Annotated in this window: 193 protein-coding genes and 1 riboswitch (2 of these 194 running past the window's edge); of the genes, 109 read left to right on the top strand and 84 right to left on the bottom strand. The window is 50.3% G+C overall.

From position 1 onward, the window contains the following. The 16 genes from METH5_RS0101480 to METH5_RS0101405 form a co-directional block, all read right to left on the bottom strand. Positions 1-2,584, bottom strand: partial view of a nitrate reductase gene (locus METH5_RS0101480; RefSeq protein WP_036307460.1) — the 5' portion only. Its footprint begins 182 nt before the window's first position; the window shows 2,584 of its 2,766 coding nt (coding positions 1-2,584); it begins with the start codon at positions 2,582-2,584; the stop codon falls past the left edge of the window. 16 nt (positions 2,585-2,600) lie between these two features. Then, positions 2,601-2,918: a nitrite reductase small subunit NirD gene (nirD, locus tag METH5_RS0101475; RefSeq protein ID WP_036307459.1), complete on the bottom strand. Its 318-nt coding sequence runs from the start codon at positions 2,916-2,918 to the stop codon at positions 2,601-2,603. Positions 2,919-2,964: 46 nt separating this feature from the next. After that, a complete protein-coding gene (locus METH5_RS0101470) occupies positions 2,965-4,653 on the bottom strand; it encodes a bifunctional protein-serine/threonine kinase/phosphatase (RefSeq protein WP_029146829.1) in 1,689 nt (562 codons plus the stop codon). Between the two features lie 50 nt (positions 4,654-4,703). Further along, positions 4,704-5,915, bottom strand: a complete 1,212-nt coding sequence (locus tag METH5_RS0101465) for a NarK/NasA family nitrate transporter (RefSeq protein WP_029146828.1) — start codon at positions 5,913-5,915, stop codon at positions 4,704-4,706. Positions 5,916-5,980: 65 nt separating this feature from the next. After that, on the bottom strand, positions 5,981-8,407 hold the full coding sequence (gene nirB, locus METH5_RS0101460; protein WP_029146827.1) for a nitrite reductase large subunit NirB: 2,427 nt from the start codon (positions 8,405-8,407) through the stop codon (positions 5,981-5,983). 20 nt (positions 8,408-8,427) lie between these two features. Next, positions 8,428-9,213, bottom strand: a complete 786-nt coding sequence (cobA, locus tag METH5_RS0101455; protein ID WP_029146826.1) for a uroporphyrinogen-III C-methyltransferase — start codon at positions 9,211-9,213, stop codon at positions 8,428-8,430. Positions 9,214-9,236: 23 nt separating this feature from the next. Then, positions 9,237-10,706 (bottom strand): alginate export family protein, encoded by a 1,470-nt coding sequence (locus METH5_RS0101450; protein ID WP_029146825.1) that lies wholly within the window; start codon positions 10,704-10,706, stop codon positions 9,237-9,239. An 89-nt stretch (positions 10,707-10,795) separates the two neighbouring features. Continuing rightward, complete coding sequence (locus METH5_RS0101445; protein WP_029146824.1) at positions 10,796-11,605, bottom strand: ABC transporter ATP-binding protein; 810 nt, start codon at positions 11,603-11,605, stop codon at positions 10,796-10,798. Between the two features lie 20 nt (positions 11,606-11,625). Continuing rightward, a complete protein-coding gene (gene ntrB, locus METH5_RS0101440) occupies positions 11,626-12,546 on the bottom strand; it encodes a nitrate ABC transporter permease (RefSeq protein WP_029146823.1) in 921 nt (306 codons plus the stop codon). Between the two features lie 19 nt (positions 12,547-12,565). Beyond that, positions 12,566-13,879 carry a CmpA/NrtA family ABC transporter substrate-binding protein gene (locus METH5_RS0101435; protein ID WP_029146822.1) on the bottom strand — a complete coding sequence of 438 codons (1,314 nt, stop codon included), beginning with the start codon at positions 13,877-13,879 and terminating at the stop codon, positions 12,566-12,568. A gap of 341 nt (positions 13,880-14,220) precedes the next feature. Beyond that, the gene (locus METH5_RS0101430) at positions 14,221-15,489 is read right to left on the bottom strand and encodes a nitrate regulatory protein (protein WP_029146821.1); all 1,269 of its coding nucleotides are present in this window, start codon (positions 15,487-15,489) and stop codon (positions 14,221-14,223) included. A gap of 88 nt (positions 15,490-15,577) precedes the next feature. Then, a complete protein-coding gene (locus METH5_RS0101425; RefSeq protein WP_232410894.1) occupies positions 15,578-17,044 on the bottom strand; it encodes an efflux transporter outer membrane subunit in 1,467 nt (488 codons plus the stop codon). Further along, the gene (locus tag METH5_RS0101420; RefSeq protein WP_029146819.1) at positions 17,037-20,186 is read right to left on the bottom strand and encodes an efflux RND transporter permease subunit; all 3,150 of its coding nucleotides are present in this window, start codon (positions 20,184-20,186) and stop codon (positions 17,037-17,039) included. The genes METH5_RS0101425 and METH5_RS0101420 overlap by 8 nt, the downstream gene beginning before the upstream one ends. Positions 20,187-20,204: 18 nt before the next feature. Then, on the bottom strand, positions 20,205-21,416 hold the full coding sequence (locus tag METH5_RS0101415) for an efflux RND transporter periplasmic adaptor subunit (protein ID WP_029146818.1): 1,212 nt from the start codon (positions 21,414-21,416) through the stop codon (positions 20,205-20,207). A 176-nt stretch (positions 21,417-21,592) separates the two neighbouring features. Then, on the bottom strand, positions 21,593-23,290 hold the full coding sequence (ybaL, locus tag METH5_RS0101410; protein WP_029146817.1) for a YbaL family putative K(+) efflux transporter: 1,698 nt from the start codon (positions 23,288-23,290) through the stop codon (positions 21,593-21,595). 223 nt (positions 23,291-23,513) lie between these two features. Continuing rightward, entirely contained in the window at positions 23,514-24,119 is a 606-nt protein-coding gene (locus METH5_RS0101405) for a TetR family transcriptional regulator (RefSeq protein WP_029146816.1), read from the bottom strand. A 126-nt stretch (positions 24,120-24,245) separates the two neighbouring features. Between METH5_RS0101405 and METH5_RS14680 the strand changes: the two genes are divergently transcribed. The 4 genes from METH5_RS14680 to METH5_RS0101385 all read left to right on the top strand — a co-directional run bounded on the left by METH5_RS14680 (position 24,246) and on the right by METH5_RS0101385 (position 31,241). Beyond that, entirely contained in the window at positions 24,246-25,409 is a 1,164-nt protein-coding gene (locus tag METH5_RS14680) for an efflux RND transporter periplasmic adaptor subunit (protein WP_051412806.1), read from the top strand. Beyond that, complete coding sequence (locus METH5_RS0101395) at positions 25,406-28,516, top strand: multidrug efflux RND transporter permease subunit (RefSeq protein WP_029146815.1); 3,111 nt, start codon at positions 25,406-25,408, stop codon at positions 28,514-28,516. The genes METH5_RS14680 and METH5_RS0101395 overlap by 4 nt, the downstream gene beginning before the upstream one ends. Then, entirely contained in the window at positions 28,506-29,888 is a 1,383-nt protein-coding gene (locus METH5_RS0101390) for an efflux transporter outer membrane subunit (RefSeq protein WP_029146814.1), read from the top strand. The genes METH5_RS0101395 and METH5_RS0101390 overlap by 11 nt, the downstream gene beginning before the upstream one ends. 126 nt (positions 29,889-30,014) lie before the next feature. Further along, positions 30,015-31,241 (top strand): IS256 family transposase, encoded by a 1,227-nt coding sequence (locus METH5_RS0101385; RefSeq protein WP_029146813.1) that lies wholly within the window; start codon positions 30,015-30,017, stop codon positions 31,239-31,241. 188 nt (positions 31,242-31,429) lie between these two features. Here METH5_RS0101385 and METH5_RS0101380 read toward each other — a convergent pair whose 3' ends face one another. After that, positions 31,430-32,155, bottom strand: a complete 726-nt coding sequence (locus METH5_RS0101380) for a hypothetical protein (protein ID WP_029146812.1) — start codon at positions 32,153-32,155, stop codon at positions 31,430-31,432. Between the two features lie 103 nt (positions 32,156-32,258). Further along, entirely contained in the window at positions 32,259-33,257 is a 999-nt protein-coding gene (locus tag METH5_RS0101375) for an IS110 family transposase (RefSeq protein WP_051412804.1), read from the bottom strand. Positions 33,258-33,564: 307 nt separating this feature from the next. On the opposite strand from METH5_RS0101375, the gene METH5_RS0101370 reads away from it, so the two are divergent. From METH5_RS0101370 to METH5_RS0101325, 10 genes are all read left to right on the top strand, one after another. Next, entirely contained in the window at positions 33,565-33,828 is a 264-nt protein-coding gene (locus METH5_RS0101370) for a BrnT family toxin (protein ID WP_029146810.1), read from the top strand. Next, positions 33,818-34,042 (top strand): type II toxin-antitoxin system BrnA family antitoxin, encoded by a 225-nt coding sequence (gene brnA / locus METH5_RS0101365; protein ID WP_029146809.1) that lies wholly within the window; start codon positions 33,818-33,820, stop codon positions 34,040-34,042. The genes METH5_RS0101370 and brnA overlap by 11 nt, the downstream gene beginning before the upstream one ends. 80 nt (positions 34,043-34,122) lie before the next feature. Further along, positions 34,123-34,380: an AbrB/MazE/SpoVT family DNA-binding domain-containing protein gene (locus METH5_RS0101360; RefSeq protein WP_029146808.1), complete on the top strand. Its 258-nt coding sequence runs from the start codon at positions 34,123-34,125 to the stop codon at positions 34,378-34,380. 210 nt (positions 34,381-34,590) lie between these two features. Further along, the gene (hflX, locus tag METH5_RS0101355; protein WP_029146807.1) at positions 34,591-35,931 is read left to right on the top strand and encodes a GTPase HflX; all 1,341 of its coding nucleotides are present in this window, start codon (positions 34,591-34,593) and stop codon (positions 35,929-35,931) included. Between the two features lie 190 nt (positions 35,932-36,121). Then, complete coding sequence (locus tag METH5_RS0101350) at positions 36,122-36,625, top strand: sigma-70 family RNA polymerase sigma factor (protein ID WP_029146806.1); 504 nt, start codon at positions 36,122-36,124, stop codon at positions 36,623-36,625. Beyond that, complete coding sequence (locus METH5_RS0101345; RefSeq protein WP_029146805.1) at positions 36,622-37,617, top strand: FecR domain-containing protein; 996 nt, start codon at positions 36,622-36,624, stop codon at positions 37,615-37,617. The genes METH5_RS0101350 and METH5_RS0101345 overlap by 4 nt, the downstream gene beginning before the upstream one ends. Before the next feature lie 114 nt (positions 37,618-37,731). Next, entirely contained in the window at positions 37,732-40,167 is a 2,436-nt protein-coding gene (locus METH5_RS0101340) for a TonB-dependent receptor (protein ID WP_029146804.1), read from the top strand. Positions 40,168-40,206: 39 nt separating this feature from the next. Continuing rightward, a complete protein-coding gene (locus METH5_RS0101335) occupies positions 40,207-41,355 on the top strand; it encodes a PepSY domain-containing protein (RefSeq protein WP_029146803.1) in 1,149 nt (382 codons plus the stop codon). After that, positions 41,352-41,531, top strand: coding sequence for a hypothetical protein (locus METH5_RS0101330; protein ID WP_029146802.1), 180 nt, complete (start codon positions 41,352-41,354; stop codon positions 41,529-41,531). The genes METH5_RS0101335 and METH5_RS0101330 overlap by 4 nt, the downstream gene beginning before the upstream one ends. 255 nt (positions 41,532-41,786) lie before the next feature. Then, positions 41,787-43,382 carry a phosphoethanolamine transferase gene (locus tag METH5_RS0101325; RefSeq protein ID WP_232410893.1) on the top strand — a complete coding sequence of 532 codons (1,596 nt, stop codon included), beginning with the start codon at positions 41,787-41,789 and terminating at the stop codon, positions 43,380-43,382. Between the two features lie 61 nt (positions 43,383-43,443). Here METH5_RS0101325 and METH5_RS0101320 read toward each other — a convergent pair whose 3' ends face one another. Further along, the gene (locus METH5_RS0101320) at positions 43,444-44,325 is read right to left on the bottom strand and encodes a LysR family transcriptional regulator (RefSeq protein ID WP_029146800.1); all 882 of its coding nucleotides are present in this window, start codon (positions 44,323-44,325) and stop codon (positions 43,444-43,446) included. Between the two features lie 109 nt (positions 44,326-44,434). Between METH5_RS0101320 and metE the strand changes: the two genes are divergently transcribed. The 6 genes from metE (at position 44,435) to METH5_RS0101290 (ending at position 52,267) form a co-directional block, all read left to right on the top strand. Continuing rightward, positions 44,435-46,726, top strand: a complete 2,292-nt coding sequence (gene metE, locus METH5_RS0101315) for a 5-methyltetrahydropteroyltriglutamate--homocysteine S-methyltransferase (protein ID WP_029146799.1) — start codon at positions 44,435-44,437, stop codon at positions 46,724-46,726. A 214-nt stretch (positions 46,727-46,940) separates the two neighbouring features. After that, positions 46,941-47,453, top strand: a complete 513-nt coding sequence (locus tag METH5_RS14675; RefSeq protein WP_088177778.1) for an RNA polymerase sigma factor — start codon at positions 46,941-46,943, stop codon at positions 47,451-47,453. Further along, entirely contained in the window at positions 47,435-48,295 is an 861-nt protein-coding gene (locus tag METH5_RS0101305) for a FecR family protein (protein WP_232410892.1), read from the top strand. Before METH5_RS14675 ends, METH5_RS0101305 begins: the two co-directional genes overlap by 19 nt. Positions 48,296-48,339: 44 nt before the next feature. Then, positions 48,340-48,840, top strand: a complete 501-nt coding sequence (locus METH5_RS0101300; RefSeq protein ID WP_029146796.1) for a sigma-70 family RNA polymerase sigma factor — start codon at positions 48,340-48,342, stop codon at positions 48,838-48,840. Next, the gene (locus METH5_RS0101295; RefSeq protein ID WP_232410891.1) at positions 48,825-49,790 is read left to right on the top strand and encodes a FecR domain-containing protein; all 966 of its coding nucleotides are present in this window, start codon (positions 48,825-48,827) and stop codon (positions 49,788-49,790) included. Before METH5_RS0101300 ends, METH5_RS0101295 begins: the two co-directional genes overlap by 16 nt. A 104-nt stretch (positions 49,791-49,894) precedes the next feature. Further along, on the top strand, positions 49,895-52,267 hold the full coding sequence (locus tag METH5_RS0101290; RefSeq protein ID WP_232410890.1) for a TonB-dependent receptor: 2,373 nt from the start codon (positions 49,895-49,897) through the stop codon (positions 52,265-52,267). 107 nt (positions 52,268-52,374) lie between these two features. Here the strand turns inward: METH5_RS0101290 and METH5_RS0101285 are convergent, their stop codons facing one another. The 3 genes from METH5_RS0101285 to METH5_RS0101275 form a co-directional block, all read right to left on the bottom strand. After that, positions 52,375-54,789 carry a TonB-dependent receptor gene (locus METH5_RS0101285; RefSeq protein ID WP_029146793.1) on the bottom strand — a complete coding sequence of 805 codons (2,415 nt, stop codon included), beginning with the start codon at positions 54,787-54,789 and terminating at the stop codon, positions 52,375-52,377. 91 nt (positions 54,790-54,880) lie between these two features. Beyond that, on the bottom strand, positions 54,881-55,849 hold the full coding sequence (locus METH5_RS0101280) for a FecR domain-containing protein (RefSeq protein WP_029146792.1): 969 nt from the start codon (positions 55,847-55,849) through the stop codon (positions 54,881-54,883). Between the two features lie 4 nt (positions 55,850-55,853). After that, positions 55,854-56,360: a sigma-70 family RNA polymerase sigma factor gene (locus tag METH5_RS0101275; RefSeq protein ID WP_029146791.1), complete on the bottom strand. Its 507-nt coding sequence runs from the start codon at positions 56,358-56,360 to the stop codon at positions 55,854-55,856. Between the two features lie 211 nt (positions 56,361-56,571). Between METH5_RS0101275 and METH5_RS0101265 the strand changes: the two genes are divergently transcribed. Then, positions 56,572-58,893: a TonB-dependent siderophore receptor gene (locus tag METH5_RS0101265; protein ID WP_029146790.1), complete on the top strand. Its 2,322-nt coding sequence runs from the start codon at positions 56,572-56,574 to the stop codon at positions 58,891-58,893. A 24-nt stretch (positions 58,894-58,917) separates the two neighbouring features. Here the strand turns inward: METH5_RS0101265 and METH5_RS0101260 are convergent, their stop codons facing one another. Then, positions 58,918-59,544 carry a pyridoxamine 5'-phosphate oxidase family protein gene (locus tag METH5_RS0101260; RefSeq protein ID WP_029146789.1) on the bottom strand — a complete coding sequence of 209 codons (627 nt, stop codon included), beginning with the start codon at positions 59,542-59,544 and terminating at the stop codon, positions 58,918-58,920. A 111-nt stretch (positions 59,545-59,655) separates the two neighbouring features. Between METH5_RS0101260 and METH5_RS14670 the strand changes: the two genes are divergently transcribed. The 18 genes from METH5_RS14670 (at position 59,656) to METH5_RS0101170 (ending at position 84,217) form a co-directional block, all read left to right on the top strand. Further along, the gene (locus METH5_RS14670) at positions 59,656-60,183 is read left to right on the top strand and encodes a sigma-70 family RNA polymerase sigma factor (RefSeq protein ID WP_029146788.1); all 528 of its coding nucleotides are present in this window, start codon (positions 59,656-59,658) and stop codon (positions 60,181-60,183) included. Beyond that, positions 60,167-61,159, top strand: a complete 993-nt coding sequence (locus METH5_RS0101250; RefSeq protein ID WP_029146787.1) for a FecR family protein — start codon at positions 60,167-60,169, stop codon at positions 61,157-61,159. The genes METH5_RS14670 and METH5_RS0101250 overlap by 17 nt, the downstream gene beginning before the upstream one ends. An 82-nt stretch (positions 61,160-61,241) precedes the next feature. Further along, positions 61,242-63,641, top strand: coding sequence for a TonB-dependent receptor (locus METH5_RS0101245; protein WP_029146786.1), 2,400 nt, complete (start codon positions 61,242-61,244; stop codon positions 63,639-63,641). A 170-nt stretch (positions 63,642-63,811) separates the two neighbouring features. Further along, positions 63,812-64,321, top strand: a complete 510-nt coding sequence (locus tag METH5_RS0101240; protein WP_029146785.1) for a sigma-70 family RNA polymerase sigma factor — start codon at positions 63,812-63,814, stop codon at positions 64,319-64,321. Further along, complete coding sequence (locus METH5_RS0101235) at positions 64,318-65,298, top strand: FecR domain-containing protein (protein ID WP_029146784.1); 981 nt, start codon at positions 64,318-64,320, stop codon at positions 65,296-65,298. The genes METH5_RS0101240 and METH5_RS0101235 overlap by 4 nt, the downstream gene beginning before the upstream one ends. A gap of 151 nt (positions 65,299-65,449) precedes the next feature. Beyond that, complete coding sequence (locus tag METH5_RS0101230; RefSeq protein ID WP_029146783.1) at positions 65,450-67,876, top strand: TonB-dependent receptor; 2,427 nt, start codon at positions 65,450-65,452, stop codon at positions 67,874-67,876. A gap of 223 nt (positions 67,877-68,099) precedes the next feature. Next, on the top strand, positions 68,100-69,338 hold the full coding sequence (locus tag METH5_RS0101225; protein ID WP_232410889.1) for a PepSY domain-containing protein: 1,239 nt from the start codon (positions 68,100-68,102) through the stop codon (positions 69,336-69,338). A gap of 113 nt (positions 69,339-69,451) precedes the next feature. Further along, on the top strand, positions 69,452-70,078 hold the full coding sequence (locus METH5_RS0101220; RefSeq protein ID WP_029146781.1) for a hypothetical protein: 627 nt from the start codon (positions 69,452-69,454) through the stop codon (positions 70,076-70,078). A 27-nt stretch (positions 70,079-70,105) separates the two neighbouring features. Then, entirely contained in the window at positions 70,106-71,245 is a 1,140-nt protein-coding gene (locus tag METH5_RS0101215; protein WP_232411076.1) for an efflux RND transporter periplasmic adaptor subunit, read from the top strand. Further along, positions 71,242-73,203 carry a MacB family efflux pump subunit gene (locus METH5_RS0101210; RefSeq protein ID WP_036307456.1) on the top strand — a complete coding sequence of 654 codons (1,962 nt, stop codon included), beginning with the start codon at positions 71,242-71,244 and terminating at the stop codon, positions 73,201-73,203. Before METH5_RS0101215 ends, METH5_RS0101210 begins: the two co-directional genes overlap by 4 nt. A gap of 1 nt (position 73,204) precedes the next feature. Continuing rightward, the gene (locus METH5_RS0101205; RefSeq protein WP_029146778.1) at positions 73,205-74,590 is read left to right on the top strand and encodes an efflux transporter outer membrane subunit; all 1,386 of its coding nucleotides are present in this window, start codon (positions 73,205-73,207) and stop codon (positions 74,588-74,590) included. Positions 74,591-74,701: 111 nt separating this feature from the next. Continuing rightward, positions 74,702-75,220: a sigma-70 family RNA polymerase sigma factor gene (locus METH5_RS0101200; RefSeq protein WP_036307454.1), complete on the top strand. Its 519-nt coding sequence runs from the start codon at positions 74,702-74,704 to the stop codon at positions 75,218-75,220. Beyond that, positions 75,220-76,185 (top strand): FecR family protein, encoded by a 966-nt coding sequence (locus tag METH5_RS0101195; protein WP_029146776.1) that lies wholly within the window; start codon positions 75,220-75,222, stop codon positions 76,183-76,185. Before METH5_RS0101200 ends, METH5_RS0101195 begins: the two co-directional genes overlap by 1 nt. Before the next feature lie 91 nt (positions 76,186-76,276). Beyond that, positions 76,277-78,742: a TonB-dependent receptor gene (locus tag METH5_RS0101190; RefSeq protein WP_029146775.1), complete on the top strand. Its 2,466-nt coding sequence runs from the start codon at positions 76,277-76,279 to the stop codon at positions 78,740-78,742. 186 nt (positions 78,743-78,928) lie between these two features. Beyond that, positions 78,929-79,456, top strand: coding sequence for a sigma-70 family RNA polymerase sigma factor (locus tag METH5_RS0101185; protein ID WP_029146774.1), 528 nt, complete (start codon positions 78,929-78,931; stop codon positions 79,454-79,456). 2 nt (positions 79,457-79,458) lie between these two features. Further along, positions 79,459-80,400: a FecR domain-containing protein gene (locus METH5_RS0101180; RefSeq protein ID WP_036308047.1), complete on the top strand. Its 942-nt coding sequence runs from the start codon at positions 79,459-79,461 to the stop codon at positions 80,398-80,400. 113 nt (positions 80,401-80,513) lie between these two features. After that, a complete protein-coding gene (locus tag METH5_RS0101175; RefSeq protein WP_088177777.1) occupies positions 80,514-82,991 on the top strand; it encodes a TonB-dependent siderophore receptor in 2,478 nt (825 codons plus the stop codon). Further along, positions 82,991-84,217 carry a PepSY domain-containing protein gene (locus tag METH5_RS0101170; protein WP_029146771.1) on the top strand — a complete coding sequence of 409 codons (1,227 nt, stop codon included), beginning with the start codon at positions 82,991-82,993 and terminating at the stop codon, positions 84,215-84,217. Before METH5_RS0101175 ends, METH5_RS0101170 begins: the two co-directional genes overlap by 1 nt. A gap of 21 nt (positions 84,218-84,238) precedes the next feature. Here the strand turns inward: METH5_RS0101170 and METH5_RS0101165 are convergent, their stop codons facing one another. Beyond that, entirely contained in the window at positions 84,239-85,516 is a 1,278-nt protein-coding gene (locus METH5_RS0101165; protein WP_029146770.1) for an OmpP1/FadL family transporter, read from the bottom strand. 326 nt (positions 85,517-85,842) lie between these two features. Further along, a riboswitch (cobalamin riboswitch) is annotated at positions 85,843-86,066 on the top strand. Between the two features lie 166 nt (positions 86,067-86,232). On the opposite strand from METH5_RS0101165, the gene nrdA reads away from it, so the two are divergent. The 5 genes from nrdA (at position 86,233) to METH5_RS0101140 (ending at position 90,978) form a co-directional block, all read left to right on the top strand. Further along, a complete protein-coding gene (gene nrdA / locus METH5_RS0101160; RefSeq protein WP_029146769.1) occupies positions 86,233-88,512 on the top strand; it encodes a class 1a ribonucleoside-diphosphate reductase subunit alpha in 2,280 nt (759 codons plus the stop codon). Positions 88,513-88,722: 210 nt separating this feature from the next. Further along, the gene (gene nrdB / locus METH5_RS0101155) at positions 88,723-89,856 is read left to right on the top strand and encodes a class Ia ribonucleoside-diphosphate reductase subunit beta (RefSeq protein ID WP_029146768.1); all 1,134 of its coding nucleotides are present in this window, start codon (positions 88,723-88,725) and stop codon (positions 89,854-89,856) included. 8 nt (positions 89,857-89,864) lie between these two features. Then, on the top strand, positions 89,865-90,278 hold the full coding sequence (yfaE, locus tag METH5_RS0101150) for a class I ribonucleotide reductase maintenance protein YfaE (protein ID WP_029146767.1): 414 nt from the start codon (positions 89,865-89,867) through the stop codon (positions 90,276-90,278). Between the two features lie 69 nt (positions 90,279-90,347). Next, on the top strand, positions 90,348-90,590 hold the full coding sequence (locus tag METH5_RS0101145) for a type II toxin-antitoxin system Phd/YefM family antitoxin (RefSeq protein WP_029146766.1): 243 nt from the start codon (positions 90,348-90,350) through the stop codon (positions 90,588-90,590). A 1-nt stretch (position 90,591) separates the two neighbouring features. Then, positions 90,592-90,978, top strand: coding sequence for a type II toxin-antitoxin system VapC family toxin (locus METH5_RS0101140; protein WP_029146765.1), 387 nt, complete (start codon positions 90,592-90,594; stop codon positions 90,976-90,978). A 78-nt stretch (positions 90,979-91,056) separates the two neighbouring features. Here the strand turns inward: METH5_RS0101140 and METH5_RS14665 are convergent, their stop codons facing one another. The 3 genes from METH5_RS14665 to METH5_RS0101125 form a co-directional block, all read right to left on the bottom strand. Further along, positions 91,057-91,308, bottom strand: coding sequence for a hypothetical protein (locus METH5_RS14665; RefSeq protein WP_232410887.1), 252 nt, complete (start codon positions 91,306-91,308; stop codon positions 91,057-91,059). A 141-nt stretch (positions 91,309-91,449) separates the two neighbouring features. Then, on the bottom strand, positions 91,450-92,163 hold the full coding sequence (locus tag METH5_RS0101130; RefSeq protein WP_029146764.1) for an RES family NAD+ phosphorylase: 714 nt from the start codon (positions 92,161-92,163) through the stop codon (positions 91,450-91,452). Further along, positions 92,123-92,503 (bottom strand): antitoxin Xre-like helix-turn-helix domain-containing protein, encoded by a 381-nt coding sequence (locus tag METH5_RS0101125; protein WP_029146763.1) that lies wholly within the window; start codon positions 92,501-92,503, stop codon positions 92,123-92,125. Before METH5_RS0101125 ends, METH5_RS0101130 begins: the two co-directional genes overlap by 41 nt. A gap of 335 nt (positions 92,504-92,838) precedes the next feature. On the opposite strand from METH5_RS0101125, the gene hxsA2 reads away from it, so the two are divergent. The 5 genes from hxsA2 to METH5_RS0101105 all read left to right on the top strand — a co-directional run bounded on the left by hxsA2 (position 92,839) and on the right by METH5_RS0101105 (position 96,596). Continuing rightward, complete coding sequence (gene hxsA2 / locus METH5_RS15615) at positions 92,839-93,120, top strand: His-Xaa-Ser repeat protein HxsA2 (RefSeq protein ID WP_157381495.1); 282 nt, start codon at positions 92,839-92,841, stop codon at positions 93,118-93,120. Then, on the top strand, positions 93,121-93,429 hold the full coding sequence (hxsD, locus tag METH5_RS0101120) for a His-Xaa-Ser system protein HxsD (RefSeq protein ID WP_029146762.1): 309 nt from the start codon (positions 93,121-93,123) through the stop codon (positions 93,427-93,429). Continuing rightward, positions 93,422-94,879 (top strand): His-Xaa-Ser system radical SAM maturase HxsB, encoded by a 1,458-nt coding sequence (gene hxsB, locus METH5_RS0101115; protein WP_029146761.1) that lies wholly within the window; start codon positions 93,422-93,424, stop codon positions 94,877-94,879. The genes hxsD and hxsB overlap by 8 nt, the downstream gene beginning before the upstream one ends. A gap of 65 nt (positions 94,880-94,944) precedes the next feature. Beyond that, complete coding sequence (gene hxsC, locus METH5_RS0101110) at positions 94,945-96,033, top strand: His-Xaa-Ser system radical SAM maturase HxsC (RefSeq protein ID WP_198290669.1); 1,089 nt, start codon at positions 94,945-94,947, stop codon at positions 96,031-96,033. Next, positions 96,030-96,596, top strand: coding sequence for a hypothetical protein (locus tag METH5_RS0101105; RefSeq protein ID WP_029146759.1), 567 nt, complete (start codon positions 96,030-96,032; stop codon positions 96,594-96,596). Before hxsC ends, METH5_RS0101105 begins: the two co-directional genes overlap by 4 nt. Before the next feature lie 21 nt (positions 96,597-96,617). Here the strand turns inward: METH5_RS0101105 and nadD are convergent, their stop codons facing one another. The 5 genes from nadD to leuS all read right to left on the bottom strand — a co-directional run bounded on the left by nadD (position 96,618) and on the right by leuS (position 102,890). Beyond that, positions 96,618-97,265 carry a nicotinate-nucleotide adenylyltransferase gene (gene nadD / locus METH5_RS0101100; protein ID WP_029146758.1) on the bottom strand — a complete coding sequence of 216 codons (648 nt, stop codon included), beginning with the start codon at positions 97,263-97,265 and terminating at the stop codon, positions 96,618-96,620. 134 nt (positions 97,266-97,399) lie between these two features. Next, positions 97,400-98,656, bottom strand: coding sequence for a glutamate-5-semialdehyde dehydrogenase (locus METH5_RS0101095; RefSeq protein WP_029146757.1), 1,257 nt, complete (start codon positions 98,654-98,656; stop codon positions 97,400-97,402). Between the two features lie 41 nt (positions 98,657-98,697). Next, positions 98,698-99,741: a DNA polymerase III subunit delta gene (gene holA / locus METH5_RS0101090; RefSeq protein WP_029146756.1), complete on the bottom strand. Its 1,044-nt coding sequence runs from the start codon at positions 99,739-99,741 to the stop codon at positions 98,698-98,700. A 2-nt stretch (positions 99,742-99,743) separates the two neighbouring features. Continuing rightward, positions 99,744-100,262 (bottom strand): LPS assembly lipoprotein LptE, encoded by a 519-nt coding sequence (gene lptE / locus METH5_RS0101085; RefSeq protein ID WP_029146755.1) that lies wholly within the window; start codon positions 100,260-100,262, stop codon positions 99,744-99,746. Between the two features lie 12 nt (positions 100,263-100,274). Then, the gene (gene leuS, locus METH5_RS0101080; protein WP_029146754.1) at positions 100,275-102,890 is read right to left on the bottom strand and encodes a leucine--tRNA ligase; all 2,616 of its coding nucleotides are present in this window, start codon (positions 102,888-102,890) and stop codon (positions 100,275-100,277) included. Positions 102,891-103,202: 312 nt separating this feature from the next. Here leuS and METH5_RS0101075 point away from each other — a divergent pair, with 312 nt between their 5' ends. Then, entirely contained in the window at positions 103,203-105,401 is a 2,199-nt protein-coding gene (locus METH5_RS0101075) for a TonB-dependent receptor domain-containing protein (RefSeq protein WP_029146753.1), read from the top strand. Positions 105,402-105,468: 67 nt separating this feature from the next. Here the strand turns inward: METH5_RS0101075 and adk are convergent, their stop codons facing one another. The 5 genes from adk to METH5_RS0101050 all read right to left on the bottom strand — a co-directional run bounded on the left by adk (position 105,469) and on the right by METH5_RS0101050 (position 111,712). Beyond that, the gene (gene adk, locus METH5_RS0101070) at positions 105,469-106,122 is read right to left on the bottom strand and encodes an adenylate kinase (protein ID WP_029146752.1); all 654 of its coding nucleotides are present in this window, start codon (positions 106,120-106,122) and stop codon (positions 105,469-105,471) included. Positions 106,123-106,221: 99 nt separating this feature from the next. Then, positions 106,222-106,995 carry a 16S rRNA (adenine(1518)-N(6)/adenine(1519)-N(6))-dimethyltransferase RsmA gene (gene rsmA, locus METH5_RS0101065; protein WP_029146751.1) on the bottom strand — a complete coding sequence of 258 codons (774 nt, stop codon included), beginning with the start codon at positions 106,993-106,995 and terminating at the stop codon, positions 106,222-106,224. Next, entirely contained in the window at positions 106,992-107,993 is a 1,002-nt protein-coding gene (gene pdxA, locus METH5_RS0101060; protein WP_029146750.1) for a 4-hydroxythreonine-4-phosphate dehydrogenase PdxA, read from the bottom strand. The genes rsmA and pdxA overlap by 4 nt, the downstream gene beginning before the upstream one ends. Before the next feature lie 18 nt (positions 107,994-108,011). After that, the gene (locus METH5_RS0101055; protein WP_198290668.1) at positions 108,012-109,331 is read right to left on the bottom strand and encodes a peptidylprolyl isomerase; all 1,320 of its coding nucleotides are present in this window, start codon (positions 109,329-109,331) and stop codon (positions 108,012-108,014) included. Beyond that, positions 109,328-111,712 (bottom strand): LPS-assembly protein LptD, encoded by a 2,385-nt coding sequence (locus METH5_RS0101050; RefSeq protein ID WP_029146748.1) that lies wholly within the window; start codon positions 111,710-111,712, stop codon positions 109,328-109,330. The genes METH5_RS0101055 and METH5_RS0101050 overlap by 4 nt, the downstream gene beginning before the upstream one ends. A 198-nt stretch (positions 111,713-111,910) precedes the next feature. Between METH5_RS0101050 and METH5_RS0101045 the strand changes: the two genes are divergently transcribed. From METH5_RS0101045 to METH5_RS0101035, 3 genes are read left to right on the top strand one after another with little or no spacing between them, the layout of a single operon-like run. Then, entirely contained in the window at positions 111,911-112,882 is a 972-nt protein-coding gene (locus tag METH5_RS0101045) for an aminoglycoside phosphotransferase family protein (RefSeq protein WP_029146747.1), read from the top strand. A 3-nt stretch (positions 112,883-112,885) separates the two neighbouring features. After that, complete coding sequence (gene murU / locus METH5_RS0101040; protein WP_029146746.1) at positions 112,886-113,554, top strand: N-acetylmuramate alpha-1-phosphate uridylyltransferase MurU; 669 nt, start codon at positions 112,886-112,888, stop codon at positions 113,552-113,554. Between the two features lie 12 nt (positions 113,555-113,566). After that, positions 113,567-113,995 carry a phosphate-starvation-inducible protein PsiE gene (locus METH5_RS0101035; RefSeq protein ID WP_029146745.1) on the top strand — a complete coding sequence of 143 codons (429 nt, stop codon included), beginning with the start codon at positions 113,567-113,569 and terminating at the stop codon, positions 113,993-113,995. A gap of 37 nt (positions 113,996-114,032) precedes the next feature. On the opposite strand, the gene METH5_RS0101030 is transcribed toward METH5_RS0101035, so the two are convergent. Continuing rightward, positions 114,033-115,064, bottom strand: a complete 1,032-nt coding sequence (locus METH5_RS0101030; protein WP_029146744.1) for a GGDEF domain-containing protein — start codon at positions 115,062-115,064, stop codon at positions 114,033-114,035. A gap of 173 nt (positions 115,065-115,237) precedes the next feature. On the opposite strand from METH5_RS0101030, the gene METH5_RS0101025 reads away from it, so the two are divergent. The 6 genes from METH5_RS0101025 to METH5_RS0101000 all read left to right on the top strand — a co-directional run bounded on the left by METH5_RS0101025 (position 115,238) and on the right by METH5_RS0101000 (position 120,855). Beyond that, positions 115,238-115,468 (top strand): DUF3820 family protein, encoded by a 231-nt coding sequence (locus METH5_RS0101025; protein WP_029146743.1) that lies wholly within the window; start codon positions 115,238-115,240, stop codon positions 115,466-115,468. Continuing rightward, positions 115,461-116,234, top strand: coding sequence for a DUF2927 domain-containing protein (locus METH5_RS0101020; RefSeq protein ID WP_029146742.1), 774 nt, complete (start codon positions 115,461-115,463; stop codon positions 116,232-116,234). The genes METH5_RS0101025 and METH5_RS0101020 overlap by 8 nt, the downstream gene beginning before the upstream one ends. A gap of 88 nt (positions 116,235-116,322) precedes the next feature. Beyond that, positions 116,323-117,621 carry an aminopeptidase P N-terminal domain-containing protein gene (locus METH5_RS0101015; protein ID WP_029146741.1) on the top strand — a complete coding sequence of 433 codons (1,299 nt, stop codon included), beginning with the start codon at positions 116,323-116,325 and terminating at the stop codon, positions 117,619-117,621. A gap of 79 nt (positions 117,622-117,700) precedes the next feature. After that, positions 117,701-118,879, top strand: a complete 1,179-nt coding sequence (locus tag METH5_RS0101010) for an FAD-dependent monooxygenase (RefSeq protein WP_029146740.1) — start codon at positions 117,701-117,703, stop codon at positions 118,877-118,879. Continuing rightward, positions 118,869-120,077 carry an FAD-dependent monooxygenase gene (locus METH5_RS0101005; protein WP_029146739.1) on the top strand — a complete coding sequence of 403 codons (1,209 nt, stop codon included), beginning with the start codon at positions 118,869-118,871 and terminating at the stop codon, positions 120,075-120,077. The genes METH5_RS0101010 and METH5_RS0101005 overlap by 11 nt, the downstream gene beginning before the upstream one ends. Positions 120,078-120,120: 43 nt before the next feature. After that, positions 120,121-120,855: a DsbC family protein gene (locus tag METH5_RS0101000; protein WP_198290667.1), complete on the top strand. Its 735-nt coding sequence runs from the start codon at positions 120,121-120,123 to the stop codon at positions 120,853-120,855. 79 nt (positions 120,856-120,934) lie between these two features. On the opposite strand, the gene METH5_RS0100995 is transcribed toward METH5_RS0101000, so the two are convergent. After that, the gene (locus METH5_RS0100995) at positions 120,935-122,158 is read right to left on the bottom strand and encodes a type II secretion system F family protein (protein ID WP_029146737.1); all 1,224 of its coding nucleotides are present in this window, start codon (positions 122,156-122,158) and stop codon (positions 120,935-120,937) included. A 37-nt stretch (positions 122,159-122,195) separates the two neighbouring features. Beyond that, positions 122,196-123,917, bottom strand: coding sequence for a type IV-A pilus assembly ATPase PilB (pilB, locus tag METH5_RS0100990; protein WP_029146736.1), 1,722 nt, complete (start codon positions 123,915-123,917; stop codon positions 122,196-122,198). 348 nt (positions 123,918-124,265) lie between these two features. Here pilB and METH5_RS0100985 point away from each other — a divergent pair, with 348 nt between their 5' ends. Next, the gene (locus METH5_RS0100985; RefSeq protein WP_013441419.1) at positions 124,266-124,469 is read left to right on the top strand and encodes a cold-shock protein; all 204 of its coding nucleotides are present in this window, start codon (positions 124,266-124,268) and stop codon (positions 124,467-124,469) included. An 85-nt stretch (positions 124,470-124,554) separates the two neighbouring features. Here the strand turns inward: METH5_RS0100985 and icd are convergent, their stop codons facing one another. After that, positions 124,555-125,793, bottom strand: coding sequence for an NADP-dependent isocitrate dehydrogenase (gene icd, locus METH5_RS0100980; RefSeq protein WP_369758894.1), 1,239 nt, complete (start codon positions 125,791-125,793; stop codon positions 124,555-124,557). A gap of 10 nt (positions 125,794-125,803) precedes the next feature. On the opposite strand from icd, the gene METH5_RS0100975 reads away from it, so the two are divergent. Continuing rightward, positions 125,804-126,346: an rRNA large subunit pseudouridine synthase E gene (locus METH5_RS0100975; protein WP_029146734.1), complete on the top strand. Its 543-nt coding sequence runs from the start codon at positions 125,804-125,806 to the stop codon at positions 126,344-126,346. 3 nt (positions 126,347-126,349) lie between these two features. After that, positions 126,350-127,054 (top strand): type 1 glutamine amidotransferase, encoded by a 705-nt coding sequence (locus METH5_RS0100970; protein WP_029146733.1) that lies wholly within the window; start codon positions 126,350-126,352, stop codon positions 127,052-127,054. Positions 127,055-127,066: 12 nt separating this feature from the next. On the opposite strand, the gene METH5_RS0100965 is transcribed toward METH5_RS0100970, so the two are convergent. Continuing rightward, positions 127,067-127,939, bottom strand: coding sequence for a lysophospholipid acyltransferase family protein (locus METH5_RS0100965; protein ID WP_029146732.1), 873 nt, complete (start codon positions 127,937-127,939; stop codon positions 127,067-127,069). Positions 127,940-128,047: 108 nt separating this feature from the next. On the opposite strand from METH5_RS0100965, the gene METH5_RS0100955 reads away from it, so the two are divergent. The 11 genes from METH5_RS0100955 to METH5_RS0100900 all read left to right on the top strand — a co-directional run bounded on the left by METH5_RS0100955 (position 128,048) and on the right by METH5_RS0100900 (position 139,837). Beyond that, positions 128,048-128,830, top strand: a complete 783-nt coding sequence (locus METH5_RS0100955) for a lipopolysaccharide kinase InaA family protein (protein ID WP_029146731.1) — start codon at positions 128,048-128,050, stop codon at positions 128,828-128,830. Between the two features lie 9 nt (positions 128,831-128,839). Beyond that, the gene (locus METH5_RS0100950; RefSeq protein ID WP_029146730.1) at positions 128,840-129,655 is read left to right on the top strand and encodes a glycosyltransferase; all 816 of its coding nucleotides are present in this window, start codon (positions 128,840-128,842) and stop codon (positions 129,653-129,655) included. After that, the gene (locus METH5_RS0100945) at positions 129,652-130,527 is read left to right on the top strand and encodes a 2OG-Fe(II) oxygenase (RefSeq protein WP_029146729.1); all 876 of its coding nucleotides are present in this window, start codon (positions 129,652-129,654) and stop codon (positions 130,525-130,527) included. Before METH5_RS0100950 ends, METH5_RS0100945 begins: the two co-directional genes overlap by 4 nt. Further along, on the top strand, positions 130,512-131,993 hold the full coding sequence (locus METH5_RS0100940) for a lipopolysaccharide kinase InaA family protein (RefSeq protein WP_232410886.1): 1,482 nt from the start codon (positions 130,512-130,514) through the stop codon (positions 131,991-131,993). The genes METH5_RS0100945 and METH5_RS0100940 overlap by 16 nt, the downstream gene beginning before the upstream one ends. 33 nt (positions 131,994-132,026) lie before the next feature. Further along, the gene (locus tag METH5_RS0100935) at positions 132,027-133,763 is read left to right on the top strand and encodes a carbamoyltransferase (protein WP_029146727.1); all 1,737 of its coding nucleotides are present in this window, start codon (positions 132,027-132,029) and stop codon (positions 133,761-133,763) included. Between the two features lie 268 nt (positions 133,764-134,031). Next, complete coding sequence (gene edd, locus METH5_RS0100925; RefSeq protein WP_029146726.1) at positions 134,032-135,846, top strand: phosphogluconate dehydratase; 1,815 nt, start codon at positions 134,032-134,034, stop codon at positions 135,844-135,846. 192 nt (positions 135,847-136,038) lie between these two features. After that, a complete protein-coding gene (gene eda / locus METH5_RS0100920; protein ID WP_029146725.1) occupies positions 136,039-136,668 on the top strand; it encodes a bifunctional 4-hydroxy-2-oxoglutarate aldolase/2-dehydro-3-deoxy-phosphogluconate aldolase in 630 nt (209 codons plus the stop codon). 70 nt (positions 136,669-136,738) lie between these two features. Further along, positions 136,739-137,401: an HAD family hydrolase gene (locus METH5_RS0100915; RefSeq protein ID WP_029146724.1), complete on the top strand. Its 663-nt coding sequence runs from the start codon at positions 136,739-136,741 to the stop codon at positions 137,399-137,401. A gap of 10 nt (positions 137,402-137,411) precedes the next feature. Continuing rightward, positions 137,412-138,104, top strand: coding sequence for a hypothetical protein (locus tag METH5_RS0100910; RefSeq protein ID WP_029146723.1), 693 nt, complete (start codon positions 137,412-137,414; stop codon positions 138,102-138,104). Positions 138,105-138,110: 6 nt separating this feature from the next. Continuing rightward, a complete protein-coding gene (gene rfaP, locus METH5_RS0100905; protein WP_081726677.1) occupies positions 138,111-138,932 on the top strand; it encodes a lipopolysaccharide core heptose(I) kinase RfaP in 822 nt (273 codons plus the stop codon). 11 nt (positions 138,933-138,943) lie between these two features. Then, positions 138,944-139,837, top strand: coding sequence for a glycosyltransferase family 2 protein (locus METH5_RS0100900; RefSeq protein ID WP_232410885.1), 894 nt, complete (start codon positions 138,944-138,946; stop codon positions 139,835-139,837). Between the two features lie 35 nt (positions 139,838-139,872). Here the strand turns inward: METH5_RS0100900 and METH5_RS0100895 are convergent, their stop codons facing one another. The 5 genes from METH5_RS0100895 to rfaD are packed head-to-tail and all read right to left on the bottom strand — an operon-like array spanning position 139,873 to position 145,454. Next, positions 139,873-141,414, bottom strand: coding sequence for a hypothetical protein (locus METH5_RS0100895; protein ID WP_029146720.1), 1,542 nt, complete (start codon positions 141,412-141,414; stop codon positions 139,873-139,875). Beyond that, a complete protein-coding gene (gene waaF, locus METH5_RS0100890) occupies positions 141,401-142,411 on the bottom strand; it encodes a lipopolysaccharide heptosyltransferase II (RefSeq protein ID WP_029146719.1) in 1,011 nt (336 codons plus the stop codon). Before waaF ends, METH5_RS0100895 begins: the two co-directional genes overlap by 14 nt. Continuing rightward, positions 142,408-143,880 carry a D-glycero-beta-D-manno-heptose-7-phosphate kinase gene (gene rfaE1, locus METH5_RS0100885; protein WP_036307449.1) on the bottom strand — a complete coding sequence of 491 codons (1,473 nt, stop codon included), beginning with the start codon at positions 143,878-143,880 and terminating at the stop codon, positions 142,408-142,410. Before rfaE1 ends, waaF begins: the two co-directional genes overlap by 4 nt. Beyond that, entirely contained in the window at positions 143,880-144,440 is a 561-nt protein-coding gene (locus METH5_RS0100880; protein WP_029146717.1) for an SIS domain-containing protein, read from the bottom strand. Before METH5_RS0100880 ends, rfaE1 begins: the two co-directional genes overlap by 1 nt. A 24-nt stretch (positions 144,441-144,464) precedes the next feature. Further along, positions 144,465-145,454: an ADP-glyceromanno-heptose 6-epimerase gene (gene rfaD / locus METH5_RS0100875; RefSeq protein ID WP_029146716.1), complete on the bottom strand. Its 990-nt coding sequence runs from the start codon at positions 145,452-145,454 to the stop codon at positions 144,465-144,467. A 293-nt stretch (positions 145,455-145,747) separates the two neighbouring features. Here rfaD and METH5_RS0100870 point away from each other — a divergent pair, with 293 nt between their 5' ends. Then, entirely contained in the window at positions 145,748-146,305 is a 558-nt protein-coding gene (locus METH5_RS0100870; RefSeq protein WP_029146715.1) for a PEP-CTERM sorting domain-containing protein, read from the top strand. A gap of 256 nt (positions 146,306-146,561) precedes the next feature. Here METH5_RS0100870 and METH5_RS15715 read toward each other — a convergent pair whose 3' ends face one another. From METH5_RS15715 to hrcA, 6 genes are all read right to left on the bottom strand, one after another. Beyond that, on the bottom strand, positions 146,562-146,762 hold the full coding sequence (locus tag METH5_RS15715; protein ID WP_051412795.1) for a hypothetical protein: 201 nt from the start codon (positions 146,760-146,762) through the stop codon (positions 146,562-146,564). A gap of 2 nt (positions 146,763-146,764) precedes the next feature. After that, on the bottom strand, positions 146,765-147,025 hold the full coding sequence (locus METH5_RS0100860; protein WP_029146714.1) for a type II toxin-antitoxin system Phd/YefM family antitoxin: 261 nt from the start codon (positions 147,023-147,025) through the stop codon (positions 146,765-146,767). 336 nt (positions 147,026-147,361) lie between these two features. Then, positions 147,362-148,516, bottom strand: a complete 1,155-nt coding sequence (locus METH5_RS0100855; RefSeq protein WP_029146713.1) for a hypothetical protein — start codon at positions 148,514-148,516, stop codon at positions 147,362-147,364. Positions 148,517-148,548: 32 nt separating this feature from the next. Beyond that, on the bottom strand, positions 148,549-149,655 hold the full coding sequence (hemH, locus tag METH5_RS0100850) for a ferrochelatase (RefSeq protein ID WP_029146712.1): 1,107 nt from the start codon (positions 149,653-149,655) through the stop codon (positions 148,549-148,551). A 95-nt stretch (positions 149,656-149,750) separates the two neighbouring features. Further along, entirely contained in the window at positions 149,751-149,984 is a 234-nt protein-coding gene (locus METH5_RS0100845; RefSeq protein ID WP_036307447.1) for a glycine zipper 2TM domain-containing protein, read from the bottom strand. A gap of 118 nt (positions 149,985-150,102) precedes the next feature. Then, positions 150,103-151,119, bottom strand: coding sequence for a heat-inducible transcriptional repressor HrcA (hrcA, locus tag METH5_RS0100840; RefSeq protein ID WP_029146710.1), 1,017 nt, complete (start codon positions 151,117-151,119; stop codon positions 150,103-150,105). Positions 151,120-151,222: 103 nt separating this feature from the next. Between hrcA and METH5_RS0100835 the strand changes: the two genes are divergently transcribed. Next, on the top strand, positions 151,223-152,092 hold the full coding sequence (locus tag METH5_RS0100835; RefSeq protein ID WP_081726676.1) for an NAD(+) kinase: 870 nt from the start codon (positions 151,223-151,225) through the stop codon (positions 152,090-152,092). Positions 152,093-152,113: 21 nt separating this feature from the next. Next, positions 152,114-153,775 (top strand): DNA repair protein RecN, encoded by a 1,662-nt coding sequence (gene recN, locus METH5_RS0100830; RefSeq protein WP_029146708.1) that lies wholly within the window; start codon positions 152,114-152,116, stop codon positions 153,773-153,775. 497 nt (positions 153,776-154,272) lie between these two features. Here recN and METH5_RS0100820 read toward each other — a convergent pair whose 3' ends face one another. Together METH5_RS0100820 and fur are read right to left on the bottom strand one after the other, a co-directional pair. Next, a complete protein-coding gene (locus METH5_RS0100820) occupies positions 154,273-154,794 on the bottom strand; it encodes a DNA-deoxyinosine glycosylase (RefSeq protein ID WP_036307444.1) in 522 nt (173 codons plus the stop codon). A gap of 68 nt (positions 154,795-154,862) precedes the next feature. After that, on the bottom strand, positions 154,863-155,282 hold the full coding sequence (gene fur, locus METH5_RS0100815) for a ferric iron uptake transcriptional regulator (RefSeq protein ID WP_029146705.1): 420 nt from the start codon (positions 155,280-155,282) through the stop codon (positions 154,863-154,865). 130 nt (positions 155,283-155,412) lie between these two features. Between fur and bamE the strand changes: the two genes are divergently transcribed. The 6 genes from bamE (at position 155,413) to METH5_RS0100785 (ending at position 164,157) form a co-directional block, all read left to right on the top strand. Beyond that, complete coding sequence (gene bamE / locus METH5_RS0100810; protein WP_232410884.1) at positions 155,413-157,638, top strand: outer membrane protein assembly factor BamE; 2,226 nt, start codon at positions 155,413-155,415, stop codon at positions 157,636-157,638. A 33-nt stretch (positions 157,639-157,671) separates the two neighbouring features. Beyond that, complete coding sequence (gene dapB / locus METH5_RS0100805) at positions 157,672-158,478, top strand: 4-hydroxy-tetrahydrodipicolinate reductase (RefSeq protein ID WP_029146703.1); 807 nt, start codon at positions 157,672-157,674, stop codon at positions 158,476-158,478. Between the two features lie 232 nt (positions 158,479-158,710). Next, the gene (gene carA / locus METH5_RS0100800) at positions 158,711-159,868 is read left to right on the top strand and encodes a glutamine-hydrolyzing carbamoyl-phosphate synthase small subunit (RefSeq protein ID WP_029146702.1); all 1,158 of its coding nucleotides are present in this window, start codon (positions 158,711-158,713) and stop codon (positions 159,866-159,868) included. Continuing rightward, positions 159,868-163,083: a carbamoyl-phosphate synthase large subunit gene (gene carB, locus METH5_RS0100795; protein ID WP_029146701.1), complete on the top strand. Its 3,216-nt coding sequence runs from the start codon at positions 159,868-159,870 to the stop codon at positions 163,081-163,083. Before carA ends, carB begins: the two co-directional genes overlap by 1 nt. A gap of 107 nt (positions 163,084-163,190) precedes the next feature. Next, the gene (greA, locus tag METH5_RS0100790; protein WP_029146700.1) at positions 163,191-163,673 is read left to right on the top strand and encodes a transcription elongation factor GreA; all 483 of its coding nucleotides are present in this window, start codon (positions 163,191-163,193) and stop codon (positions 163,671-163,673) included. A 28-nt stretch (positions 163,674-163,701) separates the two neighbouring features. Then, complete coding sequence (locus METH5_RS0100785) at positions 163,702-164,157, top strand: DUF4149 domain-containing protein (RefSeq protein ID WP_029146699.1); 456 nt, start codon at positions 163,702-163,704, stop codon at positions 164,155-164,157. A 79-nt stretch (positions 164,158-164,236) separates the two neighbouring features. On the opposite strand, the gene yhbY is transcribed toward METH5_RS0100785, so the two are convergent. Beyond that, entirely contained in the window at positions 164,237-164,545 is a 309-nt protein-coding gene (gene yhbY, locus METH5_RS0100780) for a ribosome assembly RNA-binding protein YhbY (RefSeq protein ID WP_029146698.1), read from the bottom strand. A gap of 55 nt (positions 164,546-164,600) precedes the next feature. Here yhbY and rlmE point away from each other — a divergent pair, with 55 nt between their 5' ends. The 5 genes from rlmE (at position 164,601) to METH5_RS0100755 (ending at position 170,108) form a co-directional block, all read left to right on the top strand. Beyond that, positions 164,601-165,221, top strand: a complete 621-nt coding sequence (gene rlmE, locus METH5_RS0100775; protein WP_029146697.1) for a 23S rRNA (uridine(2552)-2'-O)-methyltransferase RlmE — start codon at positions 164,601-164,603, stop codon at positions 165,219-165,221. Positions 165,222-165,370: 149 nt separating this feature from the next. Further along, entirely contained in the window at positions 165,371-167,281 is a 1,911-nt protein-coding gene (gene ftsH / locus METH5_RS0100770; RefSeq protein WP_029146696.1) for an ATP-dependent zinc metalloprotease FtsH, read from the top strand. 93 nt (positions 167,282-167,374) lie between these two features. After that, on the top strand, positions 167,375-168,199 hold the full coding sequence (folP, locus tag METH5_RS0100765; protein ID WP_029146695.1) for a dihydropteroate synthase: 825 nt from the start codon (positions 167,375-167,377) through the stop codon (positions 168,197-168,199). Positions 168,200-168,238: 39 nt separating this feature from the next. Then, positions 168,239-169,591, top strand: coding sequence for a phosphoglucosamine mutase (glmM, locus tag METH5_RS0100760; protein WP_029146694.1), 1,353 nt, complete (start codon positions 168,239-168,241; stop codon positions 169,589-169,591). A gap of 19 nt (positions 169,592-169,610) precedes the next feature. Next, complete coding sequence (locus METH5_RS0100755; protein WP_029146693.1) at positions 169,611-170,108, top strand: hypothetical protein; 498 nt, start codon at positions 169,611-169,613, stop codon at positions 170,106-170,108. A gap of 29 nt (positions 170,109-170,137) precedes the next feature. On the opposite strand, the gene METH5_RS0100750 is transcribed toward METH5_RS0100755, so the two are convergent. The 4 genes from METH5_RS0100750 to METH5_RS0100735 all read right to left on the bottom strand — a co-directional run bounded on the left by METH5_RS0100750 (position 170,138) and on the right by METH5_RS0100735 (position 176,066). Further along, complete coding sequence (locus METH5_RS0100750; RefSeq protein WP_029146692.1) at positions 170,138-171,013, bottom strand: mechanosensitive ion channel family protein; 876 nt, start codon at positions 171,011-171,013, stop codon at positions 170,138-170,140. A gap of 26 nt (positions 171,014-171,039) precedes the next feature. After that, positions 171,040-172,989, bottom strand: a complete 1,950-nt coding sequence (locus tag METH5_RS0100745; protein WP_029146691.1) for an alpha-amylase family protein — start codon at positions 172,987-172,989, stop codon at positions 171,040-171,042. A 3-nt stretch (positions 172,990-172,992) separates the two neighbouring features. Then, positions 172,993-175,194 carry an HAD-IIB family hydrolase gene (locus METH5_RS0100740; protein WP_029146690.1) on the bottom strand — a complete coding sequence of 734 codons (2,202 nt, stop codon included), beginning with the start codon at positions 175,192-175,194 and terminating at the stop codon, positions 172,993-172,995. Between the two features lie 308 nt (positions 175,195-175,502). Then, a complete protein-coding gene (locus METH5_RS0100735; RefSeq protein WP_051412794.1) occupies positions 175,503-176,066 on the bottom strand; it encodes a flavin reductase family protein in 564 nt (187 codons plus the stop codon). A 50-nt stretch (positions 176,067-176,116) separates the two neighbouring features. Between METH5_RS0100735 and METH5_RS0100730 the strand changes: the two genes are divergently transcribed. Together METH5_RS0100730 and METH5_RS0100725 are read left to right on the top strand one after the other, a co-directional pair. Continuing rightward, a complete protein-coding gene (locus tag METH5_RS0100730) occupies positions 176,117-176,395 on the top strand; it encodes a type II toxin-antitoxin system RelE/ParE family toxin (RefSeq protein ID WP_029146688.1) in 279 nt (92 codons plus the stop codon). Positions 176,396-176,404: 9 nt separating this feature from the next. Then, positions 176,405-176,683 (top strand): HigA family addiction module antitoxin, encoded by a 279-nt coding sequence (locus METH5_RS0100725; RefSeq protein ID WP_029146687.1) that lies wholly within the window; start codon positions 176,405-176,407, stop codon positions 176,681-176,683. 16 nt (positions 176,684-176,699) lie between these two features. Here METH5_RS0100725 and METH5_RS0100720 read toward each other — a convergent pair whose 3' ends face one another. From METH5_RS0100720 to METH5_RS0100700, 5 genes are all read right to left on the bottom strand, one after another. Continuing rightward, positions 176,700-177,707 (bottom strand): TIGR02391 family protein, encoded by a 1,008-nt coding sequence (locus METH5_RS0100720; RefSeq protein ID WP_029146686.1) that lies wholly within the window; start codon positions 177,705-177,707, stop codon positions 176,700-176,702. Between the two features lie 63 nt (positions 177,708-177,770). Then, positions 177,771-177,944, bottom strand: a complete 174-nt coding sequence (locus METH5_RS15610; RefSeq protein WP_157381494.1) for a hypothetical protein — start codon at positions 177,942-177,944, stop codon at positions 177,771-177,773. Next, positions 177,941-178,231, bottom strand: coding sequence for a type II toxin-antitoxin system RelE/ParE family toxin (locus METH5_RS0100710; RefSeq protein ID WP_029146685.1), 291 nt, complete (start codon positions 178,229-178,231; stop codon positions 177,941-177,943). Before METH5_RS0100710 ends, METH5_RS15610 begins: the two co-directional genes overlap by 4 nt. Then, positions 178,228-178,452: an addiction module protein gene (locus tag METH5_RS0100705; protein ID WP_029146684.1), complete on the bottom strand. Its 225-nt coding sequence runs from the start codon at positions 178,450-178,452 to the stop codon at positions 178,228-178,230. Before METH5_RS0100705 ends, METH5_RS0100710 begins: the two co-directional genes overlap by 4 nt. A 47-nt stretch (positions 178,453-178,499) precedes the next feature. After that, positions 178,500-180,296 carry a glutamine--tRNA ligase/YqeY domain fusion protein gene (locus tag METH5_RS0100700; RefSeq protein WP_029146683.1) on the bottom strand — a complete coding sequence of 599 codons (1,797 nt, stop codon included), beginning with the start codon at positions 180,294-180,296 and terminating at the stop codon, positions 178,500-178,502. 167 nt (positions 180,297-180,463) lie between these two features. On the opposite strand from METH5_RS0100700, the gene METH5_RS0100695 reads away from it, so the two are divergent. The 3 genes from METH5_RS0100695 to METH5_RS0100685 are packed head-to-tail and all read left to right on the top strand — an operon-like array spanning position 180,464 to position 183,070. After that, positions 180,464-181,453 carry a biotin--[acetyl-CoA-carboxylase] ligase gene (locus tag METH5_RS0100695; RefSeq protein ID WP_029146682.1) on the top strand — a complete coding sequence of 330 codons (990 nt, stop codon included), beginning with the start codon at positions 180,464-180,466 and terminating at the stop codon, positions 181,451-181,453. Further along, on the top strand, positions 181,450-182,226 hold the full coding sequence (locus tag METH5_RS0100690) for a type III pantothenate kinase (RefSeq protein WP_029146681.1): 777 nt from the start codon (positions 181,450-181,452) through the stop codon (positions 182,224-182,226). The genes METH5_RS0100695 and METH5_RS0100690 overlap by 4 nt, the downstream gene beginning before the upstream one ends. 13 nt (positions 182,227-182,239) lie before the next feature. Further along, the gene (locus METH5_RS0100685) at positions 182,240-183,070 is read left to right on the top strand and encodes an SPOR domain-containing protein (protein ID WP_029146680.1); all 831 of its coding nucleotides are present in this window, start codon (positions 182,240-182,242) and stop codon (positions 183,068-183,070) included. An 84-nt stretch (positions 183,071-183,154) separates the two neighbouring features. Here the strand turns inward: METH5_RS0100685 and lpdA are convergent, their stop codons facing one another. Then, positions 183,155-184,933 carry a dihydrolipoyl dehydrogenase gene (lpdA, locus tag METH5_RS0100680; RefSeq protein ID WP_029146679.1) on the bottom strand — a complete coding sequence of 593 codons (1,779 nt, stop codon included), beginning with the start codon at positions 184,931-184,933 and terminating at the stop codon, positions 183,155-183,157. 76 nt (positions 184,934-185,009) lie between these two features. After that, the gene (locus METH5_RS0100675; RefSeq protein WP_029146678.1) at positions 185,010-185,483 is read right to left on the bottom strand and encodes a hypothetical protein; all 474 of its coding nucleotides are present in this window, start codon (positions 185,481-185,483) and stop codon (positions 185,010-185,012) included. Positions 185,484-185,699: 216 nt separating this feature from the next. Between METH5_RS0100675 and METH5_RS0100670 the strand changes: the two genes are divergently transcribed. The 3 genes from METH5_RS0100670 (at position 185,700) to METH5_RS0100660 (ending at position 190,982) form a co-directional block, all read left to right on the top strand. Next, positions 185,700-187,268: a hypothetical protein gene (locus METH5_RS0100670; protein ID WP_029146677.1), complete on the top strand. Its 1,569-nt coding sequence runs from the start codon at positions 185,700-185,702 to the stop codon at positions 187,266-187,268. A 91-nt stretch (positions 187,269-187,359) separates the two neighbouring features. Beyond that, positions 187,360-189,873, top strand: coding sequence for a glycosyltransferase (locus METH5_RS0100665; RefSeq protein ID WP_051412982.1), 2,514 nt, complete (start codon positions 187,360-187,362; stop codon positions 189,871-189,873). After that, the gene (locus tag METH5_RS0100660) at positions 189,846-190,982 is read left to right on the top strand and encodes a PA0069 family radical SAM protein (protein WP_232410883.1); all 1,137 of its coding nucleotides are present in this window, start codon (positions 189,846-189,848) and stop codon (positions 190,980-190,982) included. Before METH5_RS0100665 ends, METH5_RS0100660 begins: the two co-directional genes overlap by 28 nt. Before the next feature lie 22 nt (positions 190,983-191,004). On the opposite strand, the gene METH5_RS0100655 is transcribed toward METH5_RS0100660, so the two are convergent. The 3 genes from METH5_RS0100655 to aceE form a co-directional block, all read right to left on the bottom strand. Beyond that, a complete protein-coding gene (locus tag METH5_RS0100655; protein ID WP_029146674.1) occupies positions 191,005-192,183 on the bottom strand; it encodes an ATP-binding protein in 1,179 nt (392 codons plus the stop codon). 122 nt (positions 192,184-192,305) lie between these two features. Continuing rightward, positions 192,306-193,643: a dihydrolipoyllysine-residue acetyltransferase gene (gene aceF / locus METH5_RS0100650; protein WP_029146673.1), complete on the bottom strand. Its 1,338-nt coding sequence runs from the start codon at positions 193,641-193,643 to the stop codon at positions 192,306-192,308. A 27-nt stretch (positions 193,644-193,670) separates the two neighbouring features. Beyond that, positions 193,671-196,340 carry a pyruvate dehydrogenase (acetyl-transferring), homodimeric type gene (aceE, locus tag METH5_RS0100645; RefSeq protein ID WP_029146672.1) on the bottom strand — a complete coding sequence of 890 codons (2,670 nt, stop codon included), beginning with the start codon at positions 196,338-196,340 and terminating at the stop codon, positions 193,671-193,673. Positions 196,341-196,626: 286 nt separating this feature from the next. On the opposite strand from aceE, the gene METH5_RS0100640 reads away from it, so the two are divergent. Continuing rightward, positions 196,627-198,090 (top strand): leucyl aminopeptidase family protein, encoded by a 1,464-nt coding sequence (locus METH5_RS0100640; protein ID WP_029146671.1) that lies wholly within the window; start codon positions 196,627-196,629, stop codon positions 198,088-198,090. Here METH5_RS0100640 and METH5_RS0100635 read toward each other — a convergent pair. The 3 genes from METH5_RS0100635 to METH5_RS0100625 are packed head-to-tail and all read right to left on the bottom strand — an operon-like array spanning position 198,087 to position 200,162. After that, on the bottom strand, positions 198,087-199,313 hold the full coding sequence (locus tag METH5_RS0100635; protein WP_029146670.1) for an FAD/NAD(P)-binding oxidoreductase: 1,227 nt from the start codon (positions 199,311-199,313) through the stop codon (positions 198,087-198,089). The two genes, METH5_RS0100640 and METH5_RS0100635, sit on opposite strands and share 4 nt — an antisense overlap. Positions 199,314-199,349: 36 nt before the next feature. Beyond that, positions 199,350-199,769: a TIGR01244 family sulfur transferase gene (locus tag METH5_RS0100630; protein WP_029146669.1), complete on the bottom strand. Its 420-nt coding sequence runs from the start codon at positions 199,767-199,769 to the stop codon at positions 199,350-199,352. Positions 199,770-199,796: 27 nt separating this feature from the next. Next, complete coding sequence (locus tag METH5_RS0100625) at positions 199,797-200,162, bottom strand: helix-turn-helix transcriptional regulator (RefSeq protein WP_029146668.1); 366 nt, start codon at positions 200,160-200,162, stop codon at positions 199,797-199,799. Positions 200,163-200,382: 220 nt separating this feature from the next. On the opposite strand from METH5_RS0100625, the gene METH5_RS0100620 reads away from it, so the two are divergent. Together METH5_RS0100620 and METH5_RS0100615 are read left to right on the top strand one after the other, a co-directional pair. Next, complete coding sequence (locus METH5_RS0100620; protein WP_029146667.1) at positions 200,383-201,048, top strand: Crp/Fnr family transcriptional regulator; 666 nt, start codon at positions 200,383-200,385, stop codon at positions 201,046-201,048. 124 nt (positions 201,049-201,172) lie between these two features. Further along, positions 201,173-201,766: a glycine zipper 2TM domain-containing protein gene (locus tag METH5_RS0100615; RefSeq protein WP_029146666.1), complete on the top strand. Its 594-nt coding sequence runs from the start codon at positions 201,173-201,175 to the stop codon at positions 201,764-201,766. A gap of 48 nt (positions 201,767-201,814) precedes the next feature. On the opposite strand, the gene METH5_RS0100610 is transcribed toward METH5_RS0100615, so the two are convergent. The 3 genes from METH5_RS0100610 to METH5_RS0100600 all read right to left on the bottom strand — a co-directional run bounded on the left by METH5_RS0100610 (position 201,815) and on the right by METH5_RS0100600 (position 204,034). Further along, positions 201,815-202,360, bottom strand: coding sequence for a Smr/MutS family protein (locus METH5_RS0100610; RefSeq protein WP_029146665.1), 546 nt, complete (start codon positions 202,358-202,360; stop codon positions 201,815-201,817). 75 nt (positions 202,361-202,435) lie between these two features. Continuing rightward, positions 202,436-203,386, bottom strand: coding sequence for a thioredoxin-disulfide reductase (gene trxB / locus METH5_RS0100605; protein WP_029146664.1), 951 nt, complete (start codon positions 203,384-203,386; stop codon positions 202,436-202,438). Positions 203,387-203,572: 186 nt separating this feature from the next. Next, the gene (locus METH5_RS0100600) at positions 203,573-204,034 is read right to left on the bottom strand and encodes a Dps family protein (protein ID WP_029146663.1); all 462 of its coding nucleotides are present in this window, start codon (positions 204,032-204,034) and stop codon (positions 203,573-203,575) included. A gap of 122 nt (positions 204,035-204,156) precedes the next feature. Between METH5_RS0100600 and METH5_RS0100595 the strand changes: the two genes are divergently transcribed. The 8 genes from METH5_RS0100595 to METH5_RS0100560 all read left to right on the top strand — a co-directional run bounded on the left by METH5_RS0100595 (position 204,157) and on the right by METH5_RS0100560 (position 211,992). Next, the gene (locus METH5_RS0100595; RefSeq protein WP_029146662.1) at positions 204,157-206,469 is read left to right on the top strand and encodes a DNA translocase FtsK; all 2,313 of its coding nucleotides are present in this window, start codon (positions 204,157-204,159) and stop codon (positions 206,467-206,469) included. Continuing rightward, the gene (lolA, locus tag METH5_RS0100590) at positions 206,462-207,085 is read left to right on the top strand and encodes an outer membrane lipoprotein chaperone LolA (protein ID WP_029146661.1); all 624 of its coding nucleotides are present in this window, start codon (positions 206,462-206,464) and stop codon (positions 207,083-207,085) included. Before METH5_RS0100595 ends, lolA begins: the two co-directional genes overlap by 8 nt. Positions 207,086-207,109: 24 nt before the next feature. Then, positions 207,110-208,420 (top strand): replication-associated recombination protein A, encoded by a 1,311-nt coding sequence (locus tag METH5_RS0100585; RefSeq protein WP_029146660.1) that lies wholly within the window; start codon positions 207,110-207,112, stop codon positions 208,418-208,420. A gap of 40 nt (positions 208,421-208,460) precedes the next feature. Continuing rightward, positions 208,461-208,823, top strand: a complete 363-nt coding sequence (locus tag METH5_RS0100580) for a GxxExxY protein (RefSeq protein ID WP_029146659.1) — start codon at positions 208,461-208,463, stop codon at positions 208,821-208,823. A gap of 38 nt (positions 208,824-208,861) precedes the next feature. Next, a complete protein-coding gene (gene serS / locus METH5_RS0100575; RefSeq protein WP_029146658.1) occupies positions 208,862-210,136 on the top strand; it encodes a serine--tRNA ligase in 1,275 nt (424 codons plus the stop codon). Between the two features lie 362 nt (positions 210,137-210,498). Next, a complete protein-coding gene (locus METH5_RS0100570) occupies positions 210,499-211,083 on the top strand; it encodes a hypothetical protein (RefSeq protein WP_029146657.1) in 585 nt (194 codons plus the stop codon). A gap of 28 nt (positions 211,084-211,111) precedes the next feature. Continuing rightward, positions 211,112-211,399: a hypothetical protein gene (locus METH5_RS0100565; protein WP_029146656.1), complete on the top strand. Its 288-nt coding sequence runs from the start codon at positions 211,112-211,114 to the stop codon at positions 211,397-211,399. A gap of 128 nt (positions 211,400-211,527) precedes the next feature. Continuing rightward, positions 211,528-211,992: a hypothetical protein gene (locus METH5_RS0100560; RefSeq protein ID WP_029146655.1), complete on the top strand. Its 465-nt coding sequence runs from the start codon at positions 211,528-211,530 to the stop codon at positions 211,990-211,992. 14 nt (positions 211,993-212,006) lie between these two features. Here the strand turns inward: METH5_RS0100560 and mltF are convergent, their stop codons facing one another. Both mltF and rpiA read right to left on the bottom strand, forming a co-directional pair. After that, on the bottom strand, positions 212,007-213,476 hold the full coding sequence (mltF, locus tag METH5_RS0100555; RefSeq protein WP_029146654.1) for a membrane-bound lytic murein transglycosylase MltF: 1,470 nt from the start codon (positions 213,474-213,476) through the stop codon (positions 212,007-212,009). Between the two features lie 19 nt (positions 213,477-213,495). Continuing rightward, positions 213,496-214,170, bottom strand: a complete 675-nt coding sequence (rpiA, locus tag METH5_RS0100550; RefSeq protein ID WP_029146653.1) for a ribose-5-phosphate isomerase RpiA — start codon at positions 214,168-214,170, stop codon at positions 213,496-213,498. A gap of 320 nt (positions 214,171-214,490) precedes the next feature. Here rpiA and mfd point away from each other — a divergent pair, with 320 nt between their 5' ends. After that, positions 214,491-217,901, top strand: a complete 3,411-nt coding sequence (gene mfd, locus METH5_RS0100545; protein WP_029146652.1) for a transcription-repair coupling factor — start codon at positions 214,491-214,493, stop codon at positions 217,899-217,901. Positions 217,902-217,960: 59 nt separating this feature from the next. On the opposite strand, the gene METH5_RS15960 is transcribed toward mfd, so the two are convergent. Both METH5_RS15960 and METH5_RS14650 read right to left on the bottom strand, forming a co-directional pair. Continuing rightward, on the bottom strand, positions 217,961-222,088 hold the full coding sequence (locus METH5_RS15960) for a type I secretion C-terminal target domain-containing protein (RefSeq protein ID WP_051412793.1): 4,128 nt from the start codon (positions 222,086-222,088) through the stop codon (positions 217,961-217,963). Positions 222,089-222,185: 97 nt separating this feature from the next. Then, complete coding sequence (locus tag METH5_RS14650) at positions 222,186-225,899, bottom strand: calcium-binding protein (protein ID WP_051412792.1); 3,714 nt, start codon at positions 225,897-225,899, stop codon at positions 222,186-222,188. Positions 225,900-226,505: 606 nt separating this feature from the next. On the opposite strand from METH5_RS14650, the gene METH5_RS0100530 reads away from it, so the two are divergent. Then, a complete protein-coding gene (locus METH5_RS0100530; protein ID WP_029146651.1) occupies positions 226,506-227,123 on the top strand; it encodes a DedA family protein in 618 nt (205 codons plus the stop codon). A gap of 138 nt (positions 227,124-227,261) precedes the next feature. Here the strand turns inward: METH5_RS0100530 and METH5_RS15710 are convergent, their stop codons facing one another. The 4 genes from METH5_RS15710 to METH5_RS0100510 all read right to left on the bottom strand — a co-directional run bounded on the left by METH5_RS15710 (position 227,262) and on the right by METH5_RS0100510 (position 230,283). Then, positions 227,262-227,411: a hypothetical protein gene (locus METH5_RS15710; protein ID WP_198290665.1), complete on the bottom strand. Its 150-nt coding sequence runs from the start codon at positions 227,409-227,411 to the stop codon at positions 227,262-227,264. 181 nt (positions 227,412-227,592) lie between these two features. Next, the gene (locus METH5_RS0100520) at positions 227,593-228,252 is read right to left on the bottom strand and encodes an NAD(P)H-dependent oxidoreductase (protein ID WP_029146650.1); all 660 of its coding nucleotides are present in this window, start codon (positions 228,250-228,252) and stop codon (positions 227,593-227,595) included. Positions 228,253-228,277: 25 nt separating this feature from the next. After that, on the bottom strand, positions 228,278-229,672 hold the full coding sequence (locus METH5_RS0100515; RefSeq protein WP_157381492.1) for an MFS transporter: 1,395 nt from the start codon (positions 229,670-229,672) through the stop codon (positions 228,278-228,280). Beyond that, complete coding sequence (locus tag METH5_RS0100510; protein WP_029146648.1) at positions 229,669-230,283, bottom strand: TetR/AcrR family transcriptional regulator; 615 nt, start codon at positions 230,281-230,283, stop codon at positions 229,669-229,671. Before METH5_RS0100510 ends, METH5_RS0100515 begins: the two co-directional genes overlap by 4 nt. A 122-nt stretch (positions 230,284-230,405) precedes the next feature. Here METH5_RS0100510 and METH5_RS0100505 point away from each other — a divergent pair, with 122 nt between their 5' ends. After that, positions 230,406-230,686: the beginning of an alpha/beta fold hydrolase gene (locus METH5_RS0100505; RefSeq protein ID WP_029146647.1), read on the top strand. The gene runs 631 nt beyond the window's last position; 281 of the gene's 912 nt are visible here — the first part of the coding sequence; the start codon lies at positions 230,406-230,408; its stop codon lies beyond the right edge, outside the window.

The raw sequence follows: 230,686 nt of genomic DNA, 5'->3' as shown, positions 1-230,686 counted from the left end.
GCTGGCCTGCGGGTGGCGCACTCAACGGTGCCAATGCCCAGCGACGCAGTTCGGGGGTGAGCTCCCCCTTGGACATCACTTCACGCAGCCAGTCGGCTGCCAGCACTTCACCAATCAGGCGCACGCCGGTGACCTGGTTATCCTGGACCAGAATATGTTTGCTGACGCCGCGTTTGGCATCGTTATAGGTCAGCATGGGCGCGTCTTCTGTCATCTCCAGCAGCGCATCCAACTCGGTAATCAACGCGGGGTCAGGCGCCGTGTGGTGTGAGGCGCGCAGCATGACCATGCCCGCATCGCGGCCATATAAGCCGCAACTGGCGTAATCAAAACGTTTAAGCAATTTGCGGATGTGGTTAATCAGCTGTGCGTTTTCGCAATTGCGCATCACGACCATTTGCCATGGCAAGTCTAACTTTTCTAGTTTAACGGCAGTGTGTTTGAGCTCGGGCTGTTTTGATAGTTTGTCGACGGCCGCTGGCATCAATGCATTCACGCCCAGGCCATGCATAAACTGGCTGCTCCAGTGCATTGGCATGAAAATCTGCGCCGGTTGCACTTCGTCAGAAGCCTGCACGCGCACCACCAGGTTGCCACGTTTATTGCTGACTTTGACAATATCGCCATGCTTGATTGAGCGGCGCTGCATATCATTGGCATGCATCCAGATGACAGGCTGCTCTTCATGGTTAAACAGCTGCGCCACGATGCCGGTACGGCTCATGCCATGCCATTGGTCGCGCAAACGACCTGTGATCAGGTGAAAGGGGTGACGCGCATCTGGTTTGTCGGCGGTGCCTTTGTAAACCGCACTCATAAAGTGTGCTTTGCCACCTGGTTTTTGGAACACGCCATCGGTATATAAACGCGCTTGGCCTTGGCTAGCACCCGATTTAAACGGCCACTGTTGCGGGCCTTGTGTTTCCAGAATGCTGTAGCTCAAGCCTGTGATGTCGAGGTCACGGCCACGTGTGGTTTCGCGGTGCTCGTTAAAAATGGTTTCGGTATCTGGATAGTGAAACAGGCTGCCGGGTTTGCCTAACTTTTGGGCTAGCCGTTGTGCAAAATCGACCACGGCTTCCCAGTCATGGCGCGCTTCGCCTGGTTTGGGGGCGGCAGGGCGCACGCGCGTAATGCGGCGCTCGGAGTTCGTCACCGTGCCTTCTTTTTCACCCCAGGTGGTGGCCGGTAAAAACACATCGGCATAGGGGTTGCTGTCGGTGTTATTAAAAGCATCTTGTAACACCACCAGCTCGGCGTTTTGTAGCGAGGCCAGCACATTGTTGAGGTCTGGCATCGAGTGCGCAGGGTTGGTGCAGGCAATCCAGATCGCTTTGATTTCACCACTTTTGACCGCGTCAAACATTTCGACGGCGGTTTTGCCCGGCGTGGCGGGTACGTCTGGCACGCCCCACAAACGGGCGACTTCGGCACGGTGCTCGGCATTGGCCAGGTCACGGTGACCTGAGAGCAGATTGGCCATGCCGCCGACTTCGCGTCCGCCCATGGCATTGGGTTGACCGGTGAGCGAGAACGGGCCTGCGCCTGGCTTGCCAATCTGGCCGGTGGCCAGGTGCAGGTTAATCAGGGTGGCATTTTTCTCGGTGCCGTGAATAGACTGGTTCAGCCCCATGCAGTACATAGAGAGCGTTGGGCCCAGGCCAAACCATTTGGCTGCCTGGATAATATCTTTTTCGCTGACGCCGCAAATATCGGCCACCATTTTTGGTGTATATTCGCGCACGGTTTCCTTGAGTGCTTCAAAGCCTTCGGTATGGTTGCGGATATAGGCCATATCGAGCAAGCCTTCCCACAGCATGACATGCAGCAGGCCGTTAAACAGCGCGACGTCAGTGCCTGGCAAAATCGCCAGATGCAAATCGGCCAGTTGTGCGGTGTCGGTGCGGCGTGGGTCAACCACCACAATTTTCATGTCAGGATTTTTTGCCTTGGCATCTTCAATGCGGCGGAACACAATCGGGTGTGCAAATGCGGTGTTGGAGCCTGCGATAAACAGGCACTGTGTATGGTCAATATCGTCATAGCAGGCCGGGGGCGCATCGGCGCCTAACGTGACTTTATAACCCGCCACAGCTGAGCTCATGCACAGGCGCGAATTGGTATCGACATTATTAGTGCCTATCAGGCCTTTGGCCAGCTTGTTAAACACATAATAGTCTTCGGTGAGTAACTGGCCGGAGATGTAAAAGGCCACTGCATCCGGGCCGTGGGTGTTGATAATGTCGGCAAAGCGGTCAACCACGTGATCAAGCGCCGCGTCCCAGCTCACTTGTTCTCGCGGCAGGTTGCGTGACAGGCGCACCTCGGGGTATAACGCACGTGCATCCAGCTTGGTGGTCAGGTGTAGCGTCGAGCCTTTGGTGCACAAGCGGCCAAAGTTGGCCGGATGCTCAGGATCGCCTTTGACATCGACAATCTGTTTGCCTTCGGTGGTAATAATGACGCCACAGCCTACCCCGCAATAACAGCAAGTACTGCGCGTTTCACGCCGTTGCGGATAAAACGTCACCGGCTCGGCAGTCAGCGGGCTGTTGGTTGTCTGGCGTTGTTGCTGTTGCGTCATAGATTGCCTGGCTTACTCAAGACGACTGGTTTAGTTGCAGATAGACGTCGCCACCTTCTACTTTAACTGCGTAGCAGGCGGTGTGACCAACATCCGGCTCTTCTGCTTTACCATCTACCAGGCTGATTTTCCAGCTGTGCAGTGGGCAGGCGACTTTGTCACCATAGACGATGCCTTGCGATAATGGGCCGCCTTTATGCGGGCAGCTGTTGTTGAGTGCAAACACGCGGTCATCTTCGGTGCGAAAGACGCCAATCTCTACCTCGCCGTGGCGCACAACACGTGCGCCTAGGGCCGGAATATCGTTTACCGGGCAAATTTTTGTCCAACTCATTATTTCCTCTTTTCCAACGTGAGTCTGGGTTTTACAGCGCAAGGGCTTAAGAGACCACTAGCAAATAAATTAATAGCAGATTGATACACAGCGAAATCACGGCCAGCCATTGCCATTTAACCAGACGTGCCCGCGCAATCAGTGGCGTGCGCGGGATGACGATGGGTTTGAGTTCGCCATGTTCCAGCGCCAGCAGCATTTCTTCGGCGGTTTCAAAGCGGTTTTCCGGTTTTCTGGCGATTGCTTTTAGAATAATGTTTTCCAGCCAGGCCGGAATTTCCGGGCGATAGCGGCTGGGGCGGATAGGCTCGCCAAAGCGCGGTGACTGGAACGGCTCAATTTCGCCATAAGGATATTTGCGGGTCAGCAAGTGATACAGCGTGACGCCGGCGGCGTAAATGTCGGCCTGGCGGTCGGCGATTTTGCCGTCAAATAACTCAGGCGACATAAAGCTGGGTGTGCCCGGGTTTTCCATTTGCTCAGGCATGGGCAAGGTGGTGTTGAGCGCCACGCCGAGGTCAAGAATACGCAAACGGTTATCGCTGCCAATATGAATATTGGCTGGTTTAATGTCACGGTGCACAATATTTAATCGGTGCAGCATGCTTAAGCCACGTAATAAATCTTGGCCGATATTGGCGACGCCGTTCATGGTGAAATGGTGTCCGGCCTCAAGGCGCTGTTGCAGGGTGGCACCTTCATGCCAGGTCATCACGTAATAGAGCGCACTGCGTTGCTCACGTGTGAGTGGCAGCACTTGCGGCACACATTGTGACACCACACGTTTGGCCAGCCACTCTTCGTTGAGCAACGCTTCGCAGCTGGTTTTGTCGTCAGCCCTTAATGGCTGCAGTGTTTTGAGCACGAACAGCTGGCCTGTCGCATTTCTCACCTGATACAGCAGGCTGACACGTGAATCATGGATGATTTTCGTGATGGTAAAGCCGTCCAGCTGGTCGCCAATCGCCAGCTTGGGCGGTACTGGCAGGCTGAGCGCATCAGCCAGCATATCGGTCAGGTGATCCTGCCCGACCTGGTCAATGCGCACCACCACGGCGGAGGCATTATCCTGGCCACCTTTTTCAAGCGCCTGGCTGGTTAAATGTTCGGCCATCAGTTGTGGTGTGTGATACAGCATCAACACTTTGTGTATATCCGCATCGCCCAAGGCCGCCCACACACCATCGCTGACAATTGCATACACATCACCGGTTTGCAGCAAACCTTCGGCATAGTCGACACTGAGTTGATCATCCAGGCCGACGGCGCGCTTGAGCACATGGCGCATGTCTGGCCTATCCCAGACGTGGTCGGTGGTCAGGCATTCTAATGATTGCTCGCGCAACCGATAAATGCGCGTGTCACCTACATGCGCTAATACATAACGTTGCCCACGTAAGACCAGCAATGACAAGGTGGTTGCCATGCCGGCCATCTGGCTGTGCTTGCGCGCTTGTGATAATACCCAGCGATTGGCTGCCTGAATCACTTTGTCCAGGGCATGTTGCACCGTCCAGGTATCAGGCGTGGCATAGTAATCTGCCGAGAGGGTGCGCACCGTCATTTCAGCCGCTTCGGCACCACCGGCACCGCCACTGATGCCATCAGCCACGGCCAGCAAGGCGCCTTTGATGCCCAGTTGGGCGTCGGCAGGGGTGACCAGGCCAATATAGTCCTCATTACGAGGTCTGGGCCCTGTTGCACTGCTTTCACCTACACTAAAGCTCAACTTCATCTGGCGCTCAGTTTCATCTTGTTGTCCGTTTAATAGCGGTATTGGTTTGCTTAAATTTTAGCGCTGGTGACGGTCGCTGCACCCCAGGTGGTACGCCAGCGGTTTTTCACGCTAGACAGACCAACCAGTGCCACAATCGCCAGGCCGGCAAAAATCGTCAGGCCAATCTGGTAGCTACCAGTGAGTTGTTTAGAATAACCCAGGCTTGAGGCCAGGTAAAAACCACCCACGCCGCCCGCCATGCCTACCAGGCCAGTCATCACGCCGATTTCTTTGCGGAAACGTTGCGGCACCAGTTGAAACACCGCGCCATTGCCCATGCCCAGTGCGGCCATGGCTAATATCACCACCGCCAGACCAGCCGCTTGTGTTTGCATGCCAAAACTTAAAATAAACAGGAAAATAGCAGCCAGCACATACATCGTGCTTAAAGAACGGATGCCGCCGATACGGTCAGCCAGCAAGCCGCCAAACGGACGTACCAGTGAACCGGCAAACACGCAGGCTGCCGTAAAGTAACCGGCATGAACCGGGTCCAGGCCGTATTGGTCATGGAAGTAAATGGTCAGAGAAGACGCCATGCCGACAAAACCACCAAAGGTGACGCTGTAGAAAAACATAAACCACCAGGCATCTTTGTCTTTTAACACGGCCAGATATTGTGACAGTGACTTGGCTGCAGGTGCGTCAGGCGCATCTTTGGCCAGCAAAATGTAAACAACCAGCGCAAGCGTGAGCGGAAACAACGCCAGACCAAATACATTATTCCAGCCAAAAGCCAAGGCTAAGCCAGGGGCAAACAGAGCCGCCAGGGCAGTGCCTGAGTTACCTGCACCAGCAATGCCCAGGGCTGTGCCCTGATGTTCTGGTGGATACCAGCGTGAGGCCAGTGGCAGGGCTACCGCAAATGCGGCCCCGGCAAAACCAAGAAACACGCCTAGCAACAAAGCTTGCTGATAGGTGTGTATGCCATGTAACCAGGCGGTGATTAAGGCGGCAATCACAATCACCTGGCCAATCAGGCCTGCTTTTTTTGGCTTAAGCTGGTCAACCAGCACACCCATGACGATACGCAGAATAGCGCCGGTCAACACAGGGGTGGCCACCATCAGGCCTTTTTGCGCCGGGTTTAGCTGCAGGTCAGCCGCGATTTGTACTGCCAGTGGCCCCAGCATGACCCAGACCATAAAGCTCAGGTCAAAGTAAAAGAAGGCTGAAAATAAGGTCGGTTTATGGCCGACTTCCCAAAAGCTTTTTTGCATGTTGTTTCTCCCGGGCGTACGACGTTGATTGTCGCACACCATTTATTAAAGTAAATCGTATTAAATTAAATCGTAATTGTGTCGAATTCTTTGTGTTCATCGCGTTTGTTGACGCGTTCTGCCCATGGGTCGACGGCCCCTTGCAATGCATACAGCAGACGCTCGTAGGCTGCGGTGCGGCCTTCGGCATCTTCGAGAATGCGTTTTTTCACGTAGTCGAGACCGACACGTTCAATCCAGTGTACGGTGCGGTCCAGGTAACGCGCTTCTTCACGGTAGATCTGGATAAATGCACCTGAGTACTCAATCACTTCTTGTGCCGTTTTTACCTTGCATAAAAAGTGTGCCACCTCGGTTTTAATGCCGCCGTTACCACCGACATAAATTTCCCAGCCAGAGTCGACGCCAATGACGCCGACATCTTTAATGCCAGATTCGGCGCAGTTACGCGGACAACCAGACACGGCGAACTTCACCTTGTGCGGCGCCCACATATGGTCAAAGGCTTTCTCGATGTCTATGCCTAACTGCGTCGAGTTTTGTGTGCCAAAGCGGCAGAACTCAGAACCGACGCAGGTTTTAACCGTGCGGATAGATTTGCCGTAGGCGTAGCCGGACGGCATATCCAAATCGGCCCACATATTGGTCAGGTCTTCTTTTTTTACACCCAGCAGGTCAATACGCTGACCGCCGGTGACTTTCACCATCGGCACCTTGTATTTGTCGGCCACATCGGCAATCTTGCGCAACTGGTCAGACGATGTCACACCACCGTACATGCGTGGAATCACCGAGTACGTGCCGTCTTTCTGGATGTTGGCGTGCACGCGTTCGTTAATAAAGCGCGACTGCGGGTCATCCTTGGCTTCGTGCGGCCAGGTTGAAATCAGGTAATAGTTCATGGCTGGCCGACAAGTGGCACAACCGTTAGGGGTTTTCCAGCCCATGCCTTTCATGGCAGCCGGAATGCTCAGGTATTTGTGCTTGCGGATTTCATCACGTACTTCTTCGTGATTAAAGTCTGTGCAACCACACATTACTTTGCTGCTGGATGGTGGGGCGTAGCCGCCGCCCAGTGTCGACGCCAGAATTTGTTCTACCAGGCCAGTACAACTACCGCAGCTGGAACCGGCTTTGGTTTGCTTTTTCACATCATCTATCGTAAACAGGCCTTTTGCCTGAATCGCCTTGACGATAGTGCCTTTGCAGACGCCATTACAACCACAGACTTCCATTTCGTCAGTCATGGTCGAGACTTTGTCCTGACCCTGGTGGCCGGTATTGCCCAGGCTATCTTGCCCAAACATTAAGTGATCACGAATTTCGTGAATTGGCTTTTTGTCGCGCAGCAGCTGGAAATACCAGGCCCCATCCGTCGTATCGCCATACAGCACGGCACCGATGATTGTGTCATCTTTGACGACGAGTTTTTTGTATACCCCGCCGACTGCATCGTGCAGCAAAATTTCTTCGGCATCATCACCGCCCATAAAATTACCAGCAGAAAACAAATCAATGCCAGTCACTTTGAGTTTTGTCGAAGTGACTGAGCCTTTGTAGAGACCGATGCCGAAGTTGGCCAAATGTGTGGCGCACACTTTAGCCATTTCAAATAAAGGCGCCACCAAGCCGTAGGCAATGCCACGGTGGCTCACACACTCACCCACGGCATATACGCGTGGGTCATAGCTTTGCATGGTGTCATTGACCACGATGCCGCGGTTGCAATGAATGCCCGCGGATTCTGCCAGTGCATAGTTAGGGCGTATGCCCACCGCCATCACGACCAGGTCGGCTGGAATCTCCTGACCATCTTTAAAGCGCACGGCCACCACACGGCCATCTTTGCCTATCAGTTGTTCTGTATCTTTTTTAAGTAAAAAGCTCAGGCCGCGAGCTTCTAGTGATTTTTGCAGCATTTTGCCTGAGGTTTTATCCAGCTGGCGCTCGAGTAACCACTCGTTTTTATGCACCACAGTGACGTCCATGCCTTGAATTTTGAGGCCATTGGCTGCTTCCAGGCCCAGCAAACCGCCGCCAATCACCACGGCATGCTTGTGGGTTTTGGCCGTTTCTATCATGTCGTTGGTGTCTTGAATGTCACGGTAGCCCAGCACGCCTTGCAGGTCTGCCCCCGGGATAGGCAAAATAAATGGCTTGGAACCGGTCGCCAGCAACAAGCGGTCATAGGCAACGGTAGTTCCATTCTCAGCCGTGACGGTGCGCGCCTTGCGGTCAATTTTGTTGACGCGCGCGCTGGTATGCAAAGCAATATTATTGTCTGCATACCACTCACGACTATTTAGAATAATGTCATCAATAGTTTGCTCATTGGCAAGCACTGGCGACAACATGATCCGGTTGTAGTTAGGGTAGGGCTCATCGCCAAACACTGTAATGTCATACATGTCCGGCGCAATTTTGAGCAGTTCTTCCACTGCTCGCATGCCGGCCATGCCGTTACCGACAACGACTAGTTTCTGTTTTATCATCGAAATCGCTCCTGTTGAAATTATGCTGCGCTGGCGACATTGAGCCAGGTTTGCAGGTTTTCTTGCCAGTCTTGTTCTTGCTGGCTGTTTTTGGCTAGCTTCACCACTTCGCCGACCACAATAATCGCCGGGCTTTTGAGGCCTTGCGTATGCGCCAGGTAAGGGATGGCCTGCAATGACGAAGTCACTGCGCGCTGGTGTTCGCGGGTGCCGTTTTCTACGACCATGCAAGGCATGTCGGCTGACATGCCCGCATTGATCAAATTGCGGGTAATTTCGGGCAGATGTTGCATACCCATGTAAATCACCAGTGTGGTGTTGGTTTCTACCAGTGCTTGCCAGGGCAGCGGCTCGCCATCCTGGGTATGGCCGGTGATCAGCGTCACGCCATGGTTGTAGCCACGGTGCGTGACCGGGACCTCCATGCTGGCGCAAGCCCCCAGGCCGCTGGTCATGCCTGGAATAATTTCATAAGGGATATTGGCCGCACGCAAGGCCAGCATTTCTTCGCCGCCACGGCCAAACACAAACGGGTCGCCGCCCTTGAGGCGAACGACCACTTGTCCTTGCTCGGCCAGCGCGACCAACATACGGTTGATAAAGTGCTGCGGGGTAGACTTGCAGCCGCCGCGCTTGCCGACCGGCACGATGCGTGCCTGCGGGCAATGCGCGAGCAGGGCCGGGTTCACCAGGTCATCGACCAGCACCACCTCGGCTTGCTGCAAAGCCTTAACGGCTTTGAGCGTAATGAGGTCTGGGTCGCCGGGTCCGGCACCGACTAAATAAACTTTGGCGGCTGAAGTCATAGGCAATTCCTTACTTGGTTAAATCAAAAGGTATACATGGCAGTCAGCCATAATTTTTCGGTATCGCGGACACGGCCACGGTTACCTGCGATGCTATCTGGGACATTCGCGGTGAGGGCATAGCGGTCACCTTCAGTAAAGCGGCCATACTCCAGCTTGGTCATCCAGTTTTTATCCACATTCCAGGTCACTGCAGCGTTCCACTCTTTACCATAGCGTGAGCCTTTGGTATTGGTACCACCACCCACAGTGTGGAAATCCTCATCTGAATCAATCAGGTGGTAATCAGCAAAGAACAAGAAGTCACCGTAGCGATATGTGGCAGTCACAAATGTATCTTTGATGCCTTCGAGTGGTGTGGCCAAAAATTTGTCTACCCAGCCCTGAAACAGGTGGTTGGTGCCCAATGGCGTCTGGAAGGCATAACGGCCGTTGTTGCTAGACAGTAACTCCTGGTCTACGCGCATGTTGAAGTTATCAATGCCAAAGCCACCGCCGACTTTGTAATAGTGCGCATCAATGCGCGAGTCACCATTGCTGTAGTCTGTCTGTTTGGCATATTCGGCCGTGTAATGTGCGCGGTAGTTAGGTGTGAAGGGGTGTGTGCCATCCAGGCGCAAGCCAATAATCTTGTTACCCTGGTCGGCAGTTTGGTTGGCCGCCCCACCTTTACCAGCAGCAATTGCGCCTGCTGTTGTGCCATTACCAAACCATGCACGACCCATGCCTAAATCTTGAAAGCCATCCAGGTAGGCATAGCCCACCAAAAACTCGGTGGGTGAAAGACGGTAACGCGCATTCACAATGTCCAGAGCGCCATCTGAGCGGTGTTTTGCCGTGATTTGCTCCAGGCTCTCAAAGTGGGCAACAAATAGTTCTGTATCAGGAATGGTTTTGTTAAAAATCGAGACGCCATCAAATACCTGCATCACTTGGCGGAAAGCAATGTCACCGATAAAACGCACGTTATCCAGGTTGACCTGTTGACGACCGGCACGCACGCGGGTGTTTTTAATACCTGTCCACTCTACAAATAACTGGTTAACACCGGTGTAGTCAGGGTCAACCACTTTTGCGTATTCGATGTTACGTGCCTGGTTGGAAACACTATTCGTCAGGGTGCTGTTGGTGCTGTCATTAAAGTTGTCTGCCAGTTTGGACACGTTAATCAACTGGGCCGCAAAGCTAAAGTTGTGGTAGGGCGCAGTTTGCCAACCAATCAAGCTGCGTAAAGTCAATGCGTTGGCGTCTTTCAGCTCTTTAGTCGCGCCTGGGTTGGCCGTGCCATTCGGCATGGTTGGTGGCTGCAAACCGTCTTGGCCTACATTCTCATAACGCAATCTGAAACTGGTCATATTTTTGCCAGTTTTAATCGCATCCATCATGGTGTATTCAGGCAGAACCTCTTCTTCTGCCATGGCTTGCATGCTGAGTGCCGCCAGTAAAATAGCGACTGAAACTTGACGCAAGCGTGGGTGTGAGTTAGCGTTCATGTGTTGCTCCTTTTTGCTATGTGGGGTAACCATACTTCGATGAGGTATGCAGTGCTGGCGGGTGACCGCCCGTCAGCACTACTTTTGTTTTATGCTGCTTTTTTGGCGTGGCGCTCATACAAAAACTTCAATACTTCGCTACGCAGATGCGTATAACTCGCATCTTCTACCAGCTCCAGGCGTTTGCGCGGGCGTGGCAAATCCACTGTCAGAATTTCGCCGATGGTCGCCGCCGGGCCGTTTGTCATCATGACAATGCGGTCTGACAGCAACACGGCTTCATCAACATCGTGGGTGACCATGACGGCGGTGCAACCTGAGCGCGCCATGATGCCCATCAGTTCGTCTTGCAAACCAGCGCGGGTGAGGGCGTCCAGTGCGCCAAACGGCTCATCCAGCAACAGTACTTTAGGTTCCATGGCCAGGGCGCGGGCAATGCCGACGCGTTGTTTCATGCCACCAGAAATCTCATTCGGACGTTTTTCAATCGCATGGCTTAAGCCCACCAGTTCTAGCGCTGCACGGGTACGGTCAGCCAGTTGTGCTTTGGTTTCGTTTTCGCCAAACACGCGTTCAACCGCCAGGTAAACGTTTTCAAAACAGGTGAGCCATGGCAACAATGAGTGGTTTTGAAACACCACAGCACGCTCAGGGCCTGGTTTGGAGATTTCACGCCCGGCACAAAACAGGTAGCCTTCACTGGGTTGCAGCAAACCGGCAATCAGGTTGAGCACAGTAGATTTGCCACAGCCTGAGTGGCCGATGATGGAAATAAACTCACCCTCGTGAATATTCAGGTTGATGTCTTTGAGTGCCTGAAAACTGCCTTTTTTGGTTTGAAACGTCATGTTGACGTTTTCAATCAGGACATAACGGTCTTGCATTACATTCGTCGTCATAATAAAAATCCTTTTCCCGGTTATTCGTAGCTGTAGCGTTTTGCTATCAGCACCAGCAACTGTTCGAGCAACAGGCCGACAATGCCAACAATGAAAATGGCGATGATGATGTGCTCTACATTGAGGTTGTTCCACTCATCCCATACCCAAAAGCCAATGCCCAGGCCGCCAGTCAGCATTTCTGCCGCCACAATCACCAGCCAGGCCGCCCCAATCGACAGGCGGACGCCAGTCATCATGTAAGGCATCACATACGGCAGCAAAATCTTGGTGACCACTTTCCATTCAGACAGGTTGAGCACTTTGGCCACGTTCATATAGTCTTGCGGCACTTTGCTCACGCCAACTGCGGTGTTGATGATCATCGGCCAGACGGCAGTAATGAAAATCACCCAAATTGCAGCCGGGTTAGCCGCTTTGAACACCAGCAGGCCAATCGGCAACCAGGCCAGTGGCGACACCGGTTTGAGCAAGCTGATAATGGGCGCCGCCATGCGGGACATAAACGTGTAGCGGCCAATCACAAAGCCCATCGGGATGCCGACAATCGCAGCCAGGCCGAAACCAGTGGCGACACGCTTGAGCGAGCTAAGAATGTTCCAGCCTATGCCCATATCGTTCGGGTTGTTGATGTAAAACGGGTCTCTGAACAACTCGACTGCCGATTGCCAGGTTTTCACCGGGCCTGGCAAACCTTGTGTCAGCGCGGCGACCGTGGCCCAGATGGCAGCGAAGATCATCAAGCCAATCACAGGCGGCAACAACCATTCAAATACCTGTTTGGCGGTTGCCGCCCATGCCCCGCGCTTGGGCGCGGTGGCTGGTGCAGCTGTGGTTGAGAGAGGGGTAACCACAGCAACAACGGGTTGCGCAGGGGCTGCTGTGACAGCTTCCTCGCTTTGTTGCATCATTTTTTCTTTGCTAAAACTGACGACACTCATGGCAACTCTCCTCAAAAGATTAAGCTTTTACCTTGAAGCTGTTGGCGTAAGCTTTCGGGTCTTTACCATCCCACACCACGCCATCAATCAGCTTGCTGCTACGCATCGCGTCCGGCACGGCAATCCCCAGCGATTTGGCCGCTTCGGTATAAATGTCGATACGGTTGACCTTTTTCGCAATGCTTAAGTAGTCAGGGTCAGACTTCAACAAGCCCCAGCGTTTGTGTTGGGTCAAAAACCACATGCCATCGGACAGGTACGGGAAGTTGACCTTGCCATCGTTAAAAAACTTCATGTAGTTAGGGTCTTCCCATTTTTTGCCGATGCCATTGTCGTAATGGCCCAAAAAGCGGCCTTCAATCACTTCTTCAGGCGCATTCACATAGGCTTTACCAGCAATCAGTTTGGCCACTTCAGAGCGGTTTTTAGTGGCATCGATATAGCGGCAAGCTTCCAGAATTGCTTTGGTCAATGCCAGTGCGGTATTTGGGTTTTTGGCCGCAAACTCAGCGGTGGTGCCCAATACTTTTTCCGGATGATCGGTCCAGATATCCTGAGAGGTCGCCACAGTAAAGCCAATTTTGTCGTAAATCGCGCGTGCGTTCCACGGCTCGCCTACGCAATAACCATCCATATTGCCGATACGCATGTTGGCAACCATTTGTGGTGGTGGCACCACAATGGTTTTCACGTCTTGCATCGGGTTGATGCCATAACTGGCTAGCCAGTAATACAACCACATGGCGTGCGTGCCGGTGGGGAAGGTCTGTGCAAAAGTGAAGTCGCGGTTTTCGTTATCCAGCAGGCGCTTGAGGGTGGCGCCACTGGTGACGCCTTTTTCTTTTAACTGGTTAGCCAGCGTGATGCCCTGGCCGTTGTGGTTCAGCGTCATCAGGACGTTCATATCTTTTTGCTGACCGCCGATACCCAGTTGTACGCCGTAAATCAAGCCATACAACACGTGCGCTGCATGCAACTCACCGTTGACCATTTTGTCGCGCACGCCCGCCCAGGAAGCCTCTTTGGACGGCACGATTTTGATGCCGTATTTTTTATCGAAGCCCATTTGTGCAGCAACGATAATCGGCGCACAGTCAGTCAGTGGAATAAAACCCACTTTCACTTCGGTGATTTCAGGCGCATCTGAACCGGCAGCCCAAGCCTGGCTGCGGATAGCCGATGGCACCATATTCATCATGGCGGCAGCACCAAAGGCACCGGCCATGGTGTTCATGAAAAAGTGGCGACGTTTCTGGTCCACTTGTTCGGTGGTGGTGACTGGGGTAGACGGCGTCACTTTATTGTGATCAGAATTGTTATCAGAACTGCTCATTGCTGCTCCTTGATTAATTAATCGAAAATTTAAAAACAAAAAGGCGTCCTGAATGCAGACTGTTTTTTGTCTACACTCAGGACGCCTTTGTCCGTTGATTGCGCAAGCCATCAGGCTTGTTTGCTACATGGCCTTTTATTCGGGGCCGGTGCTACTGGTGTGATTTCAACCGCCGTTAGCTGAAACCTCAAGCCAATTTAGCAATTGCCGTGCCAGCTGGCACACTATTTTTAAGTGATTGTTTAATATTGGTTTTTTTTGAGGGCTGCGTTTTTATGCAGCCTTTTTAGCGGGGGGGAGTTCGCACCATACGTGTGCGGATGCACCAATTTGACGGGCGTTTAGCTTGAGCGTGCGTGATGTGCCAGAACGTTTTCTGCCACATCAATAATCTTGCGGTTTTGCTCCATGGCAATGCTGCGCATGGTTTTATAGGCTTCCATTTCATTGAGCCCGCGCGTGCTCATGAGCAGGCCTTTGGCGCGCTCAATCAGCTTGCGTTCGGCCAGCGCTTTTTTGGTGTCAGACAGCTCGCCTTCCATCTCGGCAATTTGCCGCGATTGCTGTTGCAATAGCGTAATCATGGATGCCATCGGGTATGCTTGCGAGGTGTCATGGGCCTGAAAATTTAAAGCATTTTCGACCGGAATCGCCAGGTTAAAAAAGGTGCTGTTAAGTGCCGCAGCAGGGGTGGCCTGAATCGCCTCTAAATATTGGCGTGTTTGCTCAAAGTCGCTCTTGGCCTTGCTTGCCAGCCCGGCCAGTAATTCATGCATGGTTTGAATGAGCTGACATTGAATCTGCCACATCGCGCTCAAACGCTTGCTGCACAACTCAAACCAGACATCTGCGCTACTGGGGGTGAGTGCCTGCTGGTCTTTGGCATGGCTTAGTTTGGCGCGATATTGCTGGTGTTGCTGGTGCCAGCTGGTTGATTGCAAGGCCGTCCATGACGCGCATACTTCTTCGCTGCCAAACTGGCAAAATAATTCAAAGTGACGATCTTGCTGGGCGATCAGTTCAAACAGCTTTTGCTGATGGGTAAGCTGCAGGCTGCCTGAGCCAAACATATACGCCCCCACGGCGCGCTCTTGCCCGGCAAACTCTTTGCCCTGGATCAGGTTGTAGAGCGTGAGCAAACAGGTGGAAATTTTGCTATTGACCGAGCTATCTGTGATCTCAAAAATCAGCGCAATCAGGCTGCCGATTAAGCGGCTAAACGATTCAATACAGTCGGCAAAAGAGATTTTTTGCAAGGTGATCTGATGGCGCAAAGAGGTCATCTGATCGAGGCCCAGCAATATCCACGAGGTGAGCGTTAACTGCTTGGCATCTGCCAGCGAGTTTTTATGCAAGTGCTGTTGCAGCGCTTCTCTAAAGCTGGCTTCCATCGCCTGGTTTTGTATGATGATGTCGGCACGTTCTGGCGCAAAGCGCTGCCCGTTTGAGGCAATATACAAGCAACTGGCACCACGTTCGGCCTGTAACTGATGGATTAACTGGCCAATGTTTTCGACAAATGCGATGCAGCTATCGAGTCGCTCCAGCTCCTCGATATGTCTGATTTTGGCCAAGGTAATGGTTTGGGCAGGGGATATTTCTGTGTTCATCACTAGGCACCAAGCAAGAAGTGTGCGCGACTTGGTGGGTATCTCTATATTTAATGTTAAAAACGACTATTTGCATACGCGCATTCACTTAATGCCAACCACCACCCATGACTTTGTACAAAGTCAGCTGGCTGGTGGCCTCGCTTAGTTGCAACGTGACCAGCGATTGCTCGGCAGTATAGTGTGTGCGTTGAGCATCCAGCACGACCAGGTAGCTGTCGACACCATTTTTAAAGCGGACGTCAGCCAGCTGGAACGCGGCATTGGCGGCATTGGTGAGAGACTGCTGGGCATCTAGTTGGGATTGCAAACCTTCACGCAGCACTAAGACGTCAGCCACTTCGCGGAACGCAGTTTGCACGGTTTTTTCGTATTGTGCGAGCAAAATATCACGGTTTTTTTCTGCCGAGGTTAAATTGGCACGGTTACGGCCAGCATTGAAGATAGGCAGGCTGATTTGCGGCACAAAGGTCCAGATGCCGGAGTTCTTAGCAAACAGGCCGGACAATTCGGTGCTGGCTGAGCCGACTGTGGTGGTCAGGCTGATGGTGGGGAAGAAGGCCGCGCGCAAGGCGCCGATATTGGCATTGGCGCCTTCCAGCAAGTGTTCTGCTGCGCGCACATCTGGCCGTTGTTGCAAAGTCTCTGAACTCACGCCGCCAGGCAAAGGCGTTGCAAGTACGACACTGCTCAGGCTGGCTTCTGGCAGCCACTGCTCGGGCACCATGCTGCCTGCCAGCAGGTTGAGCGCATTGATATCTTGCTTGACTTGCATGGTATAAGTGGCCACGGCGACGCGTGCGCTATCGACACTGGTTTGCAGTTGCTTCAAGGTCAGCGCGTTGGCCACACCGAGGTCAAACATTTTCTGGTTGATGTTGTAAGTGGCTTGCTGGCTTTGCAGCGTTTGCTGGGCAATCGCGAGTCGTTTTTTATCGGCGGCCAGTGTGAGCCAGGCGGTAGAGACTTCGGCAATCAGGCTGATTTGCGTACTGTGGTGATTCTCTTCATTAGCGTAAAACGTTTGCAATGCCTGCTGGTTAAGGTTGCGTATGCGGCTAAACAAATCCAGTTCATAAGCGCTAAAACCGACAGTCGCACGGTAAATATGCGAGATATTGCCACTACTGTTGCTACTGCCCGATGTGCCGGTTGCCGCCCCTGAGGTGTTGCCCGCTGTATTGTTGCTGGCACTCGCCATACCTTTTGAGGCCGTTTCAGCCACCGTTGCGGCCACGGTTGGGAACAGATCGGCGCGTTGTACCTGATACAGGGCGCGCGATCGTTCTATGGTCAGCGCGGCCACTTGCAGGTCACGATTGTTTTTGAGTGCCAGCGCGATGACCTGACGCAAGTTTTCATCACTGATAAACGATTGCCATGGCAGGTCAGTAAATGCTTTCTGGTCATTTGCTGCATTGCCCAGCGTGGCCGGGACAGGCGCCGCAGGGCGTGTATAAAATGGTGCCAGGTCTATGCAGCCACTCAGGCCCAGCGTTAGTGCCATCAGCCCAGCCAGGGTTTTCGGGTTGAATATCATCATCTGTTTAGTCATGAGCCGTGTGTGCAATAGGGGGCACTGCTGGTTGATAAGGGAACAGCGAGCGTATCAGCACATAAAACAGCGGCACAAAAAACACGCCCAAAAAGGTGGCCGTCAGCATGCCGCCGAGTACGCCAGTCCCAATCGCCTGGCGGCTAACTGCGCCTGCACCGTGACTAAATGCCAGCGGCAGCACGCCAAAAATAAAGGCGAGCGAAGTCATGAGAATAGGCCGCAAGCGCAGTTTCACGGCTTCCAGCGTGGCTGTCAGCAACGGTTGGCCACGCTCTTGCAAATGCTTGGCGAATTCGACAATCAGGATGGCGTTTTTGGCTGACAGGCCTATGGTCGTCAGCAAGCCGACCTGGAAGTAAACGTCGGCGGTCATGCCGCGCAAGCTGGTGGCCATGACCGCGCCCAGAATCCCCAACGGTACTACCATAATCACCGAGAAGGGCACCGCCCAGCTTTCGTATAGCGCCGCCAGGCACAGGAACACAAATACCACTGAGACGGCATACAATAATGGGGCTTGTGAGCCTGAGAGTCGCTCCTGGTAGGATTGCGCACTCCACTCATAGCCTATGCCAGCCGGTAATTGCTTGATAATGCTTTCAGCAATGCGCATGGCTTCGCCGGTACTGATGCCTTTGGCCGCTTCACCAACGATTTCGACGGAAGAAATACCGTTATAGCGTTCTAACAGCGGTGAGCCAGAGACCCAGCGCGTATTAGAAAATGCAGAGAAAGGCACCATGTCGTTGGTGCTGTTGCGCACATACCAGCGATCAATATCTTCAGGTTGCATGCGGTACGGTGCATCGCCTTGCAAATAGACCTTTTTCACGCGGCCCTTATTGATAAAGTCATTCACATAGGTGCCACCCATGGCGATAGACAGCGTGGAGTTGATATTGGCCGTGGTCAGGTTGTAAATGCCAGTTTTCTGGTCATCTATATTGAGCCTGAACATAGGCGTATCATCCAGCCCGCTCGGGCGCACGCGGTTTAGTTTCGGGTTGTCAGCGGCCAGTTGTACAAATGTATTTCTGGCGTCCATCAGTCCCTGGTGCCCCAAGCCACCGACATCCTTGAGTTCCAGTGTAAAGCCGGAGCCCTGGCCCAGGCCACGTACAGGCGCAGGCTGGTTGACAAACAGTTTGGCATCGCGGATTTTTGACAAGGCTTTGGTCATCTTGTCTGCGAGTGATGCCGCATCTTCGCCTTCGCCACGCAGCTCCCAATCCTTGAGCCGGATAAATGCGCGGCCGGTGTTCTGACTGCCACCACCGCCCTGGCCGAGGCCAGCAATGGTCAAATATTCATCAATGACCGCTTCCTGACCGTCCAGGTAGTGCTCGATTTGACGCAGCACCCGCTGCATCCTGCTATCCGTTGCACCCACTGGTAACTGAATCTGTGCCATGAGGATGCCCTGATCTTCGGTGGGCAGGAAGGAACTGGGTAAACGCAGGAACAGGAAAGCCAGCAAGGCAAGAATGCCTGCATATATCACCATGGTGAATAGTTTCTGGCGCAGGATTTTTTCGACCACCGCCTGGTAGCCATTGGCAAAGGCCTCGAACGTCGGGTTAAACCAGCGGAAAAACCAGCCGAACAGGCCACCTGTCGCCGCATGGTGATGGTTGGATGGCGTGAGCATGGTTGCACACAGGGCAGGGGTCAATGTCAGCGCAACCAGCACAGACAGCAACATGGCTGACACAATGGTGATGGAGAACTGGCGGTAAATCACGCCGGTGGCGCCACCAAAAAAGGCCATGGGGATAAACACGGCAGACAGTACCAGTGAAATGCCGACCAGGGCACTGGTAATTTCACCCATGGATTTGCGCGTCGCTTCTTTCGGGCTCAGGCCTTCTTCGCGCATCACACGCTCGACGTTTTCCACCACCACAATGGCATCATCCACCAGCAGGCCAATCGCTAGCACCAGGCCAAACATGGTCAGTGTATTGATCGAAAAACCAAACGCTGCCAGTACGCCAAACGTGCCGAGTAGCACCACCGGCACCGCAATCGCCGGAATCAGCGTCGCGCGCAGGTTTTGCAAAAACACATACATGATAATCACGACCAGCAGGATTGCCTCTACCAGTGACTTGACGACCTCTTTGATGGAAATACGCACAAATGGTGTCGTGTCATAAGGGATGTGGATACTGAGTTTTAACTCGGGCGGAAAATACGGTTCCAGCGCTGCCAGTTTGTCTTTAACAGCTTGCGCTGTGGCCAGCGCATTGGCACCTGAGGCGAGTTTGACACCAAAGGCTGCTGATGTTTTACCGTTGAGGTTGGCGACCGGGGTGTAACTCTCGGCACCGAGTTCCACGCGGGCGACATCTGACAAATGCACCACGTAACCGTCTGCGCCGGACTTGACGATAATCTGGTTGAATTGTTCTACGGTTTGCAATTTACTGCGGGCGGTAATCGGCGCATTCAAGCCTTGGCCTTTGACTGAAGGCAGCGCGCCTAACTGGCCAGAGGAAACTTCGGTATTCTGTGCCTGCACGGCCGCTGAAATATCAGAAGGAATCAGGTTGTATTTTTGCAGCTTGGCCGGGTCCAGCCAAATGCGCATGGCGTAACCCGCGCTCAGGGTTTGTACATCGCCCACCCCGTCCAGGCGGCTGATCTGGTCAATCAGGTTGCTAGAAATATAATCACCGATATCAATGGCGCGTACCGTCGGGCTGTCAGACATCAGTGAAATCATCATCAGGAAGTCAATGCCGGTTTTGGCGACGGTCACGCCCTGGCTTTGTACAATCTGCGGCAGCCTGGGCATGGCCTGCTGCAATTTATTTTGCACCTGCATCTGTGCCACATCGGGGTTGGTGCCGGCATCAAAGGTGAGGCTGATATTGGCCGTGCCCGATGACGTACTGCTGGCAGACATATAGGTCAGGTTATCAATCCCCTTCATGTACTGCTCAATTACCTGCGTCACCGAGTTTTCAATGGTGTCTGCCGCGGCGCCAGTATAAGTCGCGTTAATAGACACGCGCGGTGGCGCAATATCCGGGTATTGTTCCAGCGGCAGCCACTCGATGGCGCCTATGCCTGCCAGCATGATGACAATCGCAATCACCCAGGCAAAGATAGGGCGTTGGATAAAAAAGGACGCCATAATTAAATTCTCTTCTGGTTAGCGGACAGGGTTCACGGTAGCAGCTTGTGCTGCGGTCGCTGCGGTGGCATCGGTATGGCTGTTTGCGGCAAAGGGCACGGCCTTCACTTCACTGCCGACACTGATGCCTTGTATGCCATCCATAATGACGCGGTCACCAGGCTGCAAGCCGTTCGACACCCGCCACTGCTCGCCTTGGGCGCCACTGGTTTCTATCGTTTGTTGCACCATTTTTTGCGCGGCATCAACCAGCAGCACGGTTGCTTCGCCACGCGTATTTCTACTCACGGCGCGTTGCGGCACCAAAATGGCAGCCTTGTCTTCTGCCATATCAATCAGCGCGTGCACATACATGCCTGGCAACAAGATGCCCTCGGGGTTGGGCACCACCGCCCGCAAGGTGACGGCGCCAGAAGTCGTATTAACACTGATGCCATTGAATTTGAGTTTACCTGCGTGCGCATAACTAGAGCCGTCTTCCAGCACTACCCGCACTGCAATTTCCTTTTGTGCCGTGTTGCTAAGCTTGCCACTGGCAATATCGTGCTTGAGTTTAAGTAAATCGCTACTCGATTGAATCACATCTACATAAATCGGGTCCAGTTGTTGCACAGTTGTCAGCGCCGTCTCTTGGCTGGCGGTGACTAATGCACCCGGTGTGACGGTTGAGGTAGCCACAAAGCCGGTAATCGGTGACACGACGCGCGTGAAATCAAGGTTTATTTTTGCCGTAGCCAGCGCTGCTTTGGCAGCAGCAACATCGGCTTCCCCTTGTTGCAGGGCAGCCTGCGCATCGTCATTATCCTGTTTGCTGATGGCATTGATTTTAACCAGCTCCAGGTAACGGCCCGCTTTGAGTTTGAGCGTGGTCAGCGTGGCCTGGGTTTTTTGTAGCGCGGCCGCCGCACTTTGATAGCTGGCCTGATAAGGCGCAGGCTCAATTTGATAGAGCAGTGCGCCCGCTTTAACCAAGGCGCCTTCAGTAAATGCACGTTGACGAATAATGCCGCCAACTTGTGGTCGCACTTCAGAAATCATAAACGGGTTAGTGCGGCCAGGCAGGTCGGCCACAATGAGCTGGCTGGCGGGCTGTACGGTAATCACGCCGACTTCAGGCGTTTTTTTGGGTGGTTTGTTGTCTGATTTGCCTGATGAGCAGGCCACCAGTGTCAGGCTGACAAGGCCTAGCAACCATAAACCAGATTTAGCGTAAAAGGGAGAGGTATTCATAGAGTGCCAATATTGAGTATCGTTATTCTTGTCTGACAAGATTGTACTGTGTTTGATTGGGCGTGAATGTAACGATACGTATCGACTGCCAATACAATGACATCATAACGTTAAATGCGCTTTTTCTTCAAAAAATAAGGGCTGCAGAAGCAGCCCTTATTAACATTTTGATGCCCTTACAGCACGTGACGCTCAAAACGCTGTAGCACATGGGCAGACATGCCTTTGGCCAGCTCTTCTTCGCCAAAAAATACGGCTTGGCCCAGGTCTTTTTGCAGGCGCTGGTATTCATCTTCATGGTGGGTACGAATCACCACTTCAATGTCAGGTTTCAACTGTTTGGCAATGTCGACGATTTTGCGGATGTCCATGGCGTCCGGTGTCGCAATAATCAGCATGGCCGCATTGGCGATGTGCGCCTGTATCAGCACCATTGGGTCTGCAGCGTTACCTGATACCGCCGGTTGGCCTTGCTTGCGCAGTTTCTCTACCAGTTCGCGGTTTTGTTCGGCTACCACAAACGGGATCGCAGAATCTGTGAGCGATTGCGCAATGCGCTTGCCCACGCGGCCAAAGCCCACCAGTACCACCTGGCCTTCAAGAAACTTGCGCTCAGTCGACATCGGCAATTCACTGTAAGGGTCCATACGCAAAGACAAACGCCGCGCCACATCAGATTTATTCACCACCCAGTTTGCCAATGGTTTAATCGAGGCAAACACCAGCGGGTTCAAGGCAATCGAAATCAGCGCGCCCGCCAGCACCAGGCTCATGCCGTCTTGCGACAACAGATTGAGTGACACACCAAGCCCTGCCAAAATAAACGAAAACTCACCGATTTGCGCCAAACTGGCCGCTACGGTTAAGGCCGTATTTAAGGGGTAGCGCAGCGCCAGCACAATGGCGACGGCTGCCAGCGATTTACCCAGAATAATAATCGCCACTACCGATAACACTTGCATCGGTTGCTTGAGCAAAATAGCCGGGTCAAACAGCATGCCGACGGCGACAAAAAACAGCACGGCAAATGCATCGCGAAACGGCAGTGAGTCTTCGGCGGCCCGGTGGCTGTATTCGGATTCGCGCATAATCATGCCCGCGAAAAAAGCGCCCAGTGCAAACGAAACATGAAACAGGGATGACGCAAAAAAAGCGACGCCGATAGCGACGGCAATCACCGTTAAGGTAAACAGCTCGCGCGAGCCGGTGCCCGCCACGTACCACAGCAACCAGGGTAATACGCGTTTACCGATGACCAGCATCACCACCACAAACCCGGTGATTTCAAGCAAGGTAATGCCTATGGTCTCCCAAATGGCACTGGCATTTGTGGCTTCGCCCTGGCCACCCAATACGCCTGCCAGCGCTGGCATCAATACCAGCACCAGTACGGTCACCATGTCTTCTACCACCAGCCAGCCGACGGCAATTTTGCCGTTCATGCTTTCCAGAATGCGTCTGGATTCGAGCGCTTTAAGTAACACCACGGTACTGGCGCAAGACAGCGACAAGCCAAACACCAGGCCGTGCCCCATGCTCCAGCCCCAATAGTGGGCAACCAGCATACCGAGCAACGTCGCCAGCGTCATTTGCGCCAGTGCGCCGGGCAGGGCGATGCGCTTGACCGACATTAAATCTTGAATCGAAAAGTGCAAACCTACGCCAAACATCAGCAACATGACGCCAATTTCTGATAATTGCGAGGCAATTTCAATGTCGGCAACAAAGCCAGGCGTGGCTGGGCCGATGATAATGCCGGCAAATAAATAACCGATCAGCGCTGGAAATTTGAGTTTTTCGGCGATGAGGCCGAACACCAATGCCAGCGCAAACGCGGCGGCAATGGTGGTAATGAGTGATAGGTTATGGTCCATAGCAATTTTTTCTTAAATTATAGTTATAAGGTGGTGTCAGGTGACTGAGTGAGCGCCATGTGATGATAAAAACGGCGCGGTCAGTCATACTGACCCTGATCACACTAAAAAGTTGAACAATTTATTGTCATCAATGTATCCAGCGCTTATCTTGCCGGAAGGCAGGCGTATTCGTCAATGCTTGAGCGCAATGATTAACGCCCGGTTCTGGCGCCAATTCTGGCTAAAAAAGGGGCATAGACAAGCGCTGCAGGCCGTACTCACACAGTTGCTCGGCGCGTTGCCAGCGCTGTGATTCACTCAGGCTGCCAAAATAAATGATGCTGAACACACCCTCAATAATCGACTGGCAATACAGGCTGATTAAATCAAAATCAACGTCTGCTGATAATTCGCCTTGTGCAATTGCCTGTTTCAGCAGGCAATCTATTTGCGCAATGCGTTTTTTCTCCCAGGCAAAGCGCAGGTGCAATAACTCCGGTGAATCATCAATGCCGATATAAAGAAAAAACAGCACGCGCTGGATCGAGCTGGGCTCGATATAGCTGCGGATTTCCTGCAAACAGTATTCTTTGAGATTGCAGAGGGCGTTGAGTGCTGGTTGGTGTTGAAACGGTGAAGCGGCTTGGATCACGCGCTCTGCCATGGCGGTGGCGACTTCCAGCTTGCCTTTGTAATGGCCATACACCGCGCCGCGCGAAAGCTGGGCGGCCTCGGCGATTTCCGCCATGGTGGTGATGGTAAAGCCGTTGCGATAAAACACGTGTTCGGCCGCATCCAGTATCTGGTCGCGGGTTTTTTGCGCCTCTTCTTTGGTTTTTCTGGCCATGATCTCTAGGTCTATCATTCCTCAAACAATGGCATATGATACCAAAAAATAATTAATCAGTCATGATTGATTAATTATTGAAGGGCAGATAGAATATTGACGTCGATATAGTCAGAAGGCATGTTCATGTCCCGTTTTTTTGTGAGCACGGTGTCTATCACCACGCTATTGTTATTGCAGTTATCTGCGTGCAGCAAGCCCGAGCAAGCCACCCAGGCCGCCGGCGCCCCCCCTGAGGTCGAGGTGATTGCGGTGCAAACCGCCGATATTCCGGCTGAAGTTGAGTTGCCAGGCCGCGTAGAAGCCTATCGGATTGCCGAGGTGCGTGCGCGGGTCTCTGGCATTGTCTCCAAACGGCTTTATCAGGAAGGCCAGGCGGTTAAAGCCGGCACGCCATTGTTTACGCTTAACCCCGAGCAGTTGCAGGCCAGCAAGCTGGAAGCCGATGCCGAGTTGGCCAGAACCGAAGCTAACCTAGTCAACGCCAACGACAAATTGCAACGTTACCAGGCGCTGATTGGTGACCAGTCGGTGAGCCAGCGTGATTACAGGGCAGCACAAGCGGAGGCGCAGTTGGCCAAAGCAGAAGTCGCCGCGGCGCAAGCCAAGTTGAATCGTGCCAAACTCGATGTGGGCTATGCCAATGTGACCTCGCCAATTGATGGCGTGGCGCGGCGTGCGCTGGTGACCGAAGGTGCGCTGGTGGGTAAAGACGAAGCCACGCACATGACCACGGTTGAGCAAATCAACCCGGTCTATGTCAATTTTTCGCAGTCCTCTTCTGAAGTGTTTGCTTTGCGCAAGGCGCTGCGCGACGGGCAGTTAAAAGGCAGTAATGGCCAGTTGCAAATTGCCTTGATCTTGCCAGATGGCTCAACCTACGCCAACACCGGTAAATTGTCTTTTTCGGATGTATCGGTAAATCAAACCACAGACTCAGTGGTGATGCGCGCGATTTTTGAGAATCCGCAACAGGAGTTGATGCCGGGTGCCTATGTGCGGCTAAACATTCGTCAGGCGACCAACCCTCACGCGATTTTGATTCCGCGCGATGCCTTGATGCGTGACCAGTTTTCTAGTCGCGTCTGGGTGGTGAATAGTAAAAGTGAGCTGGAGTCGCGCGAGGTGCAAACTGGCCGTGTGCTGGATAAACAATGGGTGATTGAGCAGGGCTTGCAAGCAGGCGAACAGGTAGTGGTGACCAATGCCAGCACGCAAACGGCTGGCATTAAAGTGACGCCCAAGCTGCTAAAAACAAATGCACCTGCATTATCGAAAGTGGCGCCATGAGTCGGTTTTTTATTGATCGGCCCATTTTTGCCTGGGTGATTGCTATTTTGATTGTGCTGGCCGGTTTAATCGCCATCAAACAATTACCGATTGCGCAGTATCCTGACATCGCACCGCCAGTGGTGAATATCGCGGCCACTTATCCTGGCGCGTCGGCCAAGGTGGTTGAAGAAACCGTGACCTCGATTATCGAGCGCGAAATGAACGGTATCCCCGGCCTGATGTATGTGTCTGCCACCAGCAACTTTGGCATGGCGTCAGTCAGCGTGACCTTTAGGCAGGGCACTAACCCAGATTTAGCGGCGGTAGATGTGCAAAACCGCCTAAAAAGTGTTGAGGTGCGCTTGCCGGAAATTGTGCGGCGTAGTGGCATTTTGGTCGAGAAATCGGCAGACAGTTTTCAACTGATTGTGTCATTAACTTCAGAGGATAACCGTTATAGCGAGATTGACCTGGGTGAGTTGTCATCGGCGACCGTGATGCCTACGCTCAAGCGTGTGCAAGGTGTCGGCAAGGTGCAGTCATTTAGCCCGGAATACGCCATGCGCATCTGGCCAGACCCGCAAAAAATGGCGGGCTTGAATGTCAGTGTGACCGAAATTTCAAATGCCTTGCGTAGCTACAATACGCGCCTGACCTTGGGCCAGGTGGGTGCCAGCGGCGTGCCTGAAGGCGCACCGCTCAGCGTCTCCCTAGAGGCTGAAGCGACGCTCAAAACCGTAGAAGATTTTGCCAATGTGCCGATACGCTCACAGGCCGATGGCTCAGCCTTGCTGGTAAAAGATGTGGCTCGGGTAGAGTTGGGTAGCAGTGACTATACTTATAGCTCAAAAGTAAACGGCAAAAATGCGGCCGGCATGGCCGTGAAACTGGCGCCAGGCTCTAATGCGGTGGAGACGATCAAGCGCGTGAAAGTGGCCATGGAGCAAATGCAGCCCTATTTCCCGCCAAATGTCGTGTTTCAACTGTCATATGACTCATCCGCCTTTGTGTCTATCTCGATTAAAAAAGTGATTCAAACGCTGGTAGAAGCGGTATTGCTGGTGTTTGTGGTCATGTATCTGTTCATGCAAAACCTGCGTGCCACGCTGATCCCAACCATTGTGGTGCCAATTGCCTTGATGGGCACGTTTGCCGTCATGTATTGGTTGGGCTATTCGATTAACGTACTCACTATGTTTGGCGTGGTGCTGGCGATTGGCATTCTGGTGGATGATGCCATCGTGGTGGTGGAAAACGTCGAACGCCTGATTGTCGACGAGGGTTTATCACCTTATGACGCCACTGTAAAAGCCATGTCGCAGATCAGTGGCGCTGTTATCGGCATCACCGCGGTACTGGTGTCGGTGTTTATCCCGATGGCCTTTTTTAGTGGTGCGGTCGGTAATATCTATCGCCAGTTTTCACTGGCGCTGTCTGTCTCTATCAGTTTCTCGGCCTTTTTGGCGTTATCACTCACGCCCGCATTATGTGTGACGCTGTTGCGGCATGAGGCCGGCACCAAAGCGCGCTTTTTTGTCTGGTTTAACCGCAGCTTTCAGTGCTTGACCGAGCGTTATACACGCCTGACCGGCGGTTTGCTCAATAAACCATTGCGCTGGCTGGGCGTGTTTGCGCTGATTGTGGCGCTGGTTGGCTGGTTATTTATGCGTTTGCCTGGGGCTTTTTTGCCAGAAGAAGACCAGGGTAACTTTATGGTCATGGTGTCATTGCCACAAGGGGCGACGCTGGCAGAAACCGCCGACGTACTGGGCGACATGAGCCGTTATATTCAGCAGCATGAGCCAGTCGATATTATTTTTGAGGTCAGCGGCTTTAGTTTTTACGGCACCAGCACCAATAGCGGCATGCTGTTTATTACACTCAAAGACTGGGCTGAGCGACCCAAAGCAGAGCAACAGGTGCAGGCGATTGTGAATCGTGTGAATCAGCACTTTTATGGCCGCCCTAATTTGAGTATTTTTGCCATGAACGCACCGCCATTGCCAGAGTTAGGCGGTGTAGGCGGCTTTGACCTCAAGTTAGTAGATAGAGCCAGTGTGGGCGTCGAAACCTTGATGAAGGCGCGCGATCAGTTGCTGGCCGAGTCGACCAAGCACCCTGAGCTGGCCAATGTATTATTTGCCGGTTTGTATGATACGCCGGTGGTCAATATGCAGCTCAACCGCAGCAAGGCAAATGCATTAGGTATTTCTTTAGATGAAGTGAATGATTCATTGGCAACCTTGCTTGGCTCTAATTACCTGGGTGATTTTGTCTATGGCAGCCAGGTGCGCCGGGTGATTGTGCAAGCGGATGGCAAGCAGCGCCAGACCGTGGAAGACATCAAAAAGATCCGCCTGAAAGCAGCCGATGGCAGCCTGGTGCCGCTTTCCTCCATCATGACCCTGGATTGGGCCATGGGCACGCCACAACGCACGCGCTTTAACGGCTTTCCGTCATTTAATATTAATGGCGGGGCCGGGCCTGGGTATAGCAGCGGGGCGGCGATGCAAAAAATGGAGCAATTGGTGCAAGGCCTGGGTAAAGGTATTGGACTGGAATGGGCCGGGCAATCGCTGGAAGAAAAACAGTCTGGTAGCCAGGCGACGATGTTATTCGCGTTATCTATTCTGGTCGTGTTTTTGGTGCTGGCCGCCTTGTATGAAAGCTGGGCGATTCCGTTTGCCGTGATTTTGGTGGTGCCATTAGGCGTATTAGGGGCTTTGCTTGGCGTGACCTTGCGTGGTTTGCCCAACGATATTTACTTTAAGGTAGGTTTGATTGCCACCATCGGTTTGTCGGCTAAAAACGCGATTTTAATTGTCGAGTTTGCGCGTGAGCATGTGCTGCAAGGCATGCCACTCATACAAGCCAGTTTATTAGCCGCTAAAGAGCGTTTACGGCCGATTGTGATGACCTCGCTGGCGTTTGGTGTCGGCGTGATTCCGTTGGCATTTTCTACCGGTGCCGCCTCTGGTGCGCAAATTGCCATCGGCACCAGCGTGCTGGGCGGCATTATCGCTGCGACCTTGCTCGCGATCTTTTTTGTACCGTTGTTTTTTATTGTGGTGGGGCGCTGGATGAAAAAGCCAGCCACACAGCAAAGGGTGTCACATGAAGTTTAGCCGTATTTCAGCCATGATTGTTTTGGCCTTTGCTATGAGCAGCTGCTCGCTGGTGCCTGAGTATTTCCGGCCAGCCGCGCCAGTGCCCGAGGCTTACCCAGGCCAGCCAGCAAATGAGACTGTCACCGAAGCACCGCCACTTACCTGGCAAAGCTATTTTGCCGATGCAGACTTGCAGAAATTGATACAAGTCGGTTTAGAGCATAACCGTGACCTCAAAACCGCGGTGCTACGCATGGACGAAGCCAAGGCGACTTATGGCATCCAGAAGGCCGACCGTCTGCCCACCATACAAGGCAACCTGAATTACGACCGTAACAGAACGGTGTTTAGCTCTAGCCAGGCGTTTGAGGCCGAGTTGTACAAGGCCGGGGTAGGCATTTCTGATTATGAAGTGGACGTGTTTGGCCGCGTTAAAAGTTTGACGCAAGCCGCGCTGGAACAATACCTCGCCGTCACCGAAAACCGGCAGGCCATCCAGGCCACACTGGTGAGCGAGATTGCGACCCAGTATGTCAACCTGCTCGCTGTTCACGCGCAGCTTAAAGTCACGCAGCAAACCCTGGCTGACAGGCAGCAATCATTGCAGCGCACGCAACGCCGCTTTGACGCCGGGCTGGATCAGATACTAGATGTGAAAGCCGCCCAGATTCAGGTCGAGCAAGTGCAAGCACAGCAAGCGCAATGGCAGCGCCAGTTAGCCACCACACAAAACGCCTTGTACTTACTGCTAGGTGAATCATCACAACGCACACCATTAGTCATCAAGCCTTTAGAGGACTTAAAGCTAGCCGACGTCACACCAGGCTTACCTTCCAGCTTGCTGACCAGACGCGCCGATATCCGTGCTGCAGAGCATCAACTCAAAGCCGCCAATGCCAATATTGGTGCCGCCAGAGCCGCGTTTTACCCGCGCTTGCAACTTACCACCAATGTCGGTTTGGTGAATTCAGACTTCTCCAAACTGTTTTCAGACACCGGCAGCAACTACTGGGCATTTAGCCCACAACTGGTGATCCCGATTTTTAACTACGGCCGCAACAAAGCCAACCTCAACCTGGCCCAAACCCGCCAGCGTATTGAGGTGGTGAATTACGAAAAAACTATACAAACTGCGTTTAAGGATGTGATGGATGTGTTGAGCACGCGTACGGTGATTAGCGAAGAAACCGCCGCCAGAAATCGCTTGCGTGAACTGGAAAGCAGCCGTTTGCAACTGGTGCAACGTAAGTTAGATCAAGGTTTGGTCACGTATTTAGAGTTGTTAGATGCACAGCGCAGTGTGCTGGATGCGCAGTCGCAACTGGTGCAGATACAGCAGCAGGCATTGCAGAATCAGGTGGGGCTGTATAAGGCGTTGGGTGGGAGCTAAGTTTTCATAAAAGGTGTGATTGACGGGTTGATGCTTATCTCTTGGGATGGTCTAAATCGAGGGTATAAATAATTTTGTGTAAACGGTCATTTTGCAGGAAACTGCGCACGTACTTTTGGAGTAGAAATGACCGTATCAAAACCCCTACCCAACGATCTGATTGATGGATTGTTGGCGAACTATAAAAAGCCCGAAGATTTAATTGGTGAGAATGGCCTGCTCAAGCAGTTAACCAAAGCACTGGTTGAACGTGCCCTTGAAGCAGAGATGGCCGAACACCTTGGCCACGATAAACATGCGCCAGTGAAGAATGCCACTGGCAACACCCGCAACGGTAAAAGCAGCAAGACCCTCAAAGGAGACTTTGGTGAGCTGCCGATTGAAATCCCCCGTGACCGCGCAGGCAGCTTCGAGCCACAACTGATCCCCAAGCATCAAACCCGCTGGTCGGGCTTTGATGAGAAGATTATCTCGCTATACGCCAGAGGCATGACAGTACGTGAGATTCAACAGCACTTGTCAGAGATGTACGGCACAGAGATTTCACCGACGCTGATTTCCAATGTCACTGATGCAGTGATTGATGAGGTTAAGCTGTGGCAATCTCGCCCTCTCGACAGCATTTACCCTATTGTCTATCTGGACTGCATCCATGTCAAAGTCAGAGATACTGGTAGTGTGCGTGCCAAGGCGGTGTATCTCGCCATAGGCGTCAACATGGACGGTCACAAGGAAGTGATGGGCTTATGGATTGCGCAGACTGAAGGCGCCAAGTTCTGGCTGGCGGTCGTGACTGAACTCAAGAACCGTGGCGTACAAGACATCTTCATTGCCTGCGTGGATGGCTTAAAAGGTTTCCCTGAAGCGATCGAGACAGTCTATCCGCAAGCCACGGTGCAGCTTTGCATTGTCCACATGGTGCGCAACAGCCTGAACTATGTGGGCTGGAACAAGCGCAAAGCGGTTGCAGCTGACCTGAAGACGATTTACAGCGCTGCCACACTGGCTGAGGCTGAAAGGGCGCTGATGGACTTTGAGCATCAGTGGAGTGAGGCTTACCCCTTAATTGCCAAATCCTGGCGCAGCAACTGGCAGCGCATCATTCCGTTCTTTGACTATCCGCCTGAAATCAGGCGCGTGATTTACACCACCAACGCCATTGAGTCTGTGAACATGAGTCTGCGTAAAGTCACCAAGAATCGTGGTTCGTTTCCGAATGATGAGTCGTTGATTAAATTGTTCTACCTAGCATTACAAAACGCTAGCAAAAAGTGGTCTATGCCACTGAGGGATTGGAAACCTGCGCTAAACAGGTTTACCATACAGTTCGAGGACAGAATGCCTAGTCAGTAATCAACCGCCGTTTACACAAAATTCAGGACACCCTCTCTAAATCTGTTTTTACTATGCTCCCCAACCTCTTGTAAACTATCAAACTCATGGAGTCTGACCCTACAGGTTCTTCTATACAGTTCTTATTTATCTAGGATTTCAATCCTCGCATAATTGATCTCTTTATATGGCGATTCATGGTTATATATTCATGTCATTAAAAAGCTTGTTTCTATGGTTTCACTAAAGTCGCGATAGAGGAAAACTTTTTCATTGATAAGTTCAGATGAACTAGAGATCTTAGGTGTATCCAGACTAGGGTCTTTGTAATAAACAGTTTTAGCGATTCCAATCAGTACACTGATTCCAATAATAATTGCGGCAACTGCAAAAAGGAACGAGCATCTATATGCAAACTCTCCCTTTTTCACGCGTACCCACTCCATTTTTAGAAGTTCCGCAGCTGTGGAGACAACATTGTCTAAATCTGCATTGTATTTATGCACATCGACTTTACTAGATTCAATGTAGGTCTCTTTTAAAGCTCTTAGAAAGTCTTCATTGATATTTTTCGCTTTTTTCGCTTTTTCCTTTTTATTGATTCTCAACTGAATCAGCGTATGTGAAGTTTTTGCTTTAGTTAGATGGGCAGTACATTGCTCTTTTAATCTATCAAGTTCGACTCTTTCCTCGGAAGATAATTTTGAGCCTTTCGCTGCCAACACAATACCCTCTCTAGACAGAGTCTGCACTAGTTCCATTTGTCGAACATAACTTGTAATGTCATTGCGAAGTTCATCAATCCACTTCTGTCTAAAGTCGGATACTTTTGATTCTTTTGTCGATATCAAATTAAAAAATGAAAACATAGCCGCAATTAGCGCAGCGCCCAATGTACCAATTAGCAGGTTCAATTCAGGAGAGGATGTATACATGATTATTCGGTAGGTTCCATAAAGATATTCAAATCTTGACTAATCATAATTGGGTACAGAGCAAAAATCAAAGACGTTTGGGGTCAGAGCCAAGTAGATACCGTTATAAAAGACAAGCTTTTTGATAGATATTTTTATCGAAAGGCTTGTTTGCTTTGAGCACAGCTTGAGCGATTGCGACGAGCTTGCGCATGATGGCCACGATAATGACTTTTGGCGGTTTTCCGGCCAATTTGAGTCTTTGTATAAAAGGTTGGTAGATATCCAACTTCGCATAGGCACTAACGGCTGGCATGTAAAGCAAACGTCTAAGACTGCCACTTCCCACTTTCGAGATACGTGTTTTACCGCGCACAGAACTGCCTGACTGCCATAATCTTGGCGATAAGCCAGTAAACGCAACGGCCTGTTTTGACGTATTGAATCGCTGTCCATTACCGAGCATCACCAAGAACCAGCTAGATAATCGCTTGCCAATACCTGGAACAGACGTTAACAAAGCGCGCCTACTCTTTAATTCAGGATACTGATCGATATGCTGGTCAATATCCTGTTCCAGTCGAGCGATTTCAGCCGCCAGCCAATCCAGATGCCGCTGTATGCGAGGTTTAACCGAAGCATGCGCCACTAGCAAGCGATTGGATTCTGCGCGTTGCATATCCTGTAAGGTTTGCAAGTCACGAATCATGGCTTGTAGCGTCCGCTCTTCGAAGGGCGGAGGTTGCCATAAAGGCGGGTACGATGTGTCACAAAACGCTGCGATCAGGGCAGCGTCAATGCCATCTGTTTTGTTACGTTGCAAGCGACTTTGCCCAAAGGCATGAATTTGCGCTGGATTGACGACGCTGACGTGATGGCCTGCCTCAAACAGAAACAATGCAACGGCCTCCCAATAGACGCCTGTGGCTTCACAACAAGCATGAATGAGATGAACGTCGTGGCGCTCAAGCCAGGCAGCTAACTCTACGAAGCCTTGAGGTGAGTTTTGAATCACTTTAGATTTGACTTTACCAAGCCTCAACAATGCGCAATCCACTTTATCTTTAGCGATGTCGAGCCCCAATATCGTAGGTTGTGTAGTGATTAACTGAGTGTTTTCCATAGAATCAACCTTGTGAATGCGGGCTACAACAGAAAATAGTTGCGCCCAAGATACCGTTCGATTTTAAAGGATGGAAATTGAAGGCTAAGTGACAATCTACGTTGCGGGCTTACATATAGCATGCTTATCCCAAGGGTGGGCTCGTCATCTTAGCCTTCGATTGAGATGCCTCTCAATCATCCTAAATCAGGATAGGGGGATAATACAAGGGTGGGCAACTAGTTGCCCACAATGTGACTAACGTCCTCAAGTACATACCACCTTTAGGTGCTTGCATTTTAATTAATAAAGGTATATTTTTTATACCATGATCACTTTTGAGTTTGACGAAACAAAAAGTCAGGCCAACCTTCAGAAGCATGGCATTAATCTTATTGATGCTCAGGCGTTGTGGGACGATTCCCGATTACTGGAAATCCCTGCAAAAACTGAAGATGAACCGCGATACCTGATGATCGGGCTGATTAATGGCAAGCATTGGTCTGCCGTGATTACCTATAGAGGTTCAAATGTTCGGCTGATTTCTGTTCGTCGCTCACGTACCGAGGAGGTGGCACTCTATGAAAGCTAAAGATTTTGAACAGCAGTTTGATGAAGGTGTTGATATCACTGCTGCGTTGGATTTGTCAAAAGCAACACGCACTATGCAAGCGCAAAAACGGGTGAATGTCGATTTCCCTACATGGATGATTGAGTCTCTTGACCGGGAAGCCGTGCGGTTGGGTGTGACCAGGCAATCAATTATTAAAGTGTGGCTTGCAGAGCGTCTTGAGAAGTCTGTCTAAAGTCTATGTGAGTTACTTGCCTGTGGCATTCCGTTTCGCTCCACACTTAGTACATGTCATCAATAAGCGAGGTTAGTTTTATGCGTGTGCAAAAATGGGGTAATTCATTAGCTGTCAAACTGCCTCACAATTTTGTACAAGCTTTTGAGATTAAAGAGGGCGACGACATTAGCTTGTGTGTAGCAGGTGAGCGTAGTTCTGACGACATTAAACAAGAGCATGCGAAAGAACTGCTTATGCGCTTGCGCGTATTTCGCGGGCGATTGCCAGAAAGCTTTCGTTTTGACCGAGTAGAAGCTAATCTGCATTGCGCCAAACTCGCCGACAATCAAAAGTAATTGTTCTCAGATTTAGCCCACGTAAGCATTGGACATACGGCGGACTGTAAACGAGTCCGCCCTACGCGTTCTGCGTAAGTCCCATTGGCGTTACGTCTCTCGCTCATACCGACCTCATTCATTAACACTTTATCTCACCGCACATGGTGGTACTTCTCGCATTTGCAGGTACTATCTGCCCTCACACACTCATAAAGACCTTATCCCCTAATGCAAAGTGAAGTAAAAGAGCCCGTTATGCATGCCGTTGTTGCTGCCGTTCAACTGCCAAATGTGAGCGATATGGAGTTTGAAGCCTCGCTGAACGAGCTGCGCGAACTGGCTAAAACGCTGGGCTACAAGGTCGTGCACACCTTTGTGCAAAAGCGTCAGGGCTTTGATATTACTGGCTATCTTGGGGTGGGTAAGCGCGAAGAGATTCGTGAGTATGTGCGCAGTGTGACCGAGGAGAGCGAGTCGCAGACATTCAATCACACCGTGCATCCTATTGAGGCGGTGCTGGTTGACCACGAAATTTCACCGTCGCAGGCGCGTAATTTGGAGTTGGAAGTTGGCTGTGAGGTGATGGACCGCACTATGGTCATTTTGGAGATTTTTCACCGCAATGCCCGCTCACGTGCCGCGCGTGCGCAGGTTGAGATCGCGCGTTTGGGTTACATGGCGCCACGGTTGCGTGAGGCGGCGAAGCTGGCTGGCCCACAAGGGCGTCAGCGCAGTGGCGCGGGTGGTCGCGGCGCAGGGGAGTCGCATACCGAGCTGGATAGACGCAAGATTCGCGACCGCATTGCCGAGCTGCAACAAGAGATTATCGTCATGGATGGCGAGCGCAAAACGCAACGCGCGCGGCGTCAAGAACGGCAGACGTTGGCGAGTGTGGCCTTGGTTGGCTACACCAATGCCGGTAAGTCTACCTTGATGCGCGCGCTCACTGGCAGCGAGGTGCTGGTGGCGAATAAGCTGTTTGCGACGCTGGATACCACGGTGCGCGCACTGTACCCAGAGAGCGTGCCACGCGTGCTGGTGAGTGATACGGTCGGCTTTATTAAAAACTTGCCTCATGACCTGGTGGCCTCTTTTAAGTCTACGCTGGATGAAGCACTGGATGCCTCATTATTGCTTCATGTGATCGACGCCAGCGACCCAGGGTTTGAGCGTCAGCTTGAAGTGACCGATAAAGTGCTGGAAGAAATCGACGCAGATGTGGTGCGGCGTATTCGCGTGTTTAATAAAATTGACTACGTGGGTGATGCCACGGCGCAAGCAGCGTGTGAAGCGGCATTGCGGCTTAAATACCCGGATTGCATTGTCATGAGTGCACGCCGTCCGGAAGAAGTGGCGATGCTACGCCAGCACATCATCGACTTTTTTCAGCAAGACTTGGTTGAAGCAGAGATTTTTCTGCCTTGGTCAGCACAGCAGCTACGCGGCAAAATCTATAGTACCTGTCAGGTATTGAACGAGCGCTCAGAAGAAGAAGGTGCCTTTTTTACTGTGCGTGGAGAGCCTCATGATATTAACAGCCTGCGTGAGCAGGTCGGATTGGTGCAGTAGCTGTATGTAGCATCAGCCGGGGTCGAGTGGGCATGAGAGGCTAAGTGCTCTATTTGACTCTGCTGTTAGTCAGCACGGTTGTTTAAAAAGTAAAATTTAAGCGTTAGGTACTGTCTTGCACAAGATAAGTATTGCTTTGGTCAATCGGTGTTGGGTATCATTGATAATGATTCTTATTAACAAGTAAATTATGTCTATGCCTGACCCCGGGGTGCAACAGCAGTTGCATCATTTGTACAGTCATCATCATGGCTGGTTAAAAGCCTGGTTGCGAAAAAAACTGTCTTGCCAGCACACTGCGGCTGATCTGGCACAAGATACTTTTGTGCGGCTGATTGTGGCGGATAAAACGCCTTTGCCTGAGCAGGCGCGCGCTTATTTAACGCAAATTGCCAAAGGCTTGATGATAGACCTTTACAGGCGCCACCGCCTGGAGTTGGCCTATCAGGAGTGGCTGCTGCAACTGCCCCCTGTGGACGCACCTTCGCCCGAGCAGCAGGCGATTGCCTTACAAAGTTTGATACAACTAGACAACGTACTTGATCAATTACCCGCCAAGGTACGCGAGACCTTTATTCTTTCACGCTTTGAGCAGCTCACTTACAGTCAGATTGCAGATCAGCTAGGCATCTCGGTGGCGGCAGTCCGCAAATACATGCTGAAAGCCACACAAGCCTGCATGGAGATGTTATGAGTCAGCAACATGTCCTTAATCTGGCAGCAGCTTATGCACAACTGCAACAGGAGGCTTTAGCGTGGCAGGTATTGTTATGGTCAGGAGAGGTGACTGCCGATCAGCAGCATGCATTTGAAGTATGGCTGGCCATGAGTGACGCGCACCAGCAGGCCTGGTCAGAAATAGAAATCATGCAGCAAAAGTTGCAATTGGTCCCACAGGCGACCATCGGCTTGGTCAGGCATAAGCTACCATCAGCCAAGCGGCGTCAATTATTGCAGCTGTTAGGGGTGGCCGTGGTGACAGGCGGCGCTGTCCCCGTTGTGCGCCAAAGTGACAGCTGGCAAACGCTGGCTGCAGATTACCGTACGCATACCGGGCAACAAGAAAAAGTCGTGTTGGCAGATGGCAGCCAGTTGGTTATGAATACCTCGACGTCAGTGGATATTGCTTACAGTGCCCGTGAGCGTAAGCTCATTTTGCATGCCGGGGAAATTTATATCAGCACGGCGCCGGATGTTGTGCAAGCCAGGCCTTTGCTGGTGCAAACACGGCACGGTACCATTTATGGTGCCGCTACTGATGGTGCGGCCACTGCCTTAGGCACAAAATTCAATGTGCGCCTGAAGCAACACGAAACCAGAGTCTCGGTGTATGAAGGGGCGGTTAAACTGCAGTCCGCAAATGGCTTGCATGACCTGACCATTGCCAGCGGGAGGCAGGCGGGTTTGCTGGAAGGTGCTTTGTCTAAGGTGAGTGCCAATGGTAATGAGAATGCCTGGTTGGATGGTCGGCTGGTAGCAGAGCAATTACGGTTGGGCGATTTTCTTGATGAATTAAGCCGTTATCGCGCGGGCGTGATTCGTTACGACCAGGCGGTTGCGAATATGCTGGTATCCGGGGTGTTTCCGTTATTGGATACTGATAGAGTGTTGCAGTCGTTATTGCAGGCATTGCCGTTGCGCATTGATTATTTTTCAAGGTATTGGGTGCGAGTGCACGCGGCTTAATTAACCATTGTTTTTAATGGTGTGAGATTTTGTAAAAACAGTCCTCAAGCGTAGCACTTTTATTTTTTCATTCGGAATAGGAGTGAAGACTACTTTTTCAATGAGGAAATAATCATGTCACACCCCGCTTATCGCCAGGCAACAATGCCTGCGTTACGTATCAGGCAGATCGCTGGTTTAATGTTACTTTCAGGCCTACTATCGATGGCCTACATGCCACACGCCTATGCAGAAGCTGTGCAAGAAAATGCGACTTTACCTGCATTTAATATCAACTCAGGTTCGCTCGATCAGGTGTTAAATGCCTATGCCAGACAAACGGGGATTTTGCTGGTAATTGATGCCAGTCTCACTCAGGGCAAGCAAAGCCGTGGCTTGCGTGGGCAGTATGATGTATTGCTAGGCCTGAATGCTATCCTGGTGGGGAGTGGTTTGCAGGCAGTGATACAGGACAACGGCAGCTACAAGTTACAGAAAGCTTTGCCGGTATCGCCGACCACATCAGAGAGGGTAGATACCTTGCCTGAGGTTGCAGTTTTAAGCAAAAGGCTGCCAGAAAACAGTGCGTTATATGCGGGTGCCCAGGTTGCGCGTAAAGGTCGTGCCGGGATACTTGGTCAGCGTGACTTTCTGGATGTCCCGTTTAATGTCACCAACTATACCGCTGAAGTGATTGCGGATCAGCAGGCGCGCAGTATTGGTGATGTATTGCAAAATGATCCCTCTGTCAGGCAGACCAGTGCCCGTACCAATATCAACGAAGACTTTTCTATCCGTGGTTTTACCGTGGCCAGCCAGGATATTGCCTTGAATGGCATGTATGGGCTGATGCCATATTTTCGGGTGCCGGTAGAAATGGCTGAGCGTGTGGAGGTGCTCAAAGGCCCTAGCGCATTGCTTAATGGCATGCCACCGAGTGGTAACGTTGGCGGCAGTATTAATATTGTCCCTAAACGTGCAGGTGATGAGGCACTAAGCCGTTTTGGTGTCACCTATATGAGTGACTCCGTCTATGGCGGCACGGCGGATTTAGGTCGTCGCTTCGGTGAAAATAACGAGTTTGGTGTGCGCTTGAATGGTATGTACCGTAAAGGCGATACCGCGCTTGATCAGCAAAAGCTGGAAGAATTCATGGGCAGCCTGGCACTGGATTACCGTGGTGAACGTTTGCGCGTGACAGCCGACTTCATCAACCAGCAAGAGACCATTAATAAAGTGGTCCGCCAATTTACAGTCGGTGCTGGTTTAACCAAAATGCCCGGCGCGCCAGATAGTCAGTTAAATTATCCTGGATATGGTCACTCGCAAATGAAAGACCGCTCTATGGTGTTGCGGGGCGAATACGACCTGACCGATGCAGTGATGGTCTATGCTGGGGTGGGTAGCCGGAATAGCCAGATGGATGCCGTGGCAGGGAACCCGAGCCTGACCAGCGCAAGTGGTAACTACAGCTCTATGGCCATGTGGCAGTTATTTGAAGTCAAGTCAGAGTCGTTTGAAGCGGGTAGCCGTATCAAGTTTGATACCGGCCCTGTTGGCCATCAGGTGAGCCTGGGTGCCACCAAGGTCAGCCAAAATACCGATATTTACTTTGTTGCTGTATCGGGCACGATTAACGGTAACATTTATGCGCCATCGTATATTGATACGCCAAGTACAGCAGGTTTGCCTGGGAATAAGGAAAAGTATGGCGCGATGACGCTGACCAGTTATGCGCTGGCCGATACGCTGTCTTTCTTGGATGATAAAGTACAGGTCACGTTAGGTGCTAGGCATCAAAGAGTAGAGCAACAATCTTATCTTTTCGCGACGACTGATCCCTATGATAAAAAGGCCCTCACACCAGTTGCTGGCGTGGTGTTTAAGCTACAAGAAAACATTTCTTTGTATGCTAACTATATTGAAGGTTTGAGTCAGGGGCAGCAGGCTCCTACGGGGACTGGATTAAGTAATGGGGGACAAATATTCTCGCCTTATAAAACCAAACAAAAAGAAGCAGGGGTCAAAGTGGACTGGGGCAAGCTTGCCACAAGCGTGAGTGTGTTTGAGATCGAGCGGCCTAGTGCGATTAATAACGGTACTACGTATAGCGTGAGTGGTGAACAGCGTAACCGTGGTGTGGAATTTAATGTGTTTGGTGAGGTGGCTGACGGTGTGCGTGTACTGGGCGGCGGTGCTTATACGCAGGGTGAGCTGGTTAAAAATCAGGATAGTGCTTTAAATGGTAATACCGCGGTGGGTGTGCCTGATTGGCAAGTCAGCCTGGGTGGCGAGTGGGATCCAGTACCTGTGCCTGGTCTGACACTCACTTCCAGGGTGATTTACACCAGCAAGCAATATGTAGATCAAGCCAATAATTTGTCTATCCCGAGTATTACCCGTTTTGATATTGGGGCACGTTATAAAACCGTGTTGAATGCGACGCCTGTTACATTGCGTGCCAATATTGAAAACCTGTTTAACCGTGATTACTGGAACACTTCTAACGAAGGCTATATCTACCTGGGGATGCCACGGACACTACTGTTATCGGCTACGGCTGATTTTTAGGCTTGGATGCATGAGGGATAAGCGAGGATTGACCGCAGCATGAGTATACGCAAGTGGTATTTGATTCATAAGTGGACCAGTCTGGTGTGCACGGCATTTTTGCTGATGCTGTGCATCACTGGCTTGCCACTGATTTTTCATGAAGAGATTGAGCATCTTTCTGGCGTGGTGGAGGCCCCAGTCATGGCGGAAAATACGCCCAATGCCAGCATGGATGCCGTGGCCGAGGCTGCCCGCAAGCAGCGGCCGCAGGATGTTATCCGTTTTATGTTTTGGCAGCAGGACGAACACCCGAACGTGACGCTAGTCTCTATGGCGAAATCCATGGATGCCTCACCTGACGATTCAAATATTGTGCTGGTTGACTCGCGCACGGCGAAAGTGCTGGACGAACCACCGCCGGAGCGCGGGTTTATGTATGTGATGCTCAAACTGCATATTGATATGTTTGCCGGTTTGCCTGGTATGCTGTTTCTGGGGTTGATGGGCTTGCTGTTTGCTGTGGCCGTTATTTCTGGCATTGTGCTTTATCATCCTTTTATGCGCCGCCTTGATTTTGGCACCCTCCGGCGTGAGAAGCAGGCCAGGTTAAAGTGGCTGGATATTCATAACCTGCTAGGGGTAGCCACACTGGTATGGGCGCTGGTGGTTGGTATCACAGGCACTATCAATACTTTGAGCCAGGTGGTGATTGCCGTCTGGCAAGGTGACCAGATGGCCGACATGATCGCGCCTTATAAAGGACTGCCGCCGCCAAGCAGGTTGGGCTCGTTACAAGACTCAATTGAAACAGCCAAAAAAACCGTGCCGGATATGCATGTTAGCTTCGTGGCTTTTCCTGGCAGTATGTTCTCCAGCCCGCATCATTACACGGTGTTTATGAAGGGAAATACACCGCTGACCTCGCGCTTGTTGCGCCCGGCGCTGATTGATGCGCAGACCGCGACGTTGACTGACTCCAGGGAAATGCCCTGGTATGTGAAAACCTTGTTGCTGTCACAACCGCTGCATTTTGGCGACTATGGTGGATTGCCATTAAAAGTCATTTGGGCGTTGCTGGACTTGGTCACGATAGTAGTGCTGGTGAGTGGGCTTTATCTCTGGATCAAACGCCGCCAGCATACCGGACAGCGCATTGCCGATCTTGAGCACAAGCATGCTGTCATGGCGAAAGGGGCCTTGCGATGAGTAAACGTTTTATCGACATTTGGGGCTGGCCGATTGTGCTAGCCCTGCTAACAACCCTGGGCTTGCTGGCTGCCTTGCTGGGCACTGGCATCTGGCACTGGCTCTCGTGGCTCAGCATGGCTTTTCCACTACTTATAATTTGGTATTACTGGCGTAGAAGCAGCATCAGAAAATAATCAAAAAAGACGCGCTTACCCCGCGTCTTTTTGCTAATTATTCGGGTTACTCTCGCGTTCGATTCGATGGCCTACTGACTTCGGATATAATCAATCCCCGTCACAGATTGTGGTGACAAAGGCAGCGGTCACCATACGCGCTTATCGTTGCATGTGTCCCCAATTGATAAAAACTAAACTTGTACTATATCCATGCCGAATATGCGTTTCTTTTCAACATTAACGACTTATATACTGAACGTGATGACGCCTCAAATGCGTTTAATCTGGGTGGTGACGTTTGGTTTAATGCTTACGGCTAACAATGCCCTGTTTGCACATTTGCTAAAGTATTTTCCTTGGCGGTTTGAACATGCGGGCTTTCTCATCAGTGTGACAATTTTCTTTACATTGATCACAGCCCTTTGGCTCATGCTCATTTGCCATGGCAGGGCGACCCGCTGGTTATTGGCCTTGATTGTGCTGGCGAGTGCGTTTACTGGCTATTATATGGATGAGTTCGGTGTGATCATTGATACGGTCATGCTGGATAATGCTTTAAAGACAGATAGCAAAGAAGTCGCTGGGTTACTCACCTGGAGTTTTGCGATACGTATGCTCTTGCTTGGCCTGTTGCCTGCGATATTGCTGATTTGGAAAACATCGACGCACTCGCTTGGCGTTGACTCGATTGTTGTGCGCCTAAAGCATATGGGCTGGCTATGCCTGGGTATTGTATTGGTGGTTGTGCCATTTAAGGCTGAGTACACGGAGTTTGTTCGTGAGCATAAGATTGTGCGCATGTATGCGAACCCCACCTTTTATAATTACTCGTTAATCAAGTGGGGCGCGGGCAAGCTGTTTAGCTCAAAAGTGAGCGGCCTAAGCAAGGTTGCTACAGAGAAAATCAATGTAGCACCAAGCGCATACCCTAAGTTGATGATCATGGTTGTGGGAGAGACGGCACGCTTTGATCGTTTTGCGCTCAACGGTTATCACAAGCCGACTAATCCGCGTCTGAGTAATGAGCAAGTCGTCAGTTTACAAAATGTCACTTCCTGTGGCACATCGACGGGTGTTTCTGTTCCTTGTATGTTCTCGATGTTGACGCGCAAACAATACAATGAAGAAAAAGCACTGCATATGCAGAATGCGCTGGATGTGCTGAGTGAACGCGGCGTCAAGGTGTTGTGGCGAGATAACAACTCCGATTCTAAGGGTGTGGCTTTGCGTGTGCCCTATGAAGACTTTAAGTCACCAAGCCAAAACTCTGTGTGCGAGGCAAACGAGTGTAGGGACATTGGCATGCTGGCTGGGCTGGATCAGTTTGTGAGCAAGAGCAAAGGTCATGACGTGTTGATTGTCTTGCATCAAATGGGCAATCATGGGCCTGAGTATTATCGTCGTTATCCTGATGAGTTTAAGCAGTTTATGCCTATTTGTATGACGGGACGCTTGTCCGAGTGCAGCCAACAGGAGGTAGATAATGCCTATGATAATGCGATCCTTTATACCGATTATTTCTTGTCTGAAGTGATTCAGTTTCTGAAAAAATATGATGCTCAACGTGAGACCGCCATGCTGTATGTGTCAGACCATGGTGAGTCATTAGGCGAACAAGGTATTTATTTGCATGCGGCACCTTATTTAGTGGCGCCTAAAGAGCAAACCCACGTGCCAGCCATTGTATGGTTCGGTCGTCACTTTAAGTATCAGGTCGCGCAAATCCAGCCATATGCAGACTATCCGCTGAGCCATGATGATGTGTTTTGCTCCTTGCTGACGGCTTATCAATTCAAGTCATCCGCTTGCCATAGCGACTATCACTGGCTGATCAACACGCGAGCGCTTAAAGCGCAGCCCGCCCAATAAGCCTGCTTCAGCCCGCATTGTTTGCTCAAGCCCTAGTAGCTGCGCGTAAGTGGCAGGTACGTTATTGTGCGTTGGCTAACGCAATAAACGCCTGCACATAATCAATCTGCACCTCTGTTTCGCGTATGCCTAAGTAAATCTGCTTGGCGATGCCTTGCTTACCCAGTTTTACCGGCACCACCTCAAAACGGCTTTGATACTCTTCGACCAGCCAGCGCGGCAAGGCCGCGACACCACGGCCGCTGGCGACCATTTGCAGCATGATGTCTGTGGTTTCTATTGGCTTGTGCAACTGCGGGCTGATGCCTGCGGGTTGCAAAAACTGGTTATAAATATCCAGTCTATCAATATCGACCGGATAGGTAATCAGGGTTTCGCTGCTGAGCTGCTCGGGCAGCACATAGGCCGACTGCGCCAATGCGTGCTGGCTATTCACCACCAGCACCTGTTCGTAATCAAACACTGGTTGAAACATCAGGCCGGGTTTATACAGCGGGTCTGGGGTGACCAGCATGTCGATCTCGTAGCCAAACAGAGCGCCTATGCCGCCAAACTGGAACTTCTGTTTAACATCTACATCTACGTCCGGCCAGGCGGCTAAATAGGGTGACACCACTTTGAGTAGCCATTGGTAACACGGGTGACACTCCATGCCTATGCGCAGGGTGCCGCGCTCGCCTTGCGCAAACTGGCGCAAGCGTTCTTCAGCGAGCGAAAGTTGCGGTAACAATCGGTTGGCGACCGCCAGCAGGTATTGCCCGGCTTGCGTGAGCCTTAAACTGCGACCTTCACGTAGCCAGATATCCGTGCCTAATTGCTGCTCCAGCTTTTTAATCGAGTGACTGAGGGCTGATTGGGTCAGGAATAAATGTTCGGCAGCGGCTGTCAATGAGCCTTGCCGCTCAACTTCACGAATAATTGCTAAATGGATACGTTCAATCATCGGGTTTATGTATGAATAAAATTAATTGATTGTTGAAATAATACCATTTTACTTCATGGTTTGTGTTTTTTAGAATGCGTGTTCTGAAACGATTAATCACGAGGCACACATGGTTACCACACACAATCTTGGATTTCCGCGCATAGGCGCAAAACGCGAATTAAAGTTTGCTTTAGAAGCTTATTGGAAAGGGCAGTCTTCACTAGATGCATTGAAACAGGTTGGCCAGGACTTACGCCGCGGCAACTGGGCGTTGCAAGCTAATCTGGACTTGGCACCTGTGGGTGACTTTGCGTTTTATGACCAGGTGCTGGACATGAGTTTTACGCTGGGTAATTTGCCAGCCCGTGTACAAGGCTTTCATGGCGATGATTTGGATAACTACTTCCGTGTGGCACGTGGTCGCTCTGCCGAGTCTGCTGAAGAACATGCGCATTGCTGCGGTGGCGTGGCGGCGGGTGAAATGACCAAGTGGTTTGATACCAATTATCACTATATCGTGCCGGAATTTACTGCCGACACACAGTTCAAGCTAGATGCAACACGTTTGCTGGCGCAATTGTCCGAAGCTAAAGTACAGCACGTGAAAGCCAAGCCGGTGATTATCGGCCCGGTGACGTATTTGGCAATTGGCAAGGCAAAAGATGATTCAGACCGGCTGGCGTTGTTGCCACAATTGCTGCAAGTGTATACCGAGCTGCTGGAAACCTTGGCCGCACAAGGCGTAGAGTGGGTGCAGATTGATGAACCGATATTGGTGACCGAGCTAGAGGCTGACTGGCAGCATGCATTTAACCTGGCGTATCATCAATTGAAAGCTAGCCGCGTTAAATTGTTGTTAGCCACTTATTTTGGCCCATTAGCCGATAACCAATACCTGGCAGCTAACTTGCCGGTGGCTGGTTTGCATGTAGATGCCATTAATGCCCGTCAGGAAATCGTGCCATTAATTGGCATGCTGCCTGCACACAAAGTGTTATCTGTGGGCGTGATTAACGGCCGCAATATCTGGAAAACAGATTTGAATGCGACGTTGGATTGGCTGGAGCCGATAGCCGAACGTTTAGGTGAGCGTTTGTGGTTGGCGCCTTCGTGCTCGTTGTTGCATGTGCCAGTAGATCTCGATAGCGAGGTGACACTGGAGTCTGAGGTCAAGTCCTGGCTGGCCTTTGCCAAGCAAAAACTGGATGAATTGCAGGTATTGGCGACGGCATTGAATCATGGCCGTGCGGCGGTTAAAGTGGCCCTGGCAGTGAACCAGGTGGCAATTGATGCGCGTCGCACCTCGAAGCGTGTGCATAACCCACAGGTGAAAGCCGCGTTGGCAACACTCACGCCACAATTGGGCCAACGTCAAAATGGGTATGCGCAACGTGCGACCAAACAGGCCGCATTGCTCAAGTTGCCCAAGTATCCGACCACCACCATTGGCTCTTTCCCGCAAACGGCTGAGATTCGTCAGGCACGTAGTCAGTTCAAGGCGGGGGCGTTGGATAACGCTGGCTATGAAATCGCGATGAAAACTGAAATCGAACGCAGTGTACGCGAGCAGGAGTTGTTGGGCCTGGACGTATTGGTGCATGGCGAGGCCGAGCGTAACGATATGGTGGAGTACTTTGGCGAGCAGCTCGATGGCTATGCGTTTAGCCAGTTTGGCTGGGTGCAGTCTTATGGTTCCCGTTGCGTCAAACCACCTATCTTGTTTGGCGATATTAGCCGCCCGCAAGCCATGACGGTAGCGTGGATCAAGTATGCGCAATCACTCACCAGCAAGCCGATGAAAGGCATGTTGACGGGCCCGGTGACGATACTCAACTGGTCGTTTGTGCGTGATGACCAGCCACGTGCAGTGAGCTGCTACCAATTGGCATTGGCGATTCGTGAAGAGGTGCTCGATTTGGAAAAAGCAGGCATCAACGTGATTCAGATTGATGAAGCGGCCTTGCGTGAGGGCTTGCCTTTGCGTCAATCACAATGGAAAGAGTATCTGCAATGGGCGGTGGAGTCTTTCCGCATCACGGCTAACGGTGTGCAGGACGAAACCCAGATTCATACGCATATGTGCTATTCGGAGTTTAACGACATTATTGCTGCGATCGCCGACATGGATGCCGATGTGATCACGATTGAAACGTCGCGCTCGGATATGGAGTTGCTGGATGCGTTTGACACCTTCAACTACCCGAACGAAATCGGGCCGGGGGTATATGACATTCACTCGCCAAATATCCCAACCCAGGACCATATTGTGCAGTTGATGCAAAAAGCGGCCGAACGTGTGCCAGCAGAGCGTTTGTGGGTGAACCCGGATTGTGGCTTGAAAACCCGGCAATGGGCAGAAGTGTTGCCAGCACTGACCAATATGGTGGCTGCTGCCAAAACATTGCGTGCCAGTGCCTGATCGCGCGCAGTGAGCAGAGGGCTTGATACCCGTTTCACTGTATTGTCAGTGAGCAAATTTAACCGCCATGCCTGCCATGGCGGTTTTTTTATGCCTGAGTAAGTAAAGATAGGTGAGATCATGACTTGACAATCAATTGATAATGATTTTCATTTGCGAAAAAAATCAGAGCCAGCTAAGATATTGGCTATTAAGCATATATTAGCTGGCAACTGTGTTACTCACCCCTGAAAACTCCTCACTCGTTGTGACCTTGGTCTATCACTATGACCATTTGGTCAATTACGTGCGGCATCATTTTGGTGATCGGCATTTTGCGCAAGATGTGGTGCACGATGTGTGTGTCGAGTTGATAGAGCGGCCACCGCAACAGGTGGTGCATACGCCGTTGGCATTTTTACAGCACTTGCTCAAGCATAGAGCCATTGACAAATGCCGTAGCCAGCAGGTGCAGCAGCGCCATATTGCCGATATGCAAGCCATAGCGACCACCTCTAGTACGCATGATGGTGCGCATATTTTGCATTTTAAGCAGAGGCTGGCCGCGTTGATTACGATGATTGAGCAATTGCCCGCCCGTCAGCGCCAGGTGTTTTTATTGCACCGCTTGCATCAGATGCCACAGCAGGAAATTGCAGATGAATTGGGGATTTCACGCAATATGGTGACGCAGCACTTTGGCAAAGCCATGGCGGCTATTCAGCGCGCATGGGAGGTGTCACTGTGATGCTGGAGCAAAACCACATGCCTGCTGTATTGCCGAAAGCGCCAGAGGACTCGTTGTCGCCATATAGTGATGCCTTGCTGGCGCATTTTCCGGCCAAAGAAGATATTTTACGTGAGGCCAGGCAGCAAACACAGCAGCAGCGTCAATTTAAAAAAACACTGATCACCACCAGCATGTGCTTGCTGCTGACAGTGGGCTGGCTGGACCCCATGGTTTCAACCGAGACACTGCACACCGCGATTGGGCAGCAGGCGACCGTGCAATTAAAAGATGGCAGCCAGGTGATATTGAATACCAATAGCGTGCTAGTTGCCGAGCAGCATGTGCGTTCGCGCCAGCTTTATTTGCAGCAGGGCGAAGCCTTGTTCACGGTTAAGCATGGCTGGCAGCCGTTTACCGTTTACGCTAACCAGGCTGAGATCAGGGATATTGGCACCGTGTTTAATGTGCGCCATACCCAGCCTGGCGCGGTGGTGACCGTGGTTGAGGGCAGTGTAGAAGTGTATACCGCACAGCAAACGCGACTACTCACCAAGGGTATGTCTGTGAATACGCAAGCAGGCCAGATGAGCGACCATTGTTGCAACGCCCACAACGCAGCCACGGCCTGGCAACAGGGGCGGTTGATGTTTGATGCCACACCGCTGGCCGAGGTGGTGGCCGAGGTGCAGCGCTACCATGTTGGCCAGATTGACATTGCTGATCCGCGCATCGCGCAATATCGCCTGTCTGGTGAATACGACATCAAAGGCATTGATGCCTTGCTTGATGTATTGCCCGAGATTCTGCCCGTGCACGTAGACCGGCGGCCCGACCAGTCGGTTGTGATCAGGCATCGTTAAACAATGATGAGCCTCTTTTTTGTGTTGGCCGGAAAGCGCGTGCTATGGCTTTGCTAAATACGCGCTGGCAACAATTACAAGAAGTCTACTACCAGCATCATGACTGGTTGCAAGGCTGGTTACGCAAAAAAACAGGTAACAGCTGGGATGCGGCAGATATTGCGCATGACACGTTTTTGCGCGTGATGCATAAAGACAAGCTGGCGCAGTTGGCGGCGGAGCCCAGGGCTTTGCTGGTGCATATTGCCAAAGGGCTGGTGATCGATCACTGGCGCCACCAGCAAGTCGTGCGTGCTTATTATGAAACGATGGCGCAACTGCCAGCAGACTTGTGCCCATCGGTAGAAGAGCAGCATTTGATTTTAGAGTCGCTACAGCAAATTGATCGGCTATTGCAAAACATGCCTGCGCAAACCCGCGCTATTTTTTTGTTGGCGCAATTAGATGGCTTGACCTATCAACACATTGCCGACCAGCTTGGCCTGTCATTAATTACCGTTAAGCGTCATATGCGTAAGGCGTATCTGGCGTGCTTGAGCTTATGATCTCGTCCGGCACTCAGCCCGCACTGGAGCAAGCAGTAGACTGGCTGCTCAAACTGCAATCCGAGCAACCAACGGCGGCCACGCTAGAGGCGTTTGAACACTGGGTGGCTAGCCATCCGCAGCATGCAGCGGCCTGGTCACGCCTGACCCACATACAGCACACCTTTGCACAAGTGCCACACAAACACTTTGCTAAGCAGGTGCTCACAAGCATAGATCCGGCATCGCGTCGCAATGCCCTCAAAAAACTGGGCACACTGGGTATATTAGTGCCCGCTGCCTGGCTGGGTTATCGCACCTTGCCATTTTCGCGCTGGCGTGCGGAATACCAGACGGCTGTCGGTGAGCAAAAACACCTGCAATTGGGCGATGGCACACGGCTGGTCTTGAATACAGATTCAGCAGTCGATGTGCAATACCACGCCCAACGCCAGATTATGTTGCGCCAGGGGGAAATCTGGCTGGAAACCGGGCATCAGGATCAGCGCCCATTAGTCGTAACAACGCCACACGGGCAGCTGGTGCCATTGGGTACGCGCTTTAATGTCCGGTTGAGTGCAGAGCGCACCACGCTGGCCGTCACTGAGGGGGCTGTCCGTATTGACCTCCGCAATGGCCGAAGTGCAGTGGTGCAAGCCGGGCAGCAACGTTCATTTGCTCAAGATGCCTTTGAGCAAACACGGTTGGCTGAACAACGTGTGGGCACTTGGCAACAAGGCATGTTGCTGGCACAAGACATGCCGTTAGACCATTTACTCAAAGAGTTGGCGCGGTATCGCCGTGGTGTGATCCGTTGCCATCCTGATTTAAAGCAAATAACGGTGTCGGGTGCGTTTCCGTTAACCGATACCGATGCCGCGCTGGATTTGCTGCAAAAAACCTTACCGGTGCAAGTGATTGCGCCAAGCCGTTATTGGATCATGGTTGAACCTGCATCTGCCGCAGGATAAAAAATGTTGTTTACCCTGATACTTTTTTAGCATTCGTCCGGTGTACATGATGAAGGCCGTTTCAAGGCCATTTCATTATTGATACTTAAGAAAGTGCTCAGGCAATGACCTCTTCCGTTTTTAAACTTACTCCGTTGCAGAGCGCATTGCGTGTTGCTTTGTGCGGCTTTATCTTGGCGGCCAGCCCGTCGCTGGTGATGGCGGATAGCCCCAAAGCCATCGCCGAGAAACAGCGTTATCAACTCGCCCCAGGCCCCTTGGGCCATGTGCTGGCAGAGTTTGCTGCCTTGACTGGCACACGCCTGTCGTTTGACCCCGCACTGGTTGCCAACTTGAAAAGTGACGGCCTGCAAGGGTATTACAGCGTCAATGAGGGGTTCGACACCTTGCTCAAGGGCAGTGATTTTGCGCTTGATGATAAAGGTGGTCAGCAGTATTCGTTAAAGAAGGTCGCGAAAGTCAGCAGCTATGCTGCACCTACGACCAGCGCTCATGAGTCGGTGGATACCTTGCCAGAAGTGACAGTGCAGGGTGAAAAAATCACGCGTAAACTCAGTGAAACCTACTCCAGCGTGGCTGTCGCTACCGCCCAGGATATTCGTACGCATGGTGATCAGTCGCTATCTGACATCATGGCGCGTACGCCTGGGGTGTATACGCAATCGCGTAACGAAACCTGGGGCATTCGTGGTGTGCCGGTGACCGGTTTTGATGACCAGGGGCCGTTGTCATTAAACAATGCGGTGTCGGTATTTGTCGATGGCGCTTTGCAAACCAGCAGTATGGTGACCATGAGCCCGCTCTCGACCTGGGATATGAAACAGGTTGAGGTTTACCGCGGTGCGCAATCTACCGTGCAAGGCCGTAATGCATTGGCGGGTGCCGTGATTATGCAAACCAATGATCCTGAGTTTAAAAATACGCTGACCTTGCAAGGCAACCTTGGTAACTATTACCAGCAGGGTGGGGCGCTTGCAGCCAATGCGGTGTTAGTACCAGATGTGTTGGCAGGCCGCTTTGCATTGAATGTGCAAAATGAAGATGGTTATATCAGCAACAGTTTTTTGGGTAACAATGCTGACCCGCGCCGCTCTATCAATGCGCGTGGCAAATTGCTGTTCTTGGTTGGTGAAAAAACAGAAGCTTTGCTGACGTTATCGCACACCGACTACCACGCGGGCAGCAATGGCGTGACGCAACTCAATAACCAGCCGCAATATTATCGGCTAAACCAGAACACAGATGCTTTTGATGCCGTACAGCAAAATGAGGCGACGCTGAAACTGACCTATCAGCTAAGCCAGCCCTGGTTGCTGACCAGCATCACCTCGGGCACCAATGCCAGTTATCAAAGCCTGCTGGACTTTGACCAACGCAGCAATGCGAGCCAGGAGGCTGATCGCCATCACCAAACACGGTTATTCAGCCAGGAGTTCAGGGCCACCTACCAGGGCGAAACGATTAAAGCGCATGCAGGCGTTTACTATGGCTACTCCCGTGTTAAATTTAATGATGGCTTGCGTATTGTGGGGTTAGGCGATGTGTTACAGGCCAATGGCCGAAGCCAGATACGCAACAATGCTATCTTTGGTGAAATTAACTGGGACCTGGACCAGCATTGGCAAGCCATTGCCGGTTTACGCTATGACCGTGAGAAAAATGAAGCCAAAGTAGATTACCCGCTGGATAGTCTTGGATTCTCGCCAGTCGACCAGGCCAATGAGCAGAAGAGCTTCGGCGCATTGCTGCCAAAAGCGGGCGTCAACTATATCTGGTCACCCACACAACGCACCGGCTTTGTTGTGCAACGTGGCTATCGTGGCGGTGGCGTTAATATGCGTGTCCCGTCAGATCATCGCCCCTATGACGCAGAGTTCACGACGACTTATGAGTTTTCTTATCGTGGCAGTTGGCCTGAGTATGGCCTGAAAACGTTTGCCAACCTGTATTACACCGACTGGAAAAACCAGCAGGTGCGCCAATACGATGCCCCGACCGACAGCCTGTATGTCTCTAACGCGGCCAGAAGCCGCATGCGCGGGTTAGAAGTATCGACAGAGTATGTGATTAACAGTGAATGGCAGATGATTGCCGGTGCTGCCTACAACCATACCGAGTACCTGGACTTTATTAACAGTGATGGCCTCAATATGCGTGGCAAGCAGTTTACGATGGCGCCGAGAACAAAAGTGAATCTGGGTGTGAATTATCACTTGGGTAATCAGTGGTTGTTCAATGTGGATACGGTTTACCAGGACAGTAGCCCCTCTGTGTATCTGCTCACAGAAACCAGACGTAACGACAGCGTGGTGCTGGTGAATGCCAATGCCTCTTACCGTTTGAACCCGCGCACGACGCTTAATGCCTTTGTGCGTAACCTGTTTGATCGCGAATATATCACCAACAATAGCACCGGCAATGTGCTGGATGTTGGTGCACCACGTTTGTTTGGGGTGGCACTTAAGCTAGAGATTTAATAGGCGCTTATACTGCCAAGGTAACCATGACTTTCTGCTATAAAGGGATGGTTGTAAAAAAGCCCGTCAGTGAATATTGACGGGCTTTTTCTTAAGGATGACCAAAGTTAAAACTGCAGGTTTGCCGAGAAAGCAACACTGCGTGGAGTACCAACGTAATATGCATTTAACCAGTAATTTTTATCAAACATATTGTTGATATTCAAACGTAATGTCAGTGGGTGATTAGACAGCATGGTTTTATAACGTGCGCCAATATCGGCAGTCACCACTGATGGCAAGCTGTCTGTATTAGCGTCATTTGCCTGTTGCTTGCCGGTGTATTGCACGCCCCCGGTCAGAGTTAGCCCAGCCAGGGCGCCGGAAAGATCGTACTCGGTATAGATTTTTGCATGCTGCTCGGCAACATTCATTGGCAGGTTGCCGTCGAATTCCGATTTGCGCACTTTTGCATCCAGTAAGGTCAGCCCACCCACTACGGTTAAGCGCTCCGTTGCCCGGCCGGTGGCGCTGAACTCTATACCTTTGTGGTTTTGGCGGCCATTTTGCGTGTAGATATTGTCGCTATTGGTATATTCATTGGCTTTTTCGATTTCGAACAGGGCCGAAGTCAGCAGTATGTTGCCCACGGTGGCTTTTGCGCCTATCTCTTTCTGTTTCGTTATCATTGGAGGCATGATCTGATTGGGATTGGCAGCACTACTGTCAGCACGCCCACCCATTTCCAATCCTTCGATATAGCTAGCGTAGGTGGTCAACCATGGCATGGGTTTAAATATGAGCGAGGCTGAGGGTGAATTACGGCTTTTGTTGTAATCGGCTTGGCTTTTGGCCCCAGACTGTGTGAAGCTCTGGCTGAGTATGTTGCTGCGGTTGACACCAAGCAACGCGGACCATTGTTCATTCAGTGTGATGGCGTCGCCGATCAGGTAGTTTTCATTCAGGTCATAACCGGCATAGTAGGTCGCGCTGCCGCCGTTAAAAGCGGGCTCTGCTACATAAGTGGGGCTGTTGAGGGAATAAGGTCCTAACCAGCCACTATTGCTGTTAGCAGGCGTCTGGTAGAACTTGTCTGAGTACATGTAATAGCCCACTGTCAGCTTGTGCTGCGCAGAGCCGGTATCAAAGCGGATATCAGCCATGGCTTGTGCGGCATCGTAAGTGTCCTTGGTTCTACCGGAAAAGGTGCGTATTTGGTTGTATGCTGTGTTCGAAATTACATTGTTCAAGGTGTGAATGACCAATGGACGGTCAACATAATCGCGCATATAAGCGCCGCGCAGGGTGATATTGTCGTTGAGCTGGTAAGTCAGTTTGCCCATCAGCTTGGTATTTTCAAACTCATCGCGCGCCCAGGGTTGTGACCACAGCTTGCTGGCGTCGGGGGCTTTGCCATGTTTGACATCGTAAAACCAGTAGGCAGACGTCCCCTGTGTTTTGTAGTCGTTGTAGCTGGCGTTGAGCTCAAGCAGTAATTGATCGGTTAACTGCCAGTCGATGGCACCGCTCACCAATACACGGTCTATTTTCTGGTGGTCGATAGCGGTATTGCCATCCTGCCTGACAACATTCAGGCGATAGCCTGCGCGGCCTTCATCATCAATGCGACCACCAAAGTCGCCGTGTACGTAATACTGGTCGCCGCCATAGTTACCTAGCGTGACGCTATTTAGTCGTTCAAGAGTAGGGCGCTTGTAAACGAAATTAACCATACCGCCCGGGGTGGCTGCACCATATAAAAAGCCAGATGGTCCGTTCATAATTTCTACACGTTCCTTGTCCTCGGTGACCGCCGCGTGGTTATATGGGCGGCGCAGGCCATCTTCTGCCGTGTTGTAGGCAGTAAAGCCACGTATATTGGTGGCCGGTGACCAACTGGTAATTTGAGGCGTTGTCGTACGCGCAAACGGGTTGACCTTGTAAATATCGTCCGGTGATTGAGCCTGGATGTTCTGAATCAACTCTCTTGGAACGACGCTCATTGAAAATGGCGTATCTTGCAGTTTCATGGCGCCCAGTGCGCCGACAGATGAAATAGTTTTGACGCGATATCCTTGTGCTGCTGTCCCTTCATTTTGTAAGGCGCTGGATGCGGGTTGGTCTTTTTTGTCGACCACCATGACTTCAGGCAAGGTGTCTATGTCTTTGGATTCACTGCGCGTGGCGCTCGGGGAGGGTGCCGTGACTTTAAGCAGGGAGTACTGATTGGGGGCGTTTTTCTTGGCTGCCAGTCCGCTGCCGGTCAGCAGGATGTCAAATGCCTGTTCAACAGAGTAACGACCATGCAAGAGGCTAGACTGTTTGCCCGCGGTTTGTTCTGGCGTAAAAGTCAGAATCAGGCCTGCTTCACCAGCCAGTGTTTGTAGCGCGGTTGTGAGCTCTCCAGCCGGAATATGGTAGGTTCTGATGGCTTGCATGGTGCTTGCCGCTTCTTCTGCCCAGACCGTGCTAGCCAGACTGCCCTGAAAGGCCAATAGCAGGGCCAACTGTAATGTTTTGTGTGTGTAAGACGGGTGACTCATTGGGATTCCTGATGATTGAATTGATGAATGACATCAGGGAGGTCACGCGAGCATGAAGATCGGGCAGTGTTTTCTATTAATTTTTTTGTGATTAAGGCATGTTGCCGGTTTGCGCTGCGGTCATGCCGACCCAATAGCGTGTGCGATAGACGATATTAACGGGCAGCGAGTTGGGGATGGCATCAAGTGCCTGCGTGGTATTGCTTAATGGAAATACGCCGGAGATTCTAAAGTCGGCCACGGTGCTATCACAGTGAATAAAGCCCGGGCGGTAGCGTGCCAGTTCTTGGGTTAAATCTGCCAGGCGCATATTATTTGCAAATAGCAGGCCCTTGCGCCATGCGCCTGCATTCGCCGATGCGGGCGTGGCCGGTTCAGTATGGTGGCTGGAGAAGGTGGTATGCATGCCTGCTTGCAAAGTCACCGCCTGACTATGGTGAGGCATGATTTTTACTGCGCCCTGCAATACAGCCACTGCAATGCTGTTTTCAAGGTGCCTGACATTAAACTGGGTGCCTATGGGTTCAATGTTGCCGTGGTTTGTGGCTAGCTGAAATACTCTGCGCTCACCAGGCAAATGGCCGGTAGTGACCATGATTTCACCGTAACGTAAAGTCACCGTGCGTGCGGTGTGTGTCAGATTGACATCAATCGCACTGTTGGTGTTAAGCACAATCTGCGTGCCGTCTGCCAATGCCAACGTTTTAAGCTCGCCGGTGTCGGTGCTGTAGTCAGCAACCTGCCGTTGCCATGTTTCTGTTTTGCTGGCCAGCAACCCGCTACCCGTTGCCATGCTCAGCCATGCCAGTGTTTTGAGTGTTGAGCGTCTCGCAGGCGAGGGCAGGCTTGATAGTGTTTGATAGGCGGCATGGCTATTTAACTGGTGCAGCGACGTGCGCATTTGATGGATATGCTGCCATGCCCGCTCATGCTCAGGGTGTGCCTGCCGCCATTGGTGCAGGCGCTCGGCATCCTGCGGGCTGAATGCCGTGTCCATACTGAGTGTGAACCAGCCTGCGGCCGCCTTGGCAATTTTGGGCGAGAAATGGGAGGTAAGCATGGGCTTAGTCAGGCACGAAAAAAAAGCATTGTTGATTGGCGCGGCTCAGGTATTGCTTGACTGAGCTGGTGGATACTTTCAGCACTTTAGCAATCTCTGCATACGACAGCTCTTCCAGGTGCGCGAGTAAAAATGCCTGTTTGACTCGGGTGGGCAGGCCACTGAGTGCACGGTCTATGTGTTGTAGCAGCTCTAGTGCCAAGGCATGTTCTTCTGGGGAGGGGGCATGGCTTTCAGGTAAGTGCGACAGTGCGTCCAGGTAGGCTTCCTCAATTAGCCGCCGCCGGTAGTGGTTGGCGACCAGTCGTCTGGCAATCGTAGCCAAAAATGCGCGTGGCTCGCGGATAACCGATACCTGGTTGGCATTCATAATGCTCAGAAAGGTGTCTTGTGCTAAATCGGCTGCCTGCTCTCTGCCCTTGACCTTATGCCGCAACCAGCCAAGCAACCAGCCGTGGTGGTCGCTATAAAGATGGTGCAGTAACTCGTGAGATGCCGATGGTACAGACATACAATTCTTTTTGATAATGACAATTATTCTCAATTATATGTCAGGATTGCGGGTTGTAACAGTGCCCGGAGTGTGAGATCAATCAACCATTCAGCCGCATTGAGCAGGCAAGCCATGCTGCATGTGTAAAATAAATTTAAGGACCTCAACATGGTCGTCGGTTCAAACGACATGCCAGTGTTAGCAATCAATTCATACATTGGAAAGTCCTATGTCCCATATGCGTAAACCAACCTTACTTGCCCTGCTTCTGGCTAACCTTGTTTTCACCGCCCAGGCGGTTGAGCTCAATATCCCCGCCCAGTCGCTGGATAAAGCCCTTAATGCCCTGGCGCATCAGACGGGTGAGCGTATTGTTTTTTCGACCACTATGACCAACCAGAAAACATCTGCTTTGCTCAAGGGGGATTACACCACGCGCCAAGCACTGGAAAAACTGTTGCTTGGCAGTGGCTTGCAGGTCAAAGATACCGCGGCAGGCGGCTATACGATTATTGAGCTGCCACGTGCACCAGAGAGCAAAAATGAGCCGCAGTTGTTGCCCGAGGTGAAAGTATCTTCCAGCAAGGTGAGCGAGACAGCGGTCGGGCCAGTAAAAGGCTATGTGGCCAAACGTAGTGCAACGGGCAGTAAAACAGATACACCAATTACCGAGGTGCCGCAGTCAATTTCAGTGGTGACTCGTGATGAAATGGATGCGCGTAATGTGCAGACACTCACCGATACCGTGGCTTACACCTCAGGTGTGCGCGTTGGCGCATTTGGGTTTGATCCGCGTTTTGATTCATTCAGTATTCGCGGGTTTGATTCGACTTACACCAGCATTTATCGCGATGGCTTACGCCAGCTGGGAAGCAACATGACGCTTTATAAGGAAGAGCCTTATTCTGCTGAGCGTATTGATATTATCAAAGGCCCAAGCTCGGTACTTTATGGCCAGGCAGAACCGAGCGGATTAGTGAATATTGTGAGCAAGCGGCCACAATTTGAGTCTAAACATCAGGCGGATGTTCAACTAGGTAATTATGACCGCCAGCAAGTACGTTTTGATACAACGGGTGCGCTGGATAATGATGGTACCCTGGCTTACCGCTTAACCGGTTTGTATCGGGACAGTGATAGCCCACTGAAAGGCGCGCACGATGACAGAACTTATATCGCACCTGCGCTGACCTGGCAGCCGAACGATAAAACGACATTGACGATTCTGACGCATTATCTGAAAAATACGACGGTTGGTAATGCGGCTTACTATAACGATGCTGATGGGCATGTATTGAGAAATACGCCTACAGGTGACCCGGCATTTCAGAACTTCACACAAGAGCAATATCAGGTTGGATACATGTTCGAGCATTTGCTGAACGAGCATTGGACCTTGCGGCAAAATGTACGTACCGGTCGGGTAACCGCGGATATTAAGTACACTGATTTTGATTCAGTGACTGGTAATGTTGCCAGCCGATATACACAGAGAATGATAGAGCACCTGCAAACCTATGCGATTGATAACCAGGCGCAGTGGCAAGGTCATACCGGTAGTGTGAATCATACCGTGTTGTTTGGATTGGATTGGACCAAGTCGATTAATAACGGTAAGACTGGTTTGGGTACTGCACCAGATTTGGACCTGACCACGCTTAATTACGGTACTCAGCCTATCGCTAGTCCAGTATTGGATACGCCATATCAATATCGTATGAATCAGGTGGGTGTTTATGCGCAGGACCAAATGAAATGGCAGCAATGGATATTAACTGTTGGTGGACGTCAGGATTGGGCTGAAACTGCTCAGGAAACAACGGATGAAACCGATGATGACAGCGTTAAGAAGTTCACCGGTCGCATTGGCTTAGGCTATCAAATGGGCAATGGTCTGACGCCGTATGTCAGCTATGCAACCTCATTTGTGCCGCTGTTAGGACGCAATGCTTCGGGTGGCTTCTTAAGTCCAACGACTGGCAGGCAAATTGAAGCAGGTCTCAAGTTTCAGCCAGAAGATATGAAGCTGATGGTCACTGCATCTGTGTTCCAAATCAATAAGCAGAATGTAGTCGTGGCATCTGGACCAGCGGCTCAGCGTCAAGTAGGCGGTGTACGCGCACGCGGGTTTGAAGTTGAGGCTAAAACCAGCCTGGATTCTGGCGTAAATCTGACTGCAGCATATACATACCTGATATCGCGATTCACGGGGCAGGGAGATGATAATTACGATAACTTGCAATCCGGCCAGCCGAAAAACAACCTGTCTTTGTGGACAGACTATACCGTGCCATCGGGCATGTTGCATGGTTTAGGGTTGGGGGCCGGTGTTCGCCGGATTGGCAGTAGCTATGGGGATGATGCCAATACGTATACCAATCAGAGTGCAACCATCTTTGATATGACGACACACTACCAAATCGACCCGCATTGGCGCCTTGCAGTCAATGCTACGAATCTGTCGGATAACCGCTATGCGGTTTGTACGCAGGGTTATTGCTATCTGTCGCAGCCACGGACAGTCATCGGCACACTGAGCTACACTTGGTAGGCTGCCATGGCTAGCCAGCAGGGGTTAATACAGATTCTTTTTGGCATCCTGCGCGAGTGCCAGGTCAATCAACGTGGCCGGAACCAGTAATTTGTATTGATCCCTGGCAATTTGGCCCAGGGATGGAAAGTTTTTTTTAGTCAGTTGTTTTTCAGGATTCCACAACGCTGACCGACGCAAGGCTTTGGAGCAGTGCATATACACTTCTTTGACTTCGACCACGATGACTGCGCGTGGTCGTTTGCCTTCATACACAAAATGCTGCATGAGATGCTCATCCACTGTGATCGAAGCAATCCCGTTTAATCGCAACATTTCATCAATGCCAGGCAGAAAAAACAGCATGCCGATGCCGGGGGTGTTGATCAGGTTCACCAGCGTATCCAGACGGTTATTGCCCGGGCGATCAGGAAACGCAATGTGCGTTTCATCCAGCACATGTACGAACCCTGGCTCGCCACCGCGAGGCGAAACATCTCCAAGCCCTTCCTGCCCTTGCGTACTGATGCAGCAAAAAGGCGAAAGCGAAATAAAGTGTTTGCTGTGTTTGTCTAGCGTAGGCAATGCCTTATCGCGAATGGCTGTTGCTGGCTCATCATAAATTTGACGAAGTGCGGCAACTGAAGTGATGGGGGAATATGAAATTGTCATATATTTGCCTGCATGAGAGGCGTTTTCAATACGATTGATAGCCTATGATATAAACCTATTTTACATGATAGAATAAGAATCATTATCATTTAAATGTAGAGACACCTCAGAATGTCAGCAAACGAGCTTGCATTACAACAGGCGGTTAAACATATTTATACTCACCACCATCAATGGTTGCGGCATTGGTTGCGACGTAAACTGGGTTGTGGTGAGCTCGCATCTGACATGGTGCAAGACACGTTCTGTCGCCTGCTATCGCTCTCGCGTGCTGAGCTTGAGGCGCTGCAAATCCCGCGTGCCTATTTGACAACAATCGCAACACGTTTAATGATCGACCGGTCGCGTCGCCAGAAAATAGAACAGGCTTACTTAGAAATATTGGCACTGACACATGCGGACAACTACGCAGTGTCGCCTGAGCAGCATTTGGAGGTGATTGAAACATTAACCCTGATTGCTGGCATATTAGAAAGTATGCCAGAGAAGCCCCGTCAGGCGTTTATGCTGAGTCGTCTCGAAAACCTGACCTATCTCGAAATCAGCCAGATGCTTGGTGTTTCTGTCAGTATGGTTAAGCAATATATTGCCAGAGCCATGGTGCATTGCCATCATATTATCCATGGTGAGAATGTATAGCGCGATGCAATCGGCCACTACTTCTCCTTATGCGGACATTATTGTGCAGGCTGCCGAGTGGCATACACAGCTGCAGGCGGATGATGTCAGTGATTTAGACCGGGATGGATTTGCGCAGTGGATGGCAGCAGATGCACGCCATGCCACGGCATACATGCAAATGCAAAAGCTTTGGGCGCAGTTTGATGAGGTACAGGAAGCGCCAGCCAAGCATGCCTTGCAGGCCGTACTCAAACCTGCACGACGCAAGCGCGTCAAAGCGGCTACAACGGCGTTCTGTTTACTGGGTGTGATGCTGCTTGTCGCGATGGGCGCTCATACGTTACCAGTGCGTGTCCTGCTCGCGGACTATCATACCGGCATTGGTGAGCAACGCACATTAGAACTGGCTGATCATAGCCGGGTGACACTGGATACGCATACGGCAGTGAATATCCACTTTAATGCCGGGCAGCGTCATATTGAATTGTTGCAAGGGAATATATTGTTGCAGGTGGCCAAAGATAAGCAACGCCCATTCATTGTAGAAACGGCTGAAGGCACAGCACGTGCCCTGGGTACAGAATTTACTGTCCGCCGCCAGCGCAAGGTCACACAAGTGATGGTGATTGAGTCGCGCGTAGAGGCATGTTCGGTGCAACCCCGCACGTGCGTGACGCTTTCTCCAAGTGAGTCGACCCACTTGCAACCCGGTATGACACCACGTACAACGCTGGTTGATCCTCAGGCCGAAGCTGCCTGGACCCACTTCAAACTGGTGGCTGATCATATGCCATTGCCACAGCTACTGAACGAATTACAACGCTATTATGCTGGGCACCTTTCTTTTAACGAGAGTGCCCTTGAGGGTATTTATGTGTCTGGCGTATTTGCATTGGATAACACGACGCAGACGCTTGGTATGCTGGCCCGTACCACTCCGGTGACCATCACACCGTATACACCTTGGTTGACCGTGGTTCAGCCTGAGAAATAAAAAATATTGAGATTTCACTGTCTCTCCCCGTGTGTTGGGCGTCATTGATTGAAAGACAACACATAAGGGAAGAGTTATTTCAATGCCGTTCTATCATTTAAAACAAAAACCGCTGGCCATTGCCATGCATTTGCTACTGGCGATGTCAGCCGCCACCGTGATCACGGTCCCGTTATCTGCGCATGCTGAGGCTGCCAGCCAGGCTGAGAGTGAGCAGCCTTACAATATTCCTGGTGGATTGCTGACCAACGTACTGAATAGTTTTGCCCAGACGGCAGGGGTGGTGATCTCATTCGACCCTGCGCTCACTGCAGGCAAAACCAGCCAGGGTTTAAAGGGCAGTTACACACTTAAGCATGGCTTTGATAGCCTGTTAGCCCCGGCCGGTTTGCAAGCGATATTGGGGATAGATGGTGGATATACACTCAAAAAGCTGCCGGTCGCTAGCCTATCATCTCAGATAGATGAACTGCCTGAAGTCGTGGTCAAACAAAAAAGGGAAAGAGCCGCTACGACTGAATATACCGGTGCTTACACCTCGAATGTCGTCACCATCGGTAAAGGGGAGCAGCGCTTACGCGACATCCCGCAATCTATCTCTATTGTGACACGGCAGCGTATCGAGGATCAGAACCTGACAACGGTTGCTGAAGCGATGCAACAAACCACAGGCATCACCGTGGTGAGCTATGGCAGTAATACTGCCGGTATTTCGATGCGTGGTTATGGCTTGGATACAATTCAAATTGATGGCATTCCGGTACAAGATAGCCAGGGGGCATGGGGGACGAGTTCGCAAGATCTCACTACTTATGACCGTATTGAGGTTTTACGAGGTGCGGCTGCTTTGTTGCAAGGGACTGGCGAACCAGGCGGCACAGTTAACCTGGTCAGAAAACGTGCCATGGCAGATGTGATGGTGAAAACACGCATGCAAGCAGGCTCTTGGGATAATTACCGTGGCGAGCTGGATGTGACAGGGGCCCTAGATAGCGAAGGCAAGGTACGCGGCCGTTTGGTGGCGATGTATCAGGACAAGCATTCATTCGTTGATGCTGATTATATGCGCAAGCCACTGCTGTACGGTACCCTTGAGGTTGACCTTGCTCCCCAAACAACCTTGTCCGTCGGCGCCACTATTACCAGTATGGACTCGCGGCCAACCTTTGGTTTGCCTACTTATGCGAATGGTCAGGTTGCAGATATTCGCCGGTCGACCTTTATTGGCTCGGGCTGGGATAATAAACACGAAAACAGCAACCAGTATTTTGTTGAACTCGAGCACCATCTAGCGCAAGGCGGTGAGTTCAAGTTGCGCGCAAGTGCCATTGACCGTAAATATGGCCTGGAAAGCAGTGCGTTTGGTGATTCGTATATTGATGCCGCAGGCAATTTTGACCGCATTTTGCTGGGTAGCAAAGGTAAAACCAGCGACTATGGGCTGGATGCTTATTTAAGCCAGCCGATTGAGTTTTTGCAAAAGCAGCACCACTTGCTGGTGGGATTTAATACCCGCGTATTTAATTCCAGCACGGCTTATGCACAGGTATATGGTGCGACGCAAAATATTTTCACCCCGACGCATGCCATTGCCAAGCCTGATTTTATATATGACCCCGCTGACGTTTATCAAACACGACAAAGCGGCTTGTATGCTCAAACCCGCTTGCAAGTGCTTGAAAACACCAGGCTGATTTTAGGCGGGCGCCTGAGTAACTGGAAAACAGAAGTCAAAGGGAATCCCGATGGCAGTGGTAGCTTCACTCACCAATTCACACCATATGCCGGGTTGGTGTTCGACTTGAATGAGTCATACGCCTTGTATGGCAGCTATAGCGATATCTTCCAGCCACAGCAATACAGTTTGAGTGCAACGAATAAAATGCTCAAACCACGCACCGGCAAGCAATATGAGGTGGGTGTTAAAGGTGAGCTACAAGGCGGCAGACTCAATATGCATGCAGCCTTGTTTCGTATTGATGATGAAAACCGCGCCATGACCGATCCGGCAAATCCACTCTACTCAATCTCTGCAGGTGAAGTGCGTAGCCAGGGGGCCGAGGCTGAAATTAGTGGGCGCTTGAATGACCAATGGGAATTGATTGCAGGGTATGCGTATACCGATACCAAATATCTGAAAGCAGATGCGGGTTTGCAGGGCTTGGTGTTTGCAACCTCTACGCCTAAACACAGCTTCAAGCTGTGGAACAAATACCGGATTTCTGAGGCATGGACGTTAGGTGGTGGACTGGATATGAGCAGCGGGGTCTATGCCTCTGATGGCACCAATAAGTGGGAACAAGGTAGTTACACACTCGCCTCTGCGCAAGTAGGCTACCGTATCAACCCGCAATGGGATCTCAGCCTGACGGGCAATAATCTGTTCGATAAAAAATACTACTCCCGTCTGGAAGGGTGGTCACGCCAAACCTATTTTGGTGAGCCACGCAATGTGATGATGACCTTGCGCGGCAGTTTTTAACGCAGCCTCTGTCATTGCCTAACCCCCATGATGCTGGCCTCAGTGATGAGTGCCGGCAGCATGGCAATCTATTCAGCTGTAGCACCTAATGTTTCTATCTATTTCGCATCTGATGCTCATGGTACAATGAGAATCATTATCAATTGTAATTGTTGAGCGATATAGTGAGTATGTCAGCAAGCGAGTTAGCATTGCAGCAATCGGTTGAGCGCCTTTACACAACCCACCACCACTGGTTAAAAAACTGGTTGAGACGTCAATTGATTTGCAGTGACAGCGCTGCTGACCTGGCACACGACACGTTTATTCGTGTGATTGCCGCGCGTAATGCCAGCCAGATAGTGGAGCCGCGTGTCTATCTCGCGACCGTGGCACGGCGTGTCATGGTGGATTATTTTAGGCGCAGCACCTTGGAGCGTGCTTATCTGGAGGCACTGTCCGCGATGCCGGAAGCCGTACAGATTTCTGTTGAAGAGCGCACCATGGTGATTGAAACATTGTGCGAGATTGATGCCATGCTGGATGCGCTAGGCGCTAAAACGCGACAGGTCTTTTTGTTGTCTCAGCTGGATGGGTTGACCTACCCTGAGATTGCCGTACAAATGAATCTTTCCGTCAGTTCTATTAAAAAATACATGGCACGTGCCATTGAGCATTGCCTGTTGTTTTCTCTGGTATGACAGCGTCAACGCCAGATCCAAAAACAGCCAGGCGCGTGATTCGCGAGGCCGCGCTCTGGTATAGCCAACTTTGCTCAGGGCAAGCCTCTGCCGAGGATACACAGGCCTGGCAGCATTGGAAAGCGCAAGGCTGGGAGCAACAGTGGGCCTGGTCGCGCGTAGAGCTATTACAGCAACAAATACACACCACCCCGGCGCAGATGACGCAGCAGGTATTGCTTGCCGGGCATGACGCCATGCAAGCAAAACGTCGCGCCATACTCAAAGGGCTGGGCGTGTTTACGCTGTCGGCACCGGTTGCCTGGGTTGGCTGGCGCATGCAGCCTTGGCAGCCTATATTGGCCGATTACAGTACTGCCACCGGTGAGCGGCGCGAATGGCGGCTGGCCGATGGCACGCGCCTGGTGCTGAATACCGACAGTGTGGTGAATGTTATTTTTGATGACCATGTGCGCCTGGTGCAACTCATTCGCGGTGAGGTTTATATTGAAACCGGTCATCAGGATACGCATCAGCGACCATTTATTGTCCATACTGCTCAAGCCAGTTTGCGTGCGTTAGGGACGCAATTTGTTGTCAGGCAGCAAGTTGCATCAACCTGGCTGGGTGTTTTGCAGCATGCCGTAGAGGTCACACCGACTGCGGGGCAGCCGCGGTTTCAAGTCAAGGCTGGGCAGCAAATGACGCTGAGTGTGCAAGGCGGCAGTGCGTTATCTGCGTTGACCGGGCAGGAGGCCAGCTGGGTGCGCGGTATGCTAGTTATTACCGATTGGCGGCTGGATGCGTTGGTCGCGGAGTTGAACCGTTACCGCCCCGGTGTTTTGCGCTGCGATCCACAACTGGCTGATCAGCGTATTTCAGGCGCCTTTCCGCTAGATAATACCGATATTGCCCTGGAGGCCATTCAAACAGCTCTGCCACAAGTGCGTGTGGAGTATTTCACGCGTTACTGGGTCAGTTTGCGGCTTGCTACATAACTATTTCGAAAAAAACGTCAAAAAACGCTGTTTGCATTGTCCCTTTTTAAATTTCGTTCGACCAATGCTATGAAACCATTTAGCAACGAGAGACGAAATGAAAATAAAACAACAACCCGGCCATCGCCGAACGCAACTACAGAAACAGGTCATGAGTGGCCTCTTGGCCACTGCCATGGGCATCGCAATGTTGCCTTTATCCGCACATTTTTCATTAGCGCTTGCCGCAGAAAATGAGGCGTCACGTGGCTACGATATTCCAGCCGGTGCCTTGGATAAGGCCTTAAGTCACTTTGCTGGTGAGGCAGGTGTGGTGCTGTCATTTGAGGCCGATCAGGCCAAGCATTTAGTGACCAGGGGGCTTAAAGGCAATTACACTATTCAGCAAGGGTTTGAGCTGTTGCTGCAAGGCTCCAAATTGCAGGCTGTAGAAGTACAGGCCGGGCGTTATACCCTCAAAAAATCCGCTACCAATGCAGTTTCAAGTGAAACGGTAGAGACATTGCCCGAAGTGAAAGTCACCGCAAAAACGGACCAGGCTAAAAGCGAACTCATGCCCGCCTATGCAGGTGGGCAAGTGGCACGTGGTAGCCGTGTTGGTTTGTTGGGCAACAAAGAAATCATAGATACACCGTTTAATATCACCAGCTACACGTCACAACTCATAGAAGACCAGCAAGCGATTACGGCGGCAGATGTATTGGCTAATGATCCTTCGGTACGTACGATTTCTTATGGCCTAACCAATGCGGCCGGTGCAGGCGACTCTTTTATGATTCGCGGGTTTCCGATTCAAAATGGCATGCTGTTTGACGGTATTTACGGCATCGCGCCTAATCGTACGCTGCCAGTGGAGACGGCTGAGCGTATAGAAGTGCTTAAAGGCCCCAGCGCATTGTTAAATGGCATGGCGCCTTACGACTCGGCAGGTGGTGCCATTAATATGGTGCCCAAGCGGGCAGGGGATAAACCATTGACCAGATTGACCGCGACCTATATGTCGAAAGGCGTGTTTGGCGGGCATTTAGATATAGGCCGTCGTTTTGGCGAAGAGAACGAATGGGGCGTGCGTTTTAATGGTGTGTATCGCAATGGTAAAACCGCGACAGATGGCCAATCTATCGAGTTAGGCGCCGCGACAATTGGCATTGATTACAGAGGCAATAAATTGCGCGCTTCTCTGGATGCCGGGCACCAAACCATGAATAATGAGGCGCCACAAGGTGCTGGCGGGTTGGGCATCGCCGACACCATTGCGATTCCTCGCCCGCCAAGTGCGACTAAACAAATCGCCCAGGACTGGGAGTATGCCAAAACCAGAAGTGATTATTTTCTGACCAAGCTGGAGTTCGACATTCATCCTGACTGGACCCTGTATGGCGCGCTGGGCGAAGGGAATAATCGCTTTCAGTATTTATCCACTGACATCTATGTCACTGATGCCCAGGGTAATGCGCAGGCAACCGTATATTACTGGCCGGATTACTGGAACTACAAGACCGTGCAAGCTGGCTTGCGTGGCTTGTTCCATACTGGTGAAGTCAAACATCAAATTAACCTGAACGCCTCCTATTTGAAGCAAACGCATGGATTCACTGCTGCGTACTATGGGTTCACCAGCTTTAACACCAATATTTACGATGCAGCCAGTGTTGATCAACCATCGCTTGCAGGATTTTCATCCAACCCACCCAAAACAGATTCACTACAACTGCCTTCGGTAGCATTTGCGGACACGATCTCTTTTATGGATGAACGCGTTGCGGTGACATTAGGAGTAAGGCATCAAACTGTCAAAGTCATTACTTATGATACAAGTACAGGGGGTGGCACAACTAGCTATGACAAAAGTGCTTTGACCCCGATGCTGGCATTGCTGGTTAAACCCATGCAAAACTTTTCCATCTACGGAAACTACATTGAAGGCTTAAGCAAAGGTGATACAGCATCACCTGGCACCACCAATGCCGGGCAGGTGTTCGCGCCATTTCAAACCAAGCAATATGAAGTCGGTGCGAAGTACGACTTTGGTCGCTTCAGCACGACACTGAGCTTGTTTCAAATTGAAAAGCCCAGTGGTTTTTCTGTCATCAACGCCGATCTTACGCGCACTTACAAAGTCGATGGCGAGCAGCGTAATCGCGGCGTAGAGCTCAATGTGTTTGGTGAAGTGATACCTGATGTACGCTTGCTGGGCGGGGTGGCCTACATTGATGCCCGCCAGACCCATACTGAAGGCGGTTTAAATGATGGCAACTATGCGCCCAACGTTTCCAAATGGCAGCTTAACCTTGGCACTGAATACGATGTTAGAGGCTTGTCAGGCGTCACACTCACTGCCCGCATGATTTCCAGTAGTGCACAGTATATTGATGCGACCAACACTTATAGTATTCCAGGCTGGACACGCTGGGATGTGGGTGGCCGTTATAAAACAAACTCCTGGGGCAAGCCAGTGACACTGCGGGCGGGCATAGAAAACTTATTCGGTCATGAGTATTGGGTTAGTGGTTCAGGCAGTTGGTTATATCTTGGCAAACCGCGACTGTTAAATCTTTCTGCCACTATCGATTTTTAATTCATGACAGCAGTGGCTTGAGCAAGCGCCTGCTTGGGTCACTGCGTCAATCACAGCCTATTCGACCCCAGATCAATCACTCATCGCGTAAATATTTTAAAGATTGAGGTGCCTTTTTTTCATTCTCGCGTGTCATGACAGAGAAGAGGTTGTTATTTGCGCATCATCAAGGCGCATGTAGTGCGCCTCGTAATTCAGTATGTCGTGGTTGAAAGGTTGGTTTGTGAAGTTATCCCATTTACGTTTGACGCTGGTGACGGTGCACCGCTGGGCAGGGCTGTTTATGGCAGTCTTCCTGTTTATTGCCGGACTGACTGGGGCCGTGATTTCGTGGGATCATGAACTGGATGCGTTGCTTAACCCACAATTATTTAGTGCACGCAGCGGCGAATCCGCCAAGCCATTGTCACCATTAGCGCTGGCACGTCAGGTAGAAATAGCCAATCCACAGTTGCTGGTGAGTTATGTGCCTTTATCCATTGAGGCTGGTCACACTTTAATGATGGGGGTGCGTGGCCAGATAAGTGCAGACACGGGCAAACGTATTGAGCTCGGTTTTAATCAAGTGGCGATTGACCCGGCGACCGCTGCCATGCAGGGTGCACGGCAATGGGGGGCAGTATCCATGACGCGCGAAAACCTGCTGCCGTTTCTTTATAAGCTGCATTACAGCCTGCACCTGCCAAAAATTGGCGAAGATTTTTATTTAGGTTTGTGGGTGATGGGGATCATTGCCATTGTTTGGGTGCTGGATTGTTTTCTGGCGCTATGGATATCATTCCCTAACTTGGCTAGCTGGCGTAAATCATTTGCTTTTCGTGTTGGCCAGGGCTGGCCAAAAATGAATTTTGATTTGCATCGCTCAGGCGGCGTGTGGACCTGGTTATTACTGTTGATGCTGGCCATTACTTCTGTGTCTATGAACCTGAACGACGCGGTGATGCAGCCATTGGTGTCGGTCTTTTCACCGTTAACCCCAAGTCCGTTTGATGCGCGTAAACCTAGCCCTGATAATGCGCCGATTAAACCTGCTTTTAGTCGCGAGCAAATACTAGCTGTCGCCCGTGAAGAGGCAGATAAACGTGGTTGGCATCTCCCGGCAGGAGCGATTGCGTATGCCGATCGATATGGCACGTATCAGGTTGGTTTTTTTGAACCGGCGCAGGCGCATGGCGATGGCGGGTTGGGTAACCCCTGGTTATATTTTGATGCCATGACCGGCCAGGTGATAGGCTGCGATGTGCCAGGCACAGGCACTGCCGGAGATATCTTTATGCAGGCACAGTTTCCTTTGCATTCCGGGCGCATTATCGGATTGCCCGGCCGTATTCTGATTTCGCTGATGGGCTTGGTGGTTGCCATGCTCAGTGTGACCGGCATCATTATCTGGTTGAGAAAGCGGCGTTCTGCCGCCAAAAATGGCCATGCCAAGCATCAGCGACTGCCAGTACATGCGTCATAAGTGCTACGCCTGTCACAAGACGACAAAAGTGCCCTTTTTGGATGCTCGCGTGTCATAGCTTATAAGTGCGTACATTTTTCTGAACATCACAAGATTACAAGGAGCGTTTTCATATGAACACCGGCCTCTTTACCCTCGGGTTACGGGCGGTCGCCGCCGCGTGCCTTATAGGCAGTTGTGCGGCAAATGCCGATTACGTCTGGCTGGAGCCGTCAGCGGATGGCACGCACGTTTTTATCGGCCAACATGAGACTGCAAAGCGTGCCGATATTACAGTGCTCAATAGCAGTCGCGCTTTTGTAGCAGATGGGCAAACGCTGTCACTCAAAAAGCAACAAGACCATTTGCAGGTTGATCCGGCGTCAGGCGATATCAGGCTGACCGCGCAGGTGGTGAGCCAGGGTGATGTGTTGAATTTTTACCAGGCCAAGCTGGGGCGTAGTGAAACCAAACCGGTCAATGACCTGGAGTTGGTGCCACTGGAGCCCAATGGCAATACGTTTAAACTGGTATGGAAAGGCAACGCGGTGGCTGCCTCACAAGTAAATGTGAGTACCAGCGAAGGCTGGGTGCGCACACTCAAGCCGGCAGAGGATGGCACGGTCACCCTAAGCCCTCTTTTCCCCGGCTTGTATGTACTGGAGGTGACTGCCCGCGTTAACGGCAGTGCGAACTATCAGGGTAAACAGTATGCAGATGTGCGCCATACCGCCACGCTGAGTTTTGAGGTTCGGCCTTAAATGAGATGGCGTCAGTACAGATGGCCTGTGGTCTTGTTGGTGATCATTCTGCTCGGTATGGGGGGGCGCTGGTGGCAAGCACAGGGACAATCACCGTATGAGACAGAAGTTGTCCAGCGTGGCGATATCGAGCAGAACGTGACGGCGATAGGCACGTTGCAACCACGCAGCTACGTAGACGTGGGGGCGCAGGTATCTGGACAGATACTGGCCTTGCATGTGCAGCCGGGCGATGTGATTGAAAAAGGTAAACTGCTGGCAGAGATAGACCCGCGTGTGCCGCAAGCAACCGTGGATGCCGGGCGCGCAGCACTGGCCGGGCTGCAAGCGCAGCTTGAGGAGCAAGAGGCGCAATATGCCTTTGCCCGCCAGCAGGATGCCCGCCAGCAGCGTATGCATGCCGAAGATGCGACACGTGCCGAGGATGTGCAGCAGGCAGAGGCGACCATGAAAACGGCCGCTGCGCGTATCAAAAACCTCAAGGCGCAGATCGTGCAGACACAATCGACTTTGCAAGGGAATGAGGCGCTGCTCGGGTTTACGCGCATCTATGCGCCTATGTCAGGTACCGTGGTGTCTATTGATGCCAAAGCGGGCCAGACGCTGAATGCCACTTACCAGACACCTACGCTATTGCGGATTGCTGACTTGTCGACGATGACGGTGTGGACCGATGTTTCCGAGGCGGATGTGCGGCATGTTAAACCCGGAATGATTGTGTATTTTAAAACACTGGGCGGCGATAGCCGCCGCTGGACGGGCACTGTGCGGCAGGTGTTGCCAGCACCGCCCAAGCCCGAGACCGCCAGCACAAGCGGCGTTCAAGCAGCTACGAGCAATAAAGTGGTGCTTTATACGGTGCTGTTTGATGTGAATAACACCGATGGTGAGCTGATGCCGCAAATGACAGCGCAAGTGTCTTTTGTTGTAGCGCAGGCCAAGCAGGTGATTCTGGCGCCCACCTCGGCGCTGAGCCTGGTAGAGGGTAAGCCTAACCAATACAAAGTGCGTGTGCTGACGAAAGATCGCCAAGTCGGCTGGCATGAGGTAGTCACCGGTGTGCGTACGCGCTTGCGTGCCGAGATTGTTTCTGGCCTGGCAGAAGGTGAACAGTTAATTATTGCGGATAAATCTCCACAGCCCAGTGCCTGGAAGTTCCAGTTTTGACCGGCTGCCAACCATTGATTTCACTGCGTGACATCCGCAAGCATTATGGCGGTGGTGACCAGCCACGGGTTGAGATATTGCATGGCATTTCACTGGAGATACACGCCGGTGAGTTTGTCGCCATTGTCGGGGCGTCTGGCTCGGGTAAATCTACCTTGATGAATATCCTGGGCTGCCTGGATAGGCCAAGCAGCGGGCACTATCATTTTGCCGGACGTGATGTGGCCGATTTGGACGCGGATGACTTGGCCTGGCTGCGACGCGAAGCCTTTGGCTTTGTGTTTCAGGGCTATCACCTGATTTCAACCGAGACGGCGCAGGAGAATGTAGAAATGCCTGCGCTGTATGCTGGCATGGCGGAGTCTGCACGGGCTGAGCGTGCAACCGCACTGCTGACCCGGCTTGGGTTGGCCGAACGCCTGCAATATCGGCCGCAGCAGTTGTCAGGCGGCCAGCAGCAACGTGTCTCTATTGCGCGGGCGCTCATGAATGGCGGCCACATTATTCTGGCCGATGAACCTACTGGCGCGCTCGACTCTCACAGTGGCGAAGAGGTCATGCTTTTGCTGAATGAGCTGGCCGATGCCGGGCATACCATCATCCTCATCACGCATGACCGCGAGGTCGCTGCGCGCGCGCGCCGTGTGGTTGAAATCCGGGATGGTCATGTCATCAGTGACACTGAATTTGCCACGACAGACGCTGGTGATACGGCTAAACACAATCATATTCCCGCCCTGACATTTGCCGCTGGCGATGCAGTCAACCAGTGGCGCGGCGATATGCTGGAAGCCTGTCGTGCTGCCTGGCGTGTGATGTGGGTCAACCGCTTTCGTACCGGGTTGACCTTGCTCGGCATTATTATCGGCGTTGCGTCGGTCATTGTGATGCTGGCCGTGGGCATGGGCACCAAAGAGCGGGTGGTGGCAGAGCTGGGCGCTTTTGGTACTAATCATATTTATATCTACGCCAAGCGCGAAAGCTCGCGTATTCCCGGTCGTGGGATCAGCGTTGCTGACATGGAAGCGCTGGCAGAATTGCCGCAAATTAGCTATGTACTGCCTAGTCTTTCTGGCAACAAGGTGGTGCGTTTTGGCAATGAAGATACACAAACCCGCATTAAGGGGTCGCGCGCGGCCATGTCACGTATGTTGTCCTGGCCTGTGGTCAAAGGCTCCTTTTTTACCGAAGAGGATGACGAACACATGGCAACGGTGGCTGTGTTGGGGCAGCGGCTGGTGCAAAACCTGATGCCGGATGTTAAAAATCCGATCGGTGAAACCATTTTGATAGGCAACGTGCCGTTTCAGGTGATCGGCGTGTTGGCCTCCAAGGGCGCGGTGACGGGCGACCAGAGTGATGATGACCTGGTGATTATCCCTTATTCCACGGCAAGCCTGCGGGTGTTTGGCGAGCGGGAGCCGAGCTATGTCACGTTAGAAGTAAAAGACATGACACTGGTCGATGCGGCTGCCGAGAGCATGGAGACATTGCTGTTTGCCCGCCACGGTGTGCGTGATTTTCAAATCGAAAACGCAGCCGCCTGGATCGCAGCACAAGCCAAAACCCAGGATAGTATGGGCTTTATGCTCGCCCTGATTGCTGTGGTGTCACTGGGCGTGGGCGGTATCGGTGTCATGAATGTCATGTTAATGACGGTGCGCGAGCGTACGCGCGAGATCGGGATTCGCATGGCGACAGGGGCGCGTCAGCGCGATATTTTGCGACAGTTTTTAACTGAGGCAGTGCTGGTGACGACGGTTGGTGGCGTGACTGGTGTTGTGATTGGGCTATCTATCGGCATTACACTGGTTTTTTTCGGCATGCCGGTCATCTTTTCACTGACTGCGATTATGGGTGCTTTTTTCTGTGCCGTGATCACCGGCCTGGTATTTGGTTTTATGCCCGCGCGTAAAGCCGCCAGCCTGGATCCTGTGGTGGCGCTTGCCAATGAGTAATATGAAATTAATTGTTTATTTTCCCCTGGTAGTATTGCTCGCCGCCTGCAGCCCGTTGCAGCCCTTACAGCTTAACCCCGGAGATGGTTTGAGTACGGTGCCTGCGCAGTGGCGGTATCCGTCTACGCCAGGTGAGGCGCAGCTAGAGCGGGACTGGTGGCAGGCATTTGGCAACACAGCGCTGGATCAACTGGTGCAACAGGCGCAAACCGCCAATTACGATCTTGCCGCTGCCGTTGCGCGCGTCACACAGGCGCAGAAGCTGGCGGTGGTCGCAGGGGCACCATTGCTGCCTGAGGTGTCGGCAACAGCCAGTGCCGGGCGCCAAGGGCGGTTAGATGGCAGTGGTGATACCGCTCACGTCAGCCAATATGCCGTAGGCATGGCGGCGAGCTACGAGATCGATTTCTGGGGCAAGAACCGGTCCGCTTACCAAGGGGCGTTGGCCAGGGTTGCTGCTAGCCAGTTTGACCGTGACAGTGTACGTCTCTCACTTTGCGCCAGTGTGGCCAATACCTGGATGGAGCTGACCGGCCTGCGTGAGCGCGCGTTGATTGCGCAGCAGAATCTCAACAATGCTGAACAGGTATTAAAGCTGGTGCAGTCGCGTTACCGTGCCGGGGCGGCTAACCAGCTATCACTGGCGCAGCAGCAAGGTCTGGTCGCTACGCAGCGGCGAACTTTGGCGCTCCTCAGGCAGCAACAGGGCAATACCGAGGCGATTCTGGCGACACTGTTGTCGCAGCCATTGGCCGGATTACAGTTGGATCAGAGTCGGCTGGCAGAGGTGCAAGTGCCTCAGTTAGGGGCAGGGGTGCCCGCCAGCCTGCTGGCACGCAGGCCGGACATCGCCAGTGCCGAAGCAGCCTTATTGGCAGCGCAGGCTGATATTGCAGTGGCACGTGCCGTGATGTTGCCGAGTATCACCCTGCGTGGAGGGGTGCTTACCAGTAGTGACCACCTGAGCCGTGTGCTTGATCATCCTTTGTACAGCCTTGCCAGTGGTTTGGCTGCACCTATTTTCAATGCCGGGCGGCTTGCTGCACAAAGGGATCTCACGATTGCCCGCAGGCAAGAGCTATTGGCTAATTATCGGCAGACCATTGTGGCTGCATTTGCCGATGTCGAGGCTGCCCTCAACCGTATCCAGGGGCTGGAGCAGCAGGCAGCTGCCCAAGCCGAGGCGCTGGAGAATGCTGAACGTGCGTTCAGCTTTGCCCAGTCCCGCTACCTGGCGGGGGCTGAAACGATGCTGACCTTGCTGGATACCGAGCGCACCTTATTTATGGCCAAGGATGTCACGCTGCAAATACGCCAACAGCGCTTGCAGGCCTCGGTTGACCTGTATCGTGCCCTGGGCGGCGGCTGGGCGCGTGCAGCCTCTTGAGCATGCGTTGCGACTGTGCTTGAAAGACGCAGCGGATACGCATTAATGTTAATGCATGACATGGTATAATGAGAATTATTATCATTTGTAATTTGCGGAATCTGTCTTCACATGCTGGCAAACGAGCGTGCACTGCAACAAACCCTACATAGTCTATATAGCGAACATCACGGTTGGTTATTTTCCTGGTTAAGAAGAAAACTGGGATGTCCGCATGCGGCTGCTGACCTGATGCAGGATACTTTTACCCGTATTTTAGTATCTCGTGATGCCTTGCTCACCATGCGTGAGCCGCGTGCCTATTTGACCACCACGGCCAAGCGCCTGCTGTTGAATCAAGCGCGGCGACGAGTGATTGAGGAAACTTATCTTGCCGGTGTGGTCGCCATGGGCGAAGCCTATGCCCCTTCAGCCGAGCAGGTGGCTGCTGCCGTTGAGGCGCTGGAGCATATCAGCCATATGTTGCAAGGCTTGGCGCACAAGCCACGTGAAGCTTTTCTGCTGCGCTATCTGGATGGCTTGTCTCATGCAGAGATTGCGGCCGAGTTGCAAGTCTCCACCAGAATGGTGCAGAAGTACCTGGTGAGTGTGCTGGTGCATTGCCATATGGTGCTGGGTGAGTCTGCCTGATGACATCGATTGCCAAACAAGCCGCTGAATGGTTATTACGCCTGGAAGACGACGCACAAGACCCTGCTTTGAACAGTGCGTTTCAGCAATGGCTGGCACGTGATCCGGCCCATGCTGAGGCGGTTAAACAGATGCAGGACATGATTGCCAGGCTGGAGGGTTTGCGTCCGCAATCAGGGGTGGCACATCATGCGATACAGGCCGGTATCAGGCAAGAAAAACGCCGTAGACAACTCAAGCGCGGTGCGGGTGTGATGGCGTTATTGCTGGTGTTGGCATTACCCGCGCGCCTGATGCTGGAAGGCTATCCACTCTCTTACTGGTTGGCAGACATGCACACGGCCACCGCCGAGTGGCAATCGTCAGCGTTAGCCGACCATAGCCAGGTAACACTCAACGGCCATAGCGCGATTGATGTCGATTTTTCAGCGCGGCGCCGTACTTTAAAACTACTGCAAGGGGAGGTGCTGGTCGATGTGGCCAAAGATGCCAGCCGCCCGTTTGTGGTTGAGACCGAGCACGGCAGTATTACCGCCCTCGGCACCCGTTTTGTAGTGAGCCGTCGTGCCCACTCTACAGAAGTCCTGATGCTTGAATCTAAAGTGCGTGTCAGCCCCGGCCAACAGGCGGCTGTGCAGTCTGTTGTTAAACAGGGGGAAGGGCTCAGCTTTACGTCTAGCGAGCTTGGGGTGCTGCATACCGTTGATGCCGAGAGCATTAATGATGCCTGGAAGCTGCATCAGCTGGTGGTACATAATCAGCCATTATCTGATGTGCTGGCCACGTTGGCGCGTCACCACAAGGGCTATCTGCGCTTTGATACCGCCGCTTGCTCACGCTATATGGTCAGTGCGGTTTTGCCGCTGGATGACCCTGAGCGTGCATTGGCATTATTGGCTGAGAGCTTCCCGATACAACTGCAACAGTTCACTCCGTGGATTGTGTCAGTCAAAATTAATCCCTAAAAATGCATTAAATGTTTACTGTCTGGTTCCGGTTTTTGATTGCCGGTTGTCTTGGTGATTAACACTGTTCACTAAGGGAGTAACACATCACATGCAATCGTTGAATCAAAAGCGCCAGGCGCAGGCAGGCGGCTACAAGCTGTCGCCTGTTGTGCTTGCCTTGCAACTGGCCTGTCTGCCTATTTTATTCACTAGCCCCATGATCGCTTATGCAGAGTCTGTGGCGGCCACTAAACAATACGACATTGCTGCCGGGCCGCTGGCGAGTGCGCTCACGCGTTTTGCGCAGCAGTCTGGCGTTTCTATTTCACTGGATGCCGCAGATATTCAATCTTTGCGTAGCGCCGGTTTAAAAGGGGCCTATAGCGTAGAGGAAGGTTTTGCCAAACTGCTGGCGGATACTGGCTATAGCGCTGAAAAAACCGCAGCAGGCTATGCGTTGCGCAAAGCCCCATCATCGCGTGACGAGGTCAGCCAACAACAGACATTGCCTGAGGTCAGTGTGACTGCCAATAAAGCACGTGAATCGGCTGCCATTAGCGAAGGCACTAAATCTTATACCGCCCGTGCCGTGACAATCGGCAAGGGTGAGCAGAGTTTGAGAGAAACACCACAGTCCGTGAGTGTGATGACGCGCCAGCGCATGGACGACCAGAACCTGACCACACTGGACAGTGTGTTAATGCAAACCACCGGTGTGACCAAGCAGCTACGTGGTTACGGACACTCGACCTATTATTCCCGTGGCTTTGAAATCAGCAACTACATGGTAGATGGTGTGCCTATGGGGGATTATGGTGGCATCGGAACGCCACCGGACACCATCATGCTGGACCGTGTCGAAGTGTTGCGCGGCGCACCCGGTTTGCTGATTGGCAATGGCGACCCAGGCGGTACCGTGAACATGGTGCGCAAACGGCCAATGGCTGAGCAGCAACTGCAAGTCACAGGGCGTGCCGGTAGTTGGGATTATTACCGTCTGGATGCTGATATCACTGGTGCACTCAATGCAGCGGGTACCTTACGTGGCCGCCTGATTGCAGGCTACGAAGACCGGCATTATTTCTATGAAGCGACACAATCAAAGTTACCTTTGCTGTACGGAATTCTGGAAGCGGATCTGGGAGAGAAGACAGTTGCCTCCATTGGTATGCGCTACCAGGATTACCGCCAGTATGGTGGCCGTGTGCGCGGTGGCTTACCAATGTCTACTGATGGCAGCAATCTGAATCTGCCCCGGTCTACCTCACTGGCGCCAAGCTGGACTGGTTATGACAGCCAGACGCAGGAATTTTTTGGGGATATTACGCATCAATTCAATGAAAACTGGAAATTTAAGCTGAGCGGACTCTATCAGCGTAATGACCGTGAAGACACGATTATCCGTACAAACGATGGCCGGGTAGACCCACTGACACTCACAGGCACGCGTTATACGCGTGTTGAGTTCTCCAAGGTATTATACGAAACCACTGCAGTCGATGCGCAGGTAACCGGCAAGTTCGATGCACTCGGTCAGACGCATGAAGTGTTTGTCGGTGCCAACTGGCAGCAGGCTGAGATGCCATCCAGCAGGACATCGCGTGTTTCATATGTGCCGCAATACGCCGTCAATTTCAATACTTTGGATCTGTCACAGGTACCACGTTTATACCCAGGCGTATATGCGGCCTCTTTAAACTCCAAAGAAATCCGGCAAGGTCTTTATGGCAATGCCCGATTGCAATTGGCAGATTCGCTCAAATTGATTCTTGGCGGCCGTATCAGCTGGTATGAGTATGAAAGCTCATTTAATGGTGGCTACAAACAATCAAACGAAGTCACGCCCTATGCTGCGCTGATTTATCGCTTGAATGACAACTGGTCGCTATATGGCAGTTACACTGAGATCTTCAAACCGCAAAGCAATATGTTGACGGCAAATGGTAGTGCGCTGAATCCAGCCACCGGCAGAAACTATGAAGCCGGCATCAAAGGCGAGTTTTATGATGGCAAGCTAAATACCTCATTGACTTTGTTCGATATCAAGCAATCTAACGGTGCTATTAATGACCCACAGAACCTTGTTGGTTGCGCCGGCGGTGCCTGCTCTATCAATGCAGGCGAGCAAAAAAGCAAAGGGTTGGATGCAGAGATTAGTGGTGAAGTCTTACCGGGCTGGCAGGTCTCTGCCGGGTATACCTTTAATGATGCCAAATATGTCAGAGCCAGTGACTCCAACCTGAACGGGGTAAGCCTGAACAGTGACCACAACCCACGCAATCTATTCCGTGCCTGGAACACTTATCGCCTGTCAGGTGAGTGGGACCGTTTCACTATCGGTGGCGGCGTTGTGATGCAAAGCCGGACGTCTTACACCACGCCGCAGGACAGTATCAAGCGCGAGCAAGGTGGCTATGCAATCTGGAGCGCGCAGGCCAGTTACAAGATAGACAATCGCTGGACGGCAGCAGTGAACATCAACAACCTGTTCGATAAGCACTATTACCTGGATGCCTTGCAGACATTCTACGGTGATCCGCAAAACATCATGCTCACCGTGCGTGGTAGTTTGTAATTGTTAAAGAAATCGGGGATGCTAGTCATGCGTGTTGTTGGCTAGCATCCCCCGGTTTTGACAATGGTATGTGCCTTCATTGGTCGGTCATTATCCATACCAATAGAGCAAGCAAGGTTGCATGCTTATAAAAATCAACTGCACATGATAAAATGAGAATAATTATCATTTGCAGGTTAGCTTAATATGTCAGCGAACGAGTTTGTTATTCAGCAAGCTGTTGAGGCGCTTTATACACAGCACCATTCTTGGCTGCAACGTTGGTTGCAGCGTAAGCTTGGGCATGCGGCGGATGCTGCAGATTTGGCGCAGGATACTTTTATGCGTCTCCTTAATGCGCCTGAATCTATCATTGAAAAAAATTCAGACTGGCATTTAAATGAGCCGCGCGCTTATCTCACTGTCGTAGCTAAGCGACTGCTTGCCAACCTGTATCGTCGGCGTGCATTAGAACAAGCCTATCTGGATTCTTTAGCATTGATGCCCGAATCATCAGTCGCTTCTGCCGAGCATAAGTTCGTTATTTTAGAGACCTTGCAGCAAATTGATCGCATGCTGGATGGGTTGCCAACCAAAGTACGCGCTGCCTTCTTACTGGCGCAACTGGAGGGGATGCCTTATGCGGACATTGCGACACAGCTCAGGGTGAGCGAACGCAGTGTGAAACGTTACATGGTACAAGCCATGGCGCAATGTATTGTATTGATGCCATGACCATGACAAATAAAACTGCTTTGCAGGCAGCTGAATGGTTTTTCCGCTTGCAGGAGCCGAATGCCAGCCAGGACGACCACCTTGCCTGCCAAACATGGCGTGCGGCGGATGCTACGCATGAAATGGCCTGGCAGCGTGCCGTCGAAGTGAGTCATAAAATGAGTGGTCTGCCTGGTAGTCTGGCCTATGCCACATTACAACATGGCCAGCAAGCCGGGCGCCGTCGTGCCATCAAAACACTGGCAATATTGCTTTCTACTGGGGCGATTGGGTGGCAAGGCTGGCAAAGTGAGCCCGCGCGCATGCTACGTGCAGAATACAGGACGCGCACCGGTGAGCAGCAACACATACAGCTGACTGATGGCACGGATATTTATTTGAATACTGCGACCGGACTCAATACCGCGTTTGATCAATCACAACGTTTGATCGTATTGGAAGGTGGCGAGGTGCTGGTACAGACTGGTTACCATGATAAGTTGCAACGACCGCTGTTGATTGCCACGCGTTATGGACGGTTACGGCCACTGGGCACGCGGTTTATTGTGAAGCAGCGCTCCAACAGCATAAGTCTTGCTGTGCTGGAGGGGGCAGTTGAAATTATAACCAGTGGTGGGCAGCAACATGTGTTAAACGCTGGCTGGCAGACGCATTTTGACCATGATGCAATCGCTGCTCCTGTGACCGTGAGCCCTCATCAAGATGGCTGGACGCGCGGCATTCTGCACGCACGCGAAATGCGGCTGGCCGATTTTGCGGCTGAGTTGGCACGCTATCGCAACGGTATTGTCCGTTGCGCGCCTGGCGTGGCTGACCTGAAAGTATCCGGTGTTTTCCAGTTACGTAATACTGACGAAGTATTTGCCAGCTTGCCAACTATCTTGCCAGTGAGCGTGAGTTACCTCACGCGTTATTGGATGATGCTGGATAGGCCAGAGACTTAATAAATTCGTGCGCATAAAAGTAATTCTTTTTTGTCCCTTTTTTAAAACTGGCGTGTGAAGTGAGTAAGGGAGATGCATTTCTCATTACTTACATGCCAATAAAAGGGAAACTCATGCAGCAGCACACTCATCGTTACCAACTGCGCAAGGCAGTTCAAACTGCATTACTTGTGATGGCGGTTAGCGGTACTTCATTTGTTTATATGTCTGCGGTATATGCAGCAGATGGCACCAAGGCCACAGTGACAAGCTATCGCATTAAAGCCGATACATTGGAGCAATCTCTCAGTGAGTTTGCGAGCCTGTCAGGTGTTAGCATCACCTTGCCGCCAGGCTTGGTCAATGGCAAAACTAGTTCAGGAATCAACGGGAATTACACGGTGCAGCAAGGGTTCGATGCTTTGCTATCAGGGACAGGGTTGCAGGCGATTGAAGTGAGTAGGGGCGTGTTTTCCTTGCAAAGATCCAGTCCAGAGATTAAAAGTCAACAGGATGTGCAAACGTTGAAGGAAGTGACCGTGGTTGCACCTAAAGGCCGCGACACTGAAATAGCAACCGGCCCGGTGAATGGCTATGTTGCCAAGCGAAGTGCCTCTGCGACCAAAACGGATACCGCCATTATCGAGGCTCCGCAATCGATTGCGGTCATCACACGTGATCAAATGAATGCGCAAAATGTGCAGTCTGTCAGTGATGCGTTGCGATATACCGCAGGTGTATATGCCGAGTCTAACGGCCCTGATCCGCGGGCAGATAATATTGTCATTCGTGGTTTTGATGCCAATGGACGAGACCAATATCGCGATGGTTTGCGGTCTTATGCGTTTAACAACCAGGGCGGCACAGTGTTGGAGCCATATGGGCTGGAACGGGTGGAAGTGCTACGTGGGCCCTCTTCAATTTTATATGGGCAAGGCGGTCCGGGTGGATTGGTGAATCTGGTCAGCAAAAAACCAACCGATGTGCCTATTCATGAGTTACAGGCACAGGTTGGTCGTTTCGACCGCAAGCAGGTTGCTGCCGATTTTGGCGGGTTGTTGACAGACGATGGCGTGTGGTCTTATCGCTTGACTGGTTTGTGGCGGGATTCAGATACACAAATTGACTATGTGAAAGATGATCGTGTCTTTATTGCACCGGCCATCACATGGCGTCCTAGTGATGCAACCTCGTTGACGATTCTGACTGATTATCAAAAAAATGTACGCGGCCAGGGCTATCAGGCATTGCCTAAAGTCGGCACGCTGGACGCTAATCCTAATGGCAGGATTCCAACCAGTCGATTTATCGGTGAGCCAGGTGTAGATAAATTCAATCAGGAACGTTATGCATTGGGTTATTTGTTTGAGCATGCGTTTAATGAGCATCTACTGTTTCGTCAAAACTTGCGCTATCAGCATATGCGTACCAATGCGCTGTCTGTATACCTGAGTGGATTGCAGTCAGATAACCGTACCATCAGCCGTTTTGGCGGCGGTAGTAAAGAAGATGTTGATAATCTGACAGTGGATAACCATGCCCAATTCAAATGGGCGTCAGGCATCTTTGCACATACGGCATTGATTGGCCTGGACCATCAAAAAATGCGCAGTGATGTGGAAGGTACTTTTGGGGTATTTTCTGATCTGGATATATACAACCCGGTCTATGGTGTTGGTCTCCCGACGCTTAACGTCAATAACGATGTGACTCAGAGATTAAGACAAACCGGTTTTTATCTTCAGGATCAGATCAAAATAGATGAGAAATGGGTGTTAACGCTGGGCGGTCGACGCGATTGGGCACGCACTAGCAGCGAGGATCATCTAACGCCTGCTGACAGTAATGCTCAAAATGATCAGGCAACAACATGGCGTGCGGGTCTTGTGTATTTGACAGACAGTGGCTGGGCACCTTATGCCAGCTATACCGAGTCATTTACGCCAGTGATTGGTACCAGTTCTCCGGCGCGTGGCAGTAAGCCATTTGAGCCAGAGTCTGGCAAGCAATATGAAGTAGGCCTGCGCTTTCAGCCGGAAGGGCAACGCACTATGCTCACGTTTTCGTTATTTGACCTCACACGCAAGAATCTCACCACGGCCGATTTGCAGGATGCCACGGGCACTTACAACATTCAGCGCGGTGAAGTCCGATCACGAGGATTTGAAGCGGAAGCTAAAACACAGCTTGATAATGGCCTGGATTTGATAGCGAGTTTTACGCATACCGTGATGGACATCACCAAGAGTAATGATGGGGTGCAGGGGAATGTCCCCAATAATATCCCCAAGCACGCCGCTGCATTATGGGCTAACTACCAGCTGCCGACTGCTTGGTTGGCAGGGTTGAGTGTAGGCGGGGGTGTTCGTTATGTCGGGGCTAGGTATGGCGAAGATACCAATGAGTATAAAGTGCCTGCCTACACCTTGGTTGACGCCAGTCTGCGCTACGATATGGCATTGTTGGGCCAGCAGTGGAAGGGGTGGCAGGCTGCCATGAATGCGAGCAATTTATTTGATAAAGAATATGTGGCTGCATGTGGTTACTATGGAGATGGTTGTAAATGGGGCTATCGCCGTAATGTGATGGCCACTTTGACCTATCGCTGGTAATGCGACACGTACTTGTACTGTGGCATCGCTGGGTGGGCCTGGCGATGGCAGCATTTCTGATTATTTCTGGGCTCACTGGCACCATCATTGCGTTTGAAGATGAGATAGATGCCTGGTTAAATCCGCAACTGTTTCAACCAGCTTGGCAGGCTGGCCAACCGGTGCTGGATGCCTATCACTTACAACAGTTGGCGCAGCAGCAGGCCCCGGCCGGTACGCTGGTAGATGAAGTGTTGTTCACGCTGCCAGAGGCACATATTGTCCCCGGCCTGACTGAGCGTGTACTGGCTTTCAGGCTTAGTGCTGCAGATCCACAAGCCATGGAGATGGTGGCTGACCAGCTGTTTATCGACCCGCAGACGGGTGCGAGCCTAGGCGCACGCAAATGGGGTGAGAGCCCGTTTCAGCGAGCAACCCTGATTACATTTCTCTATAAGCTGCATTATTCGCTAGCCCTGCCGGGCGAAAGCGGGCATCTGATCATGGGAGTTGTGGCCTTGTTATGGACGTTGGACACCTGTGTTGCGTTTATATTGACGTTGCCCAGACGCCAGACGCATGCAAAAAAGAGATTCTGGCACCGATGGCAACCAGCCTGGATGGTGAAATGGCAAGCCAGTGCCACGCGTATCAATTTTGACCTGCATCGCGCCTGTGGTTTGTGGTTATGCACGGTTTTACTCATCTTCGCCTGGTCCAGCGTCATGTTTAACTTGCGTGACCAACTCTATTTACCCGTCATGTCCAAAATATTGCCATTCGATTTGTCGTGGCGTAGCGTGCCCAAATTAGATAAGCCGCTCGCAAGTTTACCCATGCCCTGGCCAGCGGCCCACGTCATGGCACGTCAAGCCATGCAGAGCTTTGTGCATACCCACGATTTGACTATTCAGTTTGAAGACAGGCTACGATTAGATCGTCAGCGTGGGGTGTATATGTATTCCGTCCATAGCTCCGCCGATTTGCGCGAAGACAGGGGCAATACCGCCATTTTGATAGATGTCTATACAGGGGAAATAAAAGGTTGGTGGCTACCGACGCATGGTGAGGCCGGGAATACCTTCAGTAACTGGCTGGGGGCATTGCATATGGGGCAGGTGTTCGGTTTGCCGTACCGAATATTTGTCAGTTTCACTGGCATCGTGTTGGTGATGATTTCTATCACCGGTGTATTCATCTGGAGCAAAAAACAGTCTGCAAAATCAAAACTGGGCATCACAAATTAATGCTCAGCTATTTGTTTAAATCTACCAGCGGCGGCTCAGCATAAAGTGCAGCACAATCGCCTCATTACGAATTTCAGACTCACCAAATAATCGGCTGTTGTATTTGACGCTGACCGGCAACATCCACTCGACCCCGCCTGTCATCAGCCAGTGCTGGTCAATCTTGCGTGCGGCGCCGAAGGTCAGGTGATGCTCAAGGGTGCCTGCCAATAAAGGACTTGAGTTCTGGCGCGGAATCGGGTTTTTGCCGTAATTGTGACCTGCATAAAGCGTGGTGCGGTCATCCCAGTTGTAAGCGACGCCTGTTGCGACCACCCATTGGTCTTTCCAGTTGGCATTCATTGGGCTGCCATAGACGGATTTCGCAGAGGCATTGTTTGGTGTAGTGGCACGCAGGGTCACTTCATTGATCGCATCGTCCCAGTTGAGCCAATTGAGCTTAAATGATAGCAGCCAGTCATCTGTAGGCTTAAACGCCAACCCTACAGCCACTTCGCGCGGCAAGGCGAAGCCTTTTATGGAGGCATCTGAATACTTTACTTTGCCCAGTCCAAGAGCGGTGTCATCAGCGACCAGCGTGCCACCAGTCATGGGGAGCTCGGTTTTTTCAGTATAGGCGGCCGCCAGCGTCAGCGTTGGCGTTACCCGATATTGCATGCCGAGCTTGAAGCCAGTACGGATGGCTGAGGCGCCCTCTAATTTATAGCCAGCAAAACTCGAGCCGCCGCCAAAGTTGACAGACGTGTTGGAGAAAAAATCCTGTTCTATGCTCGCATAAACGATATTCAGGCTGGCGCCTAGAGAGAGCTTGTCCGTTACTTCACAGCCGATACCGGGGATGATCTTGGCGATACCAAACAGCGAGGAAAGGTCATCGCGATTGCCAAACGGCGTACGCAGGTTGTCGAACACGCCACCGGCGCCACCTTGCGCGAACAGGCCGATACCGGCCGTGCAAGCGGTATTTTCCAGCGGCCGTGCATAGCCGCCACCGCCAAGTAAAGTATAGCGGTTCGACGCATGTTCTTCGTTGCGCGGATCTTTGTGCACCAGGTCGGTCGTACGCAGCACCGAGCCAAACATATCCAGCAATGGCGCCTTGATTTGCGTCAGCCCGGCCGGGTTGGTATTCAGCGCGCTGGTATCGCGCGCGACGGCAACGTCAGCACCGCCCATCAGGGTCGATTCAGCGCCAAAGCCAATCAGGTTAATCCCATTGGTGGCGTGCACTGCACTGCAAGCGCCTGCTAAGGCGAGTAGGGTTGCAATACGTAGTGTGTAATGACAGAAATCAGTCATAGTGGATTTGGTTTTTATTCGTTATACGTAATGTCGCATAATTTAACAAAACTGTGTTGCGATAATAAAGCGTAGATTACATGGTTATTGTCGTTGGCATAGTGACTAAAACTATGTTTACTCGCCTTAAAAGCGTTGATTCCGACTGGCGAATGTATCGATTCGGCTAGCTTTTTATTCTATGCGAGTTGCATGCACATTGTTGCAAAAACCTCTATTTGTTTGTGGTGGAAATATTCCTGAATGAAAACAATCAGTTGCTTGCTGTCAATTAAAATAAATCAATATATTGTGTTTTAGGTAATTGAAAAGCCATAGATATTGTTTTATAGTCGCATCCATACGGTATGCAGAAGAGACTCTTCTTCTGTATTTAATAGGGAACCTGGTGCGTGAAGCCGCTTAAGTATCATCAAGCCAGGGCTGCCCCCGCAACTGTAATCAGCGAGTTGTTTGCTGCCACTCAAGCCACTGAATCAATTTCGGGAAGGCGAAAGCAAATAATGACGACCTGAGAGCCAGGAGACCTGCCGTGGAAATTTTTCTTGTTAACGTTTGAGGCGGGGTGTCCTCGGCAGATGCAATTGGTCTATAAACACTGATTGTTAGTCTGGCCTTTGAGCGGGTGCATTTTTCATCGTGATGATGGCCGGGTATTGCCCGGTTGAAATGCGTCTGGCTTTGGGACCCCTCGCTTCCTGGATTGGGAGCCATTAATGTCAAAATACGAATCCATGCAGGCCACAAAAAGAGATGGCCGCAAGGAACCAATCAATCTCGATAAAATTCATCGGGTGATTGATTGGGCATCACAAGGCCTGAACAATGTATCGGTCTCCCAGGTGGAGCTGCGCTCCCATATCCAGTTTTATGATGGCATCCGCACCGATGACATTCATGAAACCATTATTAAATCAGCGGCTGACCTGATCTCTGAAGAAACGCCAGACTATCAATATCTGGCTGCACGCTTGTCTATTTTTCACCTGCGCAAAATTGCTTATGGCCAGTTTGAGCCACCGCATTTGTTTGACCATGTGACCAATCTGACTGCCCTTGGCAAATACGACCAGCATTTGTTAAAGGATTACAGCCGCGAAGAATTTGACGTGCTCAATAGCACCATTGACCACTGGCGCGATATGAACTTCTCTTATGCTGCGGTCAAGCAGCTTGAGGGCAAGTACCTGGTGCAAAACCGGGTGACCAAAAAAATCTACGAGAGCCCGCAGTTTTTGTATATTTTGGTCGCGATGTGTCTGTTTGCTAACTATAAAGGCCAGGCGCGCTTGGATTTCATCAAGCGTTTTTATGACGCTGTGTCTACCTTTAAGATTTCTCTGCCTACGCCTATCATGGCGGGCGTGCGTACGCCGACCAGACAGTTTAGTTCTTGTGTGCTGATTGAGTGTGGCGACAGCTTGGATAGTATCAATGCCACCACCAGTGCGATTGTGAAATATGTCTCACAACGCGCAGGGATAGGCGTCAATGCGGGCCGTATCCGCGCCCTGGGGAGTGAAATCCGTGGTGGCGAAGCACAGCATACCGGTTGCCTGCCGTTCTACAAATTGTTCCAGTCTGCGGTGAAATCTTGCTCGCAGGGCGGCGTGCGTGGTGGTGCTGCCACCTTGTTCTACCCGATCTGGCATCTTGAGGTCGAGTCTTTGCTGGTGCTTAAAAACAACCGCGGTGTAGAAGAAAACCGTGTGCGCCACCTCGATTACGGCGTACAACTTAACCGCTTGATGTACCAGCGCCTGATCAAGGGCCAAACAATTACCTTGTTCTCGCCGCATGACACGCCAGGGCTGTACGATGCGTTCTTTGCCGATCAGGATGAGTTTGAGCGCCTGTATACCCAATATGAAGCCGATGACAGCATCCGCAAACGCAGCCTGCCAGCGGTGGACCTGTTCTCGCTGATGATGCAAGAGCGTGCAGGCACTGGCCGTATCTATATTCAAAACGTAGACCATTGCAACACACACAGCCCGTTTGACCCGGCCGTGGCTCCGGTGCGCCAGTCTAACCTGTGTATGGAAATTGCACTGCCGACCAATCCATTGAATGACATCAATGATGAAGAAGGCGAAATCGCCTTGTGTACCTTGTCTGCCTTTAACCTGGGCGCGCTGGAATCATTAGACGAGCTGGAAGGCCTGGCTGATTTAGTGGTGCGTGCACTGGATGCGTTGCTGGAGTATCAGGATTACCCGGTAAAAGCGGCACTCAATGCGACCAACAAACGCCGCTCATTGGGCGTTGGCGTCATCAACTACGCCTATTACCTGGCCAAAAATGGCACCAACTACACCAGTGATTCTGCGCTGGGCCTGACTCATCGCACTTTCGAGGCGATTCAGTTCTACTTGTTAAAAGCCTCGGTGCAGTTGGCGCGCGAATTTGGCCCATGCGGTGCGTTTAACGAAACCACCTACGCCAAAGGCATGTTGCCGATTGATACCTATAAGTCTGACCTTGACGCCGTGTGTAGCGAGCCATTGCTGTTAGATTGGGAGAGCCTGCGCAAAGAGATTCAAAAAGATGGCTTGCGCAACTCTACCTTGACTGCGCTGATGCCGTCAGAAACCTCCAGCCAGATTGCAAACGCAACCAATGGTATTGAGCCGCCGCGTGGCCTGGTGTCGGTTAAGCAGTCTAAGGACGGTATCTTGCGCCAGGTGGTGCCAGAGATCGACCGCCTGCGTGACCAGTATCAACTGTTGTGGAAAATGCCTAACAACGAGGGTTACCTCAAGCTGGTGGGCATTATGCAAAAGTTTGTTGATCAGTCTATTTCTGCTAACACCAACTACGACCCAACCCGTTTTGAAGGTGGCCGTGTGCCAATGAAGCAATTGCTCAAAGACCTGCTGCAGGTGTACAAGTTGGGCATCAAAACCTTGTACTACCACAACACCCGCGATGGTGCGACTGAAGGTGGCACTGAGGCAGAGGACGATGGTTGTGCGAGTGGTGCCTGCAAGATTTAAATAAGCGCTGACTCAGTGGCTGCGCGGGCAAATTGCAACGTTGTGCGGTGCTCGAAATCCTCATGTACTCCATGTACATTCCGGTTTCTGTGCTCCGGACGCCTTGCACTTTATCCCGCTCGCTCACTGATTAAACGCTTATTGCAGTGGGGTAATGAGTAGATTTTAAAAACAGTTTGAGAATAAAACTTAAACATTAGGAACACGGCTATGGCCTACAGCATCTTTACCAAAATCGACAACGAACAGCTCAAAGAACCCATGTTCTTTGGTCAGCCGGTCAACGTGGCGCGTTACGACCAGCAGAAATACCCGGTGTTCGAAAAGCTGATCGAAAAGCAGTTGTCTTTTTTCTGGCGCCCGGAAGAAGTCGATGTGTCACAAGACCGTGCTGACTACCAAGGCTTGCCAGAGCACGAAAAGCATATTTTCATCAGCAATCTCAAATATCAGACGCTGCTTGATTCGATTCAGGGCCGCAGCCCTAACGTTGCCTTGTTGCCATTGGTGTCATTGCCTGAGATCGAGACCTGGATTGAAACCTGGGCGTTTTCCGAGACGATCCACTCGCGCTCTTATACCCACATCATCCGCAATATCGTCAATGATCCTTCCATTATTTTTGACGACATCGTGCGTAACGACAATATTACTGCGCGTGCCTCTGACATCGCCCACTATTACGATGAGTTGATTCATCAAACCATGTTGTACTCACAACTGGGTGAGGGTGACCACGTGATCAATGGCGAAACCAAGGTGGTGAATAAGCGCGAACTTAAAAAGCTGCTTTACCGCTGCCTGATGAGCGTTAATATTCTTGAAGCGATTCGTTTTTATGTGAGCTTTGCCTGCTCGTTTGCCTTTGCCGAGCGCAAGGTGATGGAAGGCAATGCCAAGATCATCCGCCTGATTGCACGTGACGAAGCCTTGCACCTCACCGGCACCCAGCACATGCTCAATATCATGCGCTCCGGCCAGGACGACCCCGAGTTCGCCGAAATTGCCGCCGAACTGCATAGCGAGTGTTTTGAGATGTTTAGAACAGCCGCCGAGCAAGAAAAAGAATGGGCAGAATACCTGTTTAAAGATGGCTCTATGATTGGCCTCAATAAAGATATTTTGTGCCAATATGTCGAATACATCACCAATAGCCGCATGGCCTCGGTTGGTTTACCGCCCGCATTCCCCGGTGCCAAAAATAACCCGATTCCATGGATCAACACTTGGCTCGCCTCAGACACCGTGCAAGTCGCGCCGCAAGAGGTAGAATTAAGCTCCTACCTGATTGGTCAGATTGACTCCGAAGTATCGGCAGACGACCTTAACGGTTTTGAATTGTAATATGAACCATGATTAGCGTACGCAGCCAGCACAGCCGCTTTAGCCTGCTCCCGCAAGAAACCCTGCTCGAAGGCCTGGAGCGCACCGGCCACGAAGTAGAGTATCAATGCCGCAGCGGTTATTGTGGTGCCTGCCGCGTACGCATGCTAGACGGTGAAGTCGATTACGTCGAGCTGCCACTCGCTTTTATCGCGGCTGACGAAATCTTGCCCTGCTGCTGCGTGCCCAAGTCTGACCTGTGGTTAGAGTGCGAACTCAGGTTTGATCTGCAAACCGCGCAGATGCAAGACGATATGTTCCCGGCACAACAATCGCTGTTTGAAGAAGACTTGTTCGCTGCAAGTGATAGCCCAGTTAAAAAAATGCTGCAGAGAAAAGTCGTCAGGAATAATGTGCGGGCCAGCAATCTGCCGTTGTTTTGAGATAAGTTTTTACGCAAAGTACACCAAGATTTAAACTAAACTAACTAAACTTAGTTTACTGGTGTGGCCATGCAAGTTATCAACATACACGAAGCAAAAACACAGCTTTCCAAATTAGTGGACCAAGCAGTGAATGGTGAGTCTTTTATTATCGCCAAAGCAGGCAAACCTCTGGTTAAGGTGATTAAGCTTGATACACCAGAAACGCAGCTGCCTCAGCGCATCGGCTTTATGAAAGGTCAAATTCAGGTTCCTGATGATTTTGACGTGATGGGTGCAACCGAAATTACCCATCTGTTTAGATTGGAATAACATGAAGTTATTGCTAGACACCCATATTCTGCTGCGGGCGGCAGAAGGCTCCAATCAACTTTCAAACACAGCCAAGTTACTCATTGAAGACCCTGAAAACCAGCTGTATTTCAGTAGTGCCAGCCTGTGGGAAATCGCCATTAAAAATACATTGGGTCGTGCAGACTTTAAGGTTGACCCAGCCGTACTACGACGGTGCTTGCTGGATAATGGCTTTGAGGAAATCATGATCAACAGCACTCACACCGTCAACCTGCAAGCCTTACCAGATATTCATAAATATCCGTTTGATCGTATGTTGCTATCGCAAACCTTGGTCGAAGGGGTGACATTGGTCACGGCTGATAGTGTAGTGGCACAGTATCCTGTGGCATTAATAAGTGTGTAAGTTGCCATTGTTTAACGATTTATTTTAGGTAATAAAAAAGGCGCTTGAATCCAAGCGCCTTTTTTCAAAGCATTTTATTCACGCAGCATTTGGCCGCAGCCACTGCATTTTCAGGTTTGGTGCACGCGCACTCAAATCCGCCACCAGGCTGCAACTCAAAATTTCGCAGCGCCAATACATCTGCCTGATCTTTGCGTCCGCCTCGTTACGCGACTTGCCAAAAATCTGCAAATTTTCAACCAACACCCCATTCGCACTGCGTATGGTGTACAAATATTTTCCAGACATATCCATCATTTTCAATGTCACCCCGATGTTTGTTTGACGCAAAAGCATCATATTTATTGTGATATATCGGTAACATATCAAAATTTTTTAGGGGTGTATACACTGTAAAGATAGTATTTATATCGTTAATTCAATAATTTAAGGGGTTTTTTGCATAAAACACCTATAATTAATCCGCTAACTTCACTTCCAAATGGCCGGATTGAAAGTTAGCGATTGGCGCTCTCTGCGCCAAATCACCTCATGTTGGCTCACGGCTAACCACCAGGTTTGCGTTTCCGGTTTGGGTTTATTCTGCGCAAAAGCGTCTGGTTTTAGCACCGCAATACACCATGCCGGTTGTGGGCTTCTCACTGATCGATAAAGGATGCAGCCTAAATCAACACTTCTTGCCAATTGCGCAAATGCTTGCGTCGGACCGTAATTTGATTTGTGCAGCCATGCCGCATCTGCATCAAAAGGTGGTTGTCGTAAATCCACCGTTTGTGCCTTAAGTGAGACTTGAAATGCCGTGTGTGCAACGGGTTCAATATGTGTCAGGGCAGGCGCATCCATCAAAAACTTCCAGCGCCAAAACCCAAGCTCAGCGGCTGCGGTTGCTACCGACTCAGCCCCATAAAACACCCCAGGGTCATTAGCACCTCTAAATCGCGAGCCCCCTTTACGCGTCGGGTAGCGAAAAGGTGTTGCCAGCAGATAATCCAGCTTTGCTGTGGTGTCAGGGTAGGCCGGTTTGCTATTGTCGAGCAACGCTTCAAGCATGTTCTGCTCAGCCGCCGTATCCACCAGCTTCATGGTCGAAGCCACATGCTGCGCCTCCACCATGCGCCAAGCTAAGCCACGCCAGGCAAACGCCTCAGACGAGACCGCGTGAGGTGTCCAGATAGTGTACGACACGCACCAAGCCTTCCGTTTGAGTAATTAAGTCGATGGGGCGGGCATTGAGGGCAAGGTTTTTATTGGTCAACCACACTCGCGCAGTTTCATCATTGCTCACAATCGAATCCAGCGAGCGGAAAACCCGCACAAACAACAACGCAAAATCCCACTCTTTACGCTTCTGGTCTAGCAAATACTTACCGTCATACAAGCGTGTAATCGTCGCTGGGCTCAAGCCAAGAATCGTCGCCAACATCGCGCGCGAAAGCTGTAGTCGTTCGGCAGCCCGGCCTACTGCTTTGCTTAATACTTGTGCAGCATCGGGTTGGGTTGCTGTTTTAGTAGTTACAGTTGCCATGATTTATTCCTTTCTTTGGAAATTATATTATTAAAATATTTCTTTGGAAAGTTTATTGTGTGGTAACGAAGTTGTTATTGAGTAGATAGCAACTCAGATATTTAAAGGCATCTTTGTAAGTAACGTTTTTACGAGTTTAAATATTCAATTGTCTTATTGTTAGTTTTTTACTGTATGGAATTTTGAAAAAGGGATTGATGATTCTTCGGATTTAAATGATTGAATGCAAATATTTACATTATTTAATCTAAATTCGGAATGATGGTTTATGGACGTCAATGTAATTTCCATGATAGTTTATTTAAAAAAATATCAATACACGTGAGAGGCTAATCATGAAAAGAAAATATCTTTTGCCATTGGCTGTGTTAGCTAGTGCCTTGACTGCAAACCAATCAAATGCGAAATCTGTTGATAACAATTCAATAGATGAACAAGCTAAGTCTAATTTGCTTGAGATCGAGACTGAAGAAGTTAACAAATTCGACTTTGGCGATAAAACTGCTTTAAAGTTTATCCTTAAACCAAATAGTGATGGCATCTTTTATGCCGCTCATTACTCCCATTCCTCGCATAGCTCACATTCATCTCATCGCTCTCACTCGTCTGGATATTAAGTGAGTAAGAGTGAGTTGACGCTCAAATTCGACGAGCGTGTTTATTCTGTTGAAACAATACAGAAGGCTGCGTATCGCTTTATCAATAAATTTACAGTGGATTTTGAGTTAATTGATAGGGATATACTTTGTCATATCATATTTGATAGCGAGCACTCAGATAGCCAACTGCAAAAATTAAAAGCGGATTTTAAGAAAGAGATTCTTGATCAACATCTACGGCAGTTAATTGCGAAAGAAACCGAGACTGTCAGAAATTTAATATTGAGTGCCACTTTCTTGAATACTGGTCTGCAAAAAATTGAGTAAATTTAAAGGGCTTGAAAGCTATGCTGCAGAAGACTCAGCTTATGAGTTACTACCTTTTAAATTTGATAGGTTTAATGATGAAAGTTACATCATCACTAATATCGTTGGCGAGTATCTGCTGATTGAACATGAAGATTTAGAAGCATTGGTTCATCGAAAACTAGATGTTACTAGTCGCTTATATTGTCAATTAAGGTCTAAGCACTTCATCAGATTGCCGAAGGAAAAGTCACCAATTGAATTGTTGGCTTTAAAGTTAAGGACAAAGCTATCTAGGCTTTCTCAATTTACTAATTTACATATTTTTGTCGTCACACTTCGTTGTGATCATAGTTGTCCTTATTGTCAGGTTTCTAGACAGTCAGAGGATAAGTCTTCATTTGATATGACTAGAGACATGGCTGACAAGTCTCTAGATTTTGTATTTAGATCTCCATCTCCAGCTATCAAAATTGAATTTCAAGGCGGAGAGCCATTACTAAACTTTGAGTTAATTAAATACATTGTTGAGTCTGCTGAAAGCAGAAACAGAGTTGCGGCTAGAGATCTTGCTTTTGTAATTGCGACTACCTTGTCTTTAATAAATGATGAGATTCTAGACTTCTGCAAATTACATAAAATCCAGATTTCTACTTCTTTAGATGGTCCTGAAGCTTTACATAACTCAAATAGACCTAAGCCAAATAAGGATAGTCATCAACGATTTGTAGCCGGATTAGAGAAAGCAAGAGCTCGACTTGGTTACGATCAAATCTCTGCTTTGATGACAACTACTGAGTTGAGTCTTGATAAAGTCAAAGAAATTATCGATGAATATTTAAGATTAGGATTCAAGGGAGTATTTTTAAGACCATTATCTCCGTATGGTTTTGCGATCAAAACAAAAAGATTTATGGCATACAACACTGAGCGATGGTTGCAGTTCTATAAATCAGGTCTTGATTACATTATTGAGTTAAATAGAAACGGTGTGGAGTTTTCAGAATATTACTCAAGTCTCATTTTAAAAAAAATTCTTAGTGCTCAAGAGTCTGGATACGTAGATCTAATGAGTCCTGCTGGAATTGGTATTGCAGCAATCGTTTTTAATTACGATGGTAAAGTCTACGCTTCCGATGAAAGTCGAATGCTTGCTGAGATGGGGGATAGAACTTTTGAGTTAGGTAACATATTGTCCGACTCTTATGAAGATATCATTCTCTCAGACAAGCTACTTGATGCGCTTGAAGAATCTTTCACACTAAGTGCGCCGATGTGCTCTGAATGTGCATTTGAACCGTACTGTGGTTCAGAGCCCGTGTATCACCATGCCATTCATAAAGATTTTTTAGGAAGAAAACCAGAGTCGGAGTTCTGTAAAAAGAACATGAGTATTTTTAAGCATTTAATTAGTCTCATGGAAAGTAGTTCTGATACTAAGAAATTATTTCTGGGCTGGGCTAACCGATGATTAAACTCGGGGGTAGGGTCATCCAAGTGCACGAGATCGGCTCCGAAAGAGCAACGTTATTTGTGATGAGCTCTAATCCAAATTTACCTCAGGTTTTGAGAGCTGATAAAGCGTTCATTGCCAAGTTGAAGACTATTCCTAAAGGATTTGCTCACTATATTACGTTTGAGTCATTTGTCGATGAGGTTGCATTTTCTGAGGGTGAGAGTTTCACGGTTTTACCGGATGAGTTCAATTACTTAAATGATGAAGATATTGTTCGCATTACACCTAATAAAGAGCATATAAGAGTTCTTTACCGGAAAAAGGCTACTAATAATACGATTATGATTACTGAGCAATGTAATCACTATTGTTTAATGTGTTCGCAGCCACCTAAAAATCAGGATGATTCTTACCTATTAAGTGAAGCTTTCAACTTAATCAAGTTGATACCAAAGAACACGAAAGAAATTGGTTTTTCTGGTGGTGAGCCTACATTATTTGGTGAAAGATTCTTGGAGTTATTAGAGTTTACTAAGAGCCATCTACCTCAAACTGGTATTCATATACTCTCGAATGGAAGAGCTTTTAAAGATATAAGATTTGCGAAAAGATATGCCAATATTAATCATTTTGACATGATGGTTGGTATCCCAATTTACTCTTCAAACCCTTCAATACATGACTATATAGTTCAAAGTGCAGGTGCGTTAGATGAGACTTTGGCTGGTGTTTTAAATCTTAAGCGGTTGAATCAAAAAGTAGAAATTAGAGTAGTTATTCATAAACAATCAATTGAAGGGTTACTAGACCTATGTGAGTTTATTGGCCGGAATTTATTGTTTGTAGATCACGTTGCTCTAATGGGGTTGGAAATGATGGGGTTTACTCGTGCAAACTTGGATAGTCTTTGGATAGACCCTTATGAGTATAAAGATATCTTGAGCGATGCCGTGAGCATACTGAATAGCTATAAACTAACTACCTCTGTGTATAACCATCAGCTTTGTACTGTTAACAAAGATATTTTGCCTTTTTATAGAAAATCAATTTCAGACTGGAAGAATGAGTTCGCACCTGAGTGTGACGGATGTAAAAGTGCAAATGATTGCGGAGGTTTTTTCTCATCCAGTTTGCAACATCGATATAGTGATCATATCAAAGCCTTATGAGGCGTTTCTTAAGTAGGGCTCATAAAACTCCCTTTTCTAGGGCCAAAGCTTGCTTAGAGATTATTAAATACACGGTCGAGATACTTGCAATACTTATTGCAGGAGCATGGGCTTACTCAAAATATATAACAATAGAAAAGCCTTTAGAAATAAGGACTGCTTCAACTGGTTTTCTGAATTGGGGGAGACTGCCAGCAAAAGAGTTATGCTTGGCCAATTTGGGTGTAACGATAAAGAATATTGGCAACTTACCATTTGAAGTTAATAAAGTTGTAATCGAGTCATGGTCGATAGATGGTGCGCTTTTGGAAAGAGCACAAAACTATTTCTCACCATTTAGTGATGAAAATAAAAAACTACTCATAAGAAAAGAATTCGTTGGCGCAGATTCCACTAGTTTGGTTGGGGTGTACGGAGTCAATGAAGAAAATGCTACTGACTTTAGTTTCACTTTTAAGTATGAACCAAAAAACGCTGTGTATTTTCTTGCGACAGTTACAGGGCCCCATGTAAATATTAAAGAGGGACGTTGGGGGTTCGTGTGTGATGTTGAGGCAAACTAGTTTCAAGAGTCTTTATTAAACTCAATCTACTGTTTTATATAAACGATTCTGTTCTATATAGCTGAATACCTGTTGCGGTATTTCAGTGATCACAGTGTCGTCATTCTGACTTAACTGTTCACGAATACGTGTAGATGAGATATCTGGCGGCGTGGTTGGCAAAAAGCTGATCAGGCCGTTCGCTTGTGCTGCAAACGCTTCTGGCGCTGCTGCGATGTCTACTAACTTGCCGTCATGCTCTGGATGCCAGAATAAGGTTTTTTCGCGGTCTGCGCGGTGTACGACTAGCAGGTGGCAATAATCTAGCAGCTCTAACCAGCGGTGCCAGGTGGGGAGTTTTTGGTAGCTGTCTTGGCCCATCATTAAGCATAGCGCTTGGCTGGGGAAGCGTTGGCGTAATAGGTGCAGGGTTTCTATGGTGTATGAGGTGCCCTGGCGTTCTAGCTCGCAGGTATCGAGTACAAACTTTGGGTGGTTTTGTATCGCCAGTTGTACCATCGCGGCGCGGTGTTGTGCGGTGACTGCTGGTGTTTCTTTATGCGGCGGAACTGCCGCCGGAATGACGCGGATTTGCGTGCAGTGCAGGGTGTCGAGCACACTTTGTGCGAGCACCAAATGCCCGTTGTGGATGGGGTTGAAGGTACCGCCGAAGATGCCTATGATTTCCATTCTGGCTTTAATAATTCTTTCGGCGCATCGCGGTGTTGCGCGGTGCTCGCAAACTCGCTGTACCAGTTCGTACTATCTCGTTTTCTGCACTCCGTGCGCCTTGCGCTGCATCCCAAATAATCATTAAAGACTTATTAGGCTCGAACGTGGCCGTCGCCTAGCACCACATACTTCAACGAAGTTAATCCCTCTAGACCCACTGGGCCGCGCGCGTGCAGTTTGTCAGTAGAAATACCGATTTCTGCGCCAAAGCCGTATTCAAAGCCGTCGGCAAAGCGGGTAGAGGCGTTGACCATGACGCTGCTGGAATCGACCTCGCGCAGGAACTGGCGCGCTTTGGTGTAGTTCTCAGTCACAATCGCCTCGGTGTGCTGGCTGGAGTGCTGGTTGATATGCTCAATGGCTTCATCGACGCCGCTAACCACTTTGCAGGAGATAATCGCTGCCAGGTATTCGGTGTAGTAGTCTTCCTCTGTCGCGGCAACGGCTTGTGGCACCAGCGCGCGTGTTTCTTCGCAGCCGCGGATTTCTATGCCTTTGCTGGTTAGCATCTCAGCCAGTTTAGGTAGGGCGGTGTTGGCAATGCTGCGTGCAACCAACAGTGATTCGGCGGTGTTACAGGTGCCCAGGCGTTGCGTTTTGGAGTTTTCCAAAATACGCAGGGCTTTGTCCAAATCGGCTTCGTCATCCACATAGACATGGCAGTTGCCATCCAGGTGTTTGATGACTGGAATGCGCGCGTCGTTGCTGATGCGCTCAATCAAGCCTTTGCCGCCGCGTGGCACAATCACGTCTACATATTGCTTCATAGTGATGAGCTCGCCCACCGCAGCGCGGTCTGTCGTCTCGACCACCAGCACGGCCGCTTGTGGCAAACCTGCTTGTTGCAGGCCTTGATGCACAAGCTTGGCCAGCGCCTGATTGCAATGAATGGCCTCAGAGCCACCACGCAAAATACAGGCATTGCCAGATTTAATGCACAGGCCGGCGGCATCCACCGTCACATTTGGCCGTGCTTCGTAAATAATGCCGATCACGCCCAGTGGCACACGCATCTGGCCAATCTGGATGCCGGAAGGGCGGTATTTGAAGTTGCTCATTTCGCCAATCGGGTCTGGCAGGCTGGCGATTTGCTCTAAGCCCTCAGCCATGGTGGCGACTGACTTTTCGCTCAAGGCTAGGCGGTCTAGCATGGCGGCTTCCATGCCGTTGGCTTTGGCGGCGTCCAGGTCTTGCTGGTTAGCGGCTAGGAGCGCTTTTTCGTGCTGGCGAATCAGGGCGGCAATATTGCGCAGGGCCTGATTCTTGGTGCTTGTGTCAGCTTTTGCCATCAAACGGGAGGCGGCGCGTGCCTGCTCACCCAGTTGTTTCATGTAATGTTGAATGTCCATAATCATTATTCTATCTTATAACGCTTAATAGGCTTAAAACCTTAACGAGACCTTGCCGTGGCCGCTCTGGCAGATTTATTGGCCGCCATGCGGGCAATGCCGCTGCATAAGCGTGAGAGCTCTAGCCAGGCATCACCATCGCCCACGCCTTTTGCCATGCGGTCTATGTCAGACAATTTCTGCAAAGCAGCTTCGATATGTTTTTGCGGTAAAAATTCCAATGCACGTTTGACCAATTGCTGGCGGTCACCAAATAACCTGGCTTGGCTCATAGCCGCTTGTGCAGCCTGGCCGTTTTGCATGGCGAGCCTCACTTGCAATAAGGGGCGGAACAACCACACCAGCGGGTTCATGACCGCGACGGCTGTTTCGCCTTCTTCACGCAGGCCTTCAATAATACGCATAACCCGGCTCGGGTCGCCTTGCAGCATGGCTTCGCCCAGTTGCGAGACATCAAAACGCGCCACGTTGAGCACGCATTGGCGGATGGCATCTTCAGAAAGTGGGCCCGGCGGGTAAAGCAGGCCAAGCTTTTGTATCTCCTGGTGCGCGGCGAGTAAATTACCTTCTACCTGCTCGGCAATAAAACGGCGCGAGGCTTCATCGGCGGTTTGTTGTTGCAAGCTCAGGCGCTGCGCAATCCATTCTGGCAATTGTGCCAAAGGCACCTGGTTAAGCACCAGCAATACGCCGTGTTGTAACAATGCCTCATACCAAGCGCTGCTGGTCATATCGCGGTCTGGCGCGGGCAGGGTAATGATAATGGTGGTATCCGCAGCTGGCAGCTCAGCCAATTGCTGTAAAGCCTTGGCACCTTCAACACCGGGTTTGCCAGTGGGGATATTGATTTCCAAGATGCGTTGCTCGGCAAACAGCGAGAAGCTTTGTAAAAACTGGCTGACTTGGCCCCAGTTGAAATAGCGCTCTACGCTAAAGCTGGCACGCTCTTGGGCGCCATGCTGGCGGGCGGCGGCGCGAATCTGGTCCATGGCTTCGGTGATTGAGAGCGGCTCGTCACCTGCCAGCACAAATAAATGCTGTTTTGGTGGCAGGTGTTGAGCCAGTTGCGCAGCCTGGATGCGCATGCTTACTCCGCTTTTTTCAAGGCAGACAGGCGACGCATAATGCCATTGAGCACGTCGGTACGCATGGTTTGAGTCAGGCGTTTTTCTTCTGCCAGTTTTGCCAGCAAGTTCGAGTCGTTATAGGTGTAGTCGCGACGGCTTTCCATCACCAGTGGGAGCCCCCATGTGGGCTCATTGCTGGCCTTAGTGCGATATTGCACACGATAGTAAAGCTCATACTCTCGGACCACACCGGTACCACTCAAGGACAAAATGCGTTTTTCGTTTTCTTCATGTATCAGGTCAACTTGTAGCTCAGCTTCTTCTGCTGTTTCTACCAACTTAATATTTTGCTCTTTTAAGCTCTTTTTAAGTGCAGAGGTAATTTGGGTGTTGCCTTGCAACTGAATCGATTTAAATGAAACCGGATTAGGTTGTCTGAGCTGAAAGCCACAGGAGGACAAAGCCGCAATCAACAATAGCCAGCCACTATTTTGCAAGAAACGCTTTAGCAAAGAGGGTGTCAGGGGTGAAAGCAGCATAGTCGTCCTTTTTTAAGCAACCACAATGTTAATCAGTTTGTTAGGCACGACAATGATTTTTTTCACGCTGCCTTCATTAAGAAACTTCTGTACGAAGTCCTGATTGACGGCGGTTGCTTCAATCTGCTCTTTGGCCATGCTTTTAGGAATACTGATGCTGCCACGCAGTTTGCCGTTCACTTGCACCACATACTCCACCTCGTCTTGCACCAATGCCGAGTTAGCTGGCTCAGGCCATTTGGCAGTCAACACGTCTGCGCCCAGTTTGAGGCTTTGCCACATGACTTGCGTCACGTGTGGGGCAATAGGCGAGAGCACGCGCAGCAGAATGCTGTAGCCCTCAAACGCCACGGCTTGCCAGTCTTTCTCGGCTTCTTTGTGTACTTTTTCCAGCGTGTTGAGCATCTTCATGCAGGCCGAGGCTACGGTGTTGAACTGCAGTTTGGCTAAGTCAACATTGGCTTGTTTCAGCACGCTATGAATCTCGCGTCTGTGGCTAGCGAGCTCGCCGGTCAGCTTGTTAGGCAGGTCGGCTGGCTGGATTTGCGATAAAGCATAGCCAAAGTTCCACACGCGCTTTAAAAAGCGGTGCGAGCCTTCTACGCCACTGTCTGACCATTCCAGGGTTTGCTCTGGTGGCGCGGCAAACATCATAAAAAAGCGCGCAGTGTCGGCGCCGTATTGCTCGATCAGCGATTGCGGATCAACGCCGTTACGCTTGGACTTGGACATGGTGCCTATGCCTTGATAGTCGATGGCTGAGCCATCTTTAAGCAATTTGGCGCCAGTCACTTTGCCGTTGGCGTCTTGTACCAGCTCGATTTCTTCTGGCGCGAAGTATTCAATACCGCCTTTAGCCGTGCGGCGCGAGAAAATATGGTTAAGTACCATGCCTTGCGTCAGCAGGTTGGCAAATGGCTCGTCATAGTTGACTAAGCCCATATCACGCATGACCTTGCTCCAGAAGCGTGAATACAGCAGGTGCAAAATCGCGTGCTCAATACCGCCAATGTACTGGTCTACCGGCATCCAGTGGTTGGTTTGCGCGTCGACCATGGCCTCATTGCTAAAGCCGGAGGCATAGCGCGCGTAATACCAGCTGGAGTCGACAAACGTGTCCATGGTGTCAGTTTCGCGCTTGGCAGGTTGGCCGCATTTAGGGCAGGCGCAGTTCAGGAAGTTTTCGCGCTTGTTGAGCGGATTACCAGAGCCATCCGGCACGCAGTCTTCTGGCAGTTTGACCGGTAACTGGTCATCCGGCACCGGTACATCGCCACAGCTGTCGCAGTGGACGATAGGAATCGGGCAACCCCAATAGCGTTGGCGTGATACGCCCCAGTCGCGCAGGCGCCAGTTGGTTTGTTTGCCGCCCAGGTTTTTCTCAGCCAGGTCGGCTGCGACTGCGTCAATCGCTTGTGTGTAGCCAAGATCGTTATATTTGCCTGAGTGTATGCATACGCCCTTGGCCTTGTCGCCATACCATTCTTGCCATGCGTTTAAATCAAAGCTTTGTTCAACAACGCTAATCACTTGCTTGATCGGCAAGCTATATTTTTTAGCAAAGCCAAAGTCACGCTCATCGTGCGCAGGCACGGCCATCACAGCGCCTTCACCGTAGGTCATTAGCACGTAATTGCCTATCCAAACCGGCACTTGTTCACCTGTAATCGGGTGCGCGACGGTGAGGCCGGTGTCCATGCCTTCTTTTTCCATGGTCGCCATGTCGGCTTCCATGACTGAGCCTTGTTTACATTTGTCGATAAATGCTTGCAAGGCGGGGTTGTTCTGCGCAGCATGAGTTGCCAATGGATGTTCTGCGGCCACGGCACAGAAGGTTACGCCCATGATGGTGTCAGCACGCGTGGTAAATACCCACAGTTTGCCGTCATCAATCAGGTTGCCGTCGTTGGTTTTAATCTCGTGCGTAAAAGCAAAGCGTACGCCCACACTCTTGCCTATCCAGTTGGCTTGCATGGTTTTTACACGCTCAGGCCAACCTGGCAGTTTATCCAGGTCGTCCAGCAGTTGCTGGGCATAACCGGTAATGTGCAGGTAATAACCGGGGATTTCACGCTTTTCAACCAGCGCACCAGTGCGCCAGCCACGGCCATCAATCACCTGCTCGTTGGCTAATACCGTCTGGTCGACCGGGTCCCAGTTCACGACCTGGGTTTTTTTGTAGGCAATGCCTTTTTCCAGCATACGCAGAAACAGCCATTGGTTCCATTTGTAGTAGTCAGGTTGGCAAGTGGCCAGCTCGCGCTGCCAGTCGATGGCAAAGCCAAGTGACTTCAACTGTTTGCGCATATAGGCAATGTTGTCGTATGTCCACTGCGCAGGCGGCACATTGTTTTGAATCGCCGCATTTTCAGCCGGTAGGCCAAATGCATCCCAGCCCATGGGCTGCAACACGTTGTAGCCTTTCATGTGATGGTAGCGGCTTAATACGTCACCAATGGTGTAGTTACGCACATGCCCCATATGCAATTTGCCACTGGGGTAGGGGAACATCGACAAGCAGTAGTATTTGGGTTTGTTGCTATCTACCTTGGCCTGAAAGCTGAGGTTAGATTCCCAATGTTGTTGTGCCTGTTGTTCGACTTCTTTGAATGGATACTGCTGTTGCATGTGCTTGGCTTGAAAGTAACTAAACGAAGCGATAATTATACCCGAGAACTGATAGGCATGTTTTGCGTTGGCATGTCCTTGGCGGGGGATTCAATCACTGATTGGTTGATATTAGCCATGTGTGTTTAAAGTAGGTTGATATAAACCGATTGCGTGTTAGGTCGGCAGCTGAAATTCGGCATTATTATTTATATAAATATAATTTACGCAATAAAAACATGGGGATAACGGTTATCGTAATAACATTGGTATCAATATTGCAGCCTTTTTACCTGTTTTTATAACAATATAAACGTAAAGAGGGTGTGACACATGAAGAAAAAAAGCTTGTTGATGGCCACGGTGCTGGCCTTTAATCCAGCCATGGAAGTATTGGCCGAGGAAAAAGAACGGCAGGATGAGACAGTCAATATTTCACCAGTCGTTGTGAAAGGGATTTTGCCTGATCGCCTGGAGTCGGTGCCTGGTTCTTATTACCTGGTGGATGAAAAAGCCCTGGAGGAACGGCGCCCATTTTCAATTCAGGAAGCATTGAATAATGTGCCGGGTGTGCATGTGGTGGGTGAAAACAGTTTTGGTTTGGGCGTGAATATTGGCGTGCGTGGCCTGGACCCGCGCAGAACGGCACGTACCTTGCTGATGGAAGATGGCATGCCTTTGTTTCTGGCGCCGTATGGTGATCCGGCCGCACATTACACCACGCCACTGGAGCGCGTGCAGCGCATTGAAGTGGTAAAAGGCTCTGGCCAGATTTTGTATGGCCCGCAAACCGTGGGCGGCATGATTAACTTTGTCACGCGCCCGGTGCCTAGTGACGGCCAGGTGCATGGTAATGTGTCGGCGACACTGGGCAACAATGACTTTAGCAGCCTCTATGGCACGATTGGTGCGGGCGACGAGCGTGGCGGCCTGATGATTGATGCCTTGCATAAAAAAGGCGATGGTATCCGTCATAACCATGATTTTGAGATTCAGGAATATACCGCCAAGGGGCAGTTGAATTTATCTGATCGCCACACCTTGATTGCCAAGGCCAGTTATTTCCGCGAGAGCTCTCATGTGTCTGAAACCGGGTTAGGCCTGGTTGAATACAATGAAAATAAATACCAGGCGCCGACTGGCAAAAATGATGTATTTGAGCACGAAAGAACCACGTTTCAACTACAACATCTGTTTCAAATTAATACACAGGCCAAGCTGAGTACACAAGCCTATTATGCCAAGTCTGAGCGGGCATCTTTCAGGCAAATTAATGATCCAGGTGGTTTGGGCGGGCGTTCTGTGATGGACCGCTGTACCGGTTTGGGGGTGGCTACCGAAGCCAATGCCGAGCTGTGTGGCGGCCGCTGGCGCCCGCGTGAGTATGAGTACTGGGGCATAGAGCCACGGCTTGATCTGCAGCATAGTTTATTCGGTGTAGAGAGTAATGCCGTGCTTGGTTTTCGCTACCACCGTGAAGATATTCAGCGTAACCAGTTCCGCGGTAGCGATCCCCGTATACAAAACCAGGGTTATGCAGAAGCCTTTGGCGATCATCGTGAGCAGATTCATACCGATGTTGAAGCCAAGTCATACTATGCACAAAACACATTCTATGTGGGTGACTGGACGTTTACGCCCGGCTTGCGCATAGAAGACTTGCGTATCAGGACGGATATTTTGCGTGCTGAAGGGGCGGTGCAAAATAATCCGCAGTCAAAAGACACCAATCATCAAAGCAAAGTATTGCCGGGGTTGGGTTTAACCTGGAACGGCATTGAAAAAACCACTTTGTTTGCCGGGGTGCATAAAGGCTTTGCGCCACCGCGTCCTGACCGTGATGTCTACGCGCCAGGCGGTGCCAATACAGCCGTGGTGGTGAATACCAAGCCCGAGGAAAGTACCAACTGGGAGTTGGGGGCGCGCACTAACTACATTAAAGGCGTCACCTTTGAAACAACATTGTTTCATACGATTTTTGACGATATTGTGGTGGCAGGCCCCACCTCCGGTTCGTTTATCAATGGCGGGCAATCGCAGCAAAGCGGGGTAGAGTTAGCTGGTCGCATCAATTTTGGCCACATTTATGATTCTGCGCACAATGTTTATGTCGCGGGTTCTTACACCAATCTGTTCACAGCCAAGTTCAAAAAAACCAATGCGGCGGCAGATGTGTTCAGTGGTGACCGCTTGCCTTATGCGCCCAAACATATGGCATCGCTCAGCTTGGGTTATGCACATCCGGTTGGATTTGATGCCCGCATTGGCGTCGACTATGTGAGTGAGCAGCAAGAGGATGTGTCTTACCGCGATGGCCGCTCTAAGGCGGATGTGTTATCCGGCCGTACTGGTCGCATCCCCGCTTATGCGCTACTCAATGCCAGCGTGAATTACCGGCCCATTGGCAGTCGTGTATCGTACTTTATGAGTGCCTACAATCTGGCCGATAAAGAATACCTGACCAGCCGTGTGGACGGCATGGTGGTGGGGCGCCAACGGCAGGTATTTGGCGGCATCCGTTACGATTTCTAAGCAAAAGTAGTTGAGTTAACGCCAATAAAAAAGCCCGCAGCATGCGGGCTTTTTTGCTTGAGCGCAGTTATTTTAATGCGCTAAAAATGTCTTCTTTAATCACATTCAATTCGCCCAGGCCATTCACCTTAACGTATTGTGGCGCACCACTCACACCGGAGTTGGCCCAGTCTGAGTAGTAACCAATCAATTGCTCAGTCTGGTCGTGATACACCTGCAAACGCTTGAGCACGACTTCTTCTTTGTCGTCGTCACGTTGCACCAGGTCTTCACCGGTCACATCGTCTTTACCTGTTACTTTTGGGGCGTTAAATTTAACATGGTAAGTACGGCCAGAAGCCGGATGGCTGCGGCGACCGCTCATGCGTTCAACGATGGCTGCATCCGGCACGTCGATTTCGACCACGTAATCAATGGCCACACCAGCGTTTTTCATGGCTTCGGCTTGTGGAATCGTGCGTGGAAAACCGTCAAACAAAAAGCCGTTGGCGCAGTCTGCATCTTTGATGCGTTCTTTTACCAGGCCGATAATCACTTCATCGGGCACCAGGCCGCCTGCGTCCATAAATTTCTTGGCTTCTAAGCCCAATTGAGTGCCTGCTTTGACTGCTGCGCGCAACATATCGCCAGTGGAAATTTGCGGAATATTGAATTTTTCTTTAATAAAGGTGGCTTGTGTCCCTTTACCGGCACCGGGGGCGCCCAGCAGAATCAAACGCATAACATGCTCCAAAAATTGGGGTTTTAGTAAAAATAGAATTATATCAGGCTATGCTTTAAATCAGGTTAAGCCAGCACCGAGATCAGTCTTGTGTTTGTTTTAAAGGTGATTGGACAGGTAGTTGCTGATGGCGACAAACTCTGCCACGCCCAGGTTTTCGGCGCGCAGCTGTGAGTCGATATTCAATGCAGTAAAACCGTCATCATCCAGCAAGCCTTTGAGCGTATTACGCAAGGTTTTACGGCGTTGACCAAACGCTGCCATGACGACTTTGGCAAACAAGGCTTCATCCGTGGCCGGGTAAGGCAGGGTGGCATAAGGCACGCAGCGCACAAAGGCCGATTCAACTTTAGGTGCCGGGTCAAATGCCTCTGGCGGTACGGTCACCATGTATTCCATTTGCAAGCGGTATTGCAGCATGACTGACAAGCGGCCGTATTCCGAGTTAGAAGGCTCAGCTACCATGCGTTCGACCACTTCTTTTTGCAGCATAAAGTGCATGTCTATGATCTGCGCTGTGTTTTCCAGCAGCTTGAACAAGATCGGGCTAGAGATATTGTAAGGCAGGTTGCCGACCACCCGAATGCGTTCGCCAATCGTCGCGAAATCAAATTTCAATACGTCTGAGTTATGGATGGTGATTTTTTTTGGCGGATAAAAGCCCTGCATCCACTGAATAATGTCGCGGTCGATTTCGACCACATGCAAATGATCCAAGTGCTTGATCAAGGGCTGCGTCATGGCGCCCAGTCCAGGGCCAATTTCGACCATGAGATCGTCCGCTTGCGGATGGATGGCATTGATCAGGCTTTGGATGATGGCTTGGTCGATCAAAAAGTTTTGACCAAATTTTTTCTTGGCAATGTGTTTCATGTGTGTGTGCTATGACGTGTTTGGGACAGGGTGATGGCCAGTTGGATGGCACTCAGCATGCTGCCGAGGTCAGCTTTACCGCTGCCCGCAATATCAAGTGCGGTGCCATGGTCAACAGAGGTGCGGATAATGGGTAACCCCAGTGTGACATTGACCCCTTCGCCAAAGCTGGCGTGCTTGAGTACCGTCAGCCCCTGATCGTGATACATGGCAAGAAAAGCATCGGCCTGCGTCAAGTTTTTTTGCGAAAACATAGTGTCGGCAGGCAAGGCGCCAATCAACTGCATGCCTTCTGCGCGCAAGCGCTCTAGCACCGGGTTGATAGTGTCGATTTCTTCCATGCCCAGATAGCCGTTTTCACCGGCATGCGGATTCAGCCCAGCGACATAGATGCGTGGTTGCGCAATGCCAAACTTGTGTACCAGATCATGATGCAGAATGCGGATCGTCGTTGTGAGCGAGCTGGCTGTGATGGCTGAGCTGACCTGGGTGAGCGGTAAATGGGTGGTGGCCAGCGCAACGCGCATACCACCGCCAACCAGCATCATGACGACTTGTTCGGTATTCGTTTTTTCTGCCAGGTATTCGGTATGCCCTGTAAATGCGATGCCCGCATCATTAATCACCCCTTTGTGTACAGGGGCGGTGACCATGGCATCAAACTCACCGGATTGGCAGCCTGCCAGTGCGCGGTCCAGCATGGCCAGCACTGCTGCACTGTTATCTGGATTGAGTTCACCGGCGATAACGGCTGCGGTAGTCGCCACTGGCAGCACACAAAGGCTGCCGTCACCTGCGTGCTGTGGCAGCGTGTCGGCGATATAGGTGTGCAATGTTAATGGCATACCCAGTTGCGTGGCTCTTGCCTGCAAGGCCTTTGGGTCGGCCAGCACCACCAGTGCCGCTGGCATGGCTGTATGTGCGAGTTTGACGCAAATGTCCAGCCCGATACCGGCAGGTTCGCCAGCAGTGATGGCGATACGTGGCAAACGGTTCATGTGTGCAACAACCGTTGTTTAGAACTTGTCTTCAAGGCGCATCTCGACAAAGGCTTTGTCGCGCAGTTCGTGTATCCAGTCGTTATAAGATTCTTCGGCTTTGCGCGCACGGATTTCCTGACGCGCTTTGAGTCGCTTGGATTCTTTGGACATATCCTGCTTGCGGCGCTCCAGCACTTGAATCACATGCCAACCAAACTGGCTGCGGATAGGTGCACTGACTTCATTGACGGCCAGTTCGGCCATGGTTTTTTCGAACACAGGCACTGTGTCACCCGGGCTGATCCAGCCCAGGTCGCCACCGTTAGAGGCACTACCATCATCAGAGTATTGGCGTGCCATGTCCTGAAAAGGCGTGCCATGGTCGATACGCTCTTTAATGCCTTCGATTTTTTGTTTGGCCTCCTTGTCGGACAACACTTCATTTGGCTTTAACAAAATGTGGCGTACATGGGTTTGCTCAACAATTAAAGTGCTTGCGCCCGCGCGTCTTTCATTCAGTTTGAGGATGTGGACACCGGTGCCGCTGCGGATAGGGCGTGAAACACCGCCCGCTTGTAATGGTTTAACCAGCTCGAGAAACTGGGCCGGCATTTGCTGGCCATTGCGCCAACCTAAACTGCCGCCATCGAGCGCATTCGGCGCATCTGAAAAGTTAGCTGAAGCCTTTTCAAAGCTCATGCCTGAAGACAATGCTTTGGTGATTTGTTCGGTGCGGGCTCTGGCTTTTTGAATGTCTTCGGGTGAGCTGTCTTCCGGCAGGCGAATCAGGATTTGCGAGATATTAAACTCATCCAGATCGCCTTCTTTTTCTTGTGTAGTCAAATAGTTGTCAATTTCTGCTTCAGAAATATTGACCTTGTTATCTACATCACGCTCGCGCAGGCGGGCCATAATAATGTCATTGCGGATGTCTTCACGAAATTTGTAAAACTGTGTCCCGTCCTCTTCTAGCGCTTTTTTAAAGGCAGGCAAGGTCAGGTTGTTTTGTTCAGCAATCCGCTCTATGGTTTTGTCCAGTTGCGCATCTTCGACTTTAATGCCAGTTTGTGCCGCCAGTTGCAGTTGCAAACTGTCAACAATGAGCCGCTCTAAAATCTGCTTTTGCAGCACGTCATCCGGCGGAACTTCTACGCCTTTTTTAATCATTTGTGCTTTAACAGACTCCATCCGGTTAAGCATCTCGCGTTCTGTAATCACAGATTGGTCGACCACTGCAATAATACGATCCATTTTTTCTATGGGTCGTTTATCAGCAGCTAGTAATGCGGTGGATTGCGCTGCGCCTAGCGCAAAAACAACCATGGATAAGAGTAGGTTGGGTAAACGTTTCATCATTGCGAGTTCTGGTCTCTGTAAATTGCCGGGATGTCGTAAGTGCGCATATAACTTGGAATATTGCGCTTGATCACATTTAAAGGATTGGCGCCAATAGACGTCAAGCCACCGAGTTCGAGTTGGAAAAACATGGCATAGTTCGCGTCGGCGGTTGCTGTTTGTACGCGCTGCATGACGGCACGCGCTTGCCAGCAACCGGCATCGTACTCCAGGCCACCCAGGAATTGTACGATGTTGCCATCGCGGATGGAGTAGTTTAGCCGGCTGATGCCATACCAACCTGCACCCAGCGGCCATTGGGCAGAGGTGTCGATTTGCTCAAGCGTGTTGGCGGTATAACGATAACCAAAGCTAAATGACTTGCCTGGTTCGGGGTTATAGCGCAGCAAGTAGTTATTGCGCTCCATATTGCCTCGGTCAGGGTCATATTGCCAGAACGTATCCAGATTCAGACGGCTGGAGAGACGTGCCGTAAAGCCAGCCAGAATGTCAGATGATTTTCGTGTGCTGGCCGAGGTGTCGGGTAGTGAAACCTTCTGATCTTCGAAATAAAAGCGTTGCCCTAATGTTGCGCTGAGTCGTTCAATGCCGGTTTCAGCATCAATCAGGCGGCTGGTGATTGCCAGCGTTGTCTGGTTAGCATTATTTACCCGGTCACCGCCAATAAACTGGTTTTCGGTGAAAATTGAGTCCTGATTCAAGGTCGCGAGCGCAGTGTCAAAAATCGGGATCTTACTTTGATCCCGATACGGAATGTAAACGTAATACGCTCTTGGCTCTAGCGTGTGCGTATAGTTTGTACCAAACAAGCTAGACTCACGATCAAAGTAAAGGCCAGAGTCCAGGCTGAAAATAGGTAGTGTGCGACTCAACTGGTTATACTCTTCTGAATAACCGGCAGGTACATTATTAGCCAAGCTGTATTGCGTGGTGTTTACCCCAAATTTAGGCGTCACAAAACCATATGAGCTTTTCATCGGGTAGGACAATGATGGGTAAAAGTTTAACCTGGAGCCTGTAGGCACCGTGCCCATTTCTTGCATGCTGTCAAAATAGACATATTGCGCCGCGGTTTGCGTTGTTATGCCATTCCAGCTATTGTCGTAATTGACAGTCAGTTGAGGCAGGCGCTGGTATACAAACGATTTGTTATCCAGGTTTTGATAACGTTGCACGGAGCCATTGAATGTCCAGTTATCATCTTGATAGTCAACAAAAGCCGTTTGTTGCAAGTTGACGCGTGAGGTGACCTGAATCCTGGTCGCCATTTCCGAGAAGTACTTATCATCTGACACTTTTTCCAGGTTGTAGCCACCGGACCAGTGATCACTAAAACGCTGCAGGTGCGATAATTTGGCATAAAACCGGGTTTCATTGGTCAGACTGTCTTTATCCAGATATTCAAAGTTGTTAATGCCTGAGTAATCCTCACCCAGGTAACGGAACTCGCCTTGCAGTTGCGTACCGCGCTTGCTCAAGAAACGGGTGGCAATCGTGGCGTCCATATCTGGCCGGATATTAATATAGTACGGTGTGAGCAACTCAAAGCCGCTTCTGGAGGTCGTCCCCCATAACGGAGCCAGCAGGCCACTTTTTCGCTGGTTATTATAAGAAAAGCTCATCCACGGCGTGTAAAGAATCGGCACGCCTTTAAACTCAACAAAGGCATTAGTCGCTTCGCCCGTGCGCGTGTAATCATTGAGTTCCAGATTGTTGGTTTTGATATACCAGTCGTCAACATCGGCAGCACATGAAGTGTAACTGGCGTTTTTCAGGCGTTTGATGTTTTGGCCTTCAAACAGTACTTGCTTGGCTGTCGCGCGGATATTTTCAAACGAAGTACTATTGCCTTGCGTGCTATAAGACTGGTTATCTTCCAGGTACCTTTTGGGGTCACTCAGCAAGATGGCTTCATCACTGAGTAAGGCACTGCTATCCTGATTGCTGGGCGGCGGCGGACTGCTTTTAAACTCAATGGTGACATCGCGCATTTCACCAATGTTTTCGCTCATGCGCATGCGCAGCATCGGGCCTGTAATTGTCGTTTGCCCGGCGGTGATTACCGCATTGCCATCTACTTGCAGCTCATCATTCTGGATGTCATAGCGAATATCATCGCCGGTGACTTGTTGGCCTTCTTTGCGAATCACGGCGTTGCCTATAGCGCGCATCTGCCTGTCCATGCGCAGTTGCAGCGTATCGCCTTCAATTTCAATGGCACCGGGTAAGGTCGTGTTTTCTGCGACGACAATGGTTTCTGACGCAGTCTGCTCATCCGCGCGTGCAGGTGCAGGCGATAGCGTGCTGATGGCGATGAGCGCCAAAATCAGCCGGATGCCGCGGTCCTGAAAGGTGGATGAGTGAGCTTGCAAATTATTCAAAGAGTGATCGTTTCGGTAAGGCCTGCGAGTGGCCGATGGTTGTATGCACGCATCCCGGACCCTACGGCCAGATGTCCCATTTCAATTGGGCTATATTATTCATGAAAACGCTTAAAAAGTCATTTTTCACTTAAAATGACAGCGCATTTTAACAGTAATGCCCGCCAGTATGGGCTGATTCATTATTTGGGAACATTTGTGGATAGAACACAACAACTACACCTTTGGCTGCAGCAGGTGCTTGATCGGCCGTTTACACTCACCACAGCCTCGGCAGATGCTAGCTTCAGGCGTTATTTTCGTGTGCACTTGCCAACACAGACCTTAATCGCCATGGATGCACCACCGCCACAGGAAGACTGTCGCCCGTTTGTGCGCGTGGCCGAGCAATTGCTGGCGGCTGGGCTCAATGTGCCAGCCATCGTGGCGCAGGATGTAGAGCAAGGCTTTCTGCTGCTGCGTGACCTGGGGAATGATACTTATTTGTCACAACTCAATCGTGACAATGCCAAGGCCTTGTATGGCGATGCCTGTCAGGCCCTCATTAAAATGCAATTGGCGACACAGCCAGCCGCATTGCCGCCGTACGATACCGCCTTGCTGATGCGGGAGCTGCAATTATTTCCTGAGTGGTATGTGAGCAAGCATTTAGGTAAAACATTGTCAGCTGAGCAGCAGGCTGTGATCGATAACACTTTTGCCTTGCTAATCAATAATATTTTGCAGCAGCCACAAGTGACGGTGCATAGAGACTATCACTCACGCAATTTGATGGTCACCGCTGATAATAATCCCGGCGTGCTGGACTTTCAGGATGCGGTGATTGGCGCTATCACATACGATCTGGTGTCCTTGTTTAAAGATGCTTATATTCGCTGGGATGAAGAGGACTTAATGGACTGGGTCGTGCGTTACTGGCAATCGGCTAAAAAAGCCGGGTTGCCTGTCACGGCTGACTTTGGCGAGTTTTATAAAGACTTTGAATGGATGGGCGTACAACGCCATATCAAGGTGCTGGGTATTTTTGCCCGCTTGTATCATCGCGATGGCAAAGAAGGCTATCTCAAAGATATGCCGCTGGTCATGCAATATTTGCAGGCCGCTTGTGAGCGTTATGTCGAGTTGCGGCCTTTCCTCAGATTACTGCTGACTCTGGAAAAGGCCGCGTAAGCCATGCGTGCCATGATTCTGGCGGCGGGACGGGGCGAGCGCATGCGGCCACTCACCGATCATACGCCCAAGCCTTTATTGCCCGTAGGTGGCAAGCCTTTAATTGTGTGGCATATCGAGCGCCTGGCCAAGGCCGGCATCTCTGAGTTGGTCATTAATCATGCGCACCTGGGCCAGCAGATTGAAGCCGCGCTCGGTGATGGTCGGCAATGGCAGGTGCAGATTCGCTACAGCGCAGAAAGCACGGCGCTGGAAACGGCTGGCGGTATTGCGAACGCCTTGCCTTTATTGGGCGAGCAGCCGTTTGTGGTGGTCAACGGGGATGTGTTTACCGATATTGACTGCGCAACCCTGGCACTGCCAGCTGGCAAGCTGGCGCATCTGGTGATGGTGGATAATCCAGCGCAGCATGCGGCGGGTGATTTTGGCCTGGAGCACGGTGTTGTGCTTGATGTGGCCACTGATAAGCTGACATTTTCCGGGGTGGGGGTTTATGATCCTGCCTTGTTTGCCAGTGTGCAGCGCGGCCAAGCCGCCAAATTGGCACCCTTGTTGAGAGCAGCCATGCAACAACAGCAGGTGTCAGGACAACATCACCGCGGAATGTGGCATGATATTGGCACGCCCGAACGTTTAGAGCAGCTTGATCATTGGCTACGTACAAAGAATTAATCAGGGGGAATCATGAAGCCACCATATGAGCATCGCACCGATAAAATAGCGCATCAGGCATTAATGTGGATAGAACGCTTGGGGTTAGGCCTGGTGACCATTGCGACGTTCTTTTCGCTGTCACATGAGCTGGCGCGCATGTGGGAGGCCGGCATGGTTGGCCTGGGCGATTTGTTGCAGCTGTTTTTGTATCTGGAAGTCTTTTCCATGATCAACAGCTATTTTGGCACCGGCAAACTGCCCATGCGCTATCCGATTTATATTGCCATGGTCGCGCTGGCGCGTTATTTATTGCTGGATATGAAAGAAATGACCGAGACACATATGCTTGCTGTGTCCGCGGCTATTTTAATACTGGCTATTTCTGTATTGGTGATGCGCTTTGGGCATTCCCGCTATCCATACGAAGACATTCCTGAGCAAAAAAGGGACTTGTTATAACGTGGCGTGCGCCATCTAGCATGGCGCACATAGGCCGTCAGGCAGCGACCAGCTCTTCACTCACCATAGTGACCTGATTACGGCCTTGTGCTTTTGAAGTATATAGCGCCTGGTCAGCCCGCGTGATAAAACTGTCAGCCGACTCGCCAGGGTGATACGCGGTGACGCCCATTGAAATGGTAATGTTAGAAATCAGCCGCTGCGTGACATTATTTTTAATCGTGATGGCAGCCACCTGACGTCGAATATTTTCTGCAATTTCTTTGGCAAGTTCTACGCTGGTATGCGGCAGTAATAACACGAACTCCTCACCGCCATAACGGGCTGCGGTGTACAGGTTGCCCGACACGGTTTTTAAAATCCTGGCCACGGCCTGAATCACTTTGTCACCAAATAAATGGCCATAGCTGTCATTCACTTTTTTGAAAAAGTCGATGTCGGCAATCATCAGGCAAGTTTCTTCACTCGCTTGTGTATCCAGGCATTGGTGCAAGGCCGTATCGAAGCCTTTGCGGTTCATAAGCCCGGTCAGGCCGTCTGAAATGGCCTCCTGCTTGGCTTTCATGATCTCGCTTTTGAGGTCAGCAATTTCTTCCAGGCTTGACTCCAGCTGATGCTGCAAGCCATGCATAGAGGTTTGCATGTGCTGTGTGTCAGCTAACAACGCCCCTAATTGGGCGCCTAGTTGCGGCTCTAGCTGTTGAATTTCGTCTGACCAGGCATCGAGTGATTTTCTAAACTGCGAAGTTTGCTGCCCGGCTTTTTCGGTGGACGAGGTGATGTTTGTCACTACCTGGCTAAAGCGCTCAACCAATACTTTGGCGCTATCGACATCTGTGCTGGCAATGTGTTTGTTAAACAGGTGTGCCGTGCTTTTTTCGTTGAGTTTTTTTTCTTTCTCAATCAAATCATTCACTTCATCAATCAGGCGCGCATGTTCGCCCGATGAGTATTCATACCAGACGGCATAGCTGACCGGGTGAAAAGCCGCATCCTGCATCGACATGTGGTGGATGGCTTGTCGCAGATATTCTGCACTTTTTTCTTTAGTGATTTCGTATTGCATCATGGTCTTTCGCGATGTTGAGTTCAATACAACGCATCTTCTTGTTGTTGAGTTTTCTAAGCATACTCAAGGGGAATAACGGCAGGCGGCGACATTTTTTAAGGGCTGGCGCGAAATAAACCTTAAAAACAGCGGATTTTGCTTAAAATAATGCTTCGTTCACAATCATCATCGCCATGAAAAAAGAAGATTTGATGCAATTGGTTACCCTCAAAATGCCCTATGGTAAATATCAGGGCAGGCTGATCGCCGACTTGCCTGGCAATTATCTGCACTGGTTTGCACGCGAAGGGTTTCCGCCGGGCGAGCTGGGCCGCTTGCTACACCTGATGCGTGAAATTGACCATAATGGTTTGTCCCCCTTGTTGACACCACTGCGTGCAGAGGCTGTGAAGCAGCATGATTAAGGTTGGGTTGTGGTGCGCAGTTTTGTTGTTGTTATGCGGTTCTGCCATGGCAGAAGAGGCCTGGCAATCACCTGAGTATTTGCAACAGGCATTTGTCGAGGTGGCACTGCATAGTGAATATGTCGCAGGCGAGCAAACCGTACGCAAATGGCAGCAGCCGGTTAAAGTGTGGCTGGAGCACCATGCTGATCAGACAGATCAACACACAGAGCTGACCAGATATCATTTGCAGCATTTATCCAAAATTACCGGGCATCCGATTCTTTTCGCCAGGTCTCGTGAAGAGGCGAATTTTATTGTGGTGTTTTCACATCTGCAACTTTGGCGCAATGACATCGCGCTGGTCAGCGGTCGCTTAACACTCAAACCACCTGCCGATGCCATCTGTATGTTTGGAGTAACCCTGGATGCACAGCAGGCCATCAAGCGTGCCTGGGTGGTGATTCCGGTCGATCATGCGCAGGAGCATCGCTCGCTGGTGTCTTGCATCGTGGAGGAAATCACGCAGGCCATGGGCTTGCCGAATGATTCAGACAAAGTGTACCCATCGGTGTTTAATGACAAAACGCCAGAGTCTTTATTGACGGGGCTAGATGCTTTATTGCTCAAAATGCTGTATTTGCCTGCCATCAAGCCGGGCATGCGCGCCGCACAGGTGCAGCCCATTCTGGCGCGCCAGCTACAGCAGTGGCAGAGTGATGGCACTATTCAACATGCCGAAAAAAATGTCAGGCAGTCTGAGCTGTATGAAATGATGGGCTTCTGACAGCGGTTTGGCGGTTGAACCATTCCAGCAATTGCTGACCAAATACGCTACAATTCCCAACTATCCAGAATGTGCTTTGAGTGTTCCCATGCAAGAATTTTCCCGTCGTCGCCAGCAACTCATAGCCAGCATGCAAGCGGGTATCGCGGTGATTCCTACCGCGCCCGAAGTGACGCGCAATCGCGACAGTCATTACCCTTATCGTTTTGACAGCTATTTTTATTACCTGACCGGGTTTAAAGAACCTGAAGCCGTGTTGGTGCTGATTGCCGGGACGTCGCCCAAAACCATCCTGTTTTGCCGTGATAAAGATATTGATCGCGAAATCTGGGATGGTTTTCGCTATGGGCCTGAGGCGGCCAAAACCGAATTTGGGTTTGATGAAGCGTATTCCATCACGCAATTAGACGAGCAATTGCCCAGGTTAATGGCCAATCAGCCAGAATTATTTTTTAGCCTCGGCAGTGATGCCGGTTGGGACGCCAAAGTCAGTGGCTGGTTAAATGCAGTGAAGGCGCAAGCACGCACAGGCGTGCAGGCACCGGGCAAACTGGTTGATGTGCGTCAAGCGCTGGATGGCATGCGTCTGCTTAAATCCCCCTATGAGGTTGAGGTGATGCGCCGCTCGGCCAATATTGCTGCCAGTGCACACAATCGTGCCATGCAAGTGGCCATGCCTGGCAAGTGGGAGTACGAAATAGAGGCCGAATTTTTACATGCGTTTTATAGTCAGGGCGCGCAGGCCCCGGCGTATACCAGCATTGTGGCCGGGGGTGCTAATGCCTGCACCTTGCATTACAACGCCAATAATGCAGAGTTGAAGGTCGGTGATTTGTTGTTGATTGATGCCGGTTGCGAGCTCGATGGTTATGCTTCTGACATCACGCGCACTTTTCCGGTGAGCGGTCGCTTTAGTGGCCCGCAAAAAGATTTGTATGAACTGGTGTTGGCGGCACAGGCTGCTGCCATTGAAAAAGTCAGTCCGCAACATCACTGGAACGCGCCGCATGAGGCCGCATTAGAGGTGCTGGTAGACGGTTTTATTCAGTATGGGTTATGTCACGGCAGCCGTGAGGCTGTGCTCGAAACAGGGAGTTATCGCCAGTTTTACATGCACCGCACTGGCCACTGGCTGGGGCTGGATGTGCATGATGCTGGTGAGTATAAAACGCCTAACGGTGATTGGGTCATGCTGCAACCCGGCAACGTGCTGACAGTCGAACCTGGCTGTTATGTCCGCCCGGCAGACAATGTGCCTGAACATTTCTGGAATATCGGTATCCGTATTGAAGATGATGTGCTGGTGACTGCCGATGGGCATGACGTGATGACCGCAGCGGCGGTGAAAACGGTGGCCGAGATTGAAGCCATGATGCGCAAGCATTAATGGCGGCAGGCGTTTTTTAAAAAGTCATTGTTTAACCATATTGAGTCTAAATGAGATTGAGCCAAAGGCAGCAAGTGTGATGCAGACCATCAATCATCCGGTAGTGATAGGCGGCGGCCCGGTGGGCTTGGTGCTGGCGTTATCGCTGCAACAGTCCGCTGTGCCGGTGACAGTGCTTGAGGCACAGTCAGCAGGCGCTATGTACGGCGATGGCCGCGCGCTGGCACTGTCTTATGGCACGCGCCAGGTGCTTGAGCATCTGGGCGTGTGGTCTTTGCTGGAAACCGCCGTCACCGCGATTGAAACGATCCATGTGTCTCAACAAAAAGGCTTTGGCCGCACCGTGCTCAAAGCGCAAGAACATGACCTGCCCGCATTGGGCTATGTGGTGTCGTATGGCGCTTTGATGCAGGCGCTGGACGCACGTATAGCGCAGTCTCCGGTCGGCATAGAGGTTCAATACCAGGTACCTGTCACAGGCTTGAACGTGCATGCCCGTGCAACCGAGATTGAGTATCAGTCTGCGGCTGATACGGATGGTGTTTTGCAACAGTTAACGACGCCCCTGGCGGTGATCGCTGATGGTGGCCGTAGCCTGGAGGCGATTCCTGGGCTGGTGCGTGAGACCAAACATTATGGGCATGATGCGCTGGTTGGTCTGGTGCAAACCGAGCAACCACATCGCAATATTGCCTACGAGCGTTTTACGCCGCGTGGGCCGATGGCATTGCTGCCAAACGGCTCGCAATTTTCATTGGTCTGGACCGGTGAGCAGCAGTATATTGACGAGATTGCCGCCCTCGATGATGCGGCTTTTCTGCAAGCGTTGCATGCGGCATTTGGTGATCGCGTAGGTAAATTTTTACAGGTGGGCAAACGCTTCAAGTTTCCGCTCAAATTGAGCAAGCTAGGCCAGACGTTTGCGGCACATTGCGTGGTGATTGGCAATGCAGCACAAACCATGCACCCGGTGGCCGGGCAGGGCTTTAATGTCGGTATCCGTGACGCGGTTGCGCTGGCAAGCAATGTGGCCGCCACGCAGGCCAGTGAATGGGGTGCTGCGCACCGGCTGGCTGAGTATCATCATTCACGCCAGCAAGATACCGGGCGTGGCTTGCAGTTCACTGACTTTCTGGTCAATGTGTTTTCTAATGAGCTGGTGGGTGTGGGGTTGTTACGAGGCGCAGGGTTGGGTGCGCTCAGCATGCTGCCAATGGCACGCCGTTTTTTGGTCAATAAAATGAGTTATGGCCGCTGAAAATTCTCTGATTAAAACCGATGTGGTGATTGTCGGGGCAGGCCTGGTCGGCCTGACCGCCGCGATTGCTTTATCGCGTCTGGGTAATCAGGTGGTCTTAACCGATGCCAAACCAGCGCAATCGCTGGCGAATGACTGGATAGCGGATCTGACGCATTGGGATGCCCGCATTTATGCGCTGACTAATCAAAGCGTTGCCTGGTTGCGTAGCTTAGGGGTATGGTCTCGGCTGCCTGCCAGCCGCGTCAATCCCATTGCGGCTATGCACTTATGGTCGCCTACGCATAGGCATGCGACACCTAGTTTGTGCTTGCAGGCAGAAGAGGCGCATCTGACTGACATGGGGGTGATTGTTGAAAGCCAGGCCTTGATGCATGCTTGCTGGCAAGTACTGGCTGAGTCTGAGGTGACGGTGATCACCGACGCACCGGCGCAGTCACTGCAACATGGCGGTCACACTGCGCGGTTATCCTTGCCGCAGCATGATATTGAGGCGGCGTTGTTGTTAGGCGCAGATGGCGCACGCTCGTGGGTGCGGTCGCAATGTGGTGTTGGTGTACAGCAGGTTGATTTTGCCCAAACGGCGTTAGTCACTAACTTTAAAGCCGCGTTGCCGCACGGCAATGTTGCCAGACAGTGGTTTGGCAAACATGAAACACTGGCATTGTTGCCGATGCCGCAACAGCAGGTGTCGCTGGTGTGGGCACTACCACACGCTGTTGCCGTGCAAAAACAGGCATTATCTGCCGAGGCACTGGCGGCTGAAGTGGCAGAGCAAAGTGGTCACGTACTTGGCCAGTTAACACCGAGTGGCCCGGTGCTGGCGTTTCCGTTGCTACAGAACACCGCAGAAACCGTGGCCTTGCCGCAAGTGATGCTGTTGGGCGATGCCGCCCATCAGGTGCATCCAATGGCTGGACAAGGGGTTAACTTAGGCTTTCAGGATGTGCAGGCGCTGTGTGCGCACGTTGCACAATTACCTGCCATCAGGCCGCTGGGAGACGCGCATTTTTTACGGCATGTGATGCGTACCCGGCAGCCAGATATTTTGAAGATGCATGCACTGACCCGTGGCCTGGATAGCTTGTTCGCACGCCCACAAGCCCTATGGACGCACGCAGCCCTGTTAGGCTTACGTGGGGTAGAAAACAGTGCTATGCTTAAACGTTTTTTAATTCGCGCAGCGACGCAAGGCTGATTGAAGTTAATGCAGGTGGCGCATGTTTGAGAAAGAGTATGTCATGAAAAAATCTATTGGCCAGTGTGTGGTTGGGGGCTTGATTGCCTTGGCCACATTGTGGTCTTTTAACAGTATTGCAGACGAAGCCAGCCTGAAGAAAATTGTTGAAGCGGCTTATCCAAAATTTAAGGTCGACAGTGTGACCAAAACGCCATACCCAGGCTTGTATGAAGTGTTTATGGGCGGGCAGATTATTTACACCGATGACAAATTCAGCTTTCTGATTGCCGAAGGCCGCCTGGTTGACCCCAAAACCAAAAAAGACATTACTGGCGAGCGCATGGACGAGTTGAGCAAAATCGACTTTAACAGCCTGCCGCTGGATCAGGCGATTAAAGTAGTCAAGGGCAATGGCAGCCGTAAGCTGGTGGTGTTTTCTGATGTAGATTGCCCGTTTTGCAAACGCCTGGAGCAAAAAGAACTCACTAATATTAACGATGTGACTATTTACACCTTTTTATACCCGATTGAGCAGTTACACCCGGATGCAGCCAATAAGTCCCGCAGCATCTGGTGTGCCACCAATCGGGTGAAAGCCTGGCAGGACTGGATTTTTAATAACAAATTACCTTCTAGCACAGCCAAATGTGAAGTGCCGCTGGAAAAAGTCGGTGAGCTTGCACACAAAGTAGGGGTTAACAGCACGCCGACCCTATTTTTTGAAAATGGTAAGCGTATGCTAGGTGCACAGCCTTACGACGAAATTGAAAAGTCATTGCAAGCTGCCAAGAAGTAATTTCTGTGTATATTTGACGATGCAAAAAAGGCCGGGGATACCGGCCTTTTTGTTTGCTAGTAGTGTTCAGTTGTTGCGGTTAGCCGCCGCCGCTGACCACCTTGCCCATTTTGAAAATAGGCATGTACATGGCGACCACCAGACCGCCAATGAGCACGCCGAGTACCACCATAATCACTGGCTCCATCAGGCTTGAAATAGCAGCCACCGCGTCGTCTACCTCGCCTTCGTAAAAATCTGCGACTTTGGTCAGCATGCCGTCTAAAGAGCCAGACTCTTCGCCAATTGCCGTCATCTGGATCACCATATTAGGGAACACATTGGCATTTTGCATGGCTACCGTCAGGCTGGTGCCGGTGCTGACTTCGCTTTGAATTTTCTTGGTGGCATCAAAATAAACTTTGTTGCCAGAGGCGCCAGCGACTGAGTCTAATGCTTCTACCAAGGGCACCCCGGCGGCAAACATGGTAGACAGTGTGCGCGCAAAGCGGGCGATGGTCGCTTTGCGAATCAGCTCGCCAAAAATCGGCAGGCGTAGCATTAAGCGGTCCATTGTCGCTTGCATTTTCTCGGAGCGTTTCCAGGTATAGAAAAAGAACCAGAAACCAAAGCCTATCGTGCCAAAAATGGCCCACCACCAGGCGACAAAAAAGTTGGACAGGTTAATGACGACCACGGTTGGCCCAGGCAGGTCGGCACCAAAGCTGCTAAACAAGTCCTTAAAGGCAGGCACCACAAAAATCATAATCACGGCCGTAATGACAAACGCCACGACAATAATAGAGACTGGATAAACCAGTGCGGATTTGATCTTGCTTTTAATGGCAAGAATCTTTTCTTTATAAGTGGCCAGCCGCTCCAGCAGGCTATCCAGAATACCTGCCTGTTCACCTGCACCCACCAGATTACAAAAGAGCTGATCAAAATGCAGCGGAAATTTGCGAAAGGCCGCACTCAGGCTACTGCCGGTTTCGACATCCAATTTAATATCAGACAGCAGCTTGGACACGGCCGGATTATGGTGGCCCTTGCCGACAATATCAAAGGCTTGCAGCAATGGCACGCCTGCTTTCATCATGGTTGCGAGCTGGCGCGTAAACAAAGTGACGTCTTTGTCAGTGACTTTGCCTTTGATTGCCAGCGAACTTTGCTTTTTAACCTTGATGATCGTAATGCCCTGGCGGCGCAAGGTTGCATTGACCACTGCTTCGCCATTGGCGCGCATCTCGCCTTTAACCAGCTTGCCTTTGCGGTCTTTGCCTTCCCATTGATACACGGATTGTTTGATATTGCCAGTCGCCATAGTATTTTCTTAAAATAGGGTTATTGAGTCACAGACATTACTCATTGGTGACAGCTTCGACTTCCTCAATCGAGGTTAAGCCTTGTTTCACCTTGAGCAGGCCAGATTCCCGCAAGTCTTTCACGCCTTCTTTTTTTGCTTGTGCCGCAATATCCAGCGCATTGCCATTCGCCATGATGATTTGCGCCATGGCTTCAGTAATCGGCATCACCTGATAAATGCCGACGCGGCCTTTATACCCATTATTGCAGTGTTCACAGCCGCCTTCTTTTGCGCCATACAATTGCCAGTCACCCGCCAGCATGCTTTGGGTAAAACCTACTTTTAATAAGGCTTCCTGAGGGACGTTTAAAGGCACTTTGCAATGTTTGCACAAGCGCCTGGCCAGCCGTTGTGCCGTAATTAATGTCACAGCCGAGGCAATGTTAAACGGTGCGACGCCCATGTTGAGCAAGCGTGATAGCGTTGTCGGCGCATCGTTGGTGTGCAGGGTAGACAGCACCATATGGCCGGTAGAAGCCGCCTTGATCGCCATGTCTGCCGTTTCCAGGTCGCGAATCTCACCAATCATGATGATGTCAGGATCCTGGCGTAAAAAGGATTTGAGCGCTGCGGCAAATGTGAGGCCTTGTTTGTCATTCACATTGACCTGATTAATGCCCGCCAGCGGGATTTCTGCCGGGTCTTCGGCGGTAGAAATATTTACACCGGGGTCATTAAGCAGGTTGAGGCAGGTATACAGTGAGACGGTTTTTCCCGAGCCGGTTGGCCCCGTCACCAAGACCAGGCCATACGGCCGGTGGATGGCTTTGAGCAGCGATGCTTCTTGTTCGGCCTCATAGCCCAAGGCTTCAATGCCGAGTGTGGCGCTGGTCGGGTCTAAAATCCGCATTACGATCTTTTCGCCATGAATCAGTGGCAACGTGCTGACGCGAAAGTCGATCGAACGCGTTTTGGTGATAATCAGTTTCATGCGGCCGTCTTGCGGAATTCTTTTTTCGGCGATATCCAGATTGGAAATTACCTTAATGCGCGAAGCCAGTTTTTCTTTAATGGCTAATGGCGGTTGTGACATGTCTCTTAACACACCATCTATCCTGAAGCGAATGCGGTAAAATTTTTCGTAGGGTTCAAAATGCAAGTCAGAGGCGCCCATATTGATCGCATCCAGCAATATTTTTTGCAAAAACTTGACCACCGGCGCATCGTCGACTTCTTGCACGACTTCTGCTTCTTGTGCTTCGTCAGCCTCTTCCAGACCCAGGTCAAAGTCATCGCTGCCCGCATTGAGGCTAGACATACTGGTGTCTTTGGATTCAACGATTCTATCAATCCACTTGCCTAGTTTGTCATCTTCTACCACCAGTGGAAACAGGGTCGCTCCCATCTGAAACTGGATGGTGTCCAGTGAGTGCAAGTTGGTCGGGTCAGAGATGGCAATATAAGCGACGTTGCTCTTTTGTTGCAGTAGTAACACGCGATGCGATTGCATCAGTTTGATGTCTATGGTTTTGTCCGGCAGCGAGTCTTGATCGAGTGCATCCAGGTCAAAAAATGGAAAGCCAAACGCATTTGAAGCCGTTTGCGCAATGTCTTTGGCAGAAATCTTTTTTTGAGTCAGTGTTGCAGCTAGAAAGCTGACTTTTTGCGCGTGAGACTTTTCTTGCAATGCAGCAGCGTCCTCTTCGCTCATCAGCGAAGATTGCACCAGCATGCGCGCCATGCCGCCCAGTTTTCTTGAACTTTCCAGTGTTGCCATAGATGTCTTTAAACGCGTCGTCCAAACAATGAAATAGGGTGGTTAATCTACTGATACAACTCACCTTTTTACTTGAGTATACGTGGCTAGTGACAGATTCAAATCGTAGAAAAGACGGGCTCTCATGCAGCATTTATACAAATTTTAATTGGATTTTTTAGCTTTTGTTAAAAGATACAAAATTAGTCTTGACATTTAAATAATGCTAAATTATAAATCCTTAAGGCGTTTGGGTTCAGGTTTTTTGTAGCCGTCTTTAAGTAAAGCAAAGCTTGTTAATTGCGACTTAAGTACTTGAGACAAACTTTTGGGGCGCCTCCCTGTTAAGTAAAAAAGTAAGGAAGTAAAATGGCAACAGGTACCGTAAAGTGGTTTAACGACTCTAAGGGCTTTGGATTCATTACTCCCGATGACGGCGGTGACGATTTGTTCGCGCACTTCTCCGCAATCGTTGAATCTGGTTATAAAAGCTTGAAAGAAGGTCAACGTGTCTCCTTTGATGTGACTGAAGGTCCCAAAGGTAAACAGGCCTCAAACATACAAAAAGCATAATTTGTGTTTTAGGGGTAAAAAATACAAAACGGCTCGCAAATGCGAGCCGTTTTTTTATATTTAAATCCAGGCCAGCGGCCAGAATTTATGCCATTTGTTTGATGATTTCATCACCAAACTCTGCGGTGCCTACTTGCGTTGCACCGTCCATCTGGCTGCTAAAGTCGCCTGTTACGCGCTTGCTGGCAATCGCTTTGGCAACACCGTTGAGCACCAGGTCAGCCGCTTCTACCCAGCCCATGTGACGCAACATCATTTCGGCTGATAAAATCAGTGAGCTTGGGTTAGCCAGGTTTTTACCAGCAATTTTAGGGGCTGTGCCATGGGTGGCTTCAAACATGGCAATGGTGTCACTCAGGTTAGCCCCTGGCGCGATACCAATGCCGCCCACTTGTGCTGCTAGCGCATCACTCATGTAGTCGCCATTGAGGTTAAGCGCAGCGACTACATCGTAATCTTCCGGGTGCAACAAAATTTCTTGCAAGAAGGCGTCAGCGATGCAGTCTTTAATGATGATGCCGTTAGGTAGTTTGCACCATGGGCCGCCATCAATCAGCTCTGCGCCAAACTCTTCTTTGGCCAGTTGATAACCCCAGTCACGGAAGCCACCTTCGGTAAACTTCATGATGTTACCTTTGTGGGTAATTGTCACTGATGTGCGGTTGTTATCAATCGCGTACTGAATCGCCTTGCGAATCAGGCGCTTGCTGCCATCAATCGAAACCGGCTTGATGCCGATAGAAGAAGCTTCCGGGAAGCGGATTTTTTTGCGCACGCCCATGTCGCTCAAAAAGTTGATGACCTTTTTGACTTCTTCGGTGCCCGCAGCCCATTCGATGCCGGCATAAATGTCTTCGGTATTTTCACGGAAGATCACCATGTCCGTTTTTTCCGGGTGTTTGACTGGGCTGGGCACGCCAGTGAAGTATTGGATAGGGCGCAGACAGACGTATAAGTCCAGCTCCTGGCGCAATGTGACGTTTAATGAACGGATGCCGCCACCGACAGGCGTGGTGAGCGGGCCTTTAATCGAAATGACATATTCTTTTAAGGCAGCCATGGTTTCATCGGGCAACCAGGTGTCTTTTTCATAGACCGCGGTCGATTTTTCACCGGCATAAACTTCCATCCAGGAAATTTTACGTTGGCCGCCGTACGCTTTTTCAACCGCAGTATCCACTACTTTGATCATGGGTGGCGTGATGTCGATACCAATGCCATCGCCTTCGATAAACGGGATAATAGGTTGGTCGGGAACATTTAGGGTATTATCAGCATTGACAATAATTTTGCTGCCAGTGGCTGGCACCTTGATTTTAGACATAGCGCTTTCCATGTTATTACTGTTTAACAAACCTTTTAATGTCGTGTGCCAATTCACTCCTCATGAAAAACACGCGACGCTCAAAGACTATATTTCGATTCCCAACGTGTATGCTGCCGGGCGGTTAGATACTGACTCCGAAGGATTGCTTATTTTAACCGATGATGGTGGATTACAACATCGTTTAAGTCATCCCAAACACAAACAGATCAAAACCTACTGGGCACAAGTCGAGGGTGTGCCTACACAAGCAGATTTGATGCCATTGCAACACGGTGTTGATCTCGGCGATTTTGTCACGCAGCCCGCACAGGTAAAAATCATCGCTGAACCTGACCAATTGTGGCAGCGGGAGCCGCCAATTCGTGAGCGAAAAAATATTCCCACCACCTGGCTAGAGCTTAAAATCAGCGAAGGCAAAAACCGTCAGGTGCGGCGCATGACCGCCCACGTGGGGTTTCCAACCCTGCGCCTGATTCGTTATGCGATTGGATCCTACACGTTGGACGGAATCTTGCTTGGGCAATATCAGGAAGTTAGTTTAGTAAGGTAAATCATGAAACCGGTGGTGATATTCAGGCACGCTTGCTGCGAGGGTGCTGGTTATTTGGGCACTTTTTTGGCGCGGCATGCCATTCCATGGTGCGAAGTGCGCATTGATAAAGGCGAGGCTGTGCCTGCGTCTATCGCGGATTACAGCGGCATTGTGCTGATGGGTGGCCCCATGAGTGTTAATGATGAGTTGCCCTGGATCCCGCCCTTGTTACACCTGATTCGCGAAGCCGTGCAGGAGGATGTGCCGTTGCTCGGACATTGTCTGGGTGGGCAATTGATGAGCAAAGCGCTGGGCGGTGTTGTCAGTAAAAACCCGGTTAAAGAGATTGGCTGGGGCGAAGTGCAGGTGGCTGATCATGCACTTGCCCGCGACTGGTTTGGCGAGCTCGATGGTTTTAACAGTTTTCACTGGCATGGTGAAACATTTACCGTGCCCGAAGGCGCCACGCATGTCCTATCCAGCGCTTATTGTGCCAACCAGGCTTATGTCATGGGTAAGCATATAGGCTTGCAGTGCCATATTGAAATGACGCCAGGCATGGTTAAAATCTGGACCGAGCAATGGCAAAGTGATATTGCCAGTGCCGCTGCCAGCCCGGCTGTGCAATCAGCTGACAGCATGCTGGCAGGGGTTGAAGCAGATTGCGAAGGCTTGCATCGGGTGGCCGATAAAGTATATAGCCGCTGGATTCAGGGCCTGGTTTAACGCACTGTTTAATTAAGGCTCAGGCTGGTTTTGTTGGCTTTTTGCTAGTTTGTGCAACGCGTAACGCCGTTGTTTGTGGCGGTTATACTGCCATAAATATTGGCTGGGGCAGGCGGCCACCTGGCGCTCAATCGCCTGATTTAACAGGGTGGGCGTGCTAATGTCTTCTATCCGCGTCAGATGAATATTAAATCCTTTGCCCGCGGGTAGCCGCTCGCCAAACGCCATGATAACCACGGCATCCGCTTTACTGGCCAGCTTGCTGGCTAAGCCCATGGTATACGCCGGTTTGCCAAAGAAATCTGCCCATTCGCCTTCACCCTGCCTGGGGATCTGATCTGGCAAAATGCCTATGGCCTGGCCTGCCTTTAAGGCCTGTAGCAATTTTTTAACGCCACTTGCATTGGCTGGCGCCATCTCCACATTGCCTTTTTGCCTGCCTTTGACCACCAATTCACTCAACCACTGCAGTTTTGGCGGTCGATACAACACGGTAATGGGTGCGCGTGCACCGTAATAAATCGAGGTGATTTCAAAACAACCCAAATGTGGGGTCAGAAAAATCAGGCCTTTATTGTGTGCCTGTGCGTCAGCGATATGTTGCCAGCCATACACTTGCTGTATCAATGGCAACAGCTTGGCGGATGGGTTGCCCCAGATGAAAAATGTCTCCAAAATGGCTTTGCCTGCTTCAATACGGCTGGTTTTGACCAATTGTTGCGCGTGTGTCTCGTTAGACGCCAACCCACTTTGCTGAATGTTCGCTAACGCAATATGATTGCTTTTGCGATCAAACAGATAAGACAGATAGCCAAAAAATACGCCTAATCTATGTACCCAGGGCAGTGGCAGGCGGGCGATGGTTTTGCAGAAAAACAGCAACATGAGGCTAATTTATAAACGCATTCTGTTAAAATTTGAGATTAACCCTTATGTTAACAAAATGTGGTTTAAAAACCCGCATTGGCATCAACTATTTCAGCACAATTAATTTTGGAACATTCCCTGAATCATTATCAAGACCCGGTCTACGAGGCCGCATTGCAAGGTCAAGGGCTGCACGCTTTTGAAGCCTGGTGGTCACGTGACATTGCCTGGTTTGAAGCGCCTAATCAGCGCCGTGGCGGCTGGAGCGGTGTCGGCAGGTTGGTGTTAGCGCGTGAGAATCAACCAGCACTCACCATGTTTGTTAAAAAGCAGCAGAATCACGGCCGCCGGACATGGCGCCATCCGCTGGCGGGTGAGCCAACGTTCAGGCGTGAGTTTGATCGTTTGCAGGCTTTGGCCAAGGCAGGTATCCCGGCGCCAAAGGTGCTGATGTATGCTGAGTCGCTAGAACAGGGAAATCAACGCGCTATTCTGGTTACCGAAAATCTACACGATTTTGTTGATCTGGAGCAGTTGTTGCCGACGATACTTACCCAGCCTGTAGCGCAACGCAGGCATTTGCTACGGGCAGTGGCGCAACAAGTGCGCCGTTTTCACGATTTAGGCTGGGTGCATCGCGCTTTATATCCCAAACATATTTTTGTCCGGCTTGATGATTCTGCGCCACAGGTTGCGCTGATTGACCTGGAAAAAGCCAGGCAAAGTTTAGGTGCCTGGCGTCGTGCGCAATTTGATTTGGCGGCATTGCACCGGCACACCGAAGGCTTGAATGGTTGCGATAGACTGTATTTTTTTAAGCAGTATTTACACGGTGATGCGTCTACGCGCCCTTTAGGCTGGTGTGATCGCCAGCTACTTAAGCGTATTACCAAACGTAGCAAGCGTTAACGGATAAACATGTCTATGGAACACTCTTTACCAAGATTCAGTATCGGGTTGGTCAATTATAAAACGCTGGATTTGACCCGAACCTGTTTGAATTTTTTGAAAAGCCATTTTGATAGCGGCGCGTTGGATGCCAGTGCGGTAGAGGTTTGGGTGGTAGATAACGACTCTGCCGATGACAGTACCGCTTATTTGCGTAGTCTGGACTGGATACATTTAATTGAACGCCCGTCACCTGGTAAAGAGCAAGGGTTTGCGGCGCATGGCGAAGGTCTGGATTTGATTTTGGCCGCGATCAATACTGATTATCTGTTTTTGATGCATACCGACACCTTTATTTACCAGCCGCAAATTTTTGCTGAGTGTTTGCAGCGCCTGCAACGCCAGCCGAATATTGCCGCGATTGGTTGTTTGCACCAGCTGAATCGCGGCCACCTGCGTTTGTTTTGGCGTGCATTGAACGGATTTTTTAAATATCACAGTCGCCGTTTGAAGCAGCGCATCGGCTTGCCTGCGCGTCAGGCCAAGCCATATATCGAGCCCTATATTAAAAGTTTTTTTGCCTTGTGGGACGTGGGCCTAATGAAAAAGCTGGGCTATCGTTTTTATATGGAACAGCAAATCCCAGGTTATGTACTGCAAGACAAACTGGCTGCGCAAGGGTATGTCATCGAGCGCATGTCGCCAGCCAGATTGTTCCGCTATCTTGATCATGTCGAGGCCGGCACAGTGGGCTTGGTGAGCGGTTATACGGCACAAAACCGCCGTTTGCAGCGCAAGCAGGCCATGCTTAAACAATTACAGTCACAGCAGGAAAATACACAATGACGATCTCAGATGGGGTGTTGCCGGTTGATATGGCACAGGGCTTTTCGTTAGATGCACGACAAGCCAAAGATATCGGCAGCTTGCTGGCAGAAGACTACGCGCAAGCGCAGCCTTTTCCGCACGCGGTGATCGACGATATTTTCCCCACGGCGTTTACGCAGTTGCTGCTGGACCACTTTCCGCAAGATGCCAAAACGCATGACAAAGTGTATGAAAAGGGTTATGGCGGCACACACAAGCGGCAGATTTCGCCCTACGATTGTGACGAGACATTACGCGCCGCCTTTGCCTTGTTTAACTCTGCACCTATGTTGCAATTTATCGAAGCTCTGACAGGAATGAAAGGGTTGTTGCCAGACCCGTATTTTGCTGGCGGTGGCTTGCATGAAACTTCGGCCGGTGGCTTACTCGGTATTCATGCCGATTTTCAAGTGAACGAAGGTTTGCAACTGTATCGCCGTGTGAATATGCTGGTGTATTTAAATCAGGATTGGCAGCCGGAATATGGCGGCAACCTTGAGTTGTGGGATAGGCAAATGCAAGCCAGGCAGCAGCAAGTGGCGCCTTTGTTTAATCGCTGCGTGATTTTTAATACCGATGCTGACAGTTTTCATGGCCATCCTGACCCGCTGACAACGCCAGAAGGCGTCACGCGCCGCTCAATTGCACTGTATTACTATCAGGCATTACCCATCCCTAACGAGCAGGGCGACTCACGACATACTTTATACGTGGCGAGACCGCAGGACGATGAGGCGACAAAATCGCAAGTGAAAAAAATGATGAAAAAACGCGATAAACGGGCGAAAAAGTTATTCGTGGGTGAAGCAAGCTGGCTGCAACAAGTGGCACAGTGGTGGAAGTCCCGCTAATGGTGGCAGTGTCTGACGCCATCATCGCGCCTGCTATGTGTGATGTTGTTGACCCGGCCACGGGCGCCATATTGCTGTCTGACCAGACGGCGCTGACACAGTTGGACGCCGTACGTATTTTGCCGCAACGGCGCTGGGTGTTTCGCGCGCAATGGGCTGGCAAAGCTGTATTTGCCAAGGTGTTTGTAGGTGCGCAGGCTGCAAAGTATGCGTCACGTGATGCGCAAGGTGTGCGCTGGCTGACCCAAGCAGGCTTAGCGACCCCTGCGTTGTTATGGCAGGGGCACTCTGCTGACCAGCGTGCCAGCGTGCTGATTTATGCTGCGATTGTGCCAGCAGACAATGCCGATGTGCTATACCGGACCTCATCTTCTACACAAGGCTTGCACTTGCTAAAGCAATTGGTGCACACCCTGGCTGCACAACATACCGCCGGGCTGGTACAAACAGATTTGCACCTGAAAAACTTTTTGCTGGCCGATGGCAAAGTATGGTCGCTAGATGGCGATGGTATTCAGCAAGCCACATTGAGCAAGCGCCAGGCTTATCGGCAGCTGGCAGAGCTGATTTCAAAAATACAGGTGCTGGACCAGCATGCATGGGTAGCGCCATTGCTGACGGCTTATGATACTGCGCGTGGCTGGCATGCAACATTGCCTGCTGCAACACTATTGCGCTGGGCTAAGCAACTTAAAGCGCAAGAGGTGGAGCGCTATGTGACGCGCAAAATCTTCCGCACCTGTAGTGATGTGATCTGGCAGCAATCCAGCCAAAGTGTACAGGCCGTGAGTACGGCTGGTGGTTTGCATCTGACCGACTTGCCCGCACTCGAAGTGGCGATGCATGTTGGTCAGGTGTTAAAGCCTGGCAATACTTGCACAGTGGCACATACGCATTTGCAAGATCAGTCTGTGGTGATCAAGCGTTATAATATCAAAGACTGGTTGCATGGCCTGAGCCGTGCCTGGCGCCCAAGTCGTGCGGCGTCGTCGTGGCGCAATGCACATCGTTTGCAATATTACGGCATGCTGACGCCACAACCGTTACTGATGTATGAGCAACGGTATTGCGGCATGCGCGGTCGTGCCTATTTTGTCTGTGCCTACAGCCCCTGGCCAGATGCGCAGGCCTTTTTTCAGCAGTGTACCGATGATGCTATGCGTGAGCGGGTTATCCACCAGTTGGTGACGCTGTGTTACCAGTGGTCTTTGCTCAAAGTGTCGCACGGCGACATGAAAGCCAGCAATCTGCAAGTCACAAACCAGGGCGAGATTGTCGTCATTGACTTAGATAGCATGCAGCAGCATCGTCGCAGCCAAATGGCTTTGCGCGCACATGCCAAAGATATCCGCCGCCTGCTGCAAAATTGGCAAGCCGATACTTCCCTGTATAATGCGCTGGTAAAGTCGTTTAGCCTGATTTATCAGGACCATACGCCACTCAGGCTGGCGGGCATTTCCCTTTAGTTATTTTCATTTGATCATTACGCGAGTTTCTGCATGATTGTTTTAGGTTTATCCGGTGCCTTGGGGCATGACGCCTCTGCTGCTATTTTAGTAGACGGCCACATCGTTGCTGCCGCCGAAGAAGAGCGTTTTATCCGCGACAAGCACGCCAAAAATCATTGGCCGTATGAAGCCGCCAAGTTCTGTATGCAGCAGGCTGGCATTACGCCAGACCAGGTTGATATGGTGGCTTTTCCTTATGGTGAAATTCCACTCACCTCTGCTGCGCGCTGGCACTATGCCAAACGTTACTGGTACGCCCCCGACCGTGCACTGGATGCTATTTTTAACGGTAACCGCCGTTTTCGTCGTAACCGGGACAAATCGCTCAAACTGATGGCCGACCTTGGGTTGACCAAAGCCAAGTATGTGCCGGTTGAACACCATTTGGCACATGCTTCCAGCGCTTATCATTTGAGCGGTTTTAAAGAAAAAACTGCCATTGTCGGCATTGATGGTAAAGGCGAATATGCCACCACTTTTTTTGGCTATGGCGAACATGGCAAGATCCACAAAATAAAAGAATTCTATGACCCGGATTCACTGGGCGGCCTGTATGGCGCCATCACCGAATACCTGGGTTTTGACATGCTGGATGGCGAGTTTAAAGTCATGGGCATGGCGCCCTATGGCGACCCGACAAAGTATGACTTAAGTCGTTTAGCCAAATTTGAAAACGGCGAGCTGGTTATTAATACCGAGTACGTCAACGTGGTGGGTTTGCGTCGCTACAAAGAAACCGACGCTGATGGTAAGTCTAAGGGCTATTACTTCACGCCCAAGTTGATTGAATGGTTGGGCCCCAAGCGTAAAGGGGATGAGATTGACGACCCTTATATTCATTATGCCGCGAGCATACAGCAGTTGCTGGAAACGATTGCGTTGCAGATGATTGAGTATTACCTGGGCGATATTATTCGTGAGACCGGCAAGATTGTGATGGCAGGCGGCGTAGCGCTCAATGTGAAGCTGAATCAGCGCATTATTTCCTTGCCGCACGTGAAAGAGTTATTTGTGCAGCCAGCTTCTGGTGATAATGGTACCAGCCTGGGTGCCGCGACCTATGCCGCACATTTGGCAGGTGAAACCATTCATAAAATGGAGCACGCATATCTCGGCCCCGCTTACACTAACGAAGAGTGTATTGCGGCCTGTGAAGCGCATCCGGCCAAACCGGTGTTTACCCGTGTGGAAGATGGTCCGCGCAAAGCTGCTGAGTTGCTGGCAGCCGGTCATCCGCTGGCCTGGCTGCAGGGTCGCATGGAGTTTGGGCCGCGTTCTCTGGGTTGCCGTAGTATTCTGGGCGACCCGAGTTTTCCTGGCGTGGCTGACCGCATTAATGCACAGATTAAATATCGTGAGCGCTGGCGGCCATTTTGCCCCAGCATGCTCGATCGCGTGGCGGTGGATATTCTGCAGACAGATCATCCGGCGCCTTACATGACATTTACTTTTGATGTGAATCCGGCCTGGAAGGCGCGTATTCCTGAGGTGGTGCATGAAGATGGCACGGCGCGCGCGCAAGTCGTTACCAAAGAGACTAACCCTCGTTATTACGCTCTGATTGAGCATTTGGAACAATTGCGAGGCAATGGCGTGGTGCTCAATACTTCACTTAACCGACGTGGTGAACCCATGATTTGCAGCCCGACCGATGCCTTGAATATGTTCTTTGGCTGCGATCTTGAGTATTTGATGCTGCAAGACATTCTGGTGACCAAGGCGGTTTAGGTCTTGATGCATGCCAGTTTGAGGCGCATGATTTTAAAACTGGCTGCGTCAAATGATTTATATTGTTTTAAGTCATTGAATTGTCTTAAAAAATGGCTTAAACAGGTAATTCAGTTTGACGTGATGCACCAGTTTGGCGATAATCGCAGGTAGGGAACCTGTTTGGATTCATATATATTACGACCCTAAACTGTGACTAAATAGCAAGTTCAAAGCAGTTCACCAGGATAGTTCATCAGGTAGTTAAAACACAGTTGAGCGATAGTCAATGAAACAATCTCACATTGAAGTAACAGAACGCATCATCGAGCGTAGCCGTCCGACACGTAAGGCTTATTTACAACGCATTGATGATTACCTTAACCGTGAAAAAGGCCCGGATCGTCTGGGCTGTGCCAACGTGGCACACGCGTTTGCGGCCATGCCACAAAACGACAAGTTCAAGATCTACGCTGAAAAACCGACCCATGTCGGTATTGTCACGGCCTATAACGAAATGCTGTCTGCGCATCAGCCTTATGTGAATTATCCGGATATTATTCGTGATGAAGCACGCAAACTGGGTGCTACGGTGCAAGTCGCTGGTGGCGTGCCTGCCATGTGTGATGGTATTACCCAAGGTGAACCAGGCATGGAACTCAGCCTGTTCAGCCGTGACACCATCGCTATGAGTACGGCGGTTGCTTTGTCCCATGACGTCTTTGACGCAGCCTTGCTGTTGGGCGTCTGTGACAAGATTGTGCCCGGCCTGTTGATTGGTGCACTGCATTTTGGCCATTTGCCCTGTGTGTTTGTACCTGCAGGCCCGATGAGCACTGGTATTGATAACACTTCAAAATCAAAAGTGCGTGAGAAATATGCGCAAGGTTTGTGTGACCGTGAAGAATTGCTGGCCAGTGAGTCTGCGGCCTATCACGGTGCAGGGACCTGTACATTCTATGGCACGGCTAACAGCAACCAAATGTTGCTTGAAGCGATGGGTTTGCACGTACCAGGCGCGGCTTTTATTCATCCGCATGATGGCATGCGTGACGATTTGACGCGCGAAGCGGTGCGCTTAGTGGTGCAAAGTGCTAAAAAAGAAAAATTTGTGCCGATTGGTCGCCTGGTTGATGAGCATGTCATCGTCAATGCCATGGTGGCTTTGCTGGCAACCGGCGGCTCAACGAACCACCTGATTCACTGGGTGGCGGTTGCTCGTGCCGCGGGCATTATTATTGACTGGACCGACTTCCACTATCTGGCCAAAGCAACGCCATTGCTGGCCAGTGTTTACCCGAACGGTAAAGCCGATGTGAATGAATTCCAGACCGCTGGCGGCCCTGGTTTCGTGATTCGCGAACTGATTGAGGGTGGTTATATGTACCCCGATGTTTACACCGTGAGCGGTGGCGGCATGCGTGACTACGGTAAAAAGCCTGAAAAACAGGCAGATAAACTGGTTTGGACCGATTACCCGGCCGAGAGCGGCGATGAAACCATTGTACGTACAGCGGCACATCCTTTTAATGAGTCTGGCGGCTTGCGCTTACTCAAAGGCAATTTGGGTCGCAGTGTGATCAAGATTTCTGCCGTGCCTGAAGATAGGCATATTATTGAAGCACCAGCGATTGTGTTTGATGCACAAGAGGAACTGCTGGCAGCCTTTGACCGTGGCGAGCTGGAAAGAGACTTTATTGCAGTGGTTCGTTTTCAGGGCCCTAAAGCCAATGGTATGCCAGAGCTGCATAAACTGACACCACCACTGGCCGTGCTGCAAAACAAAGGTTTCCGTGTGGCGATTGTGACTGATGGCCGCATGAGTGGTGCTTCAGGCAAAATTCCGGCAGCCATCCACCTGAGCCCTGAAGCCAGTGCTGGCGGTGCAATTTCTAAAATCCGCAATGGTGACATTATTCGCCTGAACGGGACGGTTGGTCAGTTGAACGTGCTGGTCGATGAAGACACCTGGGCCGAGCGTGAAGCAGAAGGCCTGAGTGACGCTAAACGCCATCACAATGCGCATGGCCTGGGCCGCGAATTGTTTGGCGGGATGCGCCGCAATGTGCTGTCTGCCGAAGAGGGCGCGGTCACCTGGCTGTAAACTTTGCAAATCAAGCGCTAACTTTGTTGTACTCGCTTGCCGTACTATGTGTACTGTCTGCGCTCGTACGTCGCGTTATCGCTTGATTATCAAAGTTTAATCGAGTAATTAATGATGAAAAAAATACTTCTTTAAGTTCTTGTTTTCAATGTACTTGAAGCTCCTGAAATTTTATACAAACTGATAGAGATTATGAGCACACTAGATTTAGCTAACCATGGCCCGGTGATTCCGGTGATCGTCATCAACAAAGTGGAAGATGCTGTGCCGATGGCAGAAGCCTTGCTTGCAGGTGGCGTTAAAGTGCTGGAAGTGACTTTGCGCTCACCAGTCGCCCTGCAAGCCATGGAGCAAATTGCCAAGCACGTGCCTGACGCAATTTTAGGCTCCGGTACCGTGCGTAACCTGAAAGATGCACAAGCCTCTAAAGATGTTGGTTGTCAGTTTGCCGTGAGCCCAGGTTACACTACTGAGTTGGGTCAGTTTGCGCGTAAAATTGGTTTGCCATTGCTGCCAGGCGTGTCTACTGGCTCTGAAATCATGATGGCCAATGCCGATGATTACTACTTTCTTAAACTGTTCCCGGCCGTAGCTGTGGGTGGTATCAACCTGCTCAAAGGCTTTGCTGGCCCATTTGCAGATGTGAAGTTTTGCCCGACCGGTGGTGTGAGTGTTGAAAGTGCACCACAATTTCTGGCATTACCTAACGTCGTGGTTTGTGGCGGCACCTGGTTAACACCTGCCGATGCGGTTGCCAATAAAGACTGGGCGCACATCACTAAACTTGCAAAAGAAGCCTCAGCGATTGTGGCGGCTAAATAAGCGAATCGCTGACTCAAATCGTCTATAATGAAGGCTTGTAGCAATACAAGCCTTTTTTATTACCTAGCCTATGTCCCAACGCCCAGACCTTTCAATATACAAAACTATCGTCCTAGATTGCGATGGGGTTGTGCTCAATAGTAATCAGACCAAAGTCGACGCCTACTACAATACAGCTAAACGGATGGGCGGCAGTGATGCACAAGCGCAAGCTTTCGTGGATTACCATATCAAGCTGGGCAGTATTCCGCGCAACGATAAAATTCGTTACTACATTACCGAGATCATTAAGCAACCACTTACCCCTGAGCTGTTTCAGGCGTTTATGGATACCTTTACAGTGATTCTGGATGAAACCCTGATGCAATGTGAAGTTGCACCTGCCTTGCCCGATTTGAAGCAAAAAACGGCGCAAGCCAAATGGATGCTGATGTCTGGCGGTGATCAGGAGGAACTCAGGAATATTTTTCCGCGGCGGGGTCTGGATACCTTATTCGAACTGGGTATTTACGGCGGCCCGACCAAGAAAAACGAGCATTTGGCGCGCCTGATTGCCGATGGCAGCATACAGTTTCCGGCCTTGTTTATTGGCGATAGCCGGTTTGACCATCAGGCATCTACAGGTGCGGGGCTAGATTTTGTCTTTTTGAGTGACTGGACCGATATGCCGGATTGGCAGGCATACTGCAGCGCACATCAGGTGACAGTCGTGCCGCATATGCATGCTTTGTAAAGCAGGTGCTATGCTGAGTCTTCTCTATACGCCTAGCCAATTGCTGACTGACGACGAGTTGCAGCAAGCTTGTCGTGATGGCGTCGTGATCGAGCAGGATCCGCGAGGTCCCAAAGTCATTCAATTGGCCAATGGTGATTTTCTCAAGATTTTCCGTGCCCGCAGGCTGTTGAGTGGCGCCCGTTTGTATTCTCACGCCCGGCGTTTTTACCGGAATGCGCAACGCTTGCAGCGTCTGCAGGTTCCGACCGTGACGATGAAATCGTTATATCATTTGCCTCAGGCCGGCCATACGGCGGTGATTTATCAACCATTGGCGGGTCAAACGTTGCGCCAGTTAATCGCCAGTGATTTGCCCAGGCTGTATCCATTGGCCAGCAAACTTGGTAATTTTTTGGCAACACTGCATGATAAAGGCGTGCATTTTCACTCTTTGCATAGCGGTAATGTTTTGCTGATGCCCAACGACGAGTTTGGTTTGATCGATGTGTCTGATATGACGATTTACCCATGGCCACTGATGTGTGCCACGCGTATTCGCAGTTTTGTGCGCTTAGGCAAATACCATGCAGAAATGACCGTATTAGATGCCACATTCTGGCAAGCAGTGATGCATGGCTACCAGCAAGTGTCGGCAAAAGCACGCCATTGCGGCCCGCGTATTTTTTCAACCATTGATTATTTGCATGGGCCATCTGCCTGAGTTCGCATGACTGACAACCAATCACCTTCTGAAGTGTATTTAGAGCCAGGCTATACGCCTGGCATTAATCGTTTTGAGGATTGGATGGCATTGCAGGGCGAAGTGTTTCGCGCGGTGAAAGATAGGCAGACACACAAGGTAACGCTTAATGGCGAGTCTGTGTTTATTAAAAAACATTATGGCGTCGGCTGGGGTGAGATTCTCAAAAATCTGTTTAGCCTGAAGTGGCCGGTGTTAGGCGCGCGTAATGAATGGCAGGCAATACATCTGTTAAACAAGATTGGCCTTGCGACCACCCCTTTGCTGGCTTATGGTGAGCGTGGCTGGTGTCCTGCTTCTAAACAATCCTTTGTTGTGACCCGCGACCTGGGGGATATTGTGACACTGGAAACCCTGTGTGAGTCGTGGGAAAAAGAGCCGCCACCATTACAACTCAAGCGCCAGTTGATTGCCAGCGTCGCAGCGCTTGCGCGCCGTTTTCATGGACATGGTATGTGGCATAGAGACTTTTATCTGTGTCATTTTGCTTTGCAGAGGTCTGCACTAGCCGTGCCACAGCCACAACTGCATTTAATGGATTTGCACCGAGTCGAAATACATAAACAGCTGCCTGCAAGTAAACGCCTGAAAGATTTGGCAGGGTTATATTTCTCTGCCCTGCATATTGGCCTGACGCAGCGCGATGTATTACGCTTTCTCAAAGGTTATTATCAGCAACCATTGCATCAGATCTTTACGCAACGCCACTTTCTGCGTGCGGTCGCGCGTCGCGCACATGAGCTGGATGCCAAGTTTCAACGCAAGCGGCAAGCGGGAGTGGCAATGTAATGGAGAGCAGCGTGCGTTTGCAACCGGAAGTGTCAATACTGATGGTTAATTATCATACCGTGGCTGAGTTAAGACATTGCCTGCAATCACTCTCTGCACAGCAGAATGTGACTTATGAGGTCATTATTGTTGATAACTCGGGTGACCAGGGTGAGCAGCAGCAGTTGCAAGCATTGCATGATGACCATGTGCGCTGTATTTTTAGCCAAGAAAACCTGGGATTTGGTCGTGCCAATAATCTGGCAGCGAATCATGCCAATGCCGAATTAGTGTTGATTCTGAATCCTGATACCGTTTTACAAGAGGCAACGCTGTTGCGTCGTTACATAGACCGTTTCAAGTCGGGTAGTGATGCGATGTTGGCCCCTTTAATTGTTGAGTCTTCAAAACACAAAGTAGTGTATCCACGCAAGCGATACCCTTCGCAGGGGCTCTGTCAAAAAACAGACTTTTCCAGACTGGCTGGTAGCGTTGCCTGGGTATTAGGCGCATGCATGATGATGTGGCGTCAGGATTATTTAAGCATTGGTGGCTTTGATAGTGACTATTTTATGTACGGCGAAGATGCCGATATATGCTGGCGTATCCGTGCTGAATTAGGAGCGATTGGATTTGACCAGACGCTGGCTGTGCAGCATATTGGTGGCGCGAGCGAGAAGCAGGCTGCCAGCCTGTCGAAATGGATGCGCAAACGACAAGGGCAATATTTGTTTTTTAAAAAACACTATCACGCTGATGATGTATTGCGCATTGCATTAAAACAACGGGCAAGAGCGAGCTTTAAGTTGGCTAAAAATGCCTTGCTGAATCTTTGGTTTGGCGCCACTTCGCGTCGTCTTGATGACGATGCACGTGCCACGGCAACACTTGCGGTGACAGCAGAGCTTATTTCGAACCACCGCTGAGTGGTTGGTCGTAAGTTGTTGATTTCAGGTCTCGCTTATTGCTCCGGGGTGCGTTGGTAAATCAGCACCTTGGATTTTTTTCTCCAACCATAGAGCGTCTTAATCTGCCGGAACTGTGGGCTGAGCTTGTGCTGAATCGACTGTTCATAGCCATCATGGTCGTGAGCGACGGTGATCATCAAATAAGTGTAGTCTGTGATTTTGCCATTGTTGAGTAAAGACTCCACCAGTTTATGCGATGGTATGCGGTCTAAAAACGGTTGGTGTGCGTAAAAGCGCGCATTTTCGGTGTCGTATAAAACAGGCTGCTGATGCGTATTGATGGTTTGCAGGTATTCTACGGCGACTCTGTCCAGATCTGTTTTATCAAAGTCGTGCAGATTGGCTATGAGCATGCCCGCCATGAGCAATAGTAAGCCACGCTTTCCCCATCTGGTTGCTTTTTTATACAGATACTCAGCACAGAAGGCTGCGATGACCAGCATGACGATGCCTGAAGCAATCACATAACGGCTCGATAGAACAAATGCATTGATAATGATCAGCACGCTGGTGACAAAGCCCACTGTGAGGTGCAGGCTAAACAATTGTCGTGCCTGATGATGCATATGCCACCAGGCTTTTTTACCGGCGATCAGCCCCAACAGCACTGGCCAGCCAGTCACTTTCAGGGTTTTACTTAGTGTAATCATGATCAGCACACTCCAAATAGCAAAGTCGCTGTAATTGGCCAGGTGGTGGCCGAGAATCTGTTTTCCGATCAGGTCAGCTTTGTTCTGTATAAATTGCAGACGCTCGATAAAGCCCTGTTTTAGCAGGTAAATAATCTCTTGCAGGCGACCAAGATGCGCGATCTCCACAAGGCCCAGAATCACGGCTGTACTCAAGAGCAGCCCACCGCACAGCGGTATGCTGATGCCATGCACAGTTTTATACAGTCGTTGACGTAATGGCTGTGCATGGCTTGCCAGGATAGACAGTGGCAATATAAAGTAAACGATCGCTTCCAGGCGAAACAGCATGGCAATAAGAATGGCCACTTGAAAGTAATACGCATCCATCATTTTGCCACGCTGCATGTAACGTAGCATAAACAGTAATGCCCAGGTCAGGCATGCCCAAAAGCCTTCGTCGCGCAGCAGCATCCCCAAAATGTCGCCAACGATATATTGGGTAGACAGCAAAAGCAGCCCGCCCCACCACATCGTTTTAAGGGTCCCGCCCGCTTGCAGTATCAGTAATGCAAAGCCCCAGCTAAACAGGCTAAACAGCACTATATTAATCACTTGAGCTGTCGTATGAATGTCTAATCCACTGCCAAGATGGCCGAGTGCAAGCATTGCCGGATATAACAACCAGGGAAATAGTGTGTAAGCGGCCTGCCATTGCCCCTCTGCAAGCAAGCGGGCGACTTCGAAGTAGAGTAGGGAGTCGTCGTTGACCCAGCCATGTTGTACATAAGTAATGCGCCAGGCCACCAATGCAGACAATGCTACCAAAACGGCGATGTACTGCTGTGGTTGCAGGGCGCCGATATAATGCTTGGCTTTGGCGATCAATGAGTTAATGGCTGACATGGATATCGGCGAGTATCGTAGAGGGTGAAATCTGCTTTAAACAGTTTAAATGGCCCAGCGGGCAAACGCGCTCAAAACAGGGGCTGCATGATAGCCCCAAGTATTGCACCACTGCAGCAGGATGCATGGGCGGCGTGTGTTTGGGGTCAGACGAGCCGTAAATTGCAATCAGCTTTTTATCGAGTGCAGCAGCCACGTGCATCAGGCCAGAGTCGTTGCTGATGACGGTGTGGCAGAGTGACATTAAATCAATCGCTTCGCCCAGCTTGGTTCTGCCAGCCAGATCGACACAGCGTTGTTGTGTGTGCTGCTGAATCGTTGCCGTGACCGGCTTGTCTTTCTCTGAGCCAAATAACCAGACTTGCCAGCCTTGATTCAGCGCATGATTAGCAACCTCTGCATAGTATTCTGCAGGCCAGCGCTTGGCTTCGCCATACTCAGCACCCGGGCACAGTCCCAGCACCGGCTGGCCTGTGCCTTGTATATGCAATGTTGGTAACAGCCGTTGCGCCTGCATAGCGTCAGCCCGTAGTGCCGGTTGCGGTAACTGGACAGGGAGCTGCTTAGTGTTAGGCAAGCCCAGTGCAACAAAGCGCTCGACGGTTTTTTTGAGAACCGTTTTATCCAGTGGGCGCATATCATTCACTAGCCCATAGCGCATTTCACCTTTAAAGCCAGTACGCACCGGAATATTGGCGGCCCAGGGCAGAATCGCAGATTTCAGGCTGTTAGTGAGTAAAATGGCCTGGCTAAAGCCTTGTTTGGCTAGTTGCTTGCCCAGCTTGAAGCGTTCGCGCAATGCCAGGTCACCATGTTTAAAGGGCAGGGCGATGGCCTCGGAGACTTCCGGCATTCTTTCCAGCAACGGTAGAGTCCAGGCGGGCGCTGCGACTGTGATCTGGCAGTCGGGCTGCTCGATTTTGAGCTGCTTGAACAGGCTTTGTGCCAACACCATGTCACCTACCCATGACGGGCCCATCACCAGTATTTTATTCATGCGTGCAATTTTTTAATCAGGTTGGTGGTGCTGCGGCCTTCTACCAGGTCAATCAGGGTAATTTCGCCGCCCCATGACAAGACTTCTTTGCCACCGACGACCTGCTCAGCCGTATAGTCACTGCCTTTGGCGATCACAGCTGGCTGAATCGCGTTGATTAGCCGGAGCGGTGTATCGTCATCAAACAGAATAACGGCGTCGATAGACTCCAGCGCCGCCAATACGCGCGCACGGTCTTGCTCGTTAACCACAGGCCGTGTCGGCCCTTTGAGGGCAGACACTGAACGATCAGTATTCAGGCCAAGAATTAATTTATCTCCACGCTTTTTGGCACCTTCCAGATAAGTCACATGACCAGCATGTAATAAATCAAAGCAGCCATTGGTAAAGACGATTTTTTGTCCTTGTTGTTTCCAGGTAGCCACTTTTTGCAGCAGCGCCGGCAACTCACATACTTTGTGTGCCTGTTCGCTGCCTTGTGCGCTGGCAATGGCGTCTATCAAGTCAGCTTTGGTGATGGGTACCGTGCCTACTTTGCCGACGACAACACCGGCGGCAATATTGGCGAGCGATAAACTATCCAGTGGGCTCAAACCATGCATCAGGCCCGCTGCCAGCGTTGCAATGACGGTATCGCCTGCACCAGATACATCAAACACTTGCTTGGCCGTTGCGCTTAAATGGTCGGTGCGGTCCGCAATCAGAGTAATGCCTTCTTCACCGCGGGTCACCGCCAAAAAGTCTAGCGACAAACGTGATTTAAGTGCTGTAGCTTTGTCTATGAGCGTCGCGTCGTTTACTTGTGTATCACAAGCTTCGGCAGTTTCTTTTTTGTTGGGTGTGAGTGCAGTAGCACCACGGTATTTATCATAGTTGCGCCCTTTAGGATCAACCAATACCGGAATCTGTTTGCTGCGGCAGTACTCAATCACATGCTGACATACCGGCTCTGTGAGCAAGCCTTTGGCATAGTCAGACAAAATCACCAGGGCAGGTTGTTGGGCAAGCGCTGCATTGATTGCCTCGGTGACTGTGCTAGATTCTATTGATGATAATTCAGTCGTGATTTCCTGGTCCAGCCGCATCATTTGTTGATGCCCGCCCAAAATGCGCGTTTTTGCGATGGTGGGGCGGGTGGCGGTGTGTATCATGGCCGAGGTGTCTATGCCACAGGCTTGCATCGCCGCCATTAATAACTGACCTTCGTTATCGGCACCGATCAGGCCGATCATACGGGTAGTGATGCCTAATAACGCCAAGTTTGCGGCCACATTGGCGGCACCGCCTGCGCGCTGCTGTTCTGATTTAATCAGCACCACCGGCACCGGCGCCTCAGGTGAAATACGGTTGACTTCACCCATCAGGTAGCGGTCCAGCATGACATCGCCAATCACCAGTGCGTGCTGCGTGCGTTCGCCAAAATGTGCAACCAGTGTTGCCATGTTGTTATTCAATGCCGTAGCAGTCATCAGGATTCCAGAATCTCACATAAGCAATGACCAATAAAAATATGCGCTTCCTGGATGCGTGCCGTGACGCTGGAAGGTACAACAATATTGTGTGTGCAAAGTGCATTCAGCTTGCCGCCACTCCCGCCGGTCAGGCCTATGGTCGTTGCGCCAATTTCGTTAGCGGCTTCAATCGCGCGCACCACATTGGCACTATTACCACTGGTGGTGAGGCCTATCAATATGTCTTCCGGGCGGCACAGCGCTTCCACCTGGCGTGCAAAAATATAGTCGTAGCCATAATCATTGCCGACCGATGTCAGGATAGACGTATCCGTCGTCAGGGCGATAGAAGGTAAACCTTTACGCTCTTTTTTAAAGCGTCCAACAATCTCGGCCGCAATATGCTGGCTATCCGCTGCGCTGCCACCATTGCCACACAATAAAATTTTACCGCCGCGCCCAATGCAGTCGCGTAACAGATTGCCGACATCACTAATCAGCGGAAACAAAGGCTCCAGCGCCTGAAACATCGCCACATGCGCAGCGTGCTCACCTTTAAGGTATTCAATATGGTTCATATCGCTCATCGTTGTTGAGGGAGGTTATGCGTAAGGGTCATCCTGCAGCAAATAGTTCTGCACGTAGTCCTTTACGCCTTCTTCCAGCGTGGTAAAAGGCTTTTTGTAGCCTGCCTGGCGCAGCTTTTGCATTTCGGCCTGGGTAAAGTACTGATACTTACCCTGTAAATCTTGTGGCATGTCTATATAGGTAATGTTGGGCTCACGCGCCATGCTGGTCATTACATTGGTTGCCAGGTCTTTAAAGCTACGTGCCTGGCCGGTGCCGATATTGTAAATTGCACTGGTGGCAGGCTTGTTTTTTAACGCTGCTTCTAAAAAGAACCCCATCACGTCAGCCACATCTTTAACATAGACAAAGTCACGCAGTTGCATGCCATCTTCTACGTCAGCCTTGGTGCCCTTAAATAGGCGCATGGTACCGGTTTCTTTAAACTGGTTAAAGGTGTGGTATGCCACGCTGGCCATGCGTTCTTTGTGATATTCGTTGGGCCCATAGACATTAAAAAACTTAAACCCCGCCCATGCTGGAGGCGTCACGTGTTTTTGCGCGACCTGTTCTAACACCCATTGGTCAAAAAAGTGTTTTGAGTAGCCATAGCCATTTAAGGGTCGCAGATTTTCAATGCTGGCATCGTCATAACCTTGCTCGCCACCACCATAAGTCGCCGCAGAGCTGGCGTAAAAAAACGGCACTTCATACTCAGCACACCACGACCACAAGTCCTGTGAGTAGTGCATATTATCTGCCACCAGCTTGTTAAAGTCGCGCTCGGTGGTCGCACTGATCGCACCCATATGAATCACCGCCGTGATGTCGTCGTTATCTTCCAGAAAGTCGAACAACTGATCTTTGTCCAGATACTCAGCATAATGCCTGTGCACCAGGTTTTGCCACTGGTTTTCGTGCGTAATGCGGTCAACAATCACCAGGTCTTGCCGACCCAGTTTGTTGTTCAAATGCCAGGCCATGATAGAACCAATCATGCCTGCACCACCGGTGATAATGATCATAGGGGAGTGATAAAAACATTAAAACGTGATTATAACGCGTAATAGGCGAGGGCTGGCAGAGGAATCAGCGCACTTTAAAAGTATAAAGTGCTGAGAGCATGTCTATTGTAGGTGCTGTTATTCGCTTATTCTTAAAGCTTTTGCTGGACGATTAAAACTAACCAATTAAATTGCAAAAAAGCTCAATCAATTCACAATGAATCCGCCTGACCAAGTGGGCTATAGACATGTTCCTATCATAAGCTTACAATCATTTTGCAATTATTATTAATATAAATTATTGGGAGGATATTATGAGGTTTTTGAAACAGCGCAGTATCGCTTTATCAGTGTTTGTTGGTTTATTTTCAACCAGTGTACTTGCTGATACTTTAGATTTCACAACGTTATCACAGGGGCCTCAAGGCTCGACCGTTCTAGTGTTCCCGCAGGCAACCATCACCTCTTTTGGGGCAGACTTTTATATTGGCGCGTCAGGGATAGCCAGTGAGATTTGCCCGCTGACGACAAGCACTAATTGTCAGGCAGATATGCAAGTTGACTTTACTTCAGCAGTGAATAGTCTCTCGTTTGTGCTTGCTGGTTACGATAGTGGTGACCATCTTGATATTAACATTTTCAGTGGCGCCACTTTACTCGGCACCATTGCAAGTGAAGCAAACGGTTTGGTCGATTTAAGCGCATATTCAAACATCACAAAACTGTATTTCGATGACTCCTCGACAGGGGCTGGCTTCAGTTACGATAAGTTCCAGTTTACTGTTGCAAACGTACCAGAACCTGAAACCTACGGTATGCTGTTGGCCGGGTTGGGATTGTTAGGGTTTGCTACACGTCGCAAACAAGCCTGATATTCAAACGATCTGTCGGTAGTAAAAAAAGCGTAATTCAATTACGCTTTTTTTATATCTATTGATTATCCATAAGGTTGAGCAGTTGGCTCCATTTAAGCTGATTTTAGTCAAATGAATCGCGATTTGCCTACTGATTAAAGAGTCTCTTCATCAAGTGGCTGATGAAATCTCTTTTTGTGCTGATAAACATGTGAATCAGAATGAAATCGCCATCAATCTCATAAAAAATCCTTGTCTGTCTGACCAGCCTGTATTAGATGTGATTGATCCCTAGTTCTTTTAATTCTTCAATCGGGCTTCCAGATTGAGGGTTGCTTTTAATGAGAGTGAAAGCCGTTTTATATTCATGATTGACCTCATTCCAGATCATGTCGCCAAATTCTCTTTTTACATACTGCTTGATCTCTTTAAATTCTTCCTTGGCGCTATCAAGAATCACAAAGTGGCGAGACACGATTAGTCATCCATTTCATTAAGAAACTGTTCTGCATCGCTGAACTTTCCTGCTTGAAACTCTTTTCTCCCTAGCGCAAGTAGCTTGAGCAGCGCCATCGTCTCCTTCTGCTTCTCATACTCATGAATGTCCATCACCACCATTTTGGCTTCACCATTCTGCGTGATGATGATGGGTTCAGGATTTTCAGCGAACTCTTTGACGATGTCTGCCGCACTGGTTTTCAGGTAGGTGATCGGCCGGATATTTTCTGCGAGTGACATGGCAACTCCTTAAATTTTTAAGGACAGAATAAGGATAAAATTTTGTCCTGTCAACGGTGGTGGCGTTTCTTAGGCTAGGTGCAACACTTTGGTTTTTATTAGGAAAGTCTTTAAAGTGTCATTGACAAGCAGTGAGCAGGGTGTAATCGCCCGTGGTGCGAGGTCACCATGCAATGGTATAGGCTTGTTAAATGTGGTGGACTGTAAGCAGGTCCGCCCTACGTGGGCTGCCAGTAGAATAAGCTTAGAAAAAGCCAGGGATAGTAGTAATTAAGATATTCGCGTGTCGTGTAGTTTTTTATAATGAATATGGCAAATTAACAATTTGTGTTTAGATTAAAAAGGCGGTGAGATTGCAGGAGCCAATTCACCGCCTAATTGATATTGCTCTAAGATTGGTCTAATACGTGACCAACGTGAGTATAGAGGTTCTAAATGCTCTAGCCCGATAAGAATTCCCAATTCGTCATATTGATGAACTGGTTCTGTTGCGCCGGGTTCGATGATCATCATGTTAGTAGCAATTGGATGTCCTAATGATCCTAGGGATCCTGAGATAGCTGCAAATGAATTTACTAAATGAGATCTTACTTGCTCTGGCGTTTTGGAGGCTTCCTCATTGATATCTTTCCTGAGAGCAATTTCCAGAACGCCCTTCGCAGTGAGAAACCGTGAATAGCTAATTGGATATTTAGGAGTGAAAAAAGTTTTGAGTCTTGCATCCGAGTAAAGCAGTGCAACATATATCCCAGTTATGTATTGGCGACGCAATAATTTTGACTTTTCTTGCCTCTTGATTTCCTCTGAGATTTCAAGCATTTCAAGAGATTTCAAAATAGAAAACTCCATAGTAGCTGAAACGTTTGTTGTACCCGAGCTGTCTGCATCCATTTCCAAAGTTCGAAGAGTTAAGTTTTCATCTTGTTCTGTTAGTGAGAATTCCTTGTAATAAGAGGATTTTTTAAAGCCTAGATGGCCATGAGTCATATGTGCGACTTCATGACCAATAATAAATAGTAGGGAGGCTTGATATCCCATGCATGACTTTGTTGCATTGATTGCCTCCTGGTAATCAATTGGGTTAAATAAAAAATCTTTGATTATGTCTAGTAAATATTTGCCTTGGTAGCTCGAATTCAGTTCGAGAGATGTTGTGCCAAGAAACTCTGATAATGATGGCAGGGTTTGTATTCTTAAATTTAAACCTAATAAATCATAGTACGCATTGCGGTCGACCAGTATCACAAACCTATTTTCGGATAAACGTACAACTTGAAAAGGCGCAGTTGAGCTGGCCACTGCATAATTTATAACAGCGTTGATATTTAATATTCGCATTAAATGAGCAATAATCCACTCCATATCGTGAATAATTGCATAGTAGTCTGCATCTGCTTCAGATTCTGTAAAAATCCAATTGGCAGCACAAATCTTCTTACCTAAGTTGACTAAATTTTTAACTTCCTCATCTGAGGCATAATGACTGGGCATAATTTGTTATTTTTCTGCGATGAACATTAAAGCTATATTTTAGCTCCCATAGCTAAAGCATTTTGATTGGATACCTGAGCTTCAAATTCGGATCCCGCTTGATCAAAATCATCACTCACCCACCCCTGCAAATGTTCCAGCGCAATATCGCGCATGGCCTCAATCCAAACCGCTTCGCTATTAAGCGCCGGAATATAGTGATAATCGCCACCGCCCACAGATTGGAATAAATGTTTGCCTTCCATGGCGATTTCTTCCAGGGTTTCCAGGCAGTCGCTGCTAAAGCCTGGGCAGATAACGTCTATGCGTTTGAGTTGTTGTTTACCTAAAACATCTAGCATGTTGGCTAAGTAGGGTTGTAGCCATTCCTGGCGGCCGAAGCGGGATTGGAAGGCGACCTGATATTGGTCTTTGTTTAAGCCTAAAACCTCTGCCAGCAAACGCGCGGTTTTGTGGCATTCGCAATGGTAAGGGTCGCCTTTAAGCAGGTGAAATTTGGGCACGCCGTGAAAACTCATGACCAGTTTTTCTGGCTGGCCGTGTTGTTGCCAGTAGGTTTTGATATGGCTGGCCAGTGCTTGAATATATAGCGGATGATCGTGGTAGTGCTTGATGGTGCGAATCGCAGGCACATTGCGCATTTTAAGCAGTACGCGCCAGACAGCATCTAGTGCGGCGGCGGTACTGCTGGCGGCATATTGTGGGTAGAGCGGGAACACCAGAATGCGGTCGCAGCCTTGCGCTTTGAGGGATTCAATCGCGCTTTGCATACTGGGGTTGCCGTAAGTCATGCCGAGTTCAGCCGCAAACGGCGAGTTGATTTTGCTGGAAAGTTGGGTTTGGAATAAGGTTTTTTGTTGCTGGGCGTAAACCATCAGCGGCGAGCCGTCTTTGCGCCAGATGCTGGCGTATTTTTCGGCAGATTTTTTCGGGCGGATCACCAGAATGATGCAGTAGAGAATCCAGCACCAGATCAAACGGGGGATCTCGACCACGCGCCTGTCCATTAAAAACTGCTTTAAATAGGGCCGCAAGGCCTTGGCGGTGGGTGCGTCTGGTGTGCCCAGGTTAGCTAACAGAATCCCCACTTTTGGTTGGCTGCCGTGGGTGTAGGCAGGCTCTGGCTGGTAATAGGTCATATGGGCATTTTAAGCGATTAAATGCCCATATGACGTTTGCCTGATAAAAAAGTGCGACAGCTGCCGAGGGTTAGCCAGCGGCTGCAATAAGCATATTATTTTTTGTTGATCTGGTTACCAATCACGCCACCGATGGCTGCACCGCCAACGGTACCAATGGCGCTACCGCCCGTTAACACGGCACCACCGACTGCACCAATACCAGCGCCTAAGGCAGTGCTTTTGCCACGTGTACTCATGGAGCCACAGGCAGTAGTACTCAGGCACAACACTAACAGCACAGACCAGATAAATGATTTATGCAAAGATTTTTGATTAACGCTGTTCATATTGATCTCTCCACATTGAATAAATAGTAAGTTCAGTATAAGAACTTGCTTGCTTGTGTTGTAGCAGGTTAAAGCTGATAGTGCTGTCAGAGCCTTCTGACAAATGTAAAGAGGCGGGCTACTGGTTAGACAATGCGTTCGACAGCAGTTTGGCGGTCACGTCCACAATCGGGATAATGCGTTCGTAAGCCATGCGCGTTGGGCCAATCACGCCCAATGTGCCGACCACCTGGCCGTCAACCTCATAGGGTGAGGTGACCAGGCTGCATTCGTCCAGCGGCAGGTAGCCGCTTTCGCCGCCAATAAAAATCTGTATGCCATCCGCACGCTGGCTGTGATCCAGTAGCTGCATTAGGGCCGTGCGGCGCTCAAAAATCTCAAACAATTTGCGCAAGCTGCCCACATTGGTCGATAACTCATCGACTTGCAGCAGGTTGCGTTCACCAGCAATCACCACGGTTTCCTGCTCGGATGATTCTGGCTGGCTGGCAGCTTCGAGTGCGGCAGACATCAGGCGGTTAATATCTACCTGCATCTGCTGTAGTTCTTGTTTGAGCTTGGCTTGCACTTCTTCTAGCGATAAGCCCCGGCAATGGCTGTTAAAGTAATTGCTGGCAGCGGTGAGTTCGCTGGCACTAAAGGCTTTGTCAGTGAGCAAAATACGGTTTTGCACCTGGCCATCTTCGGTGACTAAAATGACTAAAATTTTCTTGTCATTTAAATGCAAAAATTCCAGATGCTTTAATACATTGCGGGTACGTTTGGGGATCATCACCAAGCCTGCAAATTGTGTCAGTTGCGACAGCATGTCGGCCGCGCTGTTAATCAATGCTTGCGGGTTAGGTGAAGTCAGGCCGGTTTTAAGTTGCGCCACGGCGCGCTGGTCTAGTGGCTGTACGGTCATGAGCGAGTCTACAAACAGGCGATAGCCTTTTTTGGTCGGCACGCGGCCAGAAGAGGTATGCGGGCTGGTAATAAAGCCTAATTGCTCAAGGTCGCTCATCACATTGCGGATCGTTGCCGGACTGACGTCCAGGCCCGAATGCTGGAGCAATGTACGTGAGCCTATGGGTTGACCTTCGCTGATGTAATGTTCCACCAGTGTTTTAAGTAAAATTTGCGCGCGTTTGTCCACTTTTAACCACCTTGTTGCCGTGTATCAAATTTTGCACCATTTACGCTCAGGATAACAGCCCCTTGCGCTTTTCAGTTGTGGGCTTCTATGCTTTAATGCGGCCATGCAATCTACATTCCGTTCAGTCGCCATTGTTGGAAAATACATGGACGCCATCGCCTTGCAGCACATGCAAAGTGATTTGACCCGTTTGGCACATCATCTGTTGTCTCTGGGCTTGCACGTGTGTGTTGAAGAGCGAACAGCGCAATTTGTAGATGATGAAGGCTTTGAACTGGCCAGCCTGGACGATATTGGTAGCAAGGCTGATCTGGTGATTGTGATGGGGGGCGACGGCACCATGCTCAGTGTGGGCCGAGCCTTACGCGATACCGGTGTGCCGCTGGTTGGCATTAATCGCGGCCGTTTGGGTTTTTTGACTGACTTGCAAACGGATGAGATGCTGGTTGAGATTGATAAGATTCTGCAAGGTGAGTGCCAGCTAGAGTCACGCATGTTGCTGCAATCCGTGGTGACCCGCGCCGGGCAAGCGATTGAACAGACCGTTGCTTTAAATGATGTGGTGATTAAAAGTGCCTTTCGCCTGATTGAGCTAGAGGTGCATGTGGATGGGCAGTTTGTCTCGCGCCAGCGCTCTGATGGCCTGATTTTAACCACACCAACTGGCACTACCGCCTATGGCTTATCTGCCGGTGGCCCAATTATGCACCCGGATCTTGAGGCGATTTCTATCGTGCCGATTAGTCCGCACACATTAAGTTACAGGCCGATTACCGTGCCTGCTTGCAGTGTGATCGAGGTGATCATCGTGAGCGCTGCCGATGCCCAAATCAGTTACGATGGGCAAGGGCAATATCCGCTGGCTGTGGGTGACCATGTGCGCATTGAGCGTGCGCCACAGCAAATCCAACTGGTGCATCCCAAAGATTATTGTTATTTTGATATGCTACGTAACAAATTAAACTGGGGCTAACCAAGCCCGCGCTGATAACCCATGCTACAAGCCCTTTCTATCCGAGACTTTGTCATTGTTGATACGCTGGAACTCGAGTTCTCAGCGGGATACACCGCACTCACTGGCGAAACCGGCGCCGGCAAATCCATCTTGATTGATGCTTTGTCGTTAAGCTTAGGTGCACGTAATGAGGGCGACGTGACGCGCGCTGGCTGTGAAAAGGCCGAGATTTCCACCAGTTTTGATATTACAAAAAATCTAGCGGCGCGCGAGTGGTTGCAGGCACAAGAAATGGATGTCGATGATGCCTTGATTTTACGTCGGGTGATTTATGCCGATGGCCGTAGTCGCGCATTTATCAATGGTGCCTCAGCCACTGTCGGCCAATTACGCGAGATCGGCGATACCCTGATTGATATTTATAGCCAGAATGCACACCATTCTTTGCTTAAAATCGCCACTCAGCGCGAGATTCTGGATGCTTATGCGCAAGCCGCGCCATTGGCAAAGCAAGTGGGCAAGCTTTACAAAGACTGGTCGCAATTGCATCAGCAGCAATTGGCCTACGAAAAAAATGCCAGCCAGTTTGCTGACGAATTAGCCGTGCTGCGTGATAGCACGCGTGAGTTAAAGCAATTGGGGTTTGTGGCTGACGAGTGGGCAGCCTTGCAGCAGGAGCATGCACGCTTGAGCAATGGCGCCAGTTTGCTCAGTGGCATGGAAGCCAGTTTGCAGATGATGAGTGAAGGCGATGAGGTGAATGCGCTGGATCTGTTGTCGCAAGCACAAGCCAAATTGGCCGAGTTGCAGGTGATTGATGCAGGTTTACAGCCCATGCTCGAAACCCTGGACTCTGCCGTGGTGCAACTGGAAGAAGCCAGCCGTGCGCTCAATCGTTATTTGCAAAAGAGTGAACTGGACCCCGCGCGGTTGGCAGAAGTTGAAGCGCGCATACAGGCGATTCATGGTATTGCCCGCAAGTTTAGGCTCAAACCTGACGAGTTGCCTGCCTTATTGGCGCAGCAACTCAGCCGTATGGCGGAGCTAGAAGCGTTTGCCGATGATGGTGCATTGGCCAAACAGGTACAGGCCGCCTGGCAAAATTACCATGCGCAGGCCACACAGCTTTCTGCTGCGAGGCAGCAGGCTGCTCGTAAACTGGCCCAAACCATTACTGAGCAAATGCAGGCTTTGTCATTAAAAGGTGGCCAGTTTGCGGTGGCATTAACGCCTGGCGAGGCTGCAGCACATGGCCTCGAGCAGGTCGAGTTTCTGGTGGCTGGCCATGCAGGGGTTGAACCCAGACCACTCAATAAAGTCGCTTCTGGTGGCGAGTTGTCGCGTATCAGCCTGGCATTGCAAGTGACGACGGCGTCATTAGGCACCGTGCCATGCATGATTTTTGATGAGGTCGATGTGGGGATCGGTGGTGGCGTGGCCGAAGTGGTTGGCAAATTACTGAGCCAGTTGGGGCAGCATCGACAAGTACTGGTGATTACCCATTTGGCACAAGTGGCCGCACAGGCGCGACAACATTGGCAAGTCAGCAAGTCTGAGCAACGCGGCACAACCCTGAGCCGTATTCATACGCTGAGTGAAGGCGAGCGGGTAGAAGAAGTTGCCCGTATGTTGGGCGGCTTGCAAATCACCGAGGCAACCCGCAATCACGCGCGCGAAATGCTGCAGGCGAATCACTCCTGAGTGGTCAACCCATGGCCGCCGTCTGTGCGGCCAAGTCGTTTGCAGATGCTTTGCCTGGTAATTAAAGCGCCAGGCAGTTTATTTCTGTCTAGTCTGTAAATTCTATTTTCTCCATTTGTTTTTTTGCGTTGATTGCAGCTAATAATCGTGCTTTAATCTGCTTGCCTGTTGTTATTTTATGTTAATTTATATTTTCATCGGGTATGGTCGCATTAGCTGTATAGCTACATTAAACACTTAGGAGAGTCGCATGAAGCATAGGATAGGAGTAATAGCTTGGGCCTGGGTCATTATCATCGGTGCTTTGATGATCACCCCAAATGGTGTGCACTGTATCGCTTGTGGCGAGACAGGTAATTTGTTTATGGGTGTGACTTCGATTGTGCTGGGGGCTGTATCTATCTTCGTGAATAAGTTTTCTGTCAGATAGATTTGGGTGAGAGCGAGTTGCAAAAAAAAGGCCTGAAATATCAGGCCTTTTTTGTTGCGATAAATGATTATTTTGTGTGCTGCTTTAGCACTGCCCACTGCAGCAGTTTTTGGTCAAACGAAAGTCTAGCGTTGGCTGGGCTGGTTGAAGGTAGCGTCACTGCAGGCACTGCGTGTGTTAGCTGAATATGCTTTTTGAATAGCTGTGCCGCCGCTTGGCCATTAAAGGCAATCAAGGCGATGTGTGGGCAAGTATCCAATAAATGATTGATATCATTGGCAATAATGCTGTGCCCTTGAATGCTGCTGTCGAGGCTGCCTATGCGTTGTGCGGCATGGCAAACATCCCAAATCGCGAGTCTATGCTCAAGCGCAGATTGGCAGCGCGCAGCATAAGGCGCATGGGCCGGAATATTGAACAGTTGTTGCATAATCCGCCAGAAGGCGTTTTGCGGGTGTGCGTAGTATTGTTGCTGTTTAATTGAGGCGACCCCGGGCAATGTGCCCAGAATCAGAATGCGTGCGTCAGGATGAGCGACAGGCGCAAATCCGGCGGCGTAATGTTCGGGTGTGGGGATGAGGACGGGCAAGCAGGGGTGTATGGGTCAATGTTCGCCAAGGAACTGCGAAAATGAACAATGACCCATGATAAAAATGCTTATTCAGTGCAAGGTTGTTTTTTACACAAACCATAAATGGTCAGTGAGTGGTCTTGCATGGTGAAGCCATATTTTTCTGCTGCTGTTTTTTGTCTTTTTTCAATTTCTTCGTCATAAAACTCTTCGACGCGGCCACATTTGACGCAAACAATATGGTCATGATGACTGCCTTCGTTCATTTCAAATACGGCTTTGCCGCTTTCAAAGTGATGGCGGACCAACAAACCGGCTTGTTCAAACTGAGTCAGTACACGATACACCGTGGCCAGGCCAACATCTTCGCCATTGGTGATCATGATTTTATAAATATCTTCAGCAGACAGGTGGCGCTGCTCGCTATTTTCGAACAGTTCCAGAATTTTCAGACGCGGTAGCGTTGCTTTAAGGCCTGCATTTTTAAGTTCTTTAGGATCATGCATAGGTTTTGTCCATTGGGGTTGTCTGTCGTTAAGTTTTGTCACTGGTTAAGTCGCCAGCCATACTGGATTGGCGAAACTACGTGGTATATTAATGATTATTCTCAATAATACCGATTATAAAGTGAATCCAATGCGTAATTCTATCTTATTTGTGTTGGCTGTCGCATCTCTGGAGAGTGGGTGCGGTGCCAAACTTCCTTCAGTCAAGCCATTCAAGATGGAAGTGCAGCAAGGTAATGTTGTGACTTCCAAAATGTTGTTGCAACTGCGTCCTGGCATGACACGCACCCAGGTGCGTTACATTATGGGGACCCCGCTGATTGTAGATAGTTTCCGTGATAATCGCTGGGATTATTTTTACGAACTGCGCAAACAGGGTGCGGTGGTTGAAAAACGCAGAGTGATCCTCGACTTTGACAAAGATAGCCTGGTGTCTGTGCGTGGTGACGTGATTCCATCAGCAGAAAATCCTGATATTAAAACCATAGCAGAAGCGCCACAGAAAAAAGCTGAGGCAGAAAAAGACCAAGCCTGGACAGATAAACTCAAGTTTTGGAAAGCTGAAGACGGCGCGGCCGCAGCGGCTAGTACCGCTGCTGTGGCGACGGCTGCGGAGCCAGACACTAAGTCAGCGACAGTACAGCCTGCCGAAACTGCAAAAAATGCTGGTAATGCCAGTGCTGCGACAAGTAGTGCGGCGGCAGATGAAGTGGTGCCTTATATTCCTGAAGGTGAATATGCGGCCTCTCAAGAGATGGCCAAAGGGAGTGTTGACGCAACTGCAACCAAACCAAATGCCGTAAATGAAGAGGAAATGGCCGCGCAAATTGCAGATAGTGTGGAGCCGCCGCCCGTGTTTAAACAGGAAGCTGTGGCAGCCCCTGCTGTGATGGCTGAGCCTGAACCAGTATTGCCTCCAGCTGTTAAAGCTGCGCCTGCGGCCAGTAAGAGTGTTGTTGCGCCAGTGGTTGCTGCGGCAACGGTGGTCGCAACGGTCGTCAAACCAGCCGCGTCCAAAAAAACAGTGGCTCCTGTAGCCAAGCCAGCACCCCAGCCAGTGACAGCCGCCAAGGCCGCAGTGGTTTCGGCCGTTGACGATGATGAGGTGATCCCTTATATCCCCGAAGGGGAATATGTGGCGCCAGTCGTGCCTAGTGAGCAAGAGATGGTTAAAGGCAATATGGCAGAAGTGAATGCGCCTGTTACAGATGCTGAAGCACATCAAGTGACTGAGAAGGGCGTTGCACCTAAGGCTGATCAAGCTGCTGAGCCAGCACCTACGTTTGTGGCTGAGCAACTGCCAGAGCCTGAACCTGAGCCGGAATTACCACCGCCGCCTGTCGCCAAGTCTATCGTGAAGGGGGTGGTTCCTGTTGCTCCGCCTGCCGCCACGGTGGCGACTAAAGAACTGCAACCCGCGGCCAAAGCCGTTGACTCTGCCCCAGTTGTAGCACAAGAAGTACCCGCCGGTGATGGCGAAATCAATCAAGCGGTGGCTGCCTGGGCGCAAGCCTGGCGTAGCAAGGATGTTAAAGGCTACCTGGCTGCGTACGCGCCTGACTTTGTGCCAGAAGGTTTGCCATCCAAAAAGGCCTGGGAAGCACAGCGTAAGCAGCGTTTGTCGTCTGGCCAGGGCGCAATTACTTTGGTATTGAATAATATTCAAATTCAGCGTGAAGGTGCAGCGGCGATTGCCACTGTGCATTTTGAGCAGAAATATGCGGCTAAATCTTATAAGGATGAGCTGACGAAAACGTTGGAAATGCGTTATGAGTCATCACTGAAGCGTTGGTTGATTACGCGTGAACGTGTCGCGCCTGTGGCAGGAGCTGCTGCTGTGGCTGATCTGCCGAAAGTGAGTGCTGCTGAGCAGGTGATTACACCAGAAGCATCGGTTGCGCCGACTGCGGCGGCTGCCGATACCGGCGTTGAGTCAGCGGTTCAGGCTTGGGCGCAAGCCTGGCGTAGCAAGAATACGAGTGCCTACTTTGCAGCGTATTCACCGGCTTTCGTGCCTGAAGGGTTACCTAGCCGTGCCGCCTGGGAAGCGCAACGTAAAAAGCGTCTGTCTCCGCAGCAAGGTAAAATCAGCCTGGATATCAGCAACCTCAATGTCTCTCGAACAGGGGAGTTAGCGGTTGCGACATTCACGCAAACATACGCAGCAAAATCCTACCGTGACGAGATGTCTAAGCGTTTGGAGTTGCAACTGGATACAAGTACCCAGCGTTGGTTGATTGTGCGTGAAACTGCTACTTCTGCTGCCGAAGCGGCATCGGGCAGCAGCCAGCAGGTGACTGCGCCTGAAGGTAGTGCTGAGCATCTGGACGGCGTACTGGAACAAATCGGATTTTAATCCCATAGTTATTAAAAAGTGATTGAGCGAGTTATGTTGAAAGTTGTAATTGCTGGTGTGTCTGGCCGTATGGGACATGCGTTACTGGATGGTGTTTTTTCTGATACTGGCCTGCAACTGCATGCTGCGCTGGATCGTGCTGGGAGCCCGATGCTGGGTCGGGATGCTGGTGAACAGTTTGGTAAGCAAACTGGAGTGAACATTAGTGCAGATGTGGCTGCGGCGTTGCAAGGCGCAGATGTGCTGGTCGATTTTACCCGCCCAGAAGCCAGCATGCAGTATTTGCAAGCCTGCCAGCAAGCAAACGTTAAGCTGGTGATTGGCACCACAGGGTTTAATGAGGCTGAAAAAGAACAGATTGCTGCCGCTGCCAAAAATATTGGGGTGGTATTTGCACCGAATATGAGCGTCGGTGTGACTTTGCTGATTAATCTGGTTGAGCAGGCTGCGCGCGTGCTCAACGAGGGCTACGATATTGAAGTGGTCGAGATGCATCACCGCCATAAAGTAGATGCGCCGTCAGGCACTGCGTTGCGATTAGGCGAAGCTGCCGCTAAGGGCATAGATAAAGCTTTAAAAGACTGTGCCGTGTATGCGCGAGAGGGCGTGACTGGCGAGCGCGAGACTGGCACGATTGGCTTTGCAACCATGCGTGGTGGGGATGTGGTGGGAGACCATACTGTGGTACTGGCAGGCGTGGGTGAGCGTGTGGAGCTAACCCACAAGGCCTCTAGCCGTGCCACCTTTGCGCAAGGCGCATTGCGTGCGGCCAAGTTTTTGGCCGATAAGCCACAAGGCTTGTTTGATATGCGTGATGTATTGGGGTTTGATAAAACCTGATGTCACTATAGTGTTTAACGCTTGGATTAGTTAAGGGGCAAAACGAATGTTGCCTGTCAGTTGCCCTTGAGTGAGTAGTCGATTTGCGCTATAATGCTTTAATTCTGAACGGGAAGAGTCCAACAAGCTTTTCCCGTTTTGCACATCTATTCACCGCAGCTTGAACCCCGTTTCTGGCGATGCGATGAACCCTCTAAACGATGTGTTTCGTATCAAACTTAAGGAGCTAAAGGTGTCAAAAACAATTCCAGCGATTTTAGTGTTAGCAGATGGAACTGTTTTTAAGGGCATTAGCATTGGCGCTTCCGGTCATACGGTCGGTGAAGTGGTGTTCAATACATCTATCACCGGATATCAGGAAATTCTCACTGATCCATCCTACACCGAACAAATTGTGACACTGACTTATCCGCACATTGGTAACTACGGTACCAATAGTGAAGATGTCGAGTCAGGCAAAGTCTATGCTGCGGGTCTGATTATTCGTGACTTGCCCTTATTGGAAAGCAATTTCCGCAGTGAACAAAATCTCTCCGATTATCTCAACGCCAACAATGTGGTGGCGATTGCCGATATCGATACTCGCAAACTGACCCGCATTCTGCGCGAAAAAGGTGCGCAGGCTGGCTGTATCATGGCTGGCGAATCTGTCGATGAAGCGCAAGCCCTGGCTCTGGCGAATGGTTTCCCAGGCCTGGCAGGGATGGACTTGGCCAAAGTGGTCAGCTGTACTCAGCCTTATGAGTTTACAGAAGCCGAGTGGCAATTGGGTTCAGGTTTCAGCAAAGCGGCTGAATCTAAGTTCCATGTCGTCGCGTTTGACTACGGTGTCAAACGTAACATTTTGCGCATGCTGGTTTCGCGTGGCTGTAAAGTCACCGTATTGCCAGCACAGGCGACGGCTGAACAAGCACTGGCCTACCAGCCTGACGGTATCTTCCTGTCTAACGGCCCTGGTGACCCTGAGCCATGCGATTACGCGATTACTGCGATTAAAACGCTGGTTGATACTGGTATCCCGACGTTTGGTATCTGCCTGGGCCACCAGTTGCTGGCTCTCGCGAGCGGTGCCAAAACATTGAAAATGAAGTTTGGTCACCACGGGGCTAATCATCCGGTACAAGACGTTGAAAGCAAGCGCGTGTATATCACCAGCCAGAACCATGGCTTCGCGGCGGATCCAACGAGTTTGCCAGCCAATGTCAAAGTGACACATGTCTCACTGTTCGATGGTAGCCTGCAAGGCATTACACGTACTGATAAGCCAGCCTTCAGCTTTCAGGGCCACCCTGAAGCGAGCCCTGGTCCGCAAGAAATGAGCGTGTTGTTTGACCGCTTTATCCAGTTAATGCAAGAAAGCAAATCATCGCAAGAAAGAAAGTCCAGCTAATGGCAAAAAGAACTGACATTAAAAGTATTCTGATTATCGGTGCCGGTCCCATTGTCATTGGGCAGGCCTGTGAGTTCGACTATTCGGGTGCGCAAGCCTGTAAGGCGCTGCGTGAAGAAGGGTATCGCGTCATTCTGGTGAACTCCAACCCGGCCACCATCATGACCGACCCGGAAATGGCGGACGCGACCTACATCGAGCCCATTACCTGGCAAATTGTCGAGAAAATCATTGAAAAAGAGCGTCCTGATGCTCTGTTGCCGACCATGGGCGGCCAGACTGCACTGAACTGTGCGCTGGACCTTGACAAACATGGCGTCTTGCAGAAATTCAATGTCGAGCTGATTGGCGCTTCTAAAGAGGCCATTGATAAAGCCGAAGATCGCCAGAAATTTAAAGAAGCCATGACCAAAATCGGTCTGGGTTCGGCACGTTCTGCCATTGCGCATAGCCTGGAAGAAGCCCTGCAAGTGCAGGCAACGATTGGTTATCCGGCCATTATCCGTCCTTCATTCACCATGGGCGGCAGCGGCGGCGGCATTGCGTATAACCGCGAAGAGTTTATCGCCATTTGCGAGCGTGGCCTGGATGCTTCACCAACCAATGAGCTGCTGATTGAAGAGTCACTGCTGGGTTGGAAAGAGTACGAGATGGAAGTGGTGCGCGACAAGGCGGACAACTGCATCATTATTTGTTCGATTGAAAACCTGGACCCGATGGGCGTGCATACTGGCGACAGTATCACCGTCGCGCCAGCGCAAACCCTGAGTGACAAAGAATACCAGATCATGCGTAACGCCTCGTTGGCCGTGCTGCGTGAAATCGGTGTGGATACTGGTGGTTCTAACGTGCAATTCGCCATCAACCCTGATGATGGTCGCATGATCGTGATTGAGATGAACCCGCGTGTATCACGTTCTTCTGCGCTGGCGTCTAAAGCAACGGGTTTCCCGATTGCTAAAGTCGCTGCCAAATTGGCGGTGGGCTTTACCCTAGACGAATTGCGTAACGAAATCACCGGTGGTCAAACGCCGGCATCGTTTGAGCCTTCGATTGACTATGTCGTCACCAAAGTGCCACGGTTTGCATTTGAAAAATTCCCGCAGGCTGATAGCCGTTTAACCACGCAGATGAAGTCTGTGGGTGAAGTGATGGCCATGGGCCGCAGTTTCCAGGAGTCTTTTCACAAAGCCTTGCGTGGCCTTGAAGTTGGCGTCGACGGTTTGGACTCTATAACCGATGACAAAGACCGTATTGTTAAAGAAATGGGCGAGCCGGGACCTGAGCGTATCTGGTATGTGGCTGATGCCTTCCGTCTGGGTATGCGTGTCGATGAAATTTTTGACATCACTAAGATTGACCGCTGGTTTCTGGTGCAGATCGAAGAAATCATCAAACTGGAGCAGTCTTTGTCAGTGAAGTCACTGGCAGACTTAAACAAAGACACTTTGTTTAGTCTTAAGCGCAAAGGGTTCTCTGACCGTCGTTTGGCCAAGTTGCTGAATACTGACCAACATGCGGTGCGTGCTTTCCGCCAAGCTTTAAATGTGCGCCCTGTTTATAAGCGCGTTGATACTTGCGCGGCTGAATTCGCCACCAACACGGCTTATATGTACTCTACTTATGAAGAAGAGTGTGAGTCAAAACCAACCACCAATAAGAAAATTATGGTGCTCGGTGGCGGCCCTAACCGCATTGGCCAGGGCATTGAGTTTGACTATTGCTGCGTACATGCAGCCTTCGCCATGCGCGAAGATGGTTATGAAACCATCATGGTGAACTGTAACCCTGAGACCGTTTCTACCGACTACGATACTTCTGACCGTTTGTACTTTGAGCCGGTGACTTTGGAAGATGTCCTGGAAATCGTTAATATCGAAAAACCAGTCGGTGTGATTGTGCAATATGGCGGTCAAACACCATTAAAATTAGCGCGTGACCTGGAAAAAGCCGGTGTGCCTATCATTGGTACCACGCCAGATGCGATTGATCGCGCTGAAGACCGTGAGCGCTTTCAGCAAATGCTGCATACCCTCAATTTGAAGCAGCCACCAAACCGCACTGCACGTGCACCAGAGGAGGCGATTCGCCTGGCAACTGAGATTGGTTATCCACTGGTGGTGCGTCCTTCTTATGTGTTGGGCGGCCGTGCGATGGAAATCGTGCATGAACAAAGTCAGCTCGAGCGCTACATGCGTGAAGCGGTGAAAGTGTCTAATGAATCTCCAGTGCTGCTGGATAGATTCTTGAATGATGCGATTGAAGTCGACGTCGATGCATTGAGCGATGGTGAAGATGTTTTGATCGGCGGCATTATGGAGCACGTTGAGCAAGCAGGTGTGCACTCTGGTGACTCTGCCTGTTCATTGCCACCTTACAGCCTGAGCGATAGCCTGCAAGACGAGTTGCGCAAGCAAACCGTGCAAATGGCCAAAGCGTTAGGTGTAAAAGGCCTGATGAACGTGCAGTTTGCGGTGCAGAATACCGAGCAGGGCGAAGTGGTTTATGTGTTGGAAGTAAACCCGCGTGCCTCACGTACCGTGCCGTTTGTGTCTAAAGCGTGTGGTTTGCAGTTAGCGAAAATCGCCGCCCGTTGTATGGCGGGCCAGAGCCTGAAATCGCAAGGGGTGACCAAAGAAGTGGTGCCGCCTTATTATTCAGTCAAAGAAGCCGTGTTCCCATTCATCAAGTTCCCAGGCGTAGATACCATTCTGGGGCCTGAAATGAAATCAACCGGTGAAGTGATGGGCGTAGGCACTACCTTTGCCGAAGCATTTGTGAAATCGCAGTTGGGTGCTTCAGTCAAAATGCCAACTGGCGGCAGGGCTTTTATCAGTGTGCGTAATGAAGATCATGCCAAAGTGATTGATATTGCCAAAGATCTGGTCAAGCTCGGCTTCAGCCTGGTAGCGACTAAAGGCACTGCACGCGCATTGTCAGAACAAGGTCTGGACGTTTCACCAGTCAATAAAGTGGCCGAAGGCAGGCCGCATATTGTCGACATGATCAAAAACGATGAGATCAGCTTGATTGTTAACGTGACTGAAGACAAAAAAGCCATTACCGACTCGTATGAAATTCGTCGTAGTGCGTTGCAAAACAAGGTCACCTATTACACGACCCTGGCTGGTGCACGTGCAGCCTGTATCGGTATGGCTCAAAGCAAGGACATGAATGTCTACTCGGTGCAAGACTTGCACAAACGCCTTGCTTAACTTACACTAAGAGTCATTGCACTAGACTTAATTGATAGTTGAAATAAGCCACGCTCATTTGGGTGTGGTTTATTTTTTTTATACTCATTTTTCTAAGGTATTTCAACATGGCAGTACATCAAATTCCTGTGACCGTGATTGGTGCAGAATTGCTCAAAGAAGAATTACAACGTTTGCGCGCGGTAGATCGCCCTAATATTATCCAGGCGATTGCTGAAGCGCGTGCACAGGGTGACTTGTCTGAAAATGCCGAATACGAGGCTGCCAAAGAGCGTCAAAGCTTTATTGAGGGCCGTATTTCAGAGCTCGAAGCCAAGTTGTCCAACTTGCAGATCATAGATCCAACCATGTTGAACGCAGAAGGCCGTGTTGTGTTTGGTGCGACTGTGCGCTTTGAAGACCTGGATTCTGGCGATGCAAAAACGTATCAAATTGTGGGTGAAGACGAAGCCGACATTAAAAATGGCAAAATCTCTGTCAGCTCACCTATCGCGCGTGGCTTGATTGGCAAATCTGAGGGCGAAGTAGTTGAAATACAATCGCCGGGTGGTGTCAAAGAGTACGAAATTCTTGAAGTGCTCTATATTTAAGAGTGCATGGATTTAGGAGTATATGGCCATGGCCAAGCAAGCAGGACTCACAGGTTTGATTAATCCACTGTTGCTGACCCTTTGGGTGGGTGCATTATGGATGACTGCCATCACGGCCAGTGTCTTGTTTCAAACCATACCGGATCGGCCGTTAGCAGGTCTGGTGGCTGGTAAACTGTTTACAATTGTCAGTTATATCGGCTTGGTGAGCGGTGTCTGGTTGCTGATTCAGCGCTTGGCCAGTGATGGCTTTGCAGCGTTCAAGCAAGGGTTGTTCTGGGTCGTGTTCATGATGTGGGTGCTGGTACTGGTCGGCGAGTTTGGCATCCAGCCCTTGTTGGCACAATTAAAAGCCAGTGCTTTGCCAAATGACGTGATGCAAAGTGTGTTTGCCAGCCGTTTTAAAACCTGGCATGGCGTGGCCAGTATTGCTTATTTAGTTGAGTGTTTGCTGGGCATCTGGCTGGTGATTAAATCTAGCTAACGCCAATAAAAAACGCGCCTTAACTAGCGCGTTTTTTATTGATGACTTGTTGGCTTTGGCAGGTTAAAGCCAGACAACATTAAAGCTTGGGGATGACGATTTTGGCAGAGGCTTTTACGGTCTCGCTGGCACGGTAAAAGACCAGCTGTTTGCCAATGTGATGCACGGCAACGGCATTGGCCTTGTCTGCGATGTCGGTCAGCAGCGATTTGCGTAATTCGCGATCATCCCCGGCGACTTGAATCTTAATGAGCTCATGCGCGTTCAGGCTGACCTCTATTTCTTTTAATACGGCGTCGGTCAGGCCATTGTTGCCTATCATGACAACTGGGCTCAAAGTGTGTGCCAGGCCACGTAAGTAAGCGATTTGTTTGCTGTTTAATTGCATGCAAAATTTTCCTTGAAAACAGACAGCATTTTAGCATGAAGCAGGAATTCCCCCTATGAAACCCACTAAAACCAGCAAAGCCTGGATGCAGGAACACTTGAACGACGAGTTTGTGAAGCGTGCACAAAAGGACGGTTATCGTGCTCGTGCGGCCTACAAACTGCTGGAAATCGACGATAAAGATAAATTGATCAAGCCAGGCATGACTGTGGTTGACTTGGGCTCTACGCCTGGGAGCTGGTCACAGGTGGCTGTGCAGCGCATTAAAGGGCAGGGGCGCGTGATTGCACTGGATATACTGGAAATGCATCCTATCCCTGGTGTTGAGTTTATTTGTGGTGACTTTCGTGAGGAAGTCGTGCTCAAACAGCTTGAAACCAGTTTGAATCATAAATTGGTTGATTTGGTGATTGCTGATATGGCGCCCAATATGAGTGGCCTTAAAGATGTTGATCAGGCAGGGGCCACCTACCTCACCGAGCTAGCGCTGGATTTTTGTCAGCAATGGCTGAAACCGGGGGGTAATTTTGTGGTCAAAGTATTTATCGGCAGCGGTTTTGACGAAATTGTGAAGCAAATGCGTGGCCAATTTGAAAAAGTGGTCACACGTAAACCTAAAGCCTCGCGTGATCGCAGTAGTGAAGTTTATTTGCTGGGCTTGCAGCGTAAAGCTTGAATTGCAGTGCTTTTTGGCGTTTAGTTTTCGTCGCACAAGCAAAAAATTGGGTATACAATGCCAGCAAAGGCTTGAAAAATTTGGTTTTGCCTCCATAGTTCCAGATAGGGACTTCCCTGCCTTTCGATTTTTAAAATGAAGGAACCACCTTGAATAATCTATTGAAAAATATCGCGATTTGGGTAGCGATCGCCCTGTTGCTGATGACGGTATTTAATCAATTTAACGGTCCCGGCAGAAGTAGTGGTCAAGTGGTTTACTCACAATTTATGCAAGAGGTCAGAGATGGCCGCGTTGCTAAAGTGCAAATTGATGGCCGCTCACTGCATGTGACGACCAATGAAGGTAAAAATTACGATACCTTCACGCCTTCTGATCCATGGCTGGTGTCTGACCTGCTGAAAAATAATGTGATTGTCGAAGCCAAGCCAGAAGAGCATGAATCCATGCTTATGAGCATTTTCGTGTCCTGGTTCCCAATGATTTTGCTGATTGGTGTCTGGGTGTTTTTTATGCGTCAGATGCAAGGCGGCGGCAAAGGCGGTGGCCCATTTTCGTTTGGCAAAAGTAAAGCGCGTCAACTCGACGAGTCTAACAACAGCACTACCTTTGCCGATGTCGCTGGTTGTGATGAAGCCAAAGAAGAAGTGGCCGAGCTGGTTGAGTTTTTAAAAGACCCAAGCAAGTTTCAAAAATTGGGTGGCCGTATTCCACGTGGTGTGTTGATGGTCGGCCCACCAGGGACAGGTAAAACTTTGCTGGCACGCGCGATTGCGGGTGAGGCAAAAGTGCCGTTTTTTAGTATCTCAGGGTCTGACTTTGTCGAGATGTTTGTTGGCGTGGGCGCTGCACGTGTGCGTGACATGTTTGAAACTGCCAAGAAAAACTCACCTTGTATCGTGTTTATCGACGAGATTGATGCGGTCGGTCGTCATCGTGGCGCAGGCACTGGCGGTGGTAACGATGAGCGCGAGCAAACGCTGAACCAGATGCTGGTTGAAATGGATGGCTTTGAAGCAAACTCCGGCGTGATTGTGATTGCTGCAACTAACCGTGCAGATGTGCTGGATAAAGCCTTGTTACGTCCTGGCCGTTTTGACCGTCAGGTGATGGTCGGTTTGCCAGATATTAAAGGCCGCGAGCAGATTTTAAATGTGCATATGCGCAAAGTGCCGATTGATCCAGATGTCAGAGCAGATATTCTGGCGCGTGGTACACCAGGCTTTAGTGGAGCTGACCTGGCTAACCTGGTGAACGAAGCAGCTTTGTTTGCAGCACGCCGTAACAAGCGTACTGTTGATATGCAGGACTTTGAAGATGCCAAAGACAAGATTTTCATGGGCCCTGAGCGCAAGTCTATGGTCATGCGTGAAGAAGAGCGCTTGAATACGGCTTATCATGAGTCTGGCCACGCTGTGGTGGCCAAGTTGTTGCCAAAAGCGGATCCGGTGCATAAAGTGACTATCATGCCACGTGGCTGGGCTTTGGGCTTAACCTGGCAGTTGCCTGAGCATGACCGTATCAGCAACTACAAGGACAAAATGCTGGAAGATATTTCGATTCTGTTTGGCGGCCGGATTGCCGAAGAGATTTTCATGCATCAAATGTCAACTGGCGCTTCTAACGACTTTGAACGTGCCACTAAACTGGCGCGTGATATGGTGACTAAGTTTGGTATGTCTGACGCTTTGGGCACCATGGTTTATGCCGGTAGCGAGCAAGATTCCTGGATGGGCAGCATGTCGTCCCGCACCGTGTCTGAAGCTACGCAGCAAAAGGTTGATGCTGAAATCCGCCGTATTCTCGACGAGCAATACGGCATTGCCCGCAAGTTGCTGGAAGACAACCGTGATAAGGTCGAGGCGATGACTAAGGCGTTGATGGAACTTGAAACCATTGATGCTGACCAGATCAATGACATTATGGCTGGTTTACCGGTGCGTGCGCCCAAGCCAAAAAATGGACCAACGATCAGTTCTGGCGGTAGTGGCACTGGCACCATGGTCAATCCGACGCCACAACCGGCGGCAAAGGGCGACGACACTGAAACGAATGCCTAGCATTATTCACCGGGTGTTGTGTCACCGGGGTTTCAGTTAAAATAACAAGGCTGGCATTTGCCAGCCTTTGTTTTTTTGGACATTTAATCACATATGCTGTTTCAGTGCGGACGTTTTAGGCTGGACTTTGAGACCCCTAAAGTCATGGGGATTATCAATGTCACACCAGACTCTTTTTCGGATGGTGGGCAATTTGATCGGCGTGATGCCGCCGTGGCCCACGCACTTGCCTTGATAGAGCAGGGCGCTGATGTACTTGATATTGGCGGCGAGTCGACGCGGCCGAATGCACCGCCGGTGCCGTTAGCCGAAGAATTGCAGCGCGTGATTCCGGTGATTGAAGCATTGGTCGCACGCAATATTGCTGTGCCTATTTCAATTGACACCTATAAACCCGCAGTGATGCGTGCCGCCATTGCTGCGGGCGCCTCTATTGTGAACGATGTACGCGGCTTACAAGAAGAGGGTGCGTTACAAGCCGTTGCCAATAGCGATGTCGGCGTATGCATTATGCATATGCAAGGCACACCGCAAACCATGCAAATTGAGCCACATTATGATGATGTCGTGGCAGAGGTGAAACAGTTTTTACGCGAGCAGCGCGATGCCTGTCTCTCTGCTGGCGTGGCACAAGAGCGTATCATGCTAGACCCAGGCTTTGGTTTTGGTAAAACCCGTGCCCATAATATTGCGTTGGCCAAAGCCTTGCCTGCGCTGCTGGATTTAAATTGCCCGCTATTGGTCGGTTTGTCACGCAAGTCGGTATTGGGGCAAATGACGGGCAATGATGTCGATGCTCGCTTGTATGCCAGTGTGGCTGCGGCCGTGATCAGTGCCATGCAAGGTGCGCATTTACTGCGTGTGCATGACGTAAAAGCCACAGTCGAAGCACTCAAAGTGGTTAGCGCGTTGAAGTAAGCAAACAAACAAAAACAAGCAAGAGAAGGATTAAGAGCGATGAGTAAACAGTATTTTGGCACCGATGGTATTCGTGGCCGTGTTGGTGAGTCGGTGATTACGCCTGAGTTTGTCATGAAACTAGGCTATGCGGCCGGGCGCGTATTGGCCAGCCATGAGCACTTGCCTGCCGGTAAGCGTCCAACTGTGCTTATCGGTAAAGATACCCGTATTTCAGGCTATATGCTGGAAGCCTCGTTAGAAGCGGGTTTATCTGCTGCTGGCGTGGATGTTTTGCTCACCGGCCCCATGCCGACACCGGCGGTTGCTTATTTGACACGTGCCTTACGCGCGCAGGCTGGTATTGTGATTTCTGCGTCACATAACCCGTATTACGATAACGGCATCAAGTTTTTCTCTGCGCAAGGCACCAAGTTGCCAGATGATATTGAGCATGCAATTGAAGCAGAGCTTGCCAAACCTATGCAGGTCATGGAGTCGGCACAATTGGGTAAAGCCAAACGGGTGGATGATGCCGCTGGCCGCTATGTGGAGTTCTGTAAGAGTGCTTTTCCTAATCACCTTGACTTGCGCGGCCTGAAAATTGTGCTCGATTGCGCGCATGGTGCGACTTACCACGTGGCACCCCCCGTGTTTCATGAGTTGGGCGCAGAAGTCATTGCCATCGGTAATCAACCAGACGGCCTTAATATTAATGAAGGCATGGGTTCTACGCATCCGCAGGCACTGCAAAAGGCTGTGCTTGAGCACCAGGCCGATCTCGGCATCGCCTTTGACGGCGATGGCGATCGCGTGATGATGGTCGATGGTGCGGGTAACCTGCTCGATGGTGACCAGTTGCTATATATCATCGCCATGGGGCTCTATGCCAAAGGCAAACTCAAAGGCGGTGTGGCTGGCACGCTCATGACTAATCTGGCACTGGAGCATGCGTTGCAAAAGCATCAGATTCCGTTTGGCCGCGCCAAAGTGGGTGACCGTTATGTGCTGGAGTTATTACAGGACAAAAACTGGAAGCTGGGCGGAGAGAATTCCGGCCATATTCTCACGCTGGATAAACACACCAGTGGTGATGCCATTATTGCGGCATTGCAAGTACTGCAATCACTGCGCGAAAGTGGTAAAACGTTACAGCAACTGGGCGCAGATTTAACCTTGTATCCGCAAGTGCTGATTAACGTGACCACTAAACAAAAGCTGGATTTGAACCAGACTGCCGTTCAGGCTGCGGTCACGCAGGCAGAAGCTGCGCTTAACGGCGAGGGCCGTGTGTTATTACGCGCATCTGGCACCGAGCCTAAAATTCGTGTGATGGTAGAAGGCTTGAATCCAACCTTGGTACAAGCCCAGGCCGAGCAGATTGCCGCGGTGATTCGTCAGTTAGCCGCTTAAGTTTTTTAAGGAGCATTGCATGGACACCTTTAGCCACGCGTTGTGGGGTTACGGCCTGTTTGGCTTTCGCAAGCATGCTCAACCCACATACCCCAAATTTGCTGCGCTCATGGGGGCCATGCCCGACCTGATTTCTTTTGGTGCCTTGCTGTTACTGCGGCTGATAGAAGGCAATTACAGCTTTGGCAAGCCAGCGCTGGCCACATTACCTGCCTGGATTTACCCGGCCTACACCGTTGGCCACAGTTTTGTGATTGCCTTTGCTGTGATCGGTTTAATTGCCATTTGGCGTAGAGATATCGCCTTTGCCATGCTGGCGTGGCCATTTCATATCACGCTAGACTTTCCATTTCATAGTCTGCAGTACTTTGCTACACCGATGTTCTGGCCGATTTCAGATTTTAAAATTGATGGTATTCCCTGGTCTCATTGGTATATCTGGTGGCCGAATGTGGCCGGGATCATTATTTTGTTGGTTTACCGTTACAGGCAAAAAAGGCAGGGTCGGCGGTCATAAAAAAAGCGGGCATTACGCCCGCTTTTTTATTAAGCAGCCAGCGGTTCGGCTGTTGGGCCTTGGTAAACGGTGAGGTGCGGGAACGGAATTTCAATCTGCTGCGCATCGAATGCGTTTTTAATTCGCTTTAAATATTCCCGCTTGATGGTCCATTGCTCCAAGGGCCGCACTTTCATGCGGCAGCGAATAATCACCGCAGACTCTGCCAGGTTATCAACGCCGGCAATATCCAGTTTATCCAGCACTTTGTCTCGCAAGTGCGCATCTTGCAAAATACTGGCGCCCACCTCGTGCATGATCTGCATCACCCTGGCGATATTTTCGTCATAGCCAACGCGGATATCCATCACGGCATAGGCAAAATCGCGTGAGCGATTGGTCACGGTGGTGATCTGGCCGTTAGGCACATAATGCACATTGCCTTCATAGTCGCGCATCTTGATATAGCGCAGGGTGATTTCTTCCACCAGGCCTGATTTATTGGCAATCTCCACTACGTCGTCTTTGCGAATCTGGTTTTCGAGCAGCAAGAAAAACCCGTTAAAGTAATCTTTAACCAGGCTTTGTGCACCAAACCCCACCGCCAGGCCGACCACGCCTGCCGCAGCAAGCACAGGCGCGATGGAGATGCCTAACTCATGCAGTATTTCTACGATGGTAATGGCCAGAATCACCGTGGTGACAATGTAACGCAGCACCATACTCAGGGTATTCAGGCGCTTAATTTCTTCAATATTGTCTGCGCTTCTTGCGTTCAATTGATCCCTGAGTTTTACAATCAGTTTTTTGCTCAGGCGATTTAAAACGTACGCGACCCCAATAATTAAAAAAATACGCAGCAGCGTTTTGACCAGTGCCAGCATTTCTGCCGGATTTTCGATACCTAAATAAGTCAGCCAAGCCATTGTGTTTCATCGTCCTTTCAAGTGATTTAAGTGGATAACCAGTAAGCGGTGAGGGGAGGAATCTCTATGCCGCCTTGATCAGTAGCCAGCGTTTTTCCGCTGTATAACTCAGTTAATGCCGGTGTTTTAAACAAACCTTTTTGCCTGAACGGCTGCAACGGCGCACGTTGCGGTGTGGTGTCAAAATTAGCAATCACCACGACTTTGGAGTGCATGCCAGTTTGCACATAGCGGTGAAAAGCAAACAAGTGCGGATTATCGAGTGAGACCAGTTCACGGTTATTTAAATCGGCAAAAGCAGCAATTTCTTTGCGGATGGCGATCAGTTGTTTGATCTGGCTAAACAGGCGTTGTTGCACTGTCCCCGCTTCGTTTCTGCGCGCAACGACCGTCCAGTCTAGCGTTGGCCGGTGCACCCAGCGGTTATCATGCATTTTGTTCTCATCTTGCAAGTAACTGTCATTATTTAAGGTGCCAACTGCGTCGCCATAGTACAGCAACGGAATGCCACCAAATGACATGATGAGATTATGCAATAGCACAATGGTCAGGATCGCCTGCTCTATTGCCGGCTGGTCCTGGTTGGCCATGGCGGTTTCCAGCCCTGCCAGTGAGGCGAGTGCCCCCGAGATTCTCGCATCACCGGTTCTTTTATTCACCCCAAATGCAAAGCCTCTGGCGTTCGATTCCGGATAGTGACCCGTGTAGTAATCGACTAAAAATCGACGGTGTGACACGGGCTCAAACCCGGCGGCAATAATGGCCTGGTCGCTAAAGCCGAGGCCAATGTCATCATGGCAGCGCACATAGTTTAACCAGGTGGCGCGGTCCAGTTTTTCTGGCAGGTCTTCCACGCCTTTGGTCAGCAGCACGGTTTGCTTGGTGGCCACGGCATCCCATAGCAAGGCCATAAACGTGGCGTTATAAGCAATTTCGCACTCTTTGGCGTTAATCGCATCTTCGCCAAAATATTTGATGATTTCAATCGGTGCCACAATCGCTTCGGCAATAAAAATCACGCCGGGGGCGGTGACCTGGCAACAGTCTTTGAGTAATTGCAAAATCAGGTGCGCTTCGCGTTCATTTTGGCAACTACTGCCTATTTTCTTCCACAAAAAAGCCACGGCATCCAGCCGTAAAATATCCACGCCTTTATTGGCCCAGAATAAAATGATGTCCACCATTTCAATCAATACTGCCGGGTTGCTGTAGTTGAGGTCCCATTGATATTGGTTGAACACCGTCATCACCCATTTGCCGGTCTCGGCGTTGAGCGTAAAGCTGCCAGGCGCATGTTCGGGAAACACCTCAGGCATGGCCGCTTCAAACAGGTCGGGTACGGTGCGGTCAGGATACATATAGTAGTAATCCTGATATTGCTGATGACCAAGTTTGGCCTGCTTGGCCCAGTCATGTTCGTCTGAGGTATGGTTAACCACCACATCCAGTGTCAGCAGCATGTCAGATTGCTGCATGGCGGTAATCAACTGTTCGAGGTCGGCCATGTTGCCATTGCGCGCATCTATTTTTCTAAAGTCACGCACGGCATAACCGCCGTCATTCTGCCGCTCTGGGCAGTCACAAATGGGCAAAATATGCACCAGGTTGATGCCTAACTCTTGTAGGTAAGGTAGTTTTTCGCGCATATCGGCCAGGTTGTCGGCAAAGCCTTGGCAATACAATGCCATGCCTACCCATTTTTGCTGCATAAACCAGTCATGGTTTTTTTCGCGTTCTAAGTCCTTGGCTTTTAAATGGGTCGCGCGTTGCGCATATTGCTGTGAGAGTACGCTAACCAGTTTGGCCAGTTGCGCTTTAAAGTCATCGCGCTGGCCATATAAGTGCTGAAACAATGAGTGAATGGCATAAAAATTAGCGCCCAGGCGCGTATAAAAATGTTGCCAGTCTTCGCCTTTGGGCTGTTTAAATTGCGTCAATATGTCATTCAGTAAAGAATGCGAGATTTGCTCGTACATAATTCAGGCTCCCTCTGTGACGGCTTGATTGCGTGCCTGGCTTTGCGCGTGTGTGACGCCAAATTTGTAGTGCTGCATGCCTTCTAAAATGCCGTGGGCATAGTTTGATTCGGCAAAATAGATGCGCGGCGCGCCTTTGAGGTGCGACAAGTCTTCGCTATAGTTGCCAACCACCACCGCCATGGTGTCGCCAACTAGCATTTCAACGTCGTTGCCAGAGTCGCCAGAGACCAGAAAACGCGCTAACGGCAGCCCCCATTTATACGACAAATAGCGAATGGCATGCCCTTTAGAGGCGCGTATCGGTAGCAGGTCGAGAAACTCGCCATGCGAGTAGATAATCTGCGCATGCAAGCCCAGCGCATGCAAATGCTGGCTGATGTTGTCTACCGCGGGCATGGTTTGCGCATCTACCAGGTAAGAGATTTTAAATTCGCGCTGATTTTCAGCCGCTTGCAAACGGATGCCAGGTATTTGCTGCATGGCCTTGAGCACATCTTCGCGCCGCCACAAATGGCGGATATGATTGGCCCAGCCAATATCGGGGGTGCGGCGTATGCCGTAGTGAATTTCTGAGCCAACCGAGGTAATCAACACATCAGGCATCGGGATGCGGTTTTTGCGCAGAATGTCGATAGCACTGTCGAGCGGGCGACCGGTGGCGATGCCAAAAATACTATAGCCGACATTGTTGATTAACCATTCCACCAACGCCTCTTGCCCGTCGCGCTGACCGAGCAAGGTATTGTCTATATCGGTGATAAACGCATGTTGCGCCAATGGTATCGGGGATTTTCCGCTATGCAGGGCGATTTGCTGCTTACGCAAATTTTTACGTTGCTTGCGTAATAAAGAACGGACTTCTTTAACGTATTTATTAACATGGCCTGCCCAGGTGTAATGGCGCTTCACATTCAATACGCCACTCTTGGCCCATTTTCGCCAGCGTGGCTTGTCGATGAGTGCGCCCAATAACGCCTCGCCTATGGCCTCGCTATTGAGCGTATCGACCAGCAAGCCGTGGTGGCAGTTAGCCAGAATATCGCGCGGCCCACCGTCGTCAGGCGCAATCACCGGCAAGCCGCAGGCGGCAGCCTCCAGCAAGGTGAGGCCAAACGGTTCGGTAAAGGCCGCATTAATAAACATGCCACGGCTTTTTGCTGCCATGCGGTAAAGTTCGGGTACATCTTCCTGCGCATGGCTTTTAGGAATCGCGACTTTGCCCCATAAGTCGTAGCGATCAATATCCAGCAGCAAGTCATTAAGCACCGTTGCCTGTGACTTTTCCAGGTCGCGGATGTTGTCGCGACTGCCCGCTACCAGCACCAGGTTGGCGCGCCGTTGCAAATCCTGGTTATTGCCATAGGCTGCAATCAGGCCTTTGATATTTTTGCGCACTTCCGGGCGGCAGATACACAAGATCATCGGTTTTTTAGGGTTAACTAAAAATTTGGCTACACTTTGCTCAACGCTCTCAGATAGCGGCCGCCTGCCAGGTGGCGAAAAACGCGAGGTGTCTGTGCCCGGCGGGATCACGCGAAAACGCTTAGGGTCTGGGTGTGCATACATACCATATTGCAACTCAACCTCTTGCCGCGTGCTGGTGACGATCATAGAGGCATGTTGGATGAGCGCCTCTTCTTCGGCAATACGCCGCTCAAAGTTAAACTGCTTTTCAATATTGGCCGCTTTTCGGCCACTGGAAAGCAGCTTTTCTTGTTTGGGTTTACCCAGCGAGTGACCAGTGTGTATTTGCGGAATGCCTAACAACATCGAAAGCTGACGCCCGACATAGCCTGCATCAGCATAATGCGAGTGAATCACATCCGGCAAGCGGCCTTGTTGGCGCAAATAATGCAGGCAACGGTCGACCATTTGGTCTAGGTGCGGCCACAGTGTTTCTTTACGCATATAGCGCTTGGGGCCACAAGGGAAGCGAATAATGCGCGCGTTGTCACTTAATTTTTCTTCTGTTTGCGCATAGTCTGGCGCGACTTGCGGGTCTTCAATCAGGCGAGTCATTAAATCCACTTTGCCCACGTGCGGGTGTTCAGCCAGCGCTTTTGCCAGGTCCAGCACATAGGTGATTTGTCCACCCGTATCCGCATCGACGCCGAGTTCCAGCCCGTCACCACGTATCAAGCCATGGACACTAATCAGCAGCACATACAGTGGCTCTGTTTTTTGTTGATGTTGTACACGCATATATTCCTTACTACTATTGATAAGGGTCTGGAAGGCAATACAGCGCATTGGGTGGCCGATTGCCAAATGCTTACAGGTGGCTAGTGGTGTAAAGAAAATCTGATGTAGATGGTTTTACTTGGTGTTTTTTTATGGTTTTCAGGAGTAAGAGCAGGGTGCCACTAGCCAACATGTATAGATCATCTAATAAACATGACATCTTCGTATGTCGGAAGTTTAGTTTTTTTGTGTAGGAATATGCCTAAAATAAAAAGCCCTGCGAGTGATTCGCAGGGCTTTTAAATGGCTATTAAAACGTGATTAAAGGGTTAACATTGTTGCCCGGTAGCATAAAACACACCACCCGCAATGTGATGAATCGTGCGTAAATTATCATGACCCTCGAAATGCCAACGCCCATCACTAAATACGCGCTCATCTGCATGCGCAGCGACCACTTCAGCAATAAATAAATCATAAGTGTTCTGGGTATGCGGCTCCGGGATGATTTTACATTCCAGCCAACCCACGCAACCTTTCACCAATGGCGCACTAATCGCCTTTGCCGCAAACGTCTCAATGCCATATTCGGCAAATTTGTCGGTGCCAGCTAAGTCGCGGCCACTGATACTACCCACTTGTTTCACCATCTCAATTTGCTGCACACAAGGCAGGTTAATCGCAAACGTGCCTGCGGCTTCCATCAGTTCACGCGTATAGGTTTTGCTATCAATCACCACCGTGACTTTTGGTGGATTAAAGTCCAGTGCACAGACCCAGGCCGCCGCCATGATGTTGGTTTTGCCCGCATAGGCAGAGGTAATCAGGGTGGTGGGGCCGTGATTGAGGAGGCGAGTGGCTTTTGCGATGTCGATGTTTGTTATATCCGTCATTTTACAAGAAGTGGTTTACTTTCTGTATCTTGTAAAGATACAATCAAAGTATGATACTCTCCTTTAAGCATAAAGGGGTGAAGCAGTTTTTTGAAACAGGTTCAAAGGCCGGTATTCAAGCAGTCCATGCTGGACGGTTGAGAGTCATGTTAACCCGCCTTGATAATGCAATCAGCCCACAAGATATGGATGCTCCAGGTTGGCGTTTGCATGTGCTCAAGGGAAATTTGGCTGATCATTGGGCTGTTTGGGTAGACAAGAACTGGCGTCTCACTTTCAGGTTTGATGCTGAAAATGCGGAGTTGGTTGATTATCAGGACTATCATTAAGGAGTGAATATGAGTCGTATACATAACCCGGCACATCCAGGTGAAGTGTTGCGTGAGTTCTTACCGTCTGATGTTTCGGTTACTGAAATAGCAAAACGTATGGGCGTGTCGCGAGTTCAACTTTCGCGGCTACTTAATGCCCGTGCTATCCTCACCGCAGAAATGGCGATTCGCATATCTATATTGACTAGTACCAGTGCTGAGTCGTGGCTAAAAAATCAGATGTATTGGGACTTATGGCAGGCAGAGCAACAGCCTAGACCAAAGATTGAGCCATTAGCGGCTTAAAGTAGGTTGTTAGAGTTTAATCTTTTGCTTGTGCGTTTTTAATTATCTGCGAATTCTCAATCGTTGATGAGTCAATAATACCAATTAGAAAGTCAATCATTCCTAAGACTTGAAGAGTACGCTCAGGAGATGTATTTTTAATCAGTTTGTGTTGATACTGATTTCTAATATATCCAAAGACACCACGAAAAAGCTGCTGAGCTCCTTCTTGCTCGCCTTGAATCGCACTGGCTTTAATCATTGGATTTTTCTCGTCAAAAGCACGAGTTACAAGTTTTAATGCATTGGCATTATCATTGGTGTGAGTCAGCTTTCTCAGTCGGTCTTCAAGAATTCGCGTTGCTTCCGCTATAACCGTATCATGCCGGTCGGGCTCGCCTGCTTTTTCAAATTGACTGAATAAATCTAGGCAACGCTTTCTGAGCTCTGAATCCAAAAGCTCTATTGAGTTAATTACCTGGGGGCGGGGTCTTTCGCTTTTTGAAATTGATGCATCATTATTGCTAGCTGTTTCGGGTGTGTCTTTTTCAACCACAGTCTGATCAATGGTTAATGGTATTCGTGATGCATTTTTAAAAATGCCATAATTATTAAGTTTATCTTCTTGGGATGAAATTCCTCGATCCAAAGCGGCTAGTAAGTTGTTGCTACAGTTAGGGTCCTTTGATATTTCATTTCTTTGCTGTTTGAGAAAGCCTAAATATAGGAATCCAACAGACTTCAATAAACGCACAGTACCATGAGACATATCTAAATCTATATCCCATTTACCTGCATTCTGATTGAGCTTCGTTTCAAGCCAATCTTTAATTCGTGTTGCTTTATTGAGGTTCGTGCTAATACCAAATTCACGCTTTAGATCTTCATTTAAAAAGCCTTTTAGGTGAGGGTTTTCATTCAGCGCTTGATCCTCTTTTACTAGAAGGCCTTCATAAAATTTTATGGCTTCAAAAAGAAACTCTACTGTTTCTCTATAAAAAGAGATCCAGTTATATTGATAGTGATCGTGATTTTCTTGAGGCATATTCGATATTGAGTGAATGATGGTTCGTGTAGAGTATATCCATGAAGTGCAGTGTGCCGTATGTTACTGTTTATTTTCACTATTATTTTGATGCAACTTATGATCTCTTTGAGTTTCATGTACCACATAAGGCGTCCCATTTTGTTCAGCAAGTCTTCTTGCCGTTTGGGCAGCTCGTCTTAATGCAGCATCGATTCCCTTAAAAATATCTTCAATGTCCTCAGGCTGATTCTTCATGAACGATCTTTCCAGTAGTTCGGCTCACGATTTAAATGCATGATGGCGAGTATATGAATCTCATCTTTTTCCACCGTGTACAGAACCCCATAAGGAAAACGGCGCACCAAGGTACGCCGAATGTTATTCCCAATGATTATCCACGCTTGTGAGTGCGCTTTAATTAATTCAACGGTAGATTTAATTTCCTGGTTTAGCTGTTTGCCTAAGCCAATTTGACGATGTTCATAATAAAAAATAGCTTCTCTAAGCTCCAACACTGCTTCTGGATGAAAGCGCAGTTTCATGCGCCCAAGCGTTTATCTATGTCGGCAAAAACAACTTCAGCAGATAATGTTTCCACGCTTCCATCGCTGATCTCAGTTAAACGCTGTTGAGCTAATTTCAACCAAGCTTGCTCAATCTCTGGTTGCGTAGCGTTGAGTGTTTGCAGCAGGCTATCGGCAATGAGCACACGTTCATCCACCGGCAGGTTAGCCAATTCGGAAATAATGTCTGATGTTTTCATCGTTTATTCCTACTTTAATTGCGTGAGTTACATCATGGCACTTCTGTTTACTTCTGCCAAGTATCCTTCAAGGTCACCGTTCTATTAAACACCGGTTTGCCAGTCACGCTGTCTTTTCTGTCAGCGACAAAATAGCCATGGCGTTCAAACTGATAGATGTCACCTGCTTGTGCTTCTTGCGCGCCTTGCTCGAGTTGGGCGGTGATGGTGGTCACTGAATTCGGGTTAATATCATCCAGAAAGTCTTTATCGCCGCTACCAGGATGCGCGTCTTTAAACAGGCGGTCATAGAGGCGGATTTCAGCTTCATAAGCATGGGCGGCACTCACCCAATGAATGTTGCCTTTGACTTTAACGCTATCTGAACCTGGCGTGCCGGATTTAGTGTCTGGCAGGTATTCACAATGCACGGTGGTGATATTGCCCGCAGCGTCTTTTTCGCAGCCTATGCATTTCACTACATAGCCATAGCGCAGGCGCACCATGTTGCCAGGGAACAGGCGGAAGTAGCCTTTGCTTGGCTCTTCCATAAAGTCTTCGCGCTCTATCCACAACTCTTTGGAGAGTTTGACTACGCGTTTGCCCAGGTCTGGCTTTTGCGGATGGTTAGGGGCGTAGCAATCTTCTTCCTGCGACTTACCATTAGAATCAGTTGGATAGTTATCAATCACCAGTTTAATCGGGTCGAGTACGCCGATTTTGCGTGGCGCAGACTCGTTGAGCACTTCGCGCATGCAGTCTTCGAGGATGCTGTAATCAATCCAGGAGTCGGCTTTAGACACGCCAATACGGTCAGTAAACAGCTTGAAGCCTTCTGGCGTATAGCCACGGCGACGTGCACCGGCCAGTGTTGGCAGGCGCGGGTCATCCCAGCCACTGACGTGTTTTTCTTCGACCAGTTGAATCAGTTTGCGTTTGGAGAGCACCACGTAAGTGAGGTTCAAACGTGCGAATTCATATTGGTAAGGCACCGGGTTAGCCAGTAAACCTGCTTCTACCAGGCGCGCCATCAGCCAGTCATAAAACGGGCGTTGATCTTCGAACTCCAGCGTGCAGATGGAGTGGGTGATTTGCTCCAGCGCATCTTCAATCGGGTGGGCAAAGGTGTACATTGGGTAGATGCACCATTGGTCGCCGGTATTGTGGTGATGCGCACGGCGGATACGGTAAATAGCCGGGTCACGCAGATTGATGTTAGGTGAAGCCATATCAATTTTGGCGCGTAGCAACATGCTACCATCCGGGTGCTTACCATCCAGCATTTCTCTGAAGATGCGCAAGTTGTCTTCAACGCTACGGTTACGGAACGGCGAATCCTTGCCTGGCTCAGTGAGTGTGCCACGGTTGATACGCACTTCTTCGGCGGTTTGCTCATCAACATAGGCATGACCATTGGTAATCAGTGCTTCTGCCGCCTGGTACATCACATCAAAATAGTCTGATGCAAAGTACAAGTTCGTTTCTTTGTTGCCGCTAGGCGTGGCGTTGTCCCAGCCAAAGCCCAGCCATTGCACCATGTCAGAGATGCTATCTACGTATTCCTGGCTTTCTTTTTCCGGGTTGGTATCGTCAAAGCGCAAATGGCAAACGCCATTGTAGTCACGCGCCAGGCCAAAGTTTAAAAAGATCGATTTGGCATGTCCGATGTGCAAATAACCGTTAGGTTCGGGCGGAAAGCGCGTACGTATTTTGGCAAAGTCTACCTGGCCTGCGGCTTGGTGGGCGGCATCGCCTGGCGAGCCAGCCCATTTTTTAGCTGCGTATTTGTGCTCGGCGAGGTCTTTATCAATCACGGCGCGGATAAAGTTGGAGGCGGCTGGAATCGGTTCTTTTTCTATCGACATGGCAGTTCTTGAGGTTTCTAAAGTAGGGGTATTTTACACGCTTCATGACGCGACCCAAAACGCTTAATGCAAGGTGTTTCAAGCGCTGATCGACCGGCTGCGCAGAGCGGATATGCTACACTGCGGGCTATGATTAACGACCTTGATGCACTTAAAACAGTCATTCGATGAACAAACTGGCATTCCCGATATTGGCGGTATTGGCCGACGGCAAGTTTCACTCTGGTGAAACGCTGGCGCAGCGCTTTGGCGTGACACGGGCCACGGTGTATAACGCGATTCAATCGGTCGCTAGCTTAGGCATTACCGTATTTTCGGTGCGCGGGCGTGGCTATCGCCTGCCCAAAGCGGTGACCTTGCTCGATGCCGATGCAGTGGTGCACGCCTGTGGCGAGTACGCGCCGTGGTTTCATGTGCAAGTGCTGGCGCAGGTCGATTCGACCAACCGTTATTTGATGCAGGAAAGTGCGCGCGGCGTGGCGCATGGCACCTGCGTTGCCGCACATATCCAGACCGCCGGGCGTGGCCGCCGTGGTCGCAGCTGGCTATCACAGTTGGGCGGCAGCTTGACCTTTTCAGTGCTATGGCGCTTTCAGTGTGGCGCGGCAGGGTTATCTGGCCTGAGTTTGGTGGTTGGCCTGGCATTGGTGCGTGCGTTGCACACCTTGGGTTTAACCGATGTGCAATTAAAATGGCCGAATGATTTACTGGTGCAGCATCAGGGGCAATGGCACAAACTGGGCGGGATTTTGATTGAGCTGCAAGGTGATATGGAAGGGCCCAGTGCGGCGGTGATTGGCATAGGCTTGAACCTGGATATTGCGCCCGAAATGCGCTTGAATATTGACCAACCCGTGCTGGGCTTGAACAGCTTGTCGGCACAGCCTTTAGACCCCAATCTATTGCTGGGCCGTTGCCTCAGTCAGCTTGTCATGCATTTGAATCAGTTTGCCGAGCAGGGCTTTGCCCATTTTCAAACAGAATGGACCACTCACCATGCGTTTCATCAGCAGCCGGTTAATTTATTGTTAGCTAATGGGCAAAGCATTCCCGGTAAAGTGCTGGGCGTGGCTGAGGAGGGCAGCTTGCTGGTAGAAACTGCAACTGGGCAGCAACGTTTTAATGCCGGTGAAATCAGCGTGCGGAGTGCGGCATGAAGTTGTTGATTGATGCGGGCAATACGCGCACCAAATGGGCGTGGTGCCCAGAACAGCTTAATCACGCCGCCGCATGGCAAGTACATACTTTAAATAACCAGCAATGGTTGCAGGGCGATGCTGATGCACAAGACCTTTTACAAGCGCTAGCAAAGGCAGAGCATATTTACCTGAGCAATGTGGCGGGTGCGCATTGGTTGCAGCCATTGCCAGCACTTGCGCAGCGCTTGCGCCTGATTCAGTCAGGCGCGTCTGCATTGGGGTTACAAAATAGCTATCGCCAACCATCGCAGCTAGGCAGTGACCGCTGGTGCAGCTTGCTCGCAGTGTGGCAACAGTTTGGGCAATCGGCGCTGGTAGTCACTGCGGGAACGGCGATGACCATGGATGCCTTGTTGGCGAAAGAGACTACGGCGACTTTTACGGGCGGCAGCATACAGCCAGGAGTGCGTTTGATGTGGCAAAGTTTGCAACAAGGTGCCGCACAGCTTGACTATGCTTATCCAGTTGAAAGCGATGCCGTGCAAGGATTTGCCCAAGACAGCCAGCAAGCCATGTGGCTGGGGTGTGTGCAAGCGTTGACAGCGTCTGTTGCGGCACAGTTTGAGCGCTTGCTCAATATAGCTGAGTCGCCGCCTTTGTTGATACTGAATGGTGGTGATGCAGCCCTATTGCACAGATATTTGCCGGGCCCATTGGCGGCACAGGCGATTATTGTGGATAATCTGGTTTTAAAGGGGTTGGCCTGCCTGGCTGAACATACAGACGAATGAAAAGTACACAATAATGAAAAGACTATTCTGGATATTGCTGTTAGCCAACGTGGCGGTGTTTGCTTACTTTAAGCATGAGGCCTCTTTGTCAGCGGTGAGTAGCCTCAAGCCCGAGCTACATCCCGAACAAATAAAACTACTCAGCGCACAAACGTTGGCGACTTACCCCAAACGAACCGCTGCAACAGCGCCCACCCCTGAACCAGCGCCAGTATCGCCACCAGAAGAGCTGGCAGCAAGTAGTGCGCCTGTGATGACGTCCAATTTGCCTAAACCAGAGATCAAAGCGCCTGAGATCAAAGTGGCTGACACTAAGCCAGCTGACAACAAGCCAGTTGAAAAGCCCGTGCCAGCCAAACCGGCAGAAACACATGCCGCTGTGCAAGCCGCCTGCTACGAGTGGAGCGGGTTTAATATGGCGCGCGTGACCGAAGCCGCTAACCTGGCGCAGCAGATGAATATTAAAACCCAGACCAATATGACCAGCATAGGCCAGGACAATGTGCGCTACTGGATTTACAAACCACCTTTGGCCACCGCAGAGGCCGCGCAAACCAAGGCTGATGAGTTGCGTAAATTGGGTGTGGAGGATTTCTTTATTGTGCAAGATGACCCGAAATGGCGCAATGCAATTTCGTTTGGCGTGTTTCGTGATGAAAAGCTGGCCGACAAACTGATGTCTGACTTGAAAAGCAAAGGCGTCAAATTGTTGATTAAAGCCACGCGTAACGGCGGCCAGGCCGTGATTAAATTGCAACAGGTGACACCACCGCAGTTCACCAGTTTGCAAAAGTCACGTTCACATTTTCCTGACTCAGTACTAAAAGAGATTCCTTGTCAGTAATTGCAAAGTGTAAATAAAAAGCCCGCAATTGCGGGCTTTTTATTTGGTGCTAATTTAAAGCAATAAGACTTAATGTTTAAGCCGCTATGAGCGCTTTTTAGGCGGCATCATATCGGTAATGGTGCCTTCTTTAAGCTCTGCGGCGAAGCAAATGGTTTCTGACAGTGTGGGGTGCGCGTGAATAGTCAAACCCAGATCATGCGCATCAGCGCCCATCTCTATCGCCAATACTGCTTCAGCCAACAACTCCCCTGCGTTGATGCCGACAATGCCCGCGCCAATCACACGATGCGTATCTTTATCAAAAATCAGTTTGGTCGCCCCCTCTGTGCGGGCGATAGACAACGCGCGGCCACTGGCGGCCCAAGGGAAGCTGGCTTTTTCGATCTCGATGCCTTTGGTTTTGGCGTCAGTCTCGGTTAAGCCTACCCAGGCAATTTCAGGGTCAGTATAGGCGACGGATGGAATCACGCTAGCCACAAACTCAACCTTATGGCCCGCAATCACTTCAGCGGCCACTTTGGCTTCGTGTGTCGCTTTGTGTGCCAGCATAGGTTGGCCGACAATGTCGCCGATGGCGAAAATGTTAGGTACGTTGGTACGCATTTGTTTGTCGACGGCAATAAAGCCACGGTCATCCACAATCACGCCTGCGTTTTCTGCGCCTATGTTTTTACCATTTGGACGGCGGCCAATAGAGACCAGGACGCGGTCGTATTTTTGTGTTTCTTTAGGGGCGTTTGCGCCTTCAAAATCCACATAGATGCCGTCTGCTTTAGCTTCGAGTTTAGACACCTTGGTTGAGACCATGATGCTTGCAAAGCGTTTTTCCATGCGTTTTTGCAAGGGGCGAACCAAGTCACGGTCTGCACCTGGAATCAGGCCGTCCATAAACTCGACCACACTGACTTTGGTGCCTAGTGCATCGTAGACTGTGCCCATTTCGAGACCGATAATACCGCCGCCAATCACCAGCATGGTTTGCGGGATGTCTGCCAGTGCCAGGGCGCCGGTAGAGTCCATAATGCGCGCGTCATCTGGCGCGCCAGGAAATTTGGTTGCTTGTGAGCCGGCTGCAATAATAGCGTTTTCAAAGCCGACCAAGGTGACCTTACCATCAGCTGCAGTCACTGCAATCTGGTTAGCGCTAGTCAATTTACCGACACCGCTCACCACCGTCACGCCACGTGCCTTGGCCATTTGTGCCAGGCCACCAGTCAGTTTGCCGACGACGTCGTTGGCTTTCCAGTTGCGCAGCTTATCGAGGTCGATATTCGGCTTGCCAAAGCTTACGCCGTGGTGTTCTGTTTCTTCGGCTTCTGTCAGCACTTTAGCAGTATGTAGCAAGGCTTTTGATGGGATGCAACCTACATTCAGGCAAACACCACCCAGGCTAGGGTAACGCTCAACCAGCACCACTTTTAAGCCAAGATCAGCAGCGCGGAAAGCGGCTGTATAACCACCTGGGCCTGAACCAAGCACCATCACCTGGCAGCTGACATCATTGTTGCCAGTAGCAATAGCCGGTGCGGGCGCTGCCACAGGGGCGGCAGGTTGAGTGGCGCTGGCTGGGGCCGCGGCAGCGGTCTCTGCAACTGGTTTGGCTGGTGTGGCGGCAGCTTCTGCCTGCTCAATCACTAAAATCAGGCTGCCTTTGGCGATTTTATCGCCCACAGCGATTTTGAGTTCTTTAACCACGCCAGCATGTGACGAGGGGATGTCCATGGAGGCTTTGTCGGACTCCACCGTGATCAACGAGTCTTCTTTGGCAATGGTATCACCCACGGCCACCAGTACTTCGATCACATCGACACTGTCAAAATTGCCGATGTCCGGCACCACTATTTCAACCATTTGACTCATGAAAACCTTATATTCCAATTAGTTTTGCTATTTTATCACCAAAAGAACAAGTTCACTTTTGGGCTGTCAATACACACTAATGCCTGATGGCAGGGGTGTTAGCAGGATGGGTGGCTGAGGCGGGCTTCATGGTGCAGGTTTCATGGCCATAGTTGCCGCCGGTGTCGTCTGGCTCGTAGTAATCGTTTTTGAATGTCCAGCCAGTTTTGCCAACTTTATTAAATTGGCCCATGCCAGTGGAAAACTCAGCATATTTGGCATCAGACAGTTTAAAGGTCATGGCCAGTTGTTTGCCGCGTGTAATGGCTTGGCCGGTGTAGCTTTGCTTGTTTTCTGTGTGGGTCGCCAGGTCATATACTGAGACTTGAGAAGTGCTGTTGCGACGATTTTTTTTCAAATAAATCGTTACTTCATAGTCACCAACTGTGATGTTGTTGCCTTTGCAAAGATATTCGCCACTGTAATCAAGGGCGGCAACAGGCGCAGCAAATGCGGGCGCTGAAAAAGAGGAAAGCAACACAAGTGTGGTCAAGCAGGATTTAACGTTCATATGACTTCTGAGATGGTTTATTTTGGCGTGAAATTGTTTAAAAGTCTGTGTTTTTAGCGAGACTTTTGAATACGTTTCATCATAAGACCAATTGCCCATTTTACCAAGTCTCTTTTGGACTATTTGTGCCGCGCAGTGCTTAAATGCAGGGCGCAAGCAATGGCTATTTATGAGAGAATACCAGCTATTTTTTAAGCAATTCCGTTTCAGGGGATCATGTTGCAGCGTTTGTTATCTCGAATTTCACCGATTGTCTGGCTGACCCTGTTCCTGCTTGGGTCTATGTTCTATGTTTGGCGCTTGCAGCAGCCGCAGGCATTGGTAGAAGTGGCTGCAGAGGCACTGCCGCTGCAATGCGTTTCTTACGCGCCTTATTACAAGCCAGGCATGAACCCCACGATTAAAGACAGTTTTGTTGATCCGCTACAAATCGAGCAAGACTTGCAAGCGCTGTCTAAAGTCACACGTTGCGTACGCACTTATTCTGTGGGTCAAGGGCTGGATTATGTGCCTAAGGCGGCGCAAAAGCTGGGCATGAAGGTCATTGTGGGGGTTTGGATTGGCTGGGTAGATGCACTGAATAAAGCCGAATTGCAATTGGCCGTGCAGCAGGCAAACCAATATCCTGACACTGTGCGCGGCTTGGTGGTGGGTAACGAGGTATTATTGCGTGGCGAGCAAACTGAGCCAAAAATGCATGAATATCTGCAATGGGCAAAAGCCAATACCAAGGCGCCAGTGACCTATGCCGATGTGTGGGAGTTTTGGCTAAAGCACCCGACACTTGAGCAGGACGTTGACTTTGTGACCGTGCATATTTTGCCTTATTGGGAAGATAAACCAGTGGCCATTGAGCAGGCCGTTGCACACACGGCGTCTGTCATGGGCCATTTAGGCACCGTGTTTAAAAAGCCGATTTTAATTGGTGAAACCGGCTGGCCATCACAAGGGCGCCAGCGTTTCTGGTCCAAGCCCGGTGCGATTAATCAGGCGCGTTACATGCGCGAGTTTTTGCAGGCCGCCCAGGTGAACCACTGGCAATATAACGTGATTGAAGCCGTTGATCAGCCATGGAAGCGTGAGCTTGAAGGCACGGTAGGCGGTTTTTGGGGTGTACTCAATACAGATTTGCAAGCTAAATTTAATCTGCAAGGCCCGGTGGCAGAACGTACCGATGGCTTTAAACCTTATGTGCTGGCCTTGGTGCTTGCTGTGGCTGCGGCTGCTTGGGGGCAATATAAACGCGTGCCTGTAAACCAAATGGTGTTGCTGGCGTTGACTGGCGGTGTGGTTGGCTTGCATGCTTATTTGCAGGTGGGTTATGTGCAACTGGCTGCCCGTAATAGCGGTGAGTATGCCATGTTGGGTGGGCTGGTATTACTGGGCTGGGCTCTGGTTTTGTTGCAATTAAGGCCATGGCTGGGCTTGGTGGCAAAACCTTGCATTGAGCAATCGCTATTGCGATTGCTGGCGCTGGCTTTTTTGCTCACCAGTGCAGGCTTGGCGATTCAAGGGCGTTATCTCGATTTTCCACTCATACTGGTGTGTTTGCCTTTAGTGATGATCACGATTGCGATTATCACAGCGCCTGTGCGTGAGGCGGCGCAAGCCGCGATACATGCCATCGGTATCTGGTTGACAGCGGTGATGGTATTAATTGCAGCCAATATGGCGATTGCGGTGGCCATGACCGAGCCAGGTAATGTGATGGCCTGGTGGTGGTGTGCGGCATGTGGGTTGGCGCTATTTGTGTTGCCAGCCAAAAGCGTGCAGTTAAGCCAATAAAAATTTAAATAATGACATCATTAAATGATGGAAAGAGTGAGAAGTGATCGTTTCCTGGTTTAAAAAACTGGTGCCTGGTTTGGCCTTTGCCATGTTGTTTTCGGCGCTGCATTTTGGGATGTGGGCATTGGCCAACCGTGCTTTGCCGCTGATTAATGTCAAACCGGCTGTCAACGGTTTTGCTTATTCTGGCTACCGTGGCAACCAAAGCCCGCTGGACGGGCAACATCCAAGTACTGCTGAGCTGGCGCAAGATTTGGACCTGATGCATAAACATACGCGCCATATCCGTATGTATTCATCGCTGGATTTAAATGAAGTGGTGCCCTTGGCCGCCAGACGCAATATGAACGTGATTGCGGGCGCCTGGATTGATACCGACAACCAGAAAAATACGCGTGAAATTTCTGCTTTGCTGGAAAAGCTGGAAAACTACAGCAATATCGACCGCGTGATTGTGGGTAACGAGGCCTTACTACGTAATGATTTACCGGTACAGTCACTCATGGGTTACCTGGATTTTGTCAGGGAGCACAGCAATGTGCCGGTGTCGACAGCTGAGCCATGGCATGTCTGGCTCAAGCATCCTGAGTTAGTCAAACACGTAGACTATATTGCCGTGCATTTACTGCCATACCATGAAGGTGTGCCGGTGGAAAAAGCCGTGCAATACACCGTAGAGCGTTACAACCAGTTGATGCAAGCGTATCCACGCAAAAAAATCGTGATTACCGAGGTGGGCTGGCCTAGCCGTGGCCCGGCGATTGGCGCGTCTGTTGCCAGTGAAGTCAACCAGGCCCGATTTATCCGTGAGTTTCTGGCCCGCAATTCGATTGAAGACCTCGATTTTTATTTAATGGAAGCTTTTGACCAGCCATGGAAAGTCGCGCTGGAAGGCTGGGCGGGTGCTTATTGGGGCATGTATAACGCGGACAGGCATCAGAAATACTCGCTGCAAGGGGCGGTGCCACCAAATACGCGCTGGATTGCCAAAGCAAGCTGGTCAAGCTTATTGGCTTTTATTCCACTCATGTTAATTGCCTGGCGTTTCAAGCATTGGGGCATAGGCGGCGTGTTGTCGATGGCGGTGTTGTTTCAGGCCTGTATCACGACCTTGACCATTGCCTGGAACTTGCCGGGAGATTATTACTATACGTTGCGTGACTTTGTGGTGCTGATTGGCCTGATTATGGGCATTGCGCTGACCTCAATGGTGCTGATGATATATGCCGCAGAGTTTAGTGAAGTGATGTTCAAACCCGACTGGCGCCGTTTATTTAAACGTGCCCAGCCGCTGCCAGCCGATCAGGAGCTATTCGTTTCTATTCACCTGGCTTGTTATAACGAACCGCCAGAAATGGTGATCGCCACGATCGACAGCTTGCGTAAGCTCAACTACACACGCTACGAAGTGATCGTGGTCGATAACAATACCAAAGATGAAGCCAAGTGGAAGCCGCTGGAAGCGTATATGGCGACCATGCCGGATAACTTCCATTTTTATCACTTGCCCTCCTGGCCAGGGTTTAAAGCTGGTGCCTTAAACTTTGCCCTGGATAAAACACATCCTGATGCGCAAGTGGTTGGTGTGGTGGATGCTGATTATGTGGTGACCACCGATTGGCTGTCTGACCTCGTGCCACATTTTCAAGAGTCACAAGTGGCGGTGGTGCAAGCACCGCAGGCACACCGTGAATGGGAAAATCACTTTTTCCAGCGCATGTGTAACTGGGAGTTTGAAGGTTTTTTCCGTATTGGCATGCATCATCGCCATGAGCGTAATGCCTTGATTCAGCACGGCACCATGACCTTGATTCGACGTGACTCGTTGCAAAGCCTGGGTGGCTGGTCGGAGTGGTGTATTTGTGAAGATACCGAGCTTGGGTTGCGCTTGCTTGAAAACAATATGGAGCTGCGCTACATTGATGAGACCTTTGGTCGTGGCCTGACGCCCGCTAACTTTAAAGCTCTCAAGTCACAGCGTAGCCGTTGGGCATTTGGTGCGATGCAGATCCTCAAGCACCATATGCCTAACCTGCTAGGCAAATCATCGCTTAACTTTAGCCAGCGCTATCACTTTTTAACCGGCTGGTTTGGCTGGTTTGGTGAAGCCTTGCAACTGGTGTTCACGATTGGTTCTATCGGCTGGACCATTGCCATGCTGGCGTTTCCTAAATATTTCAGTTTGCCTGTCGTGGTGATGATTGTGCCGATTTTATGCTTTTTGGCGATCAAAGCTGTGTTGGGGCCGGTGTTATACCGCAAAACCATGCATTGCAGCTGGCTGGATATTTTTGGCGCCTCGCTGGCAAGCCTGGGCTTGTCACACGCCATTGCCAAGGGCATCATCAATGGCCTGACGCATAAGGCAGGGGTGTTTGTGGTAACGAACAAAACCAAGGCCAAACTCAGCAATTGGCAACTGATAGACCCGATTAAAGAAGAATTGTTTATCCTGGTGTCGCTGATTCTGGCTGGTTCAGCAATGCTGTATGCGCGCGGATTTAGCAATCTGGATGCGCAGTTATGGGTATCTATGCTTGCCTTGCAGTCGCTGCCGTACTGGAGCGCGCTGGCATGTCAGTGGATATCCGAACGCAAGTAGCAGAAGAGGGAGATGCTTTCCCCTCTTTAATAGAAAAGCCCCTAGTTTACAAGGGGCGGGCGGCTAGCAGCAATCAGGTTAGCCGCTTTGACCCGCATACACGGCAAGCCATAGACGATGGCTGGGGCAGTCTGGACGAAGATAGCCCGGCCTTGCGTACTGAAGTCATGCTGGATGCGGCTAAAACCATCATCAATTACATCCAGTCGCCCGACCTGCCTTTTGACCGCACCCTCAACCATTATCGCGGTTGTGAGCACGGCTGCATCTACTGCTACGCGCGGCCTACGCATGCCTACTTAGGCATGTCCCCCGGGCTGGATTTTGAGTCGCATTTATTAATGAAAGCAGATGCGGCTGAGTTGCTTAAAAAAGAGCTGGCACATGCCAAGTATCAATGCGCACCGATTGCGCTGGGCATGAATACCGATAGCTACCAACCGATAGAACGCGAATACCAACTGACACGACAAATTATTCAGGTGCTGAGTGAAGCCAATCATCCGTTTAGCCTGGTCACCAAGTCGTCATTAGTTGAGCGCGATATAGACCTGATTGCGCCGATGGCCGCTAAAGGCCTAGCTAGTATTTACCTCAGCATCACCACACTGGACAGACAGATTGCACGCCGTTTAGAGCCACGTGCTGCGGCGCCTGAGCGTCGCTTTGAAACCCTGCGCCGCTTGAGCGAGGCAGGCATCCCGACTGGCGTGATGGTCGCGCCGGTGATTCCGGCGTTAACTGACGGCGATATTGAGCAGATTCTGCAACAAGCGCACCAGGCTGGCGCCACAAAAGCAGGCTATGTGTTTTTGCGGTTGCCACATGAATTAAGTGATTTGTTTGAGGGCTGGCTACAGCAGTATTTTCCGCTCAAGGCCAGTCATGTCATGAGTATTATCAAACAAAGCCATGGCGGTAAAACCTATCAAAGCGGCTTTGGTCAGCGTATGCGCGGCGAAGGCGTGTTTGCCGATTTGCTGGCACATCGTTTTAAACTGAGTTGCCAAAAGCTGGGTATGTCAGGCGAGCGGTTGGGGTTTCGTACTGACTTGTTTAGCGTGCCGGATGCATGGGGGCAACATGAGTCTCAGATGCGTCTGTTTTAACTATTACTTCCCCATATTGCAATCAGAATGCATGCATGACTCGTTTCATATACTCATCAAACAATGGCACGGTAAAGCTGTTGTCACCGTGGGCCGGGCTGTAAACCATCCCTTTGTTTATCAGTGTCGCGCGAGTAGGTGCGACTTTATTGACATCCTTGTTTAGTAAGTGTGCGATGTCACCAGACCTGTGTGGTCCTGGGCCGAGTTCAGCCATGGCGCGCAGATACAGTTTTTCTGAGGGGGTCAGCCTGTCAAATCGTACTCTAAAAAAACTTGCATCCAGTTCTGAAACAGCAAGTTCAGTGGCTGCTTGAACGTCGTCCAAAGTAATTGGACTTTGAGTTGCACAATGCCAGCTATGCTTGCCCCACTCTTGTAAAAAGTAAGGGTAAGACTGCGTTTGCACGAGTATTTCTTTTAGTGCAGCAGTATCAAAGCTGACTTGATGTTGCGCAGCCGGTCTGGCCAGCGCCTTCTCTGCATCTTGCTTGGTTAATGGGCCGATTTCAGGATATTCAAACAATCGCTCGGCATAAGATTTTGCGCGACCTGCCTGCCCAACCAGTTGCGGTAAGCCTGCGCCTATCAAGGCCACTGGTAATTGATCCTGGGCGCATTTGTGTAGTGCTGTGATCAATGAGGCAAATTGTTCCTCTTTGACATATTGTAATTCATCAATAAAAAAAACGAGCGCAGTGTTTTTTTCTTTGGCTGCTTTGCCTACTTCAATAAACAGGTCTATCAAATCACGTTCCAGGTCTCCTGAATCTGCAATGCCCGGTTCATTCCCCAAATCTACACCAAATTCAATATCCTCATACTTGACTTTCATTGCGCCCACAAAACCGCCCAATGCCCGTAAGGCGCGTTTGGCTTTGTCGCCAACAGCGGCGACTCTGTCGAGTTTCAATAATGCAGTCCGTAATGATGGAATAAGCAAGGCAGGCAAGGACCGTTTTTCCGGAGCTTCAATTTGCACAATTACAAATCCACGTGCTTCAGTGTCTTGTGCAATGCGGTTTAAGAGAACGGTTTTACCCACGCCACGCAAGCCTACCAGTAACAAGCTTCTGGCAGACAAGCCCGCTCTGAATCGATCCAAGGCAATCGATGCTTTTTCAATAATTTCATCGCGCCCTGCGAGTTCCGGAGGTTGGGTGCCTGCACCAGGCGCATAAGGGTTGACTCTGGGATCCATTTATATATAAGTTACCATAGGTTATTTTAAAATGATAACTTATGGTAACTTTGCTATATTTGACTGTCAAGGCAAATAAAAAAGGGGCTTTATATGCCCCTTTTTTACTCAATACATTGCAATTACAGCAACAACCTTCTTACATCACTCAGCATCACACGCAGATGGCTGGTGAATCTTGCGCCATCCGCGCCGTCGATGACGCGGTGATCATAAGAGAGCGATAATGGCATGATCAGGCGTGGGTCAAAGCCGCCGGTGTCTTTGTTATACACAGGTTGCATGGCCGCGCGCGAGACGCCTAAAATCGCGACTTCAGGGCAGTTGATGATAGGTGTGAACATGGTGCCGCCGATGCCGCCCAGGCTAGAAATCGTAAAGCAGCCGCCTTGCATTTCTTCTACCTTCAACTTACGCTCGCGGGCCTTGGCAGACAAATCAGCCAGGTCGCGTGCGATGTCCATCACATCTTTCTGATTCACATCCCGCACCACAGGCACTACCAGGCCGTCTGGCGTATCGCAGGCGAAGCCGATGTTGTAATACTGCTTGAGGATTAAGCTATCGCCTTCTGGGGACAGTGACGCGTTAAAGTTAGGGTAAGTGCGCAATGCATTGACCACGGCTTTCATGAGAAAAGCCAGCAAGGTTAATTTCACGCCACGTTTTTCGGCTTCGACCAACATCGACTTTCTAAAGTCTTCCAGGTCGGTAATGTCGGCTTCATCAAACTGTGTCACGTGCGGTGCAGTCACCCAATTGCGGTGCAAATTAGCACCAGACAATTTTTTGATGCGTGACAGTGGTTTGGTTTCGATATTGCCAAACTGGCTGAAATCAATCACTGGCATCGGCAGGGTGCTTAAGCCGCTGCCCATATTTTCAGAGCGTGGCTTGGATAGCTCGCCTTTCACATAGGCTTGTACATCTGCTTGCACAATACGATTTTTAGGGCCGCTGGCTTTTACCAGCGATAAGCTCACACCTAACTCACGTGCAAATTTGCGCACTGACGGGCTGGCGTGCGCCAGTTTGCCGCTGCTGGCCACGCTGCTAGCCGCTACCGGGTTAGGGGTGGCTTGCGGCTGAATCACCTGCGGCACTTGGGCCACTGGGCGTGTCGGCTCAGGAATTGCAACTTTGGTTTCATCGACGGTGACTGTGGCCACGACCGGTGTTGCTGTCGGCTGTGGCGCTACTTTTTCTGCAGGTGCCGCTTCGGCCGCGGTATCCAGTGTCAGAATCAGTGCGCCCTGTTTGGTTTTGTCACCCACTTTGATGTGGATTTCTTTAACGACCCCGGCCAGTGACGAGGGGATGTCCATAGAGGCTTTGTCAGACTCCACCGTCATCAGTGAGTCTTCTTTGGCCACGGTGTCACCCACACTGACCAGGACTTCAATGACGTCGACGCTGTCAAAGTTGCCGATATCCGGCACCAGTACTTCTTTGATAGACATATTGTGTACTTTCCTTATGTCGTGACCTTAGATCGTGGCCGGATTGGCACGACTAATGTCGATATTATATTTTTTAATCGCTTCAGTTGCTTTGGCCGCAGGCAGTTTTCCGTCGTCAGCCAGTGCTTTCAAGGCAGCCAGTACCACATAGTAGCGGTCAACTTCAAAGAAGCTACGCAAGGCTTCGCGTGAGTCTGAGCGGCCATAACCATCGGTGCCCAGGGTCACGAATCTGTTAGGCACAAACGGGCGAATCTGGTCTGCAAAGCTACGCATATAGTCAGTTGAGGCAACTACCGGGCCTTCGGCTTTTGCCAGGCTTTGAGCCACATAACTCAGCACTGGTTTGGCTTCCGGGTTGAGCAGGTTATGACGCTCGGCATCAATCCCATCGCGCCGTAACTCGGTAAAGCTGGTCACACTCCATACGTCAGCAGACACGCCCCAGTCTTTTTCCAGCAACTCGGCGGCGGCAATCACTTCGCGCAGAATCACGCCTGAGCCCATCAGTTGTACTTTAGGGCCTTTGGTTTTGGACTTGCTGAAGCTGTACATGCCTTTGAGAATGCCGGCGGCGCTGCCTTCTGGCATGGCCGGATGCGTATAGTTTTCGTTCATCAGGGTGATGTAGTAATACACATCTTCCTGGTTTTGCACCATGCGGTGCATACCTTCCTGAATAATCACGGCCAGCTCGTAAGCAAACGTCGGATCGTAAGACACGCAGTTTGGAATCGTTGCCGACATCAGATGACTGTGGCCATCTTCGTGCTGCAAGCCTTCACCGTTCAAGGTTGTTCTGCCCGCTGTTGCACCCAGCAAGAAGCCACGTGCACGGCTGTCGCCAGCCGCCCAGGCAAAGTCACCAATACGCTGGAAGCCAAACATTGAGTAGTAAATGTAGAACGGAATCATCTGGGTGCCGGTGACGCTGTAAGACGTCGCTGCCGCCAGCCAGCTGGCAAATGAGCCCGCTTCGTTAATGCCTTCTTCTAAAATCTGGCCGCTTTTAGATTCTTTGTAGAACATCACCTGGTCAGAATCTTGTGGCTCATACAGTTGGCCAACAGAGGAGTAAATACCCAATTGGCGGAACATGCCTTCCATACCAAATGTACGCGCTTCGTCTGGCACGATAGGCACCACATATTTGCCGACTTGCTTGTCACGCACCAGGGTAGACAAGATACGCACAAAGGCCATGGTGGTCGAGATTTCACGCTCACCAGTGGCGCCCAGCATGTTTTCAAATGCTGACAGCTCAGGCACGGTCAGCTCGTTGCCTTTACGGCGACGGCTAGGCACAAAACCACCCAACGCGGCACGACGCTCCATCATGTATTTGATTTCCGGGCTGTCTTCAGCCGGGCGGTAATAAGACAGGTTTTCTACCTGCTCGTCAGTCAATGGCAGGTCAAACCGGTCACGGAACGCCTTAAGGGAAGCAATATCCATGCTCTTTTGCTGGTGCGTGGTGTTTTGGCCTTCACCGGCCTCACCCATGCCGTAACCTTTGACGGTTTTGGCTAAAATAACGGTTGGCTGACCTTTATGGTTTGCCGCAGCATGGTAAGCCGCAAACACTTTGTGCGGATCGTGACCACCGCGGTTCAGGCGCCAGATGTCAGCATCTGACATCGCAGCCACCATTTCGCGCAATTCAGGATATTTGCCAAAGAAGTATTCACGCGTGTAGGCGCCACCTTTTTGCTTGAAGTTCTGGTATTCACCATCCACGCATTCTTCCATGCGTTTGCGCAGGATGCCGTCTTTGTCCATGGACAGCAAAGGATCCCAGTAAGAACCCCAGATGACTTTGATCGCGTTCCAGCCCGCACCGCGGAAGTTGGATTCGAGCTCCTGGATGATTTTGCCGTTGCCACGCACCGGGCCATCCAGGCGCTGCAAGTTACAGTTGATGACAAAAATCAGGTTATCCAGGCCTTCACGCGCCGCCAGTGAAATCGCGCCTTGTGATTCCGGCTCGTCCATCTCGCCATCGCCGCAGAATACCCACACCTTGCGGTCAGCCGTATCGGCAATGCCGCGGTTATGCAGGTACTTGAGGAAACGTGCCTGGTAAATACCCGCCAATGGGCCCAGGCCCATAGAGACCGTTGGGAACTGCCAGAAATCTGGCATCAACCATGGGTGTGGGTAGCTGGATAAGCCATTGCCGCCGGTTTCCTGACGGAAGTTATCCATTTGCTCTTCGCTAATGCGGCCTTCCAGAAAGGCACGTGCATACACGCCAGGAGACGAGTGCCCCTGGAAGTAAATACAGTCGCCGCCAAAGGTTTCGTTGGCAGCACGGAAAAAGTGGTTAAAACCAACGTCGTACAATGTTGCTGCTGACTGGAAGCTGGCAATGTGGCCGCCGATACCTGGCGATTTTTCGTTGGCACGCAGTACGGTCATGATCGCATTCCAGCGGATCAGTGCACGGACACGGCGCTCCATCTCCGGGTCGCCTTGCAGTTTGCCCTGCAAGTGGGTAGGGATGGTGTTAACGTAAGCGGTGGTCGCCTTATAAGGCAAATGGCCGCCGGAACGGCGGGCTTGATCAATCATTGCTTCCAGCAGGAAGTGGGCACGTTCTGGCCCTTCATTCTCAATAACAGCACTGAGGGCTTCTAACCACTCTTGCGTTTCTTGCGGGTCAGTTTCATTGAGGTGTGCTTGCGAATGCGTTGCCATGCGTGAGGATTCTCCGAGTTTTAAGTCGCTATGCGTATAATCTAGCACCTAGCCATGCCTAGCGCTGAGAAAGTGTTGATTACCAAGAAGGGATTCCGAAATTGGATACTGCTTTTATGGTAACACGTTGCTGAATTTAGGTGATGAGTCTCAGCAACCGATCAATTAGCTGTAAGTGTCTCTTTTTTGGCCGTTTTGGTCAAGTTTTGCATGAATAAATCATGCCTAAATGCAGGTATTTGCTACGTTTGTTTAATGTTTTATATAAGAGTGTTTTCTAACCCATATGCGCATCGAGTGGTCCCAAACTTCAGAAGTCAGTTCAACCTTATTATCAGCCTGTGCCAAACATATATTGGTCGTGTTTGAAGAACCGTTTTTTTCATCACTGCCTTTTGCCGATATATTCGTGGCCAAATTGCAGCGCGCAGGCCTCACTGCGGCAGATTTAAAAGACAAACCAGTCACACTTGAGCTGGCAGACGGCACGTTGGTCAGCATGTGTCAGCTGGATGCCGCGGCCTCGACATTTGCCTTGGCCACAGCCTTACGTGCAGCAGTTAAGCCGCTGCTGGCTGAGCATCCAGTACGCATTGCGCTGGCCGTGTATTCAAAAAAACATACCGACTGCTTTGCCAGGCTGGCCGCGTACGTCACGCTGGTGAACGCGCAAGCATTGCCGCTGCTGAAACAGAAGCCTGCGGGGCCAAAATTGCGTGAAATTAGCGTGTTTGGTGTGAGCGATATTGGTTGGACGAGTGAAGTCACCGCGTTGGCCGCAGGCAATACAGTTTGCCGCGCGCTGACCATGACGCCGCCCAATATGTTAACGCCAGCGCTCTACCGGCAGTGTTTGCAAACCATGGCCAGTGAAAAAGGCTGGCAATATGCTGAGTGGGACACAGACGCGCTCAGGCAATTAGGCGCGGGTGCTTTTGTAGCGGTGGCGCAAGGCTCTGAGCCGCAAGACGCTGCGATCGTCAAATTGTCTTATCGTCATCCGCAAGCTGAAAAAACGCTGGCGTTGGTCGGCAAAGGCATTTGTTTTGATACCGGCGGCCACAATTTAAAGTCAGCCAAATATATGCAGGGCATGCATCAGGACATGAACGGCAGTGCGGTGGCGGTGGGGGTGTTGCAGGCCATCAGTGCGCAGCAATTGCCGATCAATGTTGATTGCTGGTTGGCGCTGGCGCAAAACCATATTGGCCCTAATGCCTACAAGCAAAATGATGTGATTGCCGCGCTCAATGGCATGACCATAGAAATAGTACACACCGATGCCGAAGGCCGCATGGTGCTGGCCGATACCTTAACGCTGGCCAGCCGTGATCAGCCTGATGTGATGATTGATTACGCTACGCTGACAGGCAGCATGCAAACGGCACTAGGGTCACGTATGAGCGGGATTGTTGCCAACCATGCGGCATTGTCGAGCCAGATGGTGGAGGCGGGGGCTGCCAGTGGCGAGCGCGTGGTGGCTTTTCCGTATGCTGAGGATTATGACAGTGCGCTGGATAGCGACATTGCCGATATCAAGCAATGCACCATGGACAGCGATGCCGACCATATGCTGGCGGCGCGCTTTCTAGGTAAGTTTATCGAAGGAGATGTGGCCTGGTGCCACATTGATTTGTCTTCTTATAGCCATAAAGACGGTTTAGGTGCGGTGGCCAGTGAGGTGAACGGTTTTGGGGTCGCGCTCACCTTGCAATGGCTGCAGGCCTTTATGGCGGGTCAATCAAGCTAACCACACGCGCTGCAGCGCGCCAGCCATTCACGACCCTTGAGCATCAGGTGCCAGTAAAGTGGCGGTAATACATATTTTTTGAGTAACCAGGCGCTGCGGCGTGGTTTGGTTGAGTCCCAAGGGAAGGTCGGCACGATTTTGCCGCCGTAACCAAATTCGGCCAAAATGATTTTGCCTTTTTCTACCGTCAGCGGGCAGGACCCATAGCCATCATAACGTGAAGGCAGGGCTTTCCCGGCGCGGGCTGCCAGCAGGTTTTCGGCAGCGATCACCACTTGCTTGCGTGCGGCGGCCGCTGTTTTGGCATTGGGGGTGTTGGTGCAGTCACCCACACCAAAAACATCCGGGTAGCGCACATGTTGCAAACTGTGCTGGTCAACTTCAACCCAGCCATCGGCATTGGCTAACGGGCTTTGCTTGATAAAGTCTGGTGCGGTTTGTGGCGGCACCACATGTAGCAGGTCAAACGTTTCGCTAATGCGGCTCACATTGCCTTCGGCATCCTTAATATTAAACCAGGCGGTTTTGCCCAGGCCATCGACCTCTACCAGCGTGCTGTTCAAATGCAAATCTACTTGATAGCGGCGAATATATTGCATTAAAGGTTCCACATACTCTTTGACGCCAAACAGGGTAGGTGTCGCGCTGTAAAACGAGGCTTTAATATTGCCCAAGCGGCCTTTGCCTAACCACTCGGCACAGGAGAGATACAGCGCCTTTTGCGGCGCGCCTGCACATTTGATTGGCATCGGTGGTTGGGTAAACAAAGCTTTGCCAGACTGCAATTGTTGCACCAGTTGCCAAGTATATGGCGCCAGGTCAAAGCGATAGTTGGAGGTGACGCCATGCTTGCCTAAGGTTTCCGGCAAGCCTTTAATGCCGGCCCAATTGAGCTTTAGGCCCGCAGCGACCACTAATTGCTGGTATTGAATCGTGCCCAGTTTATCGGTAACGACCTGCTTTTGTTCTGGCTCGAACTTGGTCGCTGCGGCTTGCAACCAGGTGATGCCTGCGGGAATGCAGTCAGCCATGGCGCGCACTGTTTTTTGAGCATCAAACTCACCGGCACCAACCAGCGTCCAGGCGGGCTGGTAATAGTGTTGGTCAGAGGGTTCTATGATGGCAATGTTGAGTGCCGGCGCACGCTTTTTTAAACTGGCAGCGATGGCACAGCCTGCTGCGCCGCCGCCGACAATGACAATGTCGAAATTAGATGTACTCATGGAATTAATTGATCTTGCTTTCTGCGTTGTTGTTATTTAATCGTTAAACCAGCTTTTGACTTTATTGATCAAGCCCTCTTGTGCTGCGGGCTGGCTGCAACAGGCCGGTTTGGCCGCTGCTGGTGCCTGTGACGCCAGTTGATACACTTGATTGGCCCGGTTGCCCGTGCGGCAAAACCCCAGTGCAGGGCCTGCATGCTGGCTCAGTAATGTTTGCAGTTGTTGCACGTGTTCAGGTTTAATCTGGTTGGGTAGCACTGGGATAAACGCGTAGGCCATGCCCAATGAAGCCGCTTTTTCGGCGAGGATTGCATTGGCTGGTTGCGATTCGCCACCTTCACCATCTGGCCTGAAATTAACCACCAATGTGATGCCTTGTGCTGCCAATGTGTCTAAGTCAGAGGCGGTTAACTGGTCGCTGACACTATAGCGTTGATCTATCGTTTTTATATCCATGCGTTTTAATATCCATGTTTAAAGTGCTTATGCGCTTTTGAGCTGCGCGGCGGCTGCGGTTTGGCAACGCTCCTGTTTTTGGCAAAATTCGCGGTGCAACACCTGAATCACTGCCAGCGCGGCCGGGCTGCCTATGCTGTAATAGACATTTTTGCCTTCGCGCCGTGTGCTGACCAGTTGCGCCTCGCGTAATACGGTTAATTGTTGCGACAGGCTGGGCTGCCTCAAATTCAGGTTGGTTTCCAACGCGCTGACTGATTTTTCACCTTGTGATAATTGACATAACAGCATCAACCGATCAGTGTTTGCCATTGCTTTCATCAACTGGCTGGCCTGATCGGCGGATGCTCTTAACTGGTCAAAAAGATCCACCGTAATATCCGACGTTTGCATAATACCCCTAGAATCATCATTTATTTTTATACTTAATTTATACGTTGAAATTCCATCATAAACCTGTTGTCACAGATTGTGTACGCTTTCACACAGTTGTGGTTGCTGGTGATCATGATTTGAAATCAATCTATGGTAAAGTTTGTCGCATTAATTAAAGCGTGTTGAGAGCGTGGCAAGCGCTCAATACCATTACAAAAAAATACTGGGGGTTATCGGGATGATGCAATCACTGTCATGGATCAGTTTGTTTCCTGAGCTGGAAGCGCTGGAAGACACGGCTAAAAAACTGCTCACACAATATGCACGTATTGTAGAAGCGCCCATTGGCACCATCGGTTATCGTGAAGGTGATCATTGCGGTGGTTATGTGTTGCGACTCAAAGGCCGTTCGCGCGTGTATAAAATGTCTGCCAGTGGCCGTGAAATTGTGCTTTACCGGGTGGGGGCGGGCGAAACCTGTGTCATCACCACCACTTGCTTGCTAGGCAATAGCCAATATCCGGCCTCTACCATCGTCGAAGAAGAAATCCAGGATGTGATCGTGCCGGACACAACTTTTCATAAGCTGATGATCGACTCGCCGGTGTTCAGGCAATATGTGATGCAAAACTATGGCGCGCTGATCAGTGACCTGATTGTGTTGCTGGATGAAGTCGCTTTTCAAACGCTGGATGCCCGTTTAGCTAAATGGTTGCTCGACATGGGCAATAACACCATTCAACGCACGCACCAGCAAATTGCCGACGAATTGGGCACCGCCCGTGAGGTGATCAGCCGCCAGTTAAAACGCCTGGAACAAAAAGGCTGGTTGACCATGGGCCGCGGGGTGATTGAAATCCAGCAGCGCGGTGAATTACTTAAACTGGCCAACAGCAGTCAGTAATCTTCGTATCTGCCCAGATACAAAATTTTGCCCGGTTTGATACATCGGCGCGTCATCTCTCATGATTGAATGCACGTTAACAAATCACTGCAGCAAGCAGTGTGATGCATGAGAGGAAAACAGAATGCGTAAACTGATAGGATTAACGGTCGTGATGATGGCAGCTAGCCAGAGTGCATTTGCCGATGCCGAGTATATTGACCGGGCCAGAGTGCTGTCGGTCGCACCGCAAGTGCAGCAAATCAACCAGCCGCGCCAGGAATGTCATACCGACTATGTGCGTGAAAGCGTGTATGAGTCCAATCGCTCTAACACCGGTGCAATTGTCGGTGGCGTCGCTGGTGGTTTATTAGGCAGCACCATTGGTCGTGGTAACGGCCGTGTTGCGGCCGCTGCGGTTGGTGCTGGTGTGGGTGCCATTGTCGGCGACCGTGTCGGTAACCAAAATGCCTATGGTAACGAACGCATTGTGACGCGCCCGATTGAACAATGTGTGCTGGTCGACCAATGGCAAACTGTGACCACAGGCTATGTGGTGAATTACGAATATCAAGGTCGCCAATATTCGACCATGATGGACCGAGATCCAGGCCCGGTGTTGGATGTGGCCGTATCAGTCAGACCGAATGTGGTGCAGATTCAGCCGATGCCAGCGTCAGTGTACCGTCCAGCGGCGATGAGAGGGCGTGGGCCAGGCCAGCATCGTCAATATTGGTAATGGATGGACGGGTTATAAAAACGCGATGCTCATATAGGCATCGCGTTTTTATGCTTTGAGCAGCACGATCACTGCGCCGCCACCGCCATCTGTGGCGCGTGCCTGGGCGTAGGCAATCACCTCATCTTTTTGCATCAGCCAATTGCGCAGTTTGTGTTTAAGCACCGGCTCTTTATTGCGTGAACCCAGGCCTTTGCCGTGCACAATGCGCACACAGCGCAAGCCGCGTTTTTTGCAATTGGCAATAAATTCTGAGACATACAAACGGGCTTCGTCGCTAATCAGGCCGTGCAAGTCTATGTGTGCTTGCACCACCCAATGTCCGCGCCGCAACTTGCTCAACACCATGGGCGATTGGCCTTCGCGCAAATACAGTAATTCTTCGCCGCTTTCGAGTTCGTGCGCCGGAATGTAATCATCGCTGAGTGAATCAATCAGTGCTTGTTTTTCGTCGCGGATCAATTGCCTGGGGATCGGTTTTGGTTTTTTAGGCGCGTGAGAAATGCGCGTGGTTTTGACCGGGCGTGCGCCTTTCACTGCTTCGTGAAACAGTGAAGCATCATCTTCGTCCTTGTCTGGTAGCGCTTGCGACATTCTGTGATTTTAAAATAAAAAAGCGCACCGGGGTGCGCTTCTTCATGCCTGACTATAGATTTACCGCGATAGATTTTACTCCAGGCTAGTCAAATAACGCTCAGCATCCAGCGCCGCCATACAACCAGTGCCCGCACTGGTCACCGCCTGGCGGTAAATATGGTCTTGCACGTCGCCTGCGGCAAACACCCCAGGAATACTGGTGGCCGTAAAATTACCCTGACGGCCCGTGTGCGTCACGATATAGCCGCCTTCCATTTCTAGCTGGCCTTCAAAAATTTGCGTATTTGGCTGGTGGCCAATGGCAATAAATACGCCTTTAAGCGTAATGTCTTTGGTGGTGCCAGCGTTTACGTCTTTGAGGCGCATGCCAGTCACACCTGTGTTGTCGCCCAAGACTTCATCCAGCGTGTGGAAAGTTTCCAGTACGATCTTGCCTTCTTTGACGCGGGCCATCAGTTTGTCGACCAGAATCGCTTCCGCTTTGAATTTGTCGCGGCGATGCACCAAGGTAACTTTGCTGGCAATATTGGCCAGGTACAACGCCTCTTCTACCGCCGTGTTGCCGCCACCAATCACGGCGACCTCCTGGTTACGGTAAAAAAAGCCGTCACACGTGGCACACGCAGACACCCCTTTGCCTGCGAAGGCCTCTTCACTAGGCAGGCCTAAGTATTTGGCTGAGGCGCCGGTGGCAATAATCAACGCATCACAGGTGTATTCACTGTTATCACCCACCAAACGAATCGGCTTTTCTTTCAGATGCGTGGTGTGGATGTGGTCAAAAATCATCTCGGTATTAAAGCGTTCGGCATGTTGCTGAAAACGTGCCATCAACTCTGGGCCCATCACGCCATCGGCATCGGCTGGCCAGTTATCAACCTCGGTGGTTGTCATTAGCTGGCCGCCTTGTGCCAGGCCAGTAATTAACACCGGGTTAAGGTTTGCGCGAGCGGCATAGACGGCTGCGGTGTAGCCAGCAGGGCCTGAGCCAAGAATCATTAAACGGGCATGTTTCGTTGCCATGATGAGATTTCCAGTGTTCGTTAAGTTATTTTTATGTAGATGGGGATGGACACCATTTTTTAAATGCCCATCCGCTAGAAAAGTACGACAGAATGACGCTAATAAACTGCGCAACATCCATGCTGTTTTTTGGCTCTGGCATGACCTGAAGGTTAGCCTGCACCAAAAAACAGCATCGCTTATCTATTATTCCAGCAAGCTCCTTAACATCCATGCTGTTTTTTCATGCAATTGCAGGCGTTGGGTTAATAAGTCAGCGGTGGCTTCATCAGAGGCTTTTTCTGCGGCTGGAAACACACTGCGCGCAGTGCGACAGACCGCTTCGTGGCCAGCAACCAGCTCACGAATCATGTCATTGGCTTTTGGCACATCTATGGTTTCTTCAATCGAGGTCAGTTTGCCAAACTGGGCATAGGTGCCCGGGGCATTCACACCCAATGAGCGAATGCGTTCGGCAACCAGGTCAACCGCCAGCGCCAACTCGGTATACTGGGTTTCAAACATCAGGTGCAATGTATTAAACATTGGCCCGGTGACGTTCCAGTGAAAGTAGTGCGTTTTCAGGTATAAAGTGTAAGTGTCTGCCAGCAGCTTGGATAAACCATGCGCGATTTCCTGGCGATTTTCGTTGTTAATTCCGATATCCATGAGCTCTCCATAGGGGTGGTTTGTAGATGTGATTTGTTTATTTTAGAACCTCGTCTGCCTCTGTGCAATTTGATTTTGTTATAATCATTTAAGTTCACTCTTGCAAAGAAAGAGACAACATATTGTTTTTTAATAAGAAAAAAGTTGCTAACGTCCGCCTGGAAAAAGTTTCGACCGAGAAACAGCAGCGTGACGCCAAGCTATTGCGTGAGGTGTCATGGATTGCGCTGGCTGCGCTGGGCGTGTTTCTGGCGGTGATTCTAGCGACTTATTCGCATGAAGACCCAGGTTGGACGCATGCGGTTGGCGAGCATGACACCATCCACAATGCTGGTGGTGCCGTTGGTGCCTGGGTGTCGGATATTTTTCTGTCTTTGTTCGGTTTTTCTTCCTGGTGGTTTGTGGTGCTGGCCTTTTATATGGTCTGGCTGATGTACCAGCGCTTGCACCTGGAGCCGGTTGAAAAACATGACTGGTGGCTCAATGGCGTTGGTTTTGCCTTGATGCTGCTGGCGTCAGCAGCTTTAGAGTCTGGCCATTTGGTCAGTTTTCCGGCAGATTTTCCGCTTAAACAAGGCGGCGTGATTGGTAGTGGTATTGATCATTTATTGCGCAATATGTTTGGCTTTGCTGGCTCAACCATGTTGCTGCTGGTGTTGTTTGCCATTGCGTTCAGCCTGTTTACCAGCTGGTCGCTGATTACCATGAGCGAGCAATTGGGTGAGTGGATGATACAGTTTTATCAATGGAGCCTGCTCAAATATCAGGACTGGCAAGACCGCAAAGTGGGGCGCCAGGTACTGCAGGCACGTGAAGAGTTTGTCGAGGCTGAGCGTAAGCGGGTCGAAGACCGCAAGCCGGTTGAAATCACCGTGCCAGAAGTAGTGATTGAGCCGAGTGAGCGCGTGGTTAAAGAAAAACAGGCCGTTTTATTTGCCGCGATTGAGCAAGAAGGCTTGCCGCCATTACATTTGCTGGATGCGCCTAATCAGTCGGTTGAGTTGCAATCTGCCGAAACGCTGGACTTCACGTCGCGTTTAATTGAGCGCAAATTGATGGACTTTGGCATTGAAGTGAAAGTCGTGACCGCCCAACCCGGGCCGGTGATTACACGTTATGAGCTAGACCCTGCGCCCGGCGTCAAAGGTAGCCAAATCACTAATCTGGCCAAAGACCTGGCACGCGCCTTGTCTGTGATCAGTGTACGCGTGGTCGAAACCATCCCTGGCAAGAGTTATATGGGGCTCGAAATCCCTAACCCCAAGCGCCAGATTGTCTCGCTGTCTGAAATCATGGGTAGCCAGGCCTATGCCGATTTAACCTCACCTTTGGCCATTGCCATGGGTAAAGATATTGCTGGCAAGCCGATAGTGGCCGACTTGGCTAAAATGCCGCATGTGCTGGTGGCGGGTACTACCGGCTCTGGTAAGTCGGTGGCCATTAATGCGCTGATTCTAAGCTTATTGTATAAGTCTGAAGCCAGTCGCGTCCGCATGATTCTCATAGACCCGAAAATGCTGGAACTGTCCGTATACGAAGGCATCCCGCATCTGTTGGCGCCGGTGGTGACTGACATGCGCCAGGCCGCCAACGCCTTGACCTGGTGTGTGGCTGAGATGGAGCGGCGTTATAAATTGATGTCTACCCTGGGTGTGCGTAATCTGGCGGGCTATAACCAAAAGATTCAAGAGGCGAAAAAGCAGGGGGTGTCGATTCCGCATCCGTTTAGTTTAACGCCGGATGAGCCAGAGCCATTGGACGAAATGCCGTTGATCGTGGTGATGATTGATGAGCTGGCCGACTTGATGATGGTGGTGGGCAAAAAGGTGGAAGAGCTGATTGCACGCCTGGCGCAAAAAGCGCGTGCCTCGGGCATTCACCTGGTGCTCGCCACCCAACGTCCATCGGTTGACGTGATTACTGGCCTGATTAAAGCCAACGTGCCAACCCGGGTGGCGTTTCAGGTATCAAGCAAAATTGACTCACGCACGATTCTCGATCAAATGGGCGCAGAAACCCTGCTGGGGCAGGGCGATATGTTGTACCTGCCACCGGGTAGCGGTTACCCGCAGCGTATTCACGGTGCTTTTGTCAGTGATGGCGAAGTGCATAATGTGGTTAACTTCCTCAAGGCGCAGGGCGAACCAAACTACATTGAGGGTATTCTCACCAATGAGACCGAGGGCGGCGATCTGGAAGGGTTACCGGGCGGCAACGATGCCGGTGGTGAAAAAGACCCTCTGTATGATGAAGCGGTGGCGATTGTGCTTAAAACCCGTCGCGCGTCTATATCTTCTGTGCAACGCCAGTTGCGCATAGGCTATAACCGTGCGGCCAGATTAATTGAAGATATGGAACGTGCCGGACTGGTCTCGGCCATGCAAAGTAATGGCAATCGTGAAGTGTTAGTGAAGGCTGGAGGGGACCATGAATAAAGGATTAGTCAAGACGCTAATCGCGTTAAGTAGCTGGTGTGTCATGTCAGCGGCATTGGCCGATGGCGTTGACGATTTAAAACAGTTTTATCAAAGCACCCACGCCATGCGTGCCAACTTCAAGCAAACCGTGTTTGACCAAAAAGGGCGCAAGCTGCAAGAGGTCAATGGCACCATGTTGTTGCAGCGACCGAACAAGTTTCGCTGGGATTATCAAAAGCCCTATGAACAGCAGATCATTAGTGATGGCCGCCAGGTATTTCTGTTTGATGTCGATTTGCAACAAGTCACCGTACGTACAGTGGATAAAGTCTTGGGCACCAGCCCGGCAGCTTTACTGGCAGGAGGCCCCAATGTCGAAGAAAATTTCCGGTTGACGCGACTGCTCGATTTTGAAGGCATGCAACGCGTACAAGCCAAGCCCAAGCAGAAAGACAGCGGTTTTCAGGTGGTGATTATTTCGTTTGACCATAGCAAACTGGCCGAAATGCGCCTGGTGGATGCCTTTGGCCAAAGCACACACATCGTGTTCACTAATGTCGAGGTCAATCTTGGCTTAAACACCAATCAATTTCTATTCTCGGTGCCTAAAGGGGTAGATGTGGTGGGCGAATAGTCGCTCGCGCATCATATAGTCGTTATGTCCTCCCTGTTTGAACCACACACGCCATCTTCAGTCCCGCTTGCCGAGCAATTACGGCCAAAAACGCTCGATGAAGTAGTCGGCCAAACCCATTTACTGGGTGAAAGCAAGCCGCTGCGCCGCGCATTTGAGTCTGGTAAATTGCCCTCCATGATTTTGTGGGGGCCGCCAGGTGTGGGCAAGACCACTTTGGCTCGCTTGATTGCGCAAACGGCAGAGGCCGAGTTTGTGCCTTTATCTGCCGTGTTGTCGGGCATTAAAGATATTCGCGAAGCGGTAGAGCGTGCCGAACTCACGTTGCAGCAAACTGGCCGCAACACCATTTTGTTTGTGGATGAAGTGCACCGCTTTAACAAGGGGCAGCAAGATGCCTTTTTGCCTTTTGTTGAAAGCGGCTTGATTACCTTTATCGGCGCCACTACCGAGAATCCTTCATTTGAAGTGAATAGTGCGTTGCTGAGCCGCGCCCAGGTATTTGTGCTCAATGCCTTAACTGAGCCAGAGCTGGGTGAACTGCTTGAGCGTGCGAGGCTTAAAGTGGCCCCAGACGTGCAATTAACCGATGCTGTGACCGAGCAGGTGCTGGCCTACGCCGATGGCGATGCCAGGCGCTTGCTCAACTTTGCCGAAAGCCTGTTCAATGGTGCGTTAGCAGGCAATATCAGCAGCATCGATGAAACGTTTCTGCAGTCGACCATGGCGAGTAAATTACGCCGGTTTGATAAAGGTGGCGAAGCTTTTTACGACCAGATTTCTGCCTTGCACAAATCCGTGCGCGGCTCTAACCCGGATGCCGCGCTGTATTGGCTGATGCGTATGCTCGATGGTGGTGCTGAGCCTTTATACCTGGCACGGCGCATCATCCGCATGGCCTGGGAGGATATTGGTTTAGCAGACCCGCGTGCCATGCAGATTGCCAACGATGCAGCCCTGACGTTTGAGCGCCTGGGTAGCCCCGAAGGCGAGCTAGCGCTAGCGCAAGCCGTGATTTACCTGGCTGTGGCCGCAAAAAGTAATGCTGGCTATATGGCCTACAATCAGGCCAAGGCCTTTGTCGCGCAGGATAAATCACGCGCGGTACCACTGCATCTCAGAAACGCGCCAACCAAACTGATGAAAGCGCTCGACTACGGTAAAGAGTACCGTTATGCGCACAATGAGCCTGGCGCGTATGCCGCAGGCGAGCATTACTTTCCGGATGATTTGGAACCACAACCTTTTTACCAACCCACACCACGTGGATTGGAAGGTAAAATAGGCGAAAAATTACAGCACCTCAAAGAATTAGATAGAAAAGCCAAAAAATAGTCTAGCCACAGAGGGCACAGAGTTCACAGAGAAAACCAATATGGATGATTTGACGGGTCAGATTATCGGAGCGGCGATTGAGGTACATCGTGAGCTTGGCGTCGGTTTACTTGAATGTGTATATGAAACTGCCCTTTGTCATGAACTTGATTTGCGTGGTATTGCATACCAGCGTCAGGTTGCAGTATATATATCGTATAAAGGTGTAGTGATACAAGGGCAGCGCCTTGATTTACTGGTGCATGGCGAAGTGATTGTAGAGTTAAAAGCGCAATTGAAACTGCCAGAGTTTGCACAGGCACAATTGATTTCATATTTAAAATCAACAGGTCTCAAGCGCGGCCTGTTGATTAATTTTGCAGAGCCTAAATTGGTCAATGGAGTAAAACGGTTTTCTCTGTGAACTCCGTGGCCTCTGTGGCTAAAATAAAGAAAGAACCCATGTTAGATATACAACAACTGAGAAATGATCTGGACAATGTCGTCGCCCGTCTGGCAGCACGTAAGTTCGTGTTTCCTGCCGAAGAGTTCAAGGCCCTCGAAGCACAGCGTAAAACCATACAGACCAATACTGAAAACCTGCAAGCCAAGCGCAATGCGGCTTCTAAGCAAATCGGCATTGCCAAGTCTAAAGGCGAAGACGTCAGTGCGATTTTGGCTGAAGTCGCTGGCTTGGGCGATGAATTAAAAGCAGCAGAAGCGCAGTTGGCTGAGATTCAAGCCAGCATGCAGACACTGATGCTGAATGTGCCTAACTTGCCGCACGAAAGCGTACCGGTTGGTCAAGATGAAAGCCAAAACGTAGAGGCTCGTCGCTGGGGCACGCCACGCAGCTTTGATTTTGAAGTCAAAGACCATGCCGACGTCGGTGCGCCATTGGGCCTGGATTTTGATACCGGCGCCAAATTGTCTGGTGCACGCTTTACCTTGATGAAAGGGCAAATTGCCAAACTGCACCGCGCGATTGCCCAGTTTATGCTGGATACGCAAACTGACAAACATGGTTATACCGAGTGCTACACGCCTTATATGGTCAACCGTGAGACCCTGGTGGGTACCGGTCAATTGCCCAAGTTTGAAGAAGACTTGTTCGTCACACCGCACAACGACAGCAAGCTGTATTTGATCCCTACCTCAGAAGTCACGCTGACCAACACCGTGCGCGATGAAATTGTCGCGGCGGATAGCTTGCCAATTAAACTCACCGCTCATACACCATGCTTCCGCTCAGAGGCAGGCTCTTATGGCCGCGATACCAAAGGCATGATCCGTCAGCACCAGTTTGATAAAGTCGAAATGGTGCAGATTGTGCATCCTGAAACCAGCTATCAAGCGCTGGAAGACATGGTTGGCCATGCAGAAGCGATTTTGCAGGCACTGGAATTGCCTTACCGCGTCGTTTCGCTGTGTACCGGCGACATGGGCTTTGGCGCAGCCAAAACCTACGACCTCGAAGTTTGGTTGCCCGCACAAAATACCTACCGTGAGATTTCTTCTGTGTCTAACTGCGAAGCCTTCCAGGCACGCCGTTTGCAAGCGCGTTTCCGCAACGCCAATGGCAAACCTGAGTTACTGCATACTTTAAATGGCTCTGGCCTGGCAGTCGGCCGTACGCTGGTGGCGGTGCTAGAGAACAACCAGAATGCCGATGGCAGCGTGACGATTCCTAAGGTGTTACAGCCTTATATGGGCGGTAAAACAGCACTGACTGTGTAATCGATACGTCACCGTTGTCATTAAAATGCCTTGGCTCACAACCAAGGCATTTTTGTTTCTGCGTGTCCACAATACGAATCGTTATAACAAAATGATTTAATCACTTTTTTAGATGCATCACTACATTCTCTAACCATTGCACGGTGATAATATTGCCAAAGTGTTAATTCATGTTTGTTTTGTGTAGGGCGTACCCGCTTGCGGTACGCCGCATGAAAGCTGTGTATTAATAACCACAACCACACGATGGATTACCAAGTTGATCTTGCAAACGCTGGTTACCACCCACACCCCAACCCAGTGATGGGGAATGAATGATAAGAAGAGGAGTTTAAGTGAAGTCGAATGTAGCCAAGAAATGCATGCAGATTTTGATTGTATTTATTAGCGCATCACTGTTGAGTGCCTGCATTTCCACAATGCTAGGCAGGCCTTTGTTGGGTGGTCCTAGTTATGTTGAGTGGCAAGAAGAAGTCAAACTCAATGATGGGCGTGTGATAGTAGTCACGCAGAAGAAAAAGTGTTCAGAAGCTTACACAGGCGGAAACTGGGCTACATGCATCGCCAGAGAGGCTTGGGTGACCATTAATTTACCTGAGTTTAGTGATAAGCCTATTGTTTGGAATGAGCATCTAAAGGCTAACGTCGTGAATGTTCACAATAAAAAATTATATATTGTGGGGGAATTTCCAACAGAACAAGAGTTTAAACAATACGGTAAACCAAAACCACCGTTTATTGGGTTCGTCTGGCAAGGTTCCAATTGGGAAAGGATACCTTTTGCAGATATTCCTGAAGAAATATATGACGTCAATATGTTGATCAAATCTAATGGCCCTGAAGGGATTAAGTACCTCACACTACAAGAAAAAAATAGTAAAGAGTTTAACGGCAATCCTGCGTATAGAAGAATACAAAGAAGAATAGACCCAACTGATAAATGGTAAATGGGAGTTAAATCCTGATGAGAATGTAATGAATTGGGGTCAGCGTAAGATCAAGTTTGGTTTTAAGATGCCTTGGCTAACAACCAAGGCATTTTTATTTCTGCAATCTTGTATGGGTCTACGCGGGCAGCCTAATATTCTTATATTCGATGAAGCAGTCAGCAACCTTGACCCACAAACCGCAGAGCATTTTGTACAGACGATTAATAAGCTCAAAGGTAAAGTGAGTATTGTGTTTATTACACATCAGCTCCCCAGCAGTTTACAGATCGATGCGGTGGTACAACTGGGTGAAGTTGATTCAATATTTACTTAAGGTTTATAGATTTAAAATCTTGTTGCTTAGGCTGCCTGAGTTGTTTTGTAGATCATAAGAGTTTGATGTAGTAGCTACTTAGAAAGCGCGATAAGGATTGATAGTTCAATTTTACGTTAGGAATCAAAATGTTCGTCACTGAAAAAATGCCGGAAGATGCGAAGGTTAACTTGCCATTTGATGTGGTAGTTGAAGCTGATGGAAGTAAACCAACTTTGTGGAGGTGGGCAGTAGATAAAGAGCGCGATGCTTATATCATTCTTGCAGGAACTGCTGGAGGGGCTTACGAAGGAACCGACAAGACTGAATATTATATATTGAACTGGCAAGGGCATTTAATTTCAATTTCAGCAGATCCGTTAGGCCGAACATATGGTGAATCAGGTACATCAATGCACTGGAGAATTAATGAAATATTTACGCCAGAGACATTGAAAGCAAATAAAGAAGATGTCATGTTTTTAGTTAAAGATGCTTTTAGAGCTATAGGCGAATTCTTTGACGGAGGAAAGTTTGTTGCTGTTAATATCGAGTTCAAAAAACCTCTCAATATTGTTGCAGGGGGCTCAAGAATTGAATTGGGGTCAGAGTAAGAATAAATTTGGTTTTAAGATGCCTTGGCTAACAACCAAGGCATTTTTGTTTCTGCAATCTTGTATGGGTCTACGCCAGGGTCATAGGTTGGGAAGTATTTTTGCATGATCTGGTAGTAACTGCGTACCAACTCGGTATAAATCACGGGTGCGCCACAGCTACAATAGCCATGTCTGGCATTCACATAATAAGCCGGGTCATTCAGCAGTTGATAGCCGCGTTTTACGTCTGCCCAGCTATCGGGGTTGAGGCCGAGTTTTTGCGCGATGATGCGCGCGTCTTCAAGGTGGCCGACGCCATTGTTGTAGGCGGCCAGGGTCATAAAGGTGCGGTCTGGTTCGGGGATGCGCGAGGGGATGCGGTCTTTCATCCATAACAAAAATTTGGCGCCCGCCATCACGCTTTGTTTGGGGTCTAGTCGATCGGTGACGTTCATCATGTTAGAGGTTTGTTCTGTGAGCATCATCAGGCCGCGCACATTGGTCGGTGAGGTGCTGTAGTTGTCCCAATGTGATTCCTGATAGCTAAGTGCTGCCAGCAGGCGCCAGTCTATGTCGGTGATTTCTTGCGCGCTTTTAAACAGCCGCACATATTTAGGCAGCAGGGTATGCGACTTGCTTAAAAAGGCTGTGACATCCACGGGTTTTAAGCGCTTGGTGTGGCCGTGATAACGGTCTAATAAATTACGTAAGGTGCCGTCTTTTTCTATTTTTTTGAAAAAAGCCTGCATTTGTGCGAGCCGTTCTTCACCATGTAATTTATTGAGCGCCCAGGCAATTTTGTCGGCTTGGCCTAGCATCATGCCCGCATCCAGTTGCGGATAGTTGTATTGCATGATGGCCACCAGGTGATTGTCGGCGACGGTAAAGTCTATCTCGTTGCGTGCCACCGCTTCAATCAGCTGTTCAGAGCTGAGTTTGTCGGTTTCTTTCCAGGTGAGTGTGGGCGATTTTGACTGCAATTCACGCATGCGTTCGACAAAACTGGTGCTTTTTGGCAGCACGATGCGTTTTTCAAACAGGGCCTCGGCATTGTTGGGTTCATTGTTTTTGTCGCGGTTATACACCACCATGGCTTGCACCTGGTTAAACGCCGGGCCAAACAATACCTGGCGTTTACGCGCGGGGGTGATGCTAATATCAGCCGCGGCGATGTCAGCATCGCCTCGTAATAGTGTCGGGAACACTTTATCAAAGCTGTCGACAACGATGAATTCGAGTTTATAGGGTGGCCCTAAAAACTCGACAAAGCGCTTGGCCAGGTCATACTCAAGCCCGGCATAATTGTTTTGGCTATCTATAAAGTAAGTGCTGGGGCTGTTGATAGTGACAAAGCGGATAGTGTAGGGATCAGGCTTGGCCTTGGCTTGCGCCAGATGCTTTTGGCTGCCATTGTCACTACATGCCAGTAACGTCGCACACACCGTGGCCAATATGGCCTTAAACCATACTGCGTGCGTTGACTTGCCAGAAAAAAAACGCATAAGACCAGGGAGTTAACGCTTAAACGCGCGTCTCAATCTTGCCTTGGTCTGCAATCAGGATGGTGCTTGCCAACTTGGCAAAAATGCCGTGCTCAACCACGCCAGGGATGTTGTTAATTAAGGCATTCAAGGCATTTGCATCCAGGCTGGCATCAAAGCGCATATCCAGCACCAGGCTACCGTGGCTGCTAATAGACAAGCCATCTTTGGCGACATTTTGGCGCAACTCACCTACGCCACCAATGGCCTCCAGGCTACGTTTGGCCGCTTGCCAGGCAAAGGGTATGACTTCAATCGGGATCGCAAAGTTTTCACCAATACGGCTCACCAGTTTGCTTTTATCCGCGACGACAATAAATTGTTTAGCGGCTTTCGCCAATAGTTTTTCCATCACCAGGTCATAGCCGCGACCTTTGAGCAGGGCGTTGTCTGGCGTGATTTCGTCGGCGCCATCTACATACAGGTCGATCTGGCTCAGTTGTGAGAGGCTAAGCACCGTCAAGCCGCTGCTTTGTGCCTTGATCATGCTGATATTGGAGCTGGCAACAGTGGTGATGCGTAAACTTTCAGTGCGCTGGCGCTCGGCCAGTGCTTCAATAAAGTAATTGGCTGTAGACCCTGTGCCCAGGCCGACGATCATGTCGTTTTTAACGTAGCTGGCGGCTTCCAGCGCGACGGCTTGTTTGTCGTTCATGTGTTTTTTCTCCGTGCTGGTTCAGGGCATTTATCTAAATGCAATGTGCGTTGCCATACTGTGTTACTCATAAAAAATTTATCCTTACATATTAACTATATGCGGCGTCAAAATTTTTTAATCGCGCCTTGTCTGGCCAAGTGAGTCAGATTGATGTGGCAACTTGCATTGATAGAAATACCCTGTCGTGCATTCTGTTCGCTCAGGCGTCTCGCGTGTCATTCAATGACAGTCTGTGGACGCTTGCAGTTATAATAGCAAACTCGGCAGATTCGCCAAGAAATACTCGTCCAACCTGAGCAATAAGATTCTAACTTTTTATGGCAGTTTCATTCCCCGTCATTGGGCATCCGCAACGTTTTTCTTTTCATAGTCAGGGCCTGGATAGCCGAGCCTTGGCTGAATTGGCCTGTGGTTTAAAAGCAACACAAACCCCCTTGGTAATTCTCACCGCCAGTGCGTTTGAAGCACAGCGATTGATGGACGAAATCCCGTTTTTTGGCCGAGAGAGTAAGGGCGAGCCCATTCAAGTACATTTGCTGCCAGACTGGGAAACACTGCCCTACGATGTGTTCTCGCCGCACCCCGATTTAACCTCTGAGCGTTTGGCAACTTTGTATCAGCTGAGCCAGAACCAGAGCAATGTAGTGATTGTGCCGATGGCGACTGCTTTGCTCAGGTTGCCGCCTATTGCTTATCTGGCCGCGCATACCTTTATGCTTAAAAAAGGCCAGAAGCTTGATGTCGATGCTTTGCGCAACCAGTGCGCGCAGGCAGGCTACCACCATGTGAGCCAGGTCATGGGGCCGGGTGAGTTCAGTGTGCGTGGTGGTCTGGTCGATTTATATCCCATGGGCAGTGCGTTCCCTTACCGTATCGACTTGTTTGATGACGAGATCGAAACCATACGCACGTTTGATATTGATACCCAGCGCAGCGTGTATCCGGTGCCGGAAATCCGCATGCTGCCCGCGCGCGAGTTTCCGATGGATGAAGCGGCGATCACGCGCTTTCGCAGCCAGTTTCGCGAGTATTTTGAGGGCGATCCGCAACGCGCAAAAATTTACAAAGATGTGAGCAAAGGCACTCCCAGTGGCGGCGTAGAGTGGTATTTACCCTTGTTTTTTGAACAAACGGCCACGCTGTTTGACTACTTGCCCGCGCAAACCGTGCTCTGCCTGCATGGTGACCTGGATAAAGCTGCGCAGACCTTTTGGGCCGATGCCAATAGTCGCTACAAGTTGATGGCGTATGACGCCGAAAAGCCCATTTTGCGACCCGAAAGCCTGTTGCAAAAAGTCGACGAATTTTTCAAGCAAACGCATGCATTTGCTTTGGTGAATCAGCAGCTGGCGCTTAACAAAACGTTTCCGGCGGTTGATGTGGACCGCCGCGCAGAGCAACCCTTACATAAACTGCAGGGCTTTATCAGCCAGTTTGCTGGTCGTGTACTCATCGCCGCCGAGAGCTTGGGCCGCCGTGAAACCATTGCCCAATTATTTAGCGAACATGGCCTGACCTTTTCACTGGCAGAAGACTGGGCCGGGTTTGCGCAGTCTAACTTCCCGGTCATGCTGGGTGTGGCGCCACTGCATCAAGGCATGCTAGATGGTGAGCAACTGGCAGTGATTACCGAAGCCGAGTTATATGCCAGCACTGTGCGGCAGCAACGGCGCCGTAACCAGGAAAAAGCCCGCAATGCCGAGGGCATGCTTAAGGATTTATCCGAACTGCGGCTGGACGACCCGGTGGTACATGAGCAGCACGGGGTAGGGCGCTACAAGGGCTTGGTCAATATTGATTTTGGTGAGGGTGAAACCGAGCTGTTATTGATTGAGTATTATGGCGATGACAAGCTGTATGTGCCGGTGTCGCAGTTATTCCTGATTTCACGTTACTCTGGCGGGCCGCCTGAGAGTGCGCCATTGCATCGCCTGGGCAGTGGGCAGTGGGATAAAGCCAAGAAAAAAGCACTCAAGCAGATCCGTGATACGGCAGCAGAGTTACTGAATTTGTACGCCCAGCGCGCCTCGCGTCGTGGTCATGCGTTTACTTTGAGCTTGCATGACTACGAAGCCTTCTGCGAAGGTTTCCCGTTTGAAGAAACGCCAGATCAGCTTGAAGCGATTGAAAATGTGATCAAAGACATGCAATCTGGCCGCCCGATGGATAGATTGGTCTGTGGTGATGTTGGCTTTGGCAAAACTGAGGTGGCGTTGCGCGCGGCTTTTGTGGCCGTGATGGGAGGCCGCCAGGTGGCCGTGCTGGTGCCAACCACCTTGCTGGCCGAGCAGCATTATCAGAACTTCTGTGACCGTTTTGCCGAATGGCCGATTAAAATCGCTGAAATTTCGCGTTTTAGAACGGCCAAAGAGCAGGCCGAGGCCCTTAAAGGCTTGGCAGATGGCAGCATTGATATCGTCATTGGTACGCACAGGTTGATCCAGAAAGACGTGCAGTTTAAAAACCTGGGTCTGGCAATTTTGGACGAAGAGCATCGTTTTGGCGTGCGTCAAAAAGAGCAAATGAAAGCGTTACGCGCCGAGGTTGATGTACTCACGCTGACCGCGACGCCGATTCCACGCACATTGAGTATGGCGATGGAAGGCCTGCGTGAGTTCTCGGTCATTTCAACGCCACCACAAAAGCGGTTGGCGATTAAAACCTTCCATACGCCTTATTCTGACGGCATCATCCGCGAAGCGGTGATGCGCGAATTTAAGCGTGGCGGGCAAGTTTACTTCTTGCATAACGAGGTCGATACCATTTATGTGATGAAAGAAAAGCTGGAGAAAATCGTACCAGAAGCGCGCATTGCGATCGGCCATGGCCAGTTGCGTGAGCGCGAGCTGGAGCACGTCATGCGCGACTTTTACCAGCAACGTGCCAATTTGTTGCTATGCACGACCATTGTCGAAACCGGTATTGACGTGCCCACCGCTAACACTATGATTATTAACAAAGCCGATATGTTTGGCCTGGCGCAATTACACCAGTTGCGTGGCCGCGTCGGCCGCAGCCATCATCAGGCCTATACCTATTTGCTGACCGACCCCGACCGCAACATCACGCCGCAGGCGCAAAAACGTCTGGATGCGATTCAACTGCTGGAAGATTTAGGGGCCGGTTTTCACCTGGCCATGCATGACCTTGAAATTCGCGGCGCCGGTGAGTTGCTGGGCGACAGCCAGAGCGGCGAAATGCAGGAAATCGGCTTTAACCTGTATTCCGATATGCTCAACCATGCCGTCAAACAACTCAAAGCAGGCAAAGAACCAGACCTGGATGCACCGTTAGGTGTGACGACAGAAATTAATCTGCATACGCCTGCCTTATTGCCAAACAACTATTGCCCGGATGTGCACGAGCGCCTGGTCATTTACAAGCGCCTGGCCAACTGTGAAGACGACGATGCACTCGACGCCATGCAAGAAGAGCTGATAGACCGCTTTGGCTTGTTACCTGAACCCGGCGAAGCACTTGTCGCCTGCCATCGCCTGCGCATTGCTGCCAAGCCACTGGGCATTATCAAGATTGATGCCTCAGACGCCGCGATTCAACTACAGTTTAATGTCAAGGCTGACCTCGACCCGATGAAACTGATCAGCCTGTTACAACGCGACAAACGCTGCCGCATGAATGGGCCGGATAAGTTGCGGGTAAGCGTGCAGTTGGGTAATCTCAACCATCGGGTAGAGTTAGTGAAAACGTTATTAAAAGAGTTTACTTAATGTGAACGAAAAAGGCCAATACGAGAGTATTGGCCTTTTTTAATGAAGAGTGAATGGGCTTAGACATCAATCATCAGTTTGTTTTGGCTGATTAAATTGTTCAGTAAGCTTGCCTCATTTGTCCCATTAAGCAGGTTCACACCAGTTAAGGTAATGTGTTGATTTTCTGCTGATGCAACATAGTTACCACTCACAAACCCGCCGTGGTTACTGATTCTGATTTCGGTATTTGTCACGCCCGCAACCGTGCTGGTTGTGATATCCAAATAGTTTTGAATAGTGCCACTCGATTCACCAACCAGTAAATCCCTCAAGTCTAATTTATCCTCGGTTGAATTAAAGTCTGTGATCTTGTCTATGCTAGGCGCTTTGTTCGCACCTTTATCTGAAAGGTTCCAGGTAAAAGTATCTGCACCTGTTCCACCCGTTAAAATGTCATTGCCGCTGCCACCAATCAAAATGTCATCATCGGCGCCACCGTTCAGCGTATCTTTGCCTGCACCGCCAATCAGGGTGTCTTCACCAGCGTTACCATTGATCACATTCGCTGCACTATTGCCAGTGATGAGATTGTCCAGAGCGTTGCCCGTCGCATTGATTGCTGCGGTGCCGAGTAGGTTTAACTGCTCTACATGCTCGCCTTTGATGCTCAGATCAAACGAAATGCTGGTGTTAATAGTGTCTTCACCTTGATTGGCCAGTTCAATGATGATGTCAGCAATATTATCTACAAAATAAATATCGTCGCCATCGCCACCATCAAGTGTATCGGCACCTGCCTTGCCATCTAGAATATCGTCACCAAGTCCACCTGTTAACCTATTGGCTGCGGCATTGCCTGTGAGCGTGTTATTCGCGTCGTTGCCAGTGAGGTTAAGCTTGCTGGTTGCTGTCAGGCTGGCATCCAAATTCTCTATGTTGGCCAAGCCATTATTAAGCGTCAGTGTGGACGCAGTGGCGAGCGCAATATTGCCTCTGAGTTGAATGGTGTCACTGCCTGTACCTGATACATCCTCAATAATGCTATCTTGCAAGGCCGCTGTAGTGACTCCGGCATTTAAATTGGCGACAAGGTCTACAATGTATGTATCACTGAGGTCTCCCCCCACTAATGTGTCTACGCCTGCACCGCCATCAAATATATGCGAGTAGTCATTGCCAATGATGTAATTGGCTAAGTTATTACCAATTAGGTGAGAAAATACGGCATATGTGTTATTGGCATTTAAATTTTCTACATTCACTGGCATCAGGTATTTGTTCATGAGCCCATTATTGCCTGCGGCAGAGAGGATAATGCTATCTATGCCAGCATTTAGGCTCTCTATCACGGAATCTTGCGTCACTGGTTTGGCTGTACTCGCAAATAAGTAAGTCACCTCATAGATGTCATTACCAGCACCGCCAATCAGTGTATCGGAGCCATCTCCGCCGCCACTTAGTCGGTTATTACCTGTATTGCCTCTAATAGTATTGTTTAACTCGTTACCATAGCCATCAATATTTTCAGTACCTGTTAACGTGAGGTTCTCGACATTGTAATTCAGCGCAAAACTTACTGATGATAAGACGATATCAATACCGCCGGCTGCCCCTGCAATGGTTTCAATCGCCTGGTCGTTACTATCATCAACAATGTAAGTATCATTGCCAGCACCACCTTGCATATCGTCCCGATTGCCGCCGCCATCTAAAATATTGTTGCCGGAGTTTCCTATCAACAAGTTACTGCCAGTGTTGCCGGTTGCATTTAAATTTGCTGTACCCAGCAGCGTGAGATATTCAACATTGGCATAATTCGCGAGAGAGAGGTTAATAGAGGATAGGATAGTATCGACGCCTTCGTCGGCTAAAAAAGTATCGGTATTCACCTGTTCGATAATGACATCAGCAATGTTATCTACATAGTAAGTATCCCAACCCTTGCCGCCTATCATTCTGTCTGCGCCAGTACCACCATTCAGGGTGTCGTTCCCCAATCCACCTTCCAGTATATTGGCTGCGTTATTGCCTATGAGGGTATTGTCCTCATCGTTGCCCTTGAGAGTGAGTTTGGTAATACCCGTAGCTGAAGCATCAATGTTTTCAATATTAGTCCAACGGTTAAGAGACACATCAATGGTTGATGATAGGGTTGCGCTACCGCGCAGTTTGATGGTGTCGATCCCTTGCGATGTACCGCTATATTCAGTCACGGTGTCATCAAAGTTGATGCTGCCCGCTGAAATCTTGAGGTCAAGGATGTAGGTATCATTACCGTCGCCACCACGCAGAGTGTCTGCACCAGCACCACCATCAACAATGTTGTCTGCATCATTGCCAATGAGAGTGTTGGCGAGTGCGTTACCTGTTAGGTTGAGTTTGGTCGTGCCTGTGTTAGATGCATCCAGGTTCTCAAGGTTTGCACCAAGAGTGATAGTCGATGCGTTATCCATCGTGTAGCTAATACCATTAAGCAATCTGAGTTCAAGGGTATCCACACCAGAACCTGCAACAGAAGTCTCCGTGATGGTATCTTGCAGAGCGACTTTGTAGTTAGCAGCAGTCGGGCCTGTCTGCACGAGGTCGACGATGTAAGTGTCATCGCCATTGCCACCGATAAGCTTGTCTACACCAGCACCACCGTCAAGGATGTTATTGCCTGCATTACCTGTGATGGTGTTTGCGAGTGCATTACCGCTGCCATTGATAACATTCGTTCCGGTAAGTGTCAGGTTTTCTACATTGGCAACATTAGTCGCATCAAGTGTGTAAGTGATACTTGCTCTAACGAGGTCAATGCCTTCATTCGCTCGTTCAATAACAGTCACATCTTCATCTTCGACAATATACGTGTCGTTTCCTTTATCACCACTCAGGGTATCAATGCCGCCATTGCCGTTCAGCGTATTGTTACCAGCGTTACCTGTGATGATGTTATCTAAAGTATTACCGGTACCATTGATCGCAGCAGTGCCAGTCAGCGTCAGGTTCTCTACATTGTCTGACAGCCTAAAGCTGACGCTGGCTTTGATAAGATCTGTGCCTTCGTTCAGTGCTTCAATGATGGAATCTGCAACGTTGTCGACGATGTAAGTATCATTCCCCTCACCACCGATTATCACGTCAGCACCCGCGCCGCCGTCTAAGATATTGCTCGCACTATTGCCGGTTATTTTATCGTTACCGCTACCACCAATAGCGTTCTCGATTACAACGTTAAATGCAATCGCAATATTGTCTTGTTGCACGGTGTCATTATTAAAGCCTACTTTAAAAGATTTACCCAATTGGCTGAAAGAGCCGGCTTCAAGATTGATGACTCCGCCATTTGCAGAGGCGTATTTAATAGTGTCATTACCGCCAGCATCCCAAATCGTTTGGTAATAACGCTGCGAAGAAGAGAATACATATACGTTGTCATTGGCGTTGTAGCTGTTATTAGCTCCGTATATATGCTGGATGGCCAAAATGTCATATAGCATCGGTGTTGTTGGATAGTACTCATTAAATCCATCAAAATGAGAGCCAGGCAGATCTGAGTAACTCATGACGGTATATTGAACATATTCAATATCTGTTGGTAAGCCCAAATCGCCTTCTTCTTCAGAAAACGAATGGTCTAGCCCTAACGCATGCCCAATCTCATGCAAGCCAACAAAGTATCCCATTGCACCGGTTGAAAAGTTATTACCGGTTTGGTCGGGCTGATTTTTGTTAAACCAGATATCGCCGCCCCTGGTGTAAGGGAAAAGGTCACTATACTCATACAAGGATTGGTCAACACTATAAGCATAAGCATAAATCTCTGGTGACATAGAGCCATCGCTGGTGAAGCCAAATCGGATATCGCCGACTGCACTAGGTGTTTCATTGACCTGGATAAAATTAAGGTTGGCCACACTGGCCCAAGCATTTAAAGCTAGCGACATGCCGCTTTGTTGACTGCTGGTGAGTGGCGTGAGCGATACATAGTCAGGTGTGGCTTCTGACATGGGGTCAAGAACGCCATAACCATTAATAAAGTCTTGAGACCAGTATTCGTTACTTCTAGAGGTCGGAAAACTGTAGTAAACAGTGGCAGAGCTGCCAACAGGCCCGCCCCATTTATTGCCCAGCAGTAAAACGTTAACGTAAGAGTTGCTTGAGCTTGAACTAGCGTCAAAGATTGAAATTTCACTGGTGGTATCTGGCGTTGGGGCGGTCATTTCAGCTCAACAGTCGGTTTATAACTAAAATACGAGAGAGTGCCTGTTTTTTAGGCATCCCCTCGTATTACAAAGGCTCAGTCAGGTTGATTCGGCACTAGTCGATTAGCAGGTGATTGTTCTGAGTTAGATAGCCAATCAGTTGCGCTTCATTGCCTGCTGCCGTTTTTGTCGCGGTAAACAGGTTAAGGTTAGATAGAACAATATGTGCATCTTCTTTAGCGTCGTCATAAGTGCCGTTGGCGAATTCTCCTGTTGAGCTAATACGAATATGCGTTGAACCGCTTTCAAAGACAATGTCGATATAGTTTTCGATGTGTGTGTTGTCTATCAGCAGATCTCTCAAGTCCAGCTTATCTTTTTGCGCAATAGAAAAGTCAGTAATGGTATCCGTGTTGCCTGATACATCGCCAGGCGTAGCTAAGTCGCTTGCGGTCCATTTGAATATATCTGCACCCAGGCCGCCTTTTAAGGTGTCATTGCCCAACCCACCAATCAGCGTATCGTTACCCGCGCCACCATCCAGCGTGTCATTGCCCATGCCACCATCAATAATGTTAGCGGCAGCATTGCCAATCAGGGAGTTACTAGTTTCGCTGCCTGTCAGATTGAGTTTGGTTGCGCCAGTTGCCGATGCATCTATGTTCTCAACATGAGACCACGTAATAGCGGTGGAGCCATCCAGTGATAGGGTTGTGGCCTCGGTGAGTGTGACAGCACCACGCAGTTTGATAGTATCACTGCCATCGGTTGTGCTATTAAGCTCGACTACTGTATCTTCAATCGAAAGAATTCCGGCTGTGGCTTTGAGGTCTAGGATGTAAGTATCATCCCCTTCGCCGCCACGCAAGATGTCCACGCCTGCGCCGCCATCAAGGATGTTGTCTTCATCGTTGCCAGTGAGGGTATTAGCGAGCGCATTGCCTGTGAGGTTGAGTTTGGTTGAACCCGTATCGGAAGCATCCAGGTTCTCAAGGTTGGCACCCAGGGTGAGGGTGGTAAAGGTAGTTGGATCAGTAGAACCTCCACGTAAGATCACAGTATCTATACCTGAGCCTGCAACAGCAGTTTCAGTGATGGTATCTTGCAGAGCGACTTTGTAGTTAGCAGGAGCAGTACCGGTACGCACCAGATCGACGATGTAAATATCGTCGCCATTGCCACCGATGAGCTTGTCTACGCCAGCGCCACCATCGAGGATGTTATCGCCTGCATTGCCAGTGATGGTATTTGCCAGCGCATTGCCAGTGCCATTGATATCAACACTGCCGGTAAGCGTCAGGTTTTCGACAAAGTCAGTGAGTTCATAATCGACACTGGCTTTAACGAGGTCAGTACCCCCGTCTACAGCTTCAATCACTTCATCATCTTCTTCATCGACAATATAGGTATCGTTGCCTTTGCCACCCTCCATGCTGTCAGCACCGGCACCGCCATCCAGAATGTTGTTGCCAGCATTACCTGTGATGACGTTATCTAAACCATTGCCAGTGCCATTGATTGCAGCCGTGCCAGTTAATGTCAGGTTTTCGACATAGTCTGAAAGCGTGAAAGTGACGCTGGCCTGAACTAAATCAGTACCCTGATCATCTTGCTCAATCACAGAGTCGTCAATGTTATTAACGACATAAGTATCATCGCCTTCGCCGCCGGTGAGGACATTGGCGGCGGCGTTACCAGTCAGAACGTTGTTCAGGATATTGCCTGTGAGATTCAGTTTGGTTTTACCTGTGGCTGAAGCATCGAGATTTTCAATATCTATCCAGTCACCATCTAAGGTCAGTTCTGTTGCTGAGGTAAGCGTAGCTGCACCACGTAGTTTGATTGTATCGCTACCATTGTTGCTGCCATTGGTTTCGGTGATGGAATCGTCAAAGGTGCTTACATTGGCAGAACTGCCAGTGCCAGAGACTTTGAGGTTAAGGATGTAAGTGTCGTTACCAAGCCCACCGACGAGTGTGTCTGTTCCAGCGCCGCCATCAAGGATGTTGTTAGCATCATTGCCAATGAGAGTATTGGCAAGTGCGTTACCTGTCAGGTTGAGGTTAGTGTCAGCAGTCAATGAAGCATCGAGGTTCTCGAGGTTAGCGCCTAATGTGATTGTGGATGCATTGAGCATACCTGTATAAACGGTACGTAGTTGCACAGTATCAATGCCTGAGTCTGCAACAGCGGTTTCAGTGATGGTATCTTGCAGAGCGACTTTGTAGTTAGCAGGAGCAGTACCAGTACGTACGAGGTCGACGATGTAAGTATCGTCGCCATTGCCACCGATGAGCTTGTCTACGCCAGCGCCACCGTCAAGGATGTTATCGCCTGCATTGCCAGTAATGGTGTTTGCGAGTGCATTGCCGGTACCTTCAAGGGGGTTAGTGCCGCCGTTAGCAGAGCCGTCTGTAAGCGTCAGGTTCTCAACGTTATCGGAGAGCGTAAAGTTGGAGCTGGCCTTAACGAGGTCGATGCCCTCATTAGCTAACTCTGTGACCACATCCAATTCATCGTTTACTATGTAAGTATCGTTACCCTTGCCACCACGCAGGGTGTCAATACCACCTTTACCATCCAGGATATTATTACCTGCATTGCCGGTGATGATATTTGCATCATCATTACCCGTGCCGTTGATAGCCGCGGTACCTAACAGTTCCAGATTCTCGACATTATCACCTAACGTGTAGGTGATACTGGCTTGTATGAGGTCTGTACCTTCGTTTGCTTCTTCGACAACGGAGTCATCGATATTGTTAACGACATAAGTATCATCACCCCCTAGACCTTTTAAGACGTTGGCGGCGGCGTTACCAGTCAGAACGTTGTTCAGGATATTGCCTGTGAGATTCAGTTTGGTTTTACCTGTGGCTGAAGCATCGAGATTCTCAATATCTATCCAGTCACCATCCAAGGTCAGTTCTGTTGCTGAGGTAAGCGTAGCTGCACCACGTAGTTTGATTGTATCGCTACCGTTGGTGATGCCATTGGTTTCTTCGATGGAATCGTCAAAGGTGCTTACATTGGCAGATGCGCCAGTGCCAGAGACTTTGAGGTCAAGGATGTAAGTGTCGTTACCAAGTCCACCGACGAGTGTATCTGCACCAGCGCCGCCATCAAGGATGTTGTTAGCATCATTGCCCGTGAGAGTGTTGGCAAGTGCGTTACCTGTCAGGTTGAGGTTAGTGTCAGCAGTCAATGAGGCGTCGAGGTTCTCAAGGTTAGCACCTAATGTGATTGTGGATGCATTGAGCATGCCTGTATAAGCGGTACGTAGTTGCACAGTATCAATGCCTGAGTCTGCAACAGCAGTTTCAGTGATAGTGTCTTGCAGTGCGACTTTGTAGTTGGCAGGAGCGGTGCCTGTACGCACCAGATCGACGATGTAGGTGTCATTGCCATTGCCACCGATAAGCTTGTCTACGCCAGCGCCACCATCGAGAGAGTCATTTCCAGCACCACCTATGAGTGTATCTAAACCATCACCACCATTAAGAGTGTCGTTGCCAATGCCGCCATCAAGTGTATTGTTACCTTCATTACCCAGGAGTGTTTGATCACCGCTACCCGCTTGAATTGAAAAATTCCCAGAGAGATTGCTGCTAATATAATTAAATAAATTTGTTAGGTCAGAGTTAGATTGAAAATCAGAAAGTTGATCAAATGTTAACGCACTTAAAGACATGCCACTAAACGATAATGAGTTGCCATTTGCGTCAGATAGAGAAAAATCTGACACTGTGCCGCCAATAATATCTACATCGGCATTAACTGAAATATTGCCTTTTACACTGTAGGAAAAATCGTCATTGACGACGGACATCTGCGTTAATGTGCCGCCGGTTATATCTGCTGAATAACTACTAACATTTAATCTTCCAACATATTGAATTGACTCATTATTTGTTTTTGATTGATATGTAAAAGATGAGTAGTATCCAGTGTAGTATCCAGTGTAATAATTTAACGATACATTCCCGGCAACTTTGAAAGATCCCGTACTTGAATTGCTAAAATCAACAGAAGTCACTGTGATTATCGGGGAATCATCTACAAAGTGATTGCCTCTAATGACAATTTGATTGCCATTATTATCGTAACCGGTTACTCGGGTGTTGTTGCCGCTGGTCGGAGTGATTGAGTCGAGGTCAAAATTATTTAAAAAGGTGGTTGGTGTGTTAAAGGCACTAGATATCGCGGTATCCAAAGCTCCCAAATCTAACTCTTCTAAGCTGTTGTATTGTAATTTCATAATTATGGTTGTTAGTATTGTTATTTAAAGTAAAGAGACACTACATTGAAAGCAATCAAAGTTCAAGTGTGTAATTTGATAATTTTATGAAATTGGGATGTTTTCATATATAGCTCTTTAGGGCATGAACAAGTTGTATTAAAGTGATTGTTTAAAATAAAGAAAGTCGTAATTTAAATGTTGGAAAAATTATTAGCCGCAGTGGCAACCTGGATCATTACTGTCATCTCCACCATGGGCTACGGCGGCATTGTGTTGTTGATGGCGATTGAGTCTGCCTGTATCCCTTTACCTTCTGAAATCATCATGCCGTTTGCCGGGTTTTTGGTGACTAAAGGCGAAATGACCTTATGGGGCATTGCGCTGGCGGGGGCGATTGGTTGTGTAGTGGGCTCGATTCCGGCGTATTATCTGGGCATGTACGGTGGTCGCCCATTGGTAGAGAAATTTGGCAAATATGTGTTGATCAGCAAAAAAGACCTTGATATGGCAGACCGCTGGTTTGCGCAGCATGGTGAAATTATTATTTTTATTGCCCGCTTATTACCGGCCGTGCGTACGTTTATTGCATTCCCTGCCGGTGTGGCGCGCATGAACATGACGCGCTTTGTGGCATATACCTTTGTGGGGTCGTTGATTTGGTGCTTTGTGCTGGGCTATGTGGGCATGAAGGCAGGCGAGCATTGGGAGGATTTAAAAGTCTACTTTCATGAGTCGCATTATGTGATCGCCGCGCTGGGCGTAGCATTTTTAGCCTGGTATGTGCGTAGACACTTTAAGAACGAGGCAGAGTAATCAGTCAGTTTTCAAACAATCACAAAGGTTCTGTGGGGAATGAGAACCGGCAACCTTGCTGTTGTAGGTAACAAGGTGTGAAAAATAAAAAGGCCGTTAACCGGCTTTTTTATTTTGGTAGCGTATCAAACATCATTTTTAGGCGAGCATGGTTTCTGCTTCTGAGCTGTCAGCTTGATCATCATCGGCAGCGGCTACAATCGCTGACAGGTTGGGGTTTGCATGTGCAATCAGACGTACTTCGGTTGCATCATCTATAGTGGCGTTGGCGGCCATACTTGCCAACATAAGTGCACTGCAAGCGAATACCTTTGATAATACAGATTTCATTCATCACCCCACTGAGTTTAGTTTGTAACCAGACTGTATCAAAGCTAGGCAAGTGATTTAAATAGCTCTTTAAGGCCAATGCTTGAGCTGTTTAAATGTGGTGTTCTGTAGTAGACATATAAGCGCACTCAGTGCGAACTCACTTCCAGGTCACCAACTGCGGCAACGCTCTACGCGTTTTCGCCCTTGGCTCGTGTTTGCGATAGCCAAAGGCGACCATATACGCCAGGCCATATTCTTGCAGGTTGACGCCAAATTGTTCAGCCAGCAGGGCATCAGTTTCTTTTTGTTTAAAGCCTTCAATCGGGCAGCTATCGATGCCACGCATGGCGGCGACTGTCATCATATTGGCCAGTGGGATGTAGCATTGTTTGCTGGCCCAGTCGAACAGTTTTCGTTCGTCACTGAGGTCAAAATCAGATTGCTGGAACTGCGTGTAAAAGCCCAGGCGCATATCGGCCACTTCTTGCGGGTGATGTTGTACCTCACGCATAAACTGTGGCAAATAAGGGCCTTTGGGATCTAAAAATGGTGATTTCATGGCTAGGCAAAGTACAAAGTGACTGGCTGTATCCAGCTTGAGTGGTGCACCCCAGGCATGCTGCTTGAGGCTTTCGCGTAGCGCCTTGTCTTGCACCACAATAAAGTGCCAGGGCTCGAAGCCGAATGAGCTTGGCGAGAGGCGGGCGGCTTCCAGAATAAATTCAAATTCTTCGGCAGGAATATGCTTGCTGGCATCAAACTCTTTGCAGGCATGGCGAAAGTTAAATGCGTCTAAAATGGCTTGTTTTTCTATCATGAATGACTCCTGTCGATGTGTGCTTTTACGATTGCCTGGTATTCACGTAGCTGACAAAGATCGCCGAAGTCATGACCAGTAAAAATTGAATCGTGTATAAGAGATGAAAGTCATCTAAATTCACAGCAGATTTAACCAGAATAGAGACGGTAATGGCAACACCTAGTACGGTGCCAATCTGGCGGATAGCCTGATTAATGGCACTGCCAATCGCATAGTCTTTTTGTGGTAAGTCATGTACTGCGGCGCCTGAGAGTGAAGGCATCACCAGCCCGACGCCGATGCCTGAGATGAGTTGTCCTGGCAGGCAGGCCCACAGGTAATCCGGGATCGCGGTGATTTCACTTAAATACCAGATTGAGCTGATAGAAAAAATCAGGCAGCCTGCAACCAGCACCATCTTGTGCCCATAACGAGAGGCAATTCTGCCACCCATCAGCGCGGTGGGAACGACCGTTGCAGGGCCGACCATCATGGCCAGGCCAGCTTGCGGCAAGCTGTAGCCCCAAATTTTTGTCATCAGAAAAAAGAACGAAAAAAACATGGTGGCAAAGGCCGTTGAAAAGAACAAGGCAGCAATATTCACTGCGCGGTAGGTGCGGTTTTGGAATAGCTTGAGATCAACCAGCGGATTGCTTGTATTTTTGCACCAGTACACAAATAGCAGCAGCAAGCCCAGGCCTGAGCCGCCCATTAGCAGTGGAATATGTGGTTGGTTTAAATAGTGTTTATATTCAATGAGGCTGCTGGTGATGGCAGCAATCGCTGCAATAATCAGCAACATGCCCATCAGGTCAAATCGCAGGCGGCTGGCAGGATTGCTGGATTCGTTGAGTGTTTTGATGCCCATGAACAGGCAATAAATCCCCAGTGGGGCATTGATATAAAATGCCCATTGCCAGCCCCAGGCGTCGATAATCCAGGCACCAAGTGCTGGACCCAATGCGGCAGCTAATGCGCCAATGGCGCCCCATCCACCGACGACGATGGCGCGCTTGTCTTTACTGAATGCCTCTAAAATCAGCGAGAGTGCCGCTGGGCCTAAAAAGGACGCCCCTATGGCCTGAATGACCCTGGCTGCAATCAGGGTATGGATATTGGGTGACAATCCACATAAGACGGAAGCCAGAATAAACAGCGCGACACCCATCATAAAGATACGTTTACGGCCATACCTGTCCGCCAGGCCGCCTGCCGGGATCAGGCAGGTGGCGTAAACGATGGTATAGGCATTCATCACCCAGGCGATGCTGGCCGGGTTAGCTTCAGGAAAGCTTTTGGCAATACTGTGAAAAGCGACATATAACACGGTAGTGTCTATGGACACCAAAAATGTCGCTAGGCTCGCGATATGAAAGACCAGCCATGGGCTTACACGACGTATTGCTAGGTGATGTTCAAGTGGGTGCATGTTATTCATCGTGTGGATGGCCATAAATCAATGACTTGTTCGACCAGTTGCAGCATGTCCTCTTTGCTCGAGCCATTGATCGCTTGCAGCGATAAGCCTTTATGTAAGGTGACGACATAGAGCGCCAGGCGTTGGCTATCGACAGTTGCTTTAAGCTCGCCGTCTGCTTTGGCTTGCTCAAAGCGCGCGATGAGTTTTTGCTGATGCTGTTGTAGCCCGGCCACCAGTTTTTGCTGGATACCTACTTTTTGTAATGCCTCACTGGCCGTGCTCATCACCACCAGACAACCGGCAGGCGATTCGTTATAAAACAGGAGCTCGATGGATTTCACTAATAACATCCTGACCAATGATTGCGTGGTGGGCTCTTCAAACACCGCATGAAAATAGGCGGTTGGCCCTGAGGTATAAGCATGCAACACCTCTAAAAAAAGTTGTTCTTTATTACCAAAGGCCGCATACAGGCTGGGCTTGTTCACATTGAGTGCGGTGGTCAGGTCATCCAGTGACGTGTTGTCGAAGCCTTTCTTTCTGAATAGATCAAGCGCAATGCTCAGTGCCTGGTCTTTATCAAAGCTTCTTGGCCTGCCTCGAGGTCTTTTAGGAGAAATGTTACTCATGAAAATTTCCCTCAATTTAATATATACCAAATGGTACAAAAATATATTGACAATAGCAATAGTCCTGCTTTAAATTATTTGTACCAATCGGTAAATAATTTAATTTTTAAGGAAAACACAACATGAACAGACTGAAATCACTGCTCGGCAAAGTCTTTATTTTTCATTCACTCTTGAGCTTGGGTATGGTCGAAGCGAGTGCTGGTAGCGCTAATGCAGGGCTGGCTACAGCGCCTAACCAGACAGTCGAAGCCAATGGCATTCAATTTTCATATCGTAGTATTGGCAATAAAAGCGGTACGCCCATCGTCTTGTTGCAGCACTTCACCGGCACCATGGATTACTGGGATCCTGCCGTGGTAGATGGGTTGGCCAAAACGCATCAAGTCATTGTGTTTAACAA

Origin of the sequence: Methylophilus sp. 5 (genome assembly GCF_000515275.1) — a bacterium.
Lineage (GTDB): Bacteria > Pseudomonadota > Gammaproteobacteria > Burkholderiales > Methylophilaceae > Methylophilus.
This window is presented reverse-complemented; position numbering and strand designations above follow the sequence as displayed.

Coding starts and splice junctions, on each gene's coding strand:
- METH5_RS0100585 (WP_029146660.1), top strand. CDS start 207,110: ATGTCCTCCCTGTTTGAACCACACACGCCATCTTCAGTCCCGCTTGCC.
- METH5_RS0100895 (WP_029146720.1), bottom strand. CDS start 141,414: ATGTCAGCCATTAACTCATTGATCGCCAAAGCCAAGCATTATATCGGC.
- METH5_RS0101005 (WP_029146739.1), top strand. CDS start 118,869: ATGGCCGCTGAAAATTCTCTGATTAAAACCGATGTGGTGATTGTCGGG.
- METH5_RS0100845 (WP_036307447.1), bottom strand. CDS start 149,984: ATGAACAGCGTTAATCAAAAATCTTTGCATAAATCATTTATCTGGTCT.
- METH5_RS0101305 (WP_232410892.1), top strand. CDS start 47,435: ATGGGAGGTGTCACTGTGATGCTGGAGCAAAACCACATGCCTGCTGTA.
- METH5_RS0100520 (WP_029146650.1), bottom strand. CDS start 228,252: ATGATAGAAAAACAAGCCATTTTAGACGCATTTAACTTTCGCCATGCC.
- METH5_RS0100750 (WP_029146692.1), bottom strand. CDS start 171,013: ATGGCTTGGCTGACTTATTTAGGTATCGAAAATCCGGCAGAAATGCTG.
- METH5_RS0101325 (WP_232410893.1), top strand. CDS start 41,787: ATGCGTTTAATCTGGGTGGTGACGTTTGGTTTAATGCTTACGGCTAAC.
- rlmE (WP_029146697.1), top strand. CDS start 164,601: ATGAAACCCACTAAAACCAGCAAAGCCTGGATGCAGGAACACTTGAAC.
- nirD (WP_036307459.1), bottom strand. CDS start 2,918: ATGAGTTGGACAAAAATTTGCCCGGTAAACGATATTCCGGCCCTAGGC.
- METH5_RS0100515 (WP_157381492.1), bottom strand. CDS start 229,672: ATGAATAACATGCACCCACTTGAACATCACCTAGCAATACGTCGTGTA.
- METH5_RS0100975 (WP_029146734.1), top strand. CDS start 125,804: ATGTTATTACTGTTTAACAAACCTTTTAATGTCGTGTGCCAATTCACT.
- METH5_RS0100870 (WP_029146715.1), top strand. CDS start 145,748: ATGAGGTTTTTGAAACAGCGCAGTATCGCTTTATCAGTGTTTGTTGGT.
- METH5_RS0101200 (WP_036307454.1), top strand. CDS start 74,702: ATGCTGGCAAACGAGCGTGCACTGCAACAAACCCTACATAGTCTATAT.
- METH5_RS0101025 (WP_029146743.1), top strand. CDS start 115,238: ATGAAAAAAGAAGATTTGATGCAATTGGTTACCCTCAAAATGCCCTAT.
- pdxA (WP_029146750.1), bottom strand. CDS start 107,993: ATGAACCGTTTGCCACGTATCGCCATCACTGCTGGCGAACCTGCCGGT.
- serS (WP_029146658.1), top strand. CDS start 208,862: ATGTTAGATATACAACAACTGAGAAATGATCTGGACAATGTCGTCGCC.
- METH5_RS0100985 (WP_013441419.1), top strand. CDS start 124,266: ATGGCAACAGGTACCGTAAAGTGGTTTAACGACTCTAAGGGCTTTGGA.
- metE (WP_029146799.1), top strand. CDS start 44,435: ATGGTTACCACACACAATCTTGGATTTCCGCGCATAGGCGCAAAACGC.
- edd (WP_029146726.1), top strand. CDS start 134,032: ATGAAACAATCTCACATTGAAGTAACAGAACGCATCATCGAGCGTAGC.
- yfaE (WP_029146767.1), top strand. CDS start 89,865: ATGATTAGCGTACGCAGCCAGCACAGCCGCTTTAGCCTGCTCCCGCAA.
- METH5_RS0101035 (WP_029146745.1), top strand. CDS start 113,567: ATGAAGCCACCATATGAGCATCGCACCGATAAAATAGCGCATCAGGCA.
- METH5_RS0101375 (WP_051412804.1), bottom strand. CDS start 33,257: ATGGAAAACACTCAGTTAATCACTACACAACCTACGATATTGGGGCTC.
- cobA (WP_029146826.1), bottom strand. CDS start 9,213: ATGACTTCAGCCGCCAAAGTTTATTTAGTCGGTGCCGGACCCGGCGAC.
- METH5_RS0101250 (WP_029146787.1), top strand. CDS start 60,167: ATGGTGAGAATGTATAGCGCGATGCAATCGGCCACTACTTCTCCTTAT.
- METH5_RS0101175 (WP_088177777.1), top strand. CDS start 80,514: ATGCAGCAGCACACTCATCGTTACCAACTGCGCAAGGCAGTTCAAACT.
- pilB (WP_029146736.1), bottom strand. CDS start 123,917: ATGGCAACACTGGAAAGTTCAAGAAAACTGGGCGGCATGGCGCGCATG.
- METH5_RS0101145 (WP_029146766.1), top strand. CDS start 90,348: ATGCAAGTTATCAACATACACGAAGCAAAAACACAGCTTTCCAAATTA.
- METH5_RS0101020 (WP_029146742.1), top strand. CDS start 115,461: ATGATTAAGGTTGGGTTGTGGTGCGCAGTTTTGTTGTTGTTATGCGGT.
- lolA (WP_029146661.1), top strand. CDS start 206,462: ATGAATAAAGGATTAGTCAAGACGCTAATCGCGTTAAGTAGCTGGTGT.
- METH5_RS0100935 (WP_029146727.1), top strand. CDS start 132,027: ATGATTGTTTTAGGTTTATCCGGTGCCTTGGGGCATGACGCCTCTGCT.
- METH5_RS0101430 (WP_029146821.1), bottom strand. CDS start 15,489: ATGAACACAGAAATATCCCCTGCCCAAACCATTACCTTGGCCAAAATC.
- METH5_RS0101385 (WP_029146813.1), top strand. CDS start 30,015: ATGACCGTATCAAAACCCCTACCCAACGATCTGATTGATGGATTGTTG.
- METH5_RS0101335 (WP_029146803.1), top strand. CDS start 40,207: ATGAGTATACGCAAGTGGTATTTGATTCATAAGTGGACCAGTCTGGTG.
- METH5_RS0100510 (WP_029146648.1), bottom strand. CDS start 230,283: ATGAGTAACATTTCTCCTAAAAGACCTCGAGGCAGGCCAAGAAGCTTT.
- dapB (WP_029146703.1), top strand. CDS start 157,672: ATGTTGAAAGTTGTAATTGCTGGTGTGTCTGGCCGTATGGGACATGCG.
- lpdA (WP_029146679.1), bottom strand. CDS start 184,933: ATGAGTCAAATGGTTGAAATAGTGGTGCCGGACATCGGCAATTTTGAC.
- METH5_RS15710 (WP_198290665.1), bottom strand. CDS start 227,411: ATGTTGGCAAGTATGGCCGCCAACGCCACTATAGATGATGCAACCGAA.
- METH5_RS0101345 (WP_029146805.1), top strand. CDS start 36,622: ATGAGTCAGCAACATGTCCTTAATCTGGCAGCAGCTTATGCACAACTG.
- METH5_RS0100670 (WP_029146677.1), top strand. CDS start 185,700: ATGTTGCAGCGTTTGTTATCTCGAATTTCACCGATTGTCTGGCTGACC.
- METH5_RS0101420 (WP_029146819.1), bottom strand. CDS start 20,186: ATGGCGTCCTTTTTTATCCAACGCCCTATCTTTGCCTGGGTGATTGCG.
- METH5_RS0100755 (WP_029146693.1), top strand. CDS start 169,611: ATGGACACCTTTAGCCACGCGTTGTGGGGTTACGGCCTGTTTGGCTTT.
- METH5_RS0100915 (WP_029146724.1), top strand. CDS start 136,739: ATGTCCCAACGCCCAGACCTTTCAATATACAAAACTATCGTCCTAGAT.
- trxB (WP_029146664.1), bottom strand. CDS start 203,386: ATGGCAACGAAACATGCCCGTTTAATGATTCTTGGCTCAGGCCCTGCT.
- METH5_RS0100655 (WP_029146674.1), bottom strand. CDS start 192,183: ATGGATCCCAGAGTCAACCCTTATGCGCCTGGTGCAGGCACCCAACCT.
- METH5_RS0100835 (WP_081726676.1), top strand. CDS start 151,223: ATGCAATCTACATTCCGTTCAGTCGCCATTGTTGGAAAATACATGGAC.
- METH5_RS14650 (WP_051412792.1), bottom strand. CDS start 225,899: ATGTCCGTCGTCAATGACGATTTTTCCTACAGTGTAAAAGGCAATATT.
- METH5_RS0101265 (WP_029146790.1), top strand. CDS start 56,572: ATGTCCCATATGCGTAAACCAACCTTACTTGCCCTGCTTCTGGCTAAC.
- METH5_RS0100675 (WP_029146678.1), bottom strand. CDS start 185,483: ATGAACGTTAAATCCTGCTTGACCACACTTGTGTTGCTTTCCTCTTTT.
- recN (WP_029146708.1), top strand. CDS start 152,114: ATGCTACAAGCCCTTTCTATCCGAGACTTTGTCATTGTTGATACGCTG.
- METH5_RS0101015 (WP_029146741.1), top strand. CDS start 116,323: ATGCAAGAATTTTCCCGTCGTCGCCAGCAACTCATAGCCAGCATGCAA.
- METH5_RS0101290 (WP_232410890.1), top strand. CDS start 49,895: ATGACCTCTTCCGTTTTTAAACTTACTCCGTTGCAGAGCGCATTGCGT.
- METH5_RS0101055 (WP_198290668.1), bottom strand. CDS start 109,331: ATGATGAAACGTTTACCCAACCTACTCTTATCCATGGTTGTTTTTGCG.
- mfd (WP_029146652.1), top strand. CDS start 214,491: ATGGCAGTTTCATTCCCCGTCATTGGGCATCCGCAACGTTTTTCTTTT.
- METH5_RS0101195 (WP_029146776.1), top strand. CDS start 75,220: ATGACATCGATTGCCAAACAAGCCGCTGAATGGTTATTACGCCTGGAA.
- nrdA (WP_029146769.1), top strand. CDS start 86,233: ATGTCAAAATACGAATCCATGCAGGCCACAAAAAGAGATGGCCGCAAG.
- METH5_RS0100690 (WP_029146681.1), top strand. CDS start 181,450: ATGAAGTTGTTGATTGATGCGGGCAATACGCGCACCAAATGGGCGTGG.
- METH5_RS0100700 (WP_029146683.1), bottom strand. CDS start 180,296: ATGTCGATAGAAAAAGAACCGATTCCAGCCGCCTCCAACTTTATCCGC.
- hxsC (WP_198290669.1), top strand. CDS start 94,945: ATGAGCTCTAATCCAAATTTACCTCAGGTTTTGAGAGCTGATAAAGCG.
- METH5_RS0100710 (WP_029146685.1), bottom strand. CDS start 178,231: ATGAAACTGCGCTTTCATCCAGAAGCAGTGTTGGAGCTTAGAGAAGCT.
- METH5_RS0101190 (WP_029146775.1), top strand. CDS start 76,277: ATGCAATCGTTGAATCAAAAGCGCCAGGCGCAGGCAGGCGGCTACAAG.
- rfaD (WP_029146716.1), bottom strand. CDS start 145,454: ATGATCATTATCACCGGTGGTGCAGGCATGATTGGTTCTATCATGGCC.
- METH5_RS0101125 (WP_029146763.1), bottom strand. CDS start 92,503: ATGGCAACTGTAACTACTAAAACAGCAACCCAACCCGATGCTGCACAA.
- METH5_RS0100745 (WP_029146691.1), bottom strand. CDS start 172,989: ATGTACGAGCAAATCTCGCATTCTTTACTGAATGACATATTGACGCAA.
- METH5_RS0101220 (WP_029146781.1), top strand. CDS start 69,452: ATGAACACCGGCCTCTTTACCCTCGGGTTACGGGCGGTCGCCGCCGCG.
- METH5_RS0101185 (WP_029146774.1), top strand. CDS start 78,929: ATGTCAGCGAACGAGTTTGTTATTCAGCAAGCTGTTGAGGCGCTTTAT.
- METH5_RS0100950 (WP_029146730.1), top strand. CDS start 128,840: ATGTCTATGGAACACTCTTTACCAAGATTCAGTATCGGGTTGGTCAAT.
- METH5_RS0100965 (WP_029146732.1), bottom strand. CDS start 127,939: ATGTTGCTGTTTTTCTGCAAAACCATCGCCCGCCTGCCACTGCCCTGG.
- METH5_RS0100570 (WP_029146657.1), top strand. CDS start 210,499: ATGCAGATTTTGATTGTATTTATTAGCGCATCACTGTTGAGTGCCTGC.
- METH5_RS0100660 (WP_232410883.1), top strand. CDS start 189,846: ATGTCAGTGGATATCCGAACGCAAGTAGCAGAAGAGGGAGATGCTTTC.
- METH5_RS0100735 (WP_051412794.1), bottom strand. CDS start 176,066: ATGACGGATATAACAAACATCGACATCGCAAAAGCCACTCGCCTCCTC.
- METH5_RS0101330 (WP_029146802.1), top strand. CDS start 41,352: ATGAGTAAACGTTTTATCGACATTTGGGGCTGGCCGATTGTGCTAGCC.
- METH5_RS0100740 (WP_029146690.1), bottom strand. CDS start 175,194: ATGCGTGTACAACATCAACAAAAAACAGAGCCACTGTATGTGCTGCTG.
- brnA (WP_029146809.1), top strand. CDS start 33,818: ATGAAAGCTAAAGATTTTGAACAGCAGTTTGATGAAGGTGTTGATATC.
- METH5_RS0101450 (WP_029146825.1), bottom strand. CDS start 10,706: ATGAACGCTAACTCACACCCACGCTTGCGTCAAGTTTCAGTCGCTATT.
- METH5_RS0101280 (WP_029146792.1), bottom strand. CDS start 55,849: ATGCTTACCTCCCATTTCTCGCCCAAAATTGCCAAGGCGGCCGCAGGC.
- METH5_RS0101235 (WP_029146784.1), top strand. CDS start 64,318: ATGACAGCGTCAACGCCAGATCCAAAAACAGCCAGGCGCGTGATTCGC.
- METH5_RS0101425 (WP_232410894.1), bottom strand. CDS start 17,044: ATGACTAAACAGATGATGATATTCAACCCGAAAACCCTGGCTGGGCTG.
- yhbY (WP_029146698.1), bottom strand. CDS start 164,545: ATGCAATTAAACAGCAAACAAATCGCTTACTTACGTGGCCTGGCACAC.
- METH5_RS0100720 (WP_029146686.1), bottom strand. CDS start 177,707: ATGCCTCAAGAAAATCACGATCACTATCAATATAACTGGATCTCTTTT.
- METH5_RS0101415 (WP_029146818.1), bottom strand. CDS start 21,416: ATGAATACCTCTCCCTTTTACGCTAAATCTGGTTTATGGTTGCTAGGC.
- nadD (WP_029146758.1), bottom strand. CDS start 97,265: ATGGAAATCATAGGCATCTTCGGCGGTACCTTCAACCCCATCCACAAC.
- rfaE1 (WP_036307449.1), bottom strand. CDS start 143,880: ATGACTGCTACGGCATTGAATAACAACATGGCAACACTGGTTGCACAT.
- METH5_RS0100610 (WP_029146665.1), bottom strand. CDS start 202,360: ATGTCGCAAGCGCTACCAGACAAGGACGAAGATGATGCTTCACTGTTT.
- METH5_RS0101320 (WP_029146800.1), bottom strand. CDS start 44,325: ATGATTGAACGTATCCATTTAGCAATTATTCGTGAAGTTGAGCGGCAA.
- METH5_RS0100580 (WP_029146659.1), top strand. CDS start 208,461: ATGGATGATTTGACGGGTCAGATTATCGGAGCGGCGATTGAGGTACAT.
- hemH (WP_029146712.1), bottom strand. CDS start 149,655: ATGACCTATTACCAGCCAGAGCCTGCCTACACCCACGGCAGCCAACCA.
- METH5_RS0101180 (WP_036308047.1), top strand. CDS start 79,459: ATGACAAATAAAACTGCTTTGCAGGCAGCTGAATGGTTTTTCCGCTTG.
- METH5_RS0100600 (WP_029146663.1), bottom strand. CDS start 204,034: ATGGATATCGGAATTAACAACGAAAATCGCCAGGAAATCGCGCATGGT.
- METH5_RS0101445 (WP_029146824.1), bottom strand. CDS start 11,605: ATGACGACGAATGTAATGCAAGACCGTTATGTCCTGATTGAAAACGTC.
- METH5_RS0100695 (WP_029146682.1), top strand. CDS start 180,464: ATGAACAAACTGGCATTCCCGATATTGGCGGTATTGGCCGACGGCAAG.
- METH5_RS0100860 (WP_029146714.1), bottom strand. CDS start 147,025: ATGTCACTCGCAGAAAATATCCGGCCGATCACCTACCTGAAAACCAGT.
- METH5_RS0101010 (WP_029146740.1), top strand. CDS start 117,701: ATGCAGACCATCAATCATCCGGTAGTGATAGGCGGCGGCCCGGTGGGC.
- METH5_RS0100530 (WP_029146651.1), top strand. CDS start 226,506: ATGTTGGAAAAATTATTAGCCGCAGTGGCAACCTGGATCATTACTGTC.
- METH5_RS0100945 (WP_029146729.1), top strand. CDS start 129,652: ATGACGATCTCAGATGGGGTGTTGCCGGTTGATATGGCACAGGGCTTT.
- METH5_RS0101340 (WP_029146804.1), top strand. CDS start 37,732: ATGTCACACCCCGCTTATCGCCAGGCAACAATGCCTGCGTTACGTATC.
- aceE (WP_029146672.1), bottom strand. CDS start 196,340: ATGGCAACGCATTCGCAAGCACACCTCAATGAAACTGACCCGCAAGAA.
- nirB (WP_029146827.1), bottom strand. CDS start 8,407: ATGATAAAACAGAAACTAGTCGTTGTCGGTAACGGCATGGCCGGCATG.
- hflX (WP_029146807.1), top strand. CDS start 34,591: ATGCAAAGTGAAGTAAAAGAGCCCGTTATGCATGCCGTTGTTGCTGCC.
- METH5_RS0101170 (WP_029146771.1), top strand. CDS start 82,991: ATGCGACACGTACTTGTACTGTGGCATCGCTGGGTGGGCCTGGCGATG.
- METH5_RS0101245 (WP_029146786.1), top strand. CDS start 61,242: ATGCCGTTCTATCATTTAAAACAAAAACCGCTGGCCATTGCCATGCAT.
- METH5_RS0100620 (WP_029146667.1), top strand. CDS start 200,383: ATGATGCAATCACTGTCATGGATCAGTTTGTTTCCTGAGCTGGAAGCG.
- METH5_RS0100560 (WP_029146655.1), top strand. CDS start 211,528: ATGTTCGTCACTGAAAAAATGCCGGAAGATGCGAAGGTTAACTTGCCA.
- METH5_RS0100880 (WP_029146717.1), bottom strand. CDS start 144,440: ATGAACCATATTGAATACCTTAAAGGTGAGCACGCTGCGCATGTGGCG.
- METH5_RS15610 (WP_157381494.1), bottom strand. CDS start 177,944: ATGAAGAATCAGCCTGAGGACATTGAAGATATTTTTAAGGGAATCGAT.
- murU (WP_029146746.1), top strand. CDS start 112,886: ATGCGTGCCATGATTCTGGCGGCGGGACGGGGCGAGCGCATGCGGCCA.
- METH5_RS0100910 (WP_029146723.1), top strand. CDS start 137,412: ATGCTGAGTCTTCTCTATACGCCTAGCCAATTGCTGACTGACGACGAG.
- METH5_RS0100640 (WP_029146671.1), top strand. CDS start 196,627: ATGCGCATCGAGTGGTCCCAAACTTCAGAAGTCAGTTCAACCTTATTA.
- METH5_RS0101465 (WP_029146828.1), bottom strand. CDS start 5,915: ATGCAAAAAAGCTTTTGGGAAGTCGGCCATAAACCGACCTTATTTTCA.
- rsmA (WP_029146751.1), bottom strand. CDS start 106,995: ATGAAACACATTGCCAAGAAAAAATTTGGTCAAAACTTTTTGATCGAC.
- METH5_RS0101075 (WP_029146753.1), top strand. CDS start 103,203: ATGAAGAAAAAAAGCTTGTTGATGGCCACGGTGCTGGCCTTTAATCCA.
- ybaL (WP_029146817.1), bottom strand. CDS start 23,290: ATGGACCATAACCTATCACTCATTACCACCATTGCCGCCGCGTTTGCG.
- nrdB (WP_029146768.1), top strand. CDS start 88,723: ATGGCCTACAGCATCTTTACCAAAATCGACAACGAACAGCTCAAAGAA.
- ntrB (WP_029146823.1), bottom strand. CDS start 12,546: ATGAGTGTCGTCAGTTTTAGCAAAGAAAAAATGATGCAACAAAGCGAG.
- METH5_RS0101380 (WP_029146812.1), bottom strand. CDS start 32,155: ATGTATACATCCTCTCCTGAATTGAACCTGCTAATTGGTACATTGGGC.
- hxsA2 (WP_157381495.1), top strand. CDS start 92,839: ATGAAAAGAAAATATCTTTTGCCATTGGCTGTGTTAGCTAGTGCCTTG.
- aceF (WP_029146673.1), bottom strand. CDS start 193,643: ATGTCTATCAAAGAAGTACTGGTGCCGGATATCGGCAACTTTGACAGC.
- METH5_RS0101470 (WP_029146829.1), bottom strand. CDS start 4,653: ATGAAGTTGAGCTTTAGTGTAGGTGAAAGCAGTGCAACAGGGCCCAGA.
- METH5_RS0101405 (WP_029146816.1), bottom strand. CDS start 24,119: ATGGCCAGAAAAACCAAAGAAGAGGCGCAAAAAACCCGCGACCAGATA.
- METH5_RS0100615 (WP_029146666.1), top strand. CDS start 201,173: ATGCGTAAACTGATAGGATTAACGGTCGTGATGATGGCAGCTAGCCAG.
- carB (WP_029146701.1), top strand. CDS start 159,868: ATGGCAAAAAGAACTGACATTAAAAGTATTCTGATTATCGGTGCCGGT.
- glmM (WP_029146694.1), top strand. CDS start 168,239: ATGAGTAAACAGTATTTTGGCACCGATGGTATTCGTGGCCGTGTTGGT.
- METH5_RS14670 (WP_029146788.1), top strand. CDS start 59,656: ATGTCAGCAAACGAGCTTGCATTACAACAGGCGGTTAAACATATTTAT.
- METH5_RS0100995 (WP_029146737.1), bottom strand. CDS start 122,158: ATGGCGACTGGCAATATCAAACAATCCGTGTATCAATGGGAAGGCAAA.
- adk (WP_029146752.1), bottom strand. CDS start 106,122: ATGCGTTTGATTCTGCTGGGCGCCCCCGGTGCCGGTAAAGGGACACAA.
- METH5_RS0100705 (WP_029146684.1), bottom strand. CDS start 178,452: ATGAAAACATCAGACATTATTTCCGAATTGGCTAACCTGCCGGTGGAT.
- lptE (WP_029146755.1), bottom strand. CDS start 100,262: ATGCTGCTTTCACCCCTGACACCCTCTTTGCTAAAGCGTTTCTTGCAA.
- METH5_RS0101275 (WP_029146791.1), bottom strand. CDS start 56,360: ATGTCTGTACCATCGGCATCTCACGAGTTACTGCACCATCTTTATAGC.
- METH5_RS0101140 (WP_029146765.1), top strand. CDS start 90,592: ATGAAGTTATTGCTAGACACCCATATTCTGCTGCGGGCGGCAGAAGGC.
- METH5_RS0101240 (WP_029146785.1), top strand. CDS start 63,812: ATGTCAGCAAGCGAGTTAGCATTGCAGCAATCGGTTGAGCGCCTTTAC.
- METH5_RS0100630 (WP_029146669.1), bottom strand. CDS start 199,769: ATGGATATAAAAACGATAGATCAACGCTATAGTGTCAGCGACCAGTTA.
- rfaP (WP_081726677.1), top strand. CDS start 138,111: ATGACTGACAACCAATCACCTTCTGAAGTGTATTTAGAGCCAGGCTAT.
- METH5_RS0100565 (WP_029146656.1), top strand. CDS start 211,112: ATGAATTGGGGTCAGCGTAAGATCAAGTTTGGTTTTAAGATGCCTTGG.
- METH5_RS0100970 (WP_029146733.1), top strand. CDS start 126,350: ATGAAACCGGTGGTGATATTCAGGCACGCTTGCTGCGAGGGTGCTGGT.
- METH5_RS14680 (WP_051412806.1), top strand. CDS start 24,246: ATGTCCCGTTTTTTTGTGAGCACGGTGTCTATCACCACGCTATTGTTA.
- METH5_RS0100665 (WP_051412982.1), top strand. CDS start 187,360: ATGTTGTTTTCGGCGCTGCATTTTGGGATGTGGGCATTGGCCAACCGT.
- METH5_RS0100725 (WP_029146687.1), top strand. CDS start 176,405: ATGAGTCGTATACATAACCCGGCACATCCAGGTGAAGTGTTGCGTGAG.
- METH5_RS0101360 (WP_029146808.1), top strand. CDS start 34,123: ATGCGTGTGCAAAAATGGGGTAATTCATTAGCTGTCAAACTGCCTCAC.
- METH5_RS0100730 (WP_029146688.1), top strand. CDS start 176,117: ATGATACTCTCCTTTAAGCATAAAGGGGTGAAGCAGTTTTTTGAAACA.
- mltF (WP_029146654.1), bottom strand. CDS start 213,476: ATGCGTTTTTTTTCTGGCAAGTCAACGCACGCAGTATGGTTTAAGGCC.
- holA (WP_029146756.1), bottom strand. CDS start 99,741: ATGCGCATCCAGGCTGCGCAACTGGCTCAACACCTGCCACCAAAACAG.
- eda (WP_029146725.1), top strand. CDS start 136,039: ATGAGCACACTAGATTTAGCTAACCATGGCCCGGTGATTCCGGTGATC.
- METH5_RS0100785 (WP_029146699.1), top strand. CDS start 163,702: ATGGCCAAGCAAGCAGGACTCACAGGTTTGATTAATCCACTGTTGCTG.
- METH5_RS0100635 (WP_029146670.1), bottom strand. CDS start 199,313: ATGAGTACATCTAATTTCGACATTGTCATTGTCGGCGGCGGCGCAGCA.
- METH5_RS0100625 (WP_029146668.1), bottom strand. CDS start 200,162: ATGCAAACGTCGGATATTACGGTGGATCTTTTTGACCAGTTAAGAGCA.
- leuS (WP_029146754.1), bottom strand. CDS start 102,890: ATGCAACAGCAGTATCCATTCAAAGAAGTCGAACAACAGGCACAACAA.
- METH5_RS0101165 (WP_029146770.1), bottom strand. CDS start 85,516: ATGACTGATTTCTGTCATTACACACTACGTATTGCAACCCTACTCGCC.
- METH5_RS0101390 (WP_029146814.1), top strand. CDS start 28,506: ATGAAGTTTAGCCGTATTTCAGCCATGATTGTTTTGGCCTTTGCTATG.
- METH5_RS0101285 (WP_029146793.1), bottom strand. CDS start 54,789: ATGAGTCACCCGTCTTACACACACAAAACATTACAGTTGGCCCTGCTA.
- METH5_RS0101370 (WP_029146810.1), top strand. CDS start 33,565: ATGATCACTTTTGAGTTTGACGAAACAAAAAGTCAGGCCAACCTTCAG.
- greA (WP_029146700.1), top strand. CDS start 163,191: ATGGCAGTACATCAAATTCCTGTGACCGTGATTGGTGCAGAATTGCTC.
- METH5_RS15960 (WP_051412793.1), bottom strand. CDS start 222,088: ATGACCGCCCCAACGCCAGATACCACCAGTGAAATTTCAATCTTTGAC.
- METH5_RS0101260 (WP_029146789.1), bottom strand. CDS start 59,544: ATGACAATTTCATATTCCCCCATCACTTCAGTTGCCGCACTTCGTCAA.
- folP (WP_029146695.1), top strand. CDS start 167,375: ATGCTGTTTCAGTGCGGACGTTTTAGGCTGGACTTTGAGACCCCTAAA.
- METH5_RS0101230 (WP_029146783.1), top strand. CDS start 65,450: ATGAGTGGCCTCTTGGCCACTGCCATGGGCATCGCAATGTTGCCTTTA.
- METH5_RS0101095 (WP_029146757.1), bottom strand. CDS start 98,656: ATGGACATTCAACATTACATGAAACAACTGGGTGAGCAGGCACGCGCC.
- METH5_RS0101350 (WP_029146806.1), top strand. CDS start 36,122: ATGTCTATGCCTGACCCCGGGGTGCAACAGCAGTTGCATCATTTGTAC.
- bamE (WP_232410884.1), top strand. CDS start 155,413: ATGCGTAATTCTATCTTATTTGTGTTGGCTGTCGCATCTCTGGAGAGT.
- METH5_RS0101205 (WP_029146778.1), top strand. CDS start 73,205: ATGAAATTAATTGTTTATTTTCCCCTGGTAGTATTGCTCGCCGCCTGC.
- METH5_RS0100855 (WP_029146713.1), bottom strand. CDS start 148,516: ATGCCCAGTCATTATGCCTCAGATGAGGAAGTTAAAAATTTAGTCAAC.
- METH5_RS0101030 (WP_029146744.1), bottom strand. CDS start 115,064: ATGATGCAATACGAAATCACTAAAGAAAAAAGTGCAGAATATCTGCGA.
- METH5_RS0101395 (WP_029146815.1), top strand. CDS start 25,406: ATGAGTCGGTTTTTTATTGATCGGCCCATTTTTGCCTGGGTGATTGCT.
- rpiA (WP_029146653.1), bottom strand. CDS start 214,170: ATGAACGACAAACAAGCCGTCGCGCTGGAAGCCGCCAGCTACGTTAAA.
- METH5_RS0101105 (WP_029146759.1), top strand. CDS start 96,030: ATGAGGCGTTTCTTAAGTAGGGCTCATAAAACTCCCTTTTCTAGGGCC.
- METH5_RS0100685 (WP_029146680.1), top strand. CDS start 182,240: ATGAAAAGACTATTCTGGATATTGCTGTTAGCCAACGTGGCGGTGTTT.
- icd (WP_369758894.1), bottom strand. CDS start 125,793: ATGTCTAAAATCAAGGTGCCAGCCACTGGCAGCAAAATTATTGTCAAT.
- METH5_RS0101300 (WP_029146796.1), top strand. CDS start 48,340: ATGGCTTTGCTAAATACGCGCTGGCAACAATTACAAGAAGTCTACTAC.
- fur (WP_029146705.1), bottom strand. CDS start 155,282: ATGCATGATCCTAAAGAACTTAAAAATGCAGGCCTTAAAGCAACGCTA.
- METH5_RS0101000 (WP_198290667.1), top strand. CDS start 120,121: ATGAAAAAATCTATTGGCCAGTGTGTGGTTGGGGGCTTGATTGCCTTG.
- waaF (WP_029146719.1), bottom strand. CDS start 142,411: ATGAATAAAATACTGGTGATGGGCCCGTCATGGGTAGGTGACATGGTG.
- METH5_RS0101435 (WP_029146822.1), bottom strand. CDS start 13,879: ATGAGCAGTTCTGATAACAATTCTGATCACAATAAAGTGACGCCGTCT.